General features: G+C 67.2%; 238 protein-coding genes, 1 tRNA gene and 3 pseudogenes (2 of these 242 running past the window's edge). 78 read left to right on the forward strand and 164 right to left on the reverse strand.

The features are described 5' to 3' along the window. A protein-coding gene (locus tag OG453_RS06820) for a MerR family transcriptional regulator (protein WP_266865502.1) crosses the window boundary here: on the reverse strand, positions 1-586 show its 5' portion. 284 nt of this gene lie to the left of the window's left edge; the window shows 586 of its 870 coding nt (coding positions 1-586); its start codon is at positions 584-586; the stop codon falls past the left edge of the window. Between the two features lie 70 nt (positions 587-656). After that, positions 657-1,286: a hypothetical protein gene (locus OG453_RS06825; protein WP_266865503.1), complete on the reverse strand. Its 630-nt coding sequence runs from the start codon at positions 1,284-1,286 to the stop codon at positions 657-659. Between the two features lie 164 nt (positions 1,287-1,450). Between OG453_RS06825 and OG453_RS06830 the strand changes: the two genes are divergently transcribed. After that, positions 1,451-2,494: a helix-turn-helix domain-containing protein gene (locus OG453_RS06830; protein WP_266865505.1), complete on the forward strand. Its 1,044-nt coding sequence runs from the start codon at positions 1,451-1,453 to the stop codon at positions 2,492-2,494. Between the two features lie 214 nt (positions 2,495-2,708). Beyond that, the gene (locus tag OG453_RS06835) at positions 2,709-3,638 is read left to right on the forward strand and encodes a hypothetical protein (RefSeq protein WP_266865519.1); all 930 of its coding nucleotides are present in this window, start codon (positions 2,709-2,711) and stop codon (positions 3,636-3,638) included. 69 nt (positions 3,639-3,707) lie between these two features. Here the strand turns inward: OG453_RS06835 and OG453_RS06840 are convergent, their stop codons facing one another. The 4 genes from OG453_RS06840 to OG453_RS06855 form a co-directional block, all read right to left on the reverse strand. Continuing rightward, positions 3,708-4,595: a glycosyl hydrolase gene (locus OG453_RS06840; protein ID WP_266865521.1), complete on the reverse strand. Its 888-nt coding sequence runs from the start codon at positions 4,593-4,595 to the stop codon at positions 3,708-3,710. Positions 4,596-4,914: 319 nt separating this feature from the next. Next, positions 4,915-6,531 (reverse strand): MFS transporter, encoded by a 1,617-nt coding sequence (locus tag OG453_RS06845; protein WP_266865523.1) that lies wholly within the window; start codon positions 6,529-6,531, stop codon positions 4,915-4,917. Between the two features lie 94 nt (positions 6,532-6,625). Then, a complete protein-coding gene (locus tag OG453_RS06850; protein ID WP_266865525.1) occupies positions 6,626-8,062 on the reverse strand; it encodes a DUF2252 domain-containing protein in 1,437 nt (478 codons plus the stop codon). A 55-nt stretch (positions 8,063-8,117) separates the two neighbouring features. Further along, positions 8,118-8,444: a carboxymuconolactone decarboxylase family protein gene (locus OG453_RS06855; protein WP_266865527.1), complete on the reverse strand. Its 327-nt coding sequence runs from the start codon at positions 8,442-8,444 to the stop codon at positions 8,118-8,120. 417 nt (positions 8,445-8,861) lie between these two features. Here OG453_RS06855 and OG453_RS06860 point away from each other — a divergent pair, with 417 nt between their 5' ends. After that, entirely contained in the window at positions 8,862-9,197 is a 336-nt protein-coding gene (locus OG453_RS06860; protein ID WP_266869735.1) for a hypothetical protein, read from the forward strand. 76 nt (positions 9,198-9,273) lie between these two features. Next, positions 9,274-9,654, forward strand: coding sequence for an amphi-Trp domain-containing protein (locus OG453_RS06865; protein WP_266865529.1), 381 nt, complete (start codon positions 9,274-9,276; stop codon positions 9,652-9,654). A 12-nt stretch (positions 9,655-9,666) separates the two neighbouring features. Here the strand turns inward: OG453_RS06865 and OG453_RS06870 are convergent, their stop codons facing one another. After that, positions 9,667-11,130 (reverse strand): PLP-dependent aminotransferase family protein, encoded by a 1,464-nt coding sequence (locus tag OG453_RS06870; protein ID WP_266865531.1) that lies wholly within the window; start codon positions 11,128-11,130, stop codon positions 9,667-9,669. A gap of 53 nt (positions 11,131-11,183) precedes the next feature. Here OG453_RS06870 and OG453_RS06875 point away from each other — a divergent pair, with 53 nt between their 5' ends. The 3 genes from OG453_RS06875 (at position 11,184) to OG453_RS06885 (ending at position 14,816) form a co-directional block, all read left to right on the forward strand. After that, on the forward strand, positions 11,184-12,758 hold the full coding sequence (locus OG453_RS06875; RefSeq protein WP_266865533.1) for a DUF885 family protein: 1,575 nt from the start codon (positions 11,184-11,186) through the stop codon (positions 12,756-12,758). After that, on the forward strand, positions 12,755-13,432 hold the full coding sequence (locus tag OG453_RS06880) for a LysE family translocator (RefSeq protein WP_266865535.1): 678 nt from the start codon (positions 12,755-12,757) through the stop codon (positions 13,430-13,432). Before OG453_RS06875 ends, OG453_RS06880 begins: the two co-directional genes overlap by 4 nt. 169 nt (positions 13,433-13,601) lie before the next feature. Further along, the gene (locus OG453_RS06885; protein ID WP_266865537.1) at positions 13,602-14,816 is read left to right on the forward strand and encodes a low temperature requirement protein A; all 1,215 of its coding nucleotides are present in this window, start codon (positions 13,602-13,604) and stop codon (positions 14,814-14,816) included. Positions 14,817-14,840: 24 nt separating this feature from the next. Here the strand turns inward: OG453_RS06885 and OG453_RS06890 are convergent. Beyond that, a pseudogene (locus tag OG453_RS06890) lies at positions 14,841-15,365 on the reverse strand (nucleotidyl transferase AbiEii/AbiGii toxin family protein); the annotation flags it as partial. Here OG453_RS06890 and OG453_RS06895 point away from each other — a divergent pair. From OG453_RS06895 to OG453_RS06935, 9 genes and pseudogenes are all read left to right on the forward strand, one after another. After that, positions 15,364-15,927, forward strand: a pseudogene (locus OG453_RS06895) (N-acetylmuramoyl-L-alanine amidase); the annotation flags it as partial. The pseudogenes OG453_RS06890 and OG453_RS06895 overlap by 2 nt on opposite strands. A gap of 8 nt (positions 15,928-15,935) precedes the next feature. Further along, positions 15,936-16,160 carry a holin gene (locus OG453_RS06900; RefSeq protein WP_266865538.1) on the forward strand — a complete coding sequence of 75 codons (225 nt, stop codon included), beginning with the start codon at positions 15,936-15,938 and terminating at the stop codon, positions 16,158-16,160. 20 nt (positions 16,161-16,180) lie between these two features. Continuing rightward, positions 16,181-16,489, forward strand: a complete 309-nt coding sequence (locus OG453_RS06905; RefSeq protein ID WP_266865540.1) for a hypothetical protein — start codon at positions 16,181-16,183, stop codon at positions 16,487-16,489. A 2-nt stretch (positions 16,490-16,491) separates the two neighbouring features. Beyond that, the gene (locus tag OG453_RS06910) at positions 16,492-17,112 is read left to right on the forward strand and encodes a collagen-like protein (protein WP_266865542.1); all 621 of its coding nucleotides are present in this window, start codon (positions 16,492-16,494) and stop codon (positions 17,110-17,112) included. Positions 17,113-17,275: 163 nt separating this feature from the next. Continuing rightward, the gene (locus OG453_RS06915; RefSeq protein ID WP_266869736.1) at positions 17,276-18,016 is read left to right on the forward strand and encodes a DUF6879 family protein; all 741 of its coding nucleotides are present in this window, start codon (positions 17,276-17,278) and stop codon (positions 18,014-18,016) included. Then, on the forward strand, positions 18,013-18,852 hold the full coding sequence (locus OG453_RS06920) for a helix-turn-helix transcriptional regulator (protein WP_266865544.1): 840 nt from the start codon (positions 18,013-18,015) through the stop codon (positions 18,850-18,852). Before OG453_RS06915 ends, OG453_RS06920 begins: the two co-directional genes overlap by 4 nt. Before the next feature lie 86 nt (positions 18,853-18,938). Further along, complete coding sequence (locus OG453_RS06925) at positions 18,939-19,403, forward strand: hypothetical protein (RefSeq protein WP_266865546.1); 465 nt, start codon at positions 18,939-18,941, stop codon at positions 19,401-19,403. Continuing rightward, entirely contained in the window at positions 19,400-19,876 is a 477-nt protein-coding gene (locus tag OG453_RS06930; RefSeq protein WP_266865548.1) for a hypothetical protein, read from the forward strand. Before OG453_RS06925 ends, OG453_RS06930 begins: the two co-directional genes overlap by 4 nt. A gap of 256 nt (positions 19,877-20,132) precedes the next feature. Then, on the forward strand, positions 20,133-20,438 hold the full coding sequence (locus tag OG453_RS06935; protein ID WP_266865549.1) for a hypothetical protein: 306 nt from the start codon (positions 20,133-20,135) through the stop codon (positions 20,436-20,438). A gap of 957 nt (positions 20,439-21,395) precedes the next feature. Here the strand turns inward: OG453_RS06935 and OG453_RS06940 are convergent. The 19 genes from OG453_RS06940 to OG453_RS07030 all read right to left on the reverse strand — a co-directional run bounded on the left by OG453_RS06940 (position 21,396) and on the right by OG453_RS07030 (position 35,311). After that, complete coding sequence (locus OG453_RS06940; protein WP_266865551.1) at positions 21,396-22,226, reverse strand: hypothetical protein; 831 nt, start codon at positions 22,224-22,226, stop codon at positions 21,396-21,398. Between the two features lie 233 nt (positions 22,227-22,459). Beyond that, complete coding sequence (locus OG453_RS06945; protein ID WP_266865553.1) at positions 22,460-22,933, reverse strand: hypothetical protein; 474 nt, start codon at positions 22,931-22,933, stop codon at positions 22,460-22,462. Then, positions 22,930-23,994, reverse strand: coding sequence for a YgjP-like metallopeptidase domain-containing protein (locus tag OG453_RS06950; RefSeq protein ID WP_266865555.1), 1,065 nt, complete (start codon positions 23,992-23,994; stop codon positions 22,930-22,932). Before OG453_RS06950 ends, OG453_RS06945 begins: the two co-directional genes overlap by 4 nt. A 56-nt stretch (positions 23,995-24,050) precedes the next feature. Continuing rightward, positions 24,051-24,350 (reverse strand): hypothetical protein, encoded by a 300-nt coding sequence (locus OG453_RS06955; protein WP_266865557.1) that lies wholly within the window; start codon positions 24,348-24,350, stop codon positions 24,051-24,053. A gap of 74 nt (positions 24,351-24,424) precedes the next feature. Further along, positions 24,425-24,901 carry a hypothetical protein gene (locus OG453_RS06960; RefSeq protein ID WP_266865559.1) on the reverse strand — a complete coding sequence of 159 codons (477 nt, stop codon included), beginning with the start codon at positions 24,899-24,901 and terminating at the stop codon, positions 24,425-24,427. A gap of 57 nt (positions 24,902-24,958) precedes the next feature. Continuing rightward, positions 24,959-25,426, reverse strand: a complete 468-nt coding sequence (locus tag OG453_RS06965; protein ID WP_266865561.1) for a hypothetical protein — start codon at positions 25,424-25,426, stop codon at positions 24,959-24,961. A 225-nt stretch (positions 25,427-25,651) separates the two neighbouring features. After that, on the reverse strand, positions 25,652-27,235 hold the full coding sequence (locus OG453_RS06970; RefSeq protein WP_266865562.1) for a ParB N-terminal domain-containing protein: 1,584 nt from the start codon (positions 27,233-27,235) through the stop codon (positions 25,652-25,654). A 69-nt stretch (positions 27,236-27,304) separates the two neighbouring features. Next, on the reverse strand, positions 27,305-27,907 hold the full coding sequence (locus OG453_RS06975) for a hypothetical protein (protein ID WP_266865564.1): 603 nt from the start codon (positions 27,905-27,907) through the stop codon (positions 27,305-27,307). 67 nt (positions 27,908-27,974) lie between these two features. Further along, positions 27,975-28,367 (reverse strand): hypothetical protein, encoded by a 393-nt coding sequence (locus OG453_RS06980; protein ID WP_266865566.1) that lies wholly within the window; start codon positions 28,365-28,367, stop codon positions 27,975-27,977. 148 nt (positions 28,368-28,515) lie between these two features. Beyond that, positions 28,516-29,556 (reverse strand): N-6 DNA methylase, encoded by a 1,041-nt coding sequence (locus OG453_RS06985; protein WP_266865568.1) that lies wholly within the window; start codon positions 29,554-29,556, stop codon positions 28,516-28,518. Between the two features lie 112 nt (positions 29,557-29,668). Then, a complete protein-coding gene (locus OG453_RS06990; protein ID WP_266865570.1) occupies positions 29,669-30,229 on the reverse strand; it encodes a hypothetical protein in 561 nt (186 codons plus the stop codon). 1 nt (position 30,230) lies between these two features. Continuing rightward, positions 30,231-31,241 (reverse strand): hypothetical protein, encoded by a 1,011-nt coding sequence (locus OG453_RS06995; protein ID WP_266865572.1) that lies wholly within the window; start codon positions 31,239-31,241, stop codon positions 30,231-30,233. A 31-nt stretch (positions 31,242-31,272) separates the two neighbouring features. Beyond that, positions 31,273-32,070, reverse strand: coding sequence for a hypothetical protein (locus OG453_RS07000; protein WP_266865574.1), 798 nt, complete (start codon positions 32,068-32,070; stop codon positions 31,273-31,275). Positions 32,071-32,196: 126 nt separating this feature from the next. Continuing rightward, positions 32,197-33,201 carry a DUF3560 domain-containing protein gene (locus tag OG453_RS07005; RefSeq protein ID WP_266865575.1) on the reverse strand — a complete coding sequence of 335 codons (1,005 nt, stop codon included), beginning with the start codon at positions 33,199-33,201 and terminating at the stop codon, positions 32,197-32,199. Next, a complete protein-coding gene (locus OG453_RS07010; protein ID WP_266865577.1) occupies positions 33,198-33,434 on the reverse strand; it encodes a hypothetical protein in 237 nt (78 codons plus the stop codon). Before OG453_RS07010 ends, OG453_RS07005 begins: the two co-directional genes overlap by 4 nt. Beyond that, the gene (locus OG453_RS07015; RefSeq protein WP_266865579.1) at positions 33,431-34,078 is read right to left on the reverse strand and encodes a hypothetical protein; all 648 of its coding nucleotides are present in this window, start codon (positions 34,076-34,078) and stop codon (positions 33,431-33,433) included. The genes OG453_RS07010 and OG453_RS07015 overlap by 4 nt, the downstream gene beginning before the upstream one ends. A gap of 108 nt (positions 34,079-34,186) precedes the next feature. Continuing rightward, positions 34,187-34,504, reverse strand: a complete 318-nt coding sequence (locus tag OG453_RS07020) for a hypothetical protein (RefSeq protein ID WP_266865581.1) — start codon at positions 34,502-34,504, stop codon at positions 34,187-34,189. Positions 34,505-34,574: 70 nt separating this feature from the next. Continuing rightward, positions 34,575-34,883 (reverse strand): hypothetical protein, encoded by a 309-nt coding sequence (locus OG453_RS07025; protein WP_266865583.1) that lies wholly within the window; start codon positions 34,881-34,883, stop codon positions 34,575-34,577. Positions 34,884-34,963: 80 nt separating this feature from the next. After that, a complete protein-coding gene (locus OG453_RS07030) occupies positions 34,964-35,311 on the reverse strand; it encodes a hypothetical protein (RefSeq protein WP_266865585.1) in 348 nt (115 codons plus the stop codon). A 116-nt stretch (positions 35,312-35,427) separates the two neighbouring features. On the opposite strand from OG453_RS07030, the gene OG453_RS07035 reads away from it, so the two are divergent. Next, entirely contained in the window at positions 35,428-35,847 is a 420-nt protein-coding gene (locus tag OG453_RS07035) for a hypothetical protein (protein WP_266865587.1), read from the forward strand. A gap of 95 nt (positions 35,848-35,942) precedes the next feature. Here OG453_RS07035 and OG453_RS07040 read toward each other — a convergent pair whose 3' ends face one another. The 7 genes from OG453_RS07040 to OG453_RS07070 form a co-directional block, all read right to left on the reverse strand. Continuing rightward, positions 35,943-36,461: a hypothetical protein gene (locus tag OG453_RS07040; RefSeq protein ID WP_266865589.1), complete on the reverse strand. Its 519-nt coding sequence runs from the start codon at positions 36,459-36,461 to the stop codon at positions 35,943-35,945. Next, positions 36,458-36,868 (reverse strand): hypothetical protein, encoded by a 411-nt coding sequence (locus tag OG453_RS07045; protein ID WP_266865591.1) that lies wholly within the window; start codon positions 36,866-36,868, stop codon positions 36,458-36,460. Before OG453_RS07045 ends, OG453_RS07040 begins: the two co-directional genes overlap by 4 nt. Before the next feature lie 223 nt (positions 36,869-37,091). After that, entirely contained in the window at positions 37,092-37,928 is an 837-nt protein-coding gene (locus tag OG453_RS07050; RefSeq protein ID WP_266865593.1) for a hypothetical protein, read from the reverse strand. A 90-nt stretch (positions 37,929-38,018) separates the two neighbouring features. Then, on the reverse strand, positions 38,019-39,164 hold the full coding sequence (locus OG453_RS07055) for a PD-(D/E)XK nuclease family protein (RefSeq protein WP_266865595.1): 1,146 nt from the start codon (positions 39,162-39,164) through the stop codon (positions 38,019-38,021). Positions 39,165-39,243: 79 nt separating this feature from the next. Then, complete coding sequence (locus tag OG453_RS07060) at positions 39,244-40,350, reverse strand: AAA family ATPase (RefSeq protein WP_266865597.1); 1,107 nt, start codon at positions 40,348-40,350, stop codon at positions 39,244-39,246. A gap of 43 nt (positions 40,351-40,393) precedes the next feature. Continuing rightward, positions 40,394-40,729 carry a hypothetical protein gene (locus tag OG453_RS07065; RefSeq protein WP_266865599.1) on the reverse strand — a complete coding sequence of 112 codons (336 nt, stop codon included), beginning with the start codon at positions 40,727-40,729 and terminating at the stop codon, positions 40,394-40,396. Positions 40,730-41,295: 566 nt separating this feature from the next. Next, a complete protein-coding gene (locus OG453_RS07070) occupies positions 41,296-41,862 on the reverse strand; it encodes a hypothetical protein (protein WP_266865601.1) in 567 nt (188 codons plus the stop codon). Between the two features lie 340 nt (positions 41,863-42,202). Here OG453_RS07070 and OG453_RS07075 point away from each other — a divergent pair, with 340 nt between their 5' ends. After that, positions 42,203-43,042 carry an N-acetyltransferase gene (locus OG453_RS07075; RefSeq protein ID WP_266865603.1) on the forward strand — a complete coding sequence of 280 codons (840 nt, stop codon included), beginning with the start codon at positions 42,203-42,205 and terminating at the stop codon, positions 43,040-43,042. Positions 43,043-43,153: 111 nt separating this feature from the next. Here the strand turns inward: OG453_RS07075 and OG453_RS07080 are convergent, their stop codons facing one another. After that, entirely contained in the window at positions 43,154-43,597 is a 444-nt protein-coding gene (locus OG453_RS07080) for an ATP-binding protein (RefSeq protein WP_266869737.1), read from the reverse strand. On the opposite strand from OG453_RS07080, the gene OG453_RS07085 reads away from it, so the two are divergent. Next, the gene (locus OG453_RS07085; RefSeq protein ID WP_266869964.1) at positions 43,517-43,720 is read left to right on the forward strand and encodes a hypothetical protein; all 204 of its coding nucleotides are present in this window, start codon (positions 43,517-43,519) and stop codon (positions 43,718-43,720) included. The two genes, OG453_RS07080 and OG453_RS07085, sit on opposite strands and share 81 nt — an antisense overlap. A 236-nt stretch (positions 43,721-43,956) precedes the next feature. Then, positions 43,957-44,427 (forward strand): NUDIX domain-containing protein, encoded by a 471-nt coding sequence (locus tag OG453_RS07090; RefSeq protein ID WP_323178612.1) that lies wholly within the window; start codon positions 43,957-43,959, stop codon positions 44,425-44,427. A gap of 151 nt (positions 44,428-44,578) precedes the next feature. Here OG453_RS07090 and OG453_RS07095 read toward each other — a convergent pair whose 3' ends face one another. The 7 genes from OG453_RS07095 to OG453_RS07125 all read right to left on the reverse strand — a co-directional run bounded on the left by OG453_RS07095 (position 44,579) and on the right by OG453_RS07125 (position 48,628). Then, the gene (locus OG453_RS07095; RefSeq protein ID WP_266865605.1) at positions 44,579-44,920 is read right to left on the reverse strand and encodes an Lsr2 family protein; all 342 of its coding nucleotides are present in this window, start codon (positions 44,918-44,920) and stop codon (positions 44,579-44,581) included. A gap of 133 nt (positions 44,921-45,053) precedes the next feature. Next, positions 45,054-45,647, reverse strand: a complete 594-nt coding sequence (locus OG453_RS07100) for a non-canonical purine NTP pyrophosphatase (RefSeq protein WP_266865607.1) — start codon at positions 45,645-45,647, stop codon at positions 45,054-45,056. Positions 45,648-45,731: 84 nt separating this feature from the next. Then, on the reverse strand, positions 45,732-46,244 hold the full coding sequence (locus OG453_RS07105; protein WP_266865609.1) for a hypothetical protein: 513 nt from the start codon (positions 46,242-46,244) through the stop codon (positions 45,732-45,734). Positions 46,245-46,305: 61 nt separating this feature from the next. Further along, positions 46,306-46,845 carry a flavoprotein gene (locus OG453_RS07110; protein ID WP_323178613.1) on the reverse strand — a complete coding sequence of 180 codons (540 nt, stop codon included), beginning with the start codon at positions 46,843-46,845 and terminating at the stop codon, positions 46,306-46,308. Positions 46,846-46,933: 88 nt separating this feature from the next. Beyond that, entirely contained in the window at positions 46,934-47,149 is a 216-nt protein-coding gene (locus OG453_RS07115; protein WP_266865611.1) for a hypothetical protein, read from the reverse strand. Between the two features lie 4 nt (positions 47,150-47,153). After that, complete coding sequence (locus OG453_RS07120) at positions 47,154-48,209, reverse strand: N-acetylmuramoyl-L-alanine amidase (RefSeq protein WP_266865613.1); 1,056 nt, start codon at positions 48,207-48,209, stop codon at positions 47,154-47,156. A gap of 59 nt (positions 48,210-48,268) precedes the next feature. Beyond that, on the reverse strand, positions 48,269-48,628 hold the full coding sequence (locus tag OG453_RS07125; protein ID WP_266865615.1) for a hypothetical protein: 360 nt from the start codon (positions 48,626-48,628) through the stop codon (positions 48,269-48,271). Between the two features lie 155 nt (positions 48,629-48,783). Here OG453_RS07125 and OG453_RS07130 point away from each other — a divergent pair, with 155 nt between their 5' ends. Further along, positions 48,784-49,419 carry a hypothetical protein gene (locus OG453_RS07130; protein WP_266865617.1) on the forward strand — a complete coding sequence of 212 codons (636 nt, stop codon included), beginning with the start codon at positions 48,784-48,786 and terminating at the stop codon, positions 49,417-49,419. 122 nt (positions 49,420-49,541) lie between these two features. Here OG453_RS07130 and OG453_RS07135 read toward each other — a convergent pair whose 3' ends face one another. From OG453_RS07135 to OG453_RS07185, 11 genes and pseudogenes are all read right to left on the reverse strand, one after another. After that, positions 49,542-49,781 (reverse strand): hypothetical protein, encoded by a 240-nt coding sequence (locus OG453_RS07135; RefSeq protein ID WP_266865619.1) that lies wholly within the window; start codon positions 49,779-49,781, stop codon positions 49,542-49,544. A 302-nt stretch (positions 49,782-50,083) separates the two neighbouring features. Further along, positions 50,084-50,267: pseudogene (locus tag OG453_RS07140) on the reverse strand (helix-turn-helix domain-containing protein); the annotation flags it as partial. Between the two features lie 47 nt (positions 50,268-50,314). Then, a complete protein-coding gene (locus tag OG453_RS07145) occupies positions 50,315-50,539 on the reverse strand; it encodes a hypothetical protein (RefSeq protein WP_266865620.1) in 225 nt (74 codons plus the stop codon). Between the two features lie 5 nt (positions 50,540-50,544). Further along, positions 50,545-52,086 (reverse strand): hypothetical protein, encoded by a 1,542-nt coding sequence (locus OG453_RS07150; RefSeq protein ID WP_266865622.1) that lies wholly within the window; start codon positions 52,084-52,086, stop codon positions 50,545-50,547. A 15-nt stretch (positions 52,087-52,101) separates the two neighbouring features. Continuing rightward, the gene (locus OG453_RS07155; RefSeq protein WP_266865624.1) at positions 52,102-53,178 is read right to left on the reverse strand and encodes a hypothetical protein; all 1,077 of its coding nucleotides are present in this window, start codon (positions 53,176-53,178) and stop codon (positions 52,102-52,104) included. Between the two features lie 19 nt (positions 53,179-53,197). After that, on the reverse strand, positions 53,198-54,130 hold the full coding sequence (locus OG453_RS07160; RefSeq protein ID WP_266865626.1) for a hypothetical protein: 933 nt from the start codon (positions 54,128-54,130) through the stop codon (positions 53,198-53,200). Between the two features lie 20 nt (positions 54,131-54,150). After that, positions 54,151-55,035, reverse strand: a complete 885-nt coding sequence (locus OG453_RS07165) for a hypothetical protein (protein WP_266865628.1) — start codon at positions 55,033-55,035, stop codon at positions 54,151-54,153. Then, positions 55,032-59,744 carry a phage tail tape measure protein gene (locus OG453_RS07170; protein WP_266865630.1) on the reverse strand — a complete coding sequence of 1,571 codons (4,713 nt, stop codon included), beginning with the start codon at positions 59,742-59,744 and terminating at the stop codon, positions 55,032-55,034. Before OG453_RS07170 ends, OG453_RS07165 begins: the two co-directional genes overlap by 4 nt. A 297-nt stretch (positions 59,745-60,041) precedes the next feature. After that, on the reverse strand, positions 60,042-60,350 hold the full coding sequence (locus OG453_RS07175) for a hypothetical protein (RefSeq protein WP_266865632.1): 309 nt from the start codon (positions 60,348-60,350) through the stop codon (positions 60,042-60,044). Positions 60,351-60,376: 26 nt separating this feature from the next. Then, entirely contained in the window at positions 60,377-60,964 is a 588-nt protein-coding gene (locus OG453_RS07180; protein WP_266865634.1) for a hypothetical protein, read from the reverse strand. Positions 60,965-60,969: 5 nt separating this feature from the next. Then, positions 60,970-61,473, reverse strand: a complete 504-nt coding sequence (locus OG453_RS07185; RefSeq protein ID WP_266865636.1) for a hypothetical protein — start codon at positions 61,471-61,473, stop codon at positions 60,970-60,972. 295 nt (positions 61,474-61,768) lie between these two features. Here OG453_RS07185 and OG453_RS07190 point away from each other — a divergent pair, with 295 nt between their 5' ends. After that, on the forward strand, positions 61,769-62,059 hold the full coding sequence (locus OG453_RS07190) for a hypothetical protein (RefSeq protein WP_266865638.1): 291 nt from the start codon (positions 61,769-61,771) through the stop codon (positions 62,057-62,059). A 53-nt stretch (positions 62,060-62,112) separates the two neighbouring features. Here the strand turns inward: OG453_RS07190 and OG453_RS07195 are convergent, their stop codons facing one another. The 9 genes from OG453_RS07195 to OG453_RS07235 form a co-directional block, all read right to left on the reverse strand. Then, positions 62,113-62,547, reverse strand: a complete 435-nt coding sequence (locus tag OG453_RS07195; RefSeq protein ID WP_266865639.1) for a hypothetical protein — start codon at positions 62,545-62,547, stop codon at positions 62,113-62,115. Further along, positions 62,544-62,741, reverse strand: a complete 198-nt coding sequence (locus OG453_RS07200) for a hypothetical protein (RefSeq protein WP_266865640.1) — start codon at positions 62,739-62,741, stop codon at positions 62,544-62,546. The genes OG453_RS07195 and OG453_RS07200 overlap by 4 nt, the downstream gene beginning before the upstream one ends. A gap of 38 nt (positions 62,742-62,779) precedes the next feature. Continuing rightward, entirely contained in the window at positions 62,780-63,217 is a 438-nt protein-coding gene (locus tag OG453_RS07205; RefSeq protein ID WP_323178614.1) for an HK97 gp10 family phage protein, read from the reverse strand. Continuing rightward, on the reverse strand, positions 63,178-63,600 hold the full coding sequence (locus OG453_RS07210; RefSeq protein WP_266865643.1) for a DUF6093 family protein: 423 nt from the start codon (positions 63,598-63,600) through the stop codon (positions 63,178-63,180). The genes OG453_RS07205 and OG453_RS07210 overlap by 40 nt, the downstream gene beginning before the upstream one ends. Continuing rightward, positions 63,593-63,961 carry a hypothetical protein gene (locus OG453_RS07215; protein ID WP_266865645.1) on the reverse strand — a complete coding sequence of 123 codons (369 nt, stop codon included), beginning with the start codon at positions 63,959-63,961 and terminating at the stop codon, positions 63,593-63,595. Before OG453_RS07215 ends, OG453_RS07210 begins: the two co-directional genes overlap by 8 nt. Positions 63,962-64,418: 457 nt before the next feature. After that, positions 64,419-65,099: a hypothetical protein gene (locus tag OG453_RS07220; RefSeq protein WP_266865647.1), complete on the reverse strand. Its 681-nt coding sequence runs from the start codon at positions 65,097-65,099 to the stop codon at positions 64,419-64,421. Between the two features lie 189 nt (positions 65,100-65,288). Continuing rightward, complete coding sequence (locus OG453_RS07225) at positions 65,289-66,467, reverse strand: hypothetical protein (protein ID WP_266865649.1); 1,179 nt, start codon at positions 66,465-66,467, stop codon at positions 65,289-65,291. Further along, positions 66,454-66,603: a hypothetical protein gene (locus OG453_RS07230; protein WP_266865651.1), complete on the reverse strand. Its 150-nt coding sequence runs from the start codon at positions 66,601-66,603 to the stop codon at positions 66,454-66,456. The genes OG453_RS07225 and OG453_RS07230 overlap by 14 nt, the downstream gene beginning before the upstream one ends. Before the next feature lie 108 nt (positions 66,604-66,711). Continuing rightward, positions 66,712-67,662, reverse strand: coding sequence for a hypothetical protein (locus OG453_RS07235; RefSeq protein ID WP_266865653.1), 951 nt, complete (start codon positions 67,660-67,662; stop codon positions 66,712-66,714). Between the two features lie 93 nt (positions 67,663-67,755). Between OG453_RS07235 and OG453_RS07240 the strand changes: the two genes are divergently transcribed. Continuing rightward, positions 67,756-69,432 carry a hypothetical protein gene (locus OG453_RS07240; RefSeq protein WP_266865655.1) on the forward strand — a complete coding sequence of 559 codons (1,677 nt, stop codon included), beginning with the start codon at positions 67,756-67,758 and terminating at the stop codon, positions 69,430-69,432. Between the two features lie 90 nt (positions 69,433-69,522). On the opposite strand, the gene OG453_RS07245 is transcribed toward OG453_RS07240, so the two are convergent. From OG453_RS07245 to OG453_RS07325, 17 genes are all read right to left on the reverse strand, one after another. Then, a complete protein-coding gene (locus tag OG453_RS07245) occupies positions 69,523-69,849 on the reverse strand; it encodes a hypothetical protein (RefSeq protein WP_266865657.1) in 327 nt (108 codons plus the stop codon). A 62-nt stretch (positions 69,850-69,911) separates the two neighbouring features. Further along, positions 69,912-71,129 (reverse strand): nucleoside 2-deoxyribosyltransferase domain-containing protein, encoded by a 1,218-nt coding sequence (locus OG453_RS07250; protein ID WP_266865659.1) that lies wholly within the window; start codon positions 71,127-71,129, stop codon positions 69,912-69,914. Between the two features lie 273 nt (positions 71,130-71,402). Beyond that, entirely contained in the window at positions 71,403-71,633 is a 231-nt protein-coding gene (locus OG453_RS07255; protein WP_266865661.1) for a hypothetical protein, read from the reverse strand. Between the two features lie 120 nt (positions 71,634-71,753). Next, positions 71,754-72,467 carry a 2'-5' RNA ligase family protein gene (locus OG453_RS07260; RefSeq protein ID WP_266865663.1) on the reverse strand — a complete coding sequence of 238 codons (714 nt, stop codon included), beginning with the start codon at positions 72,465-72,467 and terminating at the stop codon, positions 71,754-71,756. 157 nt (positions 72,468-72,624) lie between these two features. Then, positions 72,625-73,293, reverse strand: a complete 669-nt coding sequence (locus OG453_RS07265) for a 2'-5' RNA ligase family protein (protein WP_266865665.1) — start codon at positions 73,291-73,293, stop codon at positions 72,625-72,627. Positions 73,294-73,384: 91 nt separating this feature from the next. Beyond that, entirely contained in the window at positions 73,385-74,236 is an 852-nt protein-coding gene (locus tag OG453_RS07270) for a hypothetical protein (protein WP_266865667.1), read from the reverse strand. 146 nt (positions 74,237-74,382) lie between these two features. Continuing rightward, the gene (locus OG453_RS07275) at positions 74,383-76,278 is read right to left on the reverse strand and encodes an ABC transporter ATP-binding protein (RefSeq protein WP_266865669.1); all 1,896 of its coding nucleotides are present in this window, start codon (positions 76,276-76,278) and stop codon (positions 74,383-74,385) included. A gap of 134 nt (positions 76,279-76,412) precedes the next feature. Further along, positions 76,413-76,769, reverse strand: coding sequence for a hypothetical protein (locus OG453_RS07280; RefSeq protein WP_266865671.1), 357 nt, complete (start codon positions 76,767-76,769; stop codon positions 76,413-76,415). A gap of 24 nt (positions 76,770-76,793) precedes the next feature. Next, a complete protein-coding gene (locus tag OG453_RS07285; protein WP_266865673.1) occupies positions 76,794-77,462 on the reverse strand; it encodes a PolC-type DNA polymerase III in 669 nt (222 codons plus the stop codon). A 16-nt stretch (positions 77,463-77,478) separates the two neighbouring features. After that, positions 77,479-78,495 carry a phosphotransferase enzyme family protein gene (locus tag OG453_RS07290; protein WP_266865676.1) on the reverse strand — a complete coding sequence of 339 codons (1,017 nt, stop codon included), beginning with the start codon at positions 78,493-78,495 and terminating at the stop codon, positions 77,479-77,481. Between the two features lie 120 nt (positions 78,496-78,615). Beyond that, entirely contained in the window at positions 78,616-79,497 is an 882-nt protein-coding gene (locus tag OG453_RS07295) for an aminoglycoside phosphotransferase family protein (RefSeq protein ID WP_266869739.1), read from the reverse strand. 8 nt (positions 79,498-79,505) lie between these two features. After that, positions 79,506-80,102 carry a LuxR C-terminal-related transcriptional regulator gene (locus OG453_RS07300; protein WP_323178615.1) on the reverse strand — a complete coding sequence of 199 codons (597 nt, stop codon included), beginning with the start codon at positions 80,100-80,102 and terminating at the stop codon, positions 79,506-79,508. A 41-nt stretch (positions 80,103-80,143) separates the two neighbouring features. Continuing rightward, entirely contained in the window at positions 80,144-81,580 is a 1,437-nt protein-coding gene (locus OG453_RS07305) for a glutamine synthetase family protein (RefSeq protein WP_266865680.1), read from the reverse strand. Then, positions 81,580-83,109, reverse strand: a complete 1,530-nt coding sequence (locus tag OG453_RS07310) for an amino acid permease (protein WP_266865682.1) — start codon at positions 83,107-83,109, stop codon at positions 81,580-81,582. Before OG453_RS07310 ends, OG453_RS07305 begins: the two co-directional genes overlap by 1 nt. Positions 83,110-83,161: 52 nt before the next feature. Next, positions 83,162-84,193, reverse strand: coding sequence for a hypothetical protein (locus tag OG453_RS07315; protein WP_266865684.1), 1,032 nt, complete (start codon positions 84,191-84,193; stop codon positions 83,162-83,164). 192 nt (positions 84,194-84,385) lie between these two features. After that, positions 84,386-84,580 (reverse strand): hypothetical protein, encoded by a 195-nt coding sequence (locus OG453_RS07320; RefSeq protein WP_266865685.1) that lies wholly within the window; start codon positions 84,578-84,580, stop codon positions 84,386-84,388. Positions 84,581-85,128: 548 nt separating this feature from the next. Next, complete coding sequence (locus tag OG453_RS07325) at positions 85,129-86,367, reverse strand: helix-turn-helix domain-containing protein (RefSeq protein ID WP_266865687.1); 1,239 nt, start codon at positions 86,365-86,367, stop codon at positions 85,129-85,131. Positions 86,368-86,990: 623 nt separating this feature from the next. On the opposite strand from OG453_RS07325, the gene OG453_RS07330 reads away from it, so the two are divergent. From OG453_RS07330 to OG453_RS07375, 10 genes are read left to right on the forward strand one after another with little or no spacing between them, the layout of a single operon-like run. Beyond that, the gene (locus OG453_RS07330; RefSeq protein ID WP_266865689.1) at positions 86,991-87,998 is read left to right on the forward strand and encodes an NAD-dependent epimerase/dehydratase family protein; all 1,008 of its coding nucleotides are present in this window, start codon (positions 86,991-86,993) and stop codon (positions 87,996-87,998) included. Positions 87,999-88,054: 56 nt separating this feature from the next. After that, a complete protein-coding gene (locus OG453_RS07335) occupies positions 88,055-88,939 on the forward strand; it encodes a glycosyltransferase family 2 protein (RefSeq protein ID WP_266865691.1) in 885 nt (294 codons plus the stop codon). 37 nt (positions 88,940-88,976) lie between these two features. Continuing rightward, positions 88,977-89,717, forward strand: coding sequence for a bifunctional 2-polyprenyl-6-hydroxyphenol methylase/3-demethylubiquinol 3-O-methyltransferase UbiG (locus OG453_RS07340; RefSeq protein WP_266865692.1), 741 nt, complete (start codon positions 88,977-88,979; stop codon positions 89,715-89,717). A gap of 13 nt (positions 89,718-89,730) precedes the next feature. After that, positions 89,731-90,384, forward strand: a complete 654-nt coding sequence (locus OG453_RS07345; RefSeq protein WP_266865694.1) for a phytanoyl-CoA dioxygenase family protein — start codon at positions 89,731-89,733, stop codon at positions 90,382-90,384. Positions 90,385-90,391: 7 nt separating this feature from the next. After that, the gene (locus OG453_RS07350; RefSeq protein ID WP_266865695.1) at positions 90,392-91,432 is read left to right on the forward strand and encodes a glycosyltransferase family 2 protein; all 1,041 of its coding nucleotides are present in this window, start codon (positions 90,392-90,394) and stop codon (positions 91,430-91,432) included. Then, the gene (locus tag OG453_RS07355; RefSeq protein ID WP_266865696.1) at positions 91,432-92,487 is read left to right on the forward strand and encodes a glycosyltransferase; all 1,056 of its coding nucleotides are present in this window, start codon (positions 91,432-91,434) and stop codon (positions 92,485-92,487) included. Before OG453_RS07350 ends, OG453_RS07355 begins: the two co-directional genes overlap by 1 nt. 11 nt (positions 92,488-92,498) lie before the next feature. Continuing rightward, positions 92,499-93,710 carry a polysaccharide pyruvyl transferase family protein gene (locus tag OG453_RS07360; protein WP_266865698.1) on the forward strand — a complete coding sequence of 404 codons (1,212 nt, stop codon included), beginning with the start codon at positions 92,499-92,501 and terminating at the stop codon, positions 93,708-93,710. Next, positions 93,707-94,759, forward strand: coding sequence for a nitroreductase family protein (locus OG453_RS07365; RefSeq protein ID WP_266865700.1), 1,053 nt, complete (start codon positions 93,707-93,709; stop codon positions 94,757-94,759). Before OG453_RS07360 ends, OG453_RS07365 begins: the two co-directional genes overlap by 4 nt. Next, on the forward strand, positions 94,756-95,502 hold the full coding sequence (locus OG453_RS07370; protein ID WP_266865702.1) for an HAD family hydrolase: 747 nt from the start codon (positions 94,756-94,758) through the stop codon (positions 95,500-95,502). Before OG453_RS07365 ends, OG453_RS07370 begins: the two co-directional genes overlap by 4 nt. A 54-nt stretch (positions 95,503-95,556) precedes the next feature. Then, the gene (locus OG453_RS07375) at positions 95,557-96,558 is read left to right on the forward strand and encodes a glycosyltransferase (RefSeq protein ID WP_266865704.1); all 1,002 of its coding nucleotides are present in this window, start codon (positions 95,557-95,559) and stop codon (positions 96,556-96,558) included. Between the two features lie 18 nt (positions 96,559-96,576). On the opposite strand, the gene OG453_RS07380 is transcribed toward OG453_RS07375, so the two are convergent. Next, positions 96,577-97,404 carry an RNA methyltransferase gene (locus OG453_RS07380; RefSeq protein WP_266865706.1) on the reverse strand — a complete coding sequence of 276 codons (828 nt, stop codon included), beginning with the start codon at positions 97,402-97,404 and terminating at the stop codon, positions 96,577-96,579. Positions 97,405-97,723: 319 nt separating this feature from the next. Here OG453_RS07380 and OG453_RS07385 point away from each other — a divergent pair, with 319 nt between their 5' ends. Then, complete coding sequence (locus tag OG453_RS07385; RefSeq protein ID WP_266865708.1) at positions 97,724-97,966, forward strand: hypothetical protein; 243 nt, start codon at positions 97,724-97,726, stop codon at positions 97,964-97,966. Positions 97,967-98,114: 148 nt separating this feature from the next. After that, the gene (locus OG453_RS07390; RefSeq protein WP_266865710.1) at positions 98,115-98,570 is read left to right on the forward strand and encodes an NUDIX hydrolase; all 456 of its coding nucleotides are present in this window, start codon (positions 98,115-98,117) and stop codon (positions 98,568-98,570) included. Positions 98,571-98,676: 106 nt separating this feature from the next. Here OG453_RS07390 and OG453_RS07395 read toward each other — a convergent pair whose 3' ends face one another. Both OG453_RS07395 and aspS read right to left on the reverse strand, forming a co-directional pair. Next, positions 98,677-99,102: a hypothetical protein gene (locus OG453_RS07395; protein WP_266865712.1), complete on the reverse strand. Its 426-nt coding sequence runs from the start codon at positions 99,100-99,102 to the stop codon at positions 98,677-98,679. A gap of 444 nt (positions 99,103-99,546) precedes the next feature. Next, positions 99,547-100,857 (reverse strand): aspartate--tRNA(Asn) ligase, encoded by a 1,311-nt coding sequence (aspS, locus tag OG453_RS07400; RefSeq protein WP_266865714.1) that lies wholly within the window; start codon positions 100,855-100,857, stop codon positions 99,547-99,549. Positions 100,858-101,531: 674 nt separating this feature from the next. Between aspS and OG453_RS07405 the strand changes: the two genes are divergently transcribed. Next, positions 101,532-101,981 carry a hypothetical protein gene (locus OG453_RS07405; protein WP_266865716.1) on the forward strand — a complete coding sequence of 150 codons (450 nt, stop codon included), beginning with the start codon at positions 101,532-101,534 and terminating at the stop codon, positions 101,979-101,981. Between the two features lie 5 nt (positions 101,982-101,986). On the opposite strand, the gene OG453_RS07410 is transcribed toward OG453_RS07405, so the two are convergent. The 4 genes from OG453_RS07410 to argS all read right to left on the reverse strand — a co-directional run bounded on the left by OG453_RS07410 (position 101,987) and on the right by argS (position 106,427). Then, positions 101,987-102,427 carry an HIT family protein gene (locus OG453_RS07410; RefSeq protein ID WP_266865718.1) on the reverse strand — a complete coding sequence of 147 codons (441 nt, stop codon included), beginning with the start codon at positions 102,425-102,427 and terminating at the stop codon, positions 101,987-101,989. 419 nt (positions 102,428-102,846) lie between these two features. After that, positions 102,847-103,551, reverse strand: a complete 705-nt coding sequence (locus tag OG453_RS07415; protein ID WP_266865720.1) for a nucleotidyltransferase domain-containing protein — start codon at positions 103,549-103,551, stop codon at positions 102,847-102,849. Positions 103,552-103,819: 268 nt separating this feature from the next. Beyond that, the gene (locus OG453_RS07420; RefSeq protein WP_266865721.1) at positions 103,820-104,641 is read right to left on the reverse strand and encodes a serine/threonine protein kinase; all 822 of its coding nucleotides are present in this window, start codon (positions 104,639-104,641) and stop codon (positions 103,820-103,822) included. Positions 104,642-104,702: 61 nt separating this feature from the next. Further along, positions 104,703-106,427 (reverse strand): arginine--tRNA ligase, encoded by a 1,725-nt coding sequence (gene argS, locus OG453_RS07425; RefSeq protein ID WP_266865722.1) that lies wholly within the window; start codon positions 106,425-106,427, stop codon positions 104,703-104,705. A gap of 134 nt (positions 106,428-106,561) precedes the next feature. Between argS and OG453_RS07430 the strand changes: the two genes are divergently transcribed. Next, on the forward strand, positions 106,562-107,119 hold the full coding sequence (locus OG453_RS07430; protein ID WP_266865723.1) for a GNAT family N-acetyltransferase: 558 nt from the start codon (positions 106,562-106,564) through the stop codon (positions 107,117-107,119). 27 nt (positions 107,120-107,146) lie between these two features. On the opposite strand, the gene OG453_RS07435 is transcribed toward OG453_RS07430, so the two are convergent. From OG453_RS07435 to queC, 10 genes are all read right to left on the reverse strand, one after another. Then, positions 107,147-107,776: a hypothetical protein gene (locus OG453_RS07435; protein ID WP_266865724.1), complete on the reverse strand. Its 630-nt coding sequence runs from the start codon at positions 107,774-107,776 to the stop codon at positions 107,147-107,149. A gap of 153 nt (positions 107,777-107,929) precedes the next feature. Then, positions 107,930-108,247: a hypothetical protein gene (locus OG453_RS07440; RefSeq protein WP_266865725.1), complete on the reverse strand. Its 318-nt coding sequence runs from the start codon at positions 108,245-108,247 to the stop codon at positions 107,930-107,932. A gap of 57 nt (positions 108,248-108,304) precedes the next feature. Further along, the gene (locus tag OG453_RS07445; RefSeq protein ID WP_266865726.1) at positions 108,305-108,520 is read right to left on the reverse strand and encodes a hypothetical protein; all 216 of its coding nucleotides are present in this window, start codon (positions 108,518-108,520) and stop codon (positions 108,305-108,307) included. After that, entirely contained in the window at positions 108,517-109,566 is a 1,050-nt protein-coding gene (locus OG453_RS07450; RefSeq protein WP_266865727.1) for a major capsid protein, read from the reverse strand. Before OG453_RS07450 ends, OG453_RS07445 begins: the two co-directional genes overlap by 4 nt. Further along, entirely contained in the window at positions 109,563-109,994 is a 432-nt protein-coding gene (locus tag OG453_RS07455; protein ID WP_266865728.1) for a head decoration protein, read from the reverse strand. The genes OG453_RS07450 and OG453_RS07455 overlap by 4 nt, the downstream gene beginning before the upstream one ends. Before the next feature lie 114 nt (positions 109,995-110,108). Then, a complete protein-coding gene (locus OG453_RS07460) occupies positions 110,109-110,783 on the reverse strand; it encodes a hypothetical protein (protein ID WP_266865729.1) in 675 nt (224 codons plus the stop codon). Positions 110,784-110,939: 156 nt separating this feature from the next. Beyond that, positions 110,940-111,707 (reverse strand): GTP cyclohydrolase I FolE2, encoded by a 768-nt coding sequence (locus tag OG453_RS07465; protein WP_266865730.1) that lies wholly within the window; start codon positions 111,705-111,707, stop codon positions 110,940-110,942. Positions 111,708-111,709: 2 nt separating this feature from the next. Further along, a complete protein-coding gene (gene queD / locus OG453_RS07470; RefSeq protein WP_266865731.1) occupies positions 111,710-112,066 on the reverse strand; it encodes a 6-carboxytetrahydropterin synthase QueD in 357 nt (118 codons plus the stop codon). Beyond that, positions 112,067-112,702, reverse strand: coding sequence for a 7-carboxy-7-deazaguanine synthase (gene queE, locus OG453_RS07475; protein WP_266865732.1), 636 nt, complete (start codon positions 112,700-112,702; stop codon positions 112,067-112,069). Positions 112,703-112,704: 2 nt separating this feature from the next. Beyond that, a complete protein-coding gene (gene queC, locus OG453_RS07480; RefSeq protein WP_266865733.1) occupies positions 112,705-113,400 on the reverse strand; it encodes a 7-cyano-7-deazaguanine synthase QueC in 696 nt (231 codons plus the stop codon). A 108-nt stretch (positions 113,401-113,508) separates the two neighbouring features. On the opposite strand from queC, the gene OG453_RS07485 reads away from it, so the two are divergent. Genes OG453_RS07485 through dbpB (OG453_RS07500) form a run of 4 tightly spaced genes read left to right on the forward strand, consistent with a single transcriptional unit; the run spans position 113,509 to position 117,946 of the window. Continuing rightward, the gene (locus OG453_RS07485) at positions 113,509-114,423 is read left to right on the forward strand and encodes a hypothetical protein (protein ID WP_266865734.1); all 915 of its coding nucleotides are present in this window, start codon (positions 113,509-113,511) and stop codon (positions 114,421-114,423) included. Continuing rightward, the gene (gene dbpB, locus OG453_RS07490) at positions 114,420-115,562 is read left to right on the forward strand and encodes a DGQHR domain-containing protein DpdB (protein ID WP_266865735.1); all 1,143 of its coding nucleotides are present in this window, start codon (positions 114,420-114,422) and stop codon (positions 115,560-115,562) included. Before OG453_RS07485 ends, dbpB (OG453_RS07490) begins: the two co-directional genes overlap by 4 nt. Further along, entirely contained in the window at positions 115,559-116,803 is a 1,245-nt protein-coding gene (gene dpdA, locus OG453_RS07495) for a tRNA-guanine transglycosylase DpdA (RefSeq protein WP_266865736.1), read from the forward strand. The genes dbpB (OG453_RS07490) and dpdA overlap by 4 nt, the downstream gene beginning before the upstream one ends. A gap of 48 nt (positions 116,804-116,851) precedes the next feature. Next, entirely contained in the window at positions 116,852-117,946 is a 1,095-nt protein-coding gene (dbpB, locus tag OG453_RS07500) for a DGQHR domain-containing protein DpdB (protein ID WP_266865738.1), read from the forward strand. 61 nt (positions 117,947-118,007) lie between these two features. On the opposite strand, the gene dpdD is transcribed toward dbpB (OG453_RS07500), so the two are convergent. From dpdD to dpdE, 8 genes are read right to left on the reverse strand one after another with little or no spacing between them, the layout of a single operon-like run. Beyond that, on the reverse strand, positions 118,008-120,044 hold the full coding sequence (gene dpdD / locus OG453_RS07505; protein WP_266865739.1) for a protein DpdD: 2,037 nt from the start codon (positions 120,042-120,044) through the stop codon (positions 118,008-118,010). Then, complete coding sequence (gene dpdK, locus OG453_RS07510) at positions 120,041-120,559, reverse strand: phospholipase D-like domain-containing protein DpdK (protein ID WP_266865741.1); 519 nt, start codon at positions 120,557-120,559, stop codon at positions 120,041-120,043. The genes dpdD and dpdK overlap by 4 nt, the downstream gene beginning before the upstream one ends. Next, positions 120,556-125,058 (reverse strand): protein DpdJ, encoded by a 4,503-nt coding sequence (gene dpdJ, locus OG453_RS07515; protein ID WP_266865743.1) that lies wholly within the window; start codon positions 125,056-125,058, stop codon positions 120,556-120,558. The genes dpdK and dpdJ overlap by 4 nt, the downstream gene beginning before the upstream one ends. Continuing rightward, positions 125,055-125,741, reverse strand: coding sequence for a hypothetical protein (locus tag OG453_RS07520; protein WP_266865745.1), 687 nt, complete (start codon positions 125,739-125,741; stop codon positions 125,055-125,057). The genes dpdJ and OG453_RS07520 overlap by 4 nt, the downstream gene beginning before the upstream one ends. Continuing rightward, the gene (gene dpdH, locus OG453_RS07525) at positions 125,738-128,830 is read right to left on the reverse strand and encodes a protein DpdH (RefSeq protein WP_266865746.1); all 3,093 of its coding nucleotides are present in this window, start codon (positions 128,828-128,830) and stop codon (positions 125,738-125,740) included. The genes OG453_RS07520 and dpdH overlap by 4 nt, the downstream gene beginning before the upstream one ends. Beyond that, entirely contained in the window at positions 128,823-129,755 is a 933-nt protein-coding gene (dpdG, locus tag OG453_RS07530; RefSeq protein WP_266865748.1) for a protein DpdG, read from the reverse strand. Before dpdG ends, dpdH begins: the two co-directional genes overlap by 8 nt. Then, entirely contained in the window at positions 129,755-132,358 is a 2,604-nt protein-coding gene (gene dpdF / locus OG453_RS07535; protein WP_266865750.1) for a protein DpdF, read from the reverse strand. The genes dpdG and dpdF overlap by 1 nt, the downstream gene beginning before the upstream one ends. Further along, a complete protein-coding gene (gene dpdE / locus OG453_RS07540) occupies positions 132,348-135,683 on the reverse strand; it encodes a protein DpdE (RefSeq protein ID WP_266865752.1) in 3,336 nt (1,111 codons plus the stop codon). Before dpdE ends, dpdF begins: the two co-directional genes overlap by 11 nt. 432 nt (positions 135,684-136,115) lie before the next feature. On the opposite strand from dpdE, the gene OG453_RS07545 reads away from it, so the two are divergent. Both OG453_RS07545 and OG453_RS07550 read left to right on the forward strand, forming a co-directional pair. After that, positions 136,116-136,649, forward strand: a complete 534-nt coding sequence (locus OG453_RS07545) for a VUT family protein (protein ID WP_266865754.1) — start codon at positions 136,116-136,118, stop codon at positions 136,647-136,649. A 63-nt stretch (positions 136,650-136,712) separates the two neighbouring features. Beyond that, a complete protein-coding gene (locus tag OG453_RS07550; protein WP_266865756.1) occupies positions 136,713-137,273 on the forward strand; it encodes a hypothetical protein in 561 nt (186 codons plus the stop codon). An 11-nt stretch (positions 137,274-137,284) separates the two neighbouring features. On the opposite strand, the gene OG453_RS07555 is transcribed toward OG453_RS07550, so the two are convergent. The 3 genes from OG453_RS07555 to OG453_RS07565 form a co-directional block, all read right to left on the reverse strand. Then, on the reverse strand, positions 137,285-139,051 hold the full coding sequence (locus tag OG453_RS07555; RefSeq protein WP_266865758.1) for a hypothetical protein: 1,767 nt from the start codon (positions 139,049-139,051) through the stop codon (positions 137,285-137,287). Positions 139,052-139,276: 225 nt separating this feature from the next. Then, positions 139,277-140,815: a terminase family protein gene (locus tag OG453_RS07560; RefSeq protein WP_266865760.1), complete on the reverse strand. Its 1,539-nt coding sequence runs from the start codon at positions 140,813-140,815 to the stop codon at positions 139,277-139,279. Further along, positions 140,802-141,344 (reverse strand): hypothetical protein, encoded by a 543-nt coding sequence (locus OG453_RS07565; protein ID WP_266865762.1) that lies wholly within the window; start codon positions 141,342-141,344, stop codon positions 140,802-140,804. The genes OG453_RS07560 and OG453_RS07565 overlap by 14 nt, the downstream gene beginning before the upstream one ends. 307 nt (positions 141,345-141,651) lie before the next feature. Between OG453_RS07565 and OG453_RS07570 the strand changes: the two genes are divergently transcribed. Then, positions 141,652-142,005, forward strand: coding sequence for a GNAT family N-acetyltransferase (locus OG453_RS07570; protein WP_266865764.1), 354 nt, complete (start codon positions 141,652-141,654; stop codon positions 142,003-142,005). Positions 142,006-142,183: 178 nt separating this feature from the next. Here the strand turns inward: OG453_RS07570 and OG453_RS07575 are convergent, their stop codons facing one another. The 3 genes from OG453_RS07575 to OG453_RS07585 all read right to left on the reverse strand — a co-directional run bounded on the left by OG453_RS07575 (position 142,184) and on the right by OG453_RS07585 (position 144,574). Continuing rightward, a complete protein-coding gene (locus OG453_RS07575; RefSeq protein ID WP_266865766.1) occupies positions 142,184-143,707 on the reverse strand; it encodes a methionine--tRNA ligase in 1,524 nt (507 codons plus the stop codon). A 219-nt stretch (positions 143,708-143,926) separates the two neighbouring features. After that, entirely contained in the window at positions 143,927-144,223 is a 297-nt protein-coding gene (locus tag OG453_RS07580) for a hypothetical protein (protein WP_266865768.1), read from the reverse strand. 18 nt (positions 144,224-144,241) lie between these two features. Beyond that, on the reverse strand, positions 144,242-144,574 hold the full coding sequence (locus OG453_RS07585) for a hypothetical protein (protein ID WP_266865770.1): 333 nt from the start codon (positions 144,572-144,574) through the stop codon (positions 144,242-144,244). 162 nt (positions 144,575-144,736) lie between these two features. Here OG453_RS07585 and OG453_RS07590 point away from each other — a divergent pair, with 162 nt between their 5' ends. Continuing rightward, positions 144,737-145,156 carry an MmcQ/YjbR family DNA-binding protein gene (locus OG453_RS07590; protein ID WP_266865772.1) on the forward strand — a complete coding sequence of 140 codons (420 nt, stop codon included), beginning with the start codon at positions 144,737-144,739 and terminating at the stop codon, positions 145,154-145,156. Between the two features lie 144 nt (positions 145,157-145,300). Here the strand turns inward: OG453_RS07590 and OG453_RS07595 are convergent, their stop codons facing one another. Further along, on the reverse strand, positions 145,301-145,828 hold the full coding sequence (locus tag OG453_RS07595; RefSeq protein ID WP_266865774.1) for a hypothetical protein: 528 nt from the start codon (positions 145,826-145,828) through the stop codon (positions 145,301-145,303). A 362-nt stretch (positions 145,829-146,190) separates the two neighbouring features. Between OG453_RS07595 and OG453_RS07600 the strand changes: the two genes are divergently transcribed. Beyond that, positions 146,191-146,661, forward strand: a complete 471-nt coding sequence (locus tag OG453_RS07600) for a hypothetical protein (protein ID WP_266865776.1) — start codon at positions 146,191-146,193, stop codon at positions 146,659-146,661. Between the two features lie 54 nt (positions 146,662-146,715). Here the strand turns inward: OG453_RS07600 and OG453_RS07605 are convergent, their stop codons facing one another. Genes OG453_RS07605 through OG453_RS07615 form a run of 3 tightly spaced genes read right to left on the reverse strand, consistent with a single transcriptional unit; the run spans position 146,716 to position 149,345 of the window. Beyond that, positions 146,716-147,237: a hypothetical protein gene (locus tag OG453_RS07605; protein WP_266865778.1), complete on the reverse strand. Its 522-nt coding sequence runs from the start codon at positions 147,235-147,237 to the stop codon at positions 146,716-146,718. 3 nt (positions 147,238-147,240) lie between these two features. Beyond that, positions 147,241-148,680: a methyltransferase domain-containing protein gene (locus OG453_RS07610; protein WP_266865779.1), complete on the reverse strand. Its 1,440-nt coding sequence runs from the start codon at positions 148,678-148,680 to the stop codon at positions 147,241-147,243. Further along, complete coding sequence (locus OG453_RS07615) at positions 148,677-149,345, reverse strand: ParB/RepB/Spo0J family partition protein (RefSeq protein WP_266865781.1); 669 nt, start codon at positions 149,343-149,345, stop codon at positions 148,677-148,679. The genes OG453_RS07610 and OG453_RS07615 overlap by 4 nt, the downstream gene beginning before the upstream one ends. A gap of 92 nt (positions 149,346-149,437) precedes the next feature. On the opposite strand from OG453_RS07615, the gene OG453_RS07620 reads away from it, so the two are divergent. Beyond that, a complete protein-coding gene (locus OG453_RS07620; RefSeq protein WP_266865783.1) occupies positions 149,438-150,091 on the forward strand; it encodes a hypothetical protein in 654 nt (217 codons plus the stop codon). Positions 150,092-150,411: 320 nt separating this feature from the next. Then, a complete protein-coding gene (locus tag OG453_RS07625; protein WP_266865785.1) occupies positions 150,412-150,672 on the forward strand; it encodes a hypothetical protein in 261 nt (86 codons plus the stop codon). Between the two features lie 151 nt (positions 150,673-150,823). On the opposite strand, the gene OG453_RS07630 is transcribed toward OG453_RS07625, so the two are convergent. Next, positions 150,824-151,858 (reverse strand): hypothetical protein, encoded by a 1,035-nt coding sequence (locus OG453_RS07630; RefSeq protein WP_266865787.1) that lies wholly within the window; start codon positions 151,856-151,858, stop codon positions 150,824-150,826. Between the two features lie 176 nt (positions 151,859-152,034). On the opposite strand from OG453_RS07630, the gene OG453_RS07635 reads away from it, so the two are divergent. From OG453_RS07635 to OG453_RS07645, 3 genes are all read left to right on the forward strand, one after another. Then, a complete protein-coding gene (locus tag OG453_RS07635) occupies positions 152,035-152,889 on the forward strand; it encodes a hypothetical protein (protein ID WP_266865788.1) in 855 nt (284 codons plus the stop codon). Between the two features lie 234 nt (positions 152,890-153,123). Next, positions 153,124-154,047, forward strand: coding sequence for an immunity 49 family protein (locus OG453_RS07640; protein ID WP_266865789.1), 924 nt, complete (start codon positions 153,124-153,126; stop codon positions 154,045-154,047). Between the two features lie 146 nt (positions 154,048-154,193). Next, entirely contained in the window at positions 154,194-155,102 is a 909-nt protein-coding gene (locus OG453_RS07645) for a GNAT family N-acetyltransferase (RefSeq protein WP_266865791.1), read from the forward strand. Here OG453_RS07645 and OG453_RS07650 read toward each other — a convergent pair whose 3' ends face one another. From OG453_RS07650 to OG453_RS07675, 6 genes are all read right to left on the reverse strand, one after another. Further along, positions 155,103-155,447, reverse strand: a complete 345-nt coding sequence (locus OG453_RS07650; RefSeq protein ID WP_266865792.1) for a hypothetical protein — start codon at positions 155,445-155,447, stop codon at positions 155,103-155,105. Positions 155,448-155,494: 47 nt separating this feature from the next. Further along, entirely contained in the window at positions 155,495-156,529 is a 1,035-nt protein-coding gene (locus tag OG453_RS07655; protein ID WP_266865794.1) for a phosphotransferase enzyme family protein, read from the reverse strand. 137 nt (positions 156,530-156,666) lie between these two features. Further along, the gene (locus tag OG453_RS07660; protein ID WP_266869740.1) at positions 156,667-157,167 is read right to left on the reverse strand and encodes a GNAT family N-acetyltransferase; all 501 of its coding nucleotides are present in this window, start codon (positions 157,165-157,167) and stop codon (positions 156,667-156,669) included. A gap of 2 nt (positions 157,168-157,169) precedes the next feature. Further along, on the reverse strand, positions 157,170-157,916 hold the full coding sequence (locus OG453_RS07665; protein WP_266865796.1) for a hypothetical protein: 747 nt from the start codon (positions 157,914-157,916) through the stop codon (positions 157,170-157,172). Between the two features lie 29 nt (positions 157,917-157,945). Continuing rightward, positions 157,946-158,641, reverse strand: a complete 696-nt coding sequence (locus OG453_RS07670; protein WP_266865798.1) for a DUF6875 domain-containing protein — start codon at positions 158,639-158,641, stop codon at positions 157,946-157,948. Then, the gene (locus tag OG453_RS07675; RefSeq protein WP_266865800.1) at positions 158,638-159,054 is read right to left on the reverse strand and encodes a hypothetical protein; all 417 of its coding nucleotides are present in this window, start codon (positions 159,052-159,054) and stop codon (positions 158,638-158,640) included. The genes OG453_RS07670 and OG453_RS07675 overlap by 4 nt, the downstream gene beginning before the upstream one ends. Before the next feature lie 690 nt (positions 159,055-159,744). Between OG453_RS07675 and OG453_RS07680 the strand changes: the two genes are divergently transcribed. From OG453_RS07680 to OG453_RS07695, 4 genes are all read left to right on the forward strand, one after another. Then, complete coding sequence (locus OG453_RS07680; protein WP_266865802.1) at positions 159,745-160,704, forward strand: DNA-processing protein DprA; 960 nt, start codon at positions 159,745-159,747, stop codon at positions 160,702-160,704. 107 nt (positions 160,705-160,811) lie between these two features. Beyond that, positions 160,812-161,453, forward strand: a complete 642-nt coding sequence (locus tag OG453_RS07685; protein WP_266865804.1) for a ComF family protein — start codon at positions 160,812-160,814, stop codon at positions 161,451-161,453. An 83-nt stretch (positions 161,454-161,536) separates the two neighbouring features. Further along, positions 161,537-162,091 carry a histidine phosphatase family protein gene (locus OG453_RS07690; RefSeq protein WP_266865806.1) on the forward strand — a complete coding sequence of 185 codons (555 nt, stop codon included), beginning with the start codon at positions 161,537-161,539 and terminating at the stop codon, positions 162,089-162,091. 110 nt (positions 162,092-162,201) lie between these two features. Then, complete coding sequence (locus OG453_RS07695; RefSeq protein WP_266865808.1) at positions 162,202-162,738, forward strand: AAA family ATPase; 537 nt, start codon at positions 162,202-162,204, stop codon at positions 162,736-162,738. A gap of 493 nt (positions 162,739-163,231) precedes the next feature. Here the strand turns inward: OG453_RS07695 and OG453_RS07700 are convergent, their stop codons facing one another. The 8 genes from OG453_RS07700 to OG453_RS07735 all read right to left on the reverse strand — a co-directional run bounded on the left by OG453_RS07700 (position 163,232) and on the right by OG453_RS07735 (position 165,759). Next, complete coding sequence (locus OG453_RS07700; RefSeq protein ID WP_266865810.1) at positions 163,232-163,519, reverse strand: hypothetical protein; 288 nt, start codon at positions 163,517-163,519, stop codon at positions 163,232-163,234. After that, a complete protein-coding gene (locus OG453_RS07705; protein ID WP_266865811.1) occupies positions 163,519-163,746 on the reverse strand; it encodes a hypothetical protein in 228 nt (75 codons plus the stop codon). The genes OG453_RS07700 and OG453_RS07705 overlap by 1 nt, the downstream gene beginning before the upstream one ends. 158 nt (positions 163,747-163,904) lie before the next feature. Continuing rightward, entirely contained in the window at positions 163,905-164,225 is a 321-nt protein-coding gene (locus OG453_RS07710; RefSeq protein ID WP_266865813.1) for a VRR-NUC domain-containing protein, read from the reverse strand. After that, on the reverse strand, positions 164,222-164,512 hold the full coding sequence (locus OG453_RS07715) for a hypothetical protein (protein ID WP_266865815.1): 291 nt from the start codon (positions 164,510-164,512) through the stop codon (positions 164,222-164,224). Before OG453_RS07715 ends, OG453_RS07710 begins: the two co-directional genes overlap by 4 nt. A 206-nt stretch (positions 164,513-164,718) precedes the next feature. Further along, positions 164,719-164,904 (reverse strand): hypothetical protein, encoded by a 186-nt coding sequence (locus OG453_RS07720; protein WP_266865817.1) that lies wholly within the window; start codon positions 164,902-164,904, stop codon positions 164,719-164,721. Positions 164,905-164,937: 33 nt separating this feature from the next. Further along, the gene (locus tag OG453_RS07725; protein ID WP_266865819.1) at positions 164,938-165,198 is read right to left on the reverse strand and encodes a hypothetical protein; all 261 of its coding nucleotides are present in this window, start codon (positions 165,196-165,198) and stop codon (positions 164,938-164,940) included. Between the two features lie 37 nt (positions 165,199-165,235). Further along, on the reverse strand, positions 165,236-165,478 hold the full coding sequence (locus OG453_RS07730; protein ID WP_266865821.1) for a hypothetical protein: 243 nt from the start codon (positions 165,476-165,478) through the stop codon (positions 165,236-165,238). A gap of 17 nt (positions 165,479-165,495) precedes the next feature. Beyond that, positions 165,496-165,759, reverse strand: coding sequence for a hypothetical protein (locus OG453_RS07735; protein ID WP_266865823.1), 264 nt, complete (start codon positions 165,757-165,759; stop codon positions 165,496-165,498). A 188-nt stretch (positions 165,760-165,947) separates the two neighbouring features. Here OG453_RS07735 and OG453_RS07740 point away from each other — a divergent pair, with 188 nt between their 5' ends. Next, positions 165,948-166,454 (forward strand): GNAT family N-acetyltransferase, encoded by a 507-nt coding sequence (locus OG453_RS07740; RefSeq protein ID WP_266865825.1) that lies wholly within the window; start codon positions 165,948-165,950, stop codon positions 166,452-166,454. Positions 166,455-166,473: 19 nt separating this feature from the next. Here OG453_RS07740 and OG453_RS07745 read toward each other — a convergent pair whose 3' ends face one another. The 5 genes from OG453_RS07745 to fabG all read right to left on the reverse strand — a co-directional run bounded on the left by OG453_RS07745 (position 166,474) and on the right by fabG (position 169,816). After that, positions 166,474-166,827 (reverse strand): hypothetical protein, encoded by a 354-nt coding sequence (locus OG453_RS07745; protein ID WP_266865826.1) that lies wholly within the window; start codon positions 166,825-166,827, stop codon positions 166,474-166,476. A gap of 28 nt (positions 166,828-166,855) precedes the next feature. Then, positions 166,856-167,074 carry a hypothetical protein gene (locus tag OG453_RS07750; protein WP_266865827.1) on the reverse strand — a complete coding sequence of 73 codons (219 nt, stop codon included), beginning with the start codon at positions 167,072-167,074 and terminating at the stop codon, positions 166,856-166,858. Further along, positions 167,071-167,397 (reverse strand): hypothetical protein, encoded by a 327-nt coding sequence (locus OG453_RS07755; RefSeq protein ID WP_266865828.1) that lies wholly within the window; start codon positions 167,395-167,397, stop codon positions 167,071-167,073. The genes OG453_RS07750 and OG453_RS07755 overlap by 4 nt, the downstream gene beginning before the upstream one ends. 113 nt (positions 167,398-167,510) lie before the next feature. Beyond that, positions 167,511-168,473: a ParB/RepB/Spo0J family partition protein gene (locus tag OG453_RS07760; RefSeq protein WP_266865829.1), complete on the reverse strand. Its 963-nt coding sequence runs from the start codon at positions 168,471-168,473 to the stop codon at positions 167,511-167,513. Positions 168,474-169,084: 611 nt separating this feature from the next. Further along, entirely contained in the window at positions 169,085-169,816 is a 732-nt protein-coding gene (fabG, locus tag OG453_RS07765; protein ID WP_266869741.1) for a 3-oxoacyl-ACP reductase FabG, read from the reverse strand. A 349-nt stretch (positions 169,817-170,165) separates the two neighbouring features. On the opposite strand from fabG, the gene OG453_RS07770 reads away from it, so the two are divergent. Next, the gene (locus OG453_RS07770) at positions 170,166-171,032 is read left to right on the forward strand and encodes a helix-turn-helix domain-containing protein (protein WP_266865831.1); all 867 of its coding nucleotides are present in this window, start codon (positions 170,166-170,168) and stop codon (positions 171,030-171,032) included. On the opposite strand, the gene OG453_RS07775 is transcribed toward OG453_RS07770, so the two are convergent. From OG453_RS07775 to OG453_RS07785, 3 genes are all read right to left on the reverse strand, one after another. Next, entirely contained in the window at positions 170,954-171,883 is a 930-nt protein-coding gene (locus OG453_RS07775) for an MBL fold metallo-hydrolase (RefSeq protein WP_266865833.1), read from the reverse strand. The genes OG453_RS07770 and OG453_RS07775 overlap by 79 nt on opposite strands. Positions 171,884-171,958: 75 nt before the next feature. After that, a complete protein-coding gene (locus OG453_RS07780) occupies positions 171,959-172,888 on the reverse strand; it encodes a recombinase family protein (RefSeq protein WP_266869742.1) in 930 nt (309 codons plus the stop codon). A 289-nt stretch (positions 172,889-173,177) separates the two neighbouring features. Continuing rightward, positions 173,178-173,375, reverse strand: a complete 198-nt coding sequence (locus OG453_RS07785) for a DNA-binding protein (RefSeq protein WP_266865835.1) — start codon at positions 173,373-173,375, stop codon at positions 173,178-173,180. Between the two features lie 304 nt (positions 173,376-173,679). Between OG453_RS07785 and OG453_RS07790 the strand changes: the two genes are divergently transcribed. Continuing rightward, complete coding sequence (locus OG453_RS07790) at positions 173,680-175,320, forward strand: tyrosine-type recombinase/integrase (RefSeq protein ID WP_266865837.1); 1,641 nt, start codon at positions 173,680-173,682, stop codon at positions 175,318-175,320. 99 nt (positions 175,321-175,419) lie between these two features. Here the strand turns inward: OG453_RS07790 and OG453_RS07795 are convergent. The 9 genes from OG453_RS07795 to OG453_RS07835 form a co-directional block, all read right to left on the reverse strand. Then, positions 175,420-175,492 (reverse strand) — tRNA-Arg (locus OG453_RS07795). Between the two features lie 120 nt (positions 175,493-175,612). Next, positions 175,613-176,065 (reverse strand): pyridoxamine 5'-phosphate oxidase family protein, encoded by a 453-nt coding sequence (locus tag OG453_RS07800; RefSeq protein WP_266865839.1) that lies wholly within the window; start codon positions 176,063-176,065, stop codon positions 175,613-175,615. Positions 176,066-176,093: 28 nt separating this feature from the next. Then, a complete protein-coding gene (locus OG453_RS07805; protein ID WP_266865841.1) occupies positions 176,094-176,729 on the reverse strand; it encodes a glyoxalase in 636 nt (211 codons plus the stop codon). 5 nt (positions 176,730-176,734) lie between these two features. Next, positions 176,735-177,037, reverse strand: coding sequence for an AraC family transcriptional regulator (locus OG453_RS07810; RefSeq protein ID WP_323178616.1), 303 nt, complete (start codon positions 177,035-177,037; stop codon positions 176,735-176,737). Positions 177,038-177,071: 34 nt separating this feature from the next. Next, positions 177,072-177,485 carry a VOC family protein gene (locus OG453_RS07815; RefSeq protein WP_266865843.1) on the reverse strand — a complete coding sequence of 138 codons (414 nt, stop codon included), beginning with the start codon at positions 177,483-177,485 and terminating at the stop codon, positions 177,072-177,074. Between the two features lie 96 nt (positions 177,486-177,581). Then, positions 177,582-179,720 carry a GAF domain-containing protein gene (locus OG453_RS07820; protein WP_266865845.1) on the reverse strand — a complete coding sequence of 713 codons (2,139 nt, stop codon included), beginning with the start codon at positions 179,718-179,720 and terminating at the stop codon, positions 177,582-177,584. Positions 179,721-179,877: 157 nt separating this feature from the next. Beyond that, on the reverse strand, positions 179,878-181,287 hold the full coding sequence (locus tag OG453_RS07825; protein WP_266865847.1) for an MFS transporter: 1,410 nt from the start codon (positions 181,285-181,287) through the stop codon (positions 179,878-179,880). Positions 181,288-181,345: 58 nt separating this feature from the next. Continuing rightward, positions 181,346-182,131 carry a 3-hydroxybutyrate dehydrogenase gene (locus tag OG453_RS07830; RefSeq protein WP_266865849.1) on the reverse strand — a complete coding sequence of 262 codons (786 nt, stop codon included), beginning with the start codon at positions 182,129-182,131 and terminating at the stop codon, positions 181,346-181,348. Positions 182,132-182,236: 105 nt separating this feature from the next. Continuing rightward, complete coding sequence (locus OG453_RS07835; protein ID WP_266865851.1) at positions 182,237-182,815, reverse strand: hypothetical protein; 579 nt, start codon at positions 182,813-182,815, stop codon at positions 182,237-182,239. Between the two features lie 455 nt (positions 182,816-183,270). On the opposite strand from OG453_RS07835, the gene rho reads away from it, so the two are divergent. Beyond that, entirely contained in the window at positions 183,271-184,452 is a 1,182-nt protein-coding gene (gene rho / locus OG453_RS07840) for a transcription termination factor Rho (RefSeq protein ID WP_266865853.1), read from the forward strand. A gap of 6 nt (positions 184,453-184,458) precedes the next feature. Here the strand turns inward: rho and OG453_RS07845 are convergent, their stop codons facing one another. Then, entirely contained in the window at positions 184,459-185,742 is a 1,284-nt protein-coding gene (locus OG453_RS07845; protein ID WP_266865855.1) for a M6 family metalloprotease domain-containing protein, read from the reverse strand. Positions 185,743-186,010: 268 nt separating this feature from the next. On the opposite strand from OG453_RS07845, the gene OG453_RS07850 reads away from it, so the two are divergent. Continuing rightward, positions 186,011-186,670: a TetR/AcrR family transcriptional regulator gene (locus OG453_RS07850; protein ID WP_266865856.1), complete on the forward strand. Its 660-nt coding sequence runs from the start codon at positions 186,011-186,013 to the stop codon at positions 186,668-186,670. Between the two features lie 101 nt (positions 186,671-186,771). After that, complete coding sequence (locus tag OG453_RS07855) at positions 186,772-188,295, forward strand: MFS transporter (protein ID WP_266865857.1); 1,524 nt, start codon at positions 186,772-186,774, stop codon at positions 188,293-188,295. 29 nt (positions 188,296-188,324) lie between these two features. On the opposite strand, the gene OG453_RS07860 is transcribed toward OG453_RS07855, so the two are convergent. Then, complete coding sequence (locus tag OG453_RS07860) at positions 188,325-188,840, reverse strand: MarR family winged helix-turn-helix transcriptional regulator (protein WP_266865858.1); 516 nt, start codon at positions 188,838-188,840, stop codon at positions 188,325-188,327. 119 nt (positions 188,841-188,959) lie between these two features. Here OG453_RS07860 and OG453_RS07865 point away from each other — a divergent pair, with 119 nt between their 5' ends. Beyond that, on the forward strand, positions 188,960-189,742 hold the full coding sequence (locus OG453_RS07865; protein WP_266865859.1) for a dioxygenase: 783 nt from the start codon (positions 188,960-188,962) through the stop codon (positions 189,740-189,742). Positions 189,743-189,820: 78 nt separating this feature from the next. Here the strand turns inward: OG453_RS07865 and OG453_RS07870 are convergent, their stop codons facing one another. Together OG453_RS07870 and OG453_RS07875 are read right to left on the reverse strand one after the other, a co-directional pair. Continuing rightward, positions 189,821-190,834, reverse strand: a complete 1,014-nt coding sequence (locus tag OG453_RS07870) for a questin oxidase family protein (RefSeq protein ID WP_266865861.1) — start codon at positions 190,832-190,834, stop codon at positions 189,821-189,823. Positions 190,835-190,904: 70 nt separating this feature from the next. Continuing rightward, entirely contained in the window at positions 190,905-191,450 is a 546-nt protein-coding gene (locus OG453_RS07875) for a GNAT family N-acetyltransferase (RefSeq protein WP_266865863.1), read from the reverse strand. Between the two features lie 183 nt (positions 191,451-191,633). Here OG453_RS07875 and OG453_RS07880 point away from each other — a divergent pair, with 183 nt between their 5' ends. Further along, complete coding sequence (locus tag OG453_RS07880; protein WP_266865865.1) at positions 191,634-192,641, forward strand: RNA polymerase sigma factor RpoD/SigA; 1,008 nt, start codon at positions 191,634-191,636, stop codon at positions 192,639-192,641. A gap of 131 nt (positions 192,642-192,772) precedes the next feature. On the opposite strand, the gene OG453_RS07885 is transcribed toward OG453_RS07880, so the two are convergent. Then, positions 192,773-193,060 carry an antibiotic biosynthesis monooxygenase gene (locus OG453_RS07885; RefSeq protein WP_266865867.1) on the reverse strand — a complete coding sequence of 96 codons (288 nt, stop codon included), beginning with the start codon at positions 193,058-193,060 and terminating at the stop codon, positions 192,773-192,775. A 103-nt stretch (positions 193,061-193,163) separates the two neighbouring features. Between OG453_RS07885 and OG453_RS07890 the strand changes: the two genes are divergently transcribed. After that, positions 193,164-193,736, forward strand: a complete 573-nt coding sequence (locus tag OG453_RS07890) for a TetR/AcrR family transcriptional regulator (protein ID WP_266869743.1) — start codon at positions 193,164-193,166, stop codon at positions 193,734-193,736. Positions 193,737-193,753: 17 nt separating this feature from the next. Here OG453_RS07890 and OG453_RS07895 read toward each other — a convergent pair whose 3' ends face one another. Continuing rightward, entirely contained in the window at positions 193,754-194,758 is a 1,005-nt protein-coding gene (locus tag OG453_RS07895) for a YafY family protein (protein WP_266869744.1), read from the reverse strand. A gap of 62 nt (positions 194,759-194,820) precedes the next feature. Between OG453_RS07895 and OG453_RS07900 the strand changes: the two genes are divergently transcribed. Further along, entirely contained in the window at positions 194,821-196,401 is a 1,581-nt protein-coding gene (locus OG453_RS07900; protein ID WP_266865869.1) for an MFS transporter, read from the forward strand. A gap of 32 nt (positions 196,402-196,433) precedes the next feature. Here OG453_RS07900 and OG453_RS07905 read toward each other — a convergent pair whose 3' ends face one another. Further along, positions 196,434-197,681 carry an ABC transporter substrate-binding protein gene (locus OG453_RS07905; protein ID WP_266865871.1) on the reverse strand — a complete coding sequence of 416 codons (1,248 nt, stop codon included), beginning with the start codon at positions 197,679-197,681 and terminating at the stop codon, positions 196,434-196,436. A 123-nt stretch (positions 197,682-197,804) separates the two neighbouring features. Here OG453_RS07905 and OG453_RS07910 point away from each other — a divergent pair, with 123 nt between their 5' ends. The 5 genes from OG453_RS07910 (at position 197,805) to OG453_RS07930 (ending at position 202,863) form a co-directional block, all read left to right on the forward strand. After that, entirely contained in the window at positions 197,805-198,440 is a 636-nt protein-coding gene (locus tag OG453_RS07910; protein ID WP_266865873.1) for a TetR/AcrR family transcriptional regulator, read from the forward strand. Positions 198,441-198,616: 176 nt separating this feature from the next. Next, on the forward strand, positions 198,617-199,378 hold the full coding sequence (locus OG453_RS07915; RefSeq protein ID WP_266865875.1) for a DeoR/GlpR family DNA-binding transcription regulator: 762 nt from the start codon (positions 198,617-198,619) through the stop codon (positions 199,376-199,378). Positions 199,379-199,452: 74 nt separating this feature from the next. Beyond that, the gene (gene pfkB / locus OG453_RS07920) at positions 199,453-200,400 is read left to right on the forward strand and encodes a 1-phosphofructokinase (protein WP_266865876.1); all 948 of its coding nucleotides are present in this window, start codon (positions 199,453-199,455) and stop codon (positions 200,398-200,400) included. Between the two features lie 43 nt (positions 200,401-200,443). Further along, positions 200,444-202,456 (forward strand): fructose-specific PTS transporter subunit EIIC, encoded by a 2,013-nt coding sequence (locus tag OG453_RS07925; RefSeq protein ID WP_266865877.1) that lies wholly within the window; start codon positions 200,444-200,446, stop codon positions 202,454-202,456. Positions 202,457-202,608: 152 nt separating this feature from the next. Then, a complete protein-coding gene (locus tag OG453_RS07930) occupies positions 202,609-202,863 on the forward strand; it encodes a hypothetical protein (RefSeq protein ID WP_266865878.1) in 255 nt (84 codons plus the stop codon). A 12-nt stretch (positions 202,864-202,875) separates the two neighbouring features. Here OG453_RS07930 and OG453_RS07935 read toward each other — a convergent pair whose 3' ends face one another. From OG453_RS07935 to OG453_RS07950, 4 genes are all read right to left on the reverse strand, one after another. Beyond that, positions 202,876-203,670 carry a DUF6227 family protein gene (locus OG453_RS07935; RefSeq protein WP_266865880.1) on the reverse strand — a complete coding sequence of 265 codons (795 nt, stop codon included), beginning with the start codon at positions 203,668-203,670 and terminating at the stop codon, positions 202,876-202,878. Positions 203,671-203,821: 151 nt separating this feature from the next. After that, entirely contained in the window at positions 203,822-205,054 is a 1,233-nt protein-coding gene (locus OG453_RS07940) for an Ig-like domain-containing protein (RefSeq protein WP_266865882.1), read from the reverse strand. A gap of 164 nt (positions 205,055-205,218) precedes the next feature. Further along, a complete protein-coding gene (locus tag OG453_RS07945; protein ID WP_266869745.1) occupies positions 205,219-206,295 on the reverse strand; it encodes a P1 family peptidase in 1,077 nt (358 codons plus the stop codon). Between the two features lie 621 nt (positions 206,296-206,916). Continuing rightward, positions 206,917-208,158: a low temperature requirement protein A gene (locus OG453_RS07950; RefSeq protein ID WP_266865884.1), complete on the reverse strand. Its 1,242-nt coding sequence runs from the start codon at positions 208,156-208,158 to the stop codon at positions 206,917-206,919. Between the two features lie 247 nt (positions 208,159-208,405). On the opposite strand from OG453_RS07950, the gene OG453_RS07955 reads away from it, so the two are divergent. From OG453_RS07955 to OG453_RS07970, 4 genes are all read left to right on the forward strand, one after another. After that, positions 208,406-209,839 carry a NarK family nitrate/nitrite MFS transporter gene (locus OG453_RS07955; RefSeq protein ID WP_266865886.1) on the forward strand — a complete coding sequence of 478 codons (1,434 nt, stop codon included), beginning with the start codon at positions 208,406-208,408 and terminating at the stop codon, positions 209,837-209,839. 102 nt (positions 209,840-209,941) lie between these two features. Continuing rightward, a complete protein-coding gene (gene pflB / locus OG453_RS07960; RefSeq protein WP_266865888.1) occupies positions 209,942-212,209 on the forward strand; it encodes a formate C-acetyltransferase in 2,268 nt (755 codons plus the stop codon). 33 nt (positions 212,210-212,242) lie between these two features. Further along, positions 212,243-213,061: a pyruvate formate-lyase-activating protein gene (pflA, locus tag OG453_RS07965; protein WP_266865890.1), complete on the forward strand. Its 819-nt coding sequence runs from the start codon at positions 212,243-212,245 to the stop codon at positions 213,059-213,061. Positions 213,062-213,119: 58 nt separating this feature from the next. After that, complete coding sequence (locus tag OG453_RS07970) at positions 213,120-213,347, forward strand: hypothetical protein (RefSeq protein WP_266865892.1); 228 nt, start codon at positions 213,120-213,122, stop codon at positions 213,345-213,347. Between the two features lie 7 nt (positions 213,348-213,354). Here OG453_RS07970 and mscL read toward each other — a convergent pair whose 3' ends face one another. The 6 genes from mscL to OG453_RS08000 form a co-directional block, all read right to left on the reverse strand. Beyond that, entirely contained in the window at positions 213,355-213,831 is a 477-nt protein-coding gene (gene mscL, locus OG453_RS07975) for a large conductance mechanosensitive channel protein MscL (protein WP_266865894.1), read from the reverse strand. 138 nt (positions 213,832-213,969) lie between these two features. Continuing rightward, complete coding sequence (locus tag OG453_RS07980) at positions 213,970-214,455, reverse strand: hypothetical protein (RefSeq protein ID WP_266865896.1); 486 nt, start codon at positions 214,453-214,455, stop codon at positions 213,970-213,972. A gap of 232 nt (positions 214,456-214,687) precedes the next feature. After that, a complete protein-coding gene (locus OG453_RS07985; RefSeq protein ID WP_266865898.1) occupies positions 214,688-215,539 on the reverse strand; it encodes an S-methyl-5'-thioadenosine phosphorylase in 852 nt (283 codons plus the stop codon). An 84-nt stretch (positions 215,540-215,623) separates the two neighbouring features. Continuing rightward, positions 215,624-215,968, reverse strand: a complete 345-nt coding sequence (locus OG453_RS07990; protein WP_266865899.1) for an FmdB family zinc ribbon protein — start codon at positions 215,966-215,968, stop codon at positions 215,624-215,626. Positions 215,969-216,035: 67 nt separating this feature from the next. Continuing rightward, the gene (locus tag OG453_RS07995) at positions 216,036-217,301 is read right to left on the reverse strand and encodes an MFS transporter (RefSeq protein ID WP_266865901.1); all 1,266 of its coding nucleotides are present in this window, start codon (positions 217,299-217,301) and stop codon (positions 216,036-216,038) included. Positions 217,302-217,567: 266 nt separating this feature from the next. After that, complete coding sequence (locus tag OG453_RS08000; RefSeq protein WP_266869746.1) at positions 217,568-219,088, reverse strand: potassium/proton antiporter; 1,521 nt, start codon at positions 219,086-219,088, stop codon at positions 217,568-217,570. Between the two features lie 234 nt (positions 219,089-219,322). Here OG453_RS08000 and OG453_RS08005 point away from each other — a divergent pair, with 234 nt between their 5' ends. Then, positions 219,323-222,076 (forward strand): penicillin acylase family protein, encoded by a 2,754-nt coding sequence (locus OG453_RS08005; protein ID WP_266865903.1) that lies wholly within the window; start codon positions 219,323-219,325, stop codon positions 222,074-222,076. A gap of 67 nt (positions 222,077-222,143) precedes the next feature. On the opposite strand, the gene OG453_RS08010 is transcribed toward OG453_RS08005, so the two are convergent. After that, complete coding sequence (locus OG453_RS08010; protein WP_266865905.1) at positions 222,144-222,755, reverse strand: 5-formyltetrahydrofolate cyclo-ligase; 612 nt, start codon at positions 222,753-222,755, stop codon at positions 222,144-222,146. Positions 222,756-222,849: 94 nt separating this feature from the next. On the opposite strand from OG453_RS08010, the gene galU reads away from it, so the two are divergent. From galU to moaC, 3 genes are all read left to right on the forward strand, one after another. Next, on the forward strand, positions 222,850-223,755 hold the full coding sequence (gene galU, locus OG453_RS08015) for a UTP--glucose-1-phosphate uridylyltransferase GalU (protein ID WP_266865907.1): 906 nt from the start codon (positions 222,850-222,852) through the stop codon (positions 223,753-223,755). 4 nt (positions 223,756-223,759) lie between these two features. Then, complete coding sequence (gene glp, locus OG453_RS08020; RefSeq protein ID WP_266865909.1) at positions 223,760-225,091, forward strand: gephyrin-like molybdotransferase Glp; 1,332 nt, start codon at positions 223,760-223,762, stop codon at positions 225,089-225,091. A gap of 85 nt (positions 225,092-225,176) precedes the next feature. Continuing rightward, positions 225,177-225,377, forward strand: partial view of a cyclic pyranopterin monophosphate synthase MoaC gene (moaC, locus tag OG453_RS08025; protein WP_266865911.1) — the start only. 288 nt of this gene lie beyond the right edge of the window; only the first 201 of its 489 coding nucleotides appear in the window; it begins with the start codon at positions 225,177-225,179; the stop codon falls past the right edge of the window.

Genomic DNA, 225,377 nt, shown 5'->3' on the forward strand with positions numbered 1-225,377 from the left:
GGACGCACGCCTCGGCGGGGCCGTCGCTGTCCTGGGTCACGTCGGAGTGGTAGATGACCAGCGGCGCGTCCGCGGCGCCGCCGCACTCGGCCTCGGCCGCCTCTTCGAGACGGCCCAGCGAGGCGTCGATCCAGACCGGCAGTTCCTCGGCGAGCAGATGTCGGGTCTCGCTGATGACGTACTGCTCCGGTACGTCGACGGTCCTGACCGGGAAGTTCTTCTCATTCATCTCATCCATCGCGGATCCTCTTCCTGAAAGGCGTCCACGGAGGTACCCCGCCAGCGTGCGCTGCTCGGCATGGCGCTCCTCGACGCCCGCCCAGTACGCGGCGACCGCCCGGGCCGCCTGCTCGCCGTCCAGGCCGACGATCCCGGCGATGTCCGCGAGCGGCATGCCGAGCCGGCGCAGCAGGACGACCGTGCGGGCGTCCTCCACCTGGGCCGTGCGGTAGTAGCGGTAGCCGGTGGCCCCGTCCACGTAGGCGGGGGTCAGCAACCCCAGGCGGTCGTACAGGCGCAGCGCCTTGGGCGAGAGCCGCGCGCGGGCGGCGAATTCACCGATGGTGAGCAGCGGGTCCGGGTCCATAGGGGCATCCTCCGTCACCGGGCCCGTTGACCCGGTGCGCAGGACGATGCGCTCTGCCCCAGGGGCAAGGTCAACGGGGAGGGCCGCCGCCGGGTCCGTAGCCGTAGTAGGCCTGCGCCTCAAGCCACCGGCGGTGCCTGCCGCGCCGTACGCCGACGATGATCGCCAGTGCGGCGGCCGCGAGGATCCCGCCGAGCGGCACCAGGACGGTCACCGCTATGCCGCCGACGAAGGACGAGACGTCGGTGCTGTCGCCGGGGGCGAAGGTCAGGACGCCGCGCGGGTCGTCGCACATCACCCGGTAGTCCGCGTCCGTATCCGTCTTGAGCACGAACGCCCGCTCCCATCTGGCGTCCCCCTTGGTCACGTTGAACGTCCCGCCGGGTGTCGTCACGCGCGGCAGCGAGTCGGGCGGACCCGTGACTTTGCAGTGCGCGCGGGCGACGAAGGGGCTGCGTACGTAGATGGCGGCGTCGTCGTCGGGCGCGATCCGCACCGTGACGGACCGCCCGCTCGCGAAAGCCCTGCCGTCGTCGACGGATTCCACGGCAGAGGTCAACGTGATCACGAAGCTCGCAATGCCGATGGCCACACCGACGGCCGCGATGACTCCCGCGACGACGAACCACCGCCGCCGGGGCCGCAGTTGCCGTGCGTCGATGCGCGGCGGGGGTCCGGGAGGCGGCCCGTACGGATACATGTCGGAACGATGGCAGGCGGCGGGAGGTTGGGGAAGAGCGCAAGGGGCGAGCCGTGTGTGACGTCAACTCCGGTACGCCCGGGGGTGGTTGGAAGATGGTCGTGTTCTGGGCGAACCGCCTGCTTCTTCTCTCCGTCAACTCCTCGGCCCGGCATCATTGTTGTATGCCCAATCTGGAGAGCACGGCGGAGCGGAGCAGCAGGCCGGCAGGGCCGGTGGTGACGGTGGACACCGAGTCGATTCCGGTGCGGGAGCGGTTCGGCTGGTGGAACGAGCTGGTGGGCGAGGCGGTCATGCCTGTGTCGTCCCGCAGCCCGTACGCGTCCGGCTTCACGGGACGGGCGGAGAACGTGCAGCTGCCGCACAGCTCGCTGGGGACCTTCACCTACTCGCCGATGTCGGCCTGGCGCTCCTCTGTCCAGATCCGCCGCCAGGACCCCGAGGACTACTTCCTGGTCCTGGTCGGGGACGGCACCTCGATCCGTCTTGAGCAGGGGCGCGGCATCGCCTGCCTGGAGGCGGGCGAGATGGCCCTGTTCTCCACGTCGCACCCGCTGGCCGTGGAGTTCCTCGACAAGGGCCGCTCCTGCCAGAGCTCGCAGTTCCGGCTGCCACGGACCATTCTTCCGCTGGCGAACGGGCGGGCCGACAGGCTGCTGGCCGAGCCGCTGTCCACCCGGTCCGGATCCGGGGCGCTGCTCGTCCCGTACCTGAAGGGCCTTGCGGACGCCGTCCGCGACTGCGGGCCCGCGGAGTTGGCCCGGATCGGTGCGGTCGGGGTCGACCTGGCCGCGTCGCTGCTGGCCGCGCACCTCGGCGACGCGGACGGGCTGCCCGCGGAGACGCGCCAGGCGGCACTCCTCGCCCGCATCAACGCCTTCATCGACCACAACCTGGCCGAGCCGGAGCTGCGCCCCGCGGCCGTCGCCGCCCATCACCACATCTCCGTACGCACACTCCATCAACTCTTCCGTGGCGAACCGGAGTCCGTCGGCGCCACGATCCGGCGCCGCCGCCTGGAACGCTGCCGGGCCGACCTGACCGACCCCGCCCTGCACCGTCTGCCCATCGGCGAGATCGCGGCCCGGTGGGGGTTCCGCCACCCCGCGGACTTCAGCCGTACGTTCCGCAATGCGTACGGCGTCCCGCCGAGCGAGGTCAGGGCGGCGGGTGCGCTGAATGCGAAGAAAGCCCGCACGCCCTGCTAATGCCCTGACCGCCCGGCGCGAGGACAGTGGTCCACGGCATCCCAGTGGCTTCAGGGGCGGGACGTGCAGGCCATGCGGACGGACACCGGTCACGTGGCACAGTGGCGCCCGGGGGGACTGGAACACTGGGGTGCCTTCCCGCCGTTGACGCCAGTTCGCTTTTGGCCAGTAAACTGCGCGCGCTCAGAAGCGCTGCAGGAGGCTAGGGGGAACGGTGGCACACGGGGGATACCAGGGCTGGGGACCGGCGGGCGTTCCGCCGCAGGGTGGCGGCGCCCCAGATCCGTACGGCCCGCCACCGTCGGGCCCGCACCCGCAGCCTTACCCGCCACAGCCCTATCCGCCGCAGCCCTATCGGCCGCAGCCCGTCCGGCGGGGGCGTTACGGCTGTGCGCTCTTCTTCGTATCGCCGCTCATCCCGGTGATCCGTTCCTCCCGCCGCCGCGCCGAGGCGATCTTCAACCAGCCGGGCCTCGGCCACATCCCGGACCGGGTGGTGAGGCACGTGCAACTGTGGCGGGCGGTCGCGGGTCTGGCCGCCAGCCTCCTGCTCGTCTACACCTACGGCGCGGACGACGGCTGGAGCGGCGTCGCCAACGACGGTGCGGTGAAGCTGATCCTGGCCCCGCTGCTGCTCATCTTCACCGGGCCGCTGGTCGTCCTCGGCTTCATCCGCTACGCGCCTCCCGATCAGCGGCGGTTGCTCCGCTCCCGGCTGCGCGCGCCGCTCAAGGCCGTGGGCTGGTACATCGGCATCTTCGTGGGCGTCGGACTCGTACTGGCGGGCAGCGCCGTCATCCTGAAGCAGAACTACGGCACGCTCGTGAACGGCCTCATCGCGCTCGCGCTGCTCATCGGCCTCGTCTGGCTGCTGCCGTTCCTCGGCTTCTCCTCCGCCTACGCCGCCCGTTATGCCTTCAACACGTCCCACGTGCACGCCGCTCTGCCGGCCGCGCTCACCGTCGTACTCGTCTGGGAGCTGATGCTCTGCAGCGTCGCCCTCGAAGGCGGAATGCCGCACGGGCCGCCGGCCGCACAGTGGTGCGCGGTGCTCGGCGGCCCGGTGTCCGTGACCGCGGTGGCGCTGTGGGAACTCCACCGCATGCGCACCCGCCACGGCGTCCGCATCCGCAACCGGGGATGACGTGCCGCTGCCCGCGGGTGCGCCGGATGTGAAGGAAGACGGTGCGTGCTGCTAACGCCCTGAGTCAGCTCAGCCGCCGAAGCGGAGCCTGTACTGCGCCTTGCCGTTGGGGAAGTCGTCCAGCGTTCCGCCGCCCCAGTCGTGGTCGAAATACGCCTGATACTTCGAGTCCTTGACGAGCTCGGCCATCCGGTCGATGAAGTACGGAGAGTCGCCGCCCCCCATATAGGAGTCGCCCCTCCCATACAGGCCCCATTCCGGATATGACTTCGGCTTGTTGTGCGCGGCGGCGAATTCCTTGAACTCATTCACGCCCATGGCGGTGGTGAGGGTGTGGTTCCACCGCTGGGCCGGCGTTGCGTCCGGGTGCTCCCACCACACGTCGTAGATGTTCAGGCCGACCACGTCGACGTAGGCGTCGCCGGGGTACAGCGTCTCGAACGACGTGACCTTGCCCGAGGTGCCGACAGCCATGTTGTAGTCGAACTGGAAGGATTCCCCGGTGCGCTCACGCATGAGGGTGACGATCCTCCGGAACATCTCCCGGTAGGCCGCCGGGTCGTCAGTCCCCTGCCACGGCCCGATGTTCTTGTTGTTGCCCTCGTATCCGATGCGGATGACGGAGTCGCCGAGGCCGTCCTTGATCATCAGGTCGGCGAGGGTCCGGAACTGGCTGTCGTACTTACCGGCAAGCCCCTCCGCGAAGGTCCCGCCCTTGGGCAGCATATGAAGCCCGAGCACGAAACCCCGGTCGGCCCCGGACTTCTTCCAGTCGCCCCAGTACTTGGTCGCGTACTGATTCCACTTGGTGTTCTCGGACGGGTCCAGATAGTCGGTCGCATCCACCTGCGACCGGCCGAGCCACTCCTGAGAATTGTTCACGTCGGCAGTTTTGCCGGGACCGACGTAGACGCCCAGGCGGGACGGGGTAACGGCACCCTCGGACGGCATGGCCATGGATGCGAGGATAACTGCCGCCATGGCCAGTGTCGTCGCGAGCTTTCGTTTCATTCTCATCCTTGCCTTGAGCCCCCGGACAGCCCGATGGCCTCGCCATAATGAGAAAGTCCGGGTACGCAGGCAATGAGAGATCGCTACTACGTGAATTCGTAGGGAGAAGGGTCCTTGCCGCATGCTCCCCGGCGTGCTGTCCCGCGCCGACAGGTTCCCCGGGGCGTCTGCGGCACTGTCATGTGCTGCTACCGGACATCGTTGGAGCCGGACGCGGCATGGCGCATCTCACGTCACCGGCGAGTCCGTGGCCGCTGGTGACCGGCTACGGCTCCGTCGAACGGGGCTGGGTCTTCGGGATCCGTGACGTGAAGAACATCGCGAGGAGAGCGGCGAAGGCGAGGATGGCGAGTGCGGCGCGCAGGCCGTCGATCCTGGCGTCGGCGTTCGCGTCGAGTGCCGCCTGCGTCAGCTCCGTGCTCGTGCCCGCTTCGTCGAGGGCGGACTTGAGCTGGGCGTCCGACAAGAACGGTGCGCCGCTTTGGAGTTCGACGTTCGCCTGGCTCTTGACCTCGGCCGGGATCGCCGGATTCTGTTCCACGCTGGTCAGGAAGGACGTGGCGAGTGCGGCGATCATGATCGACCCGGCGAGTGCCGTACCGATCGAGGCACCGAGGTTGGTGACGGCGTTCTGGACGCCGCCGACCTCCGCGCTCCGGGCCTCCGGCACCGCTGACACGGTGACCGACCCGAGCTGGGACGCCAGCGCGCCCATGCCGAGCCCGATCAGCAGGAGGGGGATGGTGACGATTTCCGCGCCGGCCTCCGCGTCGAGCGCGGCCATCAGGGCCACCGCACCCGCGAGCAGCGCGAGGGTCCCGAGCCGCACCACCCGCCGCGGTGAGACGTCCGGGAGGAAGCGGGGGATCAGGATGGCGGCCGCAAGGAGTGTCAGGGAGAGCGGCAGGATGCGGGCGCCCGTCTTGAGCGCGGACAGGCCAAGGGCGACGGACAGATAGAGCGGTACGACGAAGAACACGCCCATCTGGACGAGGTACTGGAAGAAGAACATCGTCAGTCCGCCGGTGAGCTGCTTGTTGTGCAGCATGCCCGGGTCGACGAGCGGCTCCCTGTGCCGCTCCACCACGCGGGCCTCCCAGCGGAGGAAGAGCCAGACCAGGAGCAGGCCGGCCAGCATCAGCCAGATGACCAGCGAGACCCCGAGCCACGAGGGCGCGTCGGGCTTCGGCTGGAACCAGCCCCATTCGTCCGAGCGCAGTACGCCGTAGACGAAGATCCCGAGCCCGAGCGCGGACAGCACGGCGCCGATGAGATCGATGCGAGGGCGTTCGCCGACCGGCGCGTCGGCGATCCGGCCGGCGAGCACCAGGATGCCGAGGACCATCACGACCTCACCGGCGAAGACCCACCGCCAGGAGAAGTACGTCGTCGCGACACCCCCGATGAGCGGCCCGACCGCGATGGCCACGGCCCCTGCGGCCGCGACGAGACCGTAGGCGGCGGGACGGCGTTCAGTGGCGAAGTTGCTCGCCACGAGCGCCACGATCGCGGGCAGGATGAGCGCCGCCCCGATCCCCTCGAGGAACGCCCAGCCGAGCAGCAGCACGGGCAGGTTCGGCGCGAGCGCCGTGGTGAGGGAGCCGCAGCCGTAGATGACGCAGCCGATCATGAACGCGCGTTTGCGGCCGATCAGCGCCCCCACTTTGCCGCCGGGGATCATGAACATCGCCATCACGAGGGTGTAGGCCGTGATGGCGCCCTGCACACCCGTCACCGTCGTGCCAACGTCTTCGGCCACCGTCGCGATCGAGACGTTCATGACCGAACTGTCGAGCGCCATAAGGAACTGACCGGCCGCGAGTGCCAGGAGGACGATGCGTGCCGTGGCCGAACTCTCAGCAGTGCCTGCTCCGGGTGCCATGCGCGCATCGTTCCAGCCGCCCCGGAGGGCGTCCGTCGCGAGATCCGCGACCCGCTCCGGAGGTCAGCCGGTTGGCGGACCGACGCCGGCGGAGTCAGGCCGCCGGCAGCTCCTCAGCGGGGAGCCGGCCCGCCCGTACGGCGTCGACCAGGGCCTGGTGGTCGCGCTCGTTCTGGTCGGCGTACGCCTCAGCGAAGGTGGCGAGTGCCCGGTCGAACGATTCGCCGCCGCCCAGGTACGCGGCGATCGCGATGCGGTCGCCGGACCGTGCGTGCGCACGGGCCAGGGTCGCCCCGCACAGTTCGCCGAACGCCTGCATGTCCTTCGGCCGCATCCGCTCCGGCACGGCGATGCCCTTCCAGTCGCGCAACTGGCGTACGTAGAAGTCGCGTTGCTTGCCGTCGATCCCGTCCACCCGTTCCCAGCCGAGGAAGATGTCGCTGGTGGCCTGCATCAGCCGCTGGCCCGAGACCACCCGCTCGCCCTGGTTGGCGTACCGGCTCGCGCCGACATGCTCGGCGAGCACGGAGGTGTCGGCCTCCTTGGCCTGGAGGAAGAGCGGGTCCTGGTCGTCCCGGCCGAGCAGCAGGAAGATCCAGCATCGGGTGCCGACGCTGCCGACGCCGACCACCTTGCGGGCGACGTCCGCAAGGCGGTAGTCCGACAGGAGCGTGCGCCGGTCGGAAGGCAGGGTCCTGCCGTACCGCTCGATCAGGCCGCGGAACTGGCGCTCCAGCGCGCCGCGTTCGATGTCCGGCAGCAGATCGCCGGCCGGGATGAGCAGCGGCGGATCCGCCGCGATCCTGGGCCTGCCGTCGACCGTCTCGGTGAGCTTGTCGAAAGCCTGCAGGCTGTCGCGGGTGCGGGCCTTCACCATGGCACGGGCCAGCCTCTTGCGACCGCTCTTCGTCCCCTGGGCCCGGCCGGCGGCCAGGGAGTCGAGGAGGTCCGCATCGATCTTCGAGTACCAGACGTCGAGGTTGCCCATGCCCGCGAAGCGGATCATCGCCTCGCGGTACGAACGGACCGTGGCGCTCACGATGCGGGCGCGCTCGGCGTCGTCGAAACCGTTCGCCCGGCCCGCGATGACGAGACTCGCCGAAAGCCGCTTGACGTCCCACTCCCAGGGGCCCGGCAGTGTCTCGTCGAAGTCGTTGATGTCGAACATCAACTGTCGTTCCGGCGAGGCGAGCAGACGGAAGTTCAGCAGGTGCGCGTCCCCGCACAGCTGGGCCCTGAGTCCCGACGTCGGGCTGTCGGCCAGGTCGGACGCCATGATCGCGGCGGCGCCCCGGTAGAAACGGAACGGGGACTCCATCATCCGGCCGTAGCGGATCGGTACGAGTTCAGGCACCCGTGCCGCGGACTGCGCCTCCAGGATCGCCAGCGGGTCCGGCCGGTCGGGAGACGGCTTGTACGCGGCGTGGCCCGACCGCGGTGAGCGGCTCCGCGCCTCCTTGCCGATGGCCGCGCGTTCCGCGGGTGTGGTGTGGGTTGCCGCGCGCATGGCCGTGGTCGCGTTCTCGGTCATCGGAGCCCCTTCTGCCGGCCGTGCGGATCACCGATGCCGGATGGGTGTCTGGCTCTCAGCCCTGGGCGTCGATCTCGGCATCGGCGACGGCGATGGCGATGCCGAGTGCCGTGGCGATGTTGCCTGCTGCCGTCATGACGCGGGCGGTGCCCACGATGGGAGCGATGGCGACCAGGACGTCCTGCAGCTTTTCGGCGGTCAGGCCGGCCTTGAGGGCGGGGTCGATATGGGCCGCGTAGGAGATCGGCGGGGCGTCCGAGGCGGCGAGCGCCGCGATGCGCGTGAGGATGAGCATGTCCGGGGCAAGACCGCAGCGCTCGATCGAGTCGACCGTCATGGCGGCGAGGGTGTCCAGGACAGGGGTGTCAGATGCAGTGGACATGGAACATGCCCTCCTGGTGAGTGTCGAGCCCGCGAGATACGTGCGGCTTCACCTCAACCGTAGGCCCCATCCGGGGCGCGTGCATGGGGGCGCATGCGCTGGTGCTGAAAGCCCGGCCGCCCTGCTCGCTCAAATACCCGTGAGCGCGACGACACCTTCCTGACCTGCGCAGATGTCCTGTGAATTGCCCACCAACAGCTGCCGGTCCCGCACCCCGAGGTGCACAGCGCACCCGACAGGACGAGATTGGAAGTAGCCCGAACGGTCGAACGGAAATTCGGCGGCCGTGCGGGGCCGTACGACACGAAGGAGCCGGCGATGACCAGTCATGTGAGTGGGGCCCACTCGGGTGCGGCGGCGCGAAGTGCGGAGAGGACCGGTCTCGGCAGTGGCTGGCTGGTCTTCGCCGGCGTACTGATGATCTTCGGTGGCCTGATGATGCTCTTCGCCGGCATCTCCGCCATCGCCAACGACGACGTGTTCGTCACCACCCGCAACTACGTGTTCGAGTTCGATCTCACCGGATGGGGCTGGGTCCATCTGATCTTGGGCGTTGTCATCGTTCTCGCCGGTGCCGCCCTGTTCCAGGGCTCGACCTGGGCCAGGGTCGTCGGCGTGGGTCTTGCCGGCCTGTCCATGGTCGCGAACTTCCTGTGGATTCCTTACGCGCCGTTCTGGGCCATGGTCCTGATCGCGCTCAACGGCTTCGTGATCTGGGCGCTGTGCACGGCTCCCGGTCCGTCGGAGCGATGAATCCGTCGGAGCCATGAATCCGTCGGATCGAAGAGCAGGGATGGCCTCGTAGCCGGATCGCGGATCGGAGACATGCATGAAGGACCTCAAGTTTGAGCAGAAGCGCTCGCTGTCACGCCTGGAGGCGGCTGCCCAGCTCACGGCAATCGCGGCCGCGCTGAGTGAGGGCGGGGATGCCGAACTGGAACTCGGCGCCGGAACGCTGAGCCTGCGGATCCCCGACGACCTTCGCAGCGAGATAGAGGTCGAGATCGGTGACGGGGAGATCGAGCTGGAGATCGAGTTCAAGTGGACGACCGCACCGACCCGGAAGGCGCCGTCGCGGAAGGGCGCAACCACGGAGAAGGCCACGAGACGCAAGAAGGTGCCCGCAAAGCCTCCCGCAAAGCCGGGGCGCAGCAGTACGAGCACCAACAGAAGCAAGAGCGCGAAGCGGTCCGCCACGAAAAAGCCCTGAGCCGCACTGCACTCAGGGGTGGCCACTGCTCCGGGGCAGTGCGGTCCAGGCTGCGGAGAGGCGGTCGACCAGTGCTGCCGCGGTCTCCGGAGCGAAGGAGTAGGGGATGCGGACGTAGTCGTCATGGGTGCCGGTCGCATCCATCGTGGCGCCCGGGATGACCTCCGCGCCGTGGCGCAGCGCCAGCCGTGCGTAGAGCCGGGCGTCCGTGCCCGCGGGCAGCCGGACCCACAGCACGGAGCCGCCCCGCGGTGCTTGCCAGCGCCAGTCCGGAAGCGCCTCGGCGAGCAGCCGGGTGATGGTGGTCAGCCGCTCGCGGAGGATGCGGGCCCGTTCGGGCGCGAGGGCCGTGAGCGCGGGGAGGAGCCGGGCGGCGAGGGCCTGGTCGATGAGCGGGCTGCCGAGGTCGTTGAGTGCTTTGAGCCGGGCCAGGCGCGCCACCGTGTCCTGCGGTGCGCGGATCCAGCCGATCCGGAGACCGCCCCAGACGGCCTTTGTCAGCGAACCCACCGTCAGCACGGTTCCCCCGGCGGGGGTCGCGGCGATCGGCGGCGGAGCGTGACCAGGGGCGAGCCCCGCCGCGTGGGCGCTGTCCTCCAGGACGGTGACGCCGTGTTCGGCGGCGAGCTCGGCCACCCGGCGACGACGTCCGGCGGACATCAGGGTGCCGGTGGGGTTGTGGTATGTCGGCATGACGTAGAGCAGCGCGGGCCGGTGTTCGGCGAGCGCGGTGGCGAGCCGGTCGATCCGTACCCCGTCGGAGTCGAGCGGGACGCCGACAAGACGGGATCCTGCCGCCCTGAGGACGTCCAGGCAGCCCGGCCACCCGGGGGATTCCACGAGGGCGGTGGACCCGCGCCCGAGGTACAGCTGGGCGCTCAGCGCGACGGCCTGCGTGGCACCCGTGGTCACCACCACCTGGTCGGGGACGGTCGGCAGGCCGTGAGCGGTGTGGTGGGCGGCGATCGCCGCTCGCAGCACGGGGAGTCCGGCCGGGTGGTAGCCCGACTCACCGACCATCCCGGGCAGGTCATCGCGGACCAGCTGAAGCAGGGCTTGAGCCAGGTCCGGACCGCCGGCCTCGGCCGCCTGCCCCAGCGAGATGAGGTCCGGCGGCTGTGTGATCAGCCGCTGGACCACCGCGGTGGCCTGACCGCCGCGTACCCGCCCGTCCACCGGAACCCGGTGTGCCGCGGCGCCTCCCGATACCTGAGTGCCGCTGCCCCGACGTGTCTCGGCCAGGCCCGAGCCACGCAGTGCGTCGTACGCGGCGACAACCGTCGCCCGGCTGACCGAGAGGGCGTCGGCGAGCCGCCGTTCGGACGGTAGACGGTCCCCGGTGCGCAGGTCCCCGGACCGTACGGCCCGGCCGACCGCGTCGGTGAGCCGCCGGTACAGCGGCCCCTCGCCCGAACTCCAGTCGCCCAGCAGGTCGATCAGCTCGTCCAGCTGGGGCGTCTGACGATTCCGGTCCACTTTCCCCTCCATTGGCACGGGAGCACGTGCCGCCGCGACGAGAGGCTAACGGCATGACCTCCACCTCACCCGCTTCACCCCTCTCGCCCCTGCCACCCCTCTCGCCCCTCGACCCGCGGCTGGCAGCCGTCTGCGACCTTTCCGTTCTCGCGGCGCGGGACGGCGCCGGACGGCACGAGTACGACGGAACCGTCCAGGACCTGTCTCCGGACGCCGTACGACGCGGCCTCGCCGCACTCGGCGGCCCCGCCGGTACGAAGTCTTATCCGGACCCGCACGACGAGGCGCACGCGGCGGCCGCGGAGGAAGCCCTCCGGGTCCGGTTCGGCGAGCTCGAACTGCACCGGAGCAACCCCCTGTGGCACATCGAGAACCTGGATCTGACCGGCTACGACCGCCCCTACGCGCCCAAGGCCGAGCGGGACGCCGCCCGGTCGGCCCATCTGCGACAGTGGCCCGACGCCGTGGACGCGGCGATCGAGGCACTGGACCGCGTGCCCGCGGCGCTGGCCGACGCCACGCTGCCGTCCGCCCGTGGTCTGGCCGCCCTTCTCGACCCCCGGGGCGGCCCCGTCCACGCCGCCGCAGGGCGGGCGCACGCGCGGTTCACCGCCCACCTGGAGCGGGCCGCCGCCGAAGGCGCGCCGTCAGCGGCGCTCGGCGGCCCCGCTCTCGCCCGGCTCCTCGGCGCGGCCGAAGCCTGCACGATCGACCTCACCGCCCTGTCCGCCCGCGTGGATGCGGAACGGGACCGACTGCGTGCCCTGCTCGACGAGTCGCTCCGCCGCCTCGCCCCCGCGGCCACGCCCGCCGACACGGTACGGGCGCTCCAGGCCGACCACCCCGATGCCGACGGCCTGCTGGCGGAGTTCGCGGCACTCGTCGACGAGACGGTCGCCTGGACCGCCCGGCACGATCTGGTGCCCCACCACGATGTCGAGGTGGTGGTCCGGCCGATGCCCGACTCCCAGCGCCGGGCGCTGGCCGGCCTCTTCGCGTCCGCGCCCCACGAGGCCGACGCGGCCGCGACCTTCCGCGTCACCCTCCCGGGCGCCGCCTGGACGAGGACCGAGAGCGAGCAGTGGTTGTCGACCGGCTTCAACCGGACCCTGATGCCGAACATGGCGATCCACGAGGTGGCACCCGGGCACGCCAGCCACTTCAGGGCGCTGCGCCGGGCGGCGACCGACGTCCGCCGCACGCTCCACTCCGATGCCTTCATCGAGGGTTGGGCCCATTACTGCGAGGAGTTGGCCCTGGAGCAGGGCTTCCGCGACGGCGACCCGCGCGTCGCCGTCGCGGTCGCCCAGGACGGGCTGCGCAGAGTCACCCGCTTCGCCTGTGCCATCGGACTCCACACCGGAGCCATGACCCTGTCGGACGCGGCGGCACGGTTCACCGAGGATGTCTCGCTGGCCGGACCCGCGGCCCTGCACGAGGCCGAGCGCGGGCTGTTCGACCCCAGTTACGGCCGTTACACCTGGGGCAAGTTCGCCGTTCTCGACCTGCGTGAGCAGGCCAGGGCACGCTGGGGCGGCGACTTCTCGCTCCGCCGCTTCCACAGCGCCCTGTTCGACCTCGGTGCCCCGCCCCTCGGTCTGCTGCACACGGCACTGGAACGCGGATGACCTCACTCGGCGCCTTCGTCCTCGCCTCCCTGATCCTGGTGGCCGTGCCCGGACCCAACCTGATCTACATCGTCACCCGCAGCGTGCGCGACGGACGGCGGGCCGGCATCGTCTCGGCCCTCGGCGTGGAGACCGGCACGCTCCTCCACGTCATCGCCGCCGTCTGCGGACTGGCGACGCTCATCACGGGCCACCCGCTCGTCTTCGCCGTCCTGCGCTACGCGGGCGCCGGCTATCTGGCCTACCTGGGCATACGCGCGCTGCGCCGCCGTCCACCCGCTGCTGCCGACGCCGACGCCGACGCCGACGCCGACGACTCCGCGGAAGCCGCCGACTCCGCCGAAGCCACCGGCCGTTCCGCTCGCCGCCGCCGATTGCTCCGGCTCTATATCGACGGCGTCCTCATCAACCTGCTCAACCCCAAGGTCGTCCTCTTCTTCCTGGCTTTCCTGCCGCAGTTCCTGTCCACCGGCCTGACCCCGGCGGAAACCCGGACCGGCATGCTCCTGCTCGGCGCGGTCTTCCTGACCGTCGCCTTTGCCCTCGACCTCTGCTACGCACTCGTCGGCGCCACCCTCGCCCGCCGACTCCGCGGAACCCCGCGCCGCGACCGTGGTCTGTCCCACCTGACCGGTGGCATCTACCTCGGCCTGGCCGCCCTGGTATTCGTCTGAAGCCCGCATACGACCGCTGGGAGAACTACGCCCTCTGCATCAACTAAGGCCCTGACACTACGAATTCACACATGTTCCATGTTTCACACCGCACCCCCTGGCCACGCGGCACTGGGTATTGTTCCGCCGGGGTTCGACCGGGCGGTGGGTCCGGTCGGGAGGGGGAATCGTGGCCACACGCGGCGAGCGTTCGCGGATCGTTCCGACGGAGGGCGACCATCGCGTCACGCCCGCCGAGCTGTTCTTCGACCTGGTCTTCGTGTACGCCATCACACAGGTCACCGCGCTCATGGCGGCCGACCCGACCGCGCTGCGGCTGCTCGGCGGGGGCGTCGTGCTCGCGCTGCTCTGGTGGTGCTGGTGCTGTTTCGCCTGGCTGGGGAATGTGGTGCGGGCCGACTCCGGGGCGGTGTTCGGAGTGCTCGTCGCGGTCATGGCTGTGGTCATGGTGGTCTCGCTGACCGTGCCCGACGTGTATGAGGACGCGCCCGGCGGGCTGCCGGTGCCGCTCGTCTTCGTACTCTGTTACGGGGCTGTGCGGGTGCTGCATCTCGTCACGTACTGGATGTCTGCCCCGGATGACTTGGCGCTCCGGACCACCTTGCGGCGAACGGCGCTGCTCTCCGTGGCGCCGCCGTTCGCCCTGCTCCTGGCCGGCAGCGCCTTCAGCGGCCTCACACAGATTCTGCTCTGGTTCGGCGCAGTGGCGGTCGACTACTTCGGTATCTACCTCGTCGGCGGAGGCTCCGGCTGGCGCGTGGCCTCACCGGGCCACTTCTCCGAACGGCACGGACTGATCGTCATCATCGCGCTGGGCGAGTCGATCGTCGCCATCGGAGTGGGCGTATCCGGATTCGTTCTCACCTGGCCGGTATTGGGAGCGGCCGCGGTGGGCCTGCTCGTGGTGGCAGGGCTGTGGCGGGTGTACTTCGGGCAGGTGAGCGCGGCGGCCGAGCACCGGCTCGCGGGACTCGGCGGCGACGACCGGATCCGCTTTGCACGCGACGTCTACACCTTCCTGCATCTGCCGCTCGTGGGCGGGATCGTGCTCACCGCACTGGGAATGAAGAAGGTCCTCAAACAGATCGCCGACACCGCCCACTACGACCTGTCCGAGCCGCTGCACGGGGTGGTGGCCTGGGCGCTTCCGGGCGGTGTGGGAGTGTTCCTGGCCGCAGCGGCAGCAATCTTGTTGCGCACTGCCGGCCAACGCTCGGTGCCGCTGATCGCCGGGGGCGCGCTGTGCCTCTGCGCGGGGGTGGTGGTCGCGGCGATACCGGCGCTGGTGGCGCTTGTGGTGTTGGCGGGGGTGGTGGCGGGGGTGCTGGTTCTGGAGGAGCGGCGAGCCGCGGACACGAAGCCCGCTCAGCCTCAGGTGAGTTGACCTCTGAGGGCCGCCGGGCGCGAGTCATTCGTCATGCGGGACTTCCAGTTCCAGGAGCCGCTCGGCGATGTCGTCGGCCCACTCCTGGGCCCATCGGCGCAGTCCGGCGATCGCCTGCTCGTCGAGGCCGTAGGCGGCGAACTCGGTGTCGTCGATCCAGTCCGCGCCGGCGAGGCGGGCCTGGAGGTCGGTGATGTCGAAGGTGTCGCGGACGTGGCGTCGGCCGAGTTCTTCGAGTTCGGGGTGGCTCCAGCGGTCTGCCGCGGCGCGGACGTCGATGAGGTCGCGGGCCAGGCCGCGGTCGGTCAGCGCTCGTACTTTGGTGCCGACCACGTCTTCGAGGGAGAGGACCAGGCCGTACTCGGTCTGCACCGGGGGCCGCCAGAGGGCTTCCTTGAGGACGTCGACCTCACACTCTTCGCCGCTGTTCGGGTCGGTGACGATGAGCCGTGCGGAGAGGGGATCCGTCTCCAACACCCGCACCCGCCAACCTCGTTCCTCAAGGCTGGCGCGGACGGTGGCGGCGATCTTCTCCATCCCTTCAGGGTGCCACGGCGTCATCACCAAGGACGGCCGCGTCCACCTCGTCGGCTACGGCCGCGCCAACCATGCCGGCCTCGGCGACGACGACGTGCTCCGCGCGGTCATCGACGAGCACGCGCTGCCTGCCGACAACGAGGCGAACACCGACGGCAACCGGCACTTCTACGGGTACGAGTGCGAGAACCTCGGCGACGGCAAGGACCCGTGGCCGAAGGTGCAGGTCGAGGCGATAGTGCGGGCCTCGGCAGCGGTCTGCCGCCGTCATGGCTGGACGGCCGCGTCCGTGATCCGGCATCTCGACTGGCAGCCCGGCAAGGTCGACCCCCGCGGGCCCGGCCTGGAGTGGGCCGACATCCACAAGCGTGTGGACGAGCGGCTCAAGCACCCCGCGAGCTGGTCGCCGGGCGGCACCGCGACGTACACGGTCCGCAAGGGCGACACCCTCTCTGCGATCGCCAAGGTCAAGCTCGGCGACGCCAAGCGGTGGCACGAGATCGCCGAGCTCAACCACCTCGAGGACGCCGACGACATCCGCGTCGGCCAGAAGCTCAAGCTCCCCAAGAAGTGAGGACTCCCATGACTGCGTCTGTAGAGAAGAAGGTCACCTCGGCGACCGCAGGTACGTACCTCGGTAGCACTGGCCTGCTCGCAGCCCTTGAAGCCGTGCAGGACAACAGCGAGTTGGTCAGCTGGATGCCGTCGGGCCTCGCTCCATTCGTCCTCGCCCTGGTCCCCGCCGCTGTGACGTTCGTGTCGGGCTGGGCCACCAAACACAGCCCGCGCGGCCCGTCCTCGATCTGACCTGACAGGAGGGCCCGCGCGTGGCTGATGAGCCGACGACCGGGGAGGTCGTCCGCCGCCTGGAGGACGTACGCCAGGATCTCAAGGAGGACATCCACGGAGTCGTCGCGCTCGTCGGCCAGAAGGTGGACGGCGAGATCCTGCGGCTCGGGCAAGAGGCGCAGGACGAGCGGCACACCACCCTCGTCGCCCGCGTCGCCAAGCTCGAGGAGCAGGCAGCCGAGAAGGAACGGCAGCGGCTCGCCGACCGAAGGCTCATCTTCTTCTCCCTCGTCGTGCCGGTGCTGCTCCTGGCCATCCAGCTGTACAACGCCAACCAGGGGACGTGACGATGAGCGCCCACAAGGCCGTGCGCCGCGACCCGATCGCGCTACTCCTCGGCGCCCTGCTCGCCCTGCTCCTGGCCTACATCTGGTGGCAGACCTCGCAGCTGTCCCACGGCCTACGCAACGCCAACACGGCTCGCGACGCCCTCGCGCGCCAAGTGCAGGGACTGGGCGAGAAGCCCATCGCAGGCCCGCCGGGAAGCCGCGGCGATCCCGGCCGCTCCGTTATCGGCCCTCGCGGCCCGCAGGGCGAGCCCGGCCGCGCCGGCGCTTCCGGCAAGCCTGGCGAGGACGGCGAGGACGGGATTCCCGGTGACGATGGCGCCGAGGGTGTCGGCCAGCCGGGCGCCGATGGCGAGGCGGGCGCCCCCGGTGCCGATGGCACGGCCGGACCACCGGGTCCGCAGGGCGAGCCGGGGCCCGCGGGCCCGCAAGGCGAGCCCGGTCCGGCTGGGTCCGACGGGAAGGATGGACAGACGTGCCCGCCTGGCTACAGCCTCCAGGCCCCGGCAGCTGATCCGGACGCCCTCGTCTGCCGCCGAGACGGAGCACCCCAACCCGACGACCAGGACAACGGGAACGGCCCGCAGGCAGCCCTCGATCCCACCCGCCGTCAGTACTTGTGACAGAGTCCCCTCTCGCCTTCGGGCGGGAGGGGGCCTTTCCTCATGCTCAATTGCGCGCAATCAGGCATCAAGGGAGTACATCTGCAATCGAGCACAATCCTTCAGCGCGGCTGTACGCAATGGGCGCATGCTGGTCACCCAACATCCGCTGATGGAGGTCCACATGACGCTGAGGTTCATCGGTACCACCAGCGACGATGGCGACTGCCCGACCCTGTACGAGATTCCGGAGACTGACGAGATCCTCGTTCAGGGCGAGCGTGAGGCCGACCCCGAGCACCTCGCGCAGCTCCGCGACGTGAAGCCGTCCGAAACATTCGTCCGCGTGCCCCGCTCACTCCTCACCCAGTACGCACCCCGCGAGGCCGCCCCCGAGCTGGTGCCGTTCGCCGAGGTGTCCCACCTCTTCCGCGAGTTCCGGCACACCGCGTGGAGACTGGAGACCCGCCGCGGCTATGCCTCGGACCGCATCAGTCCGAAATGGGAACGGTGGCTCGCGGGCGAGGACGTCGCCAACGAGCCGCACAACGCGTGGCGCGAGAACGTCCGTGCGCAGGTCGCGCAAGGGAAGCGGTTCGAGCGCGTCCGCCTCGTCGACGAACCAGCCACACAGGGGCAGGAGTTCCTCATGGCGAGCGGCCTGGGTAACGTCGCCGCAGGCGAGGACATCCGCCACCTCACCCGCGCTGAGGCCGAGCAACTCCGGTTGCCCGACTTTGATTTCTGGCTCTTCGACTCCAAGACCCTCGTCCGCTTCGCGTTCGACGAGCAAGACACTACCCTCGGCGTGTACGTCACCGAGGACCCCGCCGACGTCCTCGCCGCATGCCAGGCCCGCGACACCGCATGGCACCACGCCGTGCCTACCAGCGAGTTTCAGAGGCAGGTACGTTCCAGTGTGTGAGTGACTTCCAGCAGGCCCGGCAGATCCTCGGCGCACGGCTCAGCGAGCTGCGCGCCGAGGCGGGTATGGAAGGCAAAGACCTCGCCGCCAAGCTCGGCTGGCAGCCTTCCAAGGTGAGCCGTCTGCAGAACGGCAAGCAGACGGCAAGTGCCCCCGACATCGCGGCGTGGGCCGATGCCGTAGGCCGCCCGGACGTCGAGCCCGAGCTGCAAGGGCTTCGAGCGGGCGTGGAGTTGAAGCACCGGACGTGGCGTCGACAACTCGCCGGCGGGCACTCCGAGCGCCAGAAGCTCGCGATCCGCGAAACCGATGCGACGACCTTGATCCGAGCCCTCGAGGTTTCACGGATTCCAGGCCTGTTCCAGACACGCGAGTACGCACGCGCCATCTTTGATGCGAACGCCAGGTTCCGCGAGATCCCGGCCACGACGGAGCAGGCCGTGGCGAACCGGATGCGGCGGCAAGAGGCCCTGTACGAGCCCGGCAAGGAGTTCCGGTTCCTCCTATGTGAGGCCGCGTTGTATCACCGCTCGTGCCCCAAGCCGGTGATGGCTGAGCAACTCGACCGCCTGTACGGCGTGGTGGGTATGCCCCGCGTGGACCTCGGGATCCTGCCGTTCGGGACCCAGCTGCGGCGCACGGCGCCGCATGCGTTCTGGATCTATGACCGTCGGCAGGTGATCGTCGAGACGATCACCGAGGAACTGTGGCTCACCGCCGACGACGACATCCGGCTGTACGAGCGGGCCTGGGATTGGCTCGCCGAATCGGCCGAGCGAGGGACGATGGCGCGACGCCTGATCGGCCGTGCGCGGGCCTCGTTGGATCTCGCGTGAGCAACCCACGCAACTGACGGGCCGTTAGATGCAATCGCGCGCAATCGATCACCAGCGCCGCGCTGCACCCCCCTAACGTCCTGGTCATGGCCGCAAGCACTAGGAAAGCCGCGGAGCCCGAGCCGGGTGACACCTGGCTCGCGAACTGCGCCCGGCGCCCTCAACTCGCGCACGAGGTCTGGGAGATGGGCGGGCTCGCGCCGATCCATTGCACGCAGTGGCTGGCTGCCGAAACGCAGCTCGTGACCGCTCTCCAAGCCGTACGACGCCTGCCTACCCGCGAGAGGGGTCCCCTCCTCATGGACTTCGGACTCGACACCGCATGGTGGCTGGTCCCCCTCGACGCCGCCGAGCAGCTGGCGGACGTCCGGCTCATCACCCTGCGCCCCCACGGCTGGCCGCTGCACTGCCCGCCCACGCACCGCGCTGCCGCCGGCCGAGTCTGGCTGGAGGCACCGGACGGATCCGGCCGCGTCATCGATCCCGTATACCTCGCTGCCGTACTCGGCCCCGGCGGCGGCCCTCGACTGCCCGCGGAGGCATTCGGATGAACCAGGTGGCAGAAAGAGCCGCGTTCGATTGGCTGGCGCGCGCACAGGTCGCCCCCGAACAGGCGCACCGCGAGTGGACGGATCAGAAGGTGGCGTTACTTCCGCTCGGCGAGCGGTTCTGCGCCATCCGCCTACCCACCGCGCTCGTGCACGGGGCATTCGCGTCCGACGACATGGAGGCGATGGCCGCGCCTCTGGCCGACCTACTCAACGGCCCGCTGATCCGCGACCACTTCGGCCAGTACTACTACGCCTTGATCGAGCCCACGCCCAAGGAGCGGTGGGCGTACAACAACGTGGCCCCGCTCCTGGGGGCGGGCACGTACTTGGGTGTCCCGGCCGCCTCCCGCCGGGAGGCGCCCGGCATCTACTGGATTGTGCCGCCGCGCTTCGCCGATGATCTGTGCGCGCCCAAGTCCGTCGCCGCGCTGATCGCTATCGGCCGCAGCCTGTCGGGCGAGGACGAGCAATGAGCACGCAGCCTCTGCCCGCCTCCAACCGTGCCGTCGAGCAGGCCTACGGCCGCTACCTCCAGCACCTCTGGGGCTGCCACCGATGCCGCCGCGAAGCGCCCTGCCAGAAGGGAGCCCGGAAGCGCCACATATGGCGAGCAGCACGCCGAGACTCCGCGGCCACCCCTGTCGCCGGGCCGGTCGCGGGAAGGAGGGCGGCCGCTCTGATCTGAGCACGGGAGCGGCCGCCTACCCCCTGTTCACCGAGTGGAGAGCCATGACCAACTCAGCGGGCCCGCCGGCGGTTGCCCAGCCCCGCCCCGAAGTGCTGCCCGTACCGTGCGCGCCGTGCCTGCGCGTGCTGCTGATGGGACAGCTCGACGAACCGCACGACTGCGAGCTGTCGACCGCGGTGAGCATCGACGGCAACCGCCTCGTTGTGGGGGCGCCTGAGGACTGGTGCCCGTGCCACTGCCAGAACGTGGCGGCTGAGGAGAGCGAAGCGCTGCGGGCAGCACGGGCCGATGCCCGCCGGGTGTCGGCGCCTGCTCGCCCGCTCGCCGAGCCACTCCAAGAGGGATAACCAGACTCCCCGCCGCCAGCTTGGTGATGCCGTGCGGCGGGCGAGAGGGTGGCCGCCCGCTCCGACTGTCTCAAGGGCGGCCGCCTGTGCCTGGTGGATGCCGGGCAGGCCCCGGCCGGAGCCCCGATCCGGTCGGGGCCGTTCTGTGTGGAAGTAGTGGGCGTGGTGGCATATGCCGCCGAGGTAGAGGTACCGTCCGGGGAATCGAACGTGCGTTCACGCTTTTGGGTGAATGACCCAAACGTGCCCCTCTGTTACACATGAGACGTGTGTGACCCATGAACGTGTCGGGCCGTCCCACCGTGGTGCCCCCCTCTGTGACGGCCCGACACTCGGGGCTGCCCCCGTGGCCCGCTCGCGCGGAGCGCGGGGGCGGTCTGCCGTGGGGCCGACCTGCGCAAAGTCGATGATCGTTTGGGCGATATTTGGACGATGATCTTCGGTAGTCAGCCTGTAGCGAGGCTGTTTAGAGCGGTAGTCAGAGTGCACACAACTAAGGCCCAGGACCGGAGACTTGCTCCGTGACCTGGGCCTTTGCCGTTCTGACCTGGTGCCCCCGGCAGGATTCGAACCTGCGACACCCGCTTTAGGAGCACGACCCGAAACGGTCTTGATCACGACCTCCGAATAGGCGCATTCGAGCAGGTCAGGGGGCATCGCCGCAGGTCAGAGGTTATGTCGAGTGCAGGATCACGGCCCCGACCCGCCGCCCGATCTTGCCCCCGCTTACCCTGTCTTTCCCTACTCGTCTGCGTCCTTCTGTCCCCCGCCTGTCCCCCGGACGCCCCCTGGGACCAGGTGTGATTCGCACCGCGGGGTGGGCGGAGACGTCGATGCAGGTCGTGGCCCTCGAAGAATTTGAGTGACTACCGCTCCGGGTTCGCGGACTTGTCACACCCCGAGGTGACGCCCACGCCCAGTGCCTGCTCCCTTGTGCTGCAGCGCCGAACGTCACGGCTAGCGTCGGCTGGGGTCGATCCACTCTGCTGGGAGCTTGTGGGGAATTCCCTGCTCTCGCGCCTCGTACAGTTCGGCGTCGGTGGTGATGGTCGGGGCGCTCTCGTACGCCTGCGTGATGGCCTGGCGGCCCTCTTCTTCGCTGGTGAAGTGGTAGCTGGGCATGACGAGGTTCCCGGAGTCGAGGCGGGGGATCACGTGCACAGGGCGCCCCGCTGCAGTCTCGCGCTTGCATCGAGCGTTGGGGCCTGTGCAGTTGTGGGACGTCACCGTGATCTGCAGGTGAGCGGCCCGGCTTTGCGGTGCTTCTTCGACGGCCTTCTTGGGGGCCGTTGCGTCGAGGCTTCCGCTGGTCAGGTCCTCGATGGTGAGGCCGCGGCGACGCAGTTCCGTCAGGGTCGTGCTGTCCATCGACGCGGCGGGCGGGTTGGGGAAGGAGCCGTTGCCGAGATCAGCGTTCTCATGGGGGAAGTTGGCGCTTGAGGGAAGCAGAGTGGCTGCCAGTTCGGGGGTGAGTGGTTCTGTGCCGCTGTCGGAGGTGAGGTTCCATGCCCAGGCGTCGACGGGGGCGGAGTGGCTCCCCAGGTGGGGCACGGTGACCGTGAGGGAGCCTTGCGGTTTGTCTTTGGAGAGCAGATCGGCGAGGCGGTCGAGAAGGAAAGAGACGTCCTCGACTGGGAAGGTCATGAGGTAGTCGTCGGAGAGGTGCCCCTCGACGGAGACGGTGCCGCCAGTGGTATGGACGGAGATCGTCATGCGCTCGTCGTCTTCGAAGGCGATGTTGAAGGCGCCTAGGAAGAGGCCGGCGGCGCGGGCGTCGGGGGTGGTCACGGGGTGCTCCATGGGGTTGGGGGTGTTGCGGCGCCGTGCTTGGGCTTTCCTGTTGGCCAGGGTAGAGGGTGGTGGTGACAGGCCACTCTGGTGGACCTATTCTACTAACCGCGGCTGATGGGGGAAAGCGGGCGCAGGTCTCCTCGCCCTTGTTGGGCGAGGAGGCCACTGCTCTTTCCCGACCTGGCGTCGGGTCGGCCGTGCCCTTGGTCGCCCCGGCCGCCTTGATCCCGTCAGGGGTTCGCTCGACTCTGTTCACGGCAGCCGTCGCAGTGATCCGAGCACAGCATTGCTTCGCTTTGTGTCTGGCCTTTCCCGCAGGCTTGGCAGTTCGCCCAGGCGCGCACCGTGAATGCGACCTGATGTGAGCCGCAGTCGATGCAGCGCACCCCGTGAGCGCGTGGGGTCTTGCCGTCCCTGGCTGGCTCGCCGGTGGCGTAGCCGACGAATCGGACGTGGCCGCTTAGAAGGTCCACTTCGGGGATGTCGGGGCGTTCGCGGTTGAGGTAGAGCCACACCTGGTGGCCGACCGTCCGGTTCGAGGTGAGTGGGTGCGCTTCGACCTCGGTGGTCCAGCAGCGGCCGTTGTGTTGGTGTCCGGCGCCTTCGGGGTTGGCCTCGTAGAAGGTCACTTCCCATATGGCTAGCCAGTCGTCGCCCAGGCCGGGCCGTGTGGCGGTCGTGCGGGGAATCTTGGTTGTGATCACTGGGAGGGTTGTTCCTTGTCGCGGGGCGAGGGCAGGGACATGCGCTGGGTCGAGGGGTTCCAGCGGCATTCGCGGTAGAGCCGGTTGAAGTCGTGCATGGCGCCTGGGTCGTCGGCGTTGCACGGTTCGTAGCCGTCGGGGGTGGGGCGGCAGTAGAAGCCGTACTCGGTGCATTCGGCTTCGCCGGGCATGTGGCCGTCCCAGACGGTGTTGCAGGTGCTGCCCGGATGGCAGTGGGCGCGCTGGAAGCCCGTGATGGCGCAGCGCGCGATGTCGCATCGGTCGGCGTGGAGTGTGCCCGGTGGGGTGGCGCAGTCGGGGCAGCGGTCTGTGGGTGTCGGGTTGAGTTGGATTCGCGGGTCAATGGTGGGGATGGCGAGTCGGCCGAGCCACAGCGTGCGGAGGGCGTCGTTGAGGTCACGGCTGCTGGCGATGGTGTGGAGGCCCAGGGCGCGGTGGATGAGTTCCTGGAGGAGTGTGGGCGGGAGTTGGGCTGTGGCCCAGTGCAGGGTGAGGCCGTGAGTTGGATGGTTGAGGGTCCAGTTGGTGCGCATGCGAGTGGAGAAGGTGACCGGAAAGCGGGAATTTGATCCGTATGGGGCGATCTGCGGCCGGTTGATTTTCAGCCATTTGCAACCCGCTTTGGCATAGAAATTGATGATGGTTTGGCGCGCTTCATCCACGTTCAGGATTCTGCTGCGTCGAAGGTGGAGCCAGTCGCCGGTCGAGGTCCGCGCCCGCTGGACGAGCGGCTCGACCTGGTCGTCGTCGGGGACGATTCGCAGACGGTGCGGTCGGCCGAGAACCTCGAATCCTGCGCCAGGGGCGAGTTCCTTGAGGGGGTTGTCGGGTGCGGTCTCGGCGAGGTGTGTGAGCTGGCGGTAGATCCACGAGCGTCGTCGCTCGACGAGGGCAGCGGCGTCCGTGTCGGTGGTGGAGCGCGGGCCGCGGACGATGATGCTGCCGCTCTTGGTGACGGTGACGGCCAGCGTGGCTCTGCTGCTGGTGCGAACGGTGACGTCGATGGTGCCGACGCGTATGGTGCGGTCGCTGGCGGGCATGGTCGTGGGTCCTTGAGGCGGGGGGGAGTTGGCTGGCTGACGGGGCCGTCGTGCGGCTAGTGCTGGTCGCAGACCCAGGTGTGTGGGATGCCGTGGACGGGAAGGTCGAGGACGCGTCGGCTGGTGCGGGCGCAGAGTTGGCAGGTGAGGTCGAAGGCGCGCAGCATGCGCAGCGGGCGTATCGGTTCGTCGTCGCGAAGCGTGATCGGCGAGTCGTGGCCTTCGAGGTCGAGGAGCCACAGCGGCTGAAGATGACGCCGCTTTGCGTGGATGATGAGGGCGCTGTCGTTGTCGAGGAGAGCGAAGGTGTCGCCTGCCTGGAGGGCGGCGGCGGCCACGGTCGGGGGGTGAGTCACGGTGACGATGAAGCCCTTGGTCGGTGCAGTGGTGATGGCTCCTCCTTGTGGGTGCGCGCGGATGTGGCGTGGGGCTACTGCTGACGTCGGTCAGTCGAGTGTTGGTTTGCTGCGGCGAGTTCGGCGTCCAGGCGTGCCTGGGCTCTGTTGAGCCGCTGCTGGGCGGTGCGCAGGCGTGCTTCTGCTCCGGTCAGGGCTTGCTTGTGCCGGTCGATGAGTTCGGTGAGGCGCTTGACCTGCTGCGTGTAGTGGGTGACTTCGTTCACTCGGAGGGTGAGGGTGGGGCGCTGTGTCTGCGGGGTTCGGTGGCCGCCGCGAGGCTTTTCAAGTTGGATGCGGGCGAAGTCGAGGAACTCTTCACGCACAACCCACTTGACCTGCTTGGTGGGTGGGCCGGTCAGCAGGGCGAGGGGAGGGAAGCTCTTGTGTCGCTTGGCCCAGTTGCTGACGGCAGAGCGGGAGACGCCGGCGAGGTTTGCCGCGGCGGAGAGAGTTATCAACTCGTCTTCGCGGCCTTTGTATTCGGACCTGAGCCAGATGATGGGGTCCACGAGGTGTCCTTGGTTGGTGCGTGATCAGGTGGGTGGGCGTGAGGGTGTGGCCGTGGCTCAGGTCGGCTGGGTGGGGCTCCATCGGGCAGATCGCTGTTGGGTGTAGGCCTTGGCTGTCTGTTCGTTGCCGGGCGAGTCGAGGGTGATGGCCAGCGCGATGAGCAGGCCGGTGATGACGGCTGACTGTTCGCTGCGGTGGGCGGGTGTCAGGCCCTGGCCGGGCGGTTGGTCGAGGTCTTGGTGGAGGCGGGCGCGGCGGTGGTTGATCTCGTCGGTGATCTGGTCGAGCACCGGCTGGAGGTGCTGGGCTCGCTGGAGTGCGTCGCGCGTGGACTGCTTGTGGTCTGTTTGCTGGAGTCGGTGGCAGTTGCCGCACAGTTCGTCGGGGGACGGTTTGGGGGTCTCGTTGAGGGTGAGTCGTCCGCAGCGGGCCAGGGCGAGTTGGTTGGGGTCGGTAGGCCATGTGGGGAGCGGCACGATGTGCGGCATGCCGGAGACGGATAGGCCGTAGATGAAGGCGTTCATGAGGCGTTGACGGTCGGGGGTGTACCGGCACGTTGTGTTGAGGGCATGGGAGTCCTTGGTGCTGGTGGGCGGTGTGAGGGGTGGGGCGGGCAGGGGCTCTGCCCGCCCCAGTGAGGGGCGGGTTTCCCTCACTTCTAATAGTTATTCTACTAACGATAGGGGTGGGGTCAACTACGTCCATGCAGGTCAGGAGGGGGGCAGTGGGGTTTGCGGGCGCCGCGCGGTTCAGGCTGCGGCCGGCTCGCTCGTGTCAGTGCCCGCCTCGTCCTGCTCGGCCATCTGGGCAAGCCCCTTCTTCAGGACCTCGGCCTCGAAGTCCTTGAGTGCGTAGCCCTCCTCCTTGAGGAAGGTCAGCCAGGCCACGGTCTGGGCGCTGATCAGGTTGCGCCATGCGGCGTCGTCCATGTGCTCCAGTTCGTACGCGGCCGCCACGTGCGCGAGCAGGACCCTCCATGCGCGCGCCGGGCTGGTGCGGGCGATCACCTCGGCGAACGGGGCTGGCACGCGACTCCACTTGCCCCGCCCCTCGTTGGGGTCTGGAACGCCCAGGAACTGTGCGACGAGGTCCGTCCGGTGGCGGCTGACGTACTGCTCGTACCAGTGGCTGGTCCCGGTGACCATGGACAGGATCAGTGGCCACACCCGCATGCTCGCCTCGGGCTGGCTGCACAGGTCGGTGATGAACTCGTGGCGGACCGTGCGGGCCTGGCGCCACGACTTGTTGTTGGCGATGACCTCCCGGCGTGCGGCCTGCTCTTCCTCCCGGGAGGTGGAGGGTGTCTCGGACTGGGCTGCCTCGCGGGTGAGGTGGTGGCCGTGGCGGTGCCAGGCGGTGCAGACCCAGATCGCCGCAGCCTTGTCCCGGTCGATACAGGCCGCGTGCCCGGGGCAGGTCTCGTGCAGGTCTGCCGTCATCGGCTCGCGCTTGCCGGTGAGCAGATCAGTGAGCGGGCGGGTGGTGCGGCCGCTCCAGTTCAACTGCCAGTCGACGATGGGGATCTCGTCGGCCGTGAGCTGGTCGATGATCTGCTGCTGCGCAGCCTGGAGGTCCTTCGTTTCGCGCAGTTCCGTGAGGGCGTGCTTCCAGTGGCCGCCCTTGGTGTTCCCTTCGCGCTGGTCGCGGCGCTTGGCCTGCTGCAGCGTCCACAGGGCGTCGTCGATGTCCTCGACTTCCTGGAACTCGGCCAGTTCGACCAGGTTGAAGTCGGCCTCCAAGGCCTCCGCGAGGACTTCGTCGGTGAGCTTCGCGGCCTTGGGGGCGGCGGCGATCTCGGCAGGTTTGAAGCCCATGGCGCGCGCGTGCCGGTTCCTGCGGGTCTTGCTGATGTCCATCAGAGCGAGCTGCTCGGCGGCTTCGATGTCGTCACGCACGGTGGCCTGGCGGCGGTGCTTGTTCTCGATGAACGACACCGTCAGCGCCGCGTCGTCGACTCCGGCGAGGTCGTCACGGATGATCGCTGGAACCAGCTTGTAGGGCTGTTTCTTGCCCTTGGCCTTCCTCGCTGAGGCTAGGGCGGCGTTGTTGCGGCGCTGTCCGAAGATGATGCCGAGCTTGCCCTCTGCGTCGCCGCTCTGCGGGCGCAGTACCAACGGGGTGAGGACGCCGAGTTCGTCGACGCTGGCCTGCAGGTCCGCATCGGGCCGAGTGGTGTCCTCCTCGTCTTCGGAGCGGCGGTTCTTGCGGTGGTTGTACGGGTCGACGACCAGGTCATGGGGATCGACCCAGGCGAAGCGTCCGGAGAAGGCTTCAACCGCTGCCGGTGTCTGGGCACTGCCCGTGGAGAGCTTGGTGGTCTTCGTGATGCTCATGAGTGTCTTTCGGTTCTCGGCGCGGGGTAGCGGGCGTGGCTGCCCTTCGCCGGGTGGTCACAGGCGTGCTCAGGCAGCGGCCGGAGCCGAGGGCGCGCTCTTCGCCTTCGGCTTCCTGGCCTTGACCGAAGCGGGACGCCGCGCTGGGGACTTGGCCTTGGTGGTCTTCGGCTTGCCCGACGTCTTGGCCGGGGCCTGCTCGACCGGCTGGCTCTCGCTGGAGGAGGGGGCGGGTTCAGCCTCAGGCTGGACGCGGGTGCCGTCGTGGCGCAGGCGCGGCCGGTGACCGTCGAATGCAGGCAGCAGCACGGTGCGTACAGCGGTGAGGAGTGACTCCAGAGGGGTCTCGCCGTCGATGAATGTGACGCCGGTGCTGTACCGCACGCCCCTGGGCAGGCGGGCGCGATCCACCTCGCCCGCTTCGCCAGCGCCGGCCGGACCTTTGGGGGCAGTGGCGCCGATCGCGAATGCCTGTACCGCACGGCCGTTGAACAGCAGGCGCAGACCGATTGCGCGGCGATCGGGAGCAGCGAGGTAGACGGAGGAGTCCTGGCCGGGTTCGAAGTCATCCACCACGTTCCAGGCGTCGAGTTGTCCGGCCAGGTCCTCTGCCAGAAGGTGCAGGCCGAACGGAGAGATGGCGATCGGCTGAGGAGTCGCGGTGTCGCTCATGGAGTCGGGTTCCTTTCGGGAGGATGGCGGGAGGCGAGATGGTGCGATGTCCGTCCCGCAGGCGGGTTCAGCGAATGTGGACGATGGCCGGTATGCCGTCGGGCTTGGTCGGGCACAGTTCGCGGATCTCCGTGACCGCGTCCTGGGGGAGGTCTGCGAGCTCGCCGTCCTGCGTGTATCCGGCGAAGACGACCGGGCCCTGGAGTTCGTGACCGAGACTTCCGGCCAGGCCGTGAACGGCAAGACCGGCGTAGAGGTTGGGGAGCTTGTTGTCGCGGTGCTCCCCGGCGAGCACGACGATGGAGGGCCCGCTCGTCCGCCTGATGAACTGCACGGCTTCCGCCGAGTCGAGCAGAGCACGTGCGATGACCTTCGACTGCTCAGTGAGCGTGGTGCCGATGTAGAGGTCGCGGACCTTGCCGTCGAGGTCGATGCGAAGGGCGCGGATAGCGTCGGTCATGGGCGTTCCATTCGTTTGGGTGCTGAAGGAATTCCCTCCAACTAGTAAGGCTATTCTACTAACGTCGGGAGGGGGTGCAACTCCGTTCATGCAGGTCAGACGGTATGTGCCGCAGATCTCGAAGCGCCGAGCATCGGCGAGACAGCGGTCAGGCGGCGATGGCCGAGGCCTGCTCCAGCAGGTGTTCCGTCTGGCGGAGAGCGGCAATGATGCGGGCCTTGCCGAGCATCTCGTCGCGGTGCGCGAACACGGCGCGCGCGTGCTCCATGGCCTCCTCGACTGCGTTCGGGTTCGCGATCGAGTCAGCGCAGGCGACCGTCACGCGCGGTCCGAGATTCCAGATGATCGAGTTCACGGCGGCGCAGGCCGCGGCTATCTCGTCGATGTCGACCATCGACCACTGGAACTGCGCCGGGTCGAAGTCGTGTTCACGCAGGTACTGCGCCGCTGACCGCAAGAGTCCGCCACTTCCTGCAGCAGGGTCGTGGATGTGTTCTCCGGCCCGTGGCTCCTTGACGGCAAACGGGATGCCCACGATGGTCCCGGCCGCAAGGGCGTCCGCGATCGGGGCCGGCGTGTGGTACTCACCGAGACCTTGTTGGGCGCCGCTGGAGCGTACGAGCGTCATGACCGGCGACAGGACGTCGGTCTGCGCGCGCAAGTATGGATCCGAGTGGCCGGTGAGGTCGAACAGGCCTTGGGCCAGGGCCGCTTTGGTGACGGCTCGTACGAGGTAGGCGCGGTGGTCGTCGATCTCCTCGTCGTTCAGCCACTCGTGCAGAATGCGGGCGCGGTCGATGAGGTCGGGCCGATGCATCCAGTGGGTCGACCAGATCTCGCGGTACATCGCGATCAACTGCGTGCGGTCCTGGGCGAGGATCTGCGCCTTCAGGTCCGGACCGCTGCCGTCCTTCTGCCGGATCAGGGAGAGCGCGGCGACGATCCCGATGGGCACCTCGATGTGCGGACCGCCGTGCTGCCGGTGCCATACGCCCGCAACGGCCTCGCCGACCCGCATGGCGTGCCCGTGCGGGTCACCCGAAGGCTTCACTCGATGCGGCCGCGCTGGAGTCGCGGCCGCCGTGAGCGTGGGGCGGGACGGTGCGGGCGGCGCCTTGGGCGCGGTGAAGGCAGCCGGGATGGGCTTCGGCTCTTCTTCCAGAGCGGCGAACAGGTCGAGTTGCGTCACGAGTTGATCGCTTTCGATGAGGGGTGTGGGTGTGCGAGGGCCCGCCCCCGCAGGCAGGGGCGGGCCGGGATGCTGAAATGGAGACGGCCATACAGGCCGGATGGGGCGCGGGTCAGCCCTGGTTGATCCAGACGACGCCATAGGGCGTGTGCCAGGTGTAGGACAGCCCGGACTTGTGGATGTCGGCGCGGACGTCGTCCCATACGATGCGCCCGAGGCCGTCGCGGTACGGCTGAAGGTCCCAGCCCGCCTCGGCACCGGCCGAGGAAGTCAGGATGTCGGCGAGCGAGTCGCCGAAACCGATGACCCGCTCCCGGTACCGCTCGTGCATCTCCCGAACCTGCTGACGCCACAGATCGTCGCGCTCACCGGACTCGGCAGCGTGCCATCCGCGAGCGTCGATCGCATCGTGCTGCACGAGGGCGACCCAGGCCACGGCCCGTTCCTGCGATCGCACCGCAGCCCGGTATGCCACCTCGCCGATGACCATCTCGCCCAAGGTGACCGGGTCGAGCATCACCGAAGCTCGATCGGTATGCCGGGCAGTTGCGGCAAGCCTGGCTGCTCCTTCGGTGCGTTCCTGCCAGTGGGGCACCAGGTAGGTGAATGTCCCCACCTCGCGCTCGGGGTGCCGCAGGGAGACGCTCCACATGCCGCGCATCCAGCCCGCCACGTCATACCCCACCCGTCGTGCAGGAGTCCTGCCAGGCACTGAATCCGACAGGATCCCGCTGGCGCCACTGCCGGATGTACTGGGCGGCGACGCTGGCGTGTCCAGTGCGCTCGGCGTCCGTGAACGACTCCTTGACCAGGGCGTGGCTGCGGGGGTGCGGCCATGTCGCCTTCATGGAGTTCGGGGCCGCCACAGCCAGGTGCCAACTCAGATTGGCAGCCAGGAGCGCAGGGCTCTGCACCTCGATGGGAGTGCTCTCCATCAGGGCTATGCGGTCACTGTTGGCGGAGAACTGCAGCGGACTGTCGTACACGGCATCGTCAGGCATGTGCACCCAGACCTGCGGTCCGTGCCGATCGTGGGGCTCGGTGTCGATGACGGTGCGGTTGTAGGCCACGCCGGGGCCGTGATTCTTCGACAAGTACTGGACGGCCACCCGGTCGCCGGGCAGATAGAGATCCACGGAGATTCGTTCCTTTTCGCTGATGCAGTTCGCTGCCTGAACGTGGGCGGCGACCGCTGCCGCGCGCGCTCCGTTCGCCGGGCAGGGGGACAAGAGTTGGTCGAGCCCGATCACCAAACCCTGGACATTGCCGCGTACTTGAGCCTGAGCGACGGCATCGAAGGCCTGCGCAACCTGGGCGGGCGTGATCGCGTGAGGTACGGAGCACTCGCAGGTGCTGCGCGCTCGCTCGGCGAGCTTCGCCAGGACGGCTGGATGGTCCGCCTTCGACAGGCAGCCGGGGTGACGGCTGGCGGGGCGGGCTCGGCGCAGGTGGCTGTAGAAGCGGGTGCCCTCCCAGCCACAGACCAGGCAGCGCACGGGCCATAGGACGTCGCTGCCCGGATACCCGCCCAGTGGGGCCCAGCCGAGCTCGTCGATCCGGGCCAAGGCCTTGGCAGCTGAGGTCAGGTTACGGACGGTGGGTTGGAGCCCGGTGAGGTAGCCGCCGATGACCTCGGCGGCCGTTACAGCATCGGTGAGATGGGCGACCTGTTGCTGGAGCGTCATGGCTGGAGTAGTCCTCGCGGTGTGCGGTGGATCAGTTGGCGGCGTAGGCGCGCAGTACGGCGTAGGCGGTGGCGACGGTGGCCTGCGGGATCGCGAGGGCCAGTGGCGCGTCCGGGGCGATGGCCGCGGCGTCATGGCGGATCTTGAGGTTGCTGCCGTGGGTCTGGATGATCGTGAAGCGGGGGCCTGCCAAAGACGGGGTGGCTCGAAGTCCGGGAAACGCGGCGAGCACGGTGTGCACCTCGGAGGCGATGACGGCCGCAGAGGCTTCGACGTACGGCAGTTGCTCGTGCATCGCCGGTCGGGCGCAACGGATGGCCTGCTCAGCAGTGAGTCGCTCGAGGACCAGGCCGACGTGTACGGCGCCGTGGCGCGGTGAGGTCATGACGATCGCGATGAGTGGATCGCCGCCTTCGCGTGCCTGCAGTTTGATCTCGGTGCGCTCCCGTGTGCCCTGGGCGATCGCCGGAATGTTCGCCTCGCGAAGCGGCAGGCTCAGCAGTGCCAACGCCTCGATGGCGTCCCGGCGGCCGAAGTGCGGCAGGACCGCGGAGCGGACGATGTCTGCGACTGCCGTTCCGTCTGCCTGTGCCATCGCCGTCGTGGTGACCACCGGCTCGACAGGCCTTTCGGGATCGGTGGTTGTGGGAACGAAGGCAGTGATGCGGAGCTGGTCTTTGTCGATGTCGAGGCTGCAGTGGAACCCCAGGCGATGGGAGAGGATCGCGGTCTGTAGAAGGCCGAGCACCTCCCACTCCCGGCCCAGGGCGGTAGCGGTGTCGTGGGCAAGCGTGAGAAGGGGTGCGGGAACAAGTCGGGTGTCGTACATCGGGTCTTTCTGTGCTGAATGGGGTGTGGTGAGCGTCGGGGCGGGCTTTCACCCCCACCCCTGTAGTAGTTATTCTACTAACGTCAGGGGTGGGGTCAACTGCGAAAGCCCAGCTCAGAGGGGGGGCTACGAGGTGTGAGCCTTGGCGAGCGCGGTCTCCATCTCCTCGGCACTGCGACGTCCGAACACCTCGTCGTAGGTGAGCAGCCACGTCCAGTCGACGACCTTGTTGTCCGAGGCGCGCACGACTCTCTCGCCGGTGCCGTTGTGGATGTGCGGGATGGTCACCGACTTGGCGTTCACGCGCAGGACTTCGAACCACGTCGAGCCCCGGCGGACGAAGTCGCCCTTCTTGAAGTCGGCCTTGGACCACACCTTGAAGCCGTTCTTCTCCGCCTCCGCGATGACCGCTTCCCAGTATGCGATTTCCTCGGTGAGCTCCTCATGCCGGATCGTGAGCTCCAGTACGGTGTCCGGGTTGGCGATGTCCCGGTGGAAGCCACCGGCCGACTCTCCGCGCTGCCACTTCTGAACGCGCCGCAGGTCGGCTTGCAGCTTCTCGATGCGGCGCAGCGTCCGCCTCGGCGCCTTGCGGAACTGCTCGTACCCTTCAGCCGCCTTCTGGCGTCCGGACCAGTAAGAAGCCTTGCCACTTTCGCTGATGCCGGTCCGCATCGCGTGATCCATGCGCTCGATGTCGCGGCGGGCGCGGCGCTCCGAGTGGTGGCCGACCAGCACAGGCTGCCCCATGGGGATGCCGTCGGCGATCTGGTGGCCGCGCTGGTGCGCGGACTCGGAGCGGGTGGCGGCATTGTCGGCGTAGCCGCTGAACCGCTCGGCACGCCCCTCGGCGCGCTCGACACGGTCCGCCTCGGCTTCGGCGAAGCTACGCCGGTCGCTCTCGTCGATCTGCACATCGACCTCGAAGCCGGCCTCACGCAGGGCGGACGCGGCCGCGTTGATGTACCAGGTCTTCGCGGCGCGGTCGCGGGATTGCCGGATACCGAGCTGACCGATGGAGGGGAAGTAGCGGAAGCCGTGCTGGCGGACGATTTCGTAAACGCCATCACCCTTCGCGCTGCCCTCGATGAGGGTTCCGTCGCTGCGTGTATGGATGATCTCGATGGTCACTGCCGGGGTCCTTCTTTGAGTTCGGACAGGGGGATAGGGATGAGGGCCAGGCCGGTGTGCCAGCCGCCGAAGATGTCCTGCGCCGCGCGGTGAGCGGTGCGCAGCTGATACCAAGTGCCGTGGCCAGCCAGGGCTTTGGACGCAGTGATGCGGAACGCGACCGCCTCACCGTGCGTGTCGCGCACCGGCTGGTTGCCGTGACCGCGCAGCCACACGTAACCGCCGGGGTTCATGACTCTTCCGGGGCCGCCGCGCGGGAGCACAGAAGCAGCGCCGTCTCCAGGGACACCAAGAAGTCGTCACGGTCGAAGGCGAGAGACGACGCGGCATGGCGTGCCGAGTGCGGGCCGGCGCAGAACGCGTTCGCGTTCCCGTCCGGGTGCTGCTCGGCCCACGAGGACGCGTACTGGGTGAACGCCCACGCGTACTGGCCTGCGGACGAAGGAGATTCGAGCTCGGCCGCTGTGGCGGAGCGGGCCTCCCAGGCGGCTAGGAGGAGCACCTGCCGTCGTACTTCCGGGCGGGTCAGAGACCACAGGCTGGGCAGGCCGAAGACGACGAAGGCCTCCTCCATGTTGTTGTCCACAGCGGTGATAGCCCGGGCAAGGAGGCGATGGAGCGAGAGGATCTCCTGCTCGCCGTCCTCGCTCTCGCTGTTGCTGATGTTGTCGTTCACGGGTTCCTCGTTCGTCGGTGACGGCGTGGTGGCCCAGGACGGCCACCACGTGGTGCGGGATTCGGGATTGTCGGGGCCGGGCCGGCGCGAGAAGTTGCAGGCCGCGCGCACCTGGTACTCCCACGAGCCGTCCGGCCAGGGGCCCTTACGGTCGATGACCGTGGCAGGCGCTGATCTCAGCGCGAACCTGCTGCTTGCCACGGCGCTTGAAGGCGCGGCGGGCTCGTTGCACGTCCCGCCGGGTGGGAAAGTCGTCGCTGCGGCTGCGATCGCGCAGTCCGATGCGGCCGATCTCTCGTGGAGTGAGGATCACGTCGCGCCCCCTGCGGAGCGCGCGGCTTCAAGATGGCGGGCCGCGGCGATCAGCGTGCAGGCCTCCGCATCGCGGCCGAGCAGGACCAGCCCGCACACTTCGAACATCAACGACCAGTGACACTCGGGAACCGCATCGGCGAACTCCTCGAACGCCACAGCCTGTTTGGTCCGGCTGCGCCGGGTCCAAGCGCGGTAGACGATGCGCTGCATCGTGCGATTGGCCCGGCGAGTTTGGGCGCTGTTGAGGCCGAGGCTGCTGATGATCTCGGCGGCCGCCTCAAGCGGCAGGTGCTTGTCGAGCACGGTGGTCATCGTCTTTCGGGGATACGGATAGGCGGCGGTGCTGGCCGGGGCTGCGCCTCGGCGCGCCCCGCGGCGGGCATCAGTGGGCGGCCACGCCGAAGAGCAGCCAGCCGTCCTCGCCGTCGTTCGTGGTGACTTTGAGTGCGCCGGCGGGCCCGTATTTGCGGCTGATCCGCGGATCATCGCCGTCGAGCAACTCCTTCGCGCGCGCTTCGGCGTCCTGCTCGCTGCGCTTCGGCTCGTCGAGCAGCACCACCTCGTCCTTCTCGGCGATGGTGCCGGTGAAGCCGGAGGTCCCGTACTCCCACTCGGCATGCTCGTGAGCAGTGTTGAACGCCGTCTGCAGGTCGGGTCCGGCGGCGGTGGTGTAGAAGTCGAGAGCGCCCATAAGGAGGCTCCTTCCGTTCAGTTGAGGTCACGGCATGGCGCGGCCCGCCCCGGTGAGGAGCGGGCCGAGGGTGGTCCGAGTCAGCGGATACGTACGCGCGGGCGGTTGGTGCGCAGCGCGCGCCTGCGGTGCAGCAGATGTGCGTCCTGTTCGCGGTAGATCGTGTCGAGCACCTGGTCGGCGCCCTTGACCGCCTCTATCGCGTCCTCCAGGACAGATCGGCGCTCCTCGGTGCTGATCAGGGCACCCCAACGCTCCATGGCTGCGCTGTCTTCGAGGCTCTGTCCCCAAAAGCGTGCGTACTCGCGCCACGCGTGGATCAGCATGTGCCCGGCCCAGGTCATCGCAGTTGATGCCTGCTCCTCCGAGATGTCGTGCTCGGTGGCGACCTGGAGGACGGCGAGGGGGTCGTGCTGCGTCTCGGTCATGGAGGGTTGGTTCCTTTCGCGTTCCAAGAGGTCGAAGGGTTTCCCCCTCCAACTAGTTACTATTCTACTAACCATGGAGGGGGTGTCAAACCCGTTTGCCCAGGTCAAGAGGATGAATGCTCCGTGATGGTTTGGCCCGTCAGCAGGCGACTGCAGCCGCTTCTCGTCGCCGCGAGGCCCTCTTGCGGATACTCGCCGCACCCGCGCGCCGGGCCTCCGCCCGCTGCGCCGTCACCCGGCACTCCCCGCACAGTGCCTCCCCGATCCGCCTATGCCCGGCCACGCCGCTGCTCGTCCCGCACACTCCCGCCCGCGTCACCAACTTCGGCAACGGCGGCGCCTCATCGGCAGCGGCAACCGGCTTGCCGTTCACCCAGATCCGTCCCGCACACACCCCGTCGAACAAGCTCGACTCGGGCCGCACCCGCTCATGGCAGCGCAACGCGAACGGGCAAATCGCGCAGGCCTCCAGCAACGGCGTGCACGCCTCGGCCAGGCGCCGGGGGTGGCGCACGAGGTCCTCGTCGGGCACGTAAGCGTCGATGCCTGCACATGGGGCAAGGGCCGTCCAGGCGGCGGAAGTTGTGGCAGTGATCACGAAGCGGGTCTTTCTCGCAGGGAACGTCAACGGCTAGAACAAGGAGGGTTGAGCCACTGCCGCGGGCAGGATCACGTCGAAAGCGGAGCTCGCCAGCAACTCCAGTGCTGACGCTCGCTTCGCCCACGGTCGGTAGAACGTCGCCTCCCATGCCTTGACCGTGCGGAACGGCACCGGGCTGGGCACGTAGGCAGCGTCATGCGCAGCCACCGCCTCGACGGCCTTTCGCAGTGCGCCATAGCGCACCGGCGTCAGTCGCGCCCCGGCGACCTGAAGGGCGACGTGCCAGGTGACAGGACCTCGGCGGCCGCCATCAGTGGCTTCAACCTCGTAGATAAAGCCGTCGTCGGCGGCAGTCCAGTGCGTCTTGCGGCCGGCGTCCGGCTCACCTGCCAGGCGGCGCACGCTGCGCCCCCGGTTGGAACTCGCGAACTGCCGCGCGCCCCACGTGGCGCGCGCTTCGCGGTCGGGCAGGTCGAGGAACTCGAGTAGCGAAGAAGGGTCGAAGAAGTCGCGGACGGCCATCTTGAGGTCGTCACCGGTGAGGCTCATGACCTCGCCGCGAGACTGTGGGTGCATGAGGTCAGGTGCCGGGTTACGGCGCTGAGGAGTGACTCCAGGTCCATGTCACCGTGAGGAGCCTGCAGGGCGCTGTCGGGCACGGTGTCGTGGACGAGGCAGCGCCACTCGGGGGCGGGCCCGTCCTCGGGTACGTGGCTGACGTGCCAGCCCGTCAATGTCTCCCGCCGCAGGGGAAGGGCATCCTGGCCCGCGATGACCAGGAGCGTGCCGTTGCCGGCAACTGCGCAGACGGCGAGGCCTCCACGCGTCTCTATGTAGGGGTGAAGACCCGCGCCGTCGAGCGCGGAGTGCAGGTCGCGGTAGACCTCCAGGGCCCGTAGTTCCTCGGGTCCGTAGGTGGCGCGGATCGTGGTGACTTCAGCGACAGGATTATGCATGACACGCCAATCAAATTAGATAAACACCGGCCTATGTCTGGCGGTGGGTGAGGTGGAGGGCTTCCGTCGTTCGCTCTCGGGGCGGCACTAAAAGCACTGGTCGGGTCGCTTATGCGGTGACGTGACTGGCTAGTCACACCCTCGATCATTGAGTGTATTCTACTAACTACCTTCAGGGGTGGCAATCCACCCGCCGGAAGGTGAGTAGATAAGTACCAGCCTATTACGCGTGCCGGGTCGGCCGCTCACCACTCCCCTCGGCCGTTGCCGGACGCCCCCGCACGGCCCGCATCTCAGCGATCCGCTGCACCGCCACATCCGACAGGCCATCAGCGTCAGGTCGCTGCCGCACCTCGGCCAGCACTCTCTCGTTCGACGCGCGCTCGGCAGCCTTGCACCGCTCCTTCTCTGCCCGTTGCTGCGACTGACGCTGCTGCCGGGGGCTCGTTCCGCACCCACGGCACGAACTCCCCGGCCCTTCTGGATGTGCCGGACATGACGGCCCCACCAGGGCAGCCGCCTCTCCGCCAGCGTCAGCAGGCTCCCCTGTGGCTTCAGCCGCGGGGGTAGGGGGGTTCTTCTCTGGGTACTTGCTCTGGTTACTTCCTATGCCGCCTGAACCACCGGCGACCGGTGAACCGGCGACTGGTGAACCGACGCCTGGAAATCCGTCATCGGTCTCAGCCGGGTTCTCCTGCTCGAGCTTCCGCTTCACCTTGTGCGCGATACGGCGCGCTTCCTTGTCCGCGTACTCCTTGGCCACCCACTCCTGGGCCGTGTCGTACACCTCGGTGACGCTGATGATGTGCCCGCTGTTGTTCCGCTCGTTCTCCACCCGGTAGTAGCCGAGCGTCTTGAGTTCCTTCACTGCCTCCCGAACGGCATCACGCCCTTCCACGCCGGCCTGGGCGATCGACTCCGTACGGACCTTCCACGAGTCCGGCTTCGCTATCAGGTAGGCGAGGATGCCCCGCGCCCGAAACGAAAGCCGGGAATCTTCGAGAGTGGCCGTCGGCAACACCGTGAACCCGGTGGTCAGATGACGGCGCAGAATCGACACGGAACATGCCTCCAGGGCAGCAGAGCTTCGAAGAGATCAAGAGAGGGGGCCGAACCCCGCACCACCTGTGCGGGGCCGCCACAGAGGCCGTCAGGCGGTCTTACGGGCCGGGCTGACCTTGATGGTGCGCGGCGTCTTCTGACCGGCAGCTACGCGTCGCGGGACGACCAGCCCAGCACGGCACAGAACGTCGATCATGGCGTCCGTGTCCGGGAGCATGGGCACGACCAGGTCGGCGTCCTCGAACTGCTCCACCATCGCGGGCAGGTCCACCTCCTCCTTGGGGTTGCCGCCGCTCCAACCCAGATGGTTGGGCCCGTAGTTGCCCTCCGCGGAGTCGTGCAGCATGGCGCGGGCCTTCTTCTTGAGCCGGTCGCCCTCGCGGTACATCTCGTGCCCACGCACGTAGTCGGCCAGGGCCTGGGCGCGGTCGGTGTCGTCGTGAACAAGGACCGTCTGAGCAGGTGCCCCCGGTGTCGCGACGGGCCAGCACGCTTCGGCGAACGGGCAGTTGTCGCAGATCACCGACAGGCCGGGCCCGTCGTGGTCGCGGGACAGCTCTTCTGGTTCGGCGGCATCCAGTACGCGGTCCACCCACCAGCGGGCCTCATGCGCCAGCCACGGGTCGAAGTCGAACTCCGTGATGTGTTCCTCGCCGGTGTCGCGGCACACGAACCGGAACCGGATGCGCTGGACGTCGATCGGTCCGAGGCGGTGGAGGTACCGCTGACCGGGCATGTCGGCGAACCCCGTCGTGCGCAGCAGGTCGGCGTACAGCAGGACTTGCCGCATCTCCGCCGCCGTCGGCCCGTACCGCAGGACCCGGTCCCAGACCCTTCCGGACTTCGTCTTCACATCCTCGACCGTGATGACCTCAGCAGGCCGGATCGGCCGATGCCGCTTCGGCAGCCGTGCGGCCGTCGCTGTGTCCAGTTGGACCACGTCGATGTGGCCGCGCAGCACGTCGTCGGCGACGGTGCGCTCGATGAGCCAGTTGTATTCGTGGCGCGCGTCCTCGAGCAGGCCGCGGTGAATGTAGGTGCCGAGGATCGCCGCCCTCATGTCGGGCGATCCGGTCCGCTCGGTGCCGGCGAGGATGTATCCGGCCCGGCGTGAGCAGATCGTGTCGGAGGCGCCGAGCTGCTTCTGGCGCGAGCGAGGGCTGCGGGCATCCACCGCATGGGCGGCATCCCAGATCGACACCGCGGAAGGCGCGGTGATGGCGTGCGTGGTCACACTGATCTCCAAGAAGGCATGCCGGGGCCCGGCCCTACGGGAGAAGGCCCCGGCAGCAGTGAAAGGGTGAAGGTGTCGGTCAGGCGGCGGCGAACTCGTCGACGGGCAGTTCCTCTACCGCGCCTTCGGCCTCGGCGTCCTGCTCCTGCGCTGCGGCAGCGGCACGCAGCTTCGCCGCGTCCCCGGTGGGATCCGACAACTCCTCAGGGTTCTTCAACTCGGCGGCCTGCCGCTCGATCGCAGCCCGCACCACGCGGATCTCCTCCCGGGAGAGGTCCTTGTCCGAACTCGCCTCGGACCACAGCTTCTTCAGCTCATCAAGACCGTCCTTCGCGGCCTTCTTGACCTTCGGCAGCCACCGCTGCGCAAGGTCACCGGTCAGCTCCGGGGTGACCCTGGGCTGCGTGTGGACGGAGCAGCCCATCAGGTCGAACACGAGACGCTCGACGGTGAAGTCCGGCAGAGTCTTCGGCCTTCCGCTGCGCGGCACCTCGAACTTCAATGACCGCGCCCCGATGACCTGCGGATCACTGTCACGCTGCAGACGCACCCACACCGTCGCGTCGTACGCGAGGGACTTGTGGCCCTCCACCCGCCAGTCCTTCGTGTTCGGGATCGGATCACCATTGCCGTCCACGGCGGCCACTTCCTTGCCCCGGGCGAGCAAGATGACGATGCCCGGCATGGTGCGCACGAGATACATGACGGCCGCCCACCGCTCGTACGCGTCGTTCCACAGGTTCATCGTGGGCTTGATCTCGACGTCCGGGTCCTGGCGCAGCTTCGCCTGGTTCTTAGGAGTGCGGCGGGCCCGCTCGTTGGTCCAGTTGACGAGCATCCGCCACAGCAGCGAAACCGAGTCGATGACCAGGACCACGGGCGGCTCCTTCGCAGCCGCAGCCCGCTTGGCTTCTGCATGCACGGCCTCGATCTGGCCGAGGATGTCGCGGTAGGAGCCGTTGTGGTCGATCAGCAGGTAGTCCGCGCCGGGGACCCCCGCGTACTCGTCGGCGGTGTCCTCGCCAAGTTCCAGCCAGTACGCCTGGCCGGTCCGCTTGGACCCGGTGAACTGCGCGGCGATAAACGACTTTCCGGCCTTCTCGTGACCCTCGATGAGGATCTTCGGCCACGGCACGATGCCGGTGGGCTTGCGTGTGCGCAGGGCTGGCACGGTCACGGTAGACATACACATCTCCCAAAAGAGTGGAGTGGATAAGTACCGGCCTACTTCAGTGGCTGCGGAGCTGCCGGGTCTCGAACAGGGGCAACCACTCGGGATGCTGTTCCAGCAGGCGGCGCGCATAGCGTGAGCGGAAGTCGTTGTTCAGCTTCCACGGCTCACCGCGCGTTGCGCGCCCGTACTGCCAGCGCAGAACCTCGAACAGCATCCCGATGCCGACCCGCCTGAGCCCGCGGTCGACACAGTCGGCCGTCAGGACCTCGAGCTGCTCCAAAATCCACGGGTTGAGCCGATGGAACGCCTCGAAGCGTTCCTGGATGGTCAGCCCGTCTCCCGAAGTATCCGGATGCCGCAAAGGCGCGATCGGCAGCTCCAGCTGCATCATTGCTACCCCTCCAAGTAGATATGTACCGGCCTATTGTGCGGCATGGGTGAGAGTGATCAGTGACCACCCCTCAACCTCTACGCATATTCTACTAACGTGACGGCGGGGGTCAACTCCCCCCTCGTGTCACGACACCCGGTCACCGGCGCCACGCTCGAACCCGGAGGCGTAGCCGGCCCCTCGGGGGTAGGGGGTGTACTTCCGAAGGAAGTACAGGGGACGGGTCGGGTCGGGACCGCCGTGACGGGTCCGTACCGTCACGGCGTGACGAGGCCCCCTGACGTGCAAAGTTGCCCGGAGAAGCGATCCGATTCGAGGAACTTTCGAGATTATCCGCCGCCGGATCGTCGACGATTCGCGCCTGATTCGCCGACGAATCAGAGGGGATATTGTCCCGGCGCTGCTGCCCGGCAGCGTCCCGCGAGCCCTAAGCGCGTCGTCATGTCCGGCGCCATGGACGGCACCGAATGCCTGGCCATGGACGAATCGAGCATCCGCTTCCCGCGAGCCCCCAAGGCGCGAGGAGGGCACCCGAAGCGGGGCTCTCCCATCATGGGGAGGGTCGTTCAGCCGTCGGCGGTGCCGTAGTTGCCGCGCTTGGCGATCGACGAGCCAGGCCCCTCGTACCGACCCTCGCGCAACGCCTCGACCACGTCCTCGTGCAGCCTCCACGTACCCCCGCGCGAGCGCGCCAACGTCTCCTCGGCTGCTTCGAGGACCGAATCCAGCAGCCACACAGGGGAACTGGACAGCACGTAGTCGTCCGCAGCCACCATGCCCCCGCCCCGGCGGCGAGCCGACGACACTTGCTGCTGCGTCACTCCGAACAACGCGCCGTACTCCTGAAGCCCCACGAGAGCCGGCAACTCGCCCTTCGAAGCAGGCCGGAAAGTAGCCCGCTGCTCCTTCTCCAACTCGCGCAGCACGGTCTTGTCCAGCTGCCGCTCCTTGCCGCCGTCCGGATGAGCGAAGGCCACCGCCAGACCGCCAGGCCAGAACGGCTTGCCAGAGACGATCGCAGCATCGTCGTACGAGAGGTCACCCCGAAAAACCCAGCCGTTGCTGACCGTCGTGACGCCCACCCGGTACAACTTCGCGAACTCATGACGACCAACGATCAATGGCTTGGCCACGACAGCCTCCTTCCCTCTCCACGACAATCCGAGTTAGCAGAATACTTCCACTGGTTGTGGATAACGCACCCGAGCCGGCCCCGCCCCCGCTGTTACGCTCAGCGAGCACTTTTCAAGAGGTGCCGCAAGGCCCCCGAACCCAGAAGCCGGTGCACGGGGGCCTCGCCATACCCCCGCCGACGGCAACGCCGACAGGCCTGGCCCACCTCCGCCCCATGCACCCACACCGCCTCGTCGGAAGCGTGGATGGCATCGTGGCCGGCCGAGAGGGGCAGAACCCCTTGTGCACTCCACATCCTCCGGCGGCACACGGCCGCACCACCGAGCGGACGGTGACTTCGTGATCCGTCCCTACCGCCCCACCGATGCCCACGCTCTTAGAGCTCGCATCAACGCCGATCGCCCCCCGGGTCAGCCAGCCTGCACAGCGCAGACCCTCGACGAGGCACTGCGCGGCAACTCCACCCGTGACACGGCGTGCTGGCAGGAACTCGACGCGCCCCGCACCGACGTACTGGTAGACCACCGGGACTCCGTGACCGGAGCCGTCTCGTATGCGATCCGGCGCCGCGATGACGCTGTGGTCGTGCTGTGGATGCACTGCCGCGAAGAGGCCACGGCAAGCGGCCTGCTCATTGACCATGTTCTCGAGCAGGCCCGGCTCCGCACGGTCCACGCCTTCGAGTTCGCCTCCGCCTTCTCCAGCCTGGAAGGGCTCCCCGCGCAGCATCGAGCCACCACACGACGTGTCCTCACAGCCGCGGGATTCACGCAGCGTGACCTGTGGCGCTACCTGCGAGCAGAACTCCCCATCACCGGACTCAAGCGCCTGGCCAACTACTCGACGAGCCCCACAAAAGACCAGGCAGGCAGACACCTAATGGTCCAGGATGCCGGCACCTTGATCGCGGAGGCCACCATCAGCAATCCCGTCGACGGCATAGGTGTTCTCCGCTGGCTGCACGTCGAACCAGAAGCGCGACGACAAGGCCTCGGCACGGCGGTCCTCGCCTCCGCCCTGGACCTGCTGGCTGGCCTCGGAGCCCGAGAAGTAGTCGCCTTCGTCGACGACGATGCCCCTGGAGACCCTGAACGTGACCGCAGCGCGGCCAACGCCCTCTACGACGCCGTGGGCTTCACAGAGGTAGACCGCCTGCTCTCGTTCACACGAAGGCCCTGACAAGGAGTGCCTCGCCGCCGGAGGGAGCGGTACAGCGGCGAGACACCCTCAGCCTGGGGTCACGCCCGGCTGGACTGCGAACTCTCAGCAGTCCTGGCCAGGCCGCGACCATCAGGCCGCGTGATGGCCTGTACTGCCGTCGAGGGTGGCCAGACCCGCTCCTGGCGCATCCGGGGGAGAGCAAGGGGGCCCATCCTGGGCCGGGCTACCAGCCTGCGGACATGAGCCCCGAGGAGAGGCCACAGAGTCCGAGGAGGCGGAAGCCACGGCGACCTCGAACCAGACGGTCTTTCCTGCCGAGTCAGGACGTCTCCCCCAAGCTGCGGAGAGTGCCTGCACCAGGAGGAGCCCGCGGCCGCCCTCATCATCCGGCGTCGCACGCACCGGGGTCGGGAACTCGGCGTCGACGTCAGTGACCTCCACGCGAACCCGTCGATCCGTGCGAAGCACGAAGACGGCGCACGGCGCCTCCGTGTGAGTGACGGCGTTGGCGATCACCTCGCCAGCCAGCAACTCCAGATTGCACTGGGCCTCATCATCGAGTGGCGCGCCCAGTTCCTGAGCGACCGCGACAACCCGTCGCCGCGCGGGTGGCACTGCCTCCACGCACCCTGCGACCGTGAATCCGTGCGGCAGATACTGGAGCTTGCGGCGCACCATGACGGCAACCTCACTTAATAGCGGCGCTCACTGGATGTGAATGAACCATTCCAGGCGTGCAGCCGCGCACGCAGACAAACTGTCCACAGGCGCTCTATGCGTACGCCCTTGACGCTACAAGTGGGTGTGGTATCGGCATCCAAGTCGGCGAATGTGCCCCAGAGTTGGAGTCCACCACTACTGCACCAAACAGCGTATGGGGGTCGGCGCCGTAGCATCATCGCAACCCGAAGAACCGACCGCATAGGACCGCCGTGCCGCGCACAGAATTCTGGAACGCTCCCAACGCCCCGACAGCCAACACCCTTATCCCAGCATCCAACATGCTGGTCGTCCGCGACGAAGACGGCGCTATCCTCCTCCAACGACGCCGTGACACCGGCCAGTGGGCCCTCCCCGGAGGGGCACAGGACATCGGAGAATCCCCAGCCGCGTGCGCCGTTCGGGAATGCTTCGAGGAAACGGGAATCAGAGCCGAAGCAACCGGGCTGCTGGGCGTCTACTCGCCACCCCAGCACATCGTCGCCTACGACGACGGAGAGATCCGACAGGCCTACGAAGTCACCGTTATCGGAAAGCCCATCGGCGGTGAGCCAACCATCAACGACGAAGCGGACTGCGTCGAATGGGTCCTCCCCGATGAACTCGACACGTTCGACATTCACCCCTCCATGCGCCGGCAGATCGACCACTACCTGCGCGGGAACTACCCCCACGTGGACTGAGACACGAACCGGCTCCGGGAGGGCTTAGCCTCCGAGACTCCGCCAACCGGAGCGTGAGCCTAGACATCAGAGGGTCGAGGGTTGCCTGAGCGGGAGCGAAATGCACGGTGGCCCCGGAACTGCTCGCGGGGTCACCGTGCATGCGATGAGATCAGCGAGCGTTCTCGAACGCCTCACGGACGTTGCTGGGCACACGGCCGCGATCGCTGACTTCGAAGCCGTTCGCCTTAGCCCAAGCGCGGATTGCCGACGAGTCGTCCTTGCCGCCAGAGGCCGCCTTGGACTTCCCCTTCGCTTTCGAGCCCCCACGGATCCTGCGAGCGCCGTCAGCCTGCAGGTACGGGTTCAGGAGCTCAAGGAGCTTCTCGTAGTTCTCATCCGTGAGGTCGATCTCGACCCCCGCTCCGTCAATGAGGATGCTGTGCGTGGCGATTTCCGACGATTCCTCGCCGGTCAAGTCGTCCACATATGTTGTGACTACCTTCTGGGCCATGCGGGGGATCGTAGGCCACGTTCCGCCAGATCCGACAATCGCCTGCGCAGGGGCTGGGCTACGCCAGATCTCCCGGCTGCCACGTGCATGCGCGACGAGCTCAAATGCCGTTGCTCGATGTCAGCCAGAAACGTCACTGCCCGTGCGTAAGCCACGCACCCAGCGCCGCGACGACTGAGGCCTTCCGCCATTCAGCGAAGCACCGGTCCTGCTCGGTGGAGGGGAGCGCAGACAGAGTCGTTGCAGCACCCTGGGGTACAAAGATCGACCACAGGTCAGACCACGCCCGCTCTCCCTCCCCACGCGCAGGCTCCAGGGCGATGGTTCCCGGCTGCCTCGTGTCATCGGCGAAGACGTGGAAGTCTCCTGACGCATCCACGTAGACAGCGGCGCTCACGAACCGGCACACCCGTTCCTTCGTACGGTCTGCCAGATGAGTCAGCCCGCCAGGCCCCAATGCCTCCAGAGCATGTTTGACCATGGGCCCGGGCCACCCACCGAACTCGTCGATGTAGAAACCGGAATCTTCTACGAACAGAGGCCGGCCCAGGCGAGCGAAAGCCTGCTGAGCCTTGTGCCGAGCGATCTCCTCAACCGACACCGTTTGGATCTCATCCAGTTCCATGGGCACCTGCTCGATCTCGATGCCCCATGGAGCCAGATGCTCCTGCGCGGTACGAAACTTGCCTGGGTTTCCCGTGCACATCGCCAAGACATGACCGGACACGGACGAAGCCACCCTCTCTAACGCGCTGCACCGATAACTCGTTGAAGCCGATCGGTAGTTCACCACCGAACTTGGGACACAGGACTAGCTGGTGGTCATTGGCCGCCGGGCAGCCTTCGCGAACATCCATACGGCCAGCGCCTGGACCGCGAGCAACGCCACAGTCCCTGCAGCGACGGCCGTGGACACGGAGGCACGGTGAGCGGAGGGCGCCGACGCCACCACCGACGCGCCGACCAGCAGGAAGGCGATGCCAGCGAGTAGCACCCCTACCAACGCGGCCGCGCGCCACACCAGCGCATGCCGCCATCGGACGAAGCCACCCCGCCAGGCGGCTTCGGCGGGCTTGGACTCGCACTCCGGGGTGAGCGCCTGTTGCACACAGCCGTGCGCATCTTGGGCCCGCATGTACATAACCCAGCCGCGCAGCAGCCACTCGTCGTGCTCCTCACGGGAGAGTGTCCCGTCCGCGGGCAGCACCTGCAGTGCGTCGTGCGCAGCGTCGAAGGCGGCCTTCGGACTGCCGCCGTGCAGCAGCGCGCCGGCGCGATCGAGCAGCTCCTCAAACCGCATGAGCCGGGGGTCGTCGATCACCATGGCGGGGAGTCTGCCAGGCGGCACGGTGTTGCGGCAGGGGCTAGCGGTGGAGTCGTTAGGTTCAGGCACCGTCGAATTCGGCGACGAGTCCGGTCCGGATGCGGGCGAGATGCTCGCGAAGCGGCGTCCACGGGAACGGCTGGGTTTGATCACCGGGCAGCACGATCACTCCCCACTCCTGGAGTGCGCGCAGCGATCTCGCGTACACGGGGTGGCTGCTCAGGCTGGCGTTGGCCCACGGCGCCACCACGACGGGGCGTCGCGCGCCGATCGCCTCAGCGGCCACGGCCAGAGCGAGGGTATCGGCGGCCCCGACGGCGAGCTTCGTGATCGTATTGAACGTCGCAGGTGCCACGACCACGGCCTGAGCCTGCGGCAACTCCTCGGGCGCATCGGGGACGAAGTCCCAGTGCACTGCGTGCTGCGACTCGCCCTCAGCGGCCGCGACATCGAGGAAGCGCAGCCCTACGGGGCTGGGCACGATGTACGGGTCCCAGCCATCGCCCCGAAGCGCAGCCGCGAAGCCGGGAAGATCCCCGGTTGGACGTGTGCCGCAACCGACGAGATGAACCACAGGGCGCACAGCAAAGCCTCCTCCCACCAGGTGCCGATCATGGCACCGTCAGGAGGAGGCCGCAGGCCGCTTGGGACGAACCGCGTGGCCGCGACAGTCCGCGGCCGGCTCGGGTCTAGAGCCGTGTCGGGATCGGCGGCTCCTGATGGAGTGCCTTGGAGGTCTTACGGTCCTCAGCCCGCTGCACGGCCTCGCCGGTACCGAGGACCGCAGCGACCAGAGCAAGGATCAGTCCGGTTGGTAGCCCGTCCACGTAGTAGGCGACCAAAGAGAGCGCCGCGGCGGCGATGGCGTAGAGACGGGTGCTGTGGGCGTGAATGAAGTCGGTCAAGGTGTCAGTTCCCGTAGGCGAGTTGGTGCAGGAGGTCCCAGCCGCGGCGGCCGATCGCCGGATCGTTGGGGCGGCCGGTGGTGAACAGGTTGTGCTTGCGGTTGAAGCCGGTCACGGCCTTCTGTGTCTGGGGGCCGTAGTTGTCGGCGAGCGGCACCGACCGGTCGAGCCAGCCGGTGTCCTTCAGTGCCATTTGCAGGCTCTTCGCAGACGGTGACGAGCGGCCCGGAGCAAGACCGTTCGGAAACGGAGGCGGCGTGTACGTGCCCCCCGCTGCCTTCCCGGGGACGGTGAGCTTCTGGCCAGGCGTGATGACGTACGGGGCTGTGATCTTGTTGACCTGAGCAAGGCGCTCCCAGCTGACACCGAGCTTCTTGCCGATGCCGGAGAGCGTCTCCCCGCCCTTGACGACATACGTCGAACCGCTGGCACCCTGCGAGCCACCGCCTGAACTACCACCGCTCGGCTTGGACTTCAGACGTCCAGCAACCCGTTCACGCAGCCAGGCCATGGTGAAGCCCTTAGGGTCAACCTTTCCGGGCTGCCACTCCTTGTGCCCGATCACGCTCGCCGCGCTCCAGCCGTGCGCCCGGCACAGTGCGGTAGCAGCCCGCTCGATAGCGTCCAACTGTGTGGGCGGCCAAGGATCGTGGCCGTCGCCGAGGTTCTCGCACTCGAAGCCGTAGAAGTGCGTATTGCCGTCCGTATCAGCCTCGTTCGCTGCAGGCAGCGCACGCTCCGCGATCACGGCCCGCAGAACATCACCGTCGCCCCGGCCGGCATGGTTGGTGCGCCCCTGTCCGATCAGGTGCACCGTGCCGTCCTTGGCGATCATGCCGTGGCACAGCGGACCCGGGAGACCCTCATATCCGCGCTCGACAATGCCGACGGTATTGCTGGTGCCGGAGGTCACGGTGTGGTGGATCATCACCCCGTTCACCGGACCCCACGGACCCTTGTGATTCCTGTTGTGGGTCTTCCAACCTGACCGTTCCACCACTCGCACGCCTTCGGCGCGCAGTGCGGCAGCGAGACGGTTGGCAGTGATAGGTGTCGCCACGTTCGGCGCTCACTGTTCTCCCCGCGCCCGAACTTCTCTGAGACAGCCCTCCACCAGGACTACGGTGCGGCCCCGCGCGAGGCGAGCCACAACTGCAGCGCCATCAGCAACAGCGGCGACAGGAACGAACTGATCACCAGCCGCCGCGTCGCCGCAGCCTGCACCTGGTCCTCGCGACGCTGCTGCTCGGCACGCTCCGTCGCCTGGTCATGCTCACCACGCAGGCCCGCCAGCCCCGCTTCGATCTGGCTGATGCGCTGATCAACCGCACGCTGATCCGCCCGATACACGTCCTGCGTGACCACCTGATCCAGGCGGGCGGCGAGCTGGGCGAGGTCGCCTCGCAGGTCCTCACGCAGCTGCGACACAGCACGGTGCAGCTCCCACAGCGTGGGCTCCGCACTCGGCGGCACCGACATCAACGATCACTCCAGGCGGCCCCGCACCACTGTTGATCGTACGGCGCCCAAGAACACCATCGACCGGGTGAGGACACTGCGCCATCTCACCGACAACGAGATCACCCGACCTCAAGAAGCCTGGTCAGCGGCCGCACGGCTGCCAGCCTGACCAGATGCTGCTGATGCTCACCGGATCGAGCTGCTCGGGGAAGTCGACCCTCGCGTTCGCCGCCGCCAAACACCTTCAATACCTCGCGGTCCACGACACCGACGAGAGCGGTGTTCCCGACAACCCGCCCCCACACTGGCGGAACCTCAATACCGAAGAGTGGATCAGGCGTGCGCTGGACTATCAGCAGCAAGGTATCGACCTGCTCCTCACCGGCCAGGCACCTCTCGGCGAGATCCTCGCAGCACCATCCGCCCCCTCGCTCAACGGCATCGCCGTGTGCCTGGTGGAAGTAGCCGAAGCCGAACGGCGCAAGCGCCTCGCTACTCGTGACCAGGGCCGCTGGTCCGAAGCCCAGACTGAGGCATTCATCAACTGGGCCGCCTGGCACCGAGCCCACGCGCTGGACCCCCATCACCGCCCGGACGTCATTACCTCCAAAGGCGCACCCGAGACGGCCTGGCAGCGGTGGACATCGTGGGCGGCGGACGACCCCCGGTGGGACACGTACGTCCTGGACACCACCGAGCGGACCGAGGAGGAGTGCGTCGAGGAACTCGCACAGTGGATCACACGGCAGCGGGAGTTGGACTTGGCCGGACAGCTTCCCCTGAGCGGTGACTGGGCGACGCGCCTCTGACTTCCGCGGACGCCGAGGCCGTACTCGGGCCGCGCTGCACATGGTCGTGGGGCCGATCCCGCTTCGTCGAGATCGGCCCCACCCTGAGCAGCTAGCACCGTGAGGCGGCCAGCTTCACAGCATCATCGCGGTGCCTGCTCACGGATGGCTATGACAGCGATAGCCACATCCCGCAGCAGCCCCACAACCCCCAGGGCGACGAGAGCCCAGATCTGGGTCGGCGTGGTCACGTACCCGGTGGCGATGGCGACCGCACTGCCGCTGCTGCTCACTGCCGTCCAGCTCAGTCCGAAACGTGGGACTCTCAGCACGAAGAAGTCCATCGGATGACCGCGCTCGACCGTCTGTCGATCGTTCTTCACCAAGGCCCCCAGGCGTCGTTGGTGCTCTCTTCTGGCTCGACAACGCGTTCGACGCTACTCGCCAACATCGGTGCGCGAAGGGGCTGTTCACTCGACCGGATGGCATATAGCGGACGGGTCTTCCGCCTCGACGCGGCGGAGGTGTACCGTGCGGCGCCGCAACCCCTTGTAGTCCCTTCGGGTGATGAATCGCCCGATCTGCTTGACGCGGTGGCGCTACACCTCTTCGACTCCACGCTCGTATCTGCTGTATGTGGCTTTTGATCCTTGGTGGTGACCGGAGCCGGCAACCGGGAGATCCCTCTTGTCAGCGAAGCGACGACGCGGCGGCCCTCGACCTCATAGACGCCGCCCAGGTCGTAGGCATTGCACTGGCCGATGGAACGACGGCCGTTCTCGAGGCGGCTGATCTTCGACTGCGAGATGGGCATGTGCTCCGCCATCTCCGCGGCCGTCATGCCCTTGAGCCTCTGGGAGCCTACGCAGTTCCTAGCCCGATTGGCGTCGCCTGAGAGTGGGATTGACGCTGGACATCATGGGACGTCCACCTCCGGCCGCGTGATCTCCGAACTGACCGCTGCTGCCGGGTTGGGGGCGGGCACAAGGTCGGTGAGGACCTGTCCGCATCGCATGCAGATACCCCGGTAGGTGGGCGGCTCGCTGTTCGCGTAGAAGGAGGCCGTGAAGGCCTGGCCTTCCACCGGGCACTCCGGCGTGCGGCACGTGGCGGTCATGGAGACCGGCGCTTCTTCGTCCACGGGTGTCAGTCCTCTCCCATGATCATCCAGTTGACCAAGGTCTTCGTGTTGTTGGTGCGGTAGAGCCAGATCGTCAGCCCGCTGGCCGAGACACCGGTGACGCCGACGCCCAGGACCTTGTCGCCAGGCGCCGAGGTGACCGGGGTGACGAAGGCGCGGTGGTTGGCGCCCTTGATATTGCCGCCGGTCAGAGTGACCGAGGTGGGCTTGTTCGGCACGGGGGTGATGGTGGAGGTACCGATGGAGATGTTGTCTGCCCGCAGTACGCCGGCCGCCCGGATGGCGGGCGCGGACACCGTTGCTGTCTTGTCCGTGAGGGTCAGGCTGCCGCCGTTGCCCTGGAGTTGTGCCACGTTCTTGTTGAGGAACAAGCGGCCACCCACCGCTTCGGCCCCCTTGACCGTGATGCGTTCCGCGGCAAAGAAGTCGTTGCCGAAGAACGTGCGCCACCTGTAAGTGCCCCCGCTGTCGGGGTCGGTGAAGCTGCCGGAGTTGATGCCGATGTTCGCATCCGAGGTGCTGCCGCTGACGTTGACGAACGCCTGGTTCGTTCCGTCCACGGAGGACCAGTAGATGTAGGGGTAGGCGGCGTTGGGTTCCATACCGATGCTGGAGCCGTTGCTGCCGATCGCCCGAAGCCGCGAGGCGCTGAGAACAAGCCGGGGCCCGTCTGCCGCGGTCTGGATGGTGGCGCCGGTGATGGTCTTGCCGTTGATCGCGTTTGCGTCGAGCTTCTCCGCTGTGATGGACCCGGTCTTGATGTGGGTCGCCTCGACCGCCCCTGCTCTGATCTTGGCGGCCGTCACCGAGTTCGCAGCCAACTGGTCGGCAGTCACCGACAGGGCAGCCAGCTTGTCGGTGGTGACCGCGAGCGTGGCGATCTTCTCTGCGGTGACACTGAGCGCGGTGAGCTTGTCGGTGGTGACAGCCCCCGCTGCGACCTTGGTCTCGGTGACCGCACCCAACGCGATCTTCGCCTCGGTGATCGCCTGCTGGGCGATCTTGGTCTCGGTGATGATCCCGTCGAGGACGTCCTGGGCGACGACAGCCGCTGGCCCTACCGGCCCCACGGTGCCGGAAGGCTGCGCACTGGCAGTGCCCGACAGGTTCCGAGCCAGCAGCCGCACATGGACAGGAGCCTCGGCAGGGATGGGTACGGTGCCACCCCGCGGGGACTCGAACGTGCTGACCTGAGTCTCCTGAGCGGGCTCGAAGCCATCGGTGGCCGAGGCGTGGACCTCGACGCGGGAGAAGTCCAGCGGAGTCACATCGGCATCCATGAACAGGCCATCCCACGTGACGGCCACACCACCGAGGACCGGAGTGAGCGTGGGAGCGGTGGGTATGGGTGGGGGCGGTCCGTTGACGTGCACGATGCCGCTCGTGCCGTCTGCCTGCTGGCCGATGACCGCACGCAGCGAGCCGTTCTCGTCGTACACGTCGACGGCGCCGTTCTCGAGACTGGCGTTGGCGAGCTTGGGGGAGCGGATCGCCGTACGGAGGAGCTTCTCCAGGCGGGCGAGCCGAGTACCTATGTCTGAGGGCAAAGAGATGGTCCTTGATCAGGCGGCGGTGGCGTACTGGTGGGCGCCGGCCGGTTCGAGTTGGATGGTGGCGGTCTCGCCCTGGCTGGTGTCGGGGCGGATGGTGTAGCCGGTGATGCGGCACCACCCGGACCAGTTGGTCCACTGATCGCGGACACTGACCTGCACGTCATCACCGATCTGCCACGACCCGATCGGCGCAGAGGGATGGTCCCGGACAGTGATCTCCTCTACCTGCCCGAGGTTCTGGCGCCAGGCGCGCTCCGCTTTCGCCCGCTGCGCGAGCACGTCACGGCCGCGCACGTCGGGTAGCTCGATGAGGTGCTCCAGGCGCAGCCGCCTATTGCGGACGGCTTCGATGGCGCGCTGCTGGGCGCGGCCCTCACCGGTGCCGGTGGCGATGACAACCTGCGCGTATTCGTCGGCGCTGTAGGTGACCGGCGTGGAGTCGATGATGTTGATGCCGGACCCGAAGGCAATGTCCGTGCGGCGGGCGCCAAGCCGCGGGTAGCCGAGACGGATACGGCGTACCGGCTGGTGGTTGTGGTCCCACCAGGTGCCGCAGGTGTAGTCCGGCGAGTTCGGGTCCTTCACTAGATCGTCGAGCAGGTCGCCGAGTACCGGGTTCTCCCACCAGCGTGAATGCCACGGCTCGGCCGGTGTACCTACGGTCGCCTTCGACGTCGTGTTGTCCACGCTCACGCCGAGGTCCCCGTCCGGGACGGACTGCGCGTAGGCGGCAATGTCGCGGATGACCTTGCACGGGTCGGCGCGGACGTACGGGCCGCGGCCGCCGAGCTCCCCGTCGAGGTCGTGCCGGTGGTGGAAGTACGAGGACCAGCCTGCGGCCTCGATCTTCATCTCGTTGCCCTCGGGCTCGGTCTGCCAGATGATGCCGCCCCAGCGCAGCAGCCCGTTGCGCTCCACATACAGCAGCGTGTTGCCCGGGTCCGTGAGTTCGGGATGCGACCACACCAGTCGGGGTGAAAGAGCCCCTCGCAGCTGCCCCGGCCCATTCAGTTCGGGTCCGAACTCGACACCCGTCAAAGGGAGATGCGGGGAGAGCCATTCCCCGGTGAGGGCGTTCTGCGTCATGTAGCGGTAGGCCACCCGCTCACACCGCGCCTTCGGTGAACTCGATGTCTGTGATGATCGACGTGCCGCCGTCCACGCTCAGGTCGCCCTTCCAGTTCGCGGACATGGACGCCTGCATGTACAGGGTCTGCGTGGTTCCCCGGTAGGAGGCGGGCAGCGTGATGGTGTCGGCGACGACGGCGGTGGAGCGGCGTACGACCTTGCCCTGGTTGTCGTCGACGACGGTGTCCTGGCCCTCGATGCTGCCGAACACCGGCTGCAGGCGGCCGTAGAGGGAGTCGAAGTCCATGCGCAGGCCGGCCAGGGTGATGGTGAGGATCAGCTTCGTGGCCCACTCCGGCACCGGTATCTGCCAGCGGGCGTCCGGCGGCCAGTTGTGCCACTTGTCGTCATCGCGCCACGCCTTGGTGAGCTTGCTCGGATATGCCGTGTAGAGCGTGCGCTCGCGGCGGGGGTTGGCCACTTTCCGCAGGTCACGGATCATCGCTGCCGTGATGGTGCCGGTGTTCGCCGGGATGTCGAGGCGCGCCAACCCAACCCCCGTCACGCCCTTGGGCACCGAGGTGGTGGTGGAGGAGACGTTGGGGATGACGTCGAAGAAGTTGATCGCATCCTTTGCCGGATCCAGACCGCCCTCGAACTCCGGGTCCTGTACGCGCAGCACGATCAGGTCCGAACGCGGCACCGCACCCGTCGGCGCGATCGGCACCGTGGACGGGCCGATGTTGTACGCGGTGTAGGAGCCCTGCCACATGTTGGCCTTCCCGCGGATCACCGCCGAACCATCCCCGACCTGCACACCACCCCCAGGCACCGGCAGGGAAGTGACCTTCAGGTCGCCAGCTTCGGTGACCCCTTCAGCACCGTGACTGAGGTCCTTGATCATCTGCCGGAATGTCTGGGCAGAGTGGGTGGCGCCGTCCACCAGCAGAGGGGCTTGCGCGAGCGTCATTGAGGGAGGACTCCTTGTATCTAGAGAGCGGTGTAAGCGGCACGCCAGGCCACGGTGAGGCGGGCGGATGCGGTCGGGTCGGACGCGGTCCAGCGGATCTCGCTGCGGCCCGGAGGCAGGCGGAAGGCCTCAAGGTTCGACGTGGTGGCGACACTGCCGCCGTTCTCCCGGGTCACCGTGCACCGGCCGGGCCGGGTATCAACCCGCGCCCACTGCCCGGCGGCGAGCGTCACGTTCAACGCCACCGAACGCCCCGTCTCCACATGCGTAATGACCGGGTTGGCGCACGGCCCATACACGGTGACCACCGGGTGCGTGTCGAGGTTCCCGACGTTGGTGACCCAGCCCGGCCGGTTCTGCCCCGACGGATTACCGCTCGTCACACGGATCGGAGCCTGCACGGGCGCGGTGAAGCCACCGCCGGACAGCCAGCCCAGCCGCAACTGCTCCCGCTCCTCGACATCGGCGTAATACCGCGGATCGGTCGCGAACTCGATGTCCAGAGGGATCCACCCGAGGGCGGCCTTCTCCCACGAATCCTCCAGCTTCCGCAGCCTGCCGAACAGGACACGCACCGGGCTGCCAGGCCACTTGATGCGCAACGGCATCACCGCCCCACCCCGCGTACGGACCCGAGGGTCATCAGCGGCCAACTGGAGGTCGGCGAGTATCTGCCGTCCAGCAGCGGGATCGCCGGGGGTCTTGATGGCGCAGTCGATGCGGATGGTCCGCGCCTCATACCAGTCCGGGGCCGGCCACGCCCCATCAGCGTTCGGCCGCTCCACCAGTTCCCCGCGCACCGCAGGCCGGGCCAGGCCAGTGATCTCCGCGATCGGAATCTGCGTGTTGTGGCCGAGCCGGATGCCACCGAACTCGAGCTGAAAGTCCTTGAGTTCACTGCTCATCGCAGGACGCCTCCTCGGCGGGCCCGGCGCATCTGATAGGCGACCGTGGAGGCAATGTCGTCGGCGTTCGCTCCGGCGCGAGTGACGTGGATGGTCTGCTGGCCGATCGCCGGTGCCTGATGCACGACCACGACCCGCGCACGCCCATCGGTGGCATTGACGAGGCGGCGTGGAGCCAACCCGCACCCGAACCGGTCCGCGGTCTCGGCAAGGACCCCCGTAGCCCGGCCCCGCTTCGCAGCAGCGTGCGGAATGTAGGACTCGCCGCCCGTCTCCGGCTCCGCGAACTTGATCAGCCCACGCTGAGAGGAGTAGACGCCCGGCTCCCAAACGCCGCCGTCGGCATACGCCTTGCCCGCGTTGGCCTTGACGAGATCGGCGAGGAACCGGTCGGCCTTGCCCGTTTTCTTTATCTGCCCCTTTGCCTTGTTGGCGATCTCGATGAGCCGGTCCTCGTCGATCCCCGCCGACTCGGCCACCGAATGAATGCCACGCCCCTTGGCCAGGGCACCGATGAGCTTCACGAAGTCGCCGAGCTGATCCGAATCGAGAGTCTTCCCGGCAGCCTGGGCCGCGCTGTTGGCCTGCTTCGCCTTCTTCTTGTCGCGCACGGCCTGCGCGGCGAGCACCTCAGCGTTCTCGTCGCCCTGCTCGGCCAGCCGCGTCGCCAAGGCCCCGTACCCGCTGGAGGCCAGTTTGGCGAGGTTGTTCTGGAAGGTCGTGGAGTCCTTGACCGCGTTCTGGAGCTGGCCTGTGTAGTCGCCCAGTGTCGCCTTCGCGGTGCCGGCGAGCTTGGTGAGCTGCGCGGCCATCGACTTCACGTACTTGTTGGAGCCGCGGGCCATCTTGCGGGTGAGCGCAACACCGTCCTCACCCATCTCCTCCAACGCCTTGGCGACATCGGTACCGGCCCGTCGGGACACGGTCGCAAGGTCGTTGCGCCAAGCCGAGGCGGTACGCACCGAGCGGCGCAGGTTCCGCTCGAACATGCCCAGGTCGAAGTGCTCGTTGCCGCCCTTGCCCTTGCGCTGCGACTTGGAGACGACCTCAGAGATCCCGAACCCGGAATCACCGAGGGGCTGGTACGACCAATTCGACAACCCGCCGCCCGCGTACCACTCGACATCGCCGCCGAAGCGCCGCACGACCTCCTCGACGATGGCCTTACTGCGGGGCCGCTTGCCTGCGGCCAACGGCACGTAGGCCTCGCCGTGTGTCTCGGGCTCCGCCCACACCCGCATCGCACCGGCCGGTGCGATCTGCGCGACGTGGTTCTCGCGCACACCACCGTTCGCATAGAAGTCGAGGACAGACCCACGCGCCTGCGGGGCCTGGATCAAGTCCGGGACGCCGTTGCCGTCCCGGTCTGAACTCGTCGGCTTCAGAAAGACTCCGATGCCGATTGACCGGCCACTGATCCCATTGATCGCGCCCTGGATTCGGCTCGCCGCGTCCGTAGCTCCGGTCGTGGGCACGGTGACGGTGACGTTCTTACTGCCCGGCACCTCGGCGATCTTGAAACCGAGGTCCTCAAGCTGCTTACGAGCCGCCCCAGTCGGCGCGCTCACCGTGACGCTCTTACCGCCCGGGACACCGGCAATCTTCTGCTTAACCGCCTCCAGGCTGTCGATCGTCGCCTGCGTCGAAGCAGTCACGTTGACGTGCTTGCCGCCCGGCGTCTGCGCGATCTTCGCGATCAGGGAGTCCAGATCCGTGCGCGCCAGGTCCGTGGGGGCGGTGACCTCCACCCTGCGGTCTTTCAAGTCCTTGATCTTGAAGCCGAGCTTCTCAAGATCCTCGCGCGCATCGTTCGACAGCGTGGAGATCGTGATGGTCTTCTTGTCCGGCTGAGCCTTCAACGCCTGCTGCACAGCGATGAGTTCAGCCATCGCCTCGTCCATGCCGGCCGTCTGCAGCAGGATCGACACCTGCGAGGGGACCAGACCGGCGTTGTCGGCGAGCTTCGCGGCCGCCTCGGCGGACAAGCCGAAGCCCTCAGCAGTGGAGATCGCCGAATCGCGGGCCGTCTCCATCTGCTTCTGCGCGGCCTGCAACGCCTCCGGAACGGACTTCCCGTTCGCCTCCGCGTACTGGTAGGCCGCGAGCGCAGCATCTGCGGAGTTCGTCGACAGGCCCTGCAGCAGGTCGTACAGCTTCTGCCCGTTGCGGGTGACCGTGGACAGCGAACCATCCATGTTCAACAGGGACTTGCCGTACCCCTGCGCGTTGTCGACGCCCCCCTTCAACGCCTCGGCCGCATCCGACACCGACCGGTTCAACCGTGCCTCGGCCGCGGACAGATTCACCGAGCCGCCAGCCAGGATGTTCAGCGCGTCATGGAGGGCTCGGGCACGGGTATCGGCGTCTGCCGTGGTGTCCGACAGGCGGCGCATCGCGTCAGAGAACTTCCCGAACGGACCCACCGCATCGCCTGCGGACCGGCCCGCGGCACCATTCACGTCAGCAAGATCGCGGGCATCCTGCACGGCCTCGGACATCTCACCCTTGACGGAGCCGAGGGCCTCCGCAGCATCATGTGCGCGCTGGCCCACGTCGTTGTACATGACGCCGCCGCCCTTGACCGGCTCCAGGTTGATCGCGGCGACGTCCTCCATGCGCTTCTGGAGCTGTGCCAGGCCGTCGTCCTGGCTGAGGTAGGCGTCCGTGAGCTGCTTGATGGGCACCCCGGCCGTCTTCATGACGTCGACCAGGCGCTCCTTGCCGTCGAGGACCTTGGTGTCCATCAACTGCTGCGCGGCTGCGGTACGGACGCTCTCTGTCACGGCGCCGTTCGACTCGCGCAGCGCCTGGGTGAGGCTGCTGATCCGCGACTGGTGCTCGGCCGCCGCCTGGGCGGCTTTCTGCTGGTGGGAGGCGAGCATCGACAGCCCGACGCCTGCGGCGGCGAGCGCCACACCCCACGGTCCGCCGAGTGCACCCATGAGGCCGCGGGCCGCTCCACCGACACCAGTGCCGATCGCACGCGCCACTCCGGTGATCGGTCCGTTGGCGTTGCGGAACGCGGATGCCATCTGACCCACTACCGGAATGCGGGTCTGCATCACCGCGAGGGCCTGGCCGATCCGGCCGATGGACTGTCCCTGCGCGGCTGCGAGTGTCTGCTGGAGTTTCATCTGGTCCCCGAGGGACCGATATGCGCCCACGACGGGCCCGGACACGGTCTGTCCGAGCCGCGACATCATGGGTGCGACACGGCGCGCCATGAGCATCGCGATGATCGCCGTCTGTACTGGCCCCGGCAGCGCCCCGAACCCGCGCACCAGTCCGGCCACGACATGCCCGATCGGGACCAGCGCACCCGACACCGTGCGAGCAGCCGACGAGACCAGGTTCAGTGCGGTGACGATGATGTCGAGCGCGGTCCCGCCCGCATCGGCCTCCTCGGCCACATCGCTGATGGCGTCGGCGACGGGGGAGACGGCGGAGCCGACGTTGCGCAGGATGTCGATGACGGCGCGGCCGCCGTTGATGAGGACGTTGAACCCCGCAGCTGCGGCGTCGAAGGCAAGGTCCTTCAGCGGCCCGCCCAAACCGCCCAGCGAAGCACCGACCTCGGCAAAGCCCGCCGAGACAGCCTTGGACACCGACGGGCCGGCCAACGTGTACAGGTCGTGCACGTAGTCGATGGCGGCCGCCATGCCGGGAGTGGCAGCGGCCATCCCGGAGGTCAGGAGGCGTGTGACCTTCTCCAGGCCGGGTGCGGCCGCCGTGTAGAGGACCTGCCCGGTGTTCGAGGCTTGGGTCTTGAGCTGGCTGACCGCACCCGCCAGCCCCTTGGTCTGCGATGCGGCGATCTCCCCGGCCGCGCCGGTACGGGCGATGGCCGTGTGCATCTGGTCGAAAGACTCGACACCCTGGTGCGCCAGCGCCGACGCACCCGCGAGTGCAGGCTTGCCGACCACGTCGGCGAGGGAACCCAGGAAGTCCTTCTGAGACATCCGGTTCTGGGCCTGCTCGAAGCCCTCGATGACCGTACGCAGGCCCTTGAAATTGCCCTGCGTGTCCCACGCTTCGATGCCGAGCTCGGCCAGGCCCCGCTTCATCCGGGCCGTGGGCCGGGACAGGTTGGTGAGCATCCCGCGCAGGGACGTGCCTGCCTTGGAGCCGAGGATGCCGGAGCGGGCCAGCATCGCCACCGCAGCCGACGTGTCCTCGATCGAGATGCCCAGCTGGGCGGCGACCGGGCCCGTGTAGGACATCGCGTAGTAGATGTCCTGCAGCCCGCCAGAGGCGGCGTTCGCCGACGCTGCCAGCACATCGGCGGCACGGCCTGCGTTGTTCGAGCTGAGCCCGAACTGGTCCATGACGTCGCCCAGATACCGGGCGGCGTCCGCAGCCGAGAGGTTGTCGGCCGCGGCGAGCTGCATCGCAGCCCGCGCGTTCGCGATGGACGACGTACTGGTCTGGCCGGCCTTGGCCAGCTCCAGCATCGAGTCCGCGGCCTTCGCCGCGGACGTGCCGGGAATCTTGAGGTCGGCGCCAAGCTCGCGGGCCTTCGCCGCGGCCTGCACCATCTCCAGGCCGGAAGCGTTGGTGACCGCGCCCCACTTGTTGATCGCACGCTGGTACTCGTTGCCTTCTTTCGCGATCTCCGCGAGCCCGGCAACAATTCCTCCGCCGACCAACAGGCCACGGAGGTGGTGGGCTTCCTGGCGGGCGCCGAGCAGCCCGTGACGGAGCTGCCGCATCGACGTATGCCCGTCCGCACCAACACGGCGCAGACCAGCACGAGCACGATCGGAATCACGGGTGAGAGCCCGCAGCCCGTTAGAAGAGCCGCGGGCACCTGCCCCGATCTGGTTGAGATTCCGGTTGAGGGAGGCAGTGTCGCGGCCCAGGCCGCGCATAGCGCGGGAAGCCTGCCGGATCTCCGACAGGAGATGGGAGAAGTCCGCTCGCGCCTGAACGCTGAGCGTGTACGACGACACCGTCCGGTGCCCCTACCTCCCCGCGCCCCTTCTCCTAGCCCCACCCTCAACCACCCACTACCGCCGCACGGTGCGCGGCACCAGGCCGATCCGCACCCCGTACCCGTCCAGGCCGTCGGGCACCTGGTCCTGCTCGTGCGCGATCAGCTCACACCCAGTGCAGCGCACACTCGTGGTGACGTACGCGAACCGGTCACCACCCTGCTCCTCGTCCCACTCCGAGGCCCGGGTCCCGCACTGATCGCACACCGTCCGCTGATACGCCACGAACGACAGGGCCTTCGCCCGGTCCAGCTCAGTCCAGCGGCCATCACCGGCGCCGAGGAACTGCGAATGCGGGATGCCCCAGCGGTCGCACAGCTCCAACTCAGTACGGAGCTGTACGTCCGTGATCAGCCTTTTCCCAGCTCCACCGTGCTAGTTCGGACGATCTGCTGGGCCTGCCACGCCGCCGCGAACAGGGCATTCGACTCGGCGACCGGCCACGAGTCGAGGAGATCCTGGGCGTCCTCCTCGCTCATGCCGTCCACGGTGTTGTGGTCGTCGTCGCGCTCGATGTGCGCGGCGGCTATCAGCGCGGCGGGGAACGTTTCCGGGTTCCAGGCATCCCCGTCCTCGGCCTGCGCCTCGGTCGGAGGGAACCTCTTGATCAGCCCATCGAGGATCGGCCGGGGCAGTGCCTTGAATGTCAGCTCGATCGAGAGGTTGTCGAAGAACTCCTGCGCATCCTCGACCTCCTCTTCTGCCTTCGAGGTCGCGTCACTGTGGGCGCGGCCGTTCTCCGCATCCGCCATCCGGCAACGGGCCAGCTCGCGCAGGGTCTCGTCCAGGTGCCGCTTGGCGTCCTGGTCGTCGCAGATCACCAGCGTGTACTCGGGCAGCTGCCGGGCACGGAGCCGGGCCAGCTTGGCCGCCCAATGAGCGTCACGGGCAACAGCGTTCGTCGGCAGGGCAGGAGCAGTCTTGGTCTCCGTGGACACCGGCATCACTTCTCGACCTTCGGCGCCGCAGCGGCGGCGGCCGGGACGGCGGCGTCCTGGGTCGGCTTCTCTGTGATCGAGAAGTTCACGGTGAACTTGGCCGCTTCGTTGTCCGTCGAGTAGTTCGGCGACCGCGAACCGATACGTACCGGGAAGACGTCCATGGACCGGGAGCCCGCGACGTCGCCCTTGCGGAGGAAGACGACCCAGCCGGTGTCGTCCTTCTTCAGCAACTGCTCGATCTCGTCGGAGACCTTGTCCTCGTAGAACCCGAGGGAGGAGTCGTCTGCCTGATCGGTGCCGGGGATCTTCGACTCGAACGTCGAGCCGAGGTCGGGTGTTTCGATGGCCTGGTTCTGGAGCGTCCAGCCGTCGATCGCCGCGATCGCGTCGGTCAGGTCGGTGCCGGCTGTGAGCTCGGCGCGGGTGGGGACGTGTCCGGTGTCGGTGACGGTCTTGAGCCACAGGACGCGGGTCACTCCGCGCCGGGAGAACTTCTTTACCTGCAAGGTCTGCTGTCCGATTCCGGGACGGCAGCCAGGTCATGCGAGTTGGGGTGGCCCCGTCCCTCGACGACGTGTCGGGGAACCGGCCCATCCCGGTATCGGGTGGGCGTCCGCGTGGGGCCTCCGCGGTGAGGGAGCGAGCCAGGTCAGCCGGTGCCGGAGACCTCGAATCGCTACATACAGATCACGATACTGTCGCCAACGCTCAGATCTGCTAATGCTGACGAACGCCCTGCTGGTCGAGCTCCCGGCCCCGCAGACAGCACGCCCTACCTGGCACACAACTTTCGGAGGAGACATGGACCGTCCAGCCGAGCACCAGGGGATGGCGGACGGGAACGAGCTGGGCAGTTGGCCACAATGCGAGAGCATCGACTATGAAGTGGCCCTTGAGCTGGTCAATCAGGTGGTCGCTGTCTACAGCTCGCTCTTCTTCTACGCGAGGACGGAGGAAGAGAGGGAACTGCACCGCGCGGAGGTGGCCAAGTACGTGCAGCAGCGAGAGGAGTTGGATTTCGTCGATAGGACAGAGCTCCAGCGAGTCGTTGCTGAGTACGCAGAGACGCTGCGGAGGCACAAGGACGGATGAGCGGCTGACCTGCGCACCTTGACCCTCGAAGATCGAACCGGATGGCAGGGGAACTACGCACTTCCACTGGCACTGAGGCGATACCTCTGGGAACTGGTCACGATCCCCTCAACCGAAGCAGAGGCGTCAATTCCGTCGTCAGCGTCAAGCTCGCGCACCCACACATCAACTCCGAGTACATCGAGCGGAAACAGCCACGCGCCGGACGCTCCCCGCTCCAGGACGGCTCGCCGCCCTCGGTCAGCCATCCACTCGGCCTGATCGCCACGGCCGGCCACGGAAGTCAACTGATAGACGAGTTCCGCGTCCTCGGACGAGTCGGCCAGCGGAGCACCTCCTACCGATCCACCCAGCGGGTACAGCACGGTGTACGGGACCTCGGCAGGCTTCCCGTTCACCAACGGCAACTGCCCAAGACCACACGGCCGCCCCGTCGCCTTCGCGATCAGATCCATGAGCGCCTTCGACACTGGCGTGCGGTCGATCACAGCTCGCCTCCGGCGAAGTACGCCGATGCAGGACCTTCGACGCTCAGCACCCCGTATCGGCATAGGCCGAGCGCGTCCCACTCCATCACCCCAGGTGTGGTCAGGATCGACAGACTGCGCTCGCCGTCCTCGTCGAAGACCTCGGCGACAACGACCGCCCGGGCCAGCAGACCCCGCTCATGCTCGGCCAACACGCCAGCAAGAGCGTCCTCGAGGTTGTTGCTCAAGTCACTCACAACGCCCCCGAGACCGCTGTGCGAAGCTCCCGTACGAGGAGCGGCCCGAACGCATTGACTGCTGGCCCGAGGTGCGGGAACGGAGGCTGGTTGTAGTGGCGGCCGAGGCTGTCGACGCCCACGAACCCGAACTCCAGACGCCTTCCCTGCGGAGCACTTGTGCCGACTTCCGCAACGATGACGGGCCCGGCCCTGTGCACATCGGACTGCCAAGACGCCCGGTACTTGCCGGTGATCACCCGAGGTCCGGGCCGACCCGACGCATTGCGCTGCACCTGAACCACCAGCGCCTTCGCACCGTGCCGCATCGCGGTCTCAGCCGCGGACACCGCTCCCTTGCCACCACGGTTCAACGCTGCTGCCAGCTGGGATGGATCGCGAAACGCTCCGCCGCTCACTTCGCCACCGGCTTCCGGTTGTGTTCCTCCAGCCACACCGTGCGCAGCACTGGGAACGACGACACCTCGCCCAACGCCGACACCCTGTACGTGCGGCCGACCGCTTGCTCGTCGCGAGCCTCAACGATCAGAACGGTGTCGTTCTCCCACACTTCCGGAGCCTCAAGAGGCAGGAGCAGCCGGTACCCGGCACGCACCTCCTGGACGTACGCGCCGTCCTGCCCCGACCCCCTGCTGCGGATCCGCTCCTGGTGCGCGTACAGACCGGCCTTGTCCTCGTACACGACCGCCGGAGGGGCTGGCACAAGGTCACCCGTTCCCGGGTCCAGCACGTCCTCGCCGCTGCCCCGGCTGACCTGCACCTTGTCCGGCATCAGATGGCGCTCCGCAAAGCGGACGAGACCCGACTGATCAAGCACCCGCAGCCCACTCCCTCAGCTGCGCCAGCATCCCGCGAGTCAGCTCACCAGGCCGCCCATCCAGATCGTCCCGGTCGAGAACGGCCTCGTCGAGCTTCTGCCAGTCCACCGCATCAAGGAACCCGATCACCACATGCCGAACATCCGCAGGCTCCACAACCACCTCGGCGAGACCCTCGAACTCCACACCCTTCCAGCCCTGTTGTACGTACAGGGTGACCTCAGGGCCCTCGTCGACGGTCTGCGTGATCCGGTACGCCTCCACAGCCGAGGCGACATCATGGCCGTCGATCTCGATGACCGCGGACTCCTCGGGGCGGGCAGCGATCCGAACGCGCTGGGGCTCCAGGTACGTGCTCATGATCCCGACCCTAGGTGCGCGAAGCTCACCCGCTCCCTGGAGAACCTGGGAGCCCGTCTCCTTGCCTGCCGTAGCGTGAAGCACGTCCTATTCAAAGCAAGCTGGCTGCTGCTCGGACCATGCTCTGCCCCGCCCACAGCGGGGCAGAGCATTCTCGCGTAACGGCCCCGCGCGACCTCAGCTCACCGCGTGGCCGAGATCAACACAGACGCCTGGGCTCTGTCGCGCAACGCGGAATCTGGCCGACACCGGAGCGAGGGGCCATCCTGGCAGCCCTCGGCGTAGTGATCACAGGCATGGCCATCGCCTTCATCCTGCTTTCACACCGCGTACTTGGCAGCCACAACCGGCGAGACGCCGCCGGGCCAGGTTGCCCATAACCCCTTGTGCCCGTTGTCGCGCGCCGACGCCCACAGCAACCAGCAAGAACAGGGTTGCCTCGCCGGGGCGACGACACCTACTCCATGTCGAGATCATCGCGGGGAACGTAAGGCTGTGGAGGCGGCGCCGGCCAACTGCTGCGCTCCGTGTCCGACAAGGTCACCCGGTAGGGAACCCGTGCTTCGACCAGCTCCAGTTCCAACGGCGGCGGTGGAAGATCCTTCAGGAGCCGTTCGCGGCTGGACAGGTCCTGAGCGTTGCTGACCCACCACTGAGCCCATCCGTACAGGGCGGAGGCGTACAAGGTCAGCGGGCCGGGCTGTTCGCCGACGGTGCTCATGGTGACCGTGTAGCCGACATCGCGCTCGCTCTCCGGAGTGCCGGGTGGAGCCCAGAACTGCGTACGCAGCCCCACAAGACAGGTGTTGTGGTCGACGATCACACCGACCGCAGCTGCGCCGGGATAGCGGCGGATCGTGCTGTCCAAGACCAGCATGGGCGGCTGATCCTGGTCCACAGCGTGCGTGACCAGCACACTGGCACTCTGCGCGAGACGCTCCAGCTCGGCCGACGTCTTCGCGCGCAGATACGGCTCCTCCACGCTGTACTGCGGAATGTCCGGCGCGAAGTCCTTCCACACTCGAGGATCCACCGACATCAGGTGGACGCAACCGAGTGTGTCCGGCTCGCTGCAGCGCGGGCCTTCGACGAGGTAGCGCGTGAGATGCACCTGCAGGGTCCCGTCCGGGCCCATCACGCAATGAGGGTCCACATGAGCTGTTGGTACCTGAACTCCCGGATAGAGGGCCCTCATCCACGGCTGCACTCGCATCTCCCCTCCCAGGAATCAACTGACTCTGCCGTCTGCTTTTCGGTCGGGCACGGTTCCTACCGAACACCATGCCCATCCAGCGAAGATCAACCCGGATGAGACCGCAAGGCGGTGTTACAAGGGCTCCGTGCGCTGGGAGACGAGGGCCCGCGCCTCAAGTTCGTTGAGCGCCGCATACCGCACAGGGGAAGGGTCATGGAGGTGAGCCTTGAACTCGACCTCCCACAGTTCGGCGACCTGGCCGTTGGTGAACTGCGAGGTCAACTGATACCAGTGCATGGAGAGTTGCCACGACACGCGGTTCGGCTTGGCAGCGGCGCCCGAGCCCATGTTCAGGTGGTGGTGCCCGTACGCTGCGGCGATGATGTCCCGCAGCGACGTGGGCACGATCTCAGGGTTGGACACGCGCTCCAACACGGCGGCCAAGTCTTCGGCACAGGACAGTGCGCGGAGAGCCGGTCCACGCCAGCCGGCCCTTGGATCTTCGTACTTGATGGTTCCCTCGGCGCGATCCGCCCAGTGCAGCCCATCTGCCCGGGAGCTCACTTCGTCGGCATCGAACCGCTCGGTGCCTGCCGCGTCGTCGAGATCGACAACGTATCCGGCCGGGCCGACGACTTCCTGGGCCCCGTCGTCGAACACCCACCCGAGTTCGCGAACGTAGCCGCACTGGCCCGAGTACGGCCCGTCGATGATCCGGACACGCTGGTGGATGGCGTAGCCGCTGCAGTCGGCGCTCAGCGTCTGCTGCACGGCGTGGGCCGCCCAGGATGTGCATACCTCCACGGCGGGATCCGGGAGCCCGTTGCCGATGCCGCGCGACATGCCGCCCCACAGAGGCTCGGGCACAGCACTGACCGGACCGGGTGTCGGAGGCCCGTACCAGGGGGAGACGGCGGCCATTGTGCGCGAGAGTGGGGGTGCTTGCGGGTCCCATGTGCGGGTCAGCCACCGCCACCGCTCCACGACGGGATCATCCACGGCGCTGTCGGCGCTCTGCTCAGGCGCCAGACGGTGACCGGCGGCGGGCAGGACGTCCTCGACGAGGGTCCGCACGGTCTGGTCGTCGCGCAGGTGCCACAGCACCGACTCCCACTTGACGCGTTCCACCGGATGGCCGTGGCGAAGATGGAGGGCGTACAGGACGACCGCGATGATGTCGCGGATCGCGACGTCATCCCAGCAGTTCTCGTCCAAGCCGCCTGGCTGGCTGCGCTCCGTTAGGACCGTGGCGCGCTGTACAGCCAGCCCCCAGACGCCTCCAGCGGCGTCCGTGCCCTTACGCATGTCCATCGTGGAGTCCTGCTCTGCGGCTCGAGAAGGTGTACTCGCCGAACTTACCGGCCATCTCGGCGATTTCGAGGACTGTTTCGGCTTGATTCGGCACCACATCAGGCTGCCCGTACAGGTAGGCAATCAGCGCGGCCACGGCGTGAATCGTGGCCGGCGGACGCCCTGCATCGACTACCGAACCGGTCCGGTGATCAGTAGGCGGCCATGGGCTGGAGGACACACCGCACCCGCCAACGAGCAGGCCCTACTTCTTGCGCCGCTGCTGCTTGTGACGCTTGGCCCGCTTCGGCTTGTCCTTCTTCTTCTGGACCCCGCTGCGTGCAGGCGGCACCGTCGAACCTGAGCGGTTCGCTTCCATCTGGGCGATGGCGCTTCGGAGAGTCTCGATGATCTGCCCCTTCAGCGCGCGGACCTGCGTGGGAGTGGTGGCGGAGGCCGGGGTGGTCAGCAAGTGACTCTTCATCAGCCCGATCACCTCCCGCTCGCCCACCGTCCACTCGCGTGGATCGGTGGGGAAGGGATAGGAGCCTGCTGGCGGGAACAGAACATCCAGGAAGGCGCGGGCCTCCGCGTCGGAGATCGAGGTGACCCTCTCCCGGTCCGGAGTGCCGTACGCGTCGGCGGCACTCTCGAGGATCCGCTTCAGGAGGATCTGGCGACTGTCCTGACGGACGGGGAACACATGGGGCTGGGTGGCCAGCCACGCCGCTGCTGCGGAGACTGCCAACACGGTTCCCTCGTCGGAGGGCTTGCCACCACGGGCCAGGTTCATGTCCGACGTGCCGCCCGGTACCTCAGCGAAGTGCTCAAGGGCGAGCTCCTGGAATTCGACGGGAGCGTACTGCTCGATGAGACCGCGGGCCCCGGCCACGACAGCCGCGTTTTCGACGCCGCCGACTTCGTCGTACGCGTCGAAGAGAGTGTTGACGGTGCCTAGCACCTGCTTGACAGCGAAGTCGAAACGAGGCCCTGGAAACGGGAGGCGACCGGGGGCGTCATCCCAGGTTGCGATCTCGTCGAGGGTCTGGGCGATCTGCTCCCTGTCACCGTCGACGAAACTCAAAGCGACCTTGTGGCCGAGAGACTCCATCTGTCCCATTCGCTCAGCCATGCCCGGGGGCATGAGCGAAGCGAGACTTGCCCGGCTTTCGGAATTCACTGCACTTGCCCCCTGTGCTGGACTGACGCGATCCAAGAACGACGCTATCAACCGAGCTTTCCCAGCGGCTCACTTCGTATGTGTCCTCCTGCTTGCGCTCGCGGCTGGGGGCGGGGCTAGGGTCCGATCATGACTGCGCACCCATTGGCCGACCACGCTGCCGCACTGCGGTCCAAGGCGCTTGATTTCCTCCGCTCTCCGCTGGCCGTTGAGGTGTGGTCAATGCTGCTCAATGAGGGCCAGGCGTTCACGATGCCGGCCCAGTGGGGTGCCCTGCCCAGGCAGCAGCAGATACAGCAACTGCTGAAGGCCGAAGGTCGTCGGATCGCAGACGGCACCACCTTCGCCGTGGACGTGGCAGTGGTGGCAGCAGCCAAAGCGGCGGGACAGGACCGCCAGTTGCGGCTGCCGTTCACAGAGGATCTGCTGCCCGCGCCATCCGGAATGTTCGTCTCCACGACATCCATGGGGGACTTGGTCAACGGCTGGCCGATGTCTGTGGTCACCTGGGGCCCGCCCATGGACGGATTCGCCCCTGGCGTGCATCTCGCCTGGTGGTCTATCCCGCCTACTCAACCGTCGAACCCGGACCGTCGACTCCCGATCTATCCGGACTTCGACCTGCACTTGCCGCTCCCCCCGATCGTGGACGGCCGCCTGTGGGAGATCGACGTACCGTCCGGGCATCGGTACTCGCAGATCCCGCTGCGCACCGTCGTGGCGACCTGGTACGCCCTGTCCACTGAGGCCGTGGAGGTGGCAGAGCGAAGGCCCGAACCCACTCTTGGGCGCGCACTTGCCGCGCAGAAGGCCAAGAGGCGCGGAGTTCAGGTCGCCACCGCCGCTGCTACGAATACGGTGCTGGAAGCAATCACCGCAAAAGCTGCCGAACGCGCCGCCCGGCTGCAGGCTGACCACGGAGGAGAGTTCGGGGGTCTCGACTCCGTGGCACCGACACCACGGGTGGCCTCGCACGGCGTCTTCGCGCCGGCGCAAGATGGGGAACTCCAGCCAGAGCTGCGCAAGATCGCCCACTCGTATCGTGCAGCGGCCGAGCACTGGCATCGCCTGGAGGCAGAGGTCGACCAGGTATACCCGGGGATCTTCCCGCAGTTGGAGGAGCTGCGGGTGCGGGAGTACGGCGAGTGGCCGACGTGGTGCTGGGTGCCGAGCCTTCGACTCGGCGCGTTGCTCATGCACGTGTACGGGGCGACGGTAGATGAAGCCATGTGGGACGGGCCGCGCATCGCAGCGGTCGGCGCGTGGCTCAGCGGCGGCCGGCACGCCCTGCTGCCTGCGGCCGACTTGCCTCCACAACTCCCCGATGACCGCGCTCCGTTTGGCCTTGAGGGGCGCATGCCGGTCCCCGGAATGGGGCTGATCCTCCCGGGCAGCGGCGATGACCTTCTCCAGCTCACATTCATCGACTACGCCGAAGACAAACCTATGGGCGAGCTCGTCCTCGTATCCGATGAAGGCAAGCACGGCAACGGCTTCCGCGACCTGGCCAAGCACACGCTGTTCCTCGCCGACACCACATTGACCGAAGCGGTCAAGTCCACACAGATCCACTATGACCAGGCCGCATTGAAGAACGGGGAGAAACCCCGCCCGGCCGACGATGCGCTGTACGCCCAGTACGCCGAGTGGTTCGGCTTCGTCACCGGACTGCTTGAAGCCGCATGTGCTCCCAACACCGTCACGGTGGATGCAGGTGCGCTGACCGGCCGCAAACCGGCACTCCCGTGGCCACCGGAGCCGGGACTGCTGGCGGAGACACAGCTGTGGCTCGTGAACACCCCGTAGCCGCGACGCGCGAAGGCGTCTGCCCTCTTCAGCTATGCCGGCCATGCACTCCGTCGAGCGGCCTGAGCTCCGTCGCCTGCCTCAGGCCACTCATCGGCCGAGCAAGCGCGCCTGATGCCGGTGCTCCGGGCAGAAGGTGACGAGCGTGAAGTCGACTGACAGCCGCTTCCAGGCCCAACCCTCGGGCAGGTACGCCTCCAGCACGTCCTCGGTAATGGCCCCAGACGGCACGATCACCTTGCGTGGGCACAGCGATTCCAGCCCGCTGTGGTGGTGACACGTAATTTCGTTGTACGGCTTCGCTGCCTGCGCGGCCGGGCGTCGGCGGCGTAGCCCCGGAAAGTGCGGTTCGAGCACGGAGCAGAGCACGACGGCACCGAGAGCGCCGGCGAGGACGGGAAGCGCGAGAGGGTTCATTGGCCTAGCGTCCTGGACGCTTCCAGCCCTGCGCCACCCTCGGGCTCGCGCAGTGCGCCGCTTCACAGGGCTACCGCGCTGTTGTGGAGGGCCTGAGCGATGATGCCCACCGTGGTCCAGTCGACCGTGAGTCCGTTGCGCGCGTCGAGGAGGTCGGCGACCCGCACAACCTCGACGTACGTCTGCTCACTCTCCTCAGCGTTGCCGTGGTGACCCTGGTCGCGACGAAGCCGATCCATTTCCGCCTCGGCCAACTCGACGGCGTACACGGTCTGCGTGTGGGAGGAAACCGTCCCGGCGCTCTGGCGCACAGCGACCAGACGCAGCCGTTCCGACGAGATCAGGAGCCCTGTCTCCTCACTCAGTTCGGCCGCCGCCGTCTTGCTCCCATCGGAGGCTTCGTCGGACGAGGAGCCACCAGGCAACTCGTGGATGTAGCCGTCCGGAGTCCTGGCCGGAGAGCGGAATTCCCGGACCAAGACCACCTCGCTCTCAGTCCATGTTGCGCCGTGCCGGTAAGCGATCACGGTAAACATGTCCGGGCGGCCGATGACCATCTCGTTGCTCTTGACCCGGCCCTCCGCAGCGACGAGCACTTCGGCCCGAAAGCCCCAGAACAGCACCAGCCGCTGCTGTGGCCCCACACGGAAAGTCCACTGCAGTTCGCCACCGACAAGCTGGTTGCCAGCATCCGCTTGAGCAGCCAACCACCGCTGGAAAGACTTGGCTCGCCACACCAGCAGCGGGACGGACCGATGACCAGCTGATCTCAGGGAACCGGCCCCAACGCGCTTCAGGGCCAGGTCAACGGTCTCCGGCAGCTTGTGGGCGACAGGGACGTTGCAGTGCTCTGCTGTCGCGTGCAGATAGGCGATGTGGGCGGCCTCGGGCGGATAGCCAAGAACACACCGTCCGGAAGACTCGTACCGGCCGAACTCCACGTTCGTCGAAAGCCCCGGAAGGCCATTCATCGTCCGCGGTACCCAGAACAGGATTTCGTCGCTCTGGTCCATTACGGTGCGCTCCCAGGCGGCGGACTGGGCCGCGACCACGGGCAGCGCGGTCCCGGTGCGCGCCTCAGGGACGAAGACCACCAGCAGGCCCGGATGCTGCCACTGCGCGGTGAGCTCCGCGATCGCCTCCGGTCGCCACGACGCCACCTCTGCTGTACGAGGGGTCGGCCCGGCCAGGAACACACTGGCGTGCCACTGATCCGGTGACTGTTCGCCGAGGTACACCACCTGTACCTCGGCCTTGGCGGTCTCGCTGCCCTCGGCCAATGGTTCGCTCCTCTCGATCACCACTTCGGGCCTGCACAAGGTCGCGCATCGACCGGCCCGGAACGCATAGCCACCTGGCCGTCATCGGCCAGGCACTTCTAGCGGCGCGGTTGCGGCAGCCATGCTCTACGGGCCGTCGATGGTCAACTCGACTCCCGATCGCCGCCAGGCCATCGGTACACCAGCAGCTTTCCGAGCACCCCGATATGTCCACGTCCAGCCCGTCGAGTGCTGAGCCTGACCCTCCTCATCAATCTTGACGGACCACCACAGTCAGCCGAACGGTGACGGCCGACCATCCGCGAACGGCGGTGCGAACGCGACAGCAGGCCGACTAGTCAACTCCGCGAGACTGGTGGCTGCTTTCTGCACGCTCTGCAGCTGCATGAACGCCTGGCGGGTGCTCTCACGATGCTGCTGACGGGCCCCTCTGGCGATACCAAAGAGGACGAACGCCACCACCGCACACACCGCCACGACCAGCGTGCTCCAGCCGATACCCACCGCACCCCTCTCATCGCAGACCCCCCATGCCCGCAGATTCGCACGGCAGGGCTCGGTCCCTCACGGTAGTGAGGTGTGATCGAGACAGCAGTCGATCCGAACGAATCCACGGTCTCGTCATCAGATGCCCGATGCGCCAGATGATCGGCCGCTGTCCTCCACCGGTCCCGCCGAATTGTTCTCAGGGTGCCGGGAACGCAGCCCAATCTCGGCAACCCTTTCCCACGACATCTGCCAGGCGGAGCGACCGTCCGGCAACTTGTTGTGGTGGTAGGCGACATCGAGGACGTGCACGCGCGAGACCGTCCACGCAGCGTGCCGGGGAGTGATTGCACGCAGGGTGCTCTGAAGGGGATCGCTGTCCGCGGCGTCATAGGAGTACCCGATGGACGCGTGCGGACGACCCGTCTCATACAAGACTGCGGACGGACCTCGAGCGTCCAGGAGGGCCTTCCACACCAGGCCCTGGAGACCATCCAACTCGTCGTTGGGGAAGACATCCAGGACGGCACCGGCTTTGTTGGCGATGGGCGGACCGCACATGACTCGGAAGGCTGGGATGCCGGCCAGTTCCTTCCGGAGGGCGGCCACGAAGACGACGGTGTCCTGCTGGCTCATCTGGTCCGCAGGAACCGAGGTGTCCATCGCGATCGTGATATGCAGCAGGTCATCGCGCTGAAGGTCGATTGGGTACGACGCCATTGAAGAACGGCACGCCTCGACCAGAGCCAGCAACTCGGTGTCGGTGTTGCTCTCCGGAAGCGCGTATACGTGCCTGACCCGCATTCCGTCCCTCCACTGACGGGACTGGAACGAGGGAGTCCATTTCTTCACGAGTCTCCTTCTCTTTTCAGGCGTGATGGGCGACTAGCGGCACTGGGCGATCACGGGCATTCGGGTCGAGTTGTTGAAACCGAGACGGGCTCCCGCTGCAGCGATCTCCGGTTGCCGGACCAACAGCGTCTCCGTATCAGCGGCTTCGGGCATCGCTCTAGTCGGTGGCGCCACAAGCCAGGCGGAGTTCGTGGACCGGCTGGAACGTGTACGTGTTCCGGTCCGGGACCTGCCGCTCCCACACCAGCCACACCGAAGAGACGAGGGCGGAGGTGCGGATGCCCGGCCGGATGGCTTTCCCTAGATCTGAGGCCAGCTGATCTGAACGAGCAGCCAGTTCCGGGGTGTCGGTGTCCTGGATGCCATACCCGCACGACATGTGACTCCAGAAATGCTCCTCCTCGGGCGGGAGATCCATGCCAGCGGCGAACAGCCCACGGCGGACCCGGCGGTTGAGGAGCGCCGGACCCTCCTCCGGCCATATCTCGACGATCCCAGCGGACCCCGATGCCCTCGCCGGACCGATCTCAATACGGAACGGCTCCAGATCCGCCAGCTCACTCTGGACTGCGACCGCAGCCTTCTCAAGCTGCGTGCCGTCCACCCGTACACCTGCCGTGTTCAAGGGCCTGATGGACTGGATCGTCATATGTAGGTCCTCCGGCGCGATCGGGGCGATCACGTCCGGGTAGCGGGCTACGACCTCGCTTAGCCGGGCGAAGTAGTCGAGGACCTGGGGCTCGGACTGCGGCAGCCACAGGACGTGCGGTTTGGCCCACTCCTCATCTGGGGCGTCCGGCGAAGCCCAAAGGCGCCCGGTGTGCATGAACTTCCGCATAGGAATCCCTTTTAGTCTCTCTGCTGAGTTCGGCCGACCTGTTGTCAGGGTGTTGCACGGATGCGCAGTGCCTCCTGCATCAAGTTCCCTCCTCACGACACTCATTGGCCGTACCCAGAGGCGAGGTGACACCTTCGCGGTCCGGCATGGCGGCACAGTCTCGTGCGGATGATCGGCCGCGGATGGCGTCGCGGAGAGCAGCGGTGGCCCCGGAGAGAGCGTCGCCGTCACGCAGCACCACCGCGTGGTGCAGGTCTTCTGCCGCGGTGAGGACTGCGGCGGCATCGAGTACGAGCAGTTCGTTGTGATCGAGGGTGCGTCCGTACCCGGCGAAGAACATGTCGGCCAGATGCGGCTGCGTGGCCCAAAGATGTGCACAGCGAGCGAAGTCCACTACAGCAGGGAGGACTTGAGCTTGGCCAAGGTTGGTCAAGGACAACGTCTGGCCCTGGATGTTCCACCGCCACGAAGCGGGGCCGAAGGTGCCGTGGCAGAACGCCACAGGCAGATCCTGGACGTGGGTGAGCAGCCTGTCGCCGCTGCTGCGTACGGCCTCGGCTTCCTCCAGGCTCAGCCACGCAGTGGTGCGGTCGACCAGGCGGACGACGTGCTTGACGTAGTGGGTGAGATGCCGGGCGGCCTGTGCACGAGCGTCGCCCACATGCTCCGCGCTGTCGTGCAGGACAGCCAGCAGGCGGCCGGCATCCTCATGGACGCGCGGCAACACATGCAGGGACGCCTCGCCGTCGACAGGCCTGCCGCGGGGATGCGTGGTCAGCAGCGCGCGCAGCCTCGGCTCGGAGGCGATCAAGCGCGGCCCGTGGGCAGGGCCAAGGCGGTGTATCGCTGCCCGGTAGGCCTGGACCTCCCGACGGAAGTCCAGATCATTGCGTACGACACGGATGTCGATCAGGCCCTGGGGCACCGACACCCGCCATGCCTTTGCTCCGCAGAGCTCCGCGGGCAGCGGCCAGGGCCTGATCGACCCGAGGCGAGCCCGGGCCCATTCGCCGACCTGCGCCGAGAGAGGGAGCAGTGGTGCTGAGGCCTGACGGGTGCGCGGTGCAGGATGCGGGTTCATGAGGCTTTGGCCGACGAAGGGGTGTCGGACCGGGATGAGCGAGGCGTGGGCACTACCCCTCCGCTGCAACTCCGCTCACTTCCAAACTGGCTCGCCTGAAGGTCGTACAGCTCCGCGAACAGTGATCCGTCCTGAGCGAGGAGTTCGCCGGGGCTACCGGACTCGACGAGACGGCCGTCGTCGAGGACGTGGACGAGGTCGGCATGCCGTACGGAGGCGAGCCGGTGGGTGATCAGCACGATGGTCTGTCCGGAATCCGCCAGGGCCCGGATACGGTCGAAGACCTCCAGTTCTGCCCGAGCGTCCAGCGCGGCCGTGGGTTCATCCACGATCAGTAGCTCGCCGTCCCTCCGGGCTGCTCTGGCGATTCCTACCCGCTGCCACTGTCCGCCGGAGAGCTCTGCGCTGCCGCGGAACCCTCGCCCGAGAAGCGTGTCGAGTCCCCTCGGCAGCTTGGCGATCACGTCCTGGGCGCCAGCCTGCTCGATAGCCGCCTGAAGCCGGTCATCGTCCATGGGGAGATCGGGGCGGCCGATGCCGACATTGACCCGGGCGGTAAAGACCCACCGCACGAAGTCTTGCGCCACCATCGCGACCCTGGAGGCGAGTTGCTCACGTGAGGCGTGCGCACCGTCCACGTCATCCCACATGATCCGGCCGGAGGTCGGCTGGTACAGGCCCGCGAGGAGCTTCACCAGCGTGGTCTTGCCGGCGCCGTTGACTCCGACGAGCGCGACGATCCGTCCGGAAGGGATGGACAGCGACACGTCCTTCAGGGCTAGTTCACCCTCGTCGTTCTGCCCGGGGTAGGTGAACGACACGTTCTCGAAGCGGATATCACGCACCTGTTCAGGGAGATCCACGCCACCGGACGGGATAGACAGCCGGTCGGCCTCGGTGATGAGCCGCTGCAGGTCGGCCACGTAAAGGACTTCGCTGTTCAGGGAATTGAGCTGATTGACCACCGTCGTCAGACTCGCCGCCCCCGTGCGGATGCCGATGATCGCGGTGCCCGCCACGGCCAGGTCCATGACGCCGAACCACAACAAAGCGAACAGAGTGCCGTAGGCGGCCGCGGTGGCCAGCCCGGTCCAAGCCGAGGCGATGAGCACAGTGTGCCCCTCCTGCCGGGCCACACGCTCCTTCTCTGCCTCGGCTGCCTCCGACATGCCGCGGAAGTGCTCCAACAGGAACGGGCCGACCCGATGCACCCTGATCTCGGGCGCAGCCTTCGGATCAATGATCATCTGGGAGATCCGCTGGCAGGCACGTGAATGCTGGACCCAGGCCTGCCAGAGGCGGTAGCGGCGCCGGGCGGTGACCAGAGCAGACCAGCCGCTGGGCAGCGCCATCAGCACGAGCATGGGCATCAAGGCCCAGTGCAGCAGGGTGAGTACACCGAGTGCGGCCACGAAACCGAGAAGGGCGTTGATGACCTGGGTGCCCATGCGGATGGAATAGCGGGCAGCCATCGCCCCGTGCTGAGCGGAGTCCAGGAGGCGGTGGAAGTTGTCGTCCTCGATCGCCGACAACTCCACCTGGCAGGCCCGCTCCAGGTAGGTCTCCGTTGCCCGTCGCTCCACCTTGGGTTCGAGACGGCCGGTCATATAGGTGGACCGGGACCGGCACAGGGACGCCACCATCATGGACAACGCGACCACCACGAGCGCCGGAGCAGCGGCCCGGGCCCGCTCCTGCAAAGTAGCGATAGTCATCACGTGCGCCAGCGCCGCGTTGACCGCGAGCAGGGTGACCATCCGGGCGATGCCCTGACCGAGTTCCGCGCCGATCAGCTGTCGGGTCGCGGCGCGGTCTGCGTCCCAGGCCAGCCGGAGCACGGTCGCCAACTGTGTGGGCAGCTGCTTGACCATGCTCGTGAAGTCGATGTTCATCCGGGCTTCTTCGTGCCGGGACCAGCCCTGGTCGTAGCGCAGCGGTCCGCCGAACAGCAATTTCTCGGAGTCCGATACGACCGGCTCTTCGTCGTTCTCTTCCGCCGCCTTGTTGGCGCGTTTGCTTCGCCAAGTCACAGGCAGATCCCGTCTTGCGGGCTCTCGACGACGGGCGACTTAGTGGCGACGGCGTACCCCCAGAGATCCCGGGCTGCGCGAGCGGCTGCGTCCGCTTGCCGGTGGGCCTCGGGACCCCAGCCGAAGAGATCGACGGCATGGTGCGGGTCGGCCAGGAGCCTGAGCAAGGTCTGCCCACTGGCAGGGGCGGGACGGGCTGGGCCGATACGAGTGACGGGTGCAGCCAGGCGTACCCGTACGTAGGGGCCCGTGCCGCCGTACACCTCTGCTTCGGCGTCGTACACATACCCGAGGTAGTGCGCCGGGCCGAGCATGGGGGCCGTAGCTGAGTGGGGACGGTGGGCCTGGTGCACGGGCTGCTCCTTCGGACGTGGACGTCAGGACAGTTCGAGTTGGGTGGGTGCGATCGCGCGGGGCTGCAGGCCGGCGATCCGTACGAGGTCGGCGAGGCTGGTGATGTGGTGGCAGCGGGAGGCCTCGGTAAGCAAGTGGCGGAACAGGCTCGCGGTGACCATGACGTCGTCCATCGCCCGGTGACGATGCGCTGGTTGAGGAATCCCGCAGTGAGACAGAAGGGCGTCCAGGGAGTACGAGGAGAGACCGGGGAAGATCGTCCGCCCCAGGAGCCGGGTGCACACCAGCCGCGTGTATGCCAGGCGCGGGCAGGCCTCGCGGTAGCGGTACACGAATCCGGCTTCGACTGGTGCATGGTGGGCGACCAGAAGTTTCGGCCGTCCCGGCAATGCGTCGTCCAGCGCATGCAGCACTGTGGCGGCTCGCGGCGCGGCGGCAACATCTGCGGCTGTGATACCGGTCTGTGCCACATCCCGCTCGGTGACCGGAGCGTGGGCTGGTGGATTGATCAAGGACTGGAATGAGAAGCCACTGTGGACGGGACCTTTGCCTGGCTCGTAGTGCAGCCCCAGCGCGGCTACTTCGATCGGCTCCGGAGAGTGACCTTTGGGTGTGGTGCCCTCAAAGTCGATGACCACGAAGTGGGTCTCCTTGAAGGCTGGATCGTCCGCCAGTCGACGGCTGCCGGACATGGCTCTCCTCATCACCTCACCGCCCCCCATTGGTGGCGGCGAGTGTGGGCTCGAGGTCGTCGAGATTCGTCAGGAGGCGCCGGATAGCGAGCTGCTGGTCCATCCAGTGCTGCTGCAGCCTGGTTCGTTCTTCGTCGGGCAGTGCGTACTCGGCGGTGGTCGCGCCGTAGAAGCTGAAGAGCATGTGCAGCAGCGCGATCCGCGCGGTGGCCTGTATCTGGGGGTGGGGGAGGCTCGGATTCTGTGACCGGTAGGCCTGGATCATGCGCACGGCGCACTGCACCCACTGGGATCCGTCTGCAACGGTCCGCGGATCGAACGCGGCACGCCCCAACTCCCAGCCACAGATGGCGGTCTCCGCGCGAAAGCCGACGAGCGCGGTGATTTTGCCGGCCTGTGTGAGGACGTTCGTGGGGGTGACGTCGGCGTGCAGGGCCTGTTCGACCAGGTCGTGGGGGAGGCTGGCACGCAGCGATCGGGTATAGCGCCGCAGATCCTCGCGCCGCTGCTCAAGGTCTTGGCGCACCTGCGGCAGGTGTGGCTCGTGCTGCCGGACTGCGCCCTTGAGGGCGCGGTTACAGCGGGCGACGCCTTCTTCCACGCTGCGGGTATGCCACCGGGCGGGGCGACGCCATTTGAGCAGAGGGTAGGCGGCGAGGACACGGTGCATCTTGCCGAGGAGTAGTCCGAGTTGTTCGGCCCCATCGACGGTCATGGGCTTGGTGGAGGCGCTGCCCGGTGCTTCGTCGGTGACGGCCCAGGCGCGGCCTCCTTCTACTGCGAACAGGCGGCCGTTGTTGATGGTCCAGACCCGAGGCACAGGCAGGTCCGCAGCCCGGCAGTACTCGGACATGTCCCATACGGTGCGCAGGTGTTGTATGTCGTCTGGGGTGAGGGAGCTGTACTCCTTGATGCGCAGGCGCAGGCCATCGTCGGATTCGGCCCGCCAACTGACGGTGTCCGTGCCCTTATGGACTGGTACAGCGGATCTGAGGGACAGGCCGTAGTGCCCGGCGAGGATCTCGCTGAGCATCTCTTGGGCCGATTCTTCATGCACGATGCTGCCGCCTGACCATGGGCAGTTGTGCCACGGCATTGCGATCTGTCGGCTGGCTGGTGTGCATCCATTCCGGGTCTGTGGGGCTGGAGACGGTCATGCTCGGCGCCCTCTCAACACCTGCTGGATGTGCTCCGTCCGCAGGTTCTCGATCATGGTGTGGGCTTCATCGACGAGGCCGAGGTCACGGTGGTCGACGCCCCACCGCAAGCAATCAAGGGCGTCCACGACGGCATACGCCGCACGCGCATACAACTCCTGCGGCGTGAGGGGACGCGAGTAGCCGATGTAGAAGGCGGCAGCAAGATCGGGGCGGTGGTGCAGGACCCGGTAGTGAAGCCGGCTCAGGTCCTTCCCGGTGGCGGGAGCCCATTCGGTTCGCTCGAAGTCGATGATCCGCAGCCGCTGTTCGCTCGCGTCCCACAGCCAGTTCTTCGGCATGAAGTCGCCATGGCACAGGACCTGCCTCCCGGGCGCCGGTGGCTGCTCGGCGAGAGCGTGCAGCAGTGTCAGCACGTCCGACGGGACGAGGCCACCAGCGCCGTCCAGCCGCTTGCTCAGGACGCTGTCCCAGGCTGGAGCGTCGACTGGTTGAGGCCGCTCGCTCTCCACGGCGTGCAGCCGGGCCAGGAGCTGTCCGGCTTGACGGTAGGCCTCACGTTCCTGCTCGGCCGGCAGGCGAAGGGTGTCGAGGCTGACACCAGGCACCCCGGTGACCACGATGGTCCGCTCGGTCGAGTCCGCCGCTGCCAGAGAGGGCGCGCGGCCCGCGCCCAGAGTGGCAGTCCACTTCTCGTACGCGTCGACTTCACGGCGATGGAGCTTCGGGCCGACGTGTTGCTTGACGAACCACCGGTGCCCGTCGGCTCCTTGAACCTCCCACACAGAGGGCCGCATGTCGCTTGGCCTGGAGTGTTCCGTGATGACGGTGTACTCGTCGGTCACCGTTGCCATCAGGCTGTGGAGGTTCATCGGCATCGTGCTCACTACGCGGCTTCCTTCCGTTCGCTGACCCACCGCACGGCACCATGAGTGATCACTTGAGTACTCATGGTGTTGTCGTGCGGGTGCGTAGCTTGCCAACCAGCACTGACAATCCGCTCTGACCTGCGGACTTCTACGCCGAGCAGCCCGTAGCCCCAGCCCAGAGTGACCAGGTGCGCATCGGTGGCGGCACCGGCACGTCGCCGCAGACGCCGTATCCACACCCCTGCCGTGCTTCGGGCGGCGCGGAATGTGCCGCCGATCTGGCCGTGCGTGGCTCCGGAAGCAATCAGGTGCCACAGGCGCAGGTCGAGATCGTCGAACTCCACGGCGCAGTGCGCCCGGTGAGGGCGGTCGAGCTCTCCACCGATGTAGGCCTGGTGCACGAGCCCTGGTTGTCCCGTCACCTGCAGCCGCTGACTCGTCCGAAGTAGGTGGGTGCTGACGGTGTCCAGGGTGATCCCGAGTGCGCCGGCCACGGCGGGTCTCGATCCTCCGGCCGCGATCAAGCGGAGAACACGCAACTGGTGCGGAGTCAGCCGCCTCTTCAGGGCGGTGGAGCTGTGGGCAGTCATGGAAGCGGCGTCCCTTCGTCGCATCGCTTAGGGGTGGGCGGCACCAGTTGGCGCCGCCCATGAGGTCAGGCTCGGGTGAGCCAACGCTGTCGCTCGGCGTCGGTGACCAGCTGCTGGTGGTGGTTCAGTTCCAACTGAGCCAGGTGTGCGTAGTGGGCCACGACGTCTGGGCCGACTGCGTCTAGCACCGTGGGACTGTGCCTGAATGACACGAGGGCCTGCTGCAACGTGGACGCCACAGGCATGGCGCCGTTAGCGCAGGCGTAAGCGTTGCCGCTTTCGGCGAGGCCAGACTTCAACTGGTGCGCGATGCCGTAGTTGATGCCCGCGAGCGCCGCGGCCAGAGCCAGGTAGGGGTTGGCATCTGCGCCCGGGACCCGAAGCTCCAGGTGGCGGCCTTCACCGTGGCCGACTACGCGGATCGCGCAACTGCGGTTGTCGACTCCCCAGGTGAAAGCGGTCGGGGCGAACGACTTGGGCGTGAACCGCTTGTACGAGTTGACGTTCGGCGCGTACAGCGGTCCGAAGGAGGGCAGGGCGTCGAGCATTCCGGCGATCGCGTGTTCGGCGAGGTCGGACAGACGGCCGTCGGGGCCGGTGATGGCGCTCGCCCCGTCCCGCCACAGCGACATATGCAAGTGCAGGCCGCTGCCAATACCTGTTTCGGGTGCGGCCATGAAGGTCGGTGCCAGGCTGCAGCGCCTCCCGACAGCGCGTACGGCGTGCTTGAACAGCAGATGCCCATCGCAGGCCGCGACAGGGTCGCCGTACTGGAAGGTGACCTCGACCTGGCCCGGCGCTCCTTCCGTCTTGATCGCCTCCACCGGCAGGCCGGCGCCGGTCAGGGCTGCCTGCAGGCGATGAAAGAAGCGGTCGACTTCCGGTGCGTGATCGAGTGCGTAGTCGAGGTTCTCCTCGGCCATCGGCATCCGCCCCTGATCGCCGCCTGCGGAGGCCTGCTCGTAGGTGCCTGTGCCTCGGTAGACGACGAACTCCGTCTCCAGCCCGACCTTCACCTGCAGGCCGTGGGCGGACAGTCGCTCCAGCTGCCGCTGCAGTATGTGCCGCGGGGCCACTTCGATCGGCTGGTCCTCAGGGGTGACGGCGTCACCGAGCACCACAGCGGCTCCGCGGACCCAGGGCACCGTGCGCAGTGTCGCCAGGTCGGGGACGGCAACCAGATCCTGGTAGCCGGTCTCCCACGACGCCAGCGCGAAGTTGTCCACGGGCGTCATGTCGACGTCGGTGGCCAGCACATAGGCGCACATGTCCGCGCCACCGGGTATGACCCGCTCAAGGAAGTGGCGGGCGCTGTACCGCTTGCCTTTCAGCCGGCCCTGAAGGTCAGGAAGGGCGAACATCACCGTGTCGATCAGGCCCGCCGCCACCAGTTCGCGCAGCTGCTCAGGGGTGATCAGCCCAGAGGGCTGACGGGGCACGGTCCGTTTCGGGGATGGCGGCAGGTGGTCCAGCGCCCCGTTACCAGCGTTAGGCGTCGCCATCACACGATCTCCTGCTCAAGCTCTATGGAGCGGCCGTGATCGTAGGCGTGGACGGGCACCTTGTAGTCGTGACGTCCAGCGATCCGCCACCACAGCCAGGCCAACGCCAAGGCGACGGCCAGAGCAAGGGGCGCGTAGTTGAACGTAGTGACGGAGAACAAGCCCGTGTCGGGCCTCGTCTGGGGCAGGCAGAACAAGACGGTCACGAACACCACCCACAAGACGGCGATACTGCCGATGGCCACGCCCCAGCGGCCCAGGTTCCACGGGCCGGGCCGGAACTTGCGGCGATAGCGGATCCGCAGGTAGATGGGGATGGCGTAGGCGGGCGTGATCCCCAGGACATTGATGGCCGTGACCGCCGCATACGCGGTCGGGCTGTACAGCGACGGCAGCGCCAGGACAGCGGCTGCAGTAACTGCGAGCCACACTGCCCGGTTGGGGGTTCCGGTACGGGGGTCGACGTGGCGCCACCAGGCCGAGCCCGGCAGGGCGCCGTCGCGGGAGAACGCGAAGGCCATCCTGCTCGCGGCTGCGGTCTCGGCGTTGCCGCAGAACAGCTGGGCCACGATCACGATCAGCAGCAGTGCCTTCGCGCCGGACGTCCCTACGGCGTCCAGGAAGATCTGCGCTGGGGGCACGGCCGCGCCCTGGACGGTGGCGTAGTCCTTGATGGCGAAGGTCAGCCCGGCGAGAAGGACGAATCCTGCGACCCAGGACACCCAGATCGCGCGGACGATGCCACGGGATGCTGCTACCTGCGCGTTCGTCGTCTCTTCCGAGAGGTGCGCGGAGGCGTCGTATCCGCTGAAGGTGTACTGCGCCAGCAGCAAGCCGATGGCCGCCACATACAGCGGGTTGTCCCAGCCGGTCTCGTTCGCAAAATGACCGAAGACGAAGCTCGGCGACTGGTGGTGGGACGGGACGACCACCAGGACGCCGACGATCACCGCGACTCCAGCCAGGTGCCACCACACGCTGATCGAGTTCAGCACGCTGACGACCCGTACCCCACGCAGATTCAAGGCAGCATGCAGGAGCAGAACGCACAGGAAGATCAGCATGGTGGAGCCCGGCGTGGCCTCGAAACCCCACTGCAAGTCAGCGAAGGCGGAGATGAACAGTGCGGCCCCGTAGTCGATGCCGGCGATGGCGCCGAGCAGGCCGAGCAGGTTGAGCCAGCCGGTGTACCAGCCCCAGCGGCGGCCGCCGAGCTGCTCGGCCATGTAATACAGAGCGCCGGAAGTGGGGTAGGCGGAGGTGACCTCGGCCAGGCCAAGGCCGACGAGCATCACCATGAAGCCGACGGTGATCCAGCCCCAGAGCATGACCGCGGGCCCGCCGGTGATCAGCCCGAAGCCGTACAGGGTCATGCAGCCGCTCAGGACGCTGATCACGGAGAACGAGATGGCGAAGTTTCCGAAGCTGCCCATGCGCCGGGTGAGGACTGGCTCATAGCCGAGCTCACGCAGATACGCATCGTCGGCCGTGGTTCCAGTAGGGCGGCCGCTAGGGCCTGTGCGGAACACGGAAGTTCCTCCAGAGAGGGGAGTGGGTGAATTCAGGCCAGCAGTGTCGAGTTCATGCCAAGCGGGGGTGCGGGTGCGGTCCAGCCCGAGGCGAGTGACTGGCGGCGTACGAGAGCGACTCCCGGCAGGCCCGCAAGAGCAAGGCCTCTCCTTCGGGCGGGCTGGGCTGCTTCTCGAGGACGGAGATCCACGGTTCACGGGCTCCGTAGGGAGCGATCGCCGAGAACACCTCGGCCGCCTCGGTGAACTTGTGACTCACCCACAGGGCATAGGCGAGATGACTCAGATCGGCTACGGACTGCCGCGACGGGTCGGATTTCCGGAACCATTCGTGGAACGCCTTGAGCGTGTAGCCGATGGCGGGCTCGTCCGCCCACTGGCGCCGCCACAGCGGATCCCTCCGCCCCTGGGCCAGCAGTTGGCGGCACTGCTCCACCTGCGCGTACACCGGCAGCAACAATAACGGCGACTCAACTGGTGCCCACGAGGCCACCCAGCGGCCGAAGTCGAAGATCGCAGCCAGTGATGCACCCTGCGGAGCATCCTGGGCGAGCATGAACTGCAGCATCCGGTGGAAAGCCTCACGGCTGTACGCGTCGCGCTGGTTGACCTCGTGCAGAAGCCGCCACGGCCCGCTCGGCAGCATCGGCTCCGAAGACCATTCGCGATGCTCGGGACGCCTCTGTTCCTCATCGACTTGAGCCAAGGCCAGAAGACAAACCCACGGAACGGGATCGCTCGCGCTGCGGTGCGCCGCCTGTAATGCAATTCGCCGGGCCCGGTCCTCGAAGTCTGCTGCCCCCGCATGCTGTTGGCGATGCGCACGCAGTGTGCGCTCCACCAGGACCCGAGCGTGCATCACCTGGGCGTCGTAGCTGTCTGGCTCCTCCGAACGCCACACGTTCACGACGTCGGAGCGGGCGGCGGCAACGGCAAGGACCTGGGTGCGCGATGTCCTGAGCAGCCAGTCCGAGGAGGTGTCGTGCAGCAGGTCGCGTGCAGCTCTCCAGCGGCCCGCCTGTAACTCGACGAGGGCATCTCGTAGTTCGTCGTCGTGGCCCGCAGGGTGGTAGATGGGCCGCATCACCACGCCCTGCGTCCGTAGGGAACGGCGGTGTCCACGGGGGAGGGGCGGTTGGAACCTGGTGCAGGCCAGCCGGGGGCTAAGTGGGGAGTTGATGCCACGGCATGGTGGATAGATGACATTGGATTCCTCGACAGGGGTGTGCGCTGGATGGGGCGAAAGAGCGCACGATGGGGGGCCGCGCCGGACGGCCTAGAAGTCGATGCTGCCGATCATGTCCGCAATGCTCGTCACGAACTTCTCGATGTCCGGGGCCATTCCAGTGCCGGCGAGGAAGAACCCGAAGAGCACAGCGACGATTGCGGGCCCTGCTTTGATTGATCCGCCGCGGATCAGCACGACGAGGACAATCGCCAGAAGCAGGACTAGCGAGATGCTGAGATCCATCAGGCGTCCGGTTGCTCCGCAGCGCCTTGGCGTTCCCGGCGGGCCTTGCTCAGTGCTCGGCGCAGCTGCTCGGAGGAGTTCAGGGCTCGCGGCCCGTGCGGGAAGACATGCCAGTGCAGGCCCGGAGGCTCTACTGCCTCGGAGTGAGGTACAAGCACATGACACTTCCGCCCGAGAGGAACGGTGCCCGGCTCCTCCCATCGCGCCGCCGTGCCCGGGGGCACGAGGAAGTACATCCGCGGTTCCGGGCCCTCGGGCTCGAGAAAGACGGGTCCGACGGCGTCCTGGGCCTCGGTCAGGATCTCTATCGCTCGCCGACCCACTGCCTCCGTTGCGCGTATGGCATCCCACCATTCGCCGGCAGAGCACAGTTCGGGCTCTTCGCCGATGGGCATCCATCGTGGCGGCAGAGTGTGACCTGCACGGTTGACGTCGGACATGAAAACGGCCTCCTCACAACTGGGTGTGAGGAGACCATTCCACTCTGCAAGGACAGTGCGCGGACAGATTGTGCGCGGGAGTCTCTGCGCATACCCCTTGACAGGGAGTCAGTTGCTGGTAACGCCCGCCCAACTGCCAAACGCTGACAGCTCGTTGGACGGGTGAGTGTCCATCCGCAGCAAGGCAGAAGTCGTCTCACGGACTGACGGATGGAACCGCGTGTGGTTCGGCGCGATCTTCCGAGCCCGGCGCAAATCATCGAACGCGCCGGACCTGTTTCCCATCACCAGCTTCGCCGAGGCCACGTCGATGAAGTGATGACTCGATCGCTCGCCTACCGTGGCAGCGGGCGGTGCCCACTCGCCCCCTGGCTCGGGAGCCCACTCGGCAAGCCGCGCCACGGCCTGTTCCGTGTCACCCGTGTCGATCATGGAGTGAAACTCGTGAATACGAATGTTCGTCGGCCCGAACGAGGTCTCGTAGGCAAGCGAGTCCCGGTTGCCCGCCATTCGCGCAACGTCCTCGGCCTCCCGCAGGTAGCCACTCGAGCGATCCTGATTGTTCTCGCGGGCTTCCAGTACCGCCAGCTTCAACACCAGTGCACCGTCGACGGCGAGCGCGTCGTCGGTGAAGGACCGCTCCGGCTGCACCCGTTCGAGTTCGACGCGGAGAGCCTGGAGCTTGCGGCGGGCCGATGAGTAGGCGCCCTGGCGGAGCATTGCACCGGCCACCAGATACCCGGAAGTGACCTGCATCAGAGGGTCGCCGGACTGGTCGGCGGCCCAACGTACGCGCTCCAGCGCAGTGCTCGACAAATCATGATGGCCCATCTTGTGGGCCAGCGAGTTCACGGCCCTGTACGCGCGGGCCAGGTGCCAGAAGGCTTTGCTCCGGTCGCCGTTACGGCCGTCCAAAGCGACGTGCGTCAGCTCGGTGATGATGGCGGGCAGCAGCGGGCCCATAGGTACGTAGCGGGCATCGCGCCGCAGCGCCGATATCTGGTCGACTTCGGAGGCGAGAACAGGAAGCGGCCGCGGGCTGATGTCCATCTCGTCTGGGGTGTCGTAGCAGAGCAGGAGCCGCCGCAGTTCGGGGATCACGGCGTGCACGCCATCCTCGGCCTCCGGCTCGCCGTAGTACGGCTGCCCGGTGAGAACCTCGGGCCCGAAGTGCAGTGCCTTGGCGAGGGCCAGGATCAGCGACGGTGAAGCCTTGCGTGCGCCGGACTCCAGCTTTTGGAGGTAGCTCGGCGAGATCGCGACCTTCTGTGCCAGTTGGGCGGCAGACAGCTTCCGTGTCCTGCGGGCGACACGGAGACGGTCTCCCAGCGTCAGGTTTTCACTCATCGGTGGATCGGTCCCTTCGCGACGGAGCACTCGGTTCAGAGTACGGACAATCCCCTGCCCTGCGAATGCGGTCGCCGAGTGTTAACAGAGCCGGCAGACCGCCGTAGGCGGGCCGGAGGCTGACTGAAAGGCGCCGACCCGTGGCGATGGCGACTCGCGAGCCCCAAGGCAACGGCCCCAATTCCTCATAAGTAGGGGCAATTGAGCCACCGAGACCTGTTGTCTGTGAGGTGCCTGGGGTGCTGTGTCAAGGGCTTGTGCGGCGAAAGGTGCGGACAGTTTGTCCGTGCACACTGTTCACACAGTGGAATCTTGTAATCGCACTCAGTTGCATGGAGGCCGTGAGGGCTCCCGTCAGGACCGAACACGCACCATCGGTGGCCACTCCAATCCGCCTTGAGACCCCGTGCGAGATCGAGGCGACTGACCACCAGTTCCGGACCCGGCGAGACCCCACGACGCGCATCCTCAGCAGCCCAAGCGTTCCACTGGAGCCCAAGTGCCACCCTGGCCGGCCCGCTGGCCCGAGGGCGGCTCCCTGCTGCGAACAGATGAAGCCTCCACGCGAGCCCGACCTGGCGAGACCCGATCACATGTGCTCGGCGACAGAGCGAGGGGACAACGTGGGACAGACAGCATTCGTAACCGGAGTCGCGGGACTGCTCGGCAGCCACATAGCCGAGACTCTCCTGGGCGAAGGCCACGAGGTCAGAGCAATCGACAACCTCCTGGGCGGCTACAAGGACAACATTCCCGATGGCGCCGACTTCCGCCTGGCGGACTGTCGGAACACCGCCGACTACGCGGACCTCCTTAAGGGAGTCGACGTCGTCTACCACTGTGCGGCTGCTCCCTACGAAGGCGTCAGCGTTTTCTCGCCCCACCTCGTCCACGAACACACCTGTAGCGCCACCATCGCCGTGCTTTCAGCCGCCGTCAGCGCGGGAGTTCGACGGTTCGTGTTCTGCTCCTCGATGGCCCGCTATGGCGGCGGCACTCCACCCTTCACGGAGGACATGCCCCGCAATCCGGTCGACCCGTACGGCATCGCCAAGTGCGCCGCCGAACTGACCATCGAAACGATCTGCCGAGCCCACAGCTTCGAGTTCAACATCGCTGTCCCGCACAACGTCATCGGGCCGCGGCAGAGTTTCGACGATCCGTACAGGAACGTCGCGGCCATCATGATCAACCGGATGCTGCGTGGCCTGCAGCCCGTGATCTACGGCGACGGATCTCAACGCCGCTGCTTCAGCTTCATCTCCGACGTCGTGTCGTGCCTGACGAAACTGGGAACCGACACCGAAGTCCGGGGCGAGATCATCAACATCGGACCCGACGAAGAGACAGTCTCCATTCTGGAACTCGCCGAGACGATCGCCGGGATCATCGGGATGCCGTGCGACCCCATCTTCATGCCAGGCCGGCCACTCGAAGTCCACCACGCCACGTGCAACTCCGATAAGGCGCGACGGCTGCTCGGCTACAGGACGCAGGTGAACCTGCGGGATGGCCTGACGAGCATGGCCGAGTGGATCGAGTCCCAGGGGCCCCGCGACTTCAATTACCACCTGCCCCTGGAGATCGTCACCGAGCAGACCCCGGCGACCTGGACGCAGCGACTTCTCTAGAAGTGCCGGTGCATAGGGACCACTTGCTGCGACTCATCCATAGGAGCCACACCCCGATGCGAACTTGCACCCCGATCACCTTCGCGATCTGCAGCAACCGACCGAGCCAGATCTACCCGGCAGTGGAACGCACCCTCGAAATGCTCAGTGAGCAGGACCGGCTCATCGTCGTCGTGGACACAGACGCCCCGGTCCTCGACGGCATCCCGGCACACCCGGCACTGACGGTGCTGCACAACGACTTCAACCGCGGTTTGGCGTACAGCCGCAACCGCGCGATGAAGGAGTGCGCGATGCGGTACCTGGTGTTCATCGACGACGACATCGTCCTGACCCGAAGCGCCGTCGACGCCACCCGCGACGCCTTCGCGGACGGGGCGGACATCGTAGGGACGCGGATATCGGCCGACTTCAACGGCCAAGGAGTGCCCTGGTGTCTCACCGATGGCCAGCTCCACTATCTCGGTGTCCACAACCCGACTATGCCCGCCTCCATTTGGGGTGGCTGCCTAGCCGTGGACGTAGAGCGAGCCCGCATTCTCGGAGTGCAGTTCGACGAAAGCCTCGGACGCGTCGGAACCAGCCTCGGCTCTGCCGAAGACACCACCTTCGTGCGCCACATGGTCCACAAGGGTGCCCACTCGGCGGTCCTCCACGACGTCGCGGTGACCCACACCATTCCCGCCGAACGGCTGCAGTTCCCCTACCTATTCAGGCGTGCCTACTGGCAAGGCCGCAGCGAGGTACGGCGCAACGACGCCAAGCAGGGGCTCCTGAAGGAATGGAAAAGGAACCGGAACACCCGGAATGCATCAGCCCTCCGCCGCACCACCTTGGCCGTCATCTACACGGGCGCTGTTGCCGCAGGCGCCGTCCGCGAGGACCTGCAGGCCCGGCTCCGCCAACTCCGCGGGCCGCAGGCCAGAAGCGTCATGAACTGATCCAGCAAGCAACCTCATCACCAAGGAGCACCGCCCAATGAACGTCGACGAGATCCAGCATGAGGCACTCGAACTCGGCCCGTGGGTCAACCGCTTCGAGTTCGACGGCCGTACCTACCCACGGCTCGACCACGCACAGACTGCGGAAGAGGAATCCGCAGCACCGCCCCGTAAGGGCAGGGCACAGGCATTCTTTGACGTGTTCCCGGACGCCAAGCAGATCCTTGAACTAGGCGCGCTTGAAGGCGCGGACACGGTCCGACTCGCCTGCCGGCCCGGCACTTCTGTGCTCGCAGTCGAAGGCCGAGCCGACAACCTTAGCCGGGGCGAGTTCATCACCGGCCTCCACCAGCTCGCGAACGTCGAGTGGATGTGCGCGGACGTAGAGACCCTCGACTTCGAAGCACTCGGCACGTTCGACGCCGTGCTCTGCGCCGGTCTCCTGTACCACCTCCAGGAACCGTGGAGGCACCTACGCGAGATCGCGAAGATCACCGACCGTCTGTTCATCTCCACCCACTACTGGGGTGGCACCGGCACGATGGCCGGACCCGACGGCCACACAGTCAAGCTCGTCCACGAGGAGCACCCCGAGCCCCGGACGAGGGCGCTGACCGAGACGGTTCTCTGGTTCGACAGGGAGTCCCTGCTGCAGGCGATTCGAGACGCAGGATTCGATGGCATGAACATCCTCCATGACGTTCAGACGGACACCGTCTGCGACATGATCGTCGCCTGCCACCGCACATCCCCCTCTCGCGACAACACATCGGCCTGAAGCGAGGGGACTCATGAACGCGCTGGCAGAACAAGTCCGCAAATACGGCCTGGCGACCGCTCCGGGCCTGGTTCAAGGCTCCGCACTGGCCGAACTTCACCGCGAGGCGGAGCAGTTGGTGGGGCAGTTCACCGGCCACGGATACAGGTCCGACGACTACTGGTCTTTTGAACGGGCTGACGCCCGCGAGCAAGTCCTCTACCGGATCCACAACCTGGAGCAGCAAGGCTCGACACCGATCAACGAACTGTTCGCAGACGGGCCGCTGCACGAGTTGGCCGGCGAGGTCCTGGGCCGTGAAATCCGCCCCATGGTGTGCGCCATGATCGTGAAGATGCCGCACCATGCGGCGCGAGTCCCGTGGCACAGAGACAGGACGTCGGTGGCGCCGCATACGGTCATCAACCTCAGCCTGTTCCTCGATGACTCAAGTTTCGAAAACGGCTGCATCGAGTACGTGCCCTACTCACACCTGCTGCCGGACGACGCGGATGTCACGGCCGTCGAGCAGCAAGGCCCGGTCGAAGCTGCACCCGCAAGGGCCGGGGACGTGCTCGTTCATGACGTGCGCACTGTGCACGCATCGCGGACCAACAGCACCGACGCATTCCGTCGCAGCATCGTCATCGAGTTCGCCCCGGTCGATTTCGACCTCCCGAACACATAGGGGTGTCATGAACGCGCCATCTCAGCCGAGGGTGGTCACCATCACCGTCGGAACGAACGAGCGGCCCTGGCTCCACAACTGCTTCAGCTCACTGACCGCAAGCAACACCACCGGCCTGCACCTCGACGTCGTATACGTCGACAACGCTTCCACCGACGGAAGCCTCAACGACGTACGCCGCTTCCCTGAGGTCGAGGCGATCCAAAGCCGCACCAACCTCGGCTTCGCCGCCGCCAACAATCTCGCCATGCGCCGCGCACTGAACGCGGGCGCGGACTACATCTTCCTGGTCAACCCCGACACCAGAACTCCCACCACACTCATTCGAGACCTCGTCGACTTCATGGACGCCAATCCCCAGTACGGGATCGTCGGTCCACTGCAGTACACATACAGCGACGCATCCGAGCACCTCCATGAGCACAACGACTGGACCAGACTCGCCCTGCGGTGCGGAGAGCAGCACGGCCTGGCCGCCGACTGGCAGGGCTTACCTTCCCCCGCAGGACCCGAGGAAGGCAGAGCACCCAACACCCTTGAACACGCCTACGTCCAAGGGGCCGCTCTCTTCGTACGCGCTGACGCGCTCCGCAAGACCGGACTCTTCGACGAGGTCTTCCACACCTACTACGAAGAGACAGACCTGTGCCGTCGGGTGAGATGGGCCGGATGGCGCGTAGCCCTCCTCCTGGACCTTGGCATTCAGCACAAGGGCGGAGGCGGCGCAGGGAACGGCAAGTACCGACGAACCCACATGCGCCGCAACCGCTACTACTACCTGGCCACCGACGTCGACTGGACCTTCCGCAACACACTGCGGCTCGCCGGGAGGTGGCTGAGGAAGGACTTCCGAGGCAAGAGCGTCGGTGGGCAAACGACCCCACTGCGCGGCACGTACGAAACGGTTCTCGCCATCGCCTGGTTGTGCCGACACCTGCCGCAGATCGTCGAGCGCCGCCAACGGCATCGCCGTCTCGCACACCAGAGAACGGCGCCAGACGCCACGAACCCCGCACCCTCGGTCAAGGCACTGGGAGGGACGCGGTGATGAACGGCCCTCGCATTCTCTTCGCCGGCAACTTCCACTGGAACGCGGGCTCCAGCCACATGATCGCCGCGTACGCCGAAGCCGCGGCCCGTGTCCCGTGCGAGATCGCCGTATCCAGCCAACTCGCCCGCCTGGACTCCCAGATACCCCAGCACCTGCCGCTCGTCGACGACATCAACTGGGCCACGCACCTCGTCTTCGTCTTCGAAGGAAGACAGTTCCTCTCTGACGCCCAACTCGACCTCTGCCAGCAGATCCCCAGGCATCGGCGGCTGATCATCGACCCGGACGCCCACTGGGGCCCCTCAATGGCTGTGGGCCTGGACGACTCCCACAGCAACTACACCGCCGCCAGTTGGCACAAGCTGTATGCGCAGCTCAGCGACATCATCCTCCAGCCCCGAACAGGCGATGCACTGCCGCCAGGCGCCGAATACTTCCCCTACTTCGGCATGCCGGAAATCCACAGGCCCGCCACCGAAACGCCCCCGCCCGGGCAACTGCCTTACGAGATCCAGTACATCGGCAGCAACTGGTGGCGTTGGCAGACACTGTCCGACGTCGTACGAGCCGCCGCAGCGGCACGCCCCCGCATCCAGCGCATCCGAGTCTGCGGCCGGTGGTGGGACGAAGAGATCTGCCCCGGCCACGAACAGGCGACTGTCGCCGAGCCGAAATGGCTGTCAGATCACGGCGTGGAAGTCGCGGTCTCCGTGCCGTTCGGGCACGTCGTCAGCGAGATGGCCCGCTCGGCGATCACCCCCATCCTGGTACGGCCTGTCCTGGCGCAGAAGCGCCTGCTGACACCTCGCATGTTCGAGACGCTCGCCTCCGGGAGCCTGCCGGCCCTCACCGAAGACCTCGACTACCTGGCTCCGGTGTATGGCGATAGCGCCGAGCACTTCTACCTGGGGGCCGAACCGAGCGAAACCCTCGCACGGATGCTCCGCGATCACAGCACGTACCGGCAGTACCTCGCCGACATCCAGAACCGCGTGTACGCGGCCTTCAACTACGAGCGCGTCATCGCTGACCTCGTGAAGTTCCTGCAGTGACGGGAGAGACCATGGTTCGCAACGTCATCATCACAGGCGTCACCAGCTGTGAGAACCGAGGAGTCGAGGCGCTCGTCGCGTCGATCGCAGCAGGACTCCACGACCACGGCGAGGCACGCATCAGGGTCCTGACACAGACCCCGATGCTCGACCAAGAACTGCTGACGCCCTGGGGCGTCGAGTGCGTGGCCGACCCGTTCGTGACTTCGAAGTCGTGGACTCAATACCGGCCGGCCGAGACCTCCGAGCAGTCCAGGACCCGGCGCGACGCACTGATGGAAGAAGCAGATCTGCTCGTTGCGACGGGCGGGGACATCTACACCTCGGACTACGGGGTGAGCACCCCCTACCTGGCCGCGCCTATCGCAGCCCAGAGCCACGGTGTGCCCGTGGCCATGCTGGCGCACTCGATCGGCCCGTTCACACACCGCGAGGACGCACAAGCCTGGCTCGACGTCGCAGAGCAGTGCAAAGTCCTCACCCTCAGAGAGCGCCTGTCGTACCGGTATGTCCAGGAGGAGCTCGGTCTGACGGCGGGGAAGGCCCAGCTCACCGCCGACCCCGCCTTCCTTCTCCCCGCGCCGCCGCAGCAGCGAGTCCAAGCCCTCGTCACGACTGCGGGCATCGGACCCGGCGAGCCGTACATCTGCGTCGCCCCCAGTCGTGGCATAGCCCGGTTCCGCAGCCTCGATGAAGTCGCGCACGATCGCGCACTAGGACGGCTCATTGACCGGCTCGTCACACGATGGAAGATCCCGGTGCTGCTCCTCCCGCACGTACACGACTCACGGAGCCACAACGACGACCGCGCACTTGTCGCCGAACTCGCCCAGCACATCGGCCACCCACTGGTGAAGGCCGTCACCGGTCCACTGACCGCATCCGATTACAAAGGCCTCGCAGCCGCAGCAGACCTCGTCATCACCGAGCGTCTACACGCGGCGATTGGTGCGCTCTCCACCCGGACCCCCACCGTCGCCATCGGCTACTCCCAGAAGTTCCTCGGCGTCTTCGCCGACACCTACGGCAACGACATCGACCTCGACTCCGTACACCTCGACGTCGACAGGTTCGTGGCGGACGAACACTCGACTGAGCGCCTCCTCCAGGGCCTGCAACTCCCGTCCATGCAGCAGGCCCTCACCGAGCGTGTGCCTGAACTTCTCGAACGAGCGCGAGAGAACTTCACCCTCCTCGCCGCCACCAGCGAGGTGCCGGCATGACGGCCGACGGCACGCAGTTGCGTTTCCAAGCCCGAACGGACGGACCTCGCAGCGGCTGGTTCAAGAAACTCATGCTGCTCGGCCGGGAGTACTACTACGACGCGACGCGGTTCGTCACTCACTCCGGCGCCCTCTCACCCCGGCATCTCGCAACCCTCCGTGCGCTGGTGACGATGGATACGCACCGTGTTGAGAAGGGACTTGCTGTCCCGCACCCCAAGCCGTGGTTCGGGAAGCTGATCGTCCGACGGGTCCTGCACAACGCGTCGCTGTACGCCCGCCTGGATGGTGACGCGAACGTATGCCGAGCAGCTGTGGACGCGGTCGAGGACTACCTGGACCGGAACTCGGAACTAGGCGCCCCTGAACCCGAGTGGGCTGCACAGATCAGACGCGCCGTGACTGGCCTCCATGAGCAACTGCAGCCTGCCGGACTGCTGGGCGGCACCAAGACCGTAAGCCGCGAAACCATCCACAAGGCCGGCCGCCTCGACTCTATGGACTTCTTCACCTCGCGCTACAGCATCCGGGACTTCGCGCCCGAACCCGTCCCGCAGGAACGGATCGAAGCAGCCGTTGCCGCTGCACAGCACACGCCGTCCGTGTGCAACCGCCAGAGTTGGTCGGTACACGTCTTCCCTCGCGGCCCTCAAGCAGGCGCTGTCCTCGCCTGCCAGAACGGGAACACAGGGTTCGGCCACACAGCCAGCCACATCCTCCTGATCACCACCGACCTGCGCACCTTCGTATATCCCGGGGAACGCAACCAAGGCTGGGTCGACGGAGGCATGTTTGCCATGTCCCTCATCCACGCCTTCCATGCCCAAGGAATCGGGACGTGCTGCCTCAACTGGTCCGTAGACAGCCGGGCCGATCGGCGTCTGCGCACCGTCGCGGAAATTCCGGCCCACGAGAACGTGATCATGATGCTCGCCGTCGGCCAACTACCCGAAGAACTGCGAGTGGCCACGTCCTGGCGCCCCGAACCCGGCCACGTCATCCGGCCCGGCCGGATACGGCAAGTCACGAACCAGGACGGTGCCCAGTGAACAGCTCCAGCCCCGCACCGCCCCGCACGTATTTCGCGGCAACAGGACTGCCGACCGGGTACACGTCAGTCGCTGTCGACGTCGGAGGAGTCCTTTACTACGACGAGCCCTTCGACATCGCCTGGATTCAAGGAACCTACGAGCGCACCCGGCGCACCGAACCGGGCCTGACTGTGCCCTCGTTCCTCGAGCACCTCAAGGGCTTCTACCGCGGCGAACCCGGAACCTTCCTCTCCCAACCACCGGCGAGAGATAGCTGGCTGGATGTACGGCAGCGGTGGACATCCCTGGTCCAGCCGATCCCCGGCGCTGCCGACGCCATCCAGGCCCTCGCACAGCATCTGCCGGTCTGCGTCGTCGCGAACCAGCCTCCCGAATGCCACACAGCCCTGCACGAGATGGGTATAGCCCAGCGCGTCGACCTTGTGGCCATCGACACCGTGGTGGGCCTGTCGAAACCCGACCCCAAGTTCTTCCGCTGGGCTTTCGACCAACTCGGCTGGACGGCCAAGGACGTCCTCGTCATCGGAGACCGCCCCGACCACGACGCCGCCCCGGCACACGAACTCGGCTGCCAGCCAGCCCTGATCCAGCCCGACGACTGCTGGCAGGGACCCACCGACCTAGATCCACGCATCGAGGACACCTACCGAGCCATCCGCAAGGACCTCCGGACGCTCCGCTCACGGCCCGCACAGCACGCCAGCTGGCACCTCGACAGCCTGGCCGACATCACGCCCTAACGGTTACCCCGGCCTCGCCCTGGACCACGACACCGACTGCGGGAGAGACGACCCATGAAGATTGCCATGATCATCCCCCCATTCCGCTACGGAGCAGACCCCAGCCAATGGATCACTGTGCCGCCCCAGGGGTACGGAGGCATCCAATGGGTGGCCGCGACGCTCATCGACGGGCTGCTCGAGACTGGGTGCGAAGTCCTGCTCCTGGGAGCCCCGGGAAGCCCACCGCGAAGCGGCCTCACCGTGTCGACTGCCATTGAACGCGATGAGATCCGAACTGCCATCGACAGCTTCGGGCCGGCTGTCGTCCACGACCACTCGAACCTCGCGGCGCTTCCGCTGGACGGGCAGTGGCCCGTAGTGAGCACTCACCACCTCAATGGCGTGCCAGCATCCCTTGAAAACGGCGTCTATGTCTCGGCCGCACAGCGCCTCAAGGCCGGATCTGAGACCGCGCCTGTCATCCGCCTGCCGGTTAACCCGGAACGATGCCTGTTCCAGGAGGAGAAGGATGACTACCTCCTGTTCATGGGCCGCGTCTCGGCACACAAAGGAGCGTACGAAGCAGCTGTCTTCGCGCATGCCGCGAACCTGCCGCTCAAGGTCGCCGGCCCGGCGTGGGAGCCGGAGTACCTCGACAGAATGCTTGCCGACTACCCGCACACCGTCGACTACATCGGAGAGGTAGGGGGGCATTTCCGGACCGAACTCATCGCACATGCCAAAGCCATCCTGGTCCTCTCCCAGACGTCCGGCAGTCCCTTCGGCGGACGATGGGCTGAGCCCGGGGCAACCGTCGTGTCCGAAGCCGCCGCGAGCGGAACACCCGTGATCGCGAGCAACAACGGCTGCCTCCCCGAGATCGTCCCCAGTGTCGGCACGATCCTGCCGTCCGCACCGAAGATCACGGCCACAACGGCGAAAGCAGCCATGGACGCTCTACCGACAGCCCACGAGGTACTCAAGGCCGCAGTGGACCAGTGGGGGCACCTCAAGATCGCCCAGGAATACCTGACGGTCTACGAGCGGGCAGCACGCGGCGAGCGATGGACGTGACCGCAGATGCCAGCCGGACTACTTCTTGGCGGCGATGCGCTGACGAGACACCTCGTACAACACGGCCGTCGCTGCGTTCGCCGCGTTCAGGGAACTCGCAGCACCGCCCATGGGGATGCTGACCATGTGGTCGCATGCCTCACGCCACGCATTGCTCAGACCAGAAGTCTCGTTGCCGATCACGAGCAGCGTCGGCTGCGTGAAGTCGAAGTCGAAGACATCACAGTCACCATGCTCATCCGTGCCGACGATCACGATCGGATTGCCATCGGCCCGCTGACCCTCAACCCAGTCAGCCACGTCACGATGAGCAGGCACCCGCACCGACGGCAACGCGAACAGCGACCCCGTACTGGCCCGCACACACTTCGAGTCGTACACGTCGGCTGCGTGGCCCGACACGATCATCCCGTCCGCGCCGAACGCATCAGCGGACCGGATGATGCTGCCGATGTTCCCCGGGCTCGTCGGACGGTCGAAGGCCACGCCGAGGAAACCCGGACCCACCTTGATCCGGGAAAGATCATCCGGGGGCATTTCAACGACGGCAATGACCTCGGGAGCGTCCTCGGACTTCTCACCAAGATCGGCCAGCAGGCTCGGCGCCATCGCTACGCGCTCGGCCTTCGTGGTGCGCAGGATGTCCTCCGCCCACCGGGACAGAGACCGCTTGGAGTCGTAGATGATCGTGTGGATCGTCCAGCCGTGCTCCACCGCCAACGAGATCGGCCGGACGCCCTGCACCAGGAACTCCCTGGCCCTCGTCCGCTTGTTCCGGTTGGTGAGAAACGACTCCCACTGCTGGAAACGAGCATTCCGGCTTGAAACCCGCTGGGCCGCTGGCACACGGCCTCCTATCTCTGATCATCCCTGTTAGCGCCTACAAGACTCTAGTGGGGCGGCGCCACGCGGCGCGACTCGGACACCGCACCCTCGGCAGCCCCGCGACGGCCGGCGACGAACCCCTCGGATCAGGTTGGCTCAGAACGCGGCGTTGACGAAGGCCTGCGGGGTCTCGTACACCTGCCCCACATGACGGACGCTGTCGCACCCGTAACACCCCATGCTCAACCATCCTGAGCGGAGGACTGCGACCCATGCCCGTGCCCTCGCACCACACCGTGGTTCAACACTCTCGTCCGCGCCCAGACCAGGACGGTGCGCCGTGAATCGGCCCCCAGGGGCCGACCCCACAGCGGTCGCCATCGGGCTGCTGATCTTCGGCGGCGGCGCGATACTCCTGAACCTGCTGTTCGGGGCCTGGGTGGCCTTCAGCATCATCGCCGCGGCCGCCATCAGCCTCTCCGCAGGAATCGAAGTCCGCCGGCGACAGTCCGTGAAACGCGAGCATGAGCAGCTTGAATGGAAGCGCATCCTCTGGGAGGAGTGGGGCTACCGCAGCGAATAGCAGCAGGTCCTCCGCCTGTCCTCGGCTGTGCCACACGCCCAGGACACTGCGCCGCGGCTACGCTTTCCACCCCCGGTGCAGCCACGTGGCCTGGCTCCCACCCCCTGCGGCTGCGTCGGACCACCGTTCACCACAAGGACCCGATGCGATGCGAATCCCCGTCGACGCCGCCCTGCTGGATCAGCTCACCCGCTCCGCTGAAGCCGACAACATCTGCAAGCACGTGGTCGCCGCCGTCATCACTAACAAGGACAACGAGATCCTGCTCCTGCACCGGCGCTTCGACGACTACCTCGGCGGCCTGTGGGAGCTCCCCTCCAGTGCGGTGGGAGCTGGAGAGTCCCTGACCGTAGCTCTCCACCGGGGAGTGGAAGAGGAAACTGGCCTGGTGGTGACCACTGTCGACGACTACCTCGGCCACTTCGACTACCTCTCGAAGAGCGGCAAGCAGACCAGGCAATTCAACTTCTCCGTCACCACCAGTGGGAGACGGATCATGCTCACCGAGCATGACGCCCACGAGTGGGCCACGCACGAGGACCATTCGAAGGCGAGCGCGTCGGTCAGCGCCATCCTCGACATTGCCCGAGGCGGCTCAGCCTGACCTTGGCTGGGTGGGCGATCAATCGCGCCCAGACTGCGACGCGTGAGTGCCACACGGCTCAGTTCATGAGGGGGAAGTCCAAGCCGACTCGTCGGCAGTGAAGGAGTTACCGGGCGGGATCGTGCTGAGGGACATTCCGTTGCTTCTTCCGCACCGCGATCCAGTCCCAGTCACGATCGCCGACGCTGCACTCCTGTTCCTCTTGAATATCCCAGTCGGCCATCCAAAGTCCGTCGCCGTGATTACGGGCTTTGCAAGAACACGTGCATATATGCCCCAGAGCCCTCTTGCATCGCGGGTTGCACTGTTCGTTGCTGTTGTACTCGCGGCCGACTGCAATACGGGGGTACTGGCTGAGGAGCACCTCAGCGAGCTTGATGAAGTGGGCTGGGGCGATCGTCCAACTGCCCAACCGTGCATCCCACGTTGGGCGCACACGGCTGCCCAGGCGGATTGTGACGAACTGCTCGTGGCCGAGCAGGGAGCGCCTCGGTGTCCAGAACGCGATGCGCCCTTGCGCGGGCAGCGCCACGGATGGGAGAACGTCACCTTCCCAATCTGGGAACCACTCGGGTGGATCAAGGTGCGAGTGGGGAGTGTGGGGCTTCTCTGGGCGATCAGAGCCTCCCATCCAAGCGCGGCGCGGCGGCCCGGGGTTGAGACGGTCTGCCGGCAAGTAGATCTGGCGGCCCGATTCAGTGCATTTCCACTCGCCTCCGGGACGCGTGTGGGGAAGGATTCGGCCAGTCGCGACCTCGACCCGCATCTTGCCGCCGCACGTGCCACACGTCTGACGAAGGTGAGTGGGCATCCTCGGGCTCCCAACGCTAAGATAAACAGCCGTCACTGACGTCTGAAGATCACAAGCTACCGGCCTGGTGCCATGCACGGTGTGCTCTCGTGGAGAGCAGCAACCGCCCAATCGGCGAGAAGGGGCAGAGCCAGTCAGGCACCGGCCCTGCCAGTCTCAAGCTCCCTACGGGGTGAGCCGGTTCGGTCCGCGGAACAAGAACGTGGCCTCACGAATCGAGTCCAGGCCGAGCATCACCATCAGCACTCGCCCGAGCCCCATGCCCAGACCGCCGTGCGGCGGGCACCCGTACCGGAACGCGTTCAGGTAGTCCTGCAACGGCCCGGTGCTCATGCCCTTCTCCGCGGCCTGCTTCAGCAGCACGTCGTAGCGGTGCTCACGCTGCGCCCCAGTGGTGACCTCCAGGCCCTTCCACAGCAGGTCGAAGCTCAAGGTCACGTCCGGGTTGTCGGCGGGCCGCATGTGGTAGAAGGGCCGGATGCCCACCGGGTAGTGCGTGATGAACACGAAGTCGTGTCCGGTGGCCTCCTTGATGTGAGCCGAGATGCTCCGCTCACCATCCGGGTCCAGGTCCTCCTTCACCCCCTCCGGGTCCCAGCCGCCCTCTCGCAGGATCTTGTGCGCCTCGGCCATGGTGATCCGCGGGAAGGGCATGGCGGGGACAGTGACCTCGACGCCGAAGTGCTCGGCAATCGCCTCACCGTGCGCGTCGGCGACCTTGGCGATCGCGTGCGCAAGCATCTGCTCCTCGAAGACCATCACATCCTCGACGCCGGCGACCCAGGCCAACTCCACGTCGACGCCCGTGAACTCGGTGGCGTGCCGGGACGTGAACGACGGCTCGGCACGGAAGACCGGGCCGATCTCGAAGACCTTGTCGATCCCAGCCGCGATCGCCAGCTGCTTGTAGAACTGCGGCGACTGCGCCAGGTAGGCGCTGCGGTCGAAGTAGCCCAGCTTGAACACCTCCGCACCCGACTCCGAGGCAGTGCCCATGAGCTTGGGCGTGTGCATCTCCGTGGCGCCCTGGGCATAGGCGTACTCGCGCATCCCCTGCTCCAGCGTGGTCTGCACGGCGAACATCAACTGGGCGGCGGGCCGACGGCGTACGTCCAGGAACCGCCAGTCGAGACGCTGCTCCAGGCCCGTGTGCTCGTCGATGGGCAGCGGAGTGGCGGCCGGGTTCAGGACCTCGACCTGCTCAGGGACGAGCTCCAGGCCACCGAGCTTCACCTGGGCAGCGTCCACGACGCGGCCGGTGATGCGCACGGCGGACTCAGGGGTGAGGGCTTCGAGTTCGGCTTCCAAGGGTCCGCCGTCGCGCCTGTGCGTCAACTGCACCATGCCGGTGCTGTCCCGCACGATGACAAACTGCATCTTTCTCTGCAGGCGAAGGGTGTTCACCCACCCGCAGACGGAAACGGTACGGCCGACGTGTTCTCGCAAGTCGGAGACGTATACACGGCTGTGGATCATTTCGGTCCTCCGAAGGACGTCGTCATGATCCCTTGGGAGTGCGGGCGAGAAGGGCAACTCGCGGTACCACCGCACTTTCGCCGCAGAGAACCGGCGGCCTCGTTCGGGCCCGGTGACGGGGGCTGGCCGGCGGGGCATTGGACCACCAGGCGGGGGTCGTTCCTCCCCGCGCTCGGGAGGGTCTTCACCTCAGGGTGCGAGACCGCCTTCACAGCTTCCGGCGATTCTCTCGACTCACGGCCCTGTGGCTAATCGTCTCCGTCAACGCGTTGACGTTGAGGATAGGAGGCTGCCAACCACAGCAGCAACGAGAATTCACAGACCGCGCGCCGGAGACGATGCCACCTCACTCAGCGATCAAGCAGCCCGACCCAGACGATCTCTTCCGGAACTTGCCTGACCCTGCCACCCGACCCCGCGGCAGTGCCCGTTCCCACTGGCTGGCAGCTATGCCCCGGCCGTTGTCAGTGCCCCGGGCAGAGAATCGGCGGATGGCCTTTGAACCCGCAGCAGTTGGTGAGTCTGCGACCCTCGTCGCTGCCTTACGCGCGTACCTGTCCGAGACCCGCTTCTCCTTCATCGGTCTGACCGGCAAGGAGGCAACCCAGTGCATCACCCGAGCGGTTGCGCAGTGGGCGGGGGCGTCAGGCTGGCGGAGTAGAGGGGAGGCGCCCATGCGCTACATCGCCCCGCCACGCCTGATGGAGGGGGGCTGCCGCATGATCTGGTCACCGTCCTGGTCCGCCTACCTTGATCTTCGCTTGCTTCGTACCGACGCCCCGCCGATCGCCGTGGAGATCGACCGCGGAGACGACAGCACCGCCGTGGACAAACTCCGCGACGAGGCCCTCCGTGGGCGCCCCGCACTCTGGATCCGCTGGCACGGAACGCTGCGTACCGATCTCCCGGCTGGTGTCGCCCGTCTGCACCTGCCGACGCGGTCCAGCCGCTCTCCCGTCCGCTATTCGCTCGCCCCGGTCACTACCGCAGCGGGTATCACCCTCGGCGAGGCCGTCACCGCCGAGGCCCGAGAGGACGCCCTGCACCGGGACCAGCAGCGCATCGCGGCAGAGAAGCATGTTGCCGCTCTCCCCCGGACTCCCGGCCCCATCTGGTGCCCCTAGGGGAGTCAGCACGATGATGCGAAGGAACCGGTCAAGTGCTGGGCCTTCATCGCGGCAGCGAGTTGAAGGACTGGATCAGCCGGCACACGATGGGCCGACTGCTCCTTAGGCCAGGTCGAGAACCCGTCATCAGGCCAGCGGGGGACCACATGGATATGGAAATGCGGCACGGATTGTTCCGATCCCGGGCCACTGGCATGGAGCAAGTTCACCCCGCTCGCCTTCAGCGTGAATCGCATCGCCTCGGCCACCTCTTGAGCCAAGGCCATCGTCGCGGCCACTGTGTCACGCGGGATGTCGAATAGATCCTGGTAGTGGTCCGTCGGAACCACGAGGGTATGTCCAGGCGCGAGCGGCGTCAGCGGAGCGAACGCACAAGCGGCCGCCCTGCGAGCGATCCAGCGGGCGGAGTTCTCGCGGATGAGGGTGCAGAACACGCAGTCCATGCGGAGACACTCCCAGACGCTGCGCACGGGCTCCTAGTGGAATTTTCGGCGCCGATGCTGCGACGACCCCGCCGGACAGCCAGGCGACGGCTACCCGCCCTTTGTGCACGAGCCGATGATCACGCCGAGGGTAGTAACGATGAACAGGAATCGAAGCAACCTCATGGAGTGTTCTCCCCTTTCGGGCTCGACTTGCCTCGCCGGCCAAGATGCCCCCGCATCACGACCAGGTTCTCCACGACCGCGAGCGTGTGAGCGCACGATCGTCAGGAGTCCGTCGTGCATCTCAGACCGCTGGTGCGGCAGTACCAACACCTGGAATGGAGCGCGACCTTGCACAGCTTCAGCCACCGCTCCACGGTAGAGCCGACGAGCCGCTCACGGCGTCGATCGGGGTCACCGCAGGCCGCCCCCGCCAGTCACGGAGTCCCACTGCGCCGATATCCGACCCACAGCCGCCCGCCAGTTGGGGCCAGTACCTCGTCGACGACGCCAACAAGGGCATCGGTCTGCCCATTCAACGCCCCACGGACAGCGTGGTGCAGGCGCGCATTGAGGCCAGGTGCCGTCTCCTCGAGGCGACGCGCCAGCCACTTCCCGCCGCCGCCCCACGACCCGCCGAGCGCCAGCGCCAGTTCACCTGTCCGTCTCGCCAGCTCTGAGGCGATGAACAGCCGCTCACCCTGATCGGTACATCCAACGAGATCGTCCAGGAGATCCGTGATCCCATAACGGAAGTCCTCAATCTCCTCCACAGTCGCCGAAGGCGGACCCGCGAGGGCCAGCTTCCTGGCTTCGGCAGCCACACTCGCACCGAGACCATCCACGTCAAAGAGCAGTTCGCCGTCCGCACACATCCACAGCAGTGGGCATCGACGCTTGCGAATTTCCCGGTCCACGAATGTGTGCCAAGACTCTTCGGTGTGCACGAAGAGCTCCACGGGCCAGTCACCGTACTGAAGGCTCTCTCTGTACGGAGCCGGCGGACCGTGCAACAGCACCACGATGTCCAAGTCGGACAAGGCCGTGCGGCGTTCCGTCAGAACGCTGCCCCCGAGAAGCGCCGCACGAGCGGCTGGATGACGTTCCTCTACAACGGCGCGGGCAACGACAACCGGATCCATGCAGCCACTATCGGTATCCAGGGCGCGTTACGCATGTGGTTTGTTCCATCGCTCGGTGAGCGACGTGTGCCATGTCCGATGTGCGCACAGGTCGGCCACCGGGACCATCCACAGGCTGTGGATAGCCACTAGCCTGCCCGCAGCCGACCGCATCCTGCGCGGGCAGGCTGTTGCCCGTTGCCTTCTGTGACCGTTGATCGCGTTCGAGCTCTTACACAGCGCGAATGGCAGACAGGCGCTGTTCCGTCTCGCCACGACAGTAGAGAGATCAACAGCACCCATTGCACGCGCCACGCCATGCCTGAAAGAGAGCCTCAACCGACGCGAACCGGTCAGCAGCGTCGCTGGCAGTGGCACGCTCGATGACCTTCAGCTGAGACAACGAACCGCGCCACTTCCGCTCGTCATCGCCTGCATCCAGCAGCAGACGCAGGACCCGGCCGAGGACGAACACCGTCGTTCGGATGCCGATGATCGAGCCTTTAGAGAACTCCTCCGGCGCCATGAACCGTCGCGAGCCCGGCAGCCGATCGGCCTCCAGGACGAATGGCCCCGGCCGGTACTCGTCCAAGTCGCACAGGGTCATGCGCTGCGCCTCAAAGTCGTAGAGGAGGCATCCGTCGTACAGGTCGACTGCGACGAACCCGGCCTTCTCCACGGCCAAGTGCGCGTCGAGGACCGCGTCCAGGGACTGCAGGATCTCCGCGACAGGAAGACTGCGGAACCGAGCCATCGGACTGTCCGGAGCAGAGCGACCGCCGTGGTGGGCGACCGTCGGGTGGTACAGGACATTCCCCTCAACCCACGGATAGATCAGCGCCAAGCCGTCCTTGATCGGAAAGTGGTGGCGCAATGGCACGATCGCCGGATGCCGTACCGCGCCGTGCACGTCCATTGCGCGACGCAGTGAAACGACTCCAGCCGAAGTAGCCGCACTCTTCACGAACCACCGCTCGCTCCCGAGCGCGACGCCGTACGACACGCAGCCCGAGTCCTGCTCCCGGAAGACCTGGAAGACGTGGCCCACGTCTTCCAGGTACGGCTCCAGCAGTTCGACGAAGTCAACGTCCAGCAGCGGATGCGTCGGCATGGTGGACGATCCTGCCAGCACACACGAGTAGCCCTGCCGGCATTGCTCGTTCAGCGCCCAGTTACATCTGGTCGGGAGACTCGATACCGAGCAGGCCCAGCCCGAGTTCGAGAGTCCGTGCCGTCAGATCACACAGGACCAGGCGGCTCTGCCGGGTCTCGCCCTCCGAGCGAAGGACAGGGCACTTCTCGTAGAAGGTGGTGAACGCGCTGGCCAAGGAGTACAGATAGGTCGCGAGCTTGTGGAACTCAAGCGTCTCGGCGACCGAGGTCACCACGCTGCCGAAGGCGAGCAACTCCAATGCCAGTGCCCGCTCCGCGGGCTCGGTGACAACCAGCACCGAGATGTCCCGTGACGGTTCAGCCCCCAACCGCCTGAAGATGGAGCAGATACGGGCCCGCGCGTACTGCAGATACGGCGCAGTGTTGCCGTCGAACGACAGCATCCGGTCGTAGTCGAAGACATAGTCCTTGAGCCGGTCGGTCGACAGGTCGGCGTACTTAACCGCCCCGATGCCCACGGCGTTCGCGACAGCGGAACGCGTCGCGTCATCGAGCTGCGGGTTCTTGACGACGATGACCGCGGCCGCCCTGCTCACCGCCTCCTCGAGCAGATCAACCAGCTTCACCGAGGCGCCGGCCCGCGTACGGAGCATCTTGCCGTCGTCGCCGAGGATCGACCCGTGCCCGACGTGCTCAGCCCGCGCAGGCGGCACAAGCCAGCCCGCGTCCCGCGCCACGGCGTAGATCATTTCGAGATGCTGACTCTGAGGAAGCCCCACCACGTACAGCAGCCGCGTCGCGTGCAGTTGGTGCAGGCGGTGCCGGATGGTGGCCAGGTCGGTGGCGCCGTACCCGAAGCCGCCGTCGCCTTTACGGACGATGATGGGCAGCGGATCACCCTGACGGTTGGTGTATCCCTCGGGGAAGACACACAGCGCCCCCTCGCTCTCCTGCAACAGGCCGCAGCCGTCGAGTTCGTCTGTAACCTCCTGGAGTTGATCGTTGTAGGAACTCTCCCCGGCATAGTCCGTCTCGGTCAGCCGTACACCCAGGAGCCCGTAGACGGCCATGAAGTACTTCTTGGACTCGTCCACCAAGGTCCGCCACAGACGTAGCGTCGTCTCATCGCCGCTCTGGAGCAGCACGACCCGCTTGCGGGCGCGATCCTTGAACTCGGCGTCGGCATCGAACTTGCGCCGGGCCGCCTGATAGAAGCCGTTGAGGTCGCCAACGGACAGTTCGTGCGCGGCCTCGGCTTCGCCGATGTCCAGAAGGTGCTCGACGAGCATGCCGAAGGGCGTACCCCACTCGCCGATGTGGTTCTGCCGAATGACGGTGTGCCCCTGCCACTCCAGCAGCCGCACCGCCGCATCCCCGATGATCGTCGACCGGAGATGCCCGACGTGCATCTCCTTGGCAGCGTTCGGAGCGGAGTAGTCGACCACGATCCTTTCCGGCACCTCAGCCCGTGGGATCCCGAGACGCTCATCGCCGCTCGCCACAGCGAGCAGCCGGCCCAGGACCGAGTCCGAGACCGTCAGGTTGATGAATCCGGGGCCGGAGACCTCGACTGACGAGCAGAGGTCATCGAGTTGGGCGCCCGCCACTACCTGGTTGGCGATCTCCCGGGGATTGCCACCGATCGTGCGACCGAGGGACAGAGCAGCATCGGACTGGAAGTGTGCTCGCTGGGATCGGCGGATGGCCGGATCGACGGGGATGCCCGCCACAGATTGGAACGCCGGAGCAAGTCGCTGATGGAGCATCTCTTCCAGATTCGCCATCCGGAGAAGCTATTCGGCCCGAATGGCGGCCGTCCACGGAATTAGCCACTGAGGTGACGAGAGACTGGATCTCCACCGCCTCGGGTCCCTAAAACTCAGTGTCACCGCCAGCCCACGCCCGCCATGCTGAGGTGATGGACGAGCCTGCGGAGACCCTCGAGTGCAACGCCGTCGTGTTGCGACGATGGCGCTCTACCGAAGCTGACGTGGTCTACCGGATGGTGGACGAGTCCCTGGAGCACCTCCGGCCCTGGATGCCGTGGGTGGCCGAGCACAGCAGAGAGCGAAGCGCGGAGTTTGCCGCTCGATGTGAAGAGAAGTGGGCATCCGGAAGCGCCTACACCTACGCGATCACCTTCGATGCGACACCGGTTGGAAGCTGCGGACTAGTTCGGCGAATCGGTGTTGGAGGTCTGGAGATCGGCTACTGGCTGCACCCCGGCTACACCGGCCGCGGACTGGCTACCTCGGCTGCAGCAGCTCTGACTGTGCAGGGCTTCGAACTCTCAGGCGTCGACCGCATAGAGATCATCCACGATGAGGCGAACCCTGCGAGTGGGGCCGTTCCGAAGAGGCTTGGGTTCACACACGTTGAGACCCGGCCGGCGACCGTTCCTCGTGCGCCGTCAGATACCGGTCTCGATGTCGTCTGGCGGATGGAGCACCCCGAGTTCCTGCAGCGACGCTGGTAGTTCGCTCTTGGGCGGAGATCAGCTGATCTAGACGGGGGCCTGGCTGGCGAGTTGCCGGGCGAGGCTTGCGTCGCTCCGCAGGGACAAAGCACCTTCCGCGTCGAGTGCTGCCTGGCCATGGTCGTCACCGCAGGAACATCCGGTCCAGGCCCCTGTCTCGACCTGTGAAGCGGCGTAGTCGAGGACCCTGGCGGTCTCGGTGAGGACATGCGCCGGAACGATGACGTGAGCACTGTCAGGGTCGTCGATGCAAGCTGCGCCGATCTCGGTGAGCAGGTCCACGGCGACCTGGACGATGTGGACGTCCTGGTTGCCGCTGGAGTATTTGGCGGCTTGTGCCAGTGCCATGACCTGATGACCGGTGACCCATCGAGGGATCGAAACGCTAGCTCCGGCATCCCCTGAAGGCTGCAGGGCGCCGGGGCTGGCGTGCTGCATGCCCGCGGCTTCAGCGATGACGTCAGCCATGACGGAAGGCTCGATGCAGCGAAGCGTGTGCACGGGGGAGATGAGCAGCTGGGCAGCGATGGTCTTCACCGAGTGAGCGATCACTCTCTTCACATCTGATGGCTCGGCTCCCAGGCTGCGGGCCAGCAATTCCGCTGTCGTCCGCGCAGCCAGTTCCTCAAAAGCCGCAGTACCTTCTATTTCGCCCACGGAGCGAGTGTATGCGCATCGAATCACTGCCCTGCCGTCTAGCGGGATGGATGCGGCTCCATCACCGGGGCGTCCGAGACGTGCGCTGGGTAGAAATTGGGCCGCTACCCTCGGTGCCTTGTGGGGCGCATGAGGACGGGGCTCTTGACCGCCCTAGCGGCGCGGCCGGGCAACGAGCTGAACGCTGGCCAGCAGCCTCGCGCCATCAAGGTGAGTGTCCGGTGCGACCTCGTCATCCAGGTGCGCCAACTGGCGTTCGAGGGCTGCCACATTGGGTGAGTTGTCGATGGTGGCGACCCCGTTGACGGTGACCTTCAACGGCTCGGCTACAAGCCCTGCGATCCGCTCCCGGAGAACCTCGGCAGCGACAGCCCGCGCTGACTGAAGCCGCTCGTAGCGGCCAGCGAGGTCTGGAAGATCAACCTCGGAACCGAGGTGGGCCTGCAGCCAGTGGAGTATCTCGTCGTTCACGGTGCTCCCGATCATTCAAAGGTGGGGAGGAGCACGGGCTCCTCCCCACCATGCGTTCTACTTCTGGGCGGGCTTCGATCTGCGGGGTGCCTTGGACTCCGTCTCAGTGGCCGGAGGCGGGTCCTGCCAGCACCGCGGGTTGGTGATCTGAGCAGCGACAGCCGAGTCGGTCACCTCCGTGCCGGCGAGCAGCACAAGGGGAATCCGGTCGACCGGGTCCATCACATGGACGGCGGCTGCAAGGACCCCGAGGGCCTCGTTGTCCGCACTCACAGAACCGTCGCCGTGATGTGGCAGTCCGGCGAGTACAGGACAGGCATCGCCGCTGCGGCACCCTTGGTCCAAATCTGCACCGGATCATCCTCGACATCCCGGGTGATGACGATGCCCGGAGCATCCTCCCGCTCGATGTACGGATTCGTACCGCGTGGCAGGGCCAGGGACTCAGTGGTGGTGCCGTACTGGGTCTGCCCCCACTTCGCTCGGTCCGGCGGCAGCATGATCCACCGGTCCTCCGGCAGCACCCGCTTGGACACGTCGTCCTGCCACACCTGCGCCTTGTAGAACGTGACCGGGGGCAGGCCGTAGTTTCCGCGCACAGAGTTGATCTGCTCGGGGTTCAGCGTCGAGGTCGGAGTCTGACCACCGGCCGGGGTGCCGTAGTAGGCGGCCCGGTACGCGCCATTGGATGCCAGGTGCGACCAGGCCTTGCGGGAGGTGATCACCATCTCCGGGGCTGGGGCGCCAATGGAGTCGAGGTGGTCGATCCACCGCAGCTCATCCGCGATCGGATCGGCGGCAGGGTCGGACCAGGGCTTCGGAGCTGTGGGCATGTTCGCGGCCGGCACCCCGTAGTCGACCTCGACGGTGAGGCCGTTCTCCCCGAGGAGGCTGAACTTGCCATCGAGGAGGACATCGCCGGCAGCGAGTTCCAGGCGGGATCGGATTGCCTCGGTGTGCCGCTCCACGTCGTCGTACAGCAGCTCCACGAGCCGGTCGTCGTCGGCGCCGCGCGAGGCGTCCAGGAGGAGCTGCTCCATCTCTCCGACGAGCAACTTCTGGCCGAGGGCGGGAAGGGTGCCTTCGGTCTGTGTGGATTCGGCCTGCCGCTTCGCGAACGGCACGCTCGTGTCGTAGGCCCGGTACGAGGCAGCGTTCACGCGCCGCTTGTTGCGGCGGATGCGCCACTTGACGTCGTTCACCTTCGTCTCGGCGAACACCGACTTGGTGAGCAGGAAGTCGTCGGGGCTGGGGATCGTGCGGGCGTACACGGTCAGGTCTGCGACCGAGACGTTCTTGAGGAGGTCGGCGACGCTCATGCGCTCACCGCCCCGAGGAACCGGATCTGTGCCCCGGCCGGGCTAGGCACGATCTTGGCGGGGTCGATACCGCCGGGGACCTTGGCCGCGTTAACGGTGCCGTGCCAGAACAGTGCTGCGGGAATCTTGGTGACGCCCGGTGTGAACGGGGCCTCGGCATAGACGAGGCCGGCGAAGACTTCTCGCCCGTCCTTCGCTGCCGGGTCGTACGCCCCATACAGACCGGACGCCGTGACGCGGCCCACGGGAACACCGGATCGTACGTAGCCGTGAGGCTGAGCGGCAGTTGGCTCGACGTAGTGGGCGTTCTTGGTGAGCTTGCCCAGATCGAGGGTGATGGTCTCGGTGGAGTCGGTGCCGTGCCGGGACGCGAGCCAGTCCCGGTCAGCGGTGAGCGTGACAGAGGTGGTGTACGGCTGAATACTCAAGCCGCTATCTCCTGGTGGTGTGGTGCGGTCGCACACTCACCAGAGCGGTGGCGCGGTCCACGAGGAGCAGTAGGGGCGTGGTCCCCAACAGGGTGGCCTGGAAGGCCAGTTAGATCATTCGGGTGCGGGGAGCAGACCGCGCCGGCGGGCCATCTCCAGTCCTGCCGCACCCGCCTTGCGTTCAACGGTTCCGGGACGACGGGGAGGGACCGACGCGGGGGCCCCACCAGGTGCGGCCGCAGCGGCCCTCGTGTGGGGTGCCGGGCGCGCGAACAGTTCGGGGCGGCGGTCCTTCAGTTCCTGGACCGCATCGCTGACGACCGCCTCGTCGGCGTCTTCTGCCACGCGCAGTAGAGCCACAGCATCATCGAGGTCGTGTCCGCCAACACCGGCGCCTGCCAGAACTGCCCGCCGGGATGCCTCCCGCTCACGGGCCAGCGCCGTAGCCTCCCGGGCGGCGGCAGCCTCTTCCCGCTCCGCGAGCGCCTGCTCACGCCGCTGCGCCTCCGTGAGTCGCTCCTGCTCCGTCTGGCGAGCGCCGGTGACGAACTCCTCCAACGCAGAGGCACTGGCGAAGCCCAACTTGTCGACCAGAGTGCGGACCGCAGCCCGGCCACCCTGGTCCTTCTCCCGGGCCATAAGCGTGCTCAGGTGCTTCTGGCTGAGGCTGACCGAGGTCTCGTCGTTCGACGAGTCATCTGCGGAAGCGCCGAGCATGGGATAGATCGGGCGGCCATCTCGGCGGTAGCCGAGCACAGTTGACGGTGCGGGCAGACTACGGGTCCTCAAGAGTGCTGCTCCCCAAACGGCCCCGCGCCAAGATCGAGTCTACGGAACGCAAGCCGACGCTCCCCAGTCCGGGCGCACGAAACTGGCCCGGCCCCCCGTGCTGTTCACGGGGGGCCGGGCCAGAGAGCCAGCGGGTTAGATTCCGCGGCTTGGTAGCTAGCCAGCGATGTAGGCGATGGCGTCGTGGCTGTGGATGCTCTCCAGGTTGCGGATACTCACAGCGTGCCGAAGGCCCCGATCGCGGCAGGCGGCGCTGACCGTGCGGGCCATGTCCTCGACGAACACCGGGTTGTCGAACGCCTGCATAGTCAAGACGCGCTCATCGGCGCGCTTCACCAACGGCACTACCGGCGCCGAAGCAGAGGAGGACAGCAACCGCACGGCACTCTGAACCGGCAGAGGGTATGGGCTGTCACCCTGGCCGGTCACGGTGAGCGTGACCTGGCTGCGCTGATTGTGCGCGCCATAGTCGGAGATGGCCTTCGAGCACGGGCAGAGGCTGGTCACCTCCGTGGTGACGGCCGTCTTCACCGTCACGTCGCCGTTGTCCCAATGCCCCTCGATACGGATGTCGTGAACCTGCTTCGATTCACGTCCACTTGCTGGGGCGACCACGGTCGTGCTGACAGGCATCGCCATCGCCACAGTGATGGCGGGCGCATCCAGGAGATCCGCACCGGTCTTGAGAACGGTCGGCAACTGCCGAGGATCGAACCTCTGCAGGTGCTCGTGCACGAGAGCAACCATGCGGCTCATGTGCGTCCCGCGCCGGTCGTGCTGGAGCCGCACCGTCACCTCGAAGTCGGCGATGCCCTCCTGGCGGAGGTAGCCGTCCTCGAAGCTCACGGGGTAACGGACACCGTCGATACCGACCTTGTCGAGTTCGATACCCCGCGAGTCGGTCTCGTTCTGGATGTCGTGCATGCTCACTCGCCTCGGTACGTGCAGCCCGACGTGCACGTTTCCCGAACCGTCAGAGCCGAGAGTTCCGGCAGGTTGGGCTGCAGGCGCTCCCAGATCCAGCGGGCCAGGACCTCGCTGGTCGGGTTCTCCAAGCCCTCGATGTCGTTCAGGTAGTAGTGATCGAGTTGCGCGTCGATCGGCTTGAACGCCCGCTTGAGGTCACCGAAGTCCATGACCCATCCGGCCTCGGGGTCGACCGGGGCCTCGACATGAACGATGACCTTGTAGGAGTGACCGTGCAGCCGAGAGCACTTGTGGCCCTCCGGGACGTTCGGCAGCCGGTGGGCAGCCTCGAAGTTGAACTCGCGAAAGATTTCCATTTACTGAATTCCCAGATACTTGTGCGTCTGGAGAGAGAGAATCCAGCGCGGGTTCTTCATGCAGTAGTCGACCACTGCACGGGTGTTGGCCTCCAAGTCGGGGCCATCCATCGCTTGAAGGCGGAAGAAGCTGAAGTCCAGATCCTCAAACTGGGCAGGGTCACCACCCAGTTGGGGGTAGACCAGCTTCAACTCGTCGCCCTTGGTGACTACGAGTTCGGAGCCGATCTTCGGGCTCACGCACAGCCAGTCGATGCCCTTCGGCGGCACGCGCGTGCCGTTCGACTCGACTGCGACTTCGAAGCCTCGGGCGTGCAGGGCCTCGATGGCTGCTTCATCAAGCTGGAGGAGCGGCTCGCCTCCCGTGGCCACGACGAAGCGGTACTCATCGGACTCGTAAGGCCAGGCCTTCTCAACGGCGTCAGCGAGGTCTTCGGGCGTGGCGAACCTGCCGCCGCCTTCGCCGTCGGTGCCCACGAAGTCGGTGTCGCAGAACTGGCAGATGGCGCGGTGGCGGTCCTTCTCCAGCCCCGTCCACAGGTTGCAGCGTGAGAAGCGGCAGAAGACTGCCGGGCGGCCTGCGTGGCTGCCCTCGCCTTGGAGGGTGTAGAAGATTTCCTTGACCAGATAGGTCATTCTCAGGCGTCCTGGTACTGCACGGGGTCGGTGGAGCCAGCCTCGGCGAAGCCCTTGAGGCGCAGCAGGCAGGTCTCGCAGTGACCGCAAGCGCGCCCCTGCTCGTCGGGGTCGTAGCAGCTAGAGGTGATGGAGTAGTCCACACCCAGGCGCAGGCCCTCGCGCACGATGTCCGCCTTCGACATCTCCATGAGCGGCGAGTGGATCGTGAGCTTCTGCGTGCCTTCGACGCCGGCGCGGGTCGCCAGGTTGGCCATCTTCGCGTAGGCGTCCATGTACTCGGGACGGCAGTCGGGGTAACCGCTGTAATCGACGGCAGTTACACCGGTGAAGATGTCACTGGCGTTGACAGTTTCGGCGAACGCCAGAGCGAACGAGAGGAAGATCGTGTTGCGTGCAGGTACGTAAGTGATCGGCACGCCGCCCTCCCCGGTGTGGTCCAGGGAGTCGTGCTTGGGCACGTCAATGTCGGAGGTCAGCGCGGAGCCACCGAACACTCGCAGGTCAATGTCAGCAATGACGTGCCGTGCAGCGCCCTGCGCCTCGACGACGCGCTTCGCGGCCTCAAGCTCCACGCTGTGGCGCTGCCCGTACCGGAAGCTGAGGGCATACGGCGTGTAGCCCTGATCCTTCGCGATGGCCAGAACCGTGGTCGAGTCCAGACCGCCGCTCAGCAAAACGATCGCCGGACGTTCCATGCCGTACTCCCTAGTTAGCCCTTGTGTACGCGTGCAGCCTAGCGTGATAACTGGCAGGTAGAGTAACCACAGCCAAGTACTAGTTATCGCTGTCGGGAGTCGAGCTGCGTGAGGCAACTATCGCTGGTGGTTACGTGCACCGACCGCAAGGTCGATCAGCCGGACCCAGCTCTGAGTGCCAGAAACCTGCCTCAGGGCAGCGTGAAGCAACGCTCCAGTAACTGGCAGAAGCGCATCCAGACTGCGACCGCACGCGGCGGATCCTCCCTGCCCTCGCTCGCGGAGCTCTACCGCGGTGATCACTGGACCCGATCTCGCCGACTCGTGGCGGCGGCCGCGTCTGCGGGTTACAAGACTCAGCTGTGGGTGGCATCGGCAGGGCTGGGCCTGCAGCCGGTAGAGCCGAAGACGCAGACTGCACCCGCTTATGCGGCAACGTTCAGCACACGGCACGCCGACTCCGTCGCCACCTCTGCGACGGAGAACACTCAGTGGTGGGGGCACCTCCAAGCGGGAACCGGCCGATCCACGCTCCATGAACTCGGTCAGCAAGGCCCGGTACTCATGGTTCTGTCCGAGGTCTACGCGAGCGCCATGGAAGAAGAACTTGTGACCCTTGGGGGTCTCGGAGGTGAGGCGCTGCTCATCGGTGGCTTGCGTGAGATCCCCGGAGTTCACCGAGTCCGGTCCGACGCTGGGCTGAGTCGCGCGCTGGGGGGCACGTTGACGAGCCTGAACGTGCGTATGGCTGCGTCGTGGCTCGAGCACTCCAAGGACGGCATGCTCACCTCACCAGCCACGCAGAAGGCGTGGAGCGAGTGGGCGGCAGCAACCACGAAGCCGGTGAAGTACAACCGAGAGCCCATGTCGGATGAAGACGTGATCGTCTTCATCAAGCGGGAGACAGCGAAGCTGCCAGGCGTCTCACGCACGCGGCTACTGCGGGCCTTGCGTGATGACGGCAAAGCCTGCGAGCAGAGCAGGTTTGCGAATCTATACAAGAAGACCATGGGGGAGCGGTGACAGAAGACGTCATCAGACGCAGGGCACTGCGGATCGAGCAAAATCCGGGCATCCCGCTGTACGTGTTTGCTCTCGAAGCGGGAGAGATCGACCGCGTGGCCGATGTGGCGCGGATCTCTCGGGACGAGGCGGGCAGGCTGTTCGGGTATCAGAGGCCGGAGAAGAAGCAGCACGTAAAGCAGATCCTGGAGTACCTCGACAGCGAGAATGTGCTGTTTCCCAACGGGCTCATCCTCGCCCTTCCCACCTCGGTGCGGTTCAGGGGGAGCCGCGGGCCGAACAGCACGGACGGTCTGTCAACGATCGGGACGTTGGAGATTCCCCTGCCGGATTCGCCAACTGCACCCAGGCCCGCCTTCATCGTGGATGGACAGCAGCGCAGTCTTGCGCTCGCGCGCACTCGGAGGTCCAAACTGCCTATCACGGTGGCCGGCTTCGTGGCTGAGGACATTGAGGTGCAGCGAGACCAGTTCCTCCGCGTTAACACAGTGTCGCCGCTGCCCAGCAACCTGGTGACGGAGCTCCTCCCTGAGGTGCACACCAAACTCCCGACGAAGCTGTCCGCGAAGAAGCTGCCTTCCGTCTTGGCGAACGCGCTGAACCAGGACGCTGATTCTCCCTTCAAGGGACTGATCAAGCAGGCATCAACCACCACGGACAAGCGGTCCAACGCTGTAGTGAAGGACAACAGCCTGATCTCGGCTATTGAGGAATCTCTGAAGCCGTCGGGTGCACTCTTCCCGTACAAGAATCTTTCGAACAGCACAGTCGACACCGCCACGATCCGTAGCATCCTCATCACCTACTGGAGCGCGGTGCGCGACACCTTCCCCGATGCCTGGGGTGTGTCACCGACCAAGAGCCGCCTCATGCACGGTGTGGGTATTCGGTCGATGGGGCGCCTGATGGATCGCGTTATGGACCGGGTGCTGGCTGTCGCGGAACCGGGCTCGCCTGAGGCCTACGAGAGGGCCAAGGCCGAGCTGGCGCTCATCGCCCCCCACTGCCGATGGACCAAGGGGACTTGGCCTGAACTCAACACACCCTGGGACGAACTCCAGAACACACCACGTCACATCAGCACCCTCTCGAACCTTCTGATCCGCATCTACTTCCAGTCGAGGACAAGCGCGTCGTGAAGTTCTACTTCCCTGATAGCCAAGATCAGATCTACCCCAGGTATGACTTCATCAATGATGAGTACCCGGATGAGCGAGTCCGGCAGAGGGACGATCTGTATGCCCATCAGGCGGTGAAGCCGGCGCCCTACGACGGGATACTGGTCAGCAAGGCCATTGTGGACGGGTCTGTTAAGGGGGCAGGGAAGTACAGTGCCCCTCAGAGGGTCCGGCTCTACCGAGATGGCGTGAAGAAGTTTTTCGGGCTACCTGACTCGATGGAAAGCCTCGGTGACTGCGGATCCTTCAACTACATCAATGAAGAGGAGCCCCCGTACAAGGTGGGGGAGGTTCTCCACTACTACACGGAGTGCCGATTCAACTCCGGGGTCAGCATCGACCATGTGATCTTTGGCTATCAGCCTAAGGCCCTTGAAAAGGATGTTGATCCGACGTGGGTGAAGCGTCGAGAGATTTCGCTCAACTTGGCGCATGAGTTCTTCGAGGCTACCAAGAGTCACAATAGCCTGATTGCTGACTCGAAACTGCACCTGGAGCCGGTTGGTGCGGCGCAGGGGTGGAGTCCGGCCAGTTATGCAGACAGTGTCGAACAACTCCAGAAGATGGGCTACAAGCGGATCGCTCTGGGTGGCATGGTCCCGCTGAAGACGCCGGAAATCCTGGCCTGTCTAGAGGAAATCTCTAAAGTCCGCAAGAGCGGTGTTGGGTTCCATCTTCTCGGAATCACCCGTATCGGCAGCATGGAACGTTTCGTCAAATATCACGTAACCAGCTTCGACAGCACATCAGCATTCCGACAAGCCTTCATGGATGAGAAGAACAACTATCACACCGCCGACGGCTCATACCTGGCGATTAGAGTTCCCCAGGTCGACGGGAATCCTACCTTGAAGCGCCTGATCTTGGCGGGCATGGTGTCGCAGTCGGCTGCAATTAAGGCCGAACGCGAATGCCTCAAACTGCTGCGTGCGTTTTCGGCCGATGAGGACTTCGAAGTTCAGGAGGTCATCGACGCCTTGCACTCCTATCACGCCCTCATCGGTGACGAAAAGAAGCTAAAGAAGGTCGAAGACTACAAGGAGACCCTTGTTGACCGTCCTTGGGAGCACTGCCCGTGTGAACTCTGCGAGAAGCACAAGATCGACATGGTCATCTTCCGCGGAACTGAACGCAATAAGCGCCGCGGGTTCCATAACATGACGGTACTCGAAGCCAAGATGCGCAAGCTGCCGCTCAGATAATCGTCCAGATCGCGCATAGCACTCAAAGTAACTTAAACAGGAGATGATGTGGCAGACCGCTACGTTCTAAAGGTTCCCGCCCTCAAGGTGCTCCAAGGCGACAAGGAGATCTACTGCTTCGCTGTCGACGGCAAGAAGCTGGAAGACTTTGCCGCCGTCTCGCGCATCCGTCGCGACAGCCAGAAGAAGCTGCAGGGGTACCAGCGGCCTGAGGTTCAAAGCCACATCCGCTCGATCCGCCGCTACCTTGAGTCCGAGGGGGCGATGCTCCCAAACGCCTTGGTTCTCGGCTTCGATGATCGCGTCACGTTCGAACCCGCGGTCCGCGGCGGAAGCGTGAGCTACTCCATCCCTGGCGAGTTGATCATCCCCGTCGATGAGTCGCAGTCTGACGAAGAGAAGCCGGCTTGGCTCGTGGACGGCCAGCAGCGCAGCGCGGCCATCAGGGACGCTGACCTTGCAGAGTTCCCCGTCGCGGCTGTGGGCTTCATTGCGTCTCAGGAAGAGCAGCGGTCGCAGTTCATCCTGGTCAACTCGACCAAGCCGCTCCCCAAGGGGCTCGTGTACGAACTCCTGCCGGAAACCACCGCCAAGCTGCCGCGCTCGTACGCACGCCGCCAGCTCGCTGCGAAGATCATGGTCATGCTGAACATGGGGGACGGCCCCTTCTGCGGAAGGATCAGCAGCCCCACATCGCCTACCGGCAACATCAAGGACAACAGCATTCTGAGGATGCTGGAGCACAGCATCTACGAGGGCGCCTTGTACAAGTACCGGAACGCCGACGACGGCACCGGGGACGAGGACGCGATGCTGGCGCACCTTCTGGGCTTCTGGACGGCAGTGGAGAAGCTCTTCCCGGATGCGTGGAACAAGCCTCCCAAGGACTCGAGGCTGACCCATGGCGTGGGCATCCAGGCCATGGGCTATGTCATGGACCAACTCACCACGAACGACCGCTTCGACCAGATCAACTGGGACAAGCTCCGCACCACCCTGCGCCGACTCGAGAAGCACGTGGCCTGGACGTCCGGCAAGTGGAAGTTCTCGGATGGCGAGGAACGCAACTGGAACGGCCTTCAGAACACGACCAACGACGTGCGGAAGCTCAGCACCCACCTTCAGGCGCTCGTCAGCAAGTAGCCGAAACGTTGCGGTTCTATCTGGTGGTCTCCCCGAACGTATCGGGGAGACCACCAGCGCGTTAGCGGCCTACAGCAGCCGAGCGAAGACCGGCTACCGCTGCTCGCAGCATGGATGCCGAGCCGCTGCCGTCTGCGTAATGAATGTGCTCGGTACGGGCGTGCTGTGTGATGTAGCCGGTCGCGGCGTGCTTCGCGCAGCGCGTCGCGATAACGATCAAATCAGCGGAGCGTGCCTTCTGCCGAAGCTGAGTACTGCCGACGTAATCGCTAGCCTTTGCTGCGTCCACTGCGGGGGCAAGGTGCTTGATCTCCTCGGCGCAGCGCGTGAGTACGGCATCGTCCAGGGAGTACAGCAGCACCTTCATGGGTGGCAGGTCGGAGAGCGACAGTTCACGCTCGTCGTCGGTGCCGGCCCGTTCTTGCCAGGAGAAGCCGACGCCGAGTTCCCCTGAGAGGCGCTTGGCGAACGCCAAGTCGGCTTCGTTGAGCCGTCCTTGGTGCCGGCAGAGCGGCTCCAGTAGGTTGCATGCGAGCTTGGTGCGAGCGTCCTCGTCCGGGCATGCGACCAAGAACAGCCGGTCGACGAAGTCCAGCGCAATTGATGCCCGTTCAGGTGAGACCCATCGACTGCTGTAGGCGCCGATCTCATCGAGGAGTTCGGCGTAGGTGTGTGCCGAAGGGCCAGTTCGGAGCGCGATCTCTGTGAGGGCCTGGAGCGCGGCGAGGTCGCCGGGGCCGAACCGGTCGAACGCGACCGCGTTCCGGATAAATGCATGGGCGGTCAGACCTGCGGGAGCTACATATCCGTCGGCGTCAATGAACGCTCCAACCGCCCGCCAGGCCTCTTCAGCAGCTTGGTTCTCCAGCCCGTCCAGGAATCCGGCGAGGTCTGCATCATGAACTGCTGGTGGAGACCATGCAGTCCAACTGCGCTGTTCGACAGCCGACTTGCCTGCGCGGCTGCCCGCGGCTACCGCAGCGAGGAAGGCCGGCCAGGAGTCGATGGCTGGCAACGATTCCGACGCGTCGTCTTCAGCAACCTGCGGTACGGGCTCCGCAGCGGCAGGCGGCGTCGCCGCGCCGTCGCCTTCGGCCAGGACGCGTTGAGCGTCGTCCCAGATCAGTGAGGGCAGTTCGTCTACGCGGCCTTTGTTCTGTATGGCTTCGACGAGACGATGCAGCGCAGGTAGGTCCTCAAGGATGGTGGCCGCCATCAGAAGAACCGTGACGGCTTCTGTGCCGAGCTTGCCCGCGTCGGCATCCAGCAAGGCTGGGACGAACCGTCCCCGTTCTTCGAGCCTCGCCTGTGCCGATGGGAGGTCACCTTCTGCGAGGGGCTCCTCCAACGCCGCGTACACGGCGTTCAAGATCGCTTCCTTCACCGGGAGGGGAGGGTTCTGCCGGATGGCGTCGGGCAGTTCAGAGAGTTGGAGGATCTCCTCGCTGCGGCCCAGCCGGTCAAGCCGCTTGATTCTCAAGTTCGTGAGGTTGGCTGCGGTGACACCGCCAGCCGCTGCCAGGTGGTCAAGGACCACGTTCGAGGCGGCCTCGGCGCCCGCGGAGAGGGAAGCGTCGAACTCTGCGAGGAGCCGGCCGATCGGCTTGGACACTCGCCACATCCTGGGAGGACGGCGTGCCTCGGTCCTCTGCATCAACTCCAGTGCCCCGACCAGGTTCCGGCGGTGCTCGAGCGTGCGCCCCGTCTCCAGACGGAATGTGGTCCGATCACCCGCGAAGTCGCGGATGGCCTGCTCGACGGGATCATCAGGGTCCAGCCAGGCGGGCTGGATTCCGACCTGCTCGTCATACGCGATGTACGTCGGGCCAGCGAAGGCGCGGATCAACTCGGCTGTCTTGGCTCGCTCGCCAGGCTCCCGGGAAATGACGTACACGACGAAGCGATCACGGTCCGTATACACGCGCGGAAGGACCGTGGGTGCGTTGTCGCCGCGTCGAATAGCCTCGACGAACGGCAGCGTGCGGTCCTTGTGGCGGTAGTCGGGATCAAGATTGGGCCAGACGCCGTTTCCTGGGCCGAAGAAGCGGTGCAAGAACTCTTCGAGGGCTTCTCGCTGCTGATTCTGGGTCTGGGTCACGAGCCGCTCCTCCATCGCTGTGCCAGGTCCAGCCGCGCCTGGCCAGCATCCGGCCCGCCCACGTTGTAGTGGACCAACTCGTCGTTCTTCGCCATGCCGCGCACCGTGTAGTTCATCGACCCGGTGAGAATCCACTCCTGGCCACACAACGTCTTCTCGTGGACGTCGGGATCGCGCTGGACATGCACACCGTCCAGTTCTGGGGCCTCGATCCGACGCAGGAACGCATCGTTGTGAGGGTCCGGGCGCGTGACCACGTGGACGCGGGCACCGGCTTCAGCGATGCGCAGGAGTGTGTCTGACAGCCGCCAGCCGCTGGGCGGGACGTCACCGAAGAACGCGTCGTAAGTGCCGTAGCTGTTGTCGATGACCTGAACATCCGTGATCCATGGCGAGACCAACCACAAGTCGCTGCTCGGGTTGAGCATCTCCGCCATCAGGGCAGCGGACAGTATCGAGTCGATGCGCAGCCCTGTGCGAGCACCGGTGCGCACGGTTCTGGTCAGATCCTTCACTGGGTTGCCTCCCGCAACTCCACGCGTACGCGGAGCTCATCTCGATGCCTGGAGTAGCCACGGACCTCGCCATGGACGCGCATTACGTCACGGTCCACCGGTATTGCTGGCACTCGGATTAGGGCTTCTGCCAGGGCTTGCGACTGGCCTGCGGGACATACGAGTTCAGCGGCACCGCTGTCGGCCATGGCCTTCTCGTAGGCCGCGACCCAGTCGTTCGCCGTGACACGCACCCTGGGCAGACGGTCGTTGTGAGCCCTGCGCACGAGGAGGCGGTCCAGTACGGGGGCGTCGGCATAGGGCTGGTAGTGCTGGAGATCCTGTGTGCGAGCTTGTCGTCCGCGAGGCCAGAGCATGCTGAAGGCCTGGTCGGCCGTTAGTTGCTTGTTCCCGCCGATGTGCAGTTGCTTGTCGCCGACGGCGAAGGCAATGACGTTCGCGTCGACCTCAACACCGAGCCTCTTCTCCAGTTCCGCCCACGCGTCCACCATAGCGAGAGCCTGCGCGTCAGTGTCTGGTCCGGATCCCGGCCGGAGAAGGCGGGTCGACAATGCTGAAACCGCAGTGCGACGGGGCCGGCCGTCCAACTGCTCCCACGCGGCCAGGAGAGTGTTCAGGGCCTCCTGGCCCGCTTCGGCATCTTCGGCTCCTCGCAATGCGCGCATGGATTCTGCGGCATCTCCTCCAGGCTCTTCGGCCAGGTGACGGAGCAACTGGGTGAGTGTGGCGTCTACGTACTCGTAGTCGCTCGGGGCCAACGCACTGGTGACAAGCGCCCAGAATCGGCGAGGGTCCTCCCCGTAGAAGCGCACCAGGCTCTCTACAACGCCCAGGCCCCCTACGGAGGTCTCGCTGAGCCACACGACAGCAGGGTCGTTGCTGGTGGCACCAGGCGCCACGTCGACGATCAAGTCCCCGTCCTGTGAGTCGGGGCAGGCTCGCTGCGCGGCGACGAGGATCGCCGCGGCCACTGTGTCGCGATAGGCACGCTGAGCCAGGTCTTCAGTCCGGGAAGCGATGTCCGGATCGACGAGGTGTTCCGCCGCACGGTCAACGGCGGCGAGTACTCGTGCGTCGCGCAGCAAGTCCGTGAGCCCGTCGATCAGCCGCGCATTCTCGATGGCGTGGTCGGGGTCGCTGTTGTCGCGGTAGAGGACGCTCAGGATGCGTGCCAGTTCCCCAGTCCACGCGCCGTTTGCGAGTGATCCTCGGATTTCCGCGGGAGTACGAGACCCCTTGAGGCCTTCGAGCGCGAAGGCGGTGAGATAGACCTGGCCAAGCCATGCACGCTGGAACTTGTTCGCGACATCCTCAAGCGCCGGGTCCTCGGCGAAGGTGTACGAGAACGCGAGTGACCGCCACTTGGGAGACGACAGGTACTTCCTGACCGCAGGCTCCGAGGTGTTCAGGGGCCTGAGGAGGATCTGCGCAGCGTCGACACCCAGCCTGAAGCCGAGCGCAGCCGGTTTGCCGTGCAGTTCGTAGGAGATCCTGCGTGTCTCGACTTCCCCGCGCTCGAGCGCCACCTGGCAATTGGCGCCGATGGTCATGCGCCGCATCTCGATGGGATTGCCGGCCGCGTGTGTGGCGAAGCGGACGGCCTGCACGCGCTCGTGCCAGAGCGACGGGTTAGGAATGTCCGCCGGGGCCGGCGGCGCCTCCTCGGACACAACGATCTGAGTACCCCAGATGGGTAGGCCCTGAGAGCGGTCGGAGATTTCCTGGCCTGGTTGCTCCAGCTTCAACTGCGTGGGCCGGAAGACTTGAAGACCTTCCGGTGCGTGACCATCGGGGTGCCAGGTTCCCTCGGGATCGGCGTGCTGCACGATCTGGGTCAGCGGCAGCGCGTTGCTGCCGGCTGGCGGAACTGGGAGCCATGTGCGGTGCTCATCACGGCGGTGCCCGAATCGCCGGCTGACGCGCCCTGGTACGGCCTCACGTAGAGCCCTGGCGATCGGCAACTGCTCCAACGTGTCGTTCGTATTGAACGGCAGGAGCAGTTCGACCTCGGGCAGGTTCAGCGGCTCGAAAAGTGAGCGCGTAATGAACTCGGGGAGGAGGGAGCCTTCCTTCGCTCCCGGATCAATGCGCTGGAACGACCAGTCGCTGTGAAGCCGCCGCAGCGCGGTGGGCACGACGGACAGCAGCAGCGATCGCGGCTGCTCCCACAGCAGGGCCTGGACTTCGTCTGCGCTGATCTGCAGAGCCCTCCCCAGGTGCTGGGCAAGCTCGTCCTGCAGATCAGGCTTATCAAGGATCGCCTGCAGCAGCGAGGTCAGCATGTCGTGACCTTGCCGGTCCTCACTGCGCACCGCATGACCGGTAGGGGCTTTGAGGATCTTTCGGGGGTCGGCCCACAGCTTCTTGGAGCGCAGCTTGCGGCTCGTCCAGTCCAACAGGGCCTGGGTAGCTTGGATCTTGAGTACGAAACGGTTGCCGATCGGCAGGCTTCGTGCAGGTACCTGCGGCGCGAACAGCGTCTCGTACGCCTGATAGGCGAGTCGGTCCCGGCCGTAGTCCGAGAGCGTGACCACAGTGATCGGCCTTGTACCGCGCTCTCGGCCTGCGCGGCCGCGGCGCTGGATGAACGCGGCTGCATCACGGGGTGCCTTGTGCTGGAGCACCAGGCCCACGCGTGGGTCGTTGAAACCGACTTCCAGGGAAGCCGTCGCCACGGTCAGGTTCGCATCGTGATCGACCCCAACGTCCTGAGAGGACGTACGGCCGACATGCAGGTGGTGGAGTTGCAGGGTGGGGTCGAGGTCATGCCCGATCTTCTCGGCGATGTCCCACGACTGACCGTCCAGGTAGCGCGCAGCATGCTCGTTACGTTCTGAGGAACGCAGGCCCGCGAGCACGGGCCTGCGGCCGTTACGGCGGCCTGCCCGGTTCTGCCCACCCTCTGCATCACGCAGGTCGTTGTAGAACCGGTTGGTGACGTCCAGGTCATCCGTGAACAAGAAGCCCGTGGAGCCGTACAGGTATTGCCGCTTGTCCAGGTCGAGCATGCGGCCATGGAGCATGGCCGTTTGGATCGACGTAGACAGCAGGCTTGTTCCCGACACCGGATCGCCGCGGAGCGCCACTGCGTACTCCCGGCCCTCGAACGTCATGTCCTCGTCGGCTGGTTCAATCGGGTCGACATCCGCCGGACGAAGACCGACGAGTTGAGCGAAGAACTTGTCCGCGTCACGAAGGGTCGCAGAGAGACCGACGAACGTCATGGGGCGACGGGCAGCCTCACGCCAGCGGCGCAAGAGCAGTGCCACCTGCGCGCCGTGGAGACCGCTATAGGTGTGGACCTCATCGAGCAGGACCAGGGAGGGAGCAGACTTGCTGCCGCACCAGCCGAGCAGCCACTCCAAATAGCTGTCGCCGCTACAGCGGTTCAGCATCTCCGTAGTGGTGAACAGCAAATCGGGCGGGTTCTTCTTGAGGGATTCCCTAGTGAGCGCCAGACGCCCATCCTTCAAGGTGTAGCCGCACCTGGTGCTGGTGCAGGTCAACTGCTCACGACGTCGCTTGCGGTCCTCGTCGGTCCACTGGAGTTCCCCGGTGCCACAGTCTGGGCAGGGCAGATACGGGCATACGACGCCTTGGGGAGTGCGCTTCCAGGCAGTGGCGAGCCCTGAGTTCGGTTCCAGCCTCCGATCCTGGGCATTCCACGGGGTGTCCCCGTAGAGCGCACCCACTCGGATTGGACGTCGCCGCTTCTCGTGCAGCGCCTGCTCGACGTCGTCAACAGTCCGGATCGACTCTCGCAACTGGTCGCGCAGGAGCTCCTTGCGCGGATAGAGCGCCAGTGTATGAACGCGCTTTGCCTGACCGGGATGCGCGTGTTCCGCCATCGCCGCGAAGGCCGGCAAGTAGAACGACAGCGTCTTGCCGCTACCCGTACCGGCCCCGACGATGATCCCCTTGGACCTCTCAGAGCTGAGCGAGGCGAACACGGAGCGCGTGGCATCCAACTGGAAGCGAGCCAGCTTGCGGCCCTGCACCTGGGCTGCCGCCACATGCTCTTGCACCTCACCCCAGTGAGAAAGCTGAGCGAGTTCGTGGAGAGCGTCCGACGCCGGAATGTTTCGGTCTGGGTAGCGTCGCGGCGCTACATGTAGGCGATAGTCAGCGACGAGGCGCCGCTGATGCTGCCACCAGCCAGGCCGCTCCTCCTGCGCCCAGCCACCCCGGGCAAAGAGCTGTCGGAGCCCAGTCGTGAGCCTGAGCGACTCCGCCAAGCGGGTGCGATACCGCGGCGGCGACGTCACAGGCACCGGCACCTCGAACAGCAAGGCGCGGAGCAGAAACTCCTCCAGCACAGCGTCAGCTGACATGTTGGCCGGAGCCGCCTCGTGACTGTGCAAGAGACTGTCGATGGTCTCTATCACCTCAGCCTGGGAGAGGGCAGTCTCCGTGACACCCCAGGACAGCAAAGGTAGTTCGCGATCTTCCAGGTCATTCAGGAGTTCGTTCGCGAAGCCAACGTCGAGTTGCTCTGTCACGCGCCCGTCCTCTGCAAGGTGATGTGGATGTCCATCTCGAACTGACGCAGAAGCGCAATGTCGCTGTCTGTGATGTCGCGGAGAGTGGGGCTGGGTCGCTTCTCCAGCAACCTAAGAAGTTCCAATAGCTCGCTGGGGGGATCACTCTTGTCGTGCAGGGAATCCGCGAGGAGGGCGTACGTACTGGTGAAGAGGGTGACGTCCGACTTGGACAGGTTCTTGGTAGCCACCGCTTGCCGGAGTTCCTTCTCCCGGTTGCGTGCTGCCTCGCGTTCGTCGCGCGAAAGCATGGGGATCCGGGCCAGGGGAAGTTCAGCGACCTGTGCTGTGGACCAGGTGATCCATGCTGCACCGCTCTCATCCTTGAGATTGCCCGAGAGTTCCTGGACCTTCTTCCTGGCCGTGTTGAAGACTGTGTCACTGGGCAGCCCGTTAAGGGCCTTCCGCTCGAACGCGGTGCGCGCGGTGTCGATGCCTGACAGATCCGGTTTGTGTGTCGCACCCAACCCTGCGAGTTGGTGGCTCAGTTCAACTTGGGCCCTGAGCTCTGTCAGCGCCGAGCGGAGTTCCTTCGAGCGGCTCAGAACCCGAGCCGCCTCCTTCTCCCCGACAGCGCCTGCAGCGATCTGGCGGGCACGGTTTTGCAGCTGTACGGCCTTGTCATACACCGACAAGTTGGTCACCAGTCCTCCCCGTCGTCATCGGCGGACGGGGCAGCCGTGAGCGCCTGCCACTCCACACAGATTTGCCCCACGTCTTCTGCAGCACTGTCACCGGCTGAGCCACTAGACCGGGACTCGGCGCTGGCGAGAGCAGCGTCCAGCCACTCGTCGCTTGCAACGAGTAGTTGCTGAATCGCCATCAAGGAGTCGCCGCGTTCCTCGACGGCGGCGATCACGCGAGCGTTGTGACGCGAGGTGGCGTCGCGTGTCTCGTCGGCTGCCTTGGCCAAGTCGTCCTCGAGGGCGGAGATGGTCTGCCATGTTGCGCCCCCTCCACGTTGCAGTAGCGTCTCAAATTGGCGTGTCTGCTCAGCGGTCAGAGGTAGTCCCACTTCGCGGGCGGCGTTCAGCGCATCGCGCATCGCGGCCATGGTCTGGACGCCGGTGGTGCCTCGGGGGTGACGTCCCCGGATCGAGGCGAGCAATTCCTCGTGGCGGGCGAGTTGCTCCTCGATCAGGGATGGCCAGGATGCAAATCCGGTAACCGCCCGCCGAACCCACTTCGGGAGCTCCGCTACTTCGGCGCCCCAATTCCACGAGGAAGTTGCCTTGTTGAGCAATGGGAGTACTCGTGCGGCATCAACCATGTTCACGCCGCCGAGACCTTGCGCGATCCCCACGGCATGCTGGAGTTGGTTCACGAGTTCTGGCCGTGCCTTGAGATGGCTCCCAAGCGCGTCCACCCACTTCACAGTACGCAGCGGGCTGTCCCCTCGGCGCCACTCTTGGCCATCGTCGAGGGCGGCTGCAATGAGTTGAGCCGCGGGCATGCCTGGTCGTGCTCGGCCTGCCAGTGCCGCCCCGAGCAAAGACGCTCGGAATCCGATGACCAGGTGGTCATCGGAGACCTCCATGTGCCGCTGCAGCCGTGAGGTGAGGTCAGGTTGATGCTTGTCTGCCAGCGTGGCCAACCTGCGAATGTCTTCGGCCCGCGCTGGCAGGTTTCGTTCTGCCCTCAGCAAGCTGTCGAAGAACCAACTGTCCTTAGGCCGGCGGGAGAACGTGATGGGCGCGTTCTCGACCCCGGGTAGGTTCTCCTTTGCGCCCTCGATTGAAACGACCGTTGCCTTGGGCGGCCAGGCCGCCCTCCTGATGTCGGTAACGGCCTGCTCCCGCATCAGCGGTGAGTTCCACAGGTATCGCTGCACCACAGCGGTTGAAACGGCGCTTCGGATCTTGTTGGCGGTTGCTGTGTCCAGCCCTCCATCACGGGTAAGCCACTCGTCAACCGTCTCCAGCATTCGCTGGACTCCGGTGGGGAGTTCGTCTCGCTTGGCCGGCGTGGCTTCAGGCCTCGATGCGCTGGTTCCAGTCTGCCCCGGAGCAGTTGCTGGGGCAGATCGACCAGGTTGGTGCCCGCCGTCCAGCGGCTGTAGCGCGAAGGCATCCAAAATGGTGGGGTGGAGGCTGTTGGCGTGCTCGGGAGCGTCTCCCCAGAACTCGAGAACGAGGTTACGTCGCTCCATCGAGTCTGGGTTGTGATCGTTCTCGGCCACGAAGTTTCGTACATCACGGCTGAGGGGCTTGTCGACCTTGGTTGGTCGGAACCGCTGCCTGAAACTGGGGTCAGGGAATTCCCCTTGCCGAATGGCGCCTGAGTGTTCAGTCAAGACTGGCCGCACGACACTCCCCAGCACGGTGCGCGGGTTGAAGGACCAGGGCTTTTCCTGCGGTGCGGTCGAGTGAACGGCCCGCACCAGAGCAGACTCGTTGAACGGGTATAGGCCGTAACCGTCTGCGGTCGCTCCGAAGGCCTCATGGCACTCTGCCCGCAGGGGGCAATTTGTGCACTTGTTGGGGATGTCGTTCTTGGCGCGCTCCAATGCTTCGCGGCCGACGCGTCCAGCGTTCAGATAGCGGCCAACGAACGAGGCGATCTCTGAGCGCCCCGGCTCCGCTGCGCTGAAGGGGACATCCAGGTGGTAGACGTAGCCGGTGGCGGCCTGCAGGCGGGTCAGGGCTGTCTCTGGCAAGGACTGGAAGTATCCCGTGGTCACAGCCATGAGGCTGCGGATGGGGGCGAGAGTCGTCTTCCCCTCACGGTTGGCGGCTTCCACCACGGCGTCAAGGAGGTCCCGTTGGACACCTTGGATGAGGGCGAAGTCCTCGATCAGCAGAACGATCTCTTTGCCCTGTCGGTGGTACTCCTCCCGCACCTGCTTCATGGCGTCAAGGAGCCGGCCAGCGCCCAGATTGGCAGCACTCTTGATGGCAGCTTCAAGGTGGCTATTGAGCAGGTCTACCGCGATGGATTGAAGGTCGCCTCGGGTGCTGATGGTGCCGAGCAGCTTCTGGGCCATACCCGATGCGGATTGGATGTCGCGGATGTCTAGCGGGAGGTCACTGACACTGAAGCCTTCGGGGCGGTCCGTCTGCCCGGCCTGGCGATTATGAATGAGCTGGTGGGCCAGTTCCGGAACAAACTTCCCCGGCGCGAGCAGCTCGGCGCGGACATGAGGGTCGAGGAGGAGTGCAGCCAACTTGCCGGGGCCCACGAGCATGCGAGCCAGAGGTCGCGACTCTGTATTGGGTGAGGTCGCTTCGAGTGCCTCGCTTAGCTCATTGAGGATGCGCCTCGCCAAGGACTCCTCGTCGATGTCCTCAGTGAACCTGTTGATGTCTTCTTTGAGCTGGGCCAGGTCACTGCTCTCTGCTTTCGCGATGAGCGTGCTGATGACCGCCTTGAGGCTGGTCTTGGACTTCTCGAGGTAGATGACCTCGCGCTCGTCAGCCCCTTCGGCCATCGACGCAAGTCGCTCACGTACCCATCGGACCAGGTGCGACTTGCCCGAGCCTGAGTCGCCAACGATCGGCATGAGCAAGGCGCCGCTGTCCGGGCGGAGCGCCATGAAGTCTTGGAGTACTTCCTCCTCGTTGATCGCCTCACCTTCGAGGAGGAGTTGCCTCTCATCCATGATCCGGGCTCGTTTGATGCGCAGCGGGGCATGGGTAGCCAGGAAGACTTCCCTGGATGGGCTGACCGCCTCGGTGTTGATGGTGGCGGCGGCCACTGCTGGCTCCCAGCAGAGCATTCCGCGGAAGTCAGCCATGGTCGGCCTCCAAGATGGTGATATCGCTGACGGGCCGAGGGCTGGCCGGCCGATCTGGATCGTGCACGTGAAGGATCTGCCGGGCGTCATCGTCGTGGTCCAGGCGGATCCACTTCTCATCGTCGCCGCGGAGCAAGGCGAAGGAGAGAGCCGTGCCTGCCACGTTCTCACCAGGGGTGGGGATCCCGACCGAGAGTGAATGCGAGCCCCCCGGCAGTACAGGCAGGTTCTCGCGCAAAACCTGCAAGGCCTCAACGGCGTTGATGCGCTGTCCCGGTTGCCATAGACCGCTCACTGTGTGCTTCACAGCCACGGTGCAGTCGGGTACCAGTGGGCTGACACCCTCAGTGCGAAAGAGCGGGGCAGCAGCGAAGCCCAGTGCGGGTGCCCAATGGCCAAAACGGTTCCACCGCGTGGCGTTGGTGAAGAGGTTACGGATCTCCGGCCGAAGGAGCTTTCGGTCTTTTCCGTCCGGTTTATCCACGAGATCCTGTGCGGTGAGCCAGTCGATTGCGGGCTCCATAGGATCGTGCATCAGGAACCAGGCAAGCGCACGTGTCAAGTCACGGGGGCCGGTGATTTCGTTGTCAGCTCCCAACTCCTTGTTGAATTCGGCATCGAGGACCGCTCGGCGCAGGATGTAGGTGTAGGTATGAAGGTCATCACTGTTGGCTAGACCCTTGGCTTCGCTGGCAAGGGACAACTCCTTGCTTTCCTTGTCAACGTGCACCAAGCCCAAGTCTTGGAGGGAGCTGAGTGCACTGTCGAAAGGCGGCCTTGGCTTCGCCTCGTCGGCTCCCAGAGGCGGAGGACTGAGCAACGCCCGCGCCTCGTCAAGAGCAATGCTCTTCCCGAGGTAGGTGAGGAGACGCACCACAGCCCACGTCTGTGACGGAATGGCTGCCTCTACGTTCAGGAGCGTCATCAGAGTTCCTCCAAAGCGCGGCGGATCGACAGGTTTGCCGGATGGACATCCACGAGCGGCGTACCTGGACGGTCCGGATGATGCATGGTCCGGGGATGGATCAAGTAGGTCGGCACATCCCACGCGAAGCGCGTCGCAACCTCTGGTCCCAGACTCGCTGTATGAGGAGCCACCATCCAGACCACTGGCCCACGCCAGTTCTCCAGTAGGGCGCCGTCGTCGTCAATGATCACGGTCCGAGTCCGCGCTGTTGTCTGCAGTTGGCCCATGAGGCGGACATCCATGCCTGGCCCTCCGACCACGACCGCTCCGCGGCGAACCAAACTCTCCACCAAACGACCAGCAAGGGCGTGATCATCGGCATCCCGCCACCACAGGCTCAAGCAGTGGCGATCTCCGAAGTACTCGGTCAGAGGCAGACGCCTGTGGTTCTCAACGGCTGGCAACAGAGGGCGTGGCTCCCCTGCGAGTCGATAGAAGCCAGTGGGAGTCAGTTGGGATGTGGCCCGGCAGTGAGGGCAGCCTCGACAGGTGATCCCCGTACGGCGATGCCCTCCGCTGTGGGGGATGCGGTAGTACGCCCCCAGGACATCGCCGATGCATTGATTGCCTCTCAGCGCGGCCTTGAGTTCGCGCAGTGCTGATGTTCGACCCTGTAGCAGCTTTTGCCGCTCATCCTCGAAACGGGCATAGAAGTGACCCTTGCTTCTGGCCTGAGAATCGAGGAGCTCAACTTCTGCGTAGTCATTGGCTGTTACGTAGTACTGCTCTAGGCGCGCCGTCCAATCAACGTCGTGCTCGCCCGTCGCCCTTGTCGGTCGCTGTGGTGGATGAACGGCCACGAGACCGGCACGCACCATGAGGTTGAGGATCCGAATGTTCCATTGCCGGTTCTGTTGGAAGCCCTCATTCATGTCAGGAGGGAAGGAGTCGAGGCTGACACGGTGGTGGTTGTGAACCATGGTCCTGTCATGGAACATCGCTTCCCACCGCTGCCAAGCGCGAGGGGCACCGATGACCACCTCGTCGCTCATGTAATCGGCAATCTCTTCGTCCCCGCGCGTAGTAGCTAGATACGCGATTGAAGGGCTGCCGTCACGTCCCGCTCGGCCGACCTCTTGGTAGTAGCGATCCACTGTTTCAGGTAGGCATGCATGCACGATTGTCTTGACATCGTCGAGGTCAACGCCCAGGCCGAATGCTGAGGTGCCAACGACGATGTCGTATTGAGTCGCCTTCTTGGCGCCTTCCCCTGTCCTACCGCTCCAGCCTTCCAAGGCTTGGCGGCGCTCAGGTTCAGTGGAGTCACCGGTTACGTGAGCTACCCGGTGCAGTCCGTGAGCGTGCAGCCGGCCTGCCCACTCCTGAGCATGTTCTACTTTGGTCGTGTAGACGATCATGGGCTTCGGCAGGTACGAGACGGCTTCGAGGACTGCTGCTTCCCGGGCCTTCTCGCTGCGGCAGGTGTCGATGTAATAGCTCGGCTCATGGCGAAGTTGGGACGCCCACACGATCCTCGCCCGTTGTGGAGAAGCGAACAGCACGTCCAGGGTCTCTACCTGCTGGGCTGTGAGCGTTGCACTCATCGCAACAGTGATGGGCTGGCGACCCGGCGGGGCCTTGCTGAGCCAGATGCGACGGTGGCTTGCCATCGTTTGAAATTCGGTGCGGAAGCTGTTGCCCCATTGCTCGACAAGGTGCGCCTCGTCGATAACGAAGTACTGGAGCAAGCCTGCCTCGGCCGCGTCCTCCAACGGCTTCTTCAAGCTCCCCATGAGCGACTCAGGGGATGTGAAGACAAGCCTCTGACGGCCTGCAGCGATGTCCTCCCTCATCGTCCGTTGAGTTTCGAGTGGGAGCCCGCTGGTATATGCGTATCGGCCCGTGGGACTGTGATTGCCCTGCTGCTCGACGATCTCGAAGGTGCGTCGCTCCAAATCTGCAGCGAGAACACTAGTCGGGACTACGACCACGGATACGCCGCTACCCGTGCTCGACAGGAGGGCGGGCGCCATTGCCACCGCCGTCTTGCCGTGCCCGGTTGGAAGGCAGATGATCGTGGTGCTCCCTGGCTCAGCAAGAGCCACAGCCCTGGCAGCTTGCCGTTGCCCAGTCGACACATAGTGACCGTGATCTCCGCCGAGGGCGGCTGTGAAGAATGGATCGGCTGGATACGACTCCAGTTTGCGACGGTGCGGCGAGTCCAGACCGAGATGGATCTGGCGAAGATCCTCTTGAGCCGCACTGTGGGACACGTCGCCGGTGACCGGCGGATGCCATGGCAGGGCCGTCACATACAAGTGCGAGCCGCCGTTGCGCAGCCCAGTCTGGCAGCGCATCTCCTCCCACTGCTCACGAGAGGGCAAGCGCGGAAGGAGAGGCACGGTAAAGCCGGTCGTGTTCTCTCGAGCTTGCGCTTCAAGGAGGATCTGTCGAGTCAGTGAGGCGATGTCGCGCCACCCGCTGAGTTCGCCGGCCAAGGCATCACGAAGCCTGCGCAGCGTCCCCCTCGCATCGGGGTCCTCAGGTAGCTGCTGAAGGTCACGGTGCTCTGACAGAAACTTGAAGAGAGTGCTAGCACCGGTCCAAGCGTCAGTTGCCACGACGGACCCTCCTGAGCCCCGTCTTCAGCAGGCATGTTGCGGATACGAGCTGAATCCTCGGATCGCTCAGGCCCTGCACCAGCGCCTCCGTGATGGCGACGTCGACCCGGTAGCTCTCTCCGTCTCCCAGGAGCCGACCTGCTGCTCGGCGGGCTTCCGCCTGCACTCGCATTACGGTGAGGCGCTCCCGGCCCAGTTTTTGGGCTTGCTCGCACTTTTTGGCCAGATCGGTTACGTGTCGGAGCTCCGCTCGGGCGATGGTCTCCGCGCCACGAGCAGATGCTTCATAGCCAGGCTGCCCGTCGAACAGGTCCATCAACTCGTGGATGTTTCCAGGGTTGTAATTGTGGTCCCCAGCACCGTAGGGGGCATCGAGCCAGGCCCGGGTGGCTCCGTCGGGCAGCGCCTCGGAGGCCCCAGCCGGCACCCAGACCTTCAGCGTGAAAGACGGGAGGAGTTGCTCAGCCTGGCGCCTCAATGCCTCCTCCGCGTCACGGGGGTTGGCCACGAGAGGCAGCGCCAGCTTGAGCGCCGAGGCGATATCGGCTTCGACGACAAAGTCGAATCCGAAGTAGGGCTCCGGCTCCCCGCGGTAGCTGGCATCAGCGCGCCAGAAGGCTGTCGCCTGGCCGCGGTCGTCGCACCAAACGACGTTCGCGAGCGTGTCGACGAGCGGGTTCCCGATGCGGAACAGGCGAGTGCCGGGCGCCTTCAGGGCTTCGGACCGGCTGAAGGTGCCCGTGGCGGTCTCCGCTGTGAGGCTCTTGCGGTCGTAGAGATGCGGAGAGATGAGGGTCCGTGACCTGATGTCGAACACCTCGCACATGACGCCGTTCAACTTGCGCTCGGTGTGGCGCAGTTTGATTCCCAGAGAGCCATCGCGCCCGGTGAACCCGAGCATGGCCGCACGCGTAGAGCCCCAGTCGGCTTCGAACGTTGCGAGTTGCTCGGCGAAGTCGATGTCGTGGGGGGACGCGTCAAAGACCGTCTCGAGAGTGTCCATCTTGTCGATCTCGCGGCGAGCCTTGTCGAGCTGCTCCTGGACGGTCTCGGTGAAATCGACCAGTCCTTCGGGCCCGTGCTCAAGTGCTTGCGCCCAGACATCAGCAAGCCCCTGCGCGATGGCGTCCTGCAGCGTGGACACCGACTCATTCTCAGCAAAGACCCGGTACCCATGGATGAGCAACGACAGCCATGCCTCGGTGTGGGCCTCGGCGTCCGTGAGTACGAACTGGTTCGGCTTCTGACGCTGCTCGCGGGATTCGACGTAGCGGTCCGTGCGACCGATGCGCTGCTCGAGTTGGTTGGGCGACCACGGCAGCCGCACGTGGATCACCCGCTGGGCAACCTGGAGGTTCAGGCCATCCTCCGCGGAATCGTCCGTGATGAGCACGGCAGCCCCATCCTTGGCGGCGTGCCCTCGCCATGCCGTGATGGCATCTTCAGACGCTTCAGACCCCGCGCTACGGGTGTGCTCGAAGAAGGCGACCTTTGGGAATCGTGTGCGCAGGCGTTCGGTGAGTTTCGATGCGAGTGTTCCTGGGCCGCAGAAGGCGATGGTGCGTCCGCGCCTGCTCAGTGCTGGCAGGAGGGTAGTGATGAGGTCGTCGATTTCGGTGGCCCAGTGACCCTCTGCGATCTGTGATTCAAGGCTTTGCAGACTCTCGGACTCGTGGGGTGCGACGGGTGGGTTCGCGAGGTGGTCCCGCTCGCGGGAGCTCAGGCCAGCACGCTGAGCGGCGTCTTCGTCACGATGGACCCGCCATCGAAGTGCGTCGAGATAGTCGGCGGATGTGCCACCGAGTCGGGACGCGAGCACAGCGAGTGCGAGGGCGTAGGAGTCGCGCTCACGATCAAGGCCCTCATCGAGGAGGTGCCCCCACAACTGTGTCTGCCACTCCAAGAGGTTGTCCGCGGCTGGGCCGTACGACTCGGCTGACAGCCGAGTCGGCTCGGTGCGGCCGCGTACTTCGTATGGGATGCCGGCTGAATCGTCGTTGCGGTTCAGTACACGTGACCTGCGGTGCCTGATGACGCGGCGGTGGAGTCGGTAGGTCTCGCTGATGTGCGCCCGGAGCTCTGTGACTCGTGTTGTGAGTTCTTGCAACTCTGTTCCGTCGCGGAGGTCCCCCTCGGGGTCGAGGAGACCGAGCACGTGGGCCGCAAGCTCGTCGAAGCGCGTGTCTTCCGGGGGCAGCATCGCCTTGATGATGTCGATGGTGGAAGGCAGAAGCGGGTGGAAGTCCGCGTTGAGACCAAGGACGTGGTTTGCCAACTCGGCCCGGTCGTTGTACCGCTGGGCGAATCGTTCTAGGTCACTCCACTTGTACATATCGGCATCAAGCAGGTGCAGGAGCCCCAGGTGCGTGGTGTGGCTCGAAGTGACTGGCGTGGCGGACAGCAGCAGGAGCTTCGATGCGGAGTGGGCCAGTTCGCACAGTGCCCGGTAGGTCGGGTCCGTGTTATCGCGGTCTTGGACCAGTTGGTGGGCTTCGTCGACTACGACGAGATCACTATCGTGGTGGCGCTCCCAGACTTCGGGGCTGTCGTGCGAGATGACCTTTACACGCGGACGGAAGTCATCGGTGAAGAACTTCGTACGCAGTTCGGCCAACCACTGGAGACGCAGCGCATCGGGGACGAGGAAGACGACGCGTGCCTGCGGGTTATCAATCAGAGTCTGTAGGCCCACGTACCCAGCCTCGATTGTCTTGCCGAGCCCTACTTCGTCCGCTAGGAGATACCGCTGGACCGGGTCCGAGAGCACGGTCAGCGCGGCGCGGACTTGATGTGGGTAGATTTCGGCGGCGGCTGCCAGGAAGGCCGGGGTGCTGGCGCTTGCTGCGCGCTGAGCGACCAGGTTGTGCAGCAGGGGGATGCGTGCGTTGTAGAGGTGCCCGGATTCGTTGCCGCCGACAACTAGAACCTGGATTGGGTCGCCTACTGGCTTGTTCCAGCGCACCCGGAGGTCGGCCTCGTAGACTAGATCGTCCAGTTCGGAGTTGGGGTATCGCACGGAATAGTCGTGCGGGGCAGGAGCCCTTCCCACTACGCGGCCATTCTTCCACTCACCGGTGCTGCGGTCGTAGTGGGAGACGCGAGTCTCCGGTTCCAGGCGCACGCGTCGGCAAGCTATTGCGGGCACGGTCTGTGAACCGACTGTGTGCTCGGCCCTGGACTCGAAGAAGTCCACGCGCAGCGAGCCGTCGGTGATCGCGCCTACCCGTCCGATTCCAGGACCTCCCTGGAACTCGACGAGGTGTCCGACTGCGAAGCCCGAAGACATCTTCTGGTCGCCCCCACCTGCTCGTATGACAGTGCTCATGAGCCTAGACGGACCCACTGACAACAACGTCAAAGATGGCGGACATGGATTCGCATAAGCATTCGAGGGTGGCTGGGAGGTGCCGATCTAGCCGCCCACTTGATGAGTGATGTAACGGCATAAGTTCGCTCAAAGCGGACCGATGGAAGGTGCGGGAAAATCGCGACTGCACGTGACGATGGCTGAAACCCTCCACGTGCTCTTGGATCGCCTTCAGGCCGACATGTCCGTCTACCTCTTCTGTACGGTCTCGATCTAGAAGATCCCGACTCTCCAGCCCGAGCAGGAGTCGGAGGTGGGTGCTGACCTGCAGTTTGTCTAATTTCTTGGTGGCTGTCAGTGGCGTGAGCTGTACTGTCTGGGCGCCGCCCGCCTTCGTTCCGCTCAACGCAGGCTGGGCGATTCCTGCCGCACCAAGACAGAAAGAAGATCGTGAAGGTCCCCGCTCCAGCTGGCATAGCCACGCTCGTCGCCTACATCGCCACCATCCCGGCCGCCAACCTGGCCGTCACGCACATCGGAGCCCTGCCCGTCGGCTTCGGCTATGACGCCCCAGCCGGCGTTTACATGGTCGGCCTGGCCCTCGTGCTCCGTGACCTCGCCCGTGAGGCCGCAGGCCGCAAGGCAATCCTCGCGGCGATAGCCATCGGCACCGTCCTCTCCTACTTCCTCGCCGACCCAGCCCTGGCCTTCGCCTCGGCCGCCGCGTTCGCTGTCGCCGAGATGATGGACTTCGCCGTTTACGAGCCGCTCCGCACACGAGGGCTCCTCGTCGCGATGCTCGTCTCGAACGCGGTCGGTCTCCTCGCCGACAGCCTGATCTTCCTCAGGATGGCCTTCGGCTCCTTCGACTACCTGCCGGGCCAGATCCTCGGGAAGGCATGGATGACGCTGGGCGCCGTCGCGGTCCTCGCCCTGCTACGCCGACGGAAGCTCACCACTGCGGAAGCTCTGCCTCGCGCATAGGGCGGCAAGATCGGCAACTGTGGGCGGTTCGTTACCCTTTGACTAAAAGATCATGGGGGGACCGTGGGCAAGTTGCAGAACAAGAAGCTGATCGTCAGCGTCGGCGCGGTGTGCGCCGCCGCCCTGGCCTCGGGTGGCTGGTGGATCGTGTCCCAGAAGGACTCCACCAGCACCTGGGACCGCTCTCTCACCTACGCCGAGCAGACGACGATCCCCGTCGACGGCGGCCGCATCGAGATCGCCTACCAGTCCGTCGACAAGGCATCGTCGAACATCCCTAACTACGGCGACCGCACCTACACGCCCCATATTTCGGTGACGGCGTACAACGACTCCGACGACGCCAAGGACTACACCGTGACGTTCAAGGTGCTTCGTGGCGGCGAGGACGTGAAACCGCACTCCACGTCCGTGACCGTGAAAGGAGTGCCGCCGGACAGCAAGACCCCAGCTCAGTACGAGATCACGCAGAAGAAGCGAGACTCCGACGTCTACGACGACGAGCCAGGCAAGTCCGGTGCCGACCAGGAGGCGTACATCGGCAGTCCCACCGGCGAGGACTTCACCGTGGAGATCCAGTCGGTGAAGGCGGAGAAGCACTATGCCTTGTCCGGGAAGCACTGACCGTCGTCAGGTCAAGCGGCCTGCTGACGATCGCCGGCCTTTGACTCGGTCGGCGTGGTCTGTAGCGCCACCTTGGGCAGGGCCACACGAGCCTGAATGCGACGGACCTCTTCCCGCGCGTCCTCGATCGGATATCCAGCGTCCTGGAGCATCCGAACCCCCGTCTCCAGCGAGAGCACGTTGGCCGCCACGCCCTTCACGACCTCGTCCAGGATCGCCGTCCTGTCGGTCGGCGTGTGCGGTCCGAAGACCAGCCGTGCAGCCATGGTCTCGCCCACGGGCCAGCCCTCAGCGCGTCCAGCCTGATGGAGGCGCTGGACCAGTTTCAGGAGCAGCACGTACTTGTGGGCGCGCGCCAAGCGCATCGAGTCGACAAGGGAGTCCAAAGGACCCAAGGAGAGTTGCAGGGCGTATCCGCTGGGGACATCGGACGGATCCACGGTGCCCAGGCTCACAGCGGGAAGTCGGGCGTTGATCGCCGCACGGTCCCGAACTTCTTCGGTGCGGGCTCGCAGTTCGGCGAGCTGTCCCGACGTGTCCAGTACGTCCATGCGGCCGCCGTCACTGAGCTGGAACACAGTGCCGGGCTGGATGGCCAGCGGCCTGGGGCGCCCGGTGACACGGTCGACTTCTGCCCGAGCGCCGGCCAGGCCGATGATCGGTGCCCCGGTTGTTGCGGAGGCCTTCGCGGAGTCTGTGTCTGTCTCCGCGAGTTCGTCCAGGACCTGCATGACCTTGGCCAGCGAGGACTGGCCGAAGTGCTCGCCGTCGGCGATGCTGTTGCTGATGTGGACCACCGGCAGGAAGTCGATCTGCAGGTCCAGGTTGTGCAGGACCTCTCCGTCGGCTCGTGTACGGAACGTGGCTTTGTCCAGCGGCAGTTCATCCAGGGACTGACCGTGACGCAGGTCCTCCAGCAGCCATTCGGCATCGGTCAGGTAGCAGGTGATGGTCGATGGCCCGTCTGGTGCCCACGGGTAGGTGCGCTCGAGACTGCCGGTCTCCGGCACGTAGGTGTCGCCGGAGGCGAGTAGAGGGTGTCCAGCACCGTCCTCGACAGGCTCCCGCCAGGCGTGCCCGTCTCGAGTAGTGCTGCGGGTGGGCGGGACGATCGACCCCAGTTCGTAGGTGATCCTGCGCAGCTTGGCCTTGATGCCCCGCTTCGGGTCCTCGGGTATCTCCCAGGCCAGGTGCACTCTGCTCGGGAAGTCGCCGGGGTCTGCGTCGTCCTCAAGGACGGGGAAGTAGAAGCCGGGATCGTAGGTCTTCAGACGTACCCGGTTCTTCGAGGGGTCCCAGGCGAGCAGGTAGATGCCGTCACCGAGCAGTACGGCCTTGCGTTCCGCGGCCTGCATCCGCAGCGGCAGCAATTCCGCTTCGGCCCAGTCGCGTAGACGTTGCTGGACCTCTGCCGCTGCGATGGCTTCAGGCGAAGGTTCATCATCGCTGGCGTGCTCGGCGCCGGGCACGATGATCTGCTGGTTCTTGCCGAGCATGTGAGCCAGCGCGGTGTCGACGAACACCGAAGGTTCGCCGAACTCGCGTCGCTCAGCCGCTGATTCGTTGCCCGCGAGGGCGGTGAGCTCACCGGCTTGGTTCGAGTCGTACGCCGCCAGGAGCTTGTACGCGGCCAGGCGGCGTACCGCGTCATCGGGGAGCCAGGTGGCTTGGAGTTCGGGGGCGAGAGCACGATGGGGACGCCCGTCGTGCGTGCCGGCCATGACAGGTTTGTAGTTCAGCCACGACCAGGCGTCGGTGAGGAGGCTGCGCAGGCCCACGGGACAGGTCCGTAACGTCGGCCCCGCGCCACCTTCAGCGTAGGTGAGCCAGACGTGGCTCAGACCGTCGTGCGGTCCAAGACGACGATCAGGGTTGGGGACGCGGCTTGCGGAGGTCGCGCCGTGATGCCCATGGGGAGACCGGAGTTGCTCCTTCGTCCCCATGGGCATCACGAACGTCGCGGTGCCCGGCGGTGGTGCCGGCATTGCTTCCAGGCTCACTGCTCATCGACGTCCGGACAGACGTTCATCCTGGTAGGCAGACGTGGCCATCCCGCTCTCGGCTGGGTCGGCGAGCTGTGTCAGGGCGTGGACTGCGGCGTCCATCCGGTCTGGGGAGTCCATGCCGGCTACCCAGGTCACCATCTGCTGTTCCAGCTTCGGCCACTCGCCGACATGGTGAACACGGCCCTGCTCGTAGAGCTGCGCGATTGGTTCAGCACGCAGTCGCTTGCCGTGCTTGGCGGTGACGGACAGGACCGCGGGCATGAGCATGTTTTCGGTGCGCTTCTCGCGTTCGAGTTCCCGCCAGGCCTGGTTAAGGATCTGGCGGCTCATGTCTCCGCCGTAGTTGGACTCGATGACGATGGCGTCGGCGCGCAGTTCGATGGCGAGCAGGCAGGTCTCGCGGCCCCATGCGTCGGCGCCGCGGTTGCCGGAGCGGTCGTCGAGTACGTAGAGGTGTCCGTCGCGGTCGCGGGCCGCAGCAACGATGCCGGTCTCGTCGCCGACGGCGGACTCGCCGCCGGCAGGGTCGACGGCGACGACGATCCGGGTCAGGTCGATGCCGCGGAACTGGGCTGCGCTGACACGGTTGTTGGTGATCCAAGGCCACTGCCAGACTCCGCCGTCCTGCGGTCGAGGCTGCTGCATGTACAGCGACCACCAGACGCGTTCGCCTACGGAGCGGCGGATCTCGGTGAGCGCGTCGCTGTCGTACCGCGCCGGCCACAGGGGCGCACCGAGGGAACGGCCGAGGGCGTCGTCTTCCGCGAGGGCGATGGCGGGCAGGTCGATGACGGTCCACCGGTCGCCCTCGTCGGCGAGGACTCGGCCGGCGAGGTCGTCTTCGTCCCAGCGGGTCTGGATCAAGATGACCGAGCCGCCGGGCTCGATGCGGGTGAGCAGGACGGCCTGCCACCACTCCCACAGTCGCTTGCGCATGGTGGGCGAGGAGGCTTCGGCGGCATCCTTGATGGGGTCGTCGACGACGGCCAGGTGGGCGCCTTTGCCGGTGAGGCCGCCGCCGACACCGGCCATGACGGCGCCGCCTTCGGTACCTGTGAGGTCGAAGCGGTTGGCGGCGGAGGAGCCGGCGCGCAGGCTGATGCCCAGTTGTGGGCCGTAGTTGAGGATCGCGTCGCGGATCCACCGGCCGTGATCGTCGGCAAGGTCGGAGGAGTAGCTGGCGATCATCACGCGGTGCTCGGGGCGGCGACGCAGGTACCAGAGCGGTGCCCAGCGGGCGGCCCGTCGGCTCTTGCCGTGCCGCGGCGGCATCGTCAGCAGCAGACGTGTCGGGTGCCCTGCAGCGACCTGCTCGAAGGCGGCGTCGATCAGCCCCAGGTGCGGGGCCTGCATTTCTCGGCCGTCGGTGAGGACGGACGCCATCGCGCCAGGGGAGCGGTCCATTGCCAGCTCGCGCTCGATGCGCACGAGCCGGGCGCGAAGCTCAGGGGTGGAGGCTGCGGCTATCTCACGGCGGCGCTGAGCGGGAAGCGTCCGGTAGACCTCGAGGACCGCCGCCTCGTCAGCCCTGGCCACCCTCGCCGCCTGCGAGATTGATCAGGCGCTCCAGTTCGTCCAGGCCTGCGGTCTCGACCTGCACTGCACCACCGTCAGGGCCGGACAGCTCTGTGCGGGCCGGCCGATCGAGACCGAGGAGGCGGCTGCTGCGCTCAATGATCCGCACCGCCCGGTCAACAGCTTGGTAGTCGCCGTTACGGATCGCGGCACGGTAGACCCCGAAGAACAGCCGCTCCAGCCGCTCGGCCATGAGCTTGCGTAGATCGTCGGCGCTATCGTCCAGGGCGGTCGTGCGCTCGGCGAGGGCCTTGGAGACGTCCTTGCAGGCGAACTCGATGAGCCGCTTGTCGGTCGGAGGCTCCAGGCCCCGCTTGTACTTGTCGATGCCGTACCCCTGCGGGTACGCGATGCCGTCAGAGTTGATCGCCGGATCGGCAGCGAGCTTGCGGCCGATCGTCAGCCAGTCCACCCCGGCCAGCTTCAGGTCGATCGCATCAGCGCGGCGCTGGGTGATGGCAGCCCGGGTGGCGCGGTTGGGGCGGCCCATGAAACAACTCCCTGGGCCCCGCGCCCACTGTCCATGATCCCTGACTCAGCTGCGAACCGCGATCCATGCCGCCCGCTCGTGCCAGTCCGAGCGCACATCGGTCCGTACGCCGATGGCTCGTGTGAGGTGCGAGGGAGGCCTCGACGGGGCGATGGCGGGGTGGTGAGTAGGCGCTTCCCGGAGAGCACCTGTTCGATAGTGATCGGTGGCACTCGTCTAGGGACCTCCTAACGGAACGTTGCGACCACTGGGGCGCCTACGGTGGGGGCGTCCCTTCGTGTCCCCTCTCGAAATCAGGAGTCGCCGGATGCCCGCCGCGATGTCGATCGAAGGGGAACTGACACGCCTTGTCCCCGTTGGGGAGGAGGATCTTGACCTGCTGGCCGGCTGGTTCGCCAGTTCTGCCTTCGTTGAGCACTGGGGCGGCACGCCACTGGCCCGAGACGAGGTAGCTGCCAGGTACGTAGGGCGCCTTCGGCCAGAGGTTGAGTCGTTCCTTGTGCTGGCTGGCAGCGGACCCGTGGGGTACGCGCAGTACTCGTGCGCAGGCGGGAAGGACGGGGGCATTGACGTCCTCCTCATTCCTGAGGCGCGCGGCCAGGGCTTCGGCCCCGATGTGGCGGGCGCGCTGATGGCGTACTTGCTGCAGGGGCGAGGTTGATCGCGAGGCGCGGTCTGCGGCGCGTGAGTGACTCGCATGTGCATCGTCGGCGGAGGGTCTGACCGAAGCCGACGGGCGAGGCCGCTGGCCTCTTCAACGACCCCACGTCGAATCGGGAGATCCCCCGAGCGTCAACTGCACCGGTCCGCCCTCGCCGAACGCGCTGACGTCCAGGGTTCTATGCGCTGTCCTCCGCAATGCGAGGGAACAGCGGGTTCGCAGGAGGGAGGCTCCCATTGCTCTCTGCGCACTGCCCAGCGATCCGGGAAGCGGCACGCGGGAGGAATGGCAGCAATTGGTCGCCCAGTACGCGGCATGCCTGAACGAGGGCGGCGAGGACCGTGTCGAGCTGCTTCCCGGTCGCAGGATCCCCGCCCCGCTCGGCCTTGGCCAGCTCCCAGGGGCGGGTGTTGTCGATACAGCGGTTGGCTTCCTCCACGATCGTCCAGACCGCAGCGGCTGCCCGGCGGAAGTCGAATCCGTGCAAGGCCGCATCCACTTGACTCGGGACATCACGACAGGTCGCAGCTAGAGGTTCTGTGGCCGGAGCGTCGGCCAGGGGCAGTGGCACATGGCCGCCCCGGTAGCGGTGGACCATGGCCACGACCCGGTTGACGAGATTTCCAAGACCGCCTGCCAGATCCGCGTTGGCTCGGGCGATGAGCCGCTCTCGAGTGAAGTCGGCGTCACCGACTCTTGGGACTTCCCGCAGGAGCCACCAGCGCACCGCATCAGTCCCGAACTCTTCGACAAGGGCCGCAGGGTCGACGGTGACGCCACTGGACTTACTGATCTTGCGTCCGTCGACGGTGAGGTAGTCGTGGACCAGGATGTCGGTGGGCAGCGGCAGCCCCGCGGAGAGAAGCATGGCCGGCCAGTACACGGCGTGGAAACGCACCACCCCCTTGCCGACCAGGTGAACGCGCCGCTCGCTCCGCACCCACCACCGTTCATAAGTCTCGTCGCTGGTGCCGTAGCCGAGGCTGGTGACGTAGTTGCCGAGGGCGTCCCACCAGACGTAGACGACCTGGCTCTCGTCGCCCGGTACGGAGATACCCCAGCCGTGAGCCCGGGTGTGAGAACGGGAGATGGAGAAGTCGTGCAGCCCGCTGGCGATGAGGGCGAGGACTTCGTTGCGCCGGGCGGCGGGTTCGATCCGCAGGCTTCCGCTGGAGATCAGATCGTGCAGGGTGTCGGCGTAGCGGGACAGGCGAAAGAACCAGTTCTCCTCGGCGACCAGTCGGGGTTCGGTGCCGTGCTCGGTACATCGGCCGTCGACGAGTTCGGCCGGGGTGTAGAACTGTTCGCAGCCCACGCAGTAAAGGCCCTCGTAGTGCTTGCGGTACAGGTCACCGGACTTCGCGCACTGGCGCCAGAGCCGTTCCACGCCGATGCGATGGCGCGGGTCGCGGCTAGTGCGGATGAAGTCGTCGAAGGACAGCGCCAGCGGTTCGCGTAGTGCGGCGAAGGCCTCGGCGTTGCGGTCGACGAAGGTCTGGACGTTGACGCCTGCGGCCTCGGCGGCAAGAACGTTCTTGAGCGAGTTGTCGTCGGTTCCGCTGAGGAGGCGGACCTCGTCGCCTCGGTGGCGGCGGTGGCGGGCGAGAACGTCCGCTTGAACCAGTTCGAGGGCGAAGCCCAGGTGCGGGCGGGCGTTGACGTACGGGATCGTCGTGGTGATGTAGTGCCGTGGTGCGGTCATCGGAACCTCCGTAAGTTGCGAGGCGGAGCTCCGAGTCCGAAAACAGGTCGAGGCCCCGTCTCAGGGCCTCGGAAACGCGCGTCCGGTATCAGCAGCCCCGCTGGCGGGGCATCATCTCGATTCGGAATGAAGGCGCGATCATGCGGCGATGCTAGCAGCGGCTCCCGGCTCCATGGCGAGGAATATTGCCCGGGGCGCGACGCTGGATCTGTCGCCTGTTTACGAGCCGAGTAGTCGTACTCCTCGCACGGCGGCCGCTGCAGAGATGCGCAGGGCGAGCAGGTATTCGGTATCGGTGATGGAGCTGTCGCCGCTGCCGCCTACGGTGATCTCGATTGCGTCCTGGCTGACGGTGTAGCTCGCGTAGTAGGAGGTCTTGTCCTCGCAGGCCACGATGTCGCCGAGGAACGGCAGCACATCGTCCCGGCCCATGACGAAGACTCCGACCAGCAGACCGGCTCGGTGTTCCCAGCCGGCCGTGTGCTGTCTGACCCTGGCGGCCTGCGCGTCATCCATTCCTGCTTGCCCGCACCGTCAACGGCGGCTGGTGTCCACGGCGGTGGTGCTGGTTGCACGGCTCCCGGGATGGGCGAGGACGATGCCGGGGCCCCACCGGTACGTGCGCTCCCCAAGAGATGCGCTGTCCTGGGGCACGCGGACCTGAAGTTCGACGGACCCGTCTGGGTAGCAGTGGCGGGCACGGATTGACGCCCAGTGCCAGGCGCCGTCGCTCCAGACCCATGCGGCGGGCTCATGCCCAGTGGAGTACACGTCTGTGCGTACGCCGCGGATCGCACGCTCGGCGCGCGACGGGGCCTCGATGGGGTCGATGGCAGGGGCGGTACTCGGCGGCTCCCAATAGAACATGCGTGCGAGAGTAGTGGATGAGATGCCTCTAAGCGACCGGTGACGGGTAGTGACCTGTCGCAACGTAGGGAAGGTTGAGTGATTCTCAGCGAAGGTTGGTGACCGCTTCCCTGCCCAGCCGCTTCCGGCGCGGAATTTTCCGGCGGTCGCTAGTGTCGGCCCATGTCCAGTCCTGGAGACGTGCCGCCGGAGATCCTGAACCGGTCGCGGTCGATCTGCCGGCAGCTGCCCGAGTCGTACGAGGAACCAGCCTGGATCGGCGTGCGCTGGCGGATCCGTACGCGGACGTTCGTCCATGTCTACACGCCGGACGTGGATCGCTACCCGGTCTACGCCTCGTATGCGACCGCAGATCAGGAACTGGTCGTGATGACTTTTCGGGTACCCGTCGACGACCTGCTCGGCCTGACCGCCGGTGGGTTCCCGTTCCTCCGTGCCGACTGGGGCCATAACGTCGTCGCCGCCGTTCTCGGTGACCACACCGACTGGACCGAGCTTGCGGAACTGATCACCGACAGCTACCGCGAGATGGCCCCGAAGTTCCTCGCCGCGCGGGTCCCCCTCCTGCCACCGATCAGCTGACCGGCGGTGGGCCTCGTCTCCCGCCACAAGGACCGAATCCGCCAGAAGCAGCCGCTCAACCTTCGCCGAGAATCACTCAACCTTTGCGACAGGTCAGGTAGGTCCCGCGCCACTGAACCTTGATCATTGCCATCGAAGGACCACCTAGGGGCCAGGCGGGGTACGGCGGGAACGTGGCGTTGGGGCAAGGGGCCCCAGGTCCAGGTCCTCGCGCATCGTCGCCTGCAACTCGTTGAAGGCCGCGTAGTACCCGGCCAGGGAAACCTGAGCGGCCATAAGGTCGACGCCAGGGTTCGCCAGGAAGTAGGACCGCGGCTCGTAAAGGGCCTCGTCCGCCCTGAGGATCAGAGGCCAGACACGCTGTGGAATCCGTAGCTGCTTCCTGCGCAGCAGCATCCGCCACTCGTTCCATTCGTCTTTGACCTGCTCATCGAACCAGGCAGCCGCTGCCTCGTCGTCCAGTGGCCGATCTGCCGCTTTAAAGCACTCCGCGATTTTCGTGCCGAGGTCGCTCAACCTGAGAAGCAACTCCGTGTAGCAGGGCTCCAGGATCTCCATCCGCTGCTTCCGGTCGTCCCAGCGGCGCTTGTGCCGCTCCAGGAGCCAGCCAGAGCCCAGCGCCGAACTCAGCGCGGCGCTCCCGATCGCGACCCCCACCGTCGTCCAGTCCATCGCGCGACGCTATCCGCCGCGGGCAACTCGGAACAGGCCCGCGAACGACGACTACCAGAACCTGGACATTGGAGCTGTCGACGTTGAGTTGGACGTCGGTGCCGAAGATCGTGGACCGCCAGCGCGCTGCTGCTTCGGGGTCGGTGACGAAGGCCATGACAGTGCGGATATCCCGGATCATTGGCCGTCTCCCTCCTCTTGGGGGTGCCAGGAGACGCGCACTGCCTTGCCGAGCTGGCGGTTGCCTGCCAGCATCTTCCTGGCCCTCGGGGAAGCCTGATCGTTGCAGTGCGAGTTCCACGACCAGTAGGTTCGGTTCACCGGACTGGGAGTTGCTTGAATCGGGCATTCAGGGGGCTTTGGTGCTGGACACGCTAGCGGCCACGGCTGTTGGGGCGAGCTCTGCCGCGGTGGGTATCCTCGTCGGCGCCGTCGTCACGCGTCGGGCTCAGGGTCGACAACTCCGCGACCAGCGCCTTGCTGCCTACCAGGCCCTATTCAGTCACTACTCCAAGTTCATGCTCGAACTGAGGCAGGCCCACGCTGACCGCCGGGACTGCGACTACGACTGGGGCGAGTGGAGCAGCGCCTTGATGAGCGCAAGCCTGGTGACCCCAGCGGGCATCACGAAGGAACTCGACAACTTCACCAGCACCGTTGAGGAGTTCGTGCACCGCGCTACGCAGGAGTGCGCCCCCGCGCTTGACCCGCTGAGCGCAGAGGACTTTGAGGATGCCCAGTCGGCCTCGGCGCGCGCGCAACTGGCGCTGATGAACGCTGTCCGGCGATCTTTGAGCAGGGGCCTGAAAGGGCTGCCGTCCCCGACAGGGTGACGGACATGGCCAGGGTCTCCCGTTGGGGCGAAGCGCCAGCGGGAGACCCAAGTTTCACAGCGTCAACTGCTCCGGCCCGTCATCTGGCCGCTGGACAGCGGGTTGCAGGACATCCGGGACGTCCCGGTTGGCCCGGAGCCACCAGGCAAATTGCCAGTTGCGGCAGGTGCGGTAGAGGCGGGAGTTCCGTTTCGGGGTGCCAGAGGGAATGGACTGCTCGCCCCAGCCGAGGATGGGGCGAGCATTGGTGAGTTGTACGCCGAGGCCGCGCACGAGTGCGTCACCTTCCCAAGTTTCGCCCGGCGCGTACTCGAAGGCGAGGTGCGCATTGCGTGACCAGTCCCAGGGGATGGGGAGCGCGCACAAGTACCAGGCGGTCGGCGGGTTCGTGGCGGGCAACTGCAGTGTCTGGCGCGGCCTGTGGGTGTTGATGTGGTGCCGGTCGGGCTCCCCGAAAGCCTTCAGGCAGTGCTGTGTCAGGTCCAGGTCGCGGATGCCGGCCAGCCACATGATGCGGTAGTTATCGCGCGCCTCAATGCTTATGCGAACCATTTCCGAGTTCGCCTCTGATCTCATTCCCTACCCCTCCATATTCAAATTCCTATCCTTGATCAATTCTATCAGAATTGCCGCCAGTCCCTCATGTTTATCGTGCCGGAATTCGTTAGGGTAGGGCATATTGAATTCCTCGTTTACGGCTTTCTCGTAATCTTGGATCGGCAGTGCGCGTGGACGGCGGCAGACCGCTTTGACGGTGGCCCTGGTGGTGTCGCTGATCTGTACGTCCTCGAAGTAGCGGGACAGGAGCCCTCGTAGTGACTCGGGGGTGTGGTAGCGGATGCGCTGCCATTTGCCGCGTACGAATCGCATGTCGACGTTCTCGCTGTCCAGGAAGGACAGGCGGGTGGAGTCGCGGCTGATGGAGTGCTCGGAGTTCTCGTACGCCAACTCGCGTTCCAGGTTGCGGGTGCCGATACAGACCTGCCCGTCGGCGGCGCAGAGCGCGTTGACGGTAGTGAGGACCCAGTGCTGGTAGTCGAGGGAGGTGGTGGCGTTGATGACGGAGTCGAGGACCACCACCTCATAGAGGCCGTTCTCCTTCAACTCGCGTTCGATGCTGCGGATCTGGCCGACGATGGTGCGGATGTCGACGGCGTACTTGCCCTTCAAGGTGCGATAGGGCTCGTAGTCGTGGATCTTGTAGCCCTTGCCGCGAAGGTGCCGTGCGTAGTCGCCGTGCCCGGCGCCGAAGTCCACCACCCGGTCGGAGGTCGTCAGCCAAGGCAGGACGAGGCGCTCCCACACCTCGGACTTGTAGCGGACCTTGTCCGCCTTCGCCTTCGAGGAGTGCTCGCGCAGCCGGTTGGGCTGCACGATGTGCTGGTTCCACACGGGTGCCTGCTCTTCGAGGCCGGTCCAGTCGTAGACGCCGTACTCGCCGGTGAGGTCCTCAACGAGCTGGCCGGCATCGAAGGAAGCGCAGGTCCAGGCGAGGATGTCGAAGCGTTGGGCCTTGGCGACGGCCGCGTACTCGGCGTTGAGAACGATGCGGCCCTGGTCGTCGATGACCACTGACCCCCACGGGCCGTGGGCGGCGGTCATGAACCCGATCGCCTGCTGGAACGGTAGGTTCTTCGACTCCTCAACTTCGATGGTCTGCCACGGGATCCAGCACCACTGCCCGATCGGCCCCGGCTCCGCGTACACCACGGACGACTCGGTCTCGACGCGGTTGTGGAGGAGGTTGAACTTGATCTCGTCCTGCAGGCGCACCTTCTGTGGCAGGACCATCGCCGGGGTTGTGGTCTCGCCGATGGCCTTCAGGCCCTTGGTCCTCTGGTGGCCCGCGACCAGGGTCCCGTCCGCGTTGAGGATCACCGGTTTCACGACGCCGTGACGGCGCAGCGAGCCCTGTAGCCGTACGAACGACTCGTCGGAGAGGCGTCGCGGGTTGTAGTCCGCCGGCCGCAGCTTCTCCAGTGGGTATGCGGGCTCGAACCGTACGTCGAGGGGGTTCACGCGGCGGCTCCCTCTTCGGCGCGGTGCTCGTCGTTGAGGACGTGCCAGCCGAAGCCCATGTCGGAGTCGTGGTCGTCGACAAACCGCTTGTAGAGCGCGTCGAGGAGTTCGACCTCGGCCTGTGTGACGCGGACGCGGGTGGAGGACCACTGCATGTACCCCCACTGCAGGTAGTCCACCGTCGCCGCTGCCCCCGTGTCTGCTCCGTCCGAGGGCAGCTCGATCGGCGCGGGCAACGCCGTCTCATCCAGCAGCTGATCGAGCTGGTTCTGGTCATAGCCAGTGCCCTGAAGGTCGGGGAGCTCGGTGAGGATGTCCGCGAGGAGGACGCTGTCGTACCCGGCGAGATCGCTGGTGCGGTTGTCGACGATGACGATCTTCGCCGCGGCTTCGTCGTCTACATCGAGCCAGGTGACCGCGATGTCGGTCCAGCCGAGATGCTTCGCGGCCTTGAAGGTGTGGTTGCCAGCGAGGATCTCGTTGGGGCGCCCGGTCTGGCTGCCGCGGTTGACGACGATCGGCCGATACTGGCCGTTGACGGCCAGCGACTCGGCGATCGAGTCGAGATCACCAGTGCGCGGGTTGCGGTGATACAGGGCCAGCTCTTCGACCGGGACGGCCAGCTCCAGGAGCGAGGCCGGTATGCGGGGGGCGGCAGAGGACACGGGTCTCCAGCCCCACGCCCACCACCGAGCCTAGGTGATCACCCGCGACACCCTGCGAGACTGATCGCGGAGCTATGGACCGGGGAGGACGTATGGATCTCGCTGCGAAGCACGCAGCTCTGTACCAAGGCACGCTGCTCGTCGCGGAAGCTGCCGAGGACGCCTACCGGCTGGGGGGCCTTGATCGCTTCCTGAATCCGTGGATACGCGACAGGCTCGACTCTCTCCGCCTCCTGTTGGACAGCTGTGACACGCAGCGCCAGCTCGCCGGGGACACGCGTGCGCTCGCGAGTGCGGCAGCCGAGTACTCCGAGATGCGGGACCAGCTCTTCTCGGATCTTCATCACACGCGACCCGAGCCCCCTTGGCGGACCATGCGGCGCAAGGACATGGCGATACGCGCCCAGTCCAGGGTGCTGCACCGACAACCCACCTTCATCCTGCGCCGACTTGATGCCGGCGCGAACGTCCCCGGGGCCGAGACCTGGGATTTCACCGTGCTCACGAACCCATCCGATCGCGCAGATCAGGGCACGTCGTTCGTCGTCATGGCAGACAGCCAGACGAAGAACGGCCGCATCACCGTCCAGGTGTCCAAGGAGTTGGAGAGCGAGCGGCCGTGGTACCAGCAACTCGAGTACGGCTTCTACGCCCTGGGTGCCACACCGTTCCTCACCGCGATCTACGACCCTGACCGGCACCGGCAGCAGCCCCCGGAAGGACTGGCCGGAGAGTTCGACCTGTGACGGCTGGCTACGCCCCCCATCGCTGCCGCTGAGCAGATGCCGGCCTACGAACCTCTCGCCATTCCTATCGCGACCTCCAGGGCCTGATGATCCGACAGAACCCTGAACCTGGAGGGCAGTAGATCCACGGATCTACATGATCGGCTTGTCCTGATCGCCTACGTTCGGTAACGTCTTCGACATCAAAGTGGGCCCCACCGTGCCGTGCACGGTGGGGCCCTTTTGTGTCTCCCCACCCCAGGGGAGACCTGCGTCACACCGCCGTCTTCAGGTTCCTAGGCCAGCGAAGCGGCGGCTACACCCCAGCGAAGGGAACGCGCATGAGCTCCAACCATGGCACACACGAGGGTGACCAGTCACCCTCCAACATCCCCGCGCCCGTGGGCCGGGGGGCGGAAGCCGCCCCGGAACCGGCGGCGCCCGTTCCGCGCCGCGGGCTGCAGATCCAGTTCAACCACGGCCTGCTCGTCGAACTGGGCGGACGCACGCTGCTGTCGGTGTACGTCTCGCCACTGGTCGCGACCGGGGCAACCGCCCTCGCGGCCCTGGCGGGTTGGGGTCTCGGCCCCTGGCAGCCGTAGGCGCTCAATTCAGCTGCGGGCGGCTGTTCACCCAGCCGCCCGCAGCCGGGCACGCGGCTCACGTATCCGGATGCGTGACTCCACGCTGCCCGGCGTCGCTTGAATCAAGGCCAACTGCGTCTGCGATGGAGGAGATTGCCGAGATTCTGCCTCAAGCTCCGTTGTATTTCGTTCCGTCGAACTTGTAGGGCCATGTGGTCTGGGCCGCGATGCTGATCTCCGCGCCGTCGGCGGGCACGTTCAGCACGATCATCGTCATCATGGTCTGGGTGAACTTGTTCCATCGGATGCCGGTGGTGCCGTCCCAGCCGCTCGTCGTGAACTTGATCCACCTCCCAGCTCCCATGTCGGCAGCGGCTGTGTTCATGCCGACGCATGCCACGAGTGCTCCGCCGTCCTTGGTCTGCCAGGCAGGACCGATCGGTGTGCGCTGCCCCTCCGCCCGAAGTTCCACGGACTCGGGATTATTCAACTGCTTGCTGGCTGGCTTCGTATCCCCGTGGGTTGCCCGGTACGTGTCGATCTGCGACGACCACTGAAGCTTCTCGTCCGTGTCCTTGCGGGTGATGTAGTCGAGAAACACCCCGCAGGCCTTGCCGGGCTGCACTGCCAGGTCGGCATTGGGAGCGACGGTCCGTACTCTCCCGGACTTGTCCGCGGCGACCTGCGGGAGGTCCTTCTTCTTTGGGGCGTAGGCCGTGAAGGCAGTCCGCCACGCACCCCCAGCGTCGCCACGGTGAGACAGGCTCCAGTACATGCTCGCCTTGTTCTTGAACTCGCCACCGATGGTGTGGCTGGAGACCTGCTGTGCCCCCAGAATCCAGTCGCCTGAGCTCTCGGAGGCAGGCTTGGCCACCCAGGCATGCACAGCAGGATCGAGATGCGGACGGTTCGTCGGGTCCAGGCTCGAATCGTCCTTGCCGAGCTTCTTGATGTTGTCGACCCGGGCGAGCGTCCGGTCCAGCCACGGGCCTTCATGGACCTTGCGCCAGTAGGCGGGACTGAGGCTGTCGCTGTCGTCCTTCTTGTCCAGGTCCTTCAAGATTCGGCGCGCTTCATCAGCCGTAACAGGTGGCTTCGCTTTCGCGGATGGGGTGCTGTTCGCGTTCTTCCCGTCGCCTGCGCTGCCGTCGCATGCGACGGCCCCGAGCACCAGGGTTGCTATGACCAGTGCAGAACGCTTCATCCCATACCTCAGTCAGCCGTGAGCAGGTAGTTCCTTGATCCTGTCGCAGAGGCCAATGGGATGGGGGTCGTTTCCGAAAGGCAACCTATGTCCTCCTCGGTGGACCTCGGCAGGCTGGCCGGCCGTGAGTATCCCGCTGGGTTGCTACGTTCGTGGCCGATCAACGAGGAGATGCTGTGACAACTACTCCGTCGGGACCGGACATTGATCTCCGAAGGCATGCTGTTGAAGAGCTATTGGAGCAGGTGGAGCGCCGCCTAGAGGTACGCCTCGATGGGAACACCGTGGTGCTTAAGCGACGCTCTGTCGGCGCCCGGACTGATCGCGACACCTGGGTGAGGATCGAACGCCGCCCTCTGGCCGGGATCGACGGCCAAGGCTGGAATGGCACCGAATGTGCCGCCACCCTCGAGGGCATCGCGAAGCCTCACTGGTACTCGGGCGCGTCCTGGCGAGGGCCCGATGGGACAGCAATGTGGCGAGCCGACGAGACCGAACTCTTGCCAGACGAACCGGTATCCAGCGCGGTCACGACTTGTGACCCGGAACTCCCGGACGAATGGTGGCAGGCCCTCAACTCCTCGCTGGATGCCCTCGCCACCCAGCACACGACGCGCATCGCCACGCCGGACACCGTCACCATCACGCAGGGCCATGTCGGCAACATCATCCGCGCCGTGTTCCCGGAGATCACCGACACCATCATCGAGCAGTGGGTGCCAGCCCACGCGGACATGACGTGGGCCAACATCACTGGGCCTGAGTTCTGCCTGTTCGACTGGGAGGACTGGGGACTCGCTCCCGGAGGGCTCGATTCGGCCTCACTTTGGAGCAACGCCCTCGCCGTCCCCCAACTCGCAGATCGAGTACGGAAGGAACGGCATCACGACCTTGAGACCCAGGACGGCCGGCTCATGATGCTGTTCTACTGCGCGAAGATCGTCGGGACGCACGGTCACTCCGAGGACCCGCGGCTCGAACCCGCCCGGCATGCGGCAGATCGGATTGTCGAGAGCCTCCTGGCGGCATGACATCCCGTGGCTCAGGCGTTGCCAGTATCGACGACATACGACCAGCGGCTGGCCTGAGAGCTCGGTCGGCACGGCGGCCATCAAGAGCCCGTTGAAGGTTCCCCGAGCCAGAATCCCCACTCCTAGGCCGACTTGCTTCCCGCGCGCCCCTTGCGCCCGGCAACTACCGGCCCTCTCGGACGTGGTCAGGGCTGGGTGTCTGCAATGTCAGTAACGGCTGCCAGGATGGCGCGCATGACGATCAAGAACATAGCCCGACATGACGTGAGTGAGCAGCGCATTGAGCGGGCGCTGGGGGACATTGAGCGGCGGGCCCGTAGCCGCTGGCACACGATGCAATACGACTGCTACTCCGACGAGGAACTGCAGGCAATGCGTGACGACCTCCTGGACCACGTCGCTGCCCGCACTGTGACGGACCCCAAGCTCAGCACCGCCCCGTCACGCATCGTCCTGCGCACTGCGGCGGAGTGCGCCTTGGGATTCTTGGATCTTGGCAGCTACCCCAACGGCGACCAGGAGATCCGCTTTCCCCTCGTCGGCGAGAGCATCAGCAGCGAGGACAAAGACTTCGAGGCCGCGGTGGAGCACGCGTCCACTGCGAGGGACTGGCTGGACGCGTTCGCCCTGTGCGTGATCAGCGGCATGGTGTGGGAACAGGACCGCGTCATCGGGCTGCTACTGCGTGAACACGCATCCACGATCCACGACGGAGTGCCGCACTCGAAGCTGGAATCAGAGTCGGATCCGGCGGAACTGGCGGAGATGGACATCCTCTCCTGCTACCTGACCCAGTCCCGAGGGCATCTGCCCCGGGACTGGCCCTCGGTCACGTTGTGCATGCCGGAGGTCGACGAGCGCCTCGATGGCGCGCTGAGTCTGAATGCGCTCGGCGTCTTGACGCCGGATCAGCAACTGCTGCGAGTGCTCCTGGAGGATGACCAGCCGGCGTTCGAACAGGCCCTGGAGCAACATCTTGTGCAGCATCGGGAGAGCGCACCCTCTGATGTAGCGCCCCGCAGCCTGCTGCCGCAGAAGACCATCGCTCTGGCCGCTCTGGCAGTGCAGGTACATGGCTGGGACTTGCGCGTCCAGTCTGCCTATTTGCCGCAGGCCTTGCTGAGTGCTCCGGAGAGCGCGCCGTCGGCCAGCGGCTGAGCCGGAGTCTTCTCTGCTTCTCGGGCGAAGCCTCGCTTGAGTCCTGGCCTTCGGCCAGCTTGCTCTGCCCGGAGGACTGGCCGCCGACGGGCCTGTCTCGGTGGAAAATCAGGGGCGCCCTCCGCCAGTGAGCGGGATCATGGAGCATGAGCCCGGATGACTGGCACCTGTTCGATGACGTCGACAGCTTCCTAGCCCGCGCAGGGGACTTCCTGCACTCGCGCCCCGCCCTGCACACCATCCCCCTGACGGTGACTGACGCGCTGCGTACACGCGGAGCGCACGCATACGGCTCTGAAGCCCCCGTCTTCGGCGTGCTGGAGAGAGCCGGCGAAGTTCGTGCGACCTACTTCCGCACCCCGCCCAACCGCCTGGTCCTCACCCCCCTCACCCCAGAAGGCGCCGACGCCCTCGCCGCTCACCTGGTTGCCGCAGGCCTTCCTGTCCCCGGTGTCAGTGCGGACCGAGACACCGCCACGGATTTCACCGAGGCCTGGCAACGGCACACCGGCGCGACGCCGACGCTCCACGAGCACCAGCGGCTCTACCGCCTTGACACGCTTACCCCGCCAGAACCGCTCCCGGAGGGTAGGAGTCGGGTCGCGGGTGTGCAGGATCGCGACCAACTCATGCGCTGGCACCGTGAGTTCGTTGTATCCATCGGAGGAATCCCCGCCGCGGACCATGGACCTTGGGCTGACACGCGCATCGCCAACAGGCGAGTCATGTTGTGGGAGACCCCGGACGGCACCCCGGTCTCCATGGCGGGCATGACCCCGATGGTCGCCGGCCAGATCAGAGTGGCCCCCGTTTACACCCCGGCCCACCTACGCGGCCGCGGCTATGCAGGCGCCGCAACGGCCGCGGTCAGCCGGGCGGCACTGGCAGAGGGGGCGGCGGAGGTGGTGCTGTTCGCCGACCTCGCCAACGAGACCAGTAACGGCCTGTATCAGCGGATCGGCTACCGACAGGTCGCGGACTTTGCCCTCTACAGCTTCAACCCCCGTGCCTCCAGAGACGATCGTGGTCCGGAGTCTGGTCGAGGCCGAGTGTGATCACTGGCCGTGAACCAGGTGCATGAACCGGTCGAAGTCGATTTCCTGTCCGTACGTGAACGGGGCCTGGATGGCGTTCCACTCTGCGCGCGTCACGCTGTCCCGGCATACTCGGACCGGCATTGATCCGCTCGCCCCCACGACGATGATCCGGCCCACCTCGTCGAGTGGGCCGTCCTGGCCTCCGGGGAGGAAGTAGACCCATCCTTCCTGACTCCAGCCGTCGACCACGATCGAGGGATAGGCGGCAGTTATGGACTCCAGGCCCTGTCGCCCCCGCCAGGTTTCGCCGAACCTGGCCGCGTAGTCGTCCACGTGGTTGATCTCTATGAAGTGATCGCTCATGCGTATGCACGCTAGCGAGTCCGGTCCGGCACCGAGGCGAGACTGGACTATGTGAAGGTGTCGGCTAGTTCGGCCTCCAGATCGGGCAGGGCGTCCAGCAAGGTCGAGACCATGGTCGCCCGGTCGTTCCAGTACGCGGCCAACCCGTCGTCCCGAACGGTCTTCCCGTCGCTGCTGTAGAGGACATTGATGGGGTAGAGGGCGAGCATCGCGTCAAGGAGAGCTATCCGGGCACAGCTCACCAACTCGGCCCCAACCAGGCGTTGCTGCTCCTTCGCATAGCCGGCGATCACCTGCATGGCTATCTGCCGCCAGCACGAGGACCGGGCGACGGTGAACGAGTTGAAGGCGATGTTGCCCAGCTCCCACGCTGGGCTTGCCACCTGCCCCCGGAAGTCGATCACGGCCCGGAGCTCGCCCCAGTTGAAGAGCAGGTTGTGCATGCCGTAATCGCAGTGGACGACCTGGTGGGTGATGCTGGGCAGCTCCGCCTTGAGCTGCTCGCCGTAGGCGAGCAGGTCGTCGCAGCGTCGGGCCACTTGCTCGCGTCGAATCTGATCGGTCCCCGTGGGGTTCGACAGTGAGTCGATGACGGCGAGTACGTTCTTGGCCTGCCCGGCGACTTCCACGGGGTCGCTCTTCTCCCACGGCGAGGTGAGCCGGGCGACGCCCCGAGTGGGGTATCGGGCCAGCCGGTGGTGGAGTCGTCCCAGGGTCCGTCCGATTGCCTTGGCTCGTTCCATGTCGAGCGGCTCACTGTCGGAGGAGTCGATGTTCTCCCACACGGATGTGACGATGCCCGCATCCGTGGAGAGCAGTTGGTCGTGGCGGTCGGGAAGAACGGCGGGAACCGGGATGCCTCCGGTCCGGGCGAACTCGGAGACAGCGAGTCGCGTCCGCGTGTGGCTCGTGTCCGAGTCGGTGCGGTGGACTTTGACGAACACGGAGGTGCCGTCTGCGAGGTGGGCCCGGAAGTTGGCGGTCTCTGTTCCGAGCGGCACGACCCGTACGGCTATTGGATGCAGGCGGTAGTGGGTAGCTAGGTGAGCCTTCACCTGCTTGGTGTCGATGACGTCGTCCATGAGCGGTTCCCATCGCCAGGTGGATCACTTCAGCGGCTGGTTGTCTCATGCGGTCGATCAGCAGGATGGCCGCGGCGTCTTGGCCTGCGGGCATTGGTGAGGCCCGCAGACGGGGGATGCTGCGGGCCTCGTCCTGTTCAACGGGCGCTGATCGGCTCGCGTTCCCGCAACGGGTTGGTATTCGGGGTAAGGCGGGCACGGTAGGTGGCAAGCCCGCCCACGGTGCCGGTGGAGGCGAACCCGGCCTTGATTAGCACTCTTCCCGAGGCCGGGTTGTCCAGATGGTGCTTGGCGCTCACCGTCTTCAGGCCGAGTACATCGGACGCGTAATCCAGCAGCATCGTCACGGCCTTGGTCGCATGCCCGTGGCCCCACGTGTCCGGCCGAAGGATGTAGCTGACGGTGGCATCGCTCCCGGGGCAGCAGCGCAACGTGACGATGCCGATGAGGTCGCCGCCCAGGTCGATGCCGAAGCTGTACCGCACGCGGGGTATGACCCGGGACTGGGCCGCGACTTCCGAGACCCAGTCCAAGGCATCCTGGGCGTTCATCGCTGCCCGCGGAAGGTGCTGTACAGATCGCTTGCTGTAGATGTGCCGGATTGCTGGGGCGTCCTCGAGGGTCAGTTCGCGCAGCATGATCACGCTGCGACCTTCCCGAGGAGGTCGGCCAGCTCCATGGGGGCAGGCCGGTCCTCGGGGGTGGGTGACAGGGCGGGCCGGAGGGCGTCTTGGAACTCAGGCCACACTGCCGCTGCGAGCGGGAGTTGCCCGGTGGCGATGGCGTCACGCACACCGTCGGGACCGGCCGTCTTACGGTCGATGCCAGCTGCCTTGTAGTCCAGTGGCCACCCGCCCGTGGTGCAAGTCCAAAGGACTCCGGCGAGCGCGTACACGTCTGACTGAGGGCTGGGAGCAACCGGGCCGTCGGCGCGGGAGACAGCTGCGGCCAGTTCGGGCGCCATGAGGTGGACGATCCCGCCTCGGAAGCCGTCGACGGGCTCGTGCCCCATTTGCCAGGACCAGGCGAAGTCGATCAACCGGACCCCGCTCGGGGTGTGGATGCCGTGCGACGGCTGGAGATCGGCGTGCACCCACCCGGAGCCGTGGAGGGCGGCCACGGCCTGGCACAGGTCGACGGCCCCGGCCACGACCTGCTCCTGGCCCTCGGACTGCTCACGTACCGGGGCGAAGACCTTCCACGTCGATGGCCCGTCGAACCAGGGGGTGACGAGCCACGAACCGCCCTCGTAGAGACCTGATGCGACCTCGTACCCGTCGAGGGCGAGGGCGCCGAGTGCTGCGGCCTCCCGTGTGGTGACGGCCTGTCCTTCGCCGTAGCCGATCTTCACGGCCACGGTGCGGTTCGGGCCGGTCGCCTTCCACACGGCGGAGCCTCGCCGGTCAGTGACTTCTCTCAGGTCGACAGGGCCGCCGCAAGCTGCTTCGGCTGCGGCGAGGGCTTGTGGTGGACAAGCAGAGAACTCGACCATGCCTTTACCGCCTGCCAATCATTGGGGAGCTCCGCGAACACGTCCCGTCCATCGTCTACCGCGACGGCCAGAGTGTCGGCGAGTTCCGGGGTGTCACGCAGGAAACGTGGGTCCCGCTTGCGGACAGCGGGTCGCACGGGGAGGAAGGAGCACGGAGGGATTGGGATGGATCGGCCTGCCCGGTCGTGACGCTCCTCGCCCCAGTGGAATTTCCCGAGCATCACGCCGACCGGCGCATACAGGTTCTTCAACGCCCAGTGCGGCCAGGCCAGCAGATCAAGGTGGTCTCCACCGAGCCTCTCGCCGCCAAGGATGACGACGTTCTCGCACACGAGGGCCCCGTGCGCCCGAGTGGCCAGGGGCCGAATCCACTCCGCTGCTTGTACTCCGGCATGGAAGACCTCGGCTTCCACGGCTTCCGTGTCGCTGGTCGCGACCTGGTAGACGGTCCATCCTGTGAGGCCCCGGCTGAGCGACGGCGGTAGGTAGGGGCAGTGCTCGGACACCTGGTTGATGTAGCCGGAGACATCCACCGAGGTGGGTGTCGTGGTGCGAGGTTCGATGAGGCGAAGCGCCCCGGCCGACGGCCGGGGCGCGTCACTTCTGGAGGCCACGGTCATCGAGCGATGACCTTCCGGGTCTTGGGGGCAACATCGTCACCGTCGCCCGGCACGGGCTTGCAGTCCCACTCCGCCCACACCTCGCCAGCCTCCCGGTAGCGGGCCAGGGCCTCCTCGTCCACGGCACCGTCGGCGTCGGTGAACCAGATCTTCGGCAGGGGCCCGAACTGCTCCTCGTAGGCGGTGATCCAGGAGATGCGGCCGTAGCCGGTGTTCTCGACGTGGTTGATCAGGCGGCCCGCGTTCTGGGTGCAGAAGTCGGCGTAGGCGGGGTCGTCCAGCAGCCGGTGCCACTCGGTGTCGATGGCGGCCGAGAACATCTCCGGCACGGGCTGGCCGGCGTCGAACTGGCTGGCGCTGATGGTGAAGAACCGGCCCAGCTCCATGAGTTCCTGCGACTGGTCAGTGGTCATCTGGTGCTCCTCTTCGGGGATGTCGTGCTGGTGCTGTGAGGTGGTGCGACTGCCCTGGAAGTGGCCGGTCCGGTAGTCCGTCGGCCCGCACTTCGAAACGCCGGTGTGCTGTTGATCTGCACGACCTGGCGGCGAGGGCAGCGTTGGCTGCTGTGCGTGAAGAGACGATTCCAGGCTGCGAGCCGCGTGCGCGGACAGGTTGTGCGGAGGGTTCTGCCGCGAGCGGTATTGACGGGAACGCCACATGTGGTACCCGCGAGCGTTCAACTTGCCGATATGGCCGACGAGTTCGCGACGGTCAGCCGCTCCGCGGCGGGGAGGGCACTACGGTGTGGGCGACAGCGGACTGGCGAGCCGTGCCTCTGGTCGCGGGCGCCGGTTTGCACACGATTCCAAGAGTTCGCCGCGTCCTGGACCCAGAAGGTCGACTGTCCGTCCTGCGTCGCCGTCCTGCAGTTGCGGCAGGAGGCGAGTACTGGCTGATGCGAGCCGTGGCGAGTAGCGCCGTTCGAACAGCGCCCGATGGCTGACCGGCGTCAACCTCGGATAAGTGTCACGCATGTGCCTACCTTGAGCTTGTTTGTCCGCCTATACGCCTCCCCGCGTATGCGTCATGATGGAGGCGGTCCACAGCACGGCAGCACCACCCTTCGAACACCTGGGACCGCGAGTAGAAGGACCCCCGAGGACATGATCACGACGACGACCCAGCAGATGGATCTGCTGACCCTATGCGCACTGCGCACGGACAAGAAGTCCGTCGACTGGCACCTGCTGGCCAGGACGTGCCAGTCCCCTGAGGCACTCCATGTGCTCCTCGGCGGCGACATCCCAGAAGACTCCGATATCGCCAGCAAGAGCGTGACGATCTTGCGGAAGGCGCTCCCGGATCTCGACGACGCCCGTACCCGGGTCGCCGCCGAACTTGAGGCTGCCTCTCAGGCCGGCGCCCGCCTGGTGACGGTGCTTGATCCGGAGTATCCGGCCAACCTGCGGCTGATCCCCAACCTGCCCCCGTTCTTGTTCTACCTGGGTGATCTCGACGAACGGGATGCCCGGTCTGCCGCCGTCGTCGGTACCCGCAACGCGAGCGCAGACGGAGTGCGCCGAGCAGCTCGCATGGCGGATGGTCTGGTGGAGAACGATGTTGTGGTGTTCAGCGGTCTGGCGAAGGGCATCGACACCGCCGCGCACACGGCCACCTTGGAAGCCGGTGGCCGCACCGTGGCGGTGATGGGCACCGGCATTGCCGCGAAGGTCTACCCGGCCCAGAACAAGCAGTTGGCCGCACAGATCCTCGACCAGGGCGGCGCGCTCCTGTCTCAGTTCTGGCCCACATCCGGTCCGGCGACCTGGACGTTCCCGCGTCGGAACGTCGTCATGTCCGGATGCACGATCGGTAGCATCGTCATTGAGGCGTCCTCCACCTCCGGCGCCAAGATGCAGGCGCGTCTCGCGGCGGAGCACGGCAAGCACGTCTTCCTCATCCGCTCCCTGGCCACCAGCGAGCCGTGGGCCGCGAAGATGGTCACCGAGGGCAGAGCGGTGGAGGTCGTTGAACTCGACGATGTCCTGTCCCGCCTCGGGAGCGCAGCGCGAGTTCAGCAGGCTGGCCAGCAGCGTCTCCAGCTCGCGCTGGAGGGCCTGTGACGGGAACCTCCGGCCTGCCCCGGCCACTGGGGTTCCCCAACTGCAAGAAGTGCGCCTACCGCATCAACGGAACTCCCGCCGTGTGCGCGGAATGCGCCGCCGCGACCATGCGCCCGCTGGCGGAGCATCACTGTGCGGTCTGCAGCCAGAGCCTGGATGCCCCGGACGCCACATGCCGGAACAAGATCTGCCGGTGGAGCCCGGAGAGGCGGTGCTTCACCCGCGTCGATGCCCTGGCCCTGTTCGCTCATCCTCTGGAACAGCCGATCAAGCGGTTCAAGTACGACGGCCGCAAGGGGTGGAGCAAGGTCTTCGGGCGGCTCATCGTCGGATGGCTTGAGGAGCACCGCAGGCAGGTCGCCGACATCGACCTCATCATCGGCAACCCCACAGCACCCGACCGCGTTCCGCTCCAGCACATCGAAACGATCATGGAGTCCGCCTACACGGAGGACACGCTGGACCAGTGGCCGATCGCCGACCCCGACAGTCCCGTGCTGACCAAGAAGTACGAGACGAAGAAGTCGGCCAGCGGTGGCGCTCAGTGGGCAGACAAACTGCAGGCCGCAGAGGAGCACGCCAAGGCGCTGAGGTTCCACAGGAGCGTGGAAGGCAAACGCATCCTGCTGATTGACGACGTCTTCACGACCGGGGCCACATTCCACACGGTTGGCAAGCGCCTCATAGCCGAAGGAAAGGCGACCGAGGTCCGAGGACTGGTCCTGGCGCGCGTCCCGTTCGGTTCCTGAAGGTCAAGTCAAAGGATCTGGTGCAGAGTTGGGCTGCTCGTATTCCAGTGGTGCCAGGCGAGGGCTGTGCGCCACCCTCAACTGTGACCCTCTTCTATCTGGTTCAACATGCCGAGAAGGAGCGCCAACTTGGTGACCCCGGCCTGACCGCTCTCGGCCGGCGGCAAGCTGCCCGAACGGCGAAGTGGCTTCAGCATGCCGGGATCGGTTCCGTGTTCAGCAGTCCGCTACAGCGGGCCCGGGAGACGGCGCAGTTCATCACGGCGGCCTCCGGTCTCCAACTTCAGGAGGATGACCGGCTGCGTGAGCGGATGAACTGGGCTGATGGCGAGCCCATCGAAGAGTTTCTCGCTGACTGGGCAGCCACTGTCCGGGACCGGGACTTCGTTCCACGATCCGGTGACTCTTCGCGGAACGCCGGTGCTCGGTTCTTGTCCTGCCTAGCCGATCTTGGGGCTGAGCAGGGGCCAGTCGCAGTGGTCACCCACGGAGGGGTCACTGTGGACCTGCTACGCACACTGATCGGCGACGAGGCGGTGCCGGACAGGCTGATGCACGAGGGAGTCCCCTCGTGCGCGATCACCACACTCGACGGCATGGCCGTCGCCAGCATCGCGTCGCAGGCACACCTTCAATAGAGTGCCGGGGCCCTTGCTCAGGGCCCCAACCCCCGCTAGGCCAGGGCCTTTCTCACCGGACTGCGCACAAAACGTTCGGGAATTCGGCTACTCGGTGGCAGGGTGCAGATATGGATCAAGCAGAGGTATTGCTCATCGGGGGGCGAGCCGGCGTCGGCAAGACGACGGTGGGATGGGAAGTCTCAGCGCGCTTGCGTGCCGCGATGGTTCCGCACTGCGTAATCGAAGGCGACTTCATGGGGCAGGCACACCCGGCCCCGGAAGGGGACCCCCGCCGGAAGAAGATCGCTGAACGTAATCTCACCGCGCTCTGGTCGAACTACGCCGACCTCGGGTACCGCCGCCTGATCTACACGCACACCGTGAGCGTACTGGCGGAGAACGAGAGCATGTTCCAGCGTGCGATGGGTGCAAACGTCAGGATCGTGCGTGTTGTGCTTGCCGCATCCGATGCCACTGCGCGTGAGCGGCTTACGGGTCGCGAACTCGGCTCGGAGTTGGAGCACGAGCTGAGGAGCAGCGCCCGGAAGGCGCGGATTCTGGACGAGCAGACGCCTGTTGACGCGGTGCGAGTGACGACTGACGGACGCGCCGTGGTCGATATTGCGCGCGAAGTGGTGGGAGCTACCGGTTGGGCCAGGGGCTGACGGTTAGGTCCTTCGCCCTTCATGGACGGGTTCAGCTGAGGATGACGGGGAGCTGTGGTGCGGCCTGGCGGGCGATGGCGAGCCTGTCGGTCCGGCTGGCCAGGCCGCACTGCTGCTTCGGGGGTTGATGCCCCGTTCGGCGTGTGTTCCGCGGTCTCGTCAGAGGTGCAGCTCTACGGCTGCTGTATGGGGTCGTCTGGAAGGCCGTTGAGGACGGCTGCGTGCCATTTCTCTGAGTTGAAGTACGAAAGGACAACTGGGGCTGAGGTCCGGATGTCTTCTTGGCGTGCTTCCCAGCCGTGGTTGTGGTCGCCACGGGTCTCGCAGCCTGGGCAGCCGTCTTCGCCTTCTATGTGGCCCGCCATCCAGGCGTTGACAGCGGTATTGAGTACGACGTCGAAGACATCTTCCCCCTGGTGCAGGTTCTGGGCAGCGGTCGCCAGGATGAGGCCGAGCTCTGGGCACATTCGGGGCGGCATGGGAGCGAGGGGATTCATGCTGATCGCTTTCGAGGGCTACTGGTTGGGGTGCCGATGTAGCGGGCGTAGACGTCGGCGCTGCCGTCCTCCGCTGTGCGGGCTCGGGCTTCGAAGGCGCCGGCCGGGCGGAATGCTGCGTGCCTGCCGGTGCGGATGCGGTAGCTGAGGTTGGTGGCCCGGTTCAGGTTGCCGCGGTTGTCTATGAGCGCCCATTCGCCGAGGTGCTCGCGTAGTTCCGCGGCGGTGTCGTACGCGTCCTGGTTGCCGTGGGGGACCGGCAGGGGTTCGAAGCGGGCGTGCATCAGGAGTCTCCGGGGCTCAAGCGGGTGGTCTCGGCGAGATGGCGGATCTTGGCGGCGATGGCGAAGTGGTCGTCTGCCAGGTGCTCGCAGAGCATGTCGGCGAGGCGGGCGATCTCTTGCAGCGCCTGGTTGGCATTGAAGGACGTGCCGGTGGGCGTGCTCTGACCGCGTGCCGCCGCTTGGAGCGTGGTGTGCGGCGAGTTGGGGGTGCGGTCAGAGTGCGTCATCAGCGTCGTCCTTGATGAGGGTCAGCGGTTGTTGCAGCGGCAGGTGTTGGTGATGGTGTTGAACCAGCTGTCGCAGGAGTTGCACCACATGGCACCTGGCGTGGGCGGTACCTCAGAGTGTTGCTTGGTGTGGTCGAGCACGGGGCGGGGTCACCTTTTCAGAGGTTGTCGGGGAGTTGGGCGCGGGGCCCGTTGGGGGCGAGGACGGTGACTATGTGGTCGAGGTCCTTGGGGCGCCACAGGGCGGCTTCGAAGCCGCACGCCGCCAGGTGCTTGAGCCAGTCGCGCTGGGCTGGGCGCAGGCGCCCGGTGTCGGACTTGAACTCGGCGAAGATCGTGCGCCTGGTCGTGGGGTGTCCGTAGACCTCGTCGGGCCATCCAGCGTCGCTGCGCTGCGAGTTGTGGGTGTGGTACGTGAGGGCCCAGCCACGCAGGGCGGCGAGCTTGCGGACGTGCCGGCGGAACTGTTCCTCGGTCACGCAGCAGCCGTCCGGTGTGGCCGCGGGGCTATGGCCTCTTCGAGTGCGGCTCGGTGCGCGGCCGCGTCGGGGTCAGGATTGCCCGGAATGCGGCGGACAGCTGAAGAGTCCGGCAGGTTGGGGCGCCGGTGCTGTTCCTTGAGGAGTTCCCGCAGTGGCTGGCGGGTCTTCTCCTGGAGGAGTGTTTCGAGGGGGCGGCCGTACTGCTCGACGATGAGGGCCCGGTGCAGGGCTTCGTCGACGGCGTTGTGGAGGGCTTCGTCGTGTCGTGTGTTTGTGGCAGGCATGTTCGTGGTTCTCCATGGGTGGGCCGGGACCCGCAGTGGGGTGCGGGTCCCGGCCGGAGGGGTGGCCCGTATCTGACGGGCCGTTCCGGGCGGGCGGGGCGCGGGGGGTCGCTGCCCGTCCGGAGGCTGGGTGGATGGTGGGGCCGTGCCAGGGCCACACATCACGTAAGAACCTAGCATGCAGATAAACACCGGCCTATTTGAGGTCAGTCTGCGATGGCCAGTTCGTCGTCGTAGTACGGCAGCGGCTTCACGGCGCCGTCCCACAAGACCATGTTCAACTCCTCGCCGGTCAGCGGGTCGCGGGCATGGCTGGTGACCTGCCCGTACAGGCGGAGCTTGCCTCCGGGGGTGGGCTTGACGGGGGTGACGGACGTCCTGGTGGCGAGCATGCTCTCTCCTTGCTGGTCGGCGGGTTGGTGTGGCTACTGGGCGGTGGCGAGGACGTCGAGGCCTCGGCCCCATTCGGCGGTGACGGGTTCGTTGAAGGCGAAGCCCGAGCCGGGGCTTTCGAAGTCGGTGGCGCGCCAGTCGCCGCAGGTGCCGGTGGCGAGGCGCTCGAAGTGCTGGATGCTGCCATCGCCAAGGGCTATGGCCAGTCGAACGATTCCTGGCGGTGCGGGGGATGGGGTGATGCGCTGCCCTTCTTTGAGGGCTTGCTGGGCTAGCTGATCTCCAAGAACCATTGTGAACTTCCTTGGCTGTTGAGTACCGGCCTATTGGTCAGTAGAGGGAGGCGTATCCGTCGCACGTTGGGCATGTCTCTTCCGTGCCGGGGGTGACGCCGTCGGTGCAGTGCGGACAGGGGAGGCGGTGGCCCGCGCCGTGGCAGGTGTCGCATTCGCGGGTGCGCGCGTAGGGGCCGTGGAGGTAGGTGGCGATTCCGGTGCCCTCGCAGGTCTCGCACTCGGGTGCGTTGACCCCGAGGGCGTCGAAGGCTTCCACCATGGCCGGGGCGGTGAGCATCGCTGGCGTCTCGGGGCTCAGCGGTCGATCTTGGTGAAGGCGCGCAGCAGTGTCGGGCCGCCATCTGCGTGCTGCCGCCCGCCGGTCAACTCGATTCGGTCCCCATGCTGGGTCACCGTGTCGTAGGCCATGACCAGGAGCGCCTTCACGTCTCCGCGCACCTTGCAGCCATCGACCGCGTTCATGGAGGAGGCGACCAAGTTGCCCGCGCGGTCGTATGCGTAGCTCTCCGTGCCGTAGGTGGCGGTCTCGTCGATCCGCAGGTCGTGAATGCTGTTCATCTCGGCGTTCTTCCTTCGCGGTTGTTGCTGGAGTGAGCTGCTCACCCCTACCTCTTAAGTATTATTCTACTCACTTGGATGGGGGTGTCCACTCCCCGAAGGTGATCTCGACTACAGCCGGGCAGGGCCCAGTTGGAGCACAGAGAAATCCGTGCCGCCGTCTGCTCGGCGCTGCCATCCTGATCGCCATGGACGCAGAACTCCGGACCGCCAGCCCCCAGGACGCCGATGCGCTGCTTGATCTCCAGCTCATCTTGGACCGGGAGTCCACGTTCATGCTGCTGGAGCCCGGCGAGCGGGAGACAGACCCGAGCCGCCTGCGCACACGCTTGGGCGACAAGGACGACCCGTCGTACACCGTGATCGCCTGGGACGGCCTCACCGCTGCCGGATACGTGTCTGTCGGCATCTCCCCGTACGCCAGGGCCCGTGCAACGGGCCACGTGGTCACCGGCGTGGCCGAACGATTCACGGGCCGCGGGCTTGGACGTGCCCTGCTGCAAGCAGCGCGCGAGCATGCCGTTGAACGAGGTCTCCACAGGCTCGAACTGACGGTCATGGAGCACAACCGCCGTGCCCTCAGCCTCTACCTGGGCTGCGGATACCAGGTCGAAGGCCTTCGCCGCGACGTTCTCACCGTCGAGGGCGAGGACGTCAGCGAGTACTACATGGGACTGCTACTCGCCCCGTCGTGACGTGCAGGAGACGTGATGGTCAGCGGCCGCTCTGTTCGTTGCCCGCGTCGAGGACCACGAGAGCGACGAGCGTGCGGCCGGCCCGGTTGTAGGGGCGTTCCGCGTAGAGCCGTCCCACGACGAACTCGTGCTCGAGGTGGCGTTCCAGGTGCAGAAGCCAGCCTGCGGCCGTGCATGTGGAGTTGGGCTTGGCCGTATAGGAGCTGGGGGCTTTCACACCGTGCCACGTCAGGATCACAGCCGGAATGTCATCCAGCAGTGTGGGTTGCGCGCGCCAGCCCGGGCGGCCCCTGTCCGGCGAGTGGGGCCGGACGCCGCGGCGGTGCAGGGCGCTTTGGACATCACTGAGCAACGTTTCGGTGCTCGCGCTCACAGACTTGCTCCTTGCAGGGGTGCGCGTGTCAGAACAGTTCTTCTTGACCGTCGGCGTCGCCCGGCTGCCCGTGGCCGGAGCAGCGTGGACTGCGGTCAGGGAAGGTGTCGCCGAAGAGAGCGGCAGTGCCGAACCGGTCAGGTGCGGCGACGATCCGAACTGGGCCCGCATGTACGGGCAGCTCATTGGGGGCTGCTGAGTCGAAGTCGGCACGCCCCATCTGCGTCCAGCACTTTCCGGCGCTCATGCACTCTCCTCCCTGCTCCGGCCAGGCTGCTGGGTTGATCGCGGGGCGGCAGCTGCTTCGAGGACCGCGTCCGCCCAGTCGTGCACGAGCGCAGTCCCCGCCCGGCCTGCCGCCTCGCCCGGGGTGCGGCCCTCCTCGAGGGCTTTCAAGTAGCGGGCCGCGGTGACCTCCGGAGCGTTGGAGGAGGTGAAGGCGTTCATGAGGCGGTCGATGTTCGTGCCGTGCGTGTCGTGGAGGGCCTTCGCGGCGAAGGCGACGATCATGCCGACGTCCCTGCCGAGCTGCTCGGCCTGGGCGGGGGAGAGGGGCGCGCTGTAGCGCATGACGAACCTGACTTCTGTGCGGTGGCGGGGTTTTGGGAAGAGGTGGCGCGGCGGTCGTGTCCGCGTCGGCCGGGGTGCGGACGCGGCTGCCCGCACCCCCGGAGCTGGGCCGGTCAGGCCGCGACCGGCTCGCGCTCGTCGGCGGCTTCGGGCTGTTCGGCGTGGTCGGCCTCGGCCTCCGGGTTGACCGTGACCATCTGCCGGGCCTCGGCGTGCGCCTTGGCCTGCTTGAGCTGCCAGCGGGCCTTGGTCAGTGACTCGGCGACCCGGTCGAGTTGCTCCAGCCGTGCCCCGACCTGCGTTTCGAGGGTCTCGGCGAGCTTCAACGGTTCGGTGCGGCCGATCTCGTCGAGCAGTTCCCGCACCTGCTCGATCTTGTCGAGCGTGCTGCGGGTCTTCTTCTGTGCGGCAGCGCGCTCGGTGCGCTGCTCCTCGGTCATCTCCTCGACGACCATGAGGACGGCCTGGTCCTGTTGCTGCTTCATCGCGTAGGCGAAGTGCACGATCTCGTTGTCCGAGGCGAACTCGCCGCGTACGAACTTGCTGAGGACGGAGCCCTGGTTGGCGAGGCTGAGGGCGGCTATCTGTACGGCTGCCTGTGTGCCGATCTTGCCGTCCTGTACGAGTTCCTGGACCTCTATGCGCAGGTCCAGCAGGGCGAGGCGCAGCTTCACGTAGGTGGTGGTCTTGGCGAAGTCGGCGGCCACTGTCTCGATGGTCGCGCCCTCCTCTTCGTCGAGGATCCTCTGGTAGCCGTGGGCCTCCTCGAACGGGGTCATGTCCTCGCGGGTCACGTTCTCGCTCATGGACCGCTTGAACCGCTGGAGTTCGTTCTTCTCGGAGGTGATGGTGACGCGGATCTTGGTGCGGCCGAGGATCTGGTGGGCGCGCCAGCGGCGCTCTCCGGCGACGATCTCGTAGCCGCCCTGCTCGTTGTCGGGGCGGACCTCGATGGCCTGCATGAGGCCGTACTGGCCGATGGAATCGGCGAGTTCGTTGAGCGCGTCCTCGTTGAAGTACTCGCGCGGCTGGCGCGGGTTGCGGTGGACCTGGGACATCTTGAGGACGCGCTGCACTTTGGGGCTCCAGGGGGTGTGGGTGAGGTCTTCGTTTCTCCCTCACGTCTTGTGACTATTCTACTAACTTCAGGAGGGGTGTCCACTCCCGACGAGCCCCCGCAAGTGACCTCGACCACACCCAACTCCCGCCCGTGACCTGCGAAAACACCTGTGGGGCGCCGAGTCTCCTCGACGCCCCACGTACCGCTGCTTCGCTTCTCAACCCGCGAGTGGCTGGACTCCGTCCAGGTCTTCCCGCCACCGCTTCACCGCAGCAGGAGCGCCCGCAGCCGAAACAGCGAAACAGCCGTCCCGGATCGGACACCGCCCACACACCCGCGCCCTGCCATCCCTGCCCTGCACCTCGCCGTCGCCCCTCACCACTGCGAGGCAGTTCCCCGCCGACCAGGCGACTGGACGGGCGATCGGCCCTGCCTCGCCCCGCATGCCGGCGAGCACCGTCAGTCGGTCGGCACTGCCCAGCCTGCCCGCCCTGCGCCGGGCAGGCTCCTTCGCCAGCGCAGCAACGCGCTCAGGATCGACCACTCCCGCCCCCGCCTCGATAAGTCATCGCACCCCCGCCAACCTCCACGGCCCCAGTCGTGGTGTGACCTGTATGAGCCACCGTGTCAGTGCCCCATTCCCGCGCCGCCGTCCATCGGCAGAACGGCACCGGTCACATAGCTGCCCTCGCTGACCAGGAACCGCACCGCGGACGCGATCTCGTCAGGCTGAGCGACGCGGCCGAGCGGGATCTGGCCCAGCAGTGCCTTCATGCGCTCCTCGGGCAGTGCGGTGGTCATGTCCGTGGCGGTCAGGCCCGGTGTGACGACATTGGCTGTGATGTTGCGTGAGCCGTACTCGCGGGCCAGCGAGCGGGCGAAGCCGATCAACCCCGCCTTGGAGGCGGCATAGTTGCTCTGGCCTGCCTCACCATGCAGGGCTGTGGCCGAGGAAATGAACACCATGCGGCCGCGCTTGGCACGCAGCATGCCCGGCAGGGCGCGCTTGGCGACCCGGTATGCCGCAGTGAGATTGGCATCCACCACGTCGGTGAAGTCCTTCTCCGGCATGCGCACGAGCAGGCCATCGCGTGTGATTCCCGCGTTCGACACCAGGGCATCGACCGGGCCGAGTTCGTTCTCGACCTCCTTGAAAGCCATGTCGACCTGCTCGGTGTCGGTCACGTCGCACCGGACGGCGAGGAAACTGTGACCCGAGCGGGCCTCGCCCGGACGGTAGGAGCCGGCGGGGGGCTCGCCCGAGCGGTAGGTGACGGCGACGTCGTACCCGAAGTCCGCCAGCGTCGCGGCTATCGCGTAGCCGATACCTCGATTTCCGCCGGTAATGAAGACGCTCATGCTGGACACCTCTCGGATCGACGCTGTTGCGATTCCGCCCCGCGGGCGGTCCCGGGTAGGGGAGCGCGACCGGTGGGGCGGATGGCCGGTGGGAGGGAGTGCCCTCGTTACCGGCGGGTTCACATTGCCCGGTTTCGCGGCCCTTAGGTCGATCCTTCTGGTGCCGGTAGCGGCAGAACCGGTACTGAAAGTACGGGTTAGCGCCCCCAGTTCATGAGTGTTTGCCCGAAATAATCCATCTATGTACGGCAGAGTCCGACAGGCCCCTCAAGTCGGACAAACGTTCAAAGTGAGTTAGGGTCTCCTAATCCTTTTCCTGTTCTTTACATCAGGGGAGTAGTACGCCTACATGCCGAAAGACCTGCCACAGATCACCCGCATGCTCAAAGCCTGGCGCGACGCCCGGGACCCCAAAGCGGTGCCCGGCTTCACCGCCCAATACGGCGTGCGTCGACGAAAGGGCCTGACCCAGGCCGAAGTTGCGATGCTCGCCGGGGTCACAGAGGGCTGGTACGGCAAGGTGGAGCGGGGAACGGCCGGACACGTAGGCGAGGAGTTCCTGGACCGGATCGTGCGCATTCTCGACCTGAACGACGCCCAGCGCGCGCACCTGTACTTCGAAGCCAACGGATGCGCCCCGGAACCCCACATACGGCCGGACGCCAGCACGATCGACCCGGTGCTGTCCGCGATCATCCACGTGCTGCCGTGGCCCGCCTACAGCTTCGACAGCCGCTGGGACATACGCGTCTTCAACGAGTGCGCGGGCCGCGACTTCCCGTGGATGCTCCACGGCGTCAACGTCATGATCTGGGCCCTGACCTACCCCGAAGCGCGGCTGCAACTCGTCGACTGGGAAGAAACCTGGGCCAAGCCCATGGCCTCCCAGCTGCGCCTGGCCCACAAGGCCAATCCCGATGATGCCCGCCTCACTGAGGTCTGCAACATCATCAAGGAGCGTGACGAGGGTGTCCGCAGGCTCCTCGAGCACGACGTCACCACGGTCACACACCCCGACGGCGACCGACGCAGCCTCTACCTGCCGCACCAGCACGAGGAAGAAGAGGTCGAGTTCGTGACCCTGCCCCGGATGCGCGACAGCACCCGGCTGATGATCGTCATGCCCGGCGACATTGCTCAGCAGGCCAAGGACGCCATACCTTCCACCATCGCGAGCGTGCTCGCCGGCACCGAGGTGGCACCCGCCTCCTCGTAGACGGCGGCGACCTGTGTGAACAGCCGCTCAGGATGCGCCCACGACCCGGCGTGGCCCGCCATGACACGGCGGGCCGCGTCGGCCAGCGGCACCCCTGCCTTCACGCAGTCCAAGGCGGCTTCCTGGACCCGAAACAGCTGGTCACGGATGCCCGTGACGCCGGACCGGTCCAACAGCGGCCCGTGCCCCGGCACGAACACCTCCGCTCCGGTATCGAGCACCTGCCCGCAGGCCTGTATGCAGCCGCTCAGCGACCCCGACCACACCACCATGTGACTGTCGGCGAACAAGGCGTCCCCGGCGAAGACCACACCCTCATCAGGCACATGCACCGCCACGTCCCCGGCACTGTGACCGGCCCCCAGGTCCAGCAACTCCACCAGCACAGAACCGACCTTGACCTCTTCACGGCCGCTGAAGGTCCGCGTTGGCCTGACCACGGTGATCCCGGCGAAGTCGAAGTGCCCGAAGTTCCGGGAGATGTAGCGCGTGGCCGGATCTGCCGAATGAGACTGGGCCAGGGCCGTCAACTGCTCGGGGCCCATCTCGTGACACAAGCCCACGGTGCTCGCAATGGAGGTCACGATCTCAGCGTCAGGCAGCAGCTGATTGCCCCACGTGTGATCGCCGTTCCCATGGGTGGCTACAACCGTCCCGATGACTCCACCGGGCACTGCCGCCCCCACCGCATCCAGCACCAGACGCGTGGCAGGCAGAGTGAACTGCGTATCCACCAGCAGGACTTCACCGCCAGAGGCGATAACACCGCTGTTGCTGAACCCCCAGTCGGTCCGGTCGTGCATCCACGCCCAACTGGAGGCGGACAGCGGACGCAGAGCAGGGGAGATCACTACTGGTACTTCCTTTACGACACGACAAAACACACGGGCCTGAACAGCAGGCACGCGCAATCAACTACGCACTGGTCAGGCAGCAGCCTGACGCCACTGGATCCGGATCCGATCGTGAGGATCGCCGCTGCCCTCGGGCTGCGGCATGACCCACACCTGCTCGACCTCCAGCAGCACCAGCGCCCGCTTGCGGGCATGAGGCGCAGAGTTCCACCACGCCACCAGATCCTTCACATCACCGATGGGCGGCACGTCGGTGATCTGCTCCAGGTAACGAAGGCGGGCCCGTGAGCTCCGCAGGTCCTCCTTGTTGGCCTTCTGCGCTGCGATGAACGCGGCCTCGACCATCAAGCCCCGCCCGTGCAGGTCGCCGATGCTCGTGAACCGCTCCTCGGCCCCTTCAATGTGCTTACGCAGCCGGGCGATCTCCGCCTCAACATCCCTGAGCAGTGCCTCAAGTTCCGCGACAGCCCCAGGCTTGAGCAACTCGGCGAGCACCTGCTCCGCCACCGTGTCCTCAAGCCGATCGGCGTTCATCCGGACCCGGCCGCACGACTTCTGATCACCCGAGGGCGACGGACAACGGTACGACGGGGGCGCATCAGCGGTCACCCGCGCACCGATCATCGCGAACTCGCAGTTGTCGCAGATCGCGCAACCACGAGTGAGGAGATAGTCGTAGGCCTCGCGTGGCTGGCTGCGTACCTCACTCTGCTCAGCGAACAGAGCCAGCAGAAGCCGGAACTCCTCAGGCTCCAGCACCCGCTCGTCCCAGCCCTCGATCGGCTGCCCGGACTCGTCCAGGCCGGCGATCTTCGGGTTCTTGAACAACCGGATCAGCACCTCACGGCGCCACTGGTTCCCGCGGGCAGTGGTGTGGCCCTGCTCGTTCAGCCAGCGGACAACCGCGTTCTGCGACTGCCGGTCGAACAGGCGAGAGGCCGCCTTCCGCAAGAAGGCGGCCTCGGGGCGGTTCAAGACCCCGTCGCTCGCATACCCGCTCATCCGTCCCACACTGACTCCATCCAGCTCGGACGCCAATCGCCTGCCCATTAGCGATCAACTAGCTCCGTCATAGGTCAATGTATATCGACGTCGTGACGTCACAAGCCCGCGTGAGGCCCTCCGCGGCAGCATCCATACGGGATCTTTGCAGGTCCGAGCGATCCGGAACGGATGCCGGGTGACGCAAGCCACTGCAACCAATTAGGGAGAAACCGCATCTCACTGGCTACGACCAAGGCTCTGCAACCTGAAAACCCAAGCCAGCGGCCCTCCGTAGGCCGGTGTGTATCTACATGGGCGAGACACCCAAGACGTCCCAGATCGAAGCGGTCGCCACCTTCTGGGTCCGCCCCAGCGGAATCAGCTTCGCCGGGAACTCATCCGCCTTGATCAAGTCGTACGCCTTGTCCGACCCAATGCCGAACGCACGCGCAGCGGTCGCCACACTCACCGCAGCCGGCAGCGACAACAGCTCCTTCACGGACATCCCGCTACGCGCATCAACCCGGTCAACCGGCGCAGCCACAGACGAGGACAAAGGTGGTCACATCCTTCTTCCCCGCGCCACCTGTCCGGAAGCATACGGCGCCCAACGAAGCATCTCCTTCGCTACAGCAAGATCAGGGCACGTAAGGAAAACCCAGCACATACAGGGGGAAACCCGCGTGTTCGACGGCAGCACCTACAAACGATGCAAGTGCACCGAGCCCAAACTCAACGAAGACGGCCAGCCGCTCCTCGACGCGCAAGGCCAACCCAAGACACGTGAACTCGGCGCAGCCTGCCCCCTGTTGACCAAGCGCGACCACGGCACCTGGTACTACTACGTCAAACTCCCCGACGGCATCGGCGGCCAGCGCCGACGCCCACGCAAGGGCGGCTTCCTGACCCAGAAGAAGGCCAAGGAAGAAGCACAGAAGCTATGGGACGAAGCCCAGGGCGGCATCGACGTCGAATCCAAGGAAACCGTCGCCCACTACCTCAACCGCTGGCACGACAAGCGCGTCGACCTCAAGCGCCGCACCCGAACCGACTACCGCGACTTCATCGACCGCATCCTCATACCCGCGCTCGGCCACCTCCCCATGCGCGAACTCCGCGACCGCCAGATCCAGGAGATGTTCAAACAGATCTGGGCCTTCAACGAGATCAAGGAAGCCAACCGCATCGCCGCCCAGCAGGCCAAGGCTGCCTGTGGCGCCGCCCACCAAGCCTGGAAGCACGCCCCCAAGCCCCGCTCGCCAGAGCTACGCCAGGCCTGGCACCAAGCCCGCGAAGAACTCAAAGCAGCCCGCACCAAGCCCCGCCAGGACACCGGCCCCGGCACGCAGAAGAAGTACCTCGACTGTCTCTCCGCCGCACTCGCAGACGCCGTCACCGAGAAGCTGATCACCGACAACTGGGCCAAGCTCGTCACCATCCCCAAGTACGAGCGCCCCGAAGCTCTCGTCTGGACCGACGAACGCGTAGCCCGCTGGAAGATCACCGGCGAAAAACCCAGCCCCGTCATGGTCTGGACCCCCGAACAGACCGGCGAATTCCTCGACGCAGCCGTCGAACACGACCACTACGTCATGTGGCACCTCATGGCCTTCCGCGCACCACGCCGCGGCGAAGCAACAGGCCTGCCCTGGACCGAACTCGACATGACCAAGGGCGTCGCCCACATCAGCGAACAGCTCGTCACCGACTCCACCAACACGGTCTGGGAAGACACCCCCAAAAGCCGCAGCGGCCGCCGCGCCGTCACCCTCGACTACGCCACCTTCGCCCTCCTGATCGCATGGCGCGACATCCAGAAAGCCCAACGCGCCGAATGGGAGGCCATGCACCTCCAGTGGCTAAAGAGCAGCCCGGAGGAGCGCCAGGCACTGAAGGCGTACGACCACCCGTACTCCGACTCCGGCAAGGTCTTCACCCAACCCGACGGCCGCCCCCACCACCCCAAGAACATCTCCCAAGCCTTCGACCGGTTCATCAAGCGCCTCGGCCTACCCCCGATCCGCCTCCACGACCTGCGCCACTGCGCCGCATCCCTCAGCCTCGCCGCCGGCCTCTCCATGAAGGCCATCCAAGCCCTGCTCGGCCACAGCAGCTACCAACTCACCGCCGACACCTACACAAGCCTGATGCCCCAGTTCGAGCAGGCCTCAGCCAACGCCCCCCTCGACCTCGTGCCACGCCGCAACGGCATCGACAAGCCCGCCGACGCACAGTCGCCCGCCATCAGGACGGATGCAACTCCCGTCACAGAGGCCGCCCCTGCCCCGCCCGACAAGAACGTGCAGCCGCAGATCCAGGGGGAGCCGCAAGAACCGTCAGAGCAGCAACTGCCGGAGGGGCAGCAGCAGGCCAGCCAGCCCTCCCGCGGCAGGGGACATCTGCGCCTGGTGTCCTCCGTCCCCCGGAACGGGACCACGGACGCAGCCTGACCGCGCCTTGTCCCCCACCTGTCCCCCGGGCCACGAAAAAGCCCCCTCGGAGATCACTCCGAGGGGGCTTCTTACCTTGTTTTGCCTGGTCAGACACTGTGCCCCCGGCAGGATTCGAACCTGCGACACCCGCTTTAGGAGAGCGGTGCTCTATCCCCTGAGCTACGAAGGCGGGGGTCTGTGGGTGATCTTGCTTGGTTAGCCCACTGACCGGTGACAGCCTAGCGGATCGTGCTGTGCGGGTGCGCCCCGGTTAGGGAGCCCCCGTAGTCATAGGTGGACGGCTCCCTCGTCAGGCGAGCCAGTGGCCGTCTCGCATCAGGTCTCTGCCCTGTAGTTCGTTCGCCTCTCGCCAGGCCTGGATGCGGCGTGGGCGGATCAGGAAGTACTGGTACGGGTCGTCGAGCTTGCGGGGGTCGAAACCTGTCTTGGTCGCGAACGCGTCGCCCGTTTCCGGGGCGAGGTCGGCGAGGTCCACCGGCTCCGCTGTGCCGTCGGCGATCACGACGTCGCGGGTCGGGCCGATGCCCAGCCGTACTCCGCCGTCCGCGAGGAGGTTTCGGGCGGTGATTGAGGCGCGGGGCGTTGAGATGAGGAACGCGGTGCCGTCCCAGAAGTACGAGAGCGGGATGAGGTGGACACCCGGGGAGCCCGGCGTCGCGACCCAGAGGCCCACGTCGCTCTCCAGCCTCGCGCGGGTGTCCCGCAGTCTCTCCTCGAGCCCACGTGGCGGTGCGGCTGCCATGCGCTGTCCTTCCGTTGCGAAATTGGCGTCAGTTGGTCGGGGTCAGGGACGGTGCGGGTTCCCAGGTGAAACCGTCCGGGTCTGTGAACGGTCCCGTCGTGCTGCCCAGTACTACGCGGTGCGAGCCTGTGCCGTCTGCCGGGACGCCCACGTCCTTGGCCAGCGCTCGGCGGCCGTACAGCGCCAGTTTGACGGGGCTTGAACCGGTTGCGAACTCTACGTACTTGCGGCCGAAGCTCTTTGTCACGGAGAGGCCGTGGGCGATGTAGAACTGCTTGCTCTCCAGTACGTCCGTGGCTCCCAGCAGGAGCACCATCTCGTTGAACTTCCGGGTGGCCGGGGCGGTGTCCTTCTTGGATGACGTGGCGATCTTCCAGATCGTTCCGTCGGGGGCCTGCACTACGCCGCCGTAGCCCCAGAAAGACTTCGCGGCGGGCTTCAGTGGGGTGGCGCCGGCGTCGAGGGCGGCGGTTATGAGGGCCCGTACGTCGGCCGGTTGGGACGCCGTGAGGGAGAGGGAGAAGCCGCGGAAGCCGGTTGTCGGGGTCTCGGAGGGGGAGGTCGGTCGCAGGGCTATGTGTGTGGTCAGGCCGAAGGCTGTGTAGAAGTCGGTGGCGGTCTTCAGGTCGGCCACCTCGAGGGTGACGGATTCGATGGAGTTCATGTCCGTCACGCTAGTTCTGGCGTGGGCGCCGGGGCTTCTCGAATCCTGACCGGTGTGTGCGTGGTTCCGGTCCCCTTCTCGTGTTCTGTGCGTCGGCTCATCACGTACGCGTACGGCGATTGGCCGTAGGCGAGGTGGAACTGGCGGCTCAGGTGTCCGGGCGGCATGTTCGCTTCGTGCGCGAGCGCCTCGATGTTCAGGGGCTGCGTGTAGTCGCGGTCGATCCGGTCGCGGATGCGGCGCAGGCGGGCCAGTTCGGTGAGGTGGTGCGCGGCGGTGCGTTCGCGTGACCATGCGGGGTGGCACATGGAGGACCCCCTTCAGAGCGGTCAGCCAGAGCGGTCAGCGGAGTTCTTGGATGCGGATCAGGTTGCCCGCCGGGTCGCGGAAGGCGCAGTCGCGTACGCCGTACGGCTGCTCGGTCGGTTCCTGGACGACCTCGGCGTTCTCGGCCGCCTGGACCTTCGCGAAGGTGCCGTCGAGGTCTCGGGTGGCCAGCAGGATCCAGCCGTAGGTGCCCTTGGCCATCATCTCGGTGATGGTGCGGCGCTCGGCCTCGGTGATCCCGGGGTCGGCGGCCGGCGGCGCCAGGAGGATGGACGTGCCGGGCTGGTCGACGGGGCCGACCGTGATCCAGCGCATCTTGCCCTGCCCGACGTCGCTGCGGACCTCGAAGCCGAGGGCGTCGCGGTAGAAGGCCACGGACGCGTCCGGGTCGTCGTGCGGGAGGGCCGTCGTGTGAATGGTGATGTCCATGGCTGGAACGTTAGCGGCGGCCCGGTGAGCGGGGCTTCTTGAATTCTGATCCGTTCGGATAGGCGTAAAGCTGGAAAGCCGTAGACCGTGATTCCGTCAGGCGCTGCTGCCGCCTCCGCTCACCGCGTGCAGCCGCAGTGCCAGCTGGATCTCCAGGGAGCGCTCGGGGGACTGCCAGTCGGGGCCGAGCAACTGGGCTATCCGGTCCAGGCGTTGGACCACCGTGTTCACGTGGACGTGCAGGGCTTCCTTCGCCTTGGACTGGCTCGCGCCCGCGGCGAAGTAGGCCCGCAGGGTGTGGATCAGTTCTGTGCCGCGCTTGGCGTCGTAGTCCAGGACCGGGCCCAGTGTTCGGCGTACGTAGGAGTCCAGGTCCGTGTCGTCGCCTAGGAGTACGCCCAGGAAGCCGAGGTCCGGTAGATCCGCGCCCTGGCCCGTGTGGCCCAGGGCGCGCAGGGCCGAGAGGCAGCGCAAGGCCTCGGTGTGGGCCTGGGCGAGGGCCGCCGGGCCGGTGGCGGGGCCCGCGGCGCCGACCGTTGCCGGGGATCCGGTGGTGTGGGTCAGGTCGGCGGAGAGTGCGCGGGCGCAGGAGGCCGTGTCGGTGGTGGGGAGCACCAGGACCACGTGGTCGTGGTGCAGGCCGGACAGGCCCTGGCGGGCGCGGGCCGCGCGGGCCGCCGCGTTGAGCAGGGACTGCCGGGGCGTCGACTCGCCGTGGGCGATGAACACCGAGTGGGGGAGGGCCAGGTCGACGGCCAGTTTGCGGGCCCGCGCGGTCAGGCGCCCCGGAGTGCCGGTGAGGGACAGCAGGTCGCCGAGCAGCTCGCCGCGTACCCGGTCCTCGGCCTCGGCCGCCGAGCGGCGAAGGAGCAGGAGGAGGGCGGTGACCACGCCCGCGCGTTCGAAGAGGCGGCGGTCTGCCTCGCCCAGGTCGGGGCGGTCGGTGAGGGCGATGCTGCCCAGCAGCTCCGGGCCCGCCAGGACCGCGCACACCCACGTGCCGTCCTGCGGCACCGCACGGCCGCTGGCGCGCGAGGCGGCGACGGCCTTGGCCAGCGGCGTACGGGGCGTGGCGTCGACCCGTGCCAGTTCCGTGCCGTCCGCGTCGTGGATGAGGGTGCCGCCGCGCAGGAGTGCGCCGATGGCGGTGGCGACCTCCGTGAAGTCGCCGCCGCGCAGGACGAGATCGGTCAGGCGGTCGTGCGCGTCCTCGGCGCGGCGCAGGGCCTCGCTGTGCGCGCGGATGGTCTGCGATGCCGCGTTGAGATCGACGAGCGCGGCCCTGGTCTCCTCCATCCGGCGCGCGCTGTCGATGGCGATGGCCGCGTGGTCGGCGAGCGAGGAGAGCAGGGCGCCCTCGTCGGGCGTGAAGGCGCGGGCGGTGCGGTCGGCGGCGAAGAGCACGCCGATGACGTGGGTGCCCTGCCGCAGCGGTACGCCGAGGATGGCGTGCAGGCCTTCCTCCAGTACGGCGCTGTCGATGGTGGTGGTGTGCTGGAAGCGGGGGTCGACCTCGTAGTCGCCGGTGGCGTAGGGGCGGGCGGTCTGGGCGACGAGGCCGCCGAGCCCCTCGCCCATGCCGAGGCGCAGGTTCTGGAACGCGGCGGACACGGAGCCGTCGGTCACCCGCATGTAGGTGTCGCCCGCCGCGTCGTCGTTCAGGGACAGATACGCGACGTCGGTACGGAGCAGCAGCTTGGCCCGGTGCACGATGGCGCGGAGCACCGCGTCCAGGTCACGCAGCGCCGCGAGGTCGCCCGCGGTGTCGAACAGGGCGGTCAGCTCGGCCTCCCTGCGCTGGTGCTGGTTCAGGGTGCGCCGCACCCGCAGCGCGGTCTGCGTGGCCTCGTCGATGGCACCGAGGTCGGCAGCCGTGGCCCCCGCCGCGCGGGCGGTGACCGCCGGCCGCGCGAAGTGCTCGGCGGGGGCGTCACTGGCGAGCAGGTCGAGGAGCTCGCGGAGGGCGGATGCGGTGTGCGGGTGCCCGGCGGCGGCGTGGGTGCGCTCCTGTCCGCTGCCGGTGGCTGTCGGCTCGGGGGTGCGGGGACCGGCATCCGGTGAGCCGCTGTCGGTGGCTGTCGGTTCGGGGGTGGGGCTTGCGGCTTCCGCCGAGCCGCCGTCGGTGATCGTCGGCTCAGGGGCGCGGCCTGTGGCATCCGCCCAGCTACCGCCGCCAGCGACCGTCGACTCGGGGATGCGGCCTGCGGCACCCCCCGACCCGCCGCCAACACCCATCGACTCGGGACCGCGGCCACCCCCATCCGCCGAGCCGCCCCCACGCCCCCCATCCCCGCCCCCGCCTCCCACAACCCCCCTGACGCCAACCGAGCGGCGAGTGGCGTCAGGTGTGCTGGACATATGCGGGTCGCCTCCGGGAGTGCGGCGTGCGGGGTCAGGTTCCGATTGTCGCCGAGGGGGCCGTGGCGGAGGAGGGCTCGGGAGACGTGGTCCCGTGGGCCAGGGAGCGGCCCCGGGTTTCCTTCGCCGCCAGGACCGTCAGCGTCGTGATGACCACCGTGACACAGACGTACAGGGCCACCGGCGTCGCGGAGTCGTAGTCCTTGAGGAGCTCCACGGCGATGATCGGCGCCAGCGCCCCGCCGATGATGGACGCCAGCTGCGAGCCCATCGACGCCCCCGAGTAGCGCACCCTCGTATCGAACATCTCGGAGATGAACGCGGCCTGCGGCCCGTACATCGCGCCGTGGAAGAGCAGGCCGACCGTGACCGCCAGGGTGATCACGGCGAAGGACTTGCTGTCGACCAGGGCGAAGAAGGCGAAGGCCCACGCCGCCATGCCGATGGAGCCGATCAGTGTGACCGGCCTGCGGCCGATGCGGTCGGAGAGGGCGCCCCAGAGAGGGATCGTCACGAAGTGCACTGCGGAGCCGATGAGTACGGCGTTCAGGGCGGTGCTCTTGGGCAGTTCCAGATGCACGGTGACGTACACGAGGACGAAGGCCGTGAGGATGTAGTACGAGACGTTCTCGCCGAGCCGGGTGCCGATGGCGGTCAGGACGCCGCGCCAGTTGCTCCGGAACACCTCGACGACCGGGGCCTCCTGCTTGGCGGTCTCCCCCGAGGCCGAGGCGGCCGCCTTCGCCTGGGCCTCCAGGAAGAGGGGGGATTCCGATACCGAGACCCTGATCCACAGGCCGATGATCACCAGTACGCCGGAGAGGAGGAACGGGATCCGCCAGCCCCATGCCAGGAACGCCTCCTCCGACTGGACGGCCGCGAGCAGCGCCAGGACACCGGTGGCGAGCAGGTTGCCGCCCGGTGCGCCGGCCTGCGGCCATGAGGCCCAGAAGCCGCGGTTCTTGTCGTCGCCGTGCTCGGAGACGATGAGCACGGCGCCGCCCCACTCGCCGCCGAGCGCGAAGCCCTGGACCAGGCGGAGGACCGTGAGGAGGATGGGGGCTCCGACGCCGAGCGTGGCGTGCGTGGGCAGCAGGCCCATCGCGAAGGTCGCGCCGCCCATCATCAGCAGGCTCAGGACCAGCAGCTTCTTACGGCCGATCTTGTCGCCGTAGTGGCCGAAGACGACACCGCCGAGCGGCCGCGCGGCGAAGCCGACTGCGTACGTGAGGAACGCGAGGAGCGTGCCGACCAGGGGGTCGCTCGTCGGGAAGAAGAGGGTGTTGAAGACGAGCGCGGCGGCCGAGCCGTAGAGGAAGAAGTCGTACCACTCGATGGTGGTGCCGATCAGGCTCGCGCTGATGATGCGGGCGATGCCGGGCTTCTTCGGCGCCCGGTCGGCGTCGGCCGGGTCCTTGCCCTGGGCATGCGGCGTTGCTGCCATGGCGTGATCCGTTCTCTCTGGGGAGGCTCTCTGGGGACGTGGGTGGGGCGAGCGAGGGCTATCCGGCGGTCCAGCCGCCGTCCAGGGGGAGCGAGGCGCCGGTCACGAAGCCGCTGTGCGGGCCGCAGAGCCAGAGCGCGGCGGCGGCGATCTCCGCGGGTTCGATGAGCCGTTGAACCGCCGAACGCCGCAGCAGTACGTCGGTGAGGACCTGCTCCTCGGGGATGCCGTGCGCGGCGGCCTGCGCACTGATCTGGCGCTCGACGAGCGGGGTGCGGGCATAGCCGGGGTTGACGCAGTTGCTGGTGACCCCGTGGGCGGCGCCCTCCAGGGCGGTGACCTTGCTCAGGCCCTCCAGGGCGTGCTTGGCCGCGACGTAGGCGGACTTGAAGGGGCTGGCCCGCAGGCCGTGCACGCTGGAGATGTTCACGACGCGGCCCCAGCCGTGTGCGTACATGTGGGGCAGGGTCCTGCGCAGGAGCAGGAACGGCGCGGTGACCATGACCCGCTGGATCAGATCGAACCGTTCCGGGGGGAACTCCTCGATGGGCGCGACGTGTTGGAGCCCGGCGCTGTTGACGAGGACGTCGACGGCCGCGGGCAGGGCCCGCACGGCGTCGGGGTCGGCGAGGTCGGCGACGTGGGGTTCGCCGCCGACCGTCTCGGCGACCGCCTTGGCCGACTCCGCGTCGACGTCGACGACGTGGACGAAGGCACCGGCGTCGGCGAGGGCCACGGCACAGGCGCGCCCGATGCCGCTGCCGCCGCCGGTGACCAGGGCGGTACGTCCGGTCAGATCGGTGCCGGCTCCGGCGGGGGCGCTTGGGTCAACGCTGCTCGTCATGGCCGGAAACGTAAGGGCGCCGCGTGAGACCTTCCCATGTGTGGAACCCACACAACGAAGGCCGCTCTCATGTGTAGTGGCAGTTGTGTAGCGGCAGTGCGGGAGTTACACCGGTCGCGTCCGCGCGAACCGGTCCGTGCTGCCGTCCGCCCACGTGCACGCGAGCTTCTGCGCGGTGCCGCTTCCGGTGGCCACGGCAGTGCCGGTGGTCGTCATGTCGCCGCCGCCGCAGTCGACCGTCATGGCCATGCTGGCGTTGATGGTCCCGGTGCAGGCTTTCTCGCCGGCGCGCATGGTGAGCGAGGTTCCGCTGATGGTCAGCACCATCTCCTTGCCGCCCTGCGCGCGGACGATGTGGTACCAGGTCCCCTGGACGCCGCTCGCGCCCGGCTTACTGGTGGGAGCGGGCTTCGGGGCGGCCGAACGCGTGGGCGTGGGGGCTGCCTTGGTGGGGGTTGGGGTGGGCTTCGCCGTACGGGTCCTGCTGGGTGTGGGCGTGGGCGTGGGGGTGGGCTTCGGTGCCGTGGTGGACGGCTTCGCGGCGGGCTCGGAGACGCCGGTCTTCGCCTTGCCCGCCGCCTTCGCGTCGTCGCCGTCGCCGCTGTCGTCATCGCTGCCGCAGCCGCTCAGGGTGAGGGCGAGTACGGCCGCGACGGCCGCCGCCGTGGAAGATTTTCTGCGCACGGGAGTTGCTTTCCTGTCGGGCATGGATTTTTCAGGCATGGATTGAATTCCCGGGGACTCCTGGGGAGGGGGGAATTCATATGCGATACGTTCACGAACCCGAGCGAGCGTGTCATAGGAAACGCATGGGATTCCAGGCCAACTGGATATGTTCTAAAGGTCAGTTGGGCTGATCCTGAGTCATGCGAATTGCGAATCCCCGCGCCGGGGGCGTAGTGGCGTACGTCACACTCTGCGGGCCGGGGGCTGTGCTACCTTGCGAACAGCACGTGTGAACGCCGCCTCTCTGCGGCGCCGGTGCTGATTTCCTCTCTTCCGCCTCCTCGGAGGCCACTTTCTCTCCGCCCGTCGTACGGGTTCTCCATCCGTCGTACGGGATCTCCGCCCGTCGTACGGGACGTGATCACACCGTCCCGCCGGGCCTCTCATTCGCATGCCAGCGAAAGGAACCCACCATGAGCACCGCAACCATCACCCCGAACAAGGACTCCACCAAGGAATCCACCACGGCCACGGTCAAGGCCGCCTCCGGCATCCTCGACCTCGCCCACGGCGGCACCGGTCACCTCCGTACCGGCGACTGCCTTCCCACCCCCAACGACGTACAGGTCCCCACCGCCCTGATCCGCCGGCTCGGCCTGCGCCCCGGCGACCTCGTCGAGGGCGAGTGCGCACGGTCCCGCACGCTCACCGACGTCCACCGGGTCAACGGCCACTCCGCCGAAGCGCTGCGCAGGCGGGCGCGGTTCGGGGACCTCACCCCGCTGCACCCCCGCGAGCGGCTCCGTCTGGAGACCGCCGGAGGGTCCGTCGCGACCCGGCTCGTCGATCTCGTCGCACCCGTCGGCAAGGGGCAGCGCGGCCTGATCGTCGCGCCGCCGAGGACCGGAAAGACGGTCCTGCTGCAGCAGATCGCCGCCTCTGTCAGCGCGAACCACCCCGAGGCGCACCTCATGGTCGTACTCCTCGACGAGCGGCCCGAAGAGGTCACGGACATGAAGCGGTCCGTACACGGCGAAGTGCTCGCGTCGACCTTCGACCGGCCCGCCAAGGAGCACATCGCGCTGGCCGAACTCGCCGTCGAGCGCGCCAAGCGGCTGACGGAGGAGGGCAGGGACGTCGTCATGCTCTTCGACTCGCTGACGCGGCTCTGCCGCGCGTACAACAACGCCGCGTCCAGCGGCGGCCGCACCCTCTCCGGAGGTGTCGACGCCGCCGCCATCCAGGGCCCCAAGCGGCTCTTCGGTGCCGCGCGGCTCGCGGAGGAGGGCGGGTCGCTGACCATGCTGGCGACCGTGCTCGTGGAGACCGGATCGCGCGCCGACGACTACTACTTCGAGGAGCTCAAGGGCACCGGCAACATGGAGCTCCGCCTCGACCGGGGGATGGCCGAGCGGCGCGTCTTCCCTGCCGTCGACGTCACTCCGTCCGGTACGCGCCGTGACGAACTGCTCGTGGCCGCCGACGAGTTGACCGCCGTACGCGGACTGCGCCGCGCCCTGCACGGCCGGGACGCGCAGAGCAACCTGGAGGCGCTGCTCGACCGCATGCGCAAGACACCGAGCAACGCCGCCTTCCTGCGGCAGGTGCAGCAGACCGTGCCGGGCGCCAACACCGCGAAGATCAACGGGAGTTGAGCCGCCTCACGGGCGCGTGACGTTCACCCGGTAGCTGCCGTCCTCGTCGACGCCCGCCACCGTGACGCGGAGGTTCGCGTTCTCGTCCACGAACGTCTGCCCCGGCCCGTACGGCGCGTCGGAGAGCTCCGCGTGGACGTTCGGCCGCCGTGTGCAGCCGCCGCTGTCCTTCGCCGAGTCGGCGACGGTGACCGGGCCGTGGCCCGTGTCGATCTCCGCGTTCACCCGGTAGACCAGTACGCCGGGCTTGCAGACCACCTCGTCGTTGCCGCTCTGGGTACGGACCTCGATCGCGTACCCCGTCTTCTCGTCCATCGGCACGAAGGCGAGCTTGGTGCCGCCGCGCTCGGCCAGCGGGGTCAGTGTGTGCTCGGTCGTCCCGGAGTTGGACGCGCAGCTGATCTGGTCGTCGTCGAGCCAGCCGAGCTTCCACTTGTGCCAGGCCAGCAGGTCGTTGTTGGCGCCCCAGTCCTCGCTCATGATGTCCCAGTGGCCGACCGCGCCGCCGCCCTCCTGCGTATAGAGGTCGGGCAGGCCGAAGGTGTGGCCGTTCTCGTGCGGGAGCACGCGATAGCCGGTCTCGCGGTAGCTGCCCGAGCCGTCGTCCTGGCGGCTGTAGACGAACGACGCGTTGGCAATCGGCACCCCGTCGGCGACGGGCGCCTCGGTGTTGCCCGCGAACGTCACAGAGAGGACCGTGTCGAGCGCGGAAGGGCCCGCGTTCGGCGTGATGAGGATGTTCACCAGGTCGTACTCGCGGAAGTCCACATCCGCGTCGGCGGTCGCCACGATGTCCTTGACGAGTTCGCGGTACCCCGGATCGAAGGGTGCGCCGCGCTCTATCCCGTACTCCTTGAAGCTCTTCGGCATCCGCAGCCAGTCGGGCACGGGGGACTCGGGGCGGTAGTCGAGCCGCCCGTAGGAGCTGGTGCGAAACCACTCCGTGGTCTGCGGGAAGAACTCCGCGAGGCGCTCCGTGGCGGTGCCGTCGCCGGGGGCGTCGGAGAAGTCGATCATCAGGTTCAGGGCCCGGACGGTGCCCGTGGAGCGCGAGTACCCGGCGGGCGTGGGCACGCCCTCCGACATCTGCACGCCCATCGTCCCGCTGATCATGCACGGGCCGAGTGTGGTCGCGCGGGCCAGGGACGCGGGGCCCGCGGCCGTGGGGGAGTCCTCCATCAGCCGGCCCGTGCTCGCCGACGTGGTGACCGTGAGGGCGAGTGCCGCGCAGGCCGCGAGTGCCGCGCCGCGCCGGGCTCCGCGTATCCGCCTCCAGGTCGGCTGCTGCATACATGGCCCTCCCGTCGCGGCAGCCGCAGGTCCTGGCTGCACCCTGTTCGATCACCCTGTGCCGGGGGCCGCGCGGGCGCTCGCTGGGTGCGACCGATCGTGGGTTTCTCGCTCACGAAGATGTGACCCAGGTCACAGGAAGAAAGTCGGGGGGCGGGAAATATCCGGGGAGTCCTTCCCCGTTTAGACCTGTGTCCGAGCGAAACGGGGAGTGAGTCCCCGCATCGCGCCCAGCAAGATCCAACTCACTACTTCCAGGAGTGCCGTCGTGGACACCGCCACCGCTCCGCAGCGCAAGGTCACCCGCCCCCGGGCCGACGCCCTGCGCAACCGGGAGCGGATCGTCGCCGCCGCACGCGAGATGTTCGTCGAGTTCGGTGCCGATGTGCCGCTCGACGAGGTCGCGCGCCGCGCCGGCGTGGGCAACGCCACGGTCTACCGGCACTTCGCCGACCGCGCCGAACTGGTCCACCAGGTCGTCCTCTTGGTGACCGACCGCGTCGCTGAGCACGCGGAGCGTGCCCGCGCCCGGACGGAAGCCGAGGGGGAAAGCGCGGCCTTCGACGCCCTGCGCGAGTTCGTGCACGCCGCCGCCGACGAGCGGATCGGCGCGCTGTGCCCGATGCTCCAGGAGGCGTTCGACCCCGAGCACCCTGACCTGATCGACGCCCGCGACCGGCTCGAGGCCGCGATCGACGGGCTCATGGAGCGGGCACGCGTGGCGGGGCAGCTGCGCACCGACATCGCCGTCGGAGACCTGATGGTCGCCCTCTCCCAGCTCACCCGGCCCCTGCCCGGCACCGCATGCCTGAACATGGACCGCTTCGTCCACCGCCATCTGCAGCTGTTCATGGACGGCCTGATGGCTCCGGCACGCTCCGAGCTGCCCGGTGAGGCGGCGACCTTGGAGGACCTCCGCCAGTCATGAGCTCCGCCTGACGTCGCACCTCGCACCTCGCACACCGCTTCAGCTTCACGCTTTTCGTTACGTCGCTTTTTTCACTCTCGTACCGCTAGGTGGCTATCCCCATGTCAGAAACAGATCCGAGGCGCTGGAAGGCGCTGATCTTCATCGCGCTCGCGCAGCTGATGGTCGTCCTCGACGCGACCATCGTGAACATCGCGCTGCCCTCCGCCCAGCAGGACCTGGGCATATCGGACGGCAACCGCCAGTGGGTCATCACGGCCTACGCCCTGGCCTTCGGCGGACTGCTGCTCTTCGGTGGCCGCATCGCCGACCTCTGGGGCCGCAAGAACACCTTCGTGACCGGCCTGATCGGCTTCGCCGCGGCCTCCGCGCTCGGCGGCGCCGCGACCGGCGAGGCCATGATGCTGGGCGCCCGCGCCCTGCAGGGTGTGTTCGGCGCGTTGCTCGCGCCCGCCGCCCTCTCGCTGCTCGCGGTGATGTTCACCGACGCCAAGGAGCGCGCCAAGGCCTTCGGCATCTACGGCGCGATCGCCGGTGGCGGCGGCGCCGTGGGCCTGATCCTCGGCGGCTTCCTCACCGAGTACCTGAACTGGCGCTGGACGTTCTTCGTGAACATCCCGTTCGCGGTGGTCGCCGCGCTCGGCGCCTACTTCGTCATCCGTGAGCCGGCCGGCGGCCGCAACCGCTCGCCGCTCGACATCCCGGGCGTGATCCTCTCCACCCTCGGTCTGGTCGCGCTCGTCTACGGCTTCACCCGCGCCGAGTCGGCCGGCTGGTCGGACTCCCTGACCATCGGCATGTTCGTCGCGTCCGCGGTGCTGCTGGCCGCGTTCGTCCTCACCGAGGCCAAGGTCAAGTCGCCGCTGCTCCCGCTGCGCGTCCTGACCGAGCGCAACCGCGGCGGCGTCTACCTGTCGCTCGGCCTCGCGGTCATCGCGATGTTCGGCCTGTTCCTGTTCCTCACGTACTACCTGCAGATCGTCGAGGGCTACTCGCCGGTGAAGACCGGCTTCGCGTTCCTGCCGATGATCGTCGGCATGATCGCGGGCTCCACGCAGATCGGCGCCCGTCTGATGACGCGCGTGCCGCCCCGCCTCCTGATGGGTCCGGGCTTCCTGGTCGCGGCCGTCGGCATGCTGCTCCTGACGCAGCTCGAGGTCGGTTCCTCGTACGCCGGTCTGATCATGCCCGCGCAGCTGTTGCTGGGCCTCGGCATGGGTACGGCGTTCATGCCGGCCATGTCGCTCGCCACGCACGGTGTCGAGGCGCGTGACGCCGGTGTCGCCTCCGCGATGGTCAACACCTCGCAGCAGGTCGGCGGCGCCATCGGCACGGCCCTCCTGAACACCATCGCCGCATCCGCCACCACCGCGTACATCACCTCGCACGCGGCGGGCGCGACGACTCCGGCGGCACAGAAGCTGCTCCAGGCGCAGGCCATGGTCGAGGGCTACACCAGCGCCATCTGGTGGGCGGTCGGCATCCTGGCGGTCTCCGCCGCGATCGCCTTCGCGTTCATCAACACCGGTGCCCAGAGCGGCGCTCAGGCCGCTTCGGGCGACGGTGAGGGTGCCGGTGGTGTCGGCAAGGAGGACGAGGTGCGCATCCCGGTGGTCGCGCACTGACCCCCGCTTGTTCCACCCGTAGGTAGGACCTAGCGGAGCCAGGGAAGGTCCGCACCGGCCTCCTTGGGCTGAAGTCCCTCGGCGACGATCATCATGATCTCGCCGAGGGACTTCTGCTGTTCCGGGCTGAGCCGGTCGAAGAGGGCCTGGCGTACGGCGGAGACGTGGCCGGGCGCGGTCCTGCGCAGCACCTCGTACCCGTCGTCGGTGAGGATCGCGAACTGGCCGCGCTTGTCGGACGGGCAGTCCTCGCGGCGCACCCAGCCGTTCTTCTCCAGGCGCGCGATCGCGTGCGAGAGCCGGGACCGGGTGATCTTGGTGTTCCGCGCGAGCTCGGTCATCCGGAGCCGGCGCCGGGGCGCGACGGACAATTGGACGAGCAGGCCGTAGTAGATGTGCGGCATGCCCGCGTCACGCTGCAACTGACGATCGAGGTGATCCTCCAGGAGCGTGGTGGCGTGCAGATACGCGAGCCAGGTGCGTTGTTCGGCGTCGTCGAGCCAGCGCGGCTCCTCGTCCGGAGGAGAAGTGGGTGCCGTGTCCATGTACTCCACTGTACGCAGCCCTTTCTTGAAGGTTAAACAATGTGGGAGTAGGGTCATCATCGAACAGGAAGCTTGAGAGTTAAAGTAAAACTTCCCGGTACGTTCTCGGAGGCGCCGTCATGACCGCAACCCAGGAGCGCATGCCCGCCCTGTACCTCAGCCACGGCGCGCCGCCGCTCGCCGACGACGCCCTCTGGCCGGACGAGCTGAAGGACTGGTCGGCCGGCCTGCCGCGCCCCAAGGCCATCCTGATGGTCTCCGCCCACTGGGAGGAGGCCCCGCTAGCCCTCGGCGCCACCGAGACGGTGCCGCTCGTCCACGACTTCTGGGGCTTCCCCGAGCACTACTACCAGGTGACGTACGCGGCCCCGGGCGCCCCTCAACTGGCCGATTCCGTACGCACATTGCTGCGCGGGGCGGGCATGCCGGTGCAGGACATCCCGGACCGCGGGCTCGACCACGGAGCGTATGTCCCGCTCGTCGAGATGTACCCCGACGCGGACATCCCCGTCCTCCAGATCTCCATGCCCACGCTCGACCCGCAGCGCCTGATGGACATCGGCCGCAAGCTGGCGCCGCTGCGGGACGAGGGCGTGCTGATCGTCGGCAGCGGCTTCTTCACGCACAACCTGGCGGCGCTGCGGCAGGGCGGCATTCCGTCCTGGTCGGCGGAGTTCGACGCGTGGGGTCACGAGGCTCTTGAGGCGGGGGACGTGGACGGTCTTCTCGACTTCGAGCACAAGTCCCCGGCGGGGCAGCTGGCACATCCGCGTACGGAGCACTTTGCTCCGCTGTTCGTGACGCTGGGGGCGGCGGAGGCTGCGGGGGATCTTGGCGGGCAGCGGAGTGTGATCGACGGGTTCTGGATGGGGTTGGCTAAGAGGTCGGTGCAGTTCGGCTGACGGGGGGCAGGCGGGCGCCCCGCAAGGGGCGCGGGGAACTGCGCGCCCAGCCACGGACGGCCCGCAGGCGAAGGGCACTCAGTCGAGCGGCACGCTGAGCTCAACCGCCCGCAAGGCCGCCGCCAAGGCACCCTCGTCGCCGACGTCCATCGCCGTGTCCGTGAACTTGATGACGTGCTCATCACCGTGCGCGAGGGCCCGCTCGAAGACCTCATCGGGGGCGAAGGTGCCGGGTGCGGTGTACGCGACCGGGGCGTCGGGGGCGTACATCGCGGTCACGGCGGCCGACGCCGTCCAAGCGGCCCGCAGGCCAGGCACCCACAAGGCGCGCGGCAGTGCAGGCAGGGTGCGCAGCACGGCGTTGGGCGCCGTCGCCGCGTGGACCAGCATCGTCTCGTCGCCGTGGCCGTGCGTGGCGTACCGATGGGTGGCCGCCTGCACCAGCTCGGTGAGCCTGCGCCGGGCTTCCTCCGGGGCGTCCACCGAGGTGGCCCACACCGGCAGTGCCCCGACCCGGCCGAGGCGGGCCGGGAAGTTGCCCTCCGCCCGGTCCGCGATGGGTGGCACGGCATCCAGAGCGGCGGCCGCGCTCTCGGCACCGGGGAGCGGTGTCACCCCGGAGACGGGGTGGTGGCGGGCGGCCCAGTAGCCGAGGCCATGGGCGAGTTCGGCGACGCGGGGTCCGGTCTCGTCGCCGGCCAGCAGGGTGCGCACGGCGTGGCCGACGCGGATCACCGGGTGCGTGGAGCCGCCGTACATCCCGGGCAGCAGCCGCGGCCACCACTCGGCGAGCACGTCGCGCCAGGGGCGTTCGCCGATCTCCCTGCCGAAGTACGCGATCCAGTCCGCCGCACGGCGCGGATCACCGAGGGCCTCGCGCCAGTTGGCGCCGGTGACCCTCTCGACCGTGCCGGGGAACTCCTCCAGCTTCGGCGCGTACAGCTCGAGCCAGCGGTGGACCGCGCCGGACCGCCCGTGCGCGGCGAGCGCCTCGACGGCCATCGGCGCGTGGTTGGTGAGCCGCCCGAGCCGCTCGGGCCCGGAGGCGTGCAGCCGCTGGAGGGCTTCGTCGAGGGTGCCTGTGTCGTCCATGGGGGCACGCTAGGTGGGGCCGAGGCGGGGCGTAACGGGCTTGCGGCCTAGGCCGGGACCTAGGTCCCGGCTAGGACTGCGGGCCGAGGGGGCGCTCGTACCAGGCGACGTCCCAGTAGCGGCCGAACTTCCGGCCCACCTCCCGGTACGTGCCGACGTGCCGGAAGCCGAAGCGTTCGTGGAGGCGGTGCGAGGCGTCGTTGGGCTGCGCGATCCCGGCGTACGCGCGGTGCAGGTTGTCGTAAGTCGCGGCCTCGCCCTCCAGGGCCTCGAAGAGCGCCTTGTACAGCAGCGTGCCGATGCCGCGGCCGCCGGTGTCCGGAGCGCAGTAGACGCTGACTTCTACAGAAGTGGCGTACGCGGCCTTCGGCCGGAAGGGGCTGCTGGTCGCGTATCCGAGCACGCGGCCCGAATCCCGCTCCTGGGCAACCATCAGGCGGTGGGGGCCGTCTTCAGGGTGGGAGAGCAGCCAAGGGCGGCGCTCTTCTGGCAGGAAGACGGCCGTGTCGAATGTGATCGCCGTCTCACGTACGTAGTGGTTGTAGATGTCGGTCAGGGCCGCGAGGTCGGCCTCCGTGCCCGGCCTGACCTGCACCTCTGTACGTTCCGACGGCATCCGGCCTCCCTTTGTGGCGGCACAGGGTACTGCACCGTCGAGAAAATAGATGTGCGGCTTGGGAATTCTGTCCGGATTCCAGTCGTTGTTTCCATCGGAAGCAGGGCACCCGGAAGGGTGTGGTTTCCACCACAGAGGCCCGTGAAAAGGCCGACCAGGACCTCCACACGCAAGGGAGCACGCATGGCAACCCGTGCCGTCGCCCGTCGTAAGTCCGCCTCCACCGGCGAGACCGACGCGGCACGCAGTGTTCGCGCCGTAGGCGGGGAGATCGCCGACCGCGACCTGGTCGGCATGTACCTCGACGAGATCGCGCGTACGCCGCTGCTCGACGCCGCCAAGGAAGTCGAGCTGTCCCAGATCATCGAGGCGGGTGTCTACGCGCGAAAGATACTCGACGGGGACGTCGAGGACTCCGTCGCGGGCGCGGCGGCGTCCCGCGATGAGCTGGAGGCGCTGGTCGCCGACGGCGAGCGCGCGAAGGACGTCTTCATCCGGTCGAACCTGCGGCTCGTCGTCGCTGTGGCGCGGCGCTATCCGCGCAGCGGCCTCCCTCTGCTCGACCTGATCCAGGAGGGGAACGCGGGCCTGGTGCGCGCGGTCGAGAAGTTCGACTACGCCAAGGGCTTCAAGTTCTCCACGTACGCCACGTGGTGGATCCGCCAGGCCATCACCCGCTCCATAGCCGACCAGTCCCGCACGATCCGGCTCCCCGTCCACCTGGTGGAGGAGCTGGGCCGGATCCGTCGCGTCCAGCGCGAGTTCAACCGTAAGAACGGCCGCGATCCGGAGCCCGAGGAGGTCGCAGCCGAGCTCGACTCCACCCCGGCGCGGGTCATCGACGTCCTGGACTGGGCCCGCGACCCGGTCTCGCTGAACATGGGCGTGGACGACGACGGCGACACCCAGTTCGGTGACCTCCTCGAGGACACCTCGGCGATCTCGCCCGAGCAGTCCGTCCTGACGCTGCTGCGCAGTGAGGAACTGGACGACCTGATCGGCCGCCTCGACCAGCGCACGGCCTCCATCATCAAGATGCGGTACGGCATCGAGGACGGCCGCGAGCGGACGCTGACGGAGGTCGGCAAGCAGCACGGTCTGACGCGCGAGCGGATCCGGCAGATCGAGAAGCACGCGCTGCTCGAACTGAAGAAGCTGGCGCGGGACACGGGCTTCGACGCGGCGGCCTAGGCGGCCCGCCTTGAGCCGTCCCCTTGGCGAGCCCCGGTGCCATCCCCCCCCCGGCACCGGGGCTCACTTCTTTTTCCCGCCCACCCGCCCGATTGCCCGGTGGTCCCACCGGTCCCGCCTCACCAAGATCGCTAGCGCGACATCAGGAAGTGGACCTCTCGGGGCCTGATCTCCAGGTCGCTCTGGCCGTCAGGCGTCGCGTCCATCTCGCGGGCGAGGTCGGCCGTGGCCCGGAACGCCTCCTCGGACTCGAACGCGCCGGTGGTGACGACCGCCTCGCCGTCCGGGGTCACCCAGACCCCGACGGACTCGAAGCCCGGCTGGCTGCGCATCGCGTCGGCGACCTGGTGGCAGTCGGCCACGAACGCGTCGACGTGTTCGGGAGCCGGGTAGTGGAAGGCGACGAAGCCGAATGACATGACGTGCCCCTCTCGACGGAGTTATACGATTCCGTACAAGGTGAGGCTAGGCCTGCTGTACGGCTTCGTACAACAGGTCTTCGACGGTGAGGTGGGCCACAGAATGGGCGCGTTGCGCACGCCGCGGGAGCAGTGGATCGAGGAGGGGCTGCGGGCGCTGGCCGCGGGTGGTGTGGACGCGGTGCGGATCGAGGCGCTCGCCAAGGCGCTCGGGGTGACCAAGGGCGGCTTCTACGGCTACTTCGCCGACCGCGACGCACTGCTGACCGAGATGCTTGACACCTGGGAGCGCGAGAGCGTCGACGACGTCATCGACCGGGTCGAGCGGGAGGGCGGCGACGCACGGGACAAGGTCCGCCTGGCCGGACAGCTCACCTTCTCCAGCGACCGGCTGCTCCGCATCGACCTGGCCATCCGCGAATGGGCCCGCCGCGACCCCGCCGTCGCCGCCCGCCTGCGCCGCGTGGACAACGAACGCATCCAGCTGGCGCGCGACGCGATCAGCACCTTCTGCGCCGACCCCGAAGAGGTGGAGGCCCGCGCCCTGCTCGCCTTCTGCACGGCCATCGGCAGCCACTTCCTCGCCGCCGACCACCCGGCAGGCACCCGCCTCCAGGTCATCGCTCGCGCCGCCGACATCATCCTCGACCTCCCGCACGGCAACTCCGGTGGATGAAAGACCCCGGGGCGGGGTCACGTGCCGGAGGCCCGAGTCAGGCGTGCGCCCAAGTCGCGTAGGTACTGGACCAGTTCCGGCGGCTCGTGTGCCCTGAAGTCGCAGTCGGCCAACGCCAGGCGGACCGCCAGCCATTCGATGGAGTCCGGCACCGTCGACCGCAGGCGGCAGGACGTGTCGGAGATCCGTTCCGGCGTGCCGAGGGCCGCGGGGAGCCGTGCCGCGATGTACTCCGCGGGGGCCGCGAACGTCACGTCGATGGCGTACGACTGCTGACCGCGCCACATGGACTGCCGGATGTACTCCGCGGCGTCCCCCGTCGGCAACTCCCGCGGGGCAAACCGCGCCCCCGTCGCGAACGGCGACGACACCCGGTCGACGCGGAACGTACGCCAGTCCTCGCGGTCGATGTCGTACGCGACCAGGTACCAGCGGCGCCCCGTCGACACCAGACGGTATGGCTCGGTCAGGCGGCGCGACTCCGTGCCGTCGCCCGCGCGGTACGCGAAGCGCAGACGCTCCTGGCCGGCCGCGGCCGACGCCATCACCGTCAGTGTCTCGGGGGCGATGCTCGCCCCGTCCCCGCTGGTCAGGGGTGTTGTCGCGATCTGGAGGTTGGAGACCCGGTGGCGCAGGCGGCTGGGGAGGACCTGCTCCAGTTTGGCCAGGGCCCGCACGGAGGCCTCCTCCACCCCCTCCACCGCGTGGCCCGCACCCGCCCGCAGGCCCACCGCGATCGCCACCGCCTCCTCGTCGTCGAGGACCAGCGGTGGCATCGCCTTGCCCGCGACCAGGCGGTATCCGCCGGCCGCGCCCTGGCTCGCCTGGACCGGATAGCCGAGGTCCCGCAGCCGGTCGATGTCGCGCCGCACCGTGCGGCGGCTGACGCCGAGCCGCTCGGACAGCTCCCCGCCCGGCCACTCCCGCGGGGTCTGGAGCAGGGAGAGGAGCTGCAGCAGCCTGGCCGGGGTGTCCGTGTTGGAACCGCCACCGGTCGGATTCGATGTCGTGTTCTTCGTCATGTTCTTCATGGTGGCCGTCATCTAGGACATCATCTGGCCTATATGGCTTTTAGATTCCTCTCATGACTTTCAGCGACCCCGCCCCCGTGCCACCCACATCCGCCGGCGACCGCCGGCGCTGGTTCGCCCTCGCCATCGTGATGACCGCGGCCTTCATGGACCTCGTCGACGTCACCATCGTCAACATCGCGATCCCGTCCATGCAGCGGGACACCGGCGCCACGTTCGGCCAGATCCAGTGGATCACCGCGGGCTACGCGCTCGCCTTCGCGGCCGGCCTGATCACCGGCGGGCGGCTCGGCGACATCCACGGGCGCAAGCGGATGTTCCTCATCGGCATCGGCGGCTTCACGCTGGCCTCCGCGCTCTGCGGGTTCGCCGCGAATCCGGAGATGCTCGTCGCATCGCGGATCCTGCAGGGCGGCATGGCCGCGATGATGGTGCCGCAGGTCCTGTCGATCGTGCACGCCACCTTCCCCGCGCACGAGCGGGGCAAGGTCTTCGGGCTCTTCGGGATGGTCGTCGGGCTCGGCGCGGTCTCCGGACCGCTGCTGGGCGCGCTGCTCACCGAGTGGAACCTCTTCGGCCTCGAATGGCGCCCGATCTTCCTCATCAACCTGCCGGTCGGCATAGCGGGGCTCGTTCTCGGTTGGAAGTTCATCAGCGAGTCCAAGGCGCCGAAGGCGCTCAAGCTCGACCTCGTCGGGGTCGTTCTGGTGACGCTCGGCCTGCTGATGGTGCTCTACCCGCTCATCCGTGGGCGGGAGTTGGACTGGCCGCTGTGGGGTTACGTGATGATGGCGGGCGGCATCGTGGTCTTCGGCGCCCTGGTCGCGTACGAGAAGTGGAAGACGGCGAAGGACGGTTCGCCGCTGGTGGAGCTCTCGCTGTTCAAGGTGAAGAGCTTCGCGGCGGGCATCGCGGTGCAGACGGTGTTCGGGATCTCGCTCGGCATCTTCTTTCTGGTCTGGACGCTCTATATGCAGTTCGGGCTCGGCTGGCGTCCGCTGAAGGCGGGCGTCACCGGCGTTCCGTTCTCGATCGCCGTCTCGGTGGCGGCCGGCATCTCCGTGCAGAAGCTCGTCCCGCGGTTCGGCCGCAAGGTGCTGCAGGGCGGCGCGCTCGTCATGGCCACCGGGGTGCTGCTCTACATCTGGGAGGCGAACCGGTACGGCGCGGACCTCGCGCCGTGGCAGATGGCGCTGCCGCTGACCGTGATGGGCGCCGGCATGGGCCTGATCGTCGCCCCGCTGACCGACGCGGTGCTCTCCGACGTGCCGCAGGAGCACTCGGGTTCGGCGTCCGGGCTCATCAACACCGTCCAGCAGATGGGCAACGCGCTCGGGCTCGGCCTCGTGTCCGTGGTGTTCTTCGGCGTGATCGACGAGAAGGTCGAACGGAGCCGGGTGCCCGCCGAGTTCATCGACGCGTTCCAGAACTCGCTGTGGTGGGTGGTCGGCGTGCTCGCCGTCATCTTCCTGCTGATGTTCGCCCTGCCGGGCAAGCCCCGGCAGCACGTCGAGGGCGCGGACGCCGCGGCGGATGGCACCGACGGCATCGACGACATCGATGGCATCGACGACATCGATGGCATCGATGGCCTCGGTGAACTCCCGGAGCGAGAGCCCGCGTTGACGTCCTGATCCACCCCGGCGGGGCGCGGCCCGGGCGGAGCCTAGAGCTCCGCCTGGGCCGCCGTCGTGTCCAGGGACTCGAGTACGCCCTCGGGGCTGCCGCCCTTCATGACGGCGGCGCCGATCTCCTCGCGGATGGCCGCCCGGACCGTCGGCCACGACCGCAGATTGCCCGGCTGGAACTGCGCCTGCGGCATCTGGTCGATGAACCTCCACAGCGGGCGCTGCGCCGGGTCCGCCCGCAGCGCGGCCGACGCCGAGCTGGTCACCGGGAGCGCGGTCTGGCCGCCGCCGTACGCCTTGGCCGACTTGCGGCCGTAGAGGTGGCTGAGGAACCGGCCGGACGCCTCGCCGTTGCCGTTCTGCCGGAACGCCATCAGCCAGTCGCTCAGGCCGATGGGCGCCGCAGCCCCGCCCTGCCGCCTGGGGAACGCGGTGTGCGCGTAAGGGAACTTGTACTTGTCGGCGGCGCCCATGAGCACCGGATGGGCGATCAGCATCCCGATCCGGCCCTTCATGAACTGGGCGTACGCGTCCGTCCTGTTGAGCCCCGCCGGGTTCGCGCCCGCGAGCCCCTTGCCGACCAGTTCGTCCCGCAGCCAGGTCAGCGTCCGGACATTGCCCGCGGTGTTGAAGTCGTAGCTCGTCAGGCCCGCGTAGCCGCCGTCGTCCGCGAGCAGCCAGGAGAGCACCTCGTCCTCGGCGGCCTCGGGGCCCAGTTGCAGGCCGTACGGAGTCTTCACGCCGAGCGTCTTCAGGGCCTGGGCCGCCGACACCAACTCGTCCCAGGACGTGGGTGCGGTGATGCGGGCCTGCTTGAACAGGGCCTTGTTGTAGAAGAGGCGCGGGGTGCTGGCCAGGAACGGGACGCCGTACTGGATGTGCTTGACGGATCCTGCCTCGGCGTACGAGCGGGTGAAGTCGGCCTCGGTGCGGATCTCGAAGAGGTCGGACGCGCTGTAGAGCTTGCCGTCCTCGGCGTAGGGGGCGAAGACGTTCGACTGGGCGATGTCGGGTGCCCGGCCGTCCCTCACGCGCCGGGCGAGCGTCCGGTCGAGCTTGTTGAAGGGGACGCGCTCCAGGTCGATCTTGATGGTGGGGTGCGCCTTCTCGAAGGAGGCGATGAGTCCCTTCCACTGGTCGCCGATCGAGGAGCCCACGCTCTCGTCGTAGCTGGCCACGAGGAGCTTGAGGGTGGTCGTGTCGCCGTCCGACGAGCAGGCGGTGAGCCCGAGCGCGGAGGCGCCGGTGAGACCGGCCGTGTGGAGAAGGAACTGCCGACGACGCACCGCTGTTGCCACCCTTTTTGATCGCGCTTGATCGCACCGCATTCGTTCGGTGGCAGATTCTGTCACACGGGCACTTTGTGTCTACGAGGATCTGGTGCGGACGGCTGGCATAGCCTGCCTCGCATGCACGCACATTTGCCCAGCTCGTCCGGTTCGCTCACCGAGCGCCGCAAGGCCGAGACGCGCCTGGACATCGCCCGCACCGCGGCCGCGCTCTTCGTCGAGAACGGGCTGCGCGCCACCCGCGCCGAGGACATCGCCCGTGCCGCGGGCGTCGCCCCGCGCACCCTCTACCGCTACTTCGCGACCAAGGAGGAGGCCGTCGCCCCGCTCTTCGCCGCCGGTGCGCAGCAGTGGGCCGAGGCGGTGCGGGAGGCGCCGGCCGCCCTTCCGGTACGGGACGCGCTGCGGCACGCGGCGGAGCGGGCGCTGGCCGCCGACGACACCGGGGCGGTGGAGTCCCTGGAGTGGGTGCGGTCGCTGCTGCGGATGGCGGGGGAGAGCGCGGCGCTGCGGGCGGTGTGGTCCGACGCCTGCCATGGCTCGGAGCAGACGCTGGTCACCGTGCTCGCCGAGCGGGAGGGGCGCTCCGGTGCTTCCTCGCTGCAGCTTCGGCTCATGGCCGCGCTGGCCAGCGCGGCGGTCCGGGTGGCCGTGGAGACATGGGCCGCCGGTGACGATCCTGCCGGGAGTCCGGCGGGCCCCGCGGCTCTGGCCGGGCGCTGCATCGAGGCGTTGGGGGACTTCCGCAGGCCGTAGGGCAGCAGGGCCGCAGGCCGTAGGGCCGCAACCGGCATGCACTTTCAGCGGCTCACCGCCAGGCCGAAAGTCCGTTTGTGTCTGCCTGGGGCCCGAACTTGTTTACTTTCCGGAAATCCAGTCGTAGTCTCCCAGGGAATCCACAAGCTCGGGCATCAAGGCGGAGGCGAACGGACATGTACGCACCGGAGCGGCAGCAGGAGATCCTGCGGCTCGCGCGTGACGGCGGCCGGGTCGACGTGCTGTCGCTCGCCGAGGAGTTCCAGGTCACCGCGGAGACCATCCGGCGCGACCTGAAGGCCCTCGACCGCGCCGGTCTCGTACGCCGTGTCCATGGCGGTGCCATTCCGGCCGGGCGCCTCGACTTCGAGCCGGACCTCGCCGAGCGCGAGGGCACATCGGCCGACGAGAAGGACCGCATCGCCAAGGCCGCGCTCGCCGAGCTGCCGGCCGAGGGCAGCGTCATCCTCGACGCGGGCTCGACGGTCGCGCGGCTCGCGGCCTCGCTCCCGCTCGAATCGACGTTCACGGTCGTCACGCACGGCCTGCCCACCGCGGCCCGCCTCGCCGACCACCCCGGCATCCAGCTGCACCTCATCGGCGGCCGCGTACGCAGCCGTACGCGCGCGGCGGTCGACGCGTGGGCGCTGCGGGCGTACGGCGAGATCCGCGCCGACGTCCTCTTCCTCGCCACCAACGGCTTCTCCGCGGAGGCAGGACTGACCACCCCCGACCTCGCCGAGGCGGCCGTCAAGCGCGCCGCGATCGGCGCGGCCCGCCGGGTGGTCCTGCTCGCGGACTCCACCAAGCACGGCCAGGAGCACTTCGCCCGCTTCGGTGACCTGGGCGACGTCGACCTGCTGATCACCGACAGCGGCCTCAGCCCCGAGGACGCGGCGGCGATCGAGGGCGGCGGCACGGAAGTTGTCCGTGCATGAGCACGACGAGTCCCAGTGAAGAGTCGCGCCCCAGTGAAGAGACGCGTCCCAGTGAAGAAACGGTACGTATACGCATGATCCTCACCGTCACGCCCAACCCCTCCCTCGACCGCACCTACGAGGTCCCCGCCCTGGACCGCGGTGAGGTCGTGCGGGCCACCGGGGAGCGGATGGACCCGGGCGGCAAGGGCGTCAACGTGTCGCGGGCGGTCGCGGCGGCGGGCGCGGACACGGTCGCCGTGCTGCCGCTCGGCGGGGCGCCCGGCGCGCTGGTCGCACAGCTCCTGGACGAGCAGGGGATCAGGGTCGCGCCGGTCCCGGTCGCGGGCCAGACCCGGTCCAACATCGCGGTCGCCGAACCGGACGGCACGCTCACGAAGATCAACGCTCCCGGTCCCGAACTGACGGTGGAGGAGGCCGAGTCGCTGCTGTCCACGGTCCGGGCACGCTCGGCCGGGGCCGACTGGATCGCCTGCTGCGGCAGCCTCCCGCGCGGCCTCGCGCCTTCCTGGTACGCCGAGTTGGTGGCCCGCGCGCACGCGGCGGGCGCCCGTATCGCCCTGGACACCTCGGGCCCTGCCCTGCTCGCCGCCCTCGCCGAGCGCCCCGACGTGGTCAAGCCGAACGCCGAGGAGCTCGCCGAGGCGGTGGGCCGCCCGCTGGCCACGGTCGGCGACGCGGTGAAGGCCGCCGATGAGCTGCGGGAGCTCGGCGCGCGCTCCGTGCTCGCCAGCCTCGGGGCGGACGGCCAGCTCCTGGTCGACGACTCGGGCACGTACTTCGGCAGCGCCCGCGTCGACGCCGTACGCAGCAACGTCGGCGCCGGTGACTCCTCCCTGGCCGGCTTCCTCATCGCGGGCGGCACCGGCGCGGACGCCCTCGCGTCGGCCGTGGCGCACGGCGCGGCGGCCGTCCAGCTGCCGGGCAGCGCGATGCCGACGCCGGCGGATCTCGCGCCGGACGCGGTCACGGTGACGAGGGAGGTCCCCCTGGACCGCGCCCTGACGGAGCCGGCGTCATGACTCCCCGCCCCCACAAGCCAAGTCCCCTGTGAAGGAGCCCGCGATGAGCGAGATGATCACCGCGGAACTGGTCGACCTCGAACTCGACCGGTCCGCCGGAACCAAGGAAGCGGCGGCCCGAGCCCTCGCCGAGCGCATGGTGTCCCTGGGCCGGGTGACCGACCTGGAGGGGTTCCTCGCCGACGTTGCGGCCCGTGAGGCGCAGATGCCGACCGGCCTCGACGGCGGCATCGGCATCCCGCACTGCCGCAGCGCCCATGTCACCGAGCCGACCCTGGCCTTCGGCCGCTCGGCGGACGGCATCGACTTCGGGGCGCCGGACGGCCCCGCGGACCTGATCTTCCTCATCGCCGCCCCGGCGGGCGCGGACGACGCCCACCTGACGATCCTGTCGTCGCTGGCAAGGCAGCTGATGGACGAGCAGTTCACGAGCGCGCTGCGGGGTGCGACGGACGCCGCGACGGCAACTGCTCTGATCCGGGGTAATGGGCGGGTGGCTGGGGAAAACACACAAGCCCCCACCGACCAGCAGCCGGAAAACGACCCGCCCCCGGCGGAGCCGTTCCGCATAGTCGCCGTCACGTCCTGCCCAACGGGCATAGCCCACACCTACATGGCAGCGGAGTCCCTGGAGAACGCAGCCCGCGAGGCAGAGGTAGAACTCACGGTGGAGACCCAGGGGTCAGCGGGATTCACCCGCCTCGACCCGGCGGTCCTAGCCTCCGCGGACGCGGTCATCTTCGCCCACGACGTCCCCGTACGCGACAAGGACCGCTTCGCCGGGAAGCCCACGGTCGACGTGGGCGTGAAGGCCGGCATCAGCCGCCCGGCGGAACTCATCGCGGAGGCCCGCGAGAAGGCGGCCCGCGGCGAGATCACCACGGCAAGCGCCCCGACCCCGGTGGACAACGCGGGCGACAGCGGCGACGGCTACGGCACCAAGCTGCGCAAGTGGCTGATGTCCGGCGTCAGTTACATGGTCCCGTTCGTCGCCGCGGGCGGCCTCCTCATCGCCCTGGGCTTCGCCATCGGCGGCTGGCAGATCGACAAGGCGCCGTCCGTCGCCAAGCACTTCGTGTGGACGGACACCACCAGCTGGGCCGCGCTGCTCTTCCAGATCGGCGGGCTCGCCTTCGCCTTCTTGGTGCCGGTCCTCGCCGGTTACATCGCGTACGGAATGGCCGACCGGCCCGGCCTGGTCCCCGGCTTCGTCGGCGGCTCGGTCGCCGTCACGATCAACGCGGGCTTCCTCGGCGGCCTCGCGGCGGGTCTGATCGCGGGCGGCGTGGTGATGGGGATCCAGAGGGTCCGGATCCCGGCGGTCCTGCGCGGCATCATGCCGGTCGTGGTGATCCCGCTGATCTCGTCGGCGGTCGTGGGCTTCCTGATGTTCCTGGTGATCGGAAAGCCGATCGCCTCGCTGCAGAGGGCGCTCACCGACTGGCTCGAAGGCCTCTCCGGCGCCAACGCGATCATCCTCGGCGTCATCCTCGGCCTGATGATGTGCTTCGACCTCGGAGGCCCGCTGAACAAGGTCGCGTACGCCTTCGCCGTCGGCGGCCTCACCAACCCGACCGAGGGCAGCCTCAAGGTGATGGCCGCGGTGATGGCGGCCGGCATGGTCCCGCCGCTGGCCATGGCGCTCGCCACCACCGTCCGCGGCCGTCTCTTCACCAAGACGGAGCGCGAGAACGGCAAGGCGGCCTGGTTCCTTGGCGCCTCCTTCATCACGGAGGGCGCGATCCCGTTCGCCGCGGCCGACCCGCTGCGGGTGATCCCCGCCTCGATGGCGGGCGGCGCGGTCACCGGAGCCCTGTCGATGGCCTTCGGCTGCACGCTGCGGGCCCCGCACGGAGGCATCTTCGTGGTGCCGCTGATCGGCCGGCCGCTGCTCTACCTGGTGGCCATCGCCGCCGGTATCGGGGTCGCGACCGTGGCGGTCGTCCTGCTCAAGGGGGCCCGGAAGCCGGTTCCTTCGGAGAGCGGGGAGAGCGGCGAGAGCGCGGCGGCCGCTGCGGAAGCCGCGCCGAAGGAGCAGGTCACGGCGGCTGCTTGAGCCCCAAGAGGTCCCCAAGAGGTCCCGATGAGGTCCTGATGAGGCCCCGATGAGTCCCTTATGAGGGGGGTTGTGCGACATGCGTCACTTCAGGACGTAAGTCCCACGGCCCCCCTGTCGGAAGTCCCGGATCGTGTTGTCTACTGTGCGGCATGCTCCAGAATGTCTCGATCCTCCAGCAGACAGGCGTGGCCGTGCTCGCTGCCGCGACCGTCGTCTGGGCCGTGGGCCTGGTGCGGGTACTGCGGCGCGACCGGTCCGATGTGGACGTCTGGCACCAGGCTCAGGCGCTGCGCGCGCTGCCCGCGCAGACGGGCCCGCCGCGCACGGAGACGGTGGAGCTGACGCCGGACGAGCGGGCCGCCTTCGCGGGTCTTGTACGGCAGTTCGGCGAGGGCCGGTCCTAACTAAGCGCCTGGTCAGGAGGAGCGCTGCTGCGGAATGCTCCTGGCCCGCAGTTCCATCGCCTCGCGGGCCGCGTTCTCGGTGACGTACACCTCGCACATGTGCCGCTTGTCCGGCGTGACCGTGTGCTCGACCTCCCAGAGGCTGAGCTCGCTGCCGTCGAAGAGCAGGAACGCGTGCTCGTAGAGCGAGAAGCAGAAGCGGGCCTCGCCGGCCAGGCAGGGGCGCCCGAAGGCCTGCGTGATCTGGTGCGCGAACGCCGAACGCAGCTGCCGCGCGATCTCGTCGCCCGGCCGTCCCGCGCCGATCGGGTTCTCCGCGCGGCGCAGCAGCCGGCGCCCGTGGTCCGCCGAGTCGTCGGGGACGTAGGTGTGCCGGGGCTCGTCCGGGGCCGGGAGCTGGAGCATGACGGGCTGCTCGCAGGCGACCGGCGCGGTGTCCGGCGGCAGCGGAAGACGCGAGGTGGCGACGCCGGCCTCTTCCTCGTCCGCGTACAGCTCGTGCTGGGGGTGGCTGTCGGGGTTCGTGTTGTGCACCAGCTCCCAGAGGGTGAGCGCGCTGGCATCGGCGAGCAGCCACGTGTGCCGGTACGTCTCGCGGTGCAGGCCCGCGCTGTGGTGCGCGGAGTGCAGCGAACTGTCGTACGCGATCGCCGAGTCCAGGCGCCGTATCGTCTCGTCCGGCAGGTCGAAGGAGTTCAGGGCGCGGCCGAGGAGCCGCTCGAGGTGCTCCTGCGGAGAGTGCGGAGGCTTCTGCTCGGGCGACTGGGGTGGCTCGTACGCTGTCTCGTACTCGTACGGAACGCTCAAGGTTTCTCCCGGCGTTGCTGCATGTCACCTTGTGAGTGCATACCGTAGCCCCTGGGTCGGACATCATGTCCGGGAACGGGAAAACGTACGAGCCGCACGGCAAGTTCCCGTGCGGCTCGTGGTGTTGAAGCGGTTTCTGGATGGCTTACGGCTAGCCGGCGCTGCCCGCGGTCCACTCGCTCCAGGACATGTTCCAGCCGTTGAGGCCGTTGTCCGGGGAGACGGTCTTGTCCGGGGAGCCCTTGACCGTCACGACGTCCCCGATCAGGGAGTTGTCGTAGAACCACGCGCCCGGCGTGCTGGAGTCGCCCGCGCCCTGCGCGTCCTGCAGGCCGACGCAGCCGTGGCTGGTGTTGGCGCTGCCGAAGATCGAGGGCGAGCCCCAGTAGTTGCCGTGGATGAAGGTGCCGGACGAGGACAGACGCATGGCGTGCGGGACGTCCTTGATGTCGTACTCACCGCCGAAGCCGACCGTGTCGCCGTTCATGCGGGTCTGCGTGAACTTCTCGGAGATCACCATCTGGCCGTTGTACGTGGGGTTCGACGGGCTGCCCGCGGAGATCGGGATGGTCTTGACGACCTTTCCGTCCCGCTCGACCGTCATCTTCTTGGCCTGCACGTCGACCGTGGAGACCTGGGCGCGGCCGACGGTGAAGCTGACCGTCTTGTTCTGTACGCCGGTGGCGCCTTCCGCGCCCTTCACGCCCTCCAGGTCGATCTTCATCGTGACCTTGGAGCCGGCCTTCCAGTACTCCTCGGGCCTGAAGTCCAGGCGGTTGTCGCCGAACCAGTGGCCGACGACCTTCTGGCCGCTGTCGGAGGTGACCTTGATGTGCGACTGGACGTCCTGCTTCTCCGTGATCGCCTTGTCGAAGGTGAAGGAGACGGGCATACCGACGCCGACCTTGGTGCCGCCGTCCGGTGTGTAGCTGCCGATGAAGCTGTTGGCCTTCGAGACGGTCGTGAAGATCGAGTTCTCGGTCGCTTCCTTGCCCTTGGCGTCCTTGGCGTCGGCCGTGATGCGGTACTTCATGCCGCGCTCCAGCTGGGCCTTGGGCTTCCAGCTCGTGCCGTCGGAGGAGAGCGTGCCGTCGACGGCGGCGCCGGTGGAGACCAGCGTCATCTTCACGTCGGTCAGCTTGCCGCCCTTGACCTTGACGCCCGTGGCGTTGATGGAGGCGCCGGTCGAGCCGTCCTTGGCGGAGATGGTGACGGCGAGGCCGCCGGCTTCCTTGCCCTCGCCGTTCTTGCCGTCGTCGTTCGCGTCCGCGTCGCCGCCGCAGGCCGTGAGGGTCAGCGCACCCGCGGCGGCGAGTGCGGCGGCTGCCAGCAGGGTGCGTCGCCGAGGCCTGGCTGTGTACGACGTTGTCACGGGCTGCTCCATCTATGTGCCAAGTGCGCGTTCTGGTCCAGTACGGGTAAAGAGCGACGTGCGGGCGGAAAGGTTCCGTCCGGATGGTGTGAGCGCAGGCACAGCGAAGCCGCACCAACCTGCCCTGGTTGATGCGGCTTTGGGGCTGTGTTTTGGGGCTGTGCTTTGGGGTGGGCCTACTTGCCGTAGAGGTCGAGATACGAAGGGAACGTGCCGCCGGGGGTGCGCACGGACTCCGCGGCCAGCATCGCCCGGACGATCGCGGTGGTCACCAGGTCGGCGCCCGCCGCGAGGATCTCGTTGAGGGCGAGGGGGTTGTCGGCGGCGAGCGCGTGCTCGCCGGTGGCGAGGGCGAAGACGGTGTCCCCGTCGTTGAGGAGATGGACGGGGCGTACGGCGCGGGCCATGCCGTCGTGCGACGTGCCGGCCAGCTTCTGCGCCTGGGCCTTGGTGAGTTCGGCGTCCGTGGCGACCACGGCGAGGGTGGTGTTCAGCGGCGGCGGCCCGTTCTCGGCGGCGGCCTCGGCGAGACGTCGCTGGGCCTCTTCGTGGACCTCGGGCGAGGGGTAGGCGTCTTGCCGCCCCTCGAAGTGCTGGAAGTGCTGGAAGTGCTGGAAGAACCGCCCGTACAGCGCGCCGGTCTCCGGGTCGAACCCCGAACCCGCGGCGTTCGCCACGACCAGTGCGGCCACCGTGATGCCCGAGTCGAGCCGGACACTCGCACTGCCGATGCCGCCCTTGACCTTGCCGACCACCGCGCCGGTACCCGCGCCGACGTTGCCCTCCTGGACCGGGGCGAAGATCTCGGTGCGCGCGGCGGCTTCCACGGCGGCGCGACCGGTCGACGCATCGGGGCGCGCCTTGAAGTCGCCGCCCCTGCTCAGGTCGAAGACACAGGCGGCAGGCACCACGGGAACGACATGAGAGGGATCAGGACCCACCCGCACACCCCGCCCCTGCTCCTCCAGCCACGCCACCACCCCGGAAGCGGAGTCGAGCCCGTACGCACTGCCGCCCGTAAGAACGACCGCCTCGACACGCTGCACCAGATTCCGCGGGTCGAGCGCATCCGTCTCCCGCGTACCGGGCCCACCACCCCGCACATCCACGGCGGCAACGGCACCACCCTCGGGCGCGAGCACGACGGTGGCCCCGGTGAGGTGACCCGGGTGATCACCCCCGCCGAGGGTCGCGTGCCCGACACGCAGACCCCGAACATCGGTCAGCGAGCCGGAGGCGGGACGGCTCGGCATGTCGGCCGGGGAGTTGGTGGTGGGGTGGTTGGCGGGGCGGTTCGGGACGTCGGAAGTCATGCCGACCTACGTATCACGCGAGACGCGCCGGGCGGGGCGGGCCGCCGCGTATGAGCCATCCGCGGGTGGGGGCGAGCGGCGTGCGTGCAGTTGTCCGCCGGGCGGGGTTGGTTGGGTTGTGCGTGCGTGGCAGTTGTCCGCTGGGCGGTGTTGGTTGGGTTGTGTGTGGGCGTGGTCCGCCGGGCCGGAGCGGAGTCGCTTGCGCGCCGCCATCTGCCGGGCGCGGCCGAGTCGCCCGCGTGCAGTGGTCCGCCGGCCCGGGCCGAGTGGCCTGTGTGCAGTCGTCCGCCGGGCCGGGTCCGGTCGTCTGCGTGCGGTCATTCGCCGAGATGGGGCCGAGCGGCGCCTGTGCGCCGCCGTCCGCCGGGCGGCGCCGGGTCACCTGCGTGCCGTCATCCGCCAAGCGGCTCCGGATCACCTGCGTGCCGTCACCCGCCAAGCCGCGCCGGATCACCTGTGTGCCGCTACCCGCCAAGCCGCGCCGGATCACCTGCGCGCCGCCACCCGCCAAGCCGCGCCCTCACCTGCCCGCAGCCCCCCGCCGGGCCGGGCCGGGGCGAGTCAGTCGTTTGTGGCTGCCACCATTCGTCGCGTCAGTGTCACCCCGGTCGCGACCGTCGCCGTCGCGACGAGGCCCGCCACCGGGACCGCCCAGCTCCCCGCGAACGTACTCGCGAGTGTCGCCAACGCCCCACCTGGCAACACCAGTTGCTGTGCGATGCCCACCTTGTAGTAGCGGGAGTGCAGCAGCCATACCGTGAGGAGGTACAGCGCCATCGGTACGGTCACCGAGGCGGACGCCGCCAGTGTCGAGATGTGTGCCTTGCCGACTGCCTGCTCGACCGCGATCTCGATGCCGGCGCCGATCGCCGCGGCCGCGCCGAGAATGAAGTAGTGCCCGTAACCCCACAGGAACGCCTGCCGGTTGGTGCTCAGGCGGCCGTGGATCGGCACGACGAAGTAGATCCACCAGGCTGCGAAGACCATCAGGAGGCCACCCGCGGCGATGGGCAGGAGCTCGCCCAGTTCGTCGTTCTCGTCGATGCCGGACTTCACGGCGACGGTCGCCGCCGCGATCGTCTCGCCGAGCACGATGATGGTGAACAGGCCGTACCGCTCCGCGATGTGATGCGGATGCCAGGGCGTGGTGTAGGCCCGCTCGGCGATGACGGGTACGCACATCTCGGCGATCGCCATCACCAGGAACAGCCACCCACGGGCGCCCTCCGGCAGGAAGAGGAGCCCGGACCAGCCGATCTGACAGAGCAGCACACCCACGGCGTACCGCAGCGCGGTGCGGCGTTCCTCCCCGCTCGCGGCGGACGCGACGCGCAGCCACTGCGTGGTGAGCGCGACCCGCATGATCAGGTAGCCGAGCCAGATCAGCAGGAAGTCGTGGTCCTGGAACCCCTCGGAGACCCCCGCGGCGAAGACGAGCACACCGGCGATCTGGACGAGCGTGACGACCCGGAAGAGCACGTCGTCGTTGTCGTACGCCGACGCGAACCACGAGAAGTTGACCCACGCCCAGAACAGCGCGAAGAACACCATCGCGTAGTTGAGGATCCCCTCGCCCGCGTGGCCCTCGGCGATCGCATGCACCAGCTCGGCACCGGCCTGGGCGACCGCCACGACGAAACAGAGGTCGAAGAAGAGTTCCAGCGGGGTCGCCGCCCGGTGCTCCTCGTCCCGCCCGCGCGCGACCAGGGGGCGCAGGGTGGCCGATGCGGGGACCGGGCGGCCGGGGTGCCCGGAGCCGGAACCTGGGTCTGGGGTCGGCGCGGAGGCCGGTGTGGATGCCATGCCCAAAGCACAGCAGAAGCTCTGGGCCGAATGCGGCTGCGGCACCCGTTCCCACCCGATGGACACCCGCCCGGGCGCGGCACGCACGTGCGCGGCACCGACAGGGGTCCGAAGTCCCGCGGAGCCCGCGCTCTTTGTCCTGGTCACCTGGTGCCCAAGGCCTCTGCTCCTGGCGGCGCGCGGGGCCGATCGTGGAAGTGTCAGGCCCCGGAGCAAGGTCGGGACCCGTAGCGAACTGGGAACCAACATGAGATCGCCTGCCGCCCAAGAAGCGCCGCCCGCACCCGTACGCACGTCGTACGACCCCGCGCAGTACCGCCCCGGCCGGACCATCACCGACTGGGAGCCGGAGAACGAACTCTTCTGGAAGTCCACCGGCAAGAAGGTCGCCACCCGCAACCTGTGGATCGCGGTCCCCGCCCTCCTCGTCGCCTTCGTGGTCTGGCAGGTCTGGTCGGTCACCGCCACCAACCTCAAGGACGTCGGCTTCGGCTTCTCCACATCGCAGCTGTTCTGGCTGACGGCGGTCCCGGGCCTCACGGGCGGCACGGCCCGGATCATCTACACCTTCCTCGGCCCGATGATCGGCCAGCGCCGCTTCACCGCGCTCTCCACGATCGTCCTGGTCGTCCCGCTGATCTGGCTCGGCATCGCGGTCCAGAACCCCGACACCTCGTACGGCGTGATGATCGCCATCGCGGCCCTGTGCGGCGTCGGCGGCGCCAACTTCGCCTCGTCCCTCGCGAACATCGGCTTCTTCTTCCCCAAGAAGGACAAGGGCAACGCGACCGGCATCAACGGCGGCCTCGGCAACCTCGGAGTCTCCGTCATCCAGCTGGTCACCCCGATCGTCATCACCAGCTCGGTCATCGCGGTCGGCTCGGCCCAGCACAAGGCCGACGGCACACCGGTCTGGCTGCAGAACGCCGCGTTCCTGTGGGTGCCCGTCCTGGTGATCCTGGCCGTCATCGCCTGGTTCGGCCAGAACGACCTGAAGGTCGCGTCGACCCCCTTCAGCAAGCAGAAGATCATCTTCAAGCGCAAGCACAACTGGCTGATGACCTGGCTCTACGTCGGCACGTTCGGCTCCTTCATCGGCTTTGCTGCGGCCCTGCCGATGCTCATCAAGACCACGTTCACGCCCATCGACGCGGCCTACTCCGCAGCGACGTACGCCTGGATGGGCCCGGCCGTCGGCGCGCTCGCCCGATGGGCCGGCGGCTGGATCGCCGACAAGATCGGCGGGGCGCGGGTCACCATCATCTCGTTCGTGGGCATGGCGCTCTCGATCATCGGCGTCATCAACTTCCTTCCCTCCGGCGGCGAAAACGGCAACTTCTGGGGCTTCCTCGTCTGCTTCCTGTGCGCGTTCTTCCTTTCCGGCATCGGCAACGGCTCGACGTTCCGGCAGATCCCGGTGATCTTCCGCGACCAGCATCTGAAGGGCCTGACCGAGGGCACGCCCGAGTACGCGATGGCGCTCAAGCAGTCCGAGATGGAGGCGGGCGCCGTCACCGGATTCACCTCCGCCGTCGCGGCGTACGGCTTCTTCTTCATCCCGGCGATGTTCGCCAACTTCCCGGTCACCGGCGCGATGTGGGGCTTCGTGGCCTTCTACGCCAGCTGCATCGCCGTCTGCTGGTGGTTCTACGCCCGCAAGGGCGCCGAGTCCCCTAGCTGAGGGACCTTTGGTCCCGTATCGAGGACCATTGCGGCCCCCCGAGCCGCCCCGGCGGGAGTGCAATGGAAGCAGAGCGAAAAGGCGATTCGGAAGGTGCGGGTCATGAGTGCCACCCCTGCGGAAACGAAGGTGCCGACAGAGCACGGCCAGGCTTGGCACGGCTTCAAGGGCGGCCTGTGGCAGGACGCCATCGACGTCCGGGACTTCGTCCAGCACAACTACACGCCGTACGAGGGCGACGACTCCTTCCTCGCGGGACCGACCGAACGCACCACCCAGGTCTGGCAGAAGCTCCTGTCGATGTTCCCGACGGAGAACGAGCGCGGCATCTACGACGTCGACGTGCGGACCCCGTCCCGCATCGACGCTTTCGAGCCGGGCTTCGTCGACGCGGACCTCGACCTCGTCGTCGGCTTGCAGACCGACGCCCCGCTGCGCCGCGCCGTCATGCCCAACGGCGGCTGGCGGATGGTCGAGGGCGCCCTGGACGCCTACGGCTACAAGGCCGACCCGGAGGTCAAGGAGATCTACACCCACCTCCGCAAGACCCACAACGAAGGCGTCTTCGACGCCTACACCCCCGAGATCCGCGCCTGCCGCTCCTCCGGCATCATCACGGGCCTGCCCGACGCCTACGGCCGCGGCCGCATCATCGGCGACTACCGTCGCGTCGCGCTCTACGGAGTCGACCGTCTCATCGCCGCGAAGGAAGCCGACAAGGCGCTCCTGAACGAGGAGTGGGCCACCGAGGACGTCATCCGCGCCCGCGAGGAGACCTCCGAGCAGATCAAGGCCCTGGGCGAACTGAAGGCCATGGCGATGTCGTACGGCCACGACATCTCCGCCCCCGCGTCCACAGGTCTCGAAGCCATCCAGTGGCTGTACTTCGGCTACCTCGCCGCCGTGAAGGAGCAGAACGGCGCGGCCATGTCGATCGGCCGCATCGACAATTTCCTCGACATCTACCTCCAGCGCGACATCGAGGCCGGCCGCCTCACCGAGGCCGAGGCCCAGGAGTTCATCGACGACTTCGTCATCAAGCTCCGCATCGTCCGCTTCCTGCGCACCCCCGAGTACAACGAGCTCTACTCCGGCGACCCGACCTGGGTCACCTGGTCCATGGCCGGCATCGGCGACGACGGCCGCCCGCTGGTCTCCCGCACCACGTTCCGCGCCCTGCAGACCCTCTACAACCTGGGCCCGGCGCCCGAGCCGAACCTCACGGTCTTCTGGTCGCGGCAACTCCCGCAAGGATTCAAGGACTTCGCCTCCAAGGTCGCGATCGACACCTCGGCCATCCAGTTCGAGTCCGACGAACTGATGCGCCCCAAGTACGGCGACGACACCGCCATCGCCTGCTGTGTCTCCGCCATGGCCGTCGGCAAGCAGATGCAGTTCTTCGGCGCCCGCGTCAATGTCGCCAAGGCCCTGCTCTACGCGATCAACGGCGGCCGCGACGAGAAGACCGGCAAGCGCGTCGTCGAGGGCTTCGAGCCCATCGAGGGCGACCACCTGGACTACGAGACAGTCGCCGAACGCTACGACGCGATGCTCGGCTGGCTCGCCAAGACGTACGTACACGCGCTGAACGTCATCCACTACATGCACGACAAGTACGCCTACGAGCGCATCGAGATGGCCCTGCACGACCGGGATATCCTGCGCACCATGGCCTGCGGCATCGCGGGCCTCTCGGTCGCGGCCGACTCGCTCTCCGCCATCAAGCACGCCAAGGTCAAGGTCATCCGTGACGAGACCGGCCTCGCCGTCGACTACGAGATCGAGGGCGACTACCCCGCCTACGGCAACAACGACGACCGCGCGGACGCCATCGCCCGGCGCATCGTCTCCGACTTCATGGGCAAGATCCGCCGGCACCCCGCCTACCGGAACGCGGTGCACACCCAGTCGGTCCTGACGATCACCTCGAACGTCGTCTACGGCAAGAAGACCGGCAACACCCCCGACGGCCGCCGCGCGGGCGAGCCCTTCGCGCCCGGCGCCAACCCGATGAACGGCCGTGACGAGCACGGCTACATCGCCTCCGCGCTGTCGGTCGCCAAGCTCGACTACGACGACGCCGAGGACGGCATCTCGCTGACCAACACCATCACCCCCGACGCCCTGGGCCGCACTCCCGAAGAGCGGATCGCGAACCTCTCCGGAGTCCTGGACGGCTTCATGGCCAGTGACGGCTTCCACATGAACGTCAACGTCCTCGACAAGGCGACCCTCCAAGACGCCATGGAGCACCCGGAGAACTACCCGCAGCTGACCATCCGTGTCTCCGGCTACGCGGTCAACTTCATCCGGCTCACCCGCGACCAGCAGCTCGACGTCATCAACCGCACCTTCCACGGCTCGCTCTGAGCCACCTAGCTCTGAGCCACCTGGAGCCCTGCCATGACTGCTCTGCTCGACACGGAGACCGTGCTCGGTACGGAGACCGTGCGCGGCACGGCGACCCCGGCGGCCGCCGTGACCCGCCGCCCGGTCACCGGATCCATCCACTCCTGGGACCTGTCCACGGGGGTCGACGGTCCCGGCACACGCTTCGTCACATTCCTCTCCGGCTGCCCGCTGACCTGCCTGTACTGCCACAACCCCGACACCTGGCGGATGCGGAACGGCAAGCGGACGGCGGTCGACGACATGATCGCGGAGGCCGGCAAGTACACGACGTTCATCTCCGCCGCCGGGGGAGGGGCCACCGTCAGCGGCGGCGAACCCCTCCTGCAGCCCGTCTTCACCGGCGAACTGCTGCACCGCCTCAAGCACGAACTGGGCCTGCACACCGCCCTGGACACCTCCGGCTTCCTCGGCGTGCGCGCCACCGAAGCCCTGCTCCGCGATGTCGACCTGGTCCTGCTGGACATCAAGTCCTGGGACCCCGCGACGTACAAGAAGGTCACCGGCCGCCCCCTGCGGCCCACCCTCGACTTCGCCCACCGCCTCGCGGGACTCGGCAAGGACGTCTGGGTACGTTTCGTGCTCGTCCCCGGTCTGACCGACGATCCGGCGAACATCGAGGGCGTCGCACGCTTCGCCGCCTCGCTCGGCAGTGTCTCCCGCGTCGACGTGCTGCCCTTCCACAAGCTGGGCGAGGCGAAGTGGGACGCGCTCGGCAAGGACTTCACGCTGCGCGACACCCCATCGCCCGTCCCGGAGCAGGTGGCCGCGGCCAAGGAGATCTTCGCGGCCCAGGGCCTCAAGGCCGTCTGACGGCGGCCGGCCCGCGGTTGCCGGGTCCACCAGCGCCCCACGGACGTACCCTGGATACATGAGCACCGCCCCCGCCCCCGAACCGCGCGATCCGAAGGAATCGGAGACCCCGGAGGGTTCCACGGCGCCGAAGAAGCCGAAGAGCGCCCTGGTCTTCGACGACCCCCTGTCGCAGCAGTCTTCGGACGACACGGACCGCGGGTGGGGCGAGCGGCCTCCGGTCGGCGGCGACAGCGCCGCCGACCTGGCGCGCTTCCTCGACGAGAAGCCGCCCCACCACCTCTGAGCCCTCGCTAGGGCTCGCTGTGCCCAGAGCCGCGCTGCGCCACCAGGGCGTCGCGGATCTCCTTCAGAACCTCCAGCTCGGACAGTTCGACAACCTCCTGCGTGCCTTCCTTGGCGGCCTTCCGCGCCGCCTGCTTGGCCAGGTACTTGGCCATGGGAAGCACCATCAGGAAGTAGACGACGGCCGCGGTGATCACGAAGCTGAGGGTCGCGCTGAGAACCGAGCCCCACATGATCGGGATGCCGCTCTCGACCGTCCCGTCGGGCTTCATGACGCACGGGGCCTTGAGGCACGAGCTGTAGTGGTCGAGATCCTTCGTCCCGAAGGCACCGACCAGCGGGTTGATGACGCCCTTCACCACCGAGTTCACGATGTTCGTGAACGCGGCGCCGATGACCACCGCGACCGCCAGGTCGACGACGTTGCCGCGCATCAGGAAGGCCTTGAAGCCCTCCCAGAGACCCGGTTCCTTCTTCTCGCTCACCACGAGGCCTTTCGTTGCACATGCAGGTCGTAAAACAGACAGCTTCGCAACCTACGGCAGCGCCCGGCGGGCCTGTCCAATTGGGCACATCGAACGAGCTACGTGACCGCATGTCAGTGCAGCTGCACACGTCATGAATCAGCACAACGTCACCGCCAGGCGCGCACTCGCCCCCGCGCCGGCCAGCCGCGCGGCCGTCGCCCGCGGTACGGAGAGCACCACCAACGCCCCGCCCTCCGCAGCGCTTTCGGCCCCGTCGTCCGGCTCGGGCACCTCGGCCACCCTGGCGCCGGCAGCCACCACCCGCGGTGCGCCGCCTCCCGCCGTCGAGCCGTCGGCGGCGACGACGTCGACCCGGTCCCCGCGGTGCAGCAGCCGCACCGTCGCCGCGTCCGCGATCCGCACGGGAGCCGTCACCAGAGCGGCGGCCCGTTCGCGCGAGGGCGCGGCGGCAGCGGACGGCTGACCCTGCGGCCGCACCCGCTCGGCGTCCCGAGGCCCGGCGGCCACGAGCGCGGCGGCGGTCATCGCCAGCCCCGCGGCCATGGCGCGCCGTCTGTGCCGCAGCAGCCGTCGCAGCCGGTGCCGCCCGCCGCGTACCCGAACGGGAGCGAAGTGCGGCACCTGGCAGCCGTCGGCCGGCCGGTGGACCTGGAGCTCGGGCTGCGACGGGGAATGGGACTGCGAGTGAGACTGGGGCTGTGAACGGACTGGGATCACGACGACCACCGCCTGCGACGAGAGATATGAGCTTGGCTTCCGCTCTCACGATGCAGGCCCGCGCCGATTCCCGCTGAGCCCCGTGTACTACTCGCCGGTTGTGGACAACTCCCTCACCCGAAGGGGAAGTTCCGCCTCAAGGCAGCCGGATCCCCGGGTCCATCCCACCCAGCGCCCCCGCACACAAACAGTCCCGCTCGCCCTCCGCCGGCAGCCCCGCCACCGCGTCGAAAAGCACCGACCGCAGCCGGTCCACGTTCGCCGCGAACACCTGCAAGACCTCGTCGTGCGAGACGCCCTCGCCGCTCTCCGCCCCCGCATCGAGATCCGTGACCAGCGTCAACGACGTGTAGCAGAGCTCCAGTTCACGGGCGAGGATCGCCTCGGGATGCCCGGTCATGCCCACCACCGACCAGCCCTGCGCCGCGTGCCAGCGCGACTCCGCACGGGTCGAGAACCGCGGCCCCTCGATCACCACCAGCGCCCCGCCGTCCACCGGCTCCCAGTCACGACCGCGCGCCGCCTTCAGCGCGGCGCTGCGCCCAGCCGGACAGTACGGGTCGGCAAGGGACACGTGCACGACGTTCGGAATGCTGCCGTCCGCGAGCGGGACCCCGTCGAAGAACGTCTGCGTACGGGCCTTCGTGCGGTCCACGAGCTGGTCGGGCACCAGCAGCGTCCCGGGCCCGAACTCGGGACGGAGCCCGCCCACCGCACACGGCCCGAGGACCTGTCGTACGCCCACGGAGCGCAACGCCCAGAGATTGGCGCGGTAGTTGATGCGGTGCGGCGGCAGATGGTGCCCGCGGCCGTGCCGGGGCAGGAAGGCGACCCGCCGCCCGGCGATCTCACCGAGGAAGAGGGAGTCGCTCGGCGCCCCGTAGGGGGTGTCGACCTGGAGTTCGGTCACGTTGTCGAGGAAGGAGTAGAAGCCCGAGCCGCCGATGACACCGATGTCGGCCCGCGTCGCGTTCGCCGTTTTCGCCATGTCCAGCACAGTAGCCGGGCGGTGGTACGCCGAGGTCCCCGCCGTCGGAAGACGGCGGGGACCTGGAAGAAAGGCGTGGTGGGCCTAGGCGGCCGACGAGCCGGCGGACGACCCCGAGGACGAGGTCGACGCGGAGCCGGACGACTTGGAGTCCGACGAGGAGGACGAAGAAGACGACGAAGCGGTCGACGCGGACTTGGAGTCCGACGACTTCGACGCCGACGTCGACGACGGCGTGCTGCTCGACGAGGAGCCGCGGCTGTCGTTGCGGTAGAAGCCGGAGCCCTTGAAGACGATGCCGACGGCCGAGAACACCTTCTTGAGGCGTCCGTCGCAGCCGGGGCACACGGTCAGGGCGTCATCGGTGAACTTCTGCACCGCCTCGAGGCCCTCGCCGCACTCGGTGCACTGGTACTGGTACGTCGGCACTTGCTTCCTCCTGGCACTCTCACTCGATGAGTGCTAACGACGGTCCATAGTGACGTATTCCGCGAGATCAGTCCACCGTGACCGGCTCGCGGTGACCGACGCCACGCGCCACCGTCCGTCCGACGGACCGGGGTGCGAGCCGTGAACGCAGGGCGAGCAGCACCACCAGGGCCAGCGCCGTACCGCCCAGCGGCACCAGGAATCCGGCGCCGTCCCACAGGCGGTCCTCCAGCTGTCCGGCCACCGTGACGGCGGCCGCCTGGCCGAGCGCGACGGCGCCCGTCAGCCAGGTGAAGGCCTCGGTGCGGCCGGTCGGCGCCACCAGCTTGTCCACCAGCGTGTAGCCGGTGATCAGCGCCGGAGCGATGCAGACACCCACCAGGAGGCCGAGCCCGGCGAGCAGCACCACGGAGTGCATGGCCCAGAGCCCGGAGGCCATCAGCGTCAGCGCCGCGTACGCGACGACGAGGCGCCGCTGCGGGGCGATCTTCCAGGCGATGGCACCGCAGGCGAGGCCGGAGAGCATGTTGCCCGCCGCGAAGGTGCCGTAGAGGACACCGTTCAGGCCGGGCTCGCCGATCGACTCGGTGAAGGCTGCAAGGGCGACCTGCATGCCGCCGAAGACGGCGCCGATGCCCAGGAAGGTGACGATCAGGACCCGCACTCCGGGGACCCGCAGCGCGGAGACGTGCTCCACGCGCGCGTGCTCGTCACGCGGGGCGGGCTTGGGCTGGGTGCTCTTCTGTGCCGCGAACAGCAGGCCGCCGACCAGGGTGAGGCCGGCCTCCGTGAAGAGTCCCGCCGACGGGTCGATGGTGGTGCACAGCGCGGTGGCGAAGAGCGGGCCGAGGACGAACGTCAGCTCGTCCGTGACGGACTCGAAGGCGGCCGCCGTGCTGGCGAGCGGGGAGTCCTGGAGCTTGACGCCCCAGCGGGCCCGCACCATGGGGCCGATCTGCGGCGTGGAGGCGCCGGTGGGCACCGCCGCGACGAACAGGGCCCACAAGGGGGCGTCCGACAGCGCGAGCAGCGTCAGGGAGAGCACCGACACGGTGTGGATGAGCACGCCGGGCACCAGTACGGCCCGCTGGCCGAACCGGTCGGCGAGCTTGCCGCTGAAGGGGGCGAACACCGCCATGGAGACGCCGGTGACGGCCGAGACGGCGCCCGCGGCGCCGTAGGAGCCGGTGGTGTGCTGCACCAGCAGGACGATGGAGATGGTCAGCATCGCGAAGGGCTGGCGTGCCGCGAAGCCGGGCAGGAGAAACGTCCAGGCGCCGCGGGTGCGCAGCAGCTGTCCGTATCCGGGGCGGGAGGTGACCGTGGATGCCACGGCCCGTGCCTTTCTGCCGCCTGGTAGCGCGGCCCCCTTTTCAGGGCGACGGCGCCGAGAGCTGTCCTCTTGCGCGGAACTGCGGTAGATACCGGTTGCCCACTGCGAGGACACGCGGCCGCCATACGGTCGGCGCCAGCTCTGCGTCAGACAGAGTTGGTTCGATCAGTTGGTTCAGACATGATCGATCGCTTCAGATCATGTGCGCCTTCATCGTACAGGGATCAGGCGTATCAAGCCTGCGAATACGGAGAATGAGGCGCCCGTCACCTGCGATTGCCCCGCCCGTCCGGTTCCTGGTCGCTCGTTCCCAGCCAGCCGGCCAGCTTTCCGCCCTGTCCGACCGCACGCAGCCGCTGCTCCGCGGCGTCGCGCACCGGGTCGGTGGCCACCACCAGGAGCTCGTCCCAGCGGCGCAGCACGGTCGTGGGCAGCGGCACAAAGGATTCGCCGTCCCGTACGACCAGCGTGACCGCGGCCCCGGCGGGCAGCCGCAGCTCGGCCACCTCGACGCCGTGCATCCGCGAGCCCTTGGGGATCGCCACCGAGAGCAGATGCCCGCGCAGGCGCTCCAGGGGCGCCGATTCGATGCCCAGGTCGGCGGCGCCCGTGGAGTCGCCCAGGCGCAGCTTCTTGGCCAGCCACGGCAGCGTAGGACCCTGGATGAGGGTGTAGACGACGACCAGGACGAAGACGATGTTGAAGATCCGCTGGCTGTCGTCGACGCCGTTCACCATGGGGATGGTGGCGAGGATGATGGGCACGGCGCCGCGCAGGCCCGCCCAGGACATCAGGGCCTTCTCCTGCCAGGGCAGGCGGAACGGCAGCAGGGCGATCGCGACTTCCAGAGGTCTGGCCACCACGGTCAGGACCAGGCCGATGACGATCGCGGGCCAGGTGTCGTCGAGCAGATCGTGCGGGGTGACCAGCAGGCCGAGCAGGACGAACATGCCGATCTGGGCGATCCAGCCGAGCCCTTCGGCGAAGCCGCGGGTGGCCGGCCAGTGCGGCAGCTTGGCGTTGCCGAGGACCATCGAGGCGAGGTAGACGGCGAGGAATCCACTGCCGTGCGCCATGGCGCCGGCCGCGTACGCCGTGACCGCGATGGCGAGGACGGCGATGGGGTAGAGGCCGGAGGCGGGCAGCGCCACGTGCCGCAGGCCGTAGGCGCCGAGCCAGCCCACCGCGATGCCGATCGCCGCACCGATCGCAAGCTCCAGGGCGATCTCGCCGATGAGGACGTACCAGTGCTCCACGGGGCCCGCTGTGGAGAACGCCACGACCAGGATCACCACAGGGGCGTCGTTGAACCCCGACTCGGCTTCCAGGATGCCCGTCACGCGTGAGGGCAGCGGCACCTTCCGCAGCACGGAGAAGACCGCCGCCGCGTCCGTCGAGGAGACCACCGCGCCGATGATGAGCGCCTGCCGCCACTCAAGGCCGACCAAGTAGTGGGCGGCGGCGGCCGTCACGCCGACGCTCACCGCGACGCCCACCGTCGAGAGCGCGGCGGCCGCCGGAAGGGCCGGCTTGATCTCTTTCCACTTCGTGCCCAGACCGCCCTCGGCGAGGATCACGACCAGCGCCGCATAGCCGATGACCTGCGTCAACTCGGCATTGTTGAAGGTGACGTTGCCGATGCCGTCCTGGCCGATCGCAACGCCGATGCCGAGGTAGAGGAGCAGGCTGGGGAGCCCACTGCGCGACGAGATCCGGACCGCCGCGACCGCGACGAGCAGGACGAGCGAGCAGATGAGCAGAAGCTGGTTGAGATCGTGGACAGTCAGGGGCCGTTCCTTCCTCCGTGCTAGCCAAGTACTTCGTCACCTAGGCCAAGTACTTCGTTACCTTACCTAATTGTTAACGCTTCCTTGATGCCCTCGAACGCCTATCCGGTGCGTCGCGATGTAGGTTCCTGACTCCGCGTCCGAGGCCGTAGTGCCCTGCGCCTATGGTTGCTCCAGCGCTCCCACCACCGCCCAGCCGGCACTGCCGCTCGCGTAAGGACAGCAAGGACAGCGATGCCCTCGAATACCACCGCCTCTTCCGGTCATAAGTCCGGCAAGAAGAAGGGGCGCCGAGCCCGACTCATCGTGATCGTCCTGGTCCTGGCCATCGTGGGGGGCATCGGTTACGGCGCGTACTGGAGCATCAGTACCGTGCGAGCCTCCTTCCCGCAGACCAAGGGAACGATCGAGCTCGACGGCCTCTCCGGTCCCGTCGACGTGAAGCGTGACGGCAACGGAATCCCGCAGATCTACGCCGAGTCCGACGCCGACCTGTTCATGGCCCAGGGCTTCGTCCAGGCGCAGGACCGCTTCTGGGAGATGGACGTCCGCCGCCATATGACCTCCGGTCGGCTCTCCGAGATGTTCGGAAAGGGCCAGGTCAAGACCGATGAGTTCCTGCGGACGCTCGGCTGGCACCGGGTGGCGCAGAAGGAGTACGACTCCAAGCTCTCGCCGGAGACGAAGAAGTACCTCCAGGCGTACGCCAAGGGAGTCAACGCCTACCTGAAGGGCAAGGACGGCAAGGACATCTCCCTGGAGTACGCCGCCCTTGGCTTCACCAACGACTACAAGCCCCAGGAGTGGACGCCCGTCGACTCCGTGGCCTGGCTCAAGGCCATGGCCTGGGACCTGCGCGGCAACATGCAGGACGAGATCGACCGGTCCCTGATGACCAGCCGCCTCGGCCCGTCGCAGATCAAGGACCTGTACCCGGAGTACCCGTACGACCGGAACAAGCCGATCGTCCAGGAGGGCGCCTACAACAGCGCCACCAAGGAGTACGACGGCAAGGGCGCCACGGGCAGCCAGTCGGGCACCGGCGGCGCGGCGGGCACCGGCCTCGCGGGCAACACGGAGGCCCCCGACGGCCTGCAGTCCCAGCTCTCCGGCCTCTCCGACGTCCTGGACGACATCCCGGACGCGGGCCTCGGCCCGAACGGCAACGGCATCGGCTCCAACTCCTGGGTGGTCTCCGGAGAGCACACCATCACCGGGAAGCCGCTGCTCGCCAACGACCCGCACCTGTCGCCGCAGCTGCCGTCCGTCTGGTACCAGATGGGCCTGCACTGCCGGACGGTCTCCAAGGACTGCCAGTACGACGTCTCCGGGTACACGTTCTCCGGGATGCCCGGCGTGGTCATCGGCCACAACCAGGACATCGCCTGGGGCATGACGAACCTCGGCGCCGACGTCACAGACCTCTACCTGGAGAAGTTCGCAGGCGACGGCTACGAGTACGACGGCAAGGTCGTGCCCTTCAAGAGCCGTGTGGAGACCATCAAGGTCGCGGGCGGCAAGTCCAAGGAGATCACCGTCCGCGAGACCGACAACGGTCCGCTCCTGTCCGACCGCGACGACGAGCTCGTGAAGGTCGGCAAGAAGGCCACCGTCGACAGTGCGGCCCCCGACCGGGGCGACGGCTACGGAGTCTCGCTGCGCTGGACGGCGCTCCAGCCGGGCAAGTCGATGGACGCCGTCTTCGGGCTCAACAAGGCCAAGGACTTCTCGGACTTCCGCAAGGCGGCCGCTTCTTTTGAAGTGCCCTCCCAGAACCTGATCTACGCGGACACCAAGGGCCACATCGGCTACCAGGCGCCGGGCAAGATCCCGGTCCGCGGCAAGGGCGACGGCGCGCTCCCTGCGCCCGGCTGGGACTCCGACTACCGCTGGACCGGCTACATCCCGCAGTCCGCGCTGCCCTACGAGTACGACCCGAAGCGCGGCTACATCGTGACCGCCAACCAGGCCGTCATCGACGAGGACAAGTACCCGTACAAGCTCACGTCGGACTGGGGCTACGGGGCGCGCAGCCAGCGCATCACCGACCTCATCCAGTCGAAGATCAAGAACGGTGGAAAGATCTCCACCGAGGACATGCGCACGATGCAGATGGACAACAGCAGCGAGATCGCCAAGCTGCTGGTGCCCAAGCTGCTCAAGATCGACATCAAGGACTCGTACGTCCGTGAGGCGCAGAAGCTCCTCGAGGGCTGGGACTACACCCAGGACGCCGACTCGGCGGCCGCGGCGTACTTCAACTCGGTCTGGCGCAACATCCTCAAGCTGTCCATCGGCAACAAGCTCCCCAAGGAGCTGCGGGTCAAGGGCCAGTGCCTGAACGTCGAGCCGGCCGGCAACACGGGCCCCGCCGACGAGGCCGAGCCGGTGCGCGAGTGCGGCGAGCGCGACTCCGAGTCGGCACAGCCCGACGGCGGCGACCGCTACTACGAAGTGATCCGGTCGATCCTCGACGACGAGGACAACGACTGGTGGGAGTCGCCGAAGACGCGCACCGACGCCGCCACCAAGACCCGCGACCAGCTGTTCGCGCGGGCCATGGAGGACGCCCGCTGGGACCTGACGGCCAAGCTGGGCAAGGACATCGACACCTGGAGCTGGGGCCGCCTGCACCGGCTGACCCTGAAGAACCAGACCCTGGGCGTGGATGGCCCCGGCTGGCTCCAGTTCATGCTCAACCGCGGCCCGTTCAAGCTGGGCGGCGGCGAGGCGGCGGTCAACGCCACCGGCTGGAACGCGGCGGGCGGCTACGGTGTGCAGTGGGTGCCGTCGATGCGGATGGTGGTGAACCTGAAGGACCTCGACAAGTCCAAGTGGATCAACCTCACCGGCGCTTCGGGCCACGCCTACAACGCGCACTACACCGACCAGACCACCAAGTGGGTCAAGGGCGAACTGCTGCCGTGGTCCTTCTCGGAGAAGGCCGTCGAGAAGAGCACGAGCGACACCCTGGGGCTGCGGCCCTGAGCCGTACGGAACACTGACAACGGGCCCTCCACGCGCGCGTGGAGGGCCCTTTCACGTCAGGGGGAGGTCAGCCGAAGCGGCGTACTCCCGACGGCGTGACCACGGCGTGCACCGGCTTGTCGTGGGCCTCGGCCGGGACACGGGCGACGACCTCCGCGTCGTACAGAAGCACCACCAGGGCCGGATCGGCGCCCGCCCGCTCAAGGCGGGCAAGCACCCTGTCGTACGACCCTCCGCCGCGCCCCAGACGCATCCCGCGCTCGTCGACGGCGAGGCCGGGCAGCAGCACGACGTCCGCCCCGGTGACGGCGTCGGGGCCCAGGCGCGTCCCCGAGGGCTCCAACAGCTCGATCTTTCCCGCGTGTTGTACGCGCCCAAGTGAGCCCTCGCCGTCGTACGCCCCCCAGTCCAGGTCGTTGTCCGCGAGGAGCACCGGCAGCAGGACCCGCGTCCCGCGCGCGTGCAGGGCGTCGAGGAGCGCGCGCGTGCCCGGTTCGCTCCCCACGGAGACGTACGCCGCGACCGTGCGCGCCCCCGCGAGCTCCGGCAACTCCAATGCGCGCTCGGCGAGAACCGCGGCGGCCTCCTGCGCGTCATCCCTAGTCAACCGGCTTCTAACCGCGAGGAACTCTCCTCGCAATGTGCGCTTGGTTGCCTTGTCCGAGCCGGTCTCTGCCATGGCGTAGCCACAAATCCTTCCAGTTGCGCTCATATGAGAACTAATTGTCCGGAGTCACAGATTCCGCACATACGCACCGGTTATGGTTACGGACATGACTGAGTCTCACCCCCCCAGGATCAGCAAGGCTGTCATTCCGGCAGCAGGTCTGGGCACCCGGTTCCTGCCGGCGACCAAGGCCACTCCGAAGGAGATGCTGCCCGTCGTCGACAAGCCGGCGATCCAGTACGTGGTCGAGGAGGCCGCCTCGGCGGGCCTCGATGACGTCCTCATGATCACGGGCCGCAACAAGCGCCCCCTCGAGGACCACTTCGACCGCAACTACGAACTGGAGTCGGCCCTTCTGAAGAAGGGCGACGAGGCGAGACTGGCGAAGGTCCAGGAGTCCAGCGACCTCGCGACGATGCACTACGTACGCCAGGGCGACCCCAAGGGGCTCGGTCACGCCGTCCTGTGCGCCGCCCCGCACGTCGGCCACGAGCCGTTCGCCGTGCTCCTCGGCGACGACCTGATCGACCCGCGCGACCCCCTGCTCGCCCGCATGGTCGAGGTCCAGGAGCGGCACGGCGGCAGCGTCATCGCCCTCATGGAGGTGGCCCCGGAGCAGATCCACCTCTACGGCTGCGCGGCCGTCGACATCACCGACGAGAGCGACGTCGTGAAGGTCACCGGCCTCGTCGAGAAGCCCGAAGCGGCGGACGCCCCCAGCAACTACGCCATCATCGGCCGTTACGTCCTCGACCCCCACGTCTTCGACATACTGCGCAAGACCGAGCCGGGCCGCGGCGGCGAGATCCAGCTCACCGACGCGCTCCAGCAGCTCGCGGAGGACGAGAAGGTCGGCGGCCCCGTGCACGGCGTGGTCTTCAAGGGCCGCCGCTATGACACCGGCGACCGCGGCGACTATCTGCGTGCCATTGTCAGACTCGCGTGCGAACGTGAAGACCTGGGCCCGGACTTCCAGGCCTGGCTTCGCAGTTACGTGTCCGAGGAGATGTAGCACTTTGAGCAGCAGCGCGACGACCGAAGTCACCGGCCAGGACCATCTCTGGTCGGTGAGCGAGCACCTGGACGACATCCTCGGATCCGTCCGCCCCCTGGAGCCCATCGAGCTCCAACTCCTCGACGCCCAGGGGTGCGTCCTCGTCGAGGACGTCACGGTGCCCGTCTCGCTGCCGCCCTTCGACAACAGCTCCATGGACGGGTACGCGGTCCGGGTCGCCGACATCGCGGGCGCGAGCGAGGAGTTCCCCGCCGTCCTCACGGTCATCGGCGACGTGGCCGCGGGCCAGGGCGAGCAGCCCACCGTCGGCGCCGGACAGGCAGCCCGCATCATGACCGGCGCCCCGCTGCCGCCCGGCGCCGAGGCCGTCGTCCCCGTGGAGTGGACCGACGGAGGCCTCGGCGAAGGCCCCGTCTCCGGGATGCGCGCCCACAGCGCCGCCCCGGACGGCGCCTCCGGAGAGGTCCGCGTGCACCGCCCGGCCGAGGCACGCGCGCACGTCCGCGCGCGGGGCAGCGACGTCCGGGCCGGCGACCGCGCCCTGACCGCGGGTACGGTCCTCGGCGCCCCGCAGATCGCCCTGCTCGCCGCGATCGGCCGCGGCACGGTCACGGTGCGCCCGCGCCCCCGCGTGGTCGTCATGTCCACCGGCAGCGAACTGATCCAGCCCGGCGAGGAGTTGGGCAAGGGCCAGATCTACGACTCCAACAGCTTCGCCCTCACCGCGGCCGCGCGGGACGCCGGAGCGATCGCCTACCGCGTGGGAGCGGTCGCCGACGACGCCGAGACACTGCGCTCCACCATCGAGGACCAGCTGATCCGCGCCGACCTCATCGTCACCACCGGCGGCGTCAGCGTCGGCGCGTACGACGTCGTGAAGGAGGCCCTCTCCTCGATCGGCGACGAGGACGAAGCGGGCAGCGGCATCGAGTTCCGCAAGCTCGCCATGCAGCCCGGCAAGCCGCAGGGCTTCGGCTCCATCGGCCCCGACCACACCCCGCTGCTCGCGCTGCCGGGCAACCCGGTGTCGTCGTACGTCTCGTTCGAGATCTTCGTACGACCCGCCGTGCGCACCTTGATGGGCCTCCCGGACGTCCACCGGCCCACCACGCGCGCCGAGCTCACCGCCGACAAGGCGCTGACCTCGCCCGCGGGGAAGCGGCAATTCCTGCGCGGGCGGTACGACGCAGAGTCGGGCACCGTGCGGCCCGTGGGCGGCGCCGGGTCCCATCTCGTGGCGGCCCTCGCCCACGCGGACGCGCTGATCGTCGTCCCGGAGAAGACCACTTCGGTGGAGCCGGGTGCCGACGTCGAGGTGGTCCTGCTCGGCTGAGAAGGCGGTCCGCGCGGTACGGTGTCGCGCACACAGGCCCCCGCGCCGCACCGCGGGAGAGCCAGGACCGGGAGCGCCACAGCACATGAGTACGCAGCGACTGACGCACATCGACGAAGCGGGCGCCGCCCGCATGGTCGACGTATCCGAGAAGGACGTGACCGCGCGCACCGCCCGTGCCACCGGCCGCGTCCTCGTCTCCCCCCGCGTGATCGAGCTGCTGCGCGGCGAGGGCGTCCCCAAGGGCGACGCCCTGGCCACCGCGCGGATCGCGGGCATCATGGGA

Origin of the sequence: Streptomyces sp. NBC_01381 (assembly GCF_026340305.1) — a bacterium.
Lineage (GTDB): Bacteria > Actinomycetota > Actinomycetes > Streptomycetales > Streptomycetaceae > Streptomyces.

Excerpts from the sequence above, each read along its gene's own strand:
- aspS (WP_266865714.1), bottom strand. The coding sequence starts at position 100,857 with ATGATCCACAGCCGTGTATACGTCTCCGACTTGCGAGAACACGTCGGC.
- OG453_RS06865 (WP_266865529.1), top strand. The coding sequence starts at position 9,274 with ATGAAGGACCTCAAGTTTGAGCAGAAGCGCTCGCTGTCACGCCTGGAG.
- OG453_RS07705 (WP_266865811.1), bottom strand. The coding sequence starts at position 163,746 with ATGACGCACTCTGACCGCACCCCCAACTCGCCGCACACCACGCTCCAA.
- dpdE (WP_266865752.1), bottom strand. The coding sequence starts at position 135,683 with ATGAGCACTGTCATACGAGCAGGTGGGGGCGACCAGAAGATGTCTTCG.
- OG453_RS07095 (WP_266865605.1), bottom strand. The coding sequence starts at position 44,920 with ATGGCCCAGAAGGTAGTCACAACATATGTGGACGACTTGACCGGCGAG.
- OG453_RS07000 (WP_266865574.1), bottom strand. The coding sequence starts at position 32,070 with ATGTACGACACCCGACTTGTTCCCGCACCCCTTCTCACGCTTGCCCAC.
- OG453_RS06995 (WP_266865572.1), bottom strand. The coding sequence starts at position 31,241 with ATGACGCTCCAGCAACAGGTCGCCCATCTCACCGATGCTGTAACGGCC.
- OG453_RS07645 (WP_266865791.1), top strand. The coding sequence starts at position 154,194 with ATGAGCCCGGATGACTGGCACCTGTTCGATGACGTCGACAGCTTCCTA.
- OG453_RS07020 (WP_266865581.1), bottom strand. The coding sequence starts at position 34,504 with ATGACCACCGTGCTCGACAAGCACCTGCCGCTTGAGGCGGCCGCCGAG.
- OG453_RS07640 (WP_266865789.1), top strand. The coding sequence starts at position 153,124 with ATGACGATCAAGAACATAGCCCGACATGACGTGAGTGAGCAGCGCATT.
- OG453_RS07855 (WP_266865857.1), top strand. The coding sequence starts at position 186,772 with ATGTCAGAAACAGATCCGAGGCGCTGGAAGGCGCTGATCTTCATCGCG.
- OG453_RS07800 (WP_266865839.1), bottom strand. The coding sequence starts at position 176,065 with ATGGCAGCCGCACCGCCACGTGGGCTCGAGGAGAGACTGCGGGACACC.
- OG453_RS07240 (WP_266865655.1), top strand. The coding sequence starts at position 67,756 with ATGACTGCGCACCCATTGGCCGACCACGCTGCCGCACTGCGGTCCAAG.
- OG453_RS07415 (WP_266865720.1), bottom strand. The coding sequence starts at position 103,551 with ATGGATCCGGTTGTCGTTGCCCGCGCCGTTGTAGAGGAACGTCATCCA.
- OG453_RS06875 (WP_266865533.1), top strand. The coding sequence starts at position 11,184 with ATGACCTCCACCTCACCCGCTTCACCCCTCTCGCCCCTGCCACCCCTC.
- OG453_RS07585 (WP_266865770.1), bottom strand. The coding sequence starts at position 144,574 with ATGTTCTATTGGGAGCCGCCGAGTACCGCCCCTGCCATCGACCCCATC.
- OG453_RS07700 (WP_266865810.1), bottom strand. The coding sequence starts at position 163,519 with ATGCACGCCCGCTTCGAACCCCTGCCGGTCCCCCACGGCAACCAGGAC.
- OG453_RS06975 (WP_266865564.1), bottom strand. The coding sequence starts at position 27,907 with ATGAGCGACACCGCGACTCCTCAGCCGATCGCCATCTCTCCGTTCGGC.
- OG453_RS07925 (WP_266865877.1), top strand. The coding sequence starts at position 200,444 with ATGAGCGAGATGATCACCGCGGAACTGGTCGACCTCGAACTCGACCGG.
- OG453_RS07290 (WP_266865676.1), bottom strand. The coding sequence starts at position 78,495 with ATGCTCAGCGAGATCCTCGCCGGGCACTACGGCCTGTCCCTCAGATCC.
- OG453_RS06840 (WP_266865521.1), bottom strand. The coding sequence starts at position 4,595 with ATGGCCATGCCGTCCGAGGGTGCCGTTACCCCGTCCCGCCTGGGCGTC.
- OG453_RS07730 (WP_266865821.1), bottom strand. The coding sequence starts at position 165,478 with ATGCTCACCGCCCCGGCCATGGTGGAAGCCTTCGACGCCCTCGGGGTC.
- OG453_RS07900 (WP_266865869.1), top strand. The coding sequence starts at position 194,821 with ATGACTTTCAGCGACCCCGCCCCCGTGCCACCCACATCCGCCGGCGAC.
- pflB (WP_266865888.1), top strand. The coding sequence starts at position 209,942 with ATGAGTGCCACCCCTGCGGAAACGAAGGTGCCGACAGAGCACGGCCAG.
- OG453_RS06915 (WP_266869736.1), top strand. The coding sequence starts at position 17,276 with ATGACGCTGAGGTTCATCGGTACCACCAGCGACGATGGCGACTGCCCG.
- OG453_RS06950 (WP_266865555.1), bottom strand. The coding sequence starts at position 23,994 with ATGCCCGCCAGCGACCGCACCATACGCGTCGGCACCATCGACGTCACC.
- OG453_RS07625 (WP_266865785.1), top strand. The coding sequence starts at position 150,412 with ATGAGCTCCAACCATGGCACACACGAGGGTGACCAGTCACCCTCCAAC.
- OG453_RS06855 (WP_266865527.1), bottom strand. The coding sequence starts at position 8,444 with ATGTCCACTGCATCTGACACCCCTGTCCTGGACACCCTCGCCGCCATG.
- OG453_RS07805 (WP_266865841.1), bottom strand. The coding sequence starts at position 176,729 with ATGAACTCCATCGAATCCGTCACCCTCGAGGTGGCCGACCTGAAGACC.
- OG453_RS07315 (WP_266865684.1), bottom strand. The coding sequence starts at position 84,193 with ATGCGGCCCATCTACCACCCTGCGGGCCACGACGACGAACTACGAGAT.
- OG453_RS06910 (WP_266865542.1), top strand. The coding sequence starts at position 16,492 with ATGAGCGCCCACAAGGCCGTGCGCCGCGACCCGATCGCGCTACTCCTC.
- pflA (WP_266865890.1), top strand. The coding sequence starts at position 212,243 with ATGACTGCTCTGCTCGACACGGAGACCGTGCTCGGTACGGAGACCGTG.
- OG453_RS06930 (WP_266865548.1), top strand. The coding sequence starts at position 19,400 with ATGAACCAGGTGGCAGAAAGAGCCGCGTTCGATTGGCTGGCGCGCGCA.
- OG453_RS07040 (WP_266865589.1), bottom strand. The coding sequence starts at position 36,461 with ATGAGCCTCACCGGTGACGACCTCAAGATGGCCGTCCGCGACTTCTTC.
- OG453_RS07630 (WP_266865787.1), bottom strand. The coding sequence starts at position 151,858 with ATGAAGCGTTCTGCACTGGTCATAGCAACCCTGGTGCTCGGGGCCGTC.
- OG453_RS06860 (WP_266869735.1), top strand. The coding sequence starts at position 8,862 with ATGATCTTCGGTGGCCTGATGATGCTCTTCGCCGGCATCTCCGCCATC.
- OG453_RS07950 (WP_266865884.1), bottom strand. The coding sequence starts at position 208,158 with ATGGCATCCACACCGGCCTCCGCGCCGACCCCAGACCCAGGTTCCGGC.
- OG453_RS07335 (WP_266865691.1), top strand. The coding sequence starts at position 88,055 with ATGCGAACTTGCACCCCGATCACCTTCGCGATCTGCAGCAACCGACCG.
- OG453_RS07830 (WP_266865849.1), bottom strand. The coding sequence starts at position 182,131 with ATGACGAGCAGCGTTGACCCAAGCGCCCCCGCCGGAGCCGGCACCGAT.
- OG453_RS07125 (WP_266865615.1), bottom strand. The coding sequence starts at position 48,628 with ATGTCGGTGCCGCCGAGTGCGGAGCCCACGCTGTGGGAGCTGCACCGT.
- OG453_RS07770 (WP_266865831.1), top strand. The coding sequence starts at position 170,166 with ATGCCGAAAGACCTGCCACAGATCACCCGCATGCTCAAAGCCTGGCGC.
- OG453_RS07300 (WP_323178615.1), bottom strand. The coding sequence starts at position 80,102 with ATGCGACGAAGGGACGCCGCTTCCATGACTGCCCACAGCTCCACCGCC.
- argS (WP_266865722.1), bottom strand. The coding sequence starts at position 106,427 with ATGGCGAATCTGGAAGAGATGCTCCATCAGCGACTTGCTCCGGCGTTC.
- OG453_RS07245 (WP_266865657.1), bottom strand. The coding sequence starts at position 69,849 with ATGAACCCTCTCGCGCTTCCCGTCCTCGCCGGCGCTCTCGGTGCCGTC.
- OG453_RS07940 (WP_266865882.1), bottom strand. The coding sequence starts at position 205,054 with ATGGAGCAGCCCGTGACAACGTCGTACACAGCCAGGCCTCGGCGACGC.
- OG453_RS07345 (WP_266865694.1), top strand. The coding sequence starts at position 89,731 with ATGAACGCGCTGGCAGAACAAGTCCGCAAATACGGCCTGGCGACCGCT.
- OG453_RS07595 (WP_266865774.1), bottom strand. The coding sequence starts at position 145,828 with ATGGACTGGACGACGGTGGGGGTCGCGATCGGGAGCGCCGCGCTGAGT.
- OG453_RS07295 (WP_266869739.1), bottom strand. The coding sequence starts at position 79,497 with ATGCCGATGAACCTCCACAGCCTGATGGCAACGGTGACCGACGAGTAC.
- OG453_RS07325 (WP_266865687.1), bottom strand. The coding sequence starts at position 86,367 with ATGAGTGAAAACCTGACGCTGGGAGACCGTCTCCGTGTCGCCCGCAGG.
- rho (WP_266865853.1), top strand. The coding sequence starts at position 183,271 with ATGAGCACCGCAACCATCACCCCGAACAAGGACTCCACCAAGGAATCC.
- OG453_RS07350 (WP_266865695.1), top strand. The coding sequence starts at position 90,392 with ATGAACGCGCCATCTCAGCCGAGGGTGGTCACCATCACCGTCGGAACG.
- OG453_RS07420 (WP_266865721.1), bottom strand. The coding sequence starts at position 104,641 with ATGCCGACGCATCCGCTGCTGGACGTTGACTTCGTCGAACTGCTGGAG.
- OG453_RS07360 (WP_266865698.1), top strand. The coding sequence starts at position 92,499 with ATGGTTCGCAACGTCATCATCACAGGCGTCACCAGCTGTGAGAACCGA.
- OG453_RS07810 (WP_323178616.1), bottom strand. The coding sequence starts at position 177,037 with ATGTGCCACCCCGCATGGTCACGCGAACGCACCGCCGCGCACCACCTC.
- OG453_RS07845 (WP_266865855.1), bottom strand. The coding sequence starts at position 185,742 with ATGCAGCAGCCGACCTGGAGGCGGATACGCGGAGCCCGGCGCGGCGCG.
- OG453_RS06850 (WP_266865525.1), bottom strand. The coding sequence starts at position 8,062 with ATGACCGAGAACGCGACCACGGCCATGCGCGCGGCAACCCACACCACA.
- OG453_RS07715 (WP_266865815.1), bottom strand. The coding sequence starts at position 164,512 with ATGCCTGCCACAAACACACGACACGACGAAGCCCTCCACAACGCCGTC.
- OG453_RS07945 (WP_266869745.1), bottom strand. The coding sequence starts at position 206,295 with ATGCCGAGCCGTCCCGCCTCCGGCTCGCTGACCGATGTTCGGGGTCTG.
- OG453_RS07275 (WP_266865669.1), bottom strand. The coding sequence starts at position 76,278 with ATGAACATCGACTTCACGAGCATGGTCAAGCAGCTGCCCACACAGTTG.
- OG453_RS07780 (WP_266869742.1), bottom strand. The coding sequence starts at position 172,888 with ATGAGCGGGTATGCGAGCGACGGGGTCTTGAACCGCCCCGAGGCCGCC.
- queD (WP_266865731.1), bottom strand. The coding sequence starts at position 112,066 with ATGGAAATCTTTCGCGAGTTCAACTTCGAGGCTGCCCACCGGCTGCCG.
- OG453_RS07225 (WP_266865649.1), bottom strand. The coding sequence starts at position 66,467 with ATGGACATGCGTAAGGGCACGGACGCCGCTGGAGGCGTCTGGGGGCTG.
- OG453_RS07735 (WP_266865823.1), bottom strand. The coding sequence starts at position 165,759 with ATGAACAGCATTCACGACCTGCGGATCGACGAGACCGCCACCTACGGC.
- OG453_RS06830 (WP_266865505.1), top strand. The coding sequence starts at position 1,451 with ATGCCCAATCTGGAGAGCACGGCGGAGCGGAGCAGCAGGCCGGCAGGG.
- OG453_RS07155 (WP_266865624.1), bottom strand. The coding sequence starts at position 53,178 with ATGACGCAGAACGCCCTCACCGGGGAATGGCTCTCCCCGCATCTCCCT.
- OG453_RS07590 (WP_266865772.1), top strand. The coding sequence starts at position 144,737 with ATGTCCAGTCCTGGAGACGTGCCGCCGGAGATCCTGAACCGGTCGCGG.
- OG453_RS07985 (WP_266865898.1), bottom strand. The coding sequence starts at position 215,539 with ATGGCGAAAACGGCGAACGCGACGCGGGCCGACATCGGTGTCATCGGC.
- OG453_RS07885 (WP_266865867.1), bottom strand. The coding sequence starts at position 193,060 with ATGTCATTCGGCTTCGTCGCCTTCCACTACCCGGCTCCCGAACACGTC.
- OG453_RS07685 (WP_266865804.1), top strand. The coding sequence starts at position 160,812 with ATGCGCCCGCTGGCGGAGCATCACTGTGCGGTCTGCAGCCAGAGCCTG.
- OG453_RS07405 (WP_266865716.1), top strand. The coding sequence starts at position 101,532 with ATGCGCTACATCGCCCCGCCACGCCTGATGGAGGGGGGCTGCCGCATG.
- OG453_RS07025 (WP_266865583.1), bottom strand. The coding sequence starts at position 34,883 with ATGGGCGCTCTCGACTTCTACACCACCGCCGCCGGACCCGACCTGCAG.
- OG453_RS07190 (WP_266865638.1), top strand. The coding sequence starts at position 61,769 with ATGGACCGTCCAGCCGAGCACCAGGGGATGGCGGACGGGAACGAGCTG.
- OG453_RS07390 (WP_266865710.1), top strand. The coding sequence starts at position 98,115 with ATGCGAATCCCCGTCGACGCCGCCCTGCTGGATCAGCTCACCCGCTCC.
- OG453_RS07675 (WP_266865800.1), bottom strand. The coding sequence starts at position 159,054 with ATGACCACTGACCAGTCGCAGGAACTCATGGAGCTGGGCCGGTTCTTC.
- OG453_RS07910 (WP_266865873.1), top strand. The coding sequence starts at position 197,805 with ATGCACGCACATTTGCCCAGCTCGTCCGGTTCGCTCACCGAGCGCCGC.
- dpdG (WP_266865748.1), bottom strand. The coding sequence starts at position 129,755 with ATGACGCTCCTGAACGTAGAGGCAGCCATTCCGTCACAGACGTGGGCT.
- OG453_RS07305 (WP_266865680.1), bottom strand. The coding sequence starts at position 81,580 with ATGGCGACGCCTAACGCTGGTAACGGGGCGCTGGACCACCTGCCGCCA.
- OG453_RS07570 (WP_266865764.1), top strand. The coding sequence starts at position 141,652 with ATGCCCGCCGCGATGTCGATCGAAGGGGAACTGACACGCCTTGTCCCC.
- OG453_RS07785 (WP_266865835.1), bottom strand. The coding sequence starts at position 173,375 with ATGTCCGTGAAGGAGCTGTTGTCGCTGCCGGCTGCGGTGAGTGTGGCG.
- OG453_RS08005 (WP_266865903.1), top strand. The coding sequence starts at position 219,323 with ATGCCCTCGAATACCACCGCCTCTTCCGGTCATAAGTCCGGCAAGAAG.
- OG453_RS06965 (WP_266865561.1), bottom strand. The coding sequence starts at position 25,426 with ATGAACGCCTTCATCTACGGCCTATCCGTCTCCGGCATGCCGCACATC.
- OG453_RS07320 (WP_266865685.1), bottom strand. The coding sequence starts at position 84,580 with ATGGATCTCAGCATCTCGCTAGTCCTGCTTCTGGCGATTGTCCTCGTC.
- OG453_RS07870 (WP_266865861.1), bottom strand. The coding sequence starts at position 190,834 with ATGGACGACACAGGCACCCTCGACGAAGCCCTCCAGCGGCTGCACGCC.
- OG453_RS07465 (WP_266865730.1), bottom strand. The coding sequence starts at position 111,707 with ATGCACGACATCCAGAACGAGACCGACTCGCGGGGTATCGAACTCGAC.
- OG453_RS07875 (WP_266865863.1), bottom strand. The coding sequence starts at position 191,450 with ATGCCGTCGGAACGTACAGAGGTGCAGGTCAGGCCGGGCACGGAGGCC.
- OG453_RS07010 (WP_266865577.1), bottom strand. The coding sequence starts at position 33,434 with ATGAACCCCGGCGGTTACGTGTGGCTGCGCGGTCACGGCAACCAGCCG.
- OG453_RS07915 (WP_266865875.1), top strand. The coding sequence starts at position 198,617 with ATGTACGCACCGGAGCGGCAGCAGGAGATCCTGCGGCTCGCGCGTGAC.
- OG453_RS08010 (WP_266865905.1), bottom strand. The coding sequence starts at position 222,755 with ATGGCAGAGACCGGCTCGGACAAGGCAACCAAGCGCACATTGCGAGGA.
- OG453_RS07165 (WP_266865628.1), bottom strand. The coding sequence starts at position 55,035 with ATGAGCAGTGAACTCAAGGACTTTCAGCTCGAGTTCGGTGGCATCCGG.
- OG453_RS07065 (WP_266865599.1), bottom strand. The coding sequence starts at position 40,729 with ATGATGCAGCTGGAGCTGCCGATCGCGCCTTTGCGGCATCCGGATACT.
- fabG (WP_266869741.1), bottom strand. The coding sequence starts at position 169,816 with ATGAGCGTCTTCATTACCGGCGGAAATCGAGGTATCGGCTACGCGATA.
- OG453_RS07725 (WP_266865819.1), bottom strand. The coding sequence starts at position 165,198 with ATGGTTCTTGGAGATCAGCTAGCCCAGCAAGCCCTCAAAGAAGGGCAG.
- OG453_RS07375 (WP_266865704.1), top strand. The coding sequence starts at position 95,557 with ATGAAGATTGCCATGATCATCCCCCCATTCCGCTACGGAGCAGACCCC.
- dpdH (WP_266865746.1), bottom strand. The coding sequence starts at position 128,830 with ATGGCTGACTTCCGCGGAATGCTCTGCTGGGAGCCAGCAGTGGCCGCC.
- OG453_RS06980 (WP_266865566.1), bottom strand. The coding sequence starts at position 28,367 with ATGACCGACGCTATCCGCGCCCTTCGCATCGACCTCGACGGCAAGGTC.
- OG453_RS07410 (WP_266865718.1), bottom strand. The coding sequence starts at position 102,427 with ATGGACTGCGTGTTCTGCACCCTCATCCGCGAGAACTCCGCCCGCTGG.
- OG453_RS06845 (WP_266865523.1), bottom strand. The coding sequence starts at position 6,531 with ATGGCACCCGGAGCAGGCACTGCTGAGAGTTCGGCCACGGCACGCATC.
- OG453_RS07355 (WP_266865696.1), top strand. The coding sequence starts at position 91,432 with ATGAACGGCCCTCGCATTCTCTTCGCCGGCAACTTCCACTGGAACGCG.
- OG453_RS07620 (WP_266865783.1), top strand. The coding sequence starts at position 149,438 with ATGGATCTCGCTGCGAAGCACGCAGCTCTGTACCAAGGCACGCTGCTC.
- OG453_RS07130 (WP_266865617.1), top strand. The coding sequence starts at position 48,784 with ATGCTGCTGATGCTCACCGGATCGAGCTGCTCGGGGAAGTCGACCCTC.
- OG453_RS07170 (WP_266865630.1), bottom strand. The coding sequence starts at position 59,744 with ATGCGGCAGCTCCGTCACGGGCTGCTCGGCGCCCGCCAGGAAGCCCAC.
- queE (WP_266865732.1), bottom strand. The coding sequence starts at position 112,702 with ATGACCTATCTGGTCAAGGAAATCTTCTACACCCTCCAAGGCGAGGGC.
- OG453_RS07970 (WP_266865892.1), top strand. The coding sequence starts at position 213,120 with ATGAGCACCGCCCCCGCCCCCGAACCGCGCGATCCGAAGGAATCGGAG.
- OG453_RS07895 (WP_266869744.1), bottom strand. The coding sequence starts at position 194,758 with ATGACGAAGAACACGACATCGAATCCGACCGGTGGCGGTTCCAACACG.
- pfkB (WP_266865876.1), top strand. The coding sequence starts at position 199,453 with ATGATCCTCACCGTCACGCCCAACCCCTCCCTCGACCGCACCTACGAG.
- OG453_RS07265 (WP_266865665.1), bottom strand. The coding sequence starts at position 73,293 with ATGCACACCGGGCGCCTTTGGGCTTCGCCGGACGCCCCAGATGAGGAG.
- OG453_RS07450 (WP_266865727.1), bottom strand. The coding sequence starts at position 109,566 with ATGAGCGTCGCCGACCTCCTCAAGAACGTCTCGGTCGCAGACCTGACC.
- OG453_RS07575 (WP_266865766.1), bottom strand. The coding sequence starts at position 143,707 with ATGACCGCACCACGGCACTACATCACCACGACGATCCCGTACGTCAAC.
- OG453_RS07285 (WP_266865673.1), bottom strand. The coding sequence starts at position 77,462 with ATGTCCGGCAGCCGTCGACTGGCGGACGATCCAGCCTTCAAGGAGACC.
- OG453_RS06825 (WP_266865503.1), bottom strand. The coding sequence starts at position 1,286 with ATGTATCCGTACGGGCCGCCTCCCGGACCCCCGCCGCGCATCGACGCA.
- OG453_RS07045 (WP_266865591.1), bottom strand. The coding sequence starts at position 36,868 with ATGCATAATCCTGTCGCTGAAGTCACCACGATCCGCGCCACCTACGGA.
- OG453_RS07720 (WP_266865817.1), bottom strand. The coding sequence starts at position 164,904 with ATGCTCGCCACCAGGACGTCCGTCACCCCCGTCAAGCCCACCCCCGGA.
- OG453_RS07740 (WP_266865825.1), top strand. The coding sequence starts at position 165,948 with ATGGACGCAGAACTCCGGACCGCCAGCCCCCAGGACGCCGATGCGCTG.
- OG453_RS07860 (WP_266865858.1), bottom strand. The coding sequence starts at position 188,840 with ATGGACACGGCACCCACTTCTCCTCCGGACGAGGAGCCGCGCTGGCTC.
- OG453_RS07565 (WP_266865762.1), bottom strand. The coding sequence starts at position 141,344 with ATGGGCCGCCCCAACCGCGCCACCCGGGCTGCCATCACCCAGCGCCGC.
- OG453_RS07060 (WP_266865597.1), bottom strand. The coding sequence starts at position 40,350 with ATGTCTACCGTGACCGTGCCAGCCCTGCGCACACGCAAGCCCACCGGC.
- OG453_RS07890 (WP_266869743.1), top strand. The coding sequence starts at position 193,164 with ATGGGCGCGTTGCGCACGCCGCGGGAGCAGTGGATCGAGGAGGGGCTG.
- OG453_RS06880 (WP_266865535.1), top strand. The coding sequence starts at position 12,755 with ATGACCTCACTCGGCGCCTTCGTCCTCGCCTCCCTGATCCTGGTGGCC.
- OG453_RS07755 (WP_266865828.1), bottom strand. The coding sequence starts at position 167,397 with ATGCGCTACAGCGCGCCCCTCTCCCCCGCCCAGGCCGAGCAGCTCGGC.
- OG453_RS07680 (WP_266865802.1), top strand. The coding sequence starts at position 159,745 with ATGATCACGACGACGACCCAGCAGATGGATCTGCTGACCCTATGCGCA.
- OG453_RS07670 (WP_266865798.1), bottom strand. The coding sequence starts at position 158,641 with ATGACCGTGGCCTCCAGAAGTGACGCGCCCCGGCCGTCGGCCGGGGCG.
- OG453_RS07695 (WP_266865808.1), top strand. The coding sequence starts at position 162,202 with ATGGATCAAGCAGAGGTATTGCTCATCGGGGGGCGAGCCGGCGTCGGC.
- queC (WP_266865733.1), bottom strand. The coding sequence starts at position 113,400 with ATGGAACGTCCGGCGATCGTTTTGCTGAGCGGCGGTCTGGACTCGACC.
- OG453_RS07340 (WP_266865692.1), top strand. The coding sequence starts at position 88,977 with ATGAACGTCGACGAGATCCAGCATGAGGCACTCGAACTCGGCCCGTGG.
- OG453_RS07650 (WP_266865792.1), bottom strand. The coding sequence starts at position 155,447 with ATGAGCGATCACTTCATAGAGATCAACCACGTGGACGACTACGCGGCC.
- OG453_RS07825 (WP_266865847.1), bottom strand. The coding sequence starts at position 181,287 with ATGGCAGCAACGCCGCATGCCCAGGGCAAGGACCCGGCCGACGCCGAC.
- OG453_RS06970 (WP_266865562.1), bottom strand. The coding sequence starts at position 27,235 with ATGAGCATCACGAAGACCACCAAGCTCTCCACGGGCAGTGCCCAGACA.
- OG453_RS07655 (WP_266865794.1), bottom strand. The coding sequence starts at position 156,529 with ATGGACGACGTCATCGACACCAAGCAGGTGAAGGCTCACCTAGCTACC.
- galU (WP_266865907.1), top strand. The coding sequence starts at position 222,850 with ATGACTGAGTCTCACCCCCCCAGGATCAGCAAGGCTGTCATTCCGGCA.
- OG453_RS07750 (WP_266865827.1), bottom strand. The coding sequence starts at position 167,074 with ATGAGCGCCGGAAAGTGCTGGACGCAGATGGGGCGTGCCGACTTCGAC.
- OG453_RS07820 (WP_266865845.1), bottom strand. The coding sequence starts at position 179,720 with ATGGGTGTTGGCGGCGGGTCGGGGGGTGCCGCAGGCCGCATCCCCGAG.
- OG453_RS07430 (WP_266865723.1), top strand. The coding sequence starts at position 106,562 with ATGGACGAGCCTGCGGAGACCCTCGAGTGCAACGCCGTCGTGTTGCGA.
- OG453_RS07955 (WP_266865886.1), top strand. The coding sequence starts at position 208,406 with ATGAGATCGCCTGCCGCCCAAGAAGCGCCGCCCGCACCCGTACGCACG.
- OG453_RS06935 (WP_266865549.1), top strand. The coding sequence starts at position 20,133 with ATGACCAACTCAGCGGGCCCGCCGGCGGTTGCCCAGCCCCGCCCCGAA.
- OG453_RS07660 (WP_266869740.1), bottom strand. The coding sequence starts at position 157,167 with ATGCTGCGCGAACTGACCCTCGAGGACGCCCCAGCAATCCGGCACATC.
- OG453_RS07605 (WP_266865778.1), bottom strand. The coding sequence starts at position 147,237 with ATGAGATCAGAGGCGAACTCGGAAATGGTTCGCATAAGCATTGAGGCG.
- OG453_RS07815 (WP_266865843.1), bottom strand. The coding sequence starts at position 177,485 with ATGGACATCACCATTCACACGACGGCCCTCCCGCACGACGACCCGGAC.
- OG453_RS07365 (WP_266865700.1), top strand. The coding sequence starts at position 93,707 with ATGACGGCCGACGGCACGCAGTTGCGTTTCCAAGCCCGAACGGACGGA.
- OG453_RS06925 (WP_266865546.1), top strand. The coding sequence starts at position 18,939 with ATGGCCGCAAGCACTAGGAAAGCCGCGGAGCCCGAGCCGGGTGACACC.
- OG453_RS07865 (WP_266865859.1), top strand. The coding sequence starts at position 188,960 with ATGACCGCAACCCAGGAGCGCATGCCCGCCCTGTACCTCAGCCACGGC.
- OG453_RS07880 (WP_266865865.1), top strand. The coding sequence starts at position 191,634 with ATGGCAACCCGTGCCGTCGCCCGTCGTAAGTCCGCCTCCACCGGCGAG.
- OG453_RS07215 (WP_266865645.1), bottom strand. The coding sequence starts at position 63,961 with ATGAGCACGTACCTGGAGCCCCAGCGCGTTCGGATCGCTGCCCGCCCC.
- OG453_RS07580 (WP_266865768.1), bottom strand. The coding sequence starts at position 144,223 with ATGGATGACGCGCAGGCCGCCAGGGTCAGACAGCACACGGCCGGCTGG.
- OG453_RS07105 (WP_266865609.1), bottom strand. The coding sequence starts at position 46,244 with ATGGTGATCGACGACCCCCGGCTCATGCGGTTTGAGGAGCTGCTCGAT.
- OG453_RS07930 (WP_266865878.1), top strand. The coding sequence starts at position 202,609 with ATGCTCCAGAATGTCTCGATCCTCCAGCAGACAGGCGTGGCCGTGCTC.
- OG453_RS07160 (WP_266865626.1), bottom strand. The coding sequence starts at position 54,130 with ATGACGCTCGCGCAAGCCCCTCTGCTGGTGGACGGCGCCACCCACTCT.
- OG453_RS07035 (WP_266865587.1), top strand. The coding sequence starts at position 35,428 with ATGCTCCGTGATGGTTTGGCCCGTCAGCAGGCGACTGCAGCCGCTTCT.
- OG453_RS07030 (WP_266865585.1), bottom strand. The coding sequence starts at position 35,311 with ATGACCGAGACGCAGCACGACCCCCTCGCCGTCCTCCAGGTCGCCACC.
- OG453_RS06900 (WP_266865538.1), top strand. The coding sequence starts at position 15,936 with ATGACTGCGTCTGTAGAGAAGAAGGTCACCTCGGCGACCGCAGGTACG.